Raw genomic sequence first — 230686 nt, 5'->3', positions numbered from 1 at the left:
GGCCATCTTCGCCAGGGCGCATTCGATCCTGCTCTTCTCGGCGGCCAGGTTCTGCCGGGCGGGCAGCTCCCAGCGCTCACCGAGAGGCGAGGAGAAGAGGCGCTCGCGGTCCAGGAGCCGGGTGATGATCGCCAGGCGCGCCTCGTAATAGCACTCGTCGGGGATATGGGCGTACTCCTCGCGCACCGCCATCCGGTACTTCTTGTACAGCTGCGGCTCGACGGCGAGAGTCCCCAGGTCCGCGTCATTGAGGGCGCTGGCGTCCATGTCGTTGGCCGGGAGCGTATGACTCTTGAGGTTGAGGATGAGGGCACAGACCCGATCCACCGTGGCGTCCGGGACGCCCAGGGCGGCGAGCTCCTTGGCGGCCAGGGCGGCCGAGGCGACCTCGTCCTCACCGCCGTTGCGCTGGTAGGTCTCCTTGGTCTCCGCGGAGAACACGCAGCCGTGGTACCAGGCCGCGATGCGCATGACATCGGGGTAGTGGGACTCGTCCGCGAGCTCGTCCACGCGGGCGAGCATGTCGATCAGGTGCTTGAGGTTGTGGAAGCGGCGGTCCGGAGTGGACCAGCGCTCGATCAGCGCCTGACCGGCAGCGCGGAGCCGCTCCGGATCAGCCGTCGTGCCCAGGGCCTTGAGGCTGCGCGCGAAGGCGGGGAGCAGCCACTGCGGCGCGTCGTTGACGGCCATGCCTTGCCTCCGATGCCTCACAGGAGATAACAGAACAGTTGCCATCGTAGGGCTGCGGGACGGGAAAGTCGAAGCGCGATCGTGAGCCTCCCGCCACCCAGGGCAGCGCTCCCCGTCGAGGGCCCGCCCCGGTGCCTCCGGCCCGCTGCGGCGCCCCGTGCCTCGTTCCGCGCCTACCCGCGCGCGGCCTGAGGCTCGTCGCCCGCCGGCGCGGGGGCCTGCCCGGGCGCGGCCAGGGGGAGCTCGATGCGCACGGTGGCGCCGCCGCCCGGGGTGGGGGTGATGCCGATTGTCCCGTGGTGGCGCTGGATGATGGCGGCGACGATCGACAGGCCGAGCCCCGATCCGCCGGTCTCCCGGTTGCGGGAGGTGTCCGCCCGGTAGAAGCGCTGGAACACCTTGCTCGCGTCCGCGGGGGCGATCCCCGGGCCGTGGTCGCGCACCTCGATGATGGCCGAGCGGCCGCCGATCTGCCCCAGCGCGATCTCCACCGGGGTCCCCGCGGGCGTGTGGCGCACCACGTTGCCCAGGAGGTTGGTGACGACCTGGGCGAGCCGGTCGCGGTCCCCCATGACGGTCAGCGGCTGGGGGTCCGCGGGGGTGCCGTCGAGCCTCAGTAGCGCGCAGTCGCGCTCGGGGGCCAGGACCACCATGTCCGTGAGCGCTCCGGCGCACACGGCGGTGAGATCGACGGGGGCGGTGTCCATCTTGCGGCCCTCATCCATTCGGGCCAGTTGGAGGAGGTCCTCGACGAGGCGGCCCATCCGGGTGGCCTCGGACTCGATGCGCCCCATGACCTCGCTCGTGCGCTCCGCGGGCACGCCGCCCATGCGGTAGAGCTCGCCATAGCCCTGGATCGCTGACAGCGGCGTGCGCAGCTCGTGGGAGGCGTCGGAGACGAATCGCGTCATGCGCACCTGCGCGGTGACCTGCACGGAGAAGGCGTGCTCGTTCTGCTGGAGCATCGTGTTGAGGGCCTGCTGCAGTGAGCCGACCTCCGTCATCGGCGGCTCGGTCACCGGCACGCGAGCGGACAGGTCCCCCCGGGAGATGCGCCCCGCCACGCCCTCGATCTGCCGCAGCGGGCCGAAGGACCGGTGGACGAGGTAGGTGGCCAGGGCCGCCCCGACGAGGACGACGATGACGTCCGTCACGGCGACGACGAGCCTGGTCTGCTCCACGGTGTCCCGGACATTGCGCAGTGGCAGCGCGATGGCGACGATGCCGGCGTAGTCGCCATCCTGACCCTTGATCTCCAGGGGCAGGACGCGCCAGTAGTGGCCCGGCAGCGAGGAGGGGACGGTGAACGGCTCGCCGTCGTCCAGCGACAGGGTTCCCAGGGACGGGATGCCGTACTCCGACGTCGTCTTGTCATTGACCATCCGGCCGATCTTGCCGCTGGAGTACTGGGCCTCCAGGTAGTAGGTGGTTGGGGCCTGCGAGCTCTTGCCGTCCTGCTGGAGGTACTCCAGGCCCCGGTCGCCGATCGTCCGGGAGGTCACCTTGAGCTGGTTATCGACCTGCCCTATGAGGTGGGTCTGCAGCAGCTGGGTGGTGACCAGGGATGTGGCCAGGAGCCCCACGGTGAGCAGGCCCGTGGTGATGAGCGCCAGTCGGGTGCGAAGCGGTTGGGAGTGCCAGTAGCGCTTGGACTCGACGATGGGGTGGAAGCGGCCCCGCCTCCGCGATGGCGGCATCACTCACCCTTGGGCTCGCGCAGCATGTAGCCCACGCCGCGACGGGTCTGGATGAGGGGCGCCACGGCGGTGCCGTCGATCGTCTCGAGCTGGTCCACCTTCCGGCGCAAGTAGGAGATGTAGGACTCCACGATAGCGGCGTCCCCGCTCCAGTCGTACTCCCAGACGTGGTCGAGGATCTGGGTCTTGGAGACCACGCGCCCCGCGTTGATCATGAGGTAGCGCAGCAGCTTGAACTCGGTGGGCGACAGCTCCACCTCCACGCCGGCGCGGTGGACCTCGTGCGCGTCCTCGTCGAGGATGAGGTCGGCCACGCGCAGCGTGCCGTCATCGGTCTCGTTGACGGCGTTGGTGCGCCGCAGGATGGCGCGGATGCGGGCCACCACCTCCTCCAGGCCGAAGGGCTTGGTGACGTAGTCGTCCCCGCCCACCGTCAGGCCCTGGACCTTGTCATCCATGTCGTCGCGGGCGGTGAGGAACAGGATCGGCGTGGCGATGTCCCTCTCTCGCACGCGCCTGGCCACCGTGAATCCGTCCATGTCCGGGAGCATGACGTCCAGGACGATGAGGTCGGGATCGTCGGACTCGATGGCGCGCAGCGCCTGATTCCCGTCTGTGGCGGTGACGACCTCGAACCCCGCGAATCGCAGGGAGGAGGCGAGCAGGTCGCGGATGTTCGGCTCGTCGTCGACAACGAGGAGCCTGGCCTCGGCGGATGCCTGAGGCGCGCCGGTGCGTGCGTCGAGATCCATGCGCCCATTGTCGCAAGATTCCTGGAAGGCTCCTGAACGTCCGCTGGGAATCCTGGATGGCGGGGCTGGGGCGCCCCGGGACGCTGGGCCCGCCGCTCAGATGAATTGCAGCGGGTCGAACTCCTGCAGCGGGATGATCCGGATGCGCGGCAGCGCGGAGGTGAAGGCGTCGACGTCGTACTCCAGGTCGTGGATCCTCAGGCCCCTGGTCTCCAGGGCGGCCAGGCGGGAGTTGAGGAACTCGCGGAAGCACAGGACGCCGACCTGGGCGCCGCCGTCGAGGAGCCGCTCGACCTGGGGGATGTAGTCGCCGTCGTGACTGCCCAGGAGCACCTGGAGACGGGCGGAGGCGTCTTCCTCGCGCTGAGCGGCGAGGCGCTCGGCCAAGGCGTCGAGGGTCCGCTGGATACCGGTGTCCACCACCTTCTCGTCGACGGCGCCGGTGCCGGACAGCGGGATCGGGCGGTAGTCCATCGCCATGAGCGCCTGGATGAACCCCATCGGCATGTGACCGCTCGTGGCGTTGAGGAAGAACAGGCCGTGGGCGTCTTCGCCCCGGCCATCCGACGACGTCGCGTCCGACAAGGAGTCGCAGAAGGACAGGACGCGGTCCCACCTGGGGCGCTCATCGGGCTCGGGGCGACGTCCGAGGACGCTCATGCCAAGGGTGGCGTCGATGTTCTCACCATCGATGAGGAGGTAGGTGGGACTGCTCATGCGCCTATCGTAGCCGGGAGGAGCATGCGTGAGGGCGGAGATGCGCTTGGGGCGGTGGGATTCGATCCGCGGGCCAGCCCCCGGGCGCCCTCAGGCGCCTTCGCCGAGTCCGATGCCGGCCCTGAGGACCGAATCCCACCACGCGCCCTCTCCGTTGCGCCGGGCGCGTCAGTACGAGGAGGCGTCCTCGTCGGTGACGGGCTGGGCAGCGGGCCTGCTCTGGGCCTTGAGGGCCTCGAAGGCGGCGTTGACGGCGTCGTCCCCGTCGGTGATCTGGGCGGGGGCGGTGGGCGTGGAGGGCAGGGCCTTGCCGCCGGACTTGAGGGCGGCCAGGCGGGCCTCGGCCTCGATCTGGGTGTCTGAGGCCTCCAGCTCGGCGAACTGGGACTCCAGGGAGGAGCTCGCCAGCTCCATCTGCCCGGCGGCCTGCGCCTCGACGCGGCGCACCTGCTCCTCGTAGCGGGAGAGCTCGGACGTGGGGTCCATGACGTTGATCGAGCTGATCGCCCCCTGGACCTTGACCTGCGCCTCGGCGGTCCTCCGGCGGGCGATGAGCTGGTCTCGGCGGGACTTGAGCTCGCCGAGCTTGACCTCCATCTGGTTCAGCCCCGTCTTGAGCTGCTCGACCACCTGGCGCTGGGAGGCGATCATCGGCTCGGCCTCCTTGGCCTCCTTCTCCGCCGTGATCTGCTTGGTGATGGCCACCTTGGCCAGGGAGTCCCACTTATCGGCGCTCGTGGCGTCACCGGCGGCGCGCATCTCGTCGGCCTTGCGGGAGGCGGCCAGGGCCTTGGCCCCCCAGTCCTTGGCCTCGGCGACGTCGGCCTCGTAGTCCTTCTCGGTCAGGCGCAGATTGCCGATCGTCTGGGCGACCGCCTGCTTGGCCTCGGCGATGGAGTTCGTGTAGTCGCGCACGAGCTGGTTGAGCATCTTCTCAGGGTCCTCGGCGCGATCGAGGAGGGCGTTGATGTTCGCTCGGGTCAGTTGGGCGATGCGGCCCAGGATCGACTGCTTCTCAGCCATGTTGGGGCTCCCTTCGGGTGGTGGTTGAGGTGTTGGGGTTGAACAGTGGTGAGGGGCTCAGAAGTCCCCGCCGGAGCCTCCGAAGTCGCCGCCTCCGAAGTCCCCGCCGAACCCTCCGAAGCCGCCGCCGCCCCAACCGCCGACGTGGTGGGGGCGGTCGTCGTCGTCGAACAGGCCACCCATGAGGATCCCCCCGAGCACGAGCGAGCCGAGGTCCAGGCCGCCGCCGCGGCGGCCGTATCCCCCGGAGTAGCCGGAGCCGGCGCCCCAGGCGTTTCCGGCGTTGCGCACATCGGCCTCCGCCAGGGCCTGCGCCTGCGCCACCAGCGGCTCTCCGGCGGCTACCTCGGCCAGGGCTGCCTGCGTGTCCGCGGACTGCGTGGCGATGGCCGCCGATGCGTGGCGGGCCGCCTCGGACAGGGCGGTGCGGGCCGACGAGCCGACAGCGCCGCGGTGCGTGGTGATGTAGGTGGTCACGGACTGCACCTGCGAGTTGAGGCGCGCCAGGCGCGAGCCCAGCTGGCTGCGGGCCCGCGAGTCGTTCTCCTCCTTCGCCCGCGCCGGGGCGAGGGCGGCGTCGATCGCCGTCTCGGCTCGGCTGAGGTGGTCCAGCGCGGCCAGGGGGTCGCCGACCATCTGATCACCGGTGGCCGGGGCGGACGGGTCGGTGCTGGCCCTCCCGGAGGCGGCGCGGCCCTCGGCGATAGCGGCCTCGGCGTCGGCCACGAGCGGGGAGAGGGTGGCACTGGGCACCTGGCCGGCCAGGCGCTTGGCGTCCACGAGATCGGAGGACAGGGAGGCGATCGCCGCGGCGAGGTCGGCCGAGGCCGTGCTCAAGCGCTCATTGGCGCTGGTCACCTGGGCCGCGAGGGTGCCGGCCTGGGCGATCGAGCCCTGGGCGATGCGCACCTGCTCGACGGCGGTGGACTGCTGCCCGGCGTCGGCGCTGGCCCTGGCCTGCTCCAGGGCGGTGCGGCCCGCGGCCAGCAGCCTCTCGGCGCGCACGGGCGCCTCTGAGACCGAGGTGAGCGCTGAGGCGGGGTAGGTGGCGCGCAGCGTCACCAGGAGCGTCTTGGCCATAGTGATGGCCTGCTCGGTCTCGTCAGCGCGCTGGGCGGTCTCAGACATGGAGGTCGGCAGGGCGGACTCGATGCCGCGCCGCTCCTCGAAGAGCCGGCTCTGCGCCTGGATCGCACCCATGGCCTGCTGGCAGCGGTCGAGGATCTCCCCGTACATCTGGCGCTGCTGGGGCTCGGTCTCGGGGATGTCGTCGTCGAGGATCTTGCGCAGCTCGAAGCAGCGGCTCAGGTGGGCCTTGGCCTGGCCCAGCGCCTCGGTGAAGGAGTCGGTCGCGGACAGGCCGAACTGCGCCTGGGCGTAGGACAGCTCCTCATCAGCGGCGCGCATCGCGTCATCGGCGGCCACGAGGGCGGCGCCCGCCTGGGTGATGAGCTGGTCCAGGGGCACCGGGCCGACCGGCTCGGGCGCTTTCCTCTTGCGATTCCAGAGTGCGGCGTCCTCCTGGGGGGATGAGGCTCCCGACTTGCGGCGGCGCGAGATGGCGTAGGCGGCCGCCCCCGCGGCGGCCGCGCCCCCGCCAGCCAGCAGCATGAGGCCCGTGGCCGACGTGCCCGATGAGCCCTCGTCCCCGCTCCTGCTCCCGTTCCTGGCCTTGGCCAGGAGCCCCGGAAGAGCGGCGACGGCGCCGTCGAAGTCGTGGGAACGCATGTAGGAGCCGATCTCGCTGCCCAGCTCGCTGCGCTTGGAGGCCGGGATGTCGCTGCCCGTGGCCAGGTAGTAGGAGTTCGAGCCCGAGGCCGGCATGTTGATGACGAGCAGGGCGTCCGAGGCTCCCATGCCCTTGGCGCGCCACTCCTTCCTGGCCAGGTCCTCGGCCTTGCTCGTCCCATCGGTGGCCGTGAGGATCGACAGGGTGATGCCGTCCCTCGCGGCCTTCTCGACGGCGGAGGCGGCCGCGGCGTCGTCCAGGATGCCCGCGCCGTCGACGACGCGGGCGGCCGCCCCCGTGGCCGGAGGGCTCGACGTCGGCGCCCCGGCCGTCATCGCGGGGGGACCGCTCATGGCGCTGGGTGCCGGCGCCGATGCCTGGGCGGTGGGCGCGACGAGGGTTCCCGCGCCTAGGGCGAGGAGGATCGGGATGGCCAGGCGCGGAGCGTGACACGGGCGCCGCGAGGGGTGGGCTGTCGATAGCATCACGCCCATCGTCGCCGTCGGAGCGCGCCTGGGGCAACTCGTTTCGCCCACGCCTGAGCGATCCGCTCACGGGCGGCCGGCGCTGACGGGCTCGCCGGCTCGGCCCCGATGGGCGACGGATGACGCCTCGGCCGGACATAGGACGTCAGATGAATGCTACGATCCCCGGCGCCCAGAGCTCACGCTCTGCCGCCCAGAGTCCCTGCGCGCATAGAAGGACAACGATGTCATGGTGACCTCGCAGGCGGTGCCCGATGAGGACGCCAAGACCATTACGCCCGCCGGTGCGCGCCCGGACGGCCCTGGCGGGGCGCGCGCCGAGCTCTTCAACGACTCGCCGGACAACACCTGGGCGTTCACCGGGGGAGCCGACGTCGCCGGTGGCTTCTCGCAGACCCGGGGGGCCCGTAACTACGTCGGCCACTTCGAGGAGTACATCCGGTGGGACCGGGCCCCGAGCACGAACAAGGCGCGCGCGATGCAGCGCTACGCGGTCAACCTGGCCCGCCCCGGCGTGGTCCTGTCCGACGTCGTGGCGGACTTCGACACCCGTGTCGCGCCCCTGAGGCCGAAGGCCACCGCCTACCTCATCAGCCCTGACGACTACGCCGCCGGCGAGTCCGGGGCGCCCGCCTTCCAGGGTGCTCTCCGGCGGTTCATCGACAAGGCGGTCGCCGTGCGATCCGGCGCCTTCGCTGTCGTCCAACTGCCCTACCGGCCCAAGGAGGGGGCGGACCTCGCTGAGCGCTACGCGGCGGCCGCGAAGGACGTCGTCAACGAGTACGCGGCCACACCCGCGATCCACAGCAGGATCATCGTCGTCGACCACTCGTCCCAGACCACGGCCGACAGCGCCTTCACCTCCGCGGGGCTGAGGGCCGACTCCACGCTCACCGCCCAGGGCCACCTCATCCTGGGTCGCCAGCTCGCCGAGGCGACGATCGGCCTGACCTCCGACTTCCCCGGGAAGGGCGTGGCCGTCGATCGCGAGGAGATCCCCGCGCCTACGGCCTTCAGGGCCGAGGGGCCGACCGCCTCCCTCCAGTCCGGCGCCCTGTCGGTCTCGGTCCCCCAGGGGGTCGGCGGGCGCTGGCGCGTCGAGGCCCGGGTGATCCTGTCCGACGAGGACGCCGGCCTCGCCCCGCCGAAGGCCGGCACGACGCTCTCCTCCGCCTCGGTGGACGCCGGGGGGACCGCCTCGCTCCACGGCCTGCCGGGCACCGGGCGCGTGGAGATCACCACCGCGTCGGCCGACGGCGCCCAGCGGCTGGCGACGCTTCGCGGCGACCTCGCATCGGGCTCCTTCAGCCCCGCCGTCCCCTCGCCGATCGGGAGGCTCTCGGGCAAGCTGGGCCAGGGAGGCCCCCTGACCTGGCTGTTCATGGGGGACTCCATCACCCATGGGGCGCTGCACACCAAGGGCTACGACGCCGTCCCCCAGGTCGTGGAGAAGTACGTCCACGAGGTCCTGGGCCGCCAGGACGACGTGGTGGTCAACACCGCCGTGTCCGGGGCCACCACCGCCGACACCCTGGCGCAGATCGGGCCGCGCCTGGAGAACTACCCGGCCGACGTCGTCTCCCTGATGATCGGCACGAATGACTCCGTTGACGCGGCCACGCCCCCCGAGACCTACCGGAAGAGCCTCCGGGCCATTATCGAGCGCATCCGGGCGAAGAACCCCGACGCGGTCATCATCCTGCGCACCCCGACGCCGGGCTGCAGGAGTGAGCTGGTCAAGCCCTATGTCGCCATCATGAAGCGGCTCGGCGCCGAGGACGACGGGCTCGTCGTCGTCGACCAGTTCACCCGATGGCAGGAATCCGCGGAGTCCTACCCCTGGCTCATCAGCGACCCCGCGGACGCCGACAAGGTCGACCAGATCCTCATGGGCGACAACCTGCACCCCGGGTTCAACGGGCAGCGCTACATGGCCAGGCTCTTCCTGAGCGCCCTCGGCCTGTGGACCCCCGACAACGAGCAGGCCGCGCTCCAGTACGAGCCGGCCATCTCGGCGGCCCGGGCGGCCGCGCCGGGGATCACGACCAGCGCGGCCGCCCCGGGGACCACGGCCACCGTCGACCTCCAGCCGTTCACGCGGCCGCAGGCCGGCGCGATCGGCGACATCGCCGTCACGGTCTCCGGGAAGGACGAGGGGTGGTCGGTCGCCCGCGTGGTTCCGGCGGGGCGGGCGGAGGTCGTCTTCGAGGGCCTGCCCCATGCCTCCTCCTACGTCGCCACGGCCGTCGCGTACCGGACTGGATCTCCGGTCCGAGTGGTCTCGGGCGAGGCCAGCGCCCAAGGGCCGGGTGCGGCGCCGCGACCGCCTCAGCGCCCCGACCGGCCCTTCCCTCACAGGTCGTCGGCCTCGACGATCTCGTAGGCGTATCCCTGCTCGGCCAGGAAGCGCTGGCGATGGGCTGCGAACTCCTGGTCCTTCGTGTCGCGCGCGACGACGGTGTAGAAGCGCGCCTGGCGGCCGTCGGACTTGGGGCGCATGATCCGCCCCAGGCGCTGCGCCTCCTCCTGGCGTGAGCCGAAGGAGCCGCTGACCTGCACTGCCACGGAGGCGCCGGGCAGGTCGACGGAGAAGTTGGCGACCTTGGAGACCACGAGCACGGGGACCTTGCCTGCCCGGAAGTCGTCGTAGAGGCGCTGGCGCTGGCGAACGGTCGTCGCCCCGGTGATGATCGGCGCGCCCAGGTGCTCGGCCAGCTCCTCGAGCTGGTCGACGTAGGAGCCGATGACGAGCGCCTCCTCGCCCCGATGGCGCGCCAGGATCCGCTCGACCACCTCCAGCTTGCGCGGGCTCGTGGCGGCCAGTCGGTAGCGGTCCTCCGCCTCTGAGGTGGCGTAGGCCATCCGCTCCCCGGCGTCGAGGGTGAGGCGGACCTCGGTGCATACGGCCGGCGCGATCCACCCCTGGTTCTCCAGGTCCTTCCAGGGGGCGTCGTAGCGCTTGGGGCCGATGAGGCTGAAGACCTCGTCCTCGCGCCCGTCCTCGCGCACGAGCGTGGCCGTCAGTCCCAGGCGGCGGCGCGCCTGAAGGTCCGCCGTCATGCGGAAGACGGGAGCGGGCAGGAGGTGGACCTCGTCGTAGACGATGAGGCCCCAATCGCGCGCGTCGAGCAGGTCCAGGTGAGGGTAGACGCCCTTCCGCTTCGTCGTGAGCACCTGGTAGGTGGCGATCGTGACGGGGCGGATCTCCTTGCGCGATCCTGAGTACTCCCCGATCTCATCGGCGGTGAGGGTGGTGAAGCGGATGAGCTCCTCCTTCCACTGCCGCGCCGAGACCGCGTTGGTCACCAGGATGAGAGTGGTCGTGGATGAGCGCGCCATGGACGCCGCGCCCACGAGCGTCTTGCCCGCCCCGCAGGGCAGGACGACGACGCCGGAGCCCCCCGACCAGAAGGCGTCCACCGCCTGGCGCTGGTAGGGGCGCAGCGCGAAGGCCCCCGGGGAGCTGGCCGCCGCGCCGGCCGGGTCCTCGACCAGCGTGATCGGGTGGGCCTCGCCGTCGACGTAGCCCGCGAGGTCCTCCGCGGGCCAGCCCAGCTTGATGAGAGCCTGCTTGAGGCGGCCCCGCTCGGAGGGGTGGACGACGACGTCGGTGCCCCCCAGGCGCTCCCCGAGCATCCCCGCGGTGCGCTTGGAGCGAATGACCTCCTCGAGGACCGGGCGGTCCGTGGCGTGCAGCACGAGGCCGTGCGCCGGGTCGCTGAGCAGCTGCAGGCGGCCGTAGCGGCCCATCGTCTCGGCGATCTCGGTGAGCAGGGCGTGGGGGACGGGGAAGCGGGAGTAGGTGACGAGCACGTGGACGACCGTCTCCGCGTCCAGGCCCGCGGCCCGCGCGTTCCACAGCGCCAGGGGCGTGATCCGGTAGGTGTGGATGTGCTCGGGGGCCCGCTCCAGCTCGGCGAAGGGCGCGATGGCGCGGCGGGCGCCGTCGGCGGCGGGATGGGCGACCTCAAGCAGGACGGTCTTGTCGCTCTGGACGATGAGGGGGCCGTCGGGCGGGCCGGACGTGGCGGGCATGGGGGGAGTATCGCGCGCCTGGCGCCGAGGAGGGCGCGAGCGCTCGCCCGCGTCGGTGGAGCCGGCCCCTACTCCCCATGCTGCCGGGAGATGAATCCGGCCATGCCCGGGACTGAGAAGGCGACGACGCCGTGCTCGGGCGCGTGCACGATGCCCTTGCGGATGAGGGAGCTGCGGACCCCGCTCTGGCTCTGGATGGTCCGGTTCAGGCGGCTGGCGACCTCGCCGCTGCCGATACCGTCCTCGCCTTCGGGGCACATGGCCCGCAGGTAACGCCTCTCCGCCTGGGTCGTGCGGTCCCAGCGGGCGCGGAAGAACCCGTTGTCGAGCTGGGTAAGACCTGAGGCGACGCCGAGCTCAGCCGCGTTCCCATCGATGCGCCTGCCGGATGCGGCGTTCCACGCCTCCTGCCCGAACTGCTGGATGAAGTACGGGTAGCGCCCGGAGTGCTCCACGACGTGCGACAGAGCGTCGTCGTCCCACCTCACACCTTCCGCCTTCGCGGGATCGGCAAGCGCCGCGGCGGCGCCATCCGGGTCAAGGCGCTCGACCTTGACGAATCGGAGCCTCTCAGAATAGGACCGCGCTTCCGAGAGCGTCTGTGGGAGGCTGGGAAGGCCAGCGAGCGCGAAGAGCACCGGCCAGTCGTCCTGGGCCGCGGCGTGGGAGACGGCCACCAACGTGGTGAGGTCCTCGGTTGAGAGGTCCTGCGCCTCGTCGATGAGCAGCGCGAGCCCACCGCCCTCCTCCGCGGCTGCGAGCGAGACGTCCTTGAGGGTCTTCTTGAGATCCGTCTCAAGTACTCCCGAGTCGGCACCGCCGCCGCTCTGCCCGCTCAGGTCGACGCCGAAGGACCAGGAGCCCGTCTGGTCGTAGGAGGCTTTGAAGGAGAGGGCGGTCTTCAGGGCGCGCAGCACGCGCGTGCCGGCGGAGGGGCGCGCGAGGTCACTCAGGGGGCCGTACAGCCCCTCGCCCACAATCTCACGAAGGCCCTTGCCGGTCCCGGCCTCGACCTGGACCGTGATCCACCCGCGCTTGTCCGCATCGTGGCGCAGGCGGGTGAGGAGGACGGTCTTCCCGACTCCGCGCAGCCCGTAGAGCACGAGTGGTTGGTCCGTCATCCCGCGCTCGGCGCGACGCAGCATGATGTCCCAGACGTTGATGACGTCATCGCGTCCCACGAGCGCGACAGGTCGGCGACCTGCCCCGGGAACGTAGGGGTTCAGCACGGGGTCCATGAAGCCCTCCGAATTCTATAGAACTATAGGCGAGTATATCTGTTTTCAGATACACGTGTATACGGGTGTATCTGACTGTAGAAGTATAGTAGAAGTCGTCGGCACGAGGTGAGATGGCGCGGGGCTGTACCGTTGGTGGGGTGAGCAGTGAGGAGGCGCGGCGGCGCGCGGCGAGCGCACCAGTCCCAGCGACGGTGGAGGACCTGGCCGCGCGCCTCACCGGCCTGGCCGACCGCGAGATCGCCGCGCTCCTCCTGGCCCGCCCCGATCTCCTCTCCCCGCCGTCGCCCTCCTTCACCGCGCTCGCGGCCCGCGCCGCCGGGCGAACCAGCACTGACCTCGCCCTCGCCCAGCTCGACGCAGCCGCCATCGCCGTCGCCGAGGGCCTCGTCGGCCCCGTCCCCGGGCAGGCGGGGCCTGCCGGCGCTGCCAGCGCTGATGACCTCGCCGCCATCCTCGCCGACCGACTCTCCCTGCCCCTCGAAACCGTCGCCAGCCGGCTCTCCGAGCTCTCCCGCCTCGCCCTGACGATCTCGAACCGGCCCGCCCCCGGCCTCGCCGAGGCCCTCGCGCCCGTCGCCGCTTCCTGGCCCCCGCCCACCGAGGCCCTCACCGGCCCCAGTCCCGACTCGCTGGCCATCATCGAGCCCCGGACCGTCGCCGCCGAGTCCGCCCAGCGCGCCGAGGAGGCCGTCCGCCTCGTCACCGCGCTCCTGCGCGAGTGGTCGCGCGAGCCCGGCCCCCTCCTGCGCACCGGCGGCGTCGGCGTGCGCCCCCTGGCCCGCACCGCTGAGGCCCTCGCCCTGGCCCCTGCCCAGGCCGCCACCGTTATCGAGATCGCCGCCGCCGCGGACCTCCTCGGCCTCGACGACGACGGCGCCGCCTGGCTCCCCGCCGCCCCCGCCATGGCCTGGCTCGCCCACGACGACGCCCCGCCCCTGCCCGAGCGCTGGGCCGCCCTCGCCGCCGCCTGGGCCTCCAGCGCCCGCACCCCGTGGCTGGTCGGAAGCCGCGGTGAGGACGGCGCCCTGAGGGCAGTGCTCGGCGACGCCGCCGAGGCCCCCTGGGCCCGCTCCCTGCGGCACCGCGTCCTGCGCCTCCTGGCCGTGCTGCCCGACGGCGCCTCCGCCACCCCCGGCTTCGTGCGCGCGACCCTCACCGCGGCCCGCCCCCGCCGCGCCATCCCCGAGGGCGCCATCACCGCGATCCTCGCCGAGGCCGAGCTCCTGGGGATCACGGGCGCCGGTGCGCTCTCACGCGCGGGCCGCGCCCTGGCCGAGCGCGAGTCCCTGGGCGCCGATGCGGATCCGGCCTCCCTGGGCGCCCTGGAGGACGCGCTCGCCGCCGACCTGCCCGAGCCGGTGCCCATGCTGCTGGTCCAGTCTGACCTCACCGCGATCGTCCCGGGCCGCCCCGTCGCGCCGCTCGCCGCCCTGCTCGAGCGCAGCGCCGTCGTCGAATCGCGAGGCGGCGCCCTCGCCCTCCGATTCACCCCCGACTCCGTGCGAGGCGCCCTCGACGCGGGTCTGAGCGCCGCCGAGCTCCTCGACGCGCTCGGCGCCTACAGCCCCGCCCCCCTGCCGGGGGCGCTGGAGGCTCTTGTCGAGGACGCCGCGCGCCGCCACGGAGCGATCCGCGTGCGCCCCATCGCCTCGATCCTGCGCGTCCCCGACCCGGCCACCGCCGCTGGCCTCCTCGCCGAGTCCCGGCTGGCCGGCCTCGGCCTGAACGAGGCCGCCCCCGGGATCATCACCGCGACCGCCAGCGCCGGGCAGGTCCTGCGCGAGCTGCGGGCCACGGGGCTCGCACCCGTCATGGAGGACGGGCAGGGCCGCCTCGTCATCGACGGCGGCCCGGGCGGCGCCGATGGCGCGCGCGGCCGGGGCGCAGCGCCCGAGCCCACCCGGCCGGGGCGCGTCATCGCCTCCCGGCGCCGCGCCCCCGCCAGCCGGGAGCTCGCCGTCATGGTTGGCAGGATGCGCGCCGGCCAGGAGGCCCTCGCCGCCGCCGGTCCGGCCGTCGCCGCGAGCGACCCCGTCCACGCCCTGGCCGTCCTGCGGCAGGGGCAGGCCAACCGCTCCCTGCTGCGCCTGCGCCTGGCGGGACCCGACGGCGAGGTCCAGGAGAGGGAGGTGCGGGTGCGCGCCGTCGAGCCCGGGCGGGTCAGGCTCGCCGACGTCGCGCGCGAGACCGAGCTGACCGTCGCCGTCCACCGCATCGTCTCCGTGGCGCCGGTCAGCCGGGACTGACCGGCGCCCGGGCCTGTGGGGCGCGTCCCGCGACGGGCTCGTCGGCGGGCGGGGCGTGGACACCCCCTCTACACTGGGGCGCGTGACTGGAACCGAGAGCGCCGTGGCAGGCGCGACCTCCCCCGAGATGAGCGCGACCCCGCAGAGCCCTGAGGCGCCCGAGGTCCCCCGGGGAAGCGTCGGGACCGCCACCGACCCCGCCACCGCGGCCCTGGTCCGAGGGGGCTCGCTGCCCACGGCGTCCCAGGCCGCCCTTGCCGCCAAGGACCGCACGCTGACCAGCGCGACCGCCGTCGAACTCGCGCGGACCGCGCTCATGGAGATCACGATCCCCGAGACCATCGGGGCTCACACGGCTGCCCGCGCGGATGCCGAGCGCCTCGTCACCCACCTCTTCGAGTGCACCCTGGCCGGCTACCGCGGCTGGCGCTGGGCCGTCACGATGAGCCGCGCGCCGCGCTCGCGGACGGCCACCGTGGTCGAGCTCGAGCTGCTGCCCGGCGAGGACGCGCTCCTCGCCCCCGTGTGGGTGCCCTGGGCGGACCGCCTGGCCCCCGGGGATGTCGGCCGCTCCGACCGGCTTCCCCTGCGCGAGACCGACGAGCGCCTCGAGCCCGGCTGGGAGGCCACTGGCGACGAGGAGGGGGACAGGGTCGCCCTCGATGAGCTCGACCTCGGGCGCGCGCGGGTTCTCAGCCCCGAGGGCGTCCAGCGCGCCGCCCAGCGCTGGTACGACGGCGATCACGGACCCCACGCCGACGGCGTCCGCAAGGCCCACGCCACGTGCTCCACATGCGGCTTCTTCATCCCCATGGCGGGGCCCTTCCGGCAGGTCTTCGGGATCTGCGCCAACGAGTGGGCCCCCGACGACGGCGTCGTCGTCTCCCTCGACCACGGCTGCGGCGCCCATTCCGAGACCGATGTGCCCGACCAGGGGCCGGAGTGGCCGGTGGCGCCCTCCCGTGTCGACGAGGGCCGCATGGAGGTCGTCGCCTCCGACGGCCAGGACCTGCGCGGTGGCGTCCCATTGGATGAGATGACCGAGGACGCCCCTCCGGCTGGGGGAGCGGCGGGGCCCGTCGCCGAGCAGCCAGCCGAGGAGGCGGTCGGCCCTGCCGCCGACGAGGCCCCGCAGGCCCCCGGGGCCCCCGTCGGCGCCGCACCCGGGGACGAGGCCCGGGATCCCGCGGGCGATGATGAGCCGGGGCCCGCCGGCGCCGGCGAGGACCGCGCCGTCTCCGCGCGCGACGCCGTCGCGGGCCTGGCCGCCGAGCTCGGCGCGGAGCGCTCCACCGGGCCGGTCGCGCCCGCCGGGCCCGCGGACGGCCCCGATGCCGAGGATGAGGCGGCTGACTCAGCGACCGGCCTGAGCAGCCTCGCCGACCTTGAGGCTCTCATGCCCACCCGCGCCTGAGCCCCCGCCGACCCCGCTCATGAGCGCGGCGACGTCGTCGGGGAAGGGGAAGCTGCCGGGGCGGTAGTTGCAGGAGGCGTCCTCCGCGTGGAGATCGCCGGTCATGTTGTAGGCGCGCGCCCGACTGCCGCCGCACACGGCCTTGTACTCGCAGGCCCCGCAGCGACCCTTCAGCAGCCCCGGGTCGCGCACGCCGGTGAACACCTCGGAGCGGCGGTAGATCTCGGTCAGCGAGGAGTCGCGCACGTTCCCGGCGCTCTTCTCCAGGAAGCCCGAGGGCGTCACCTCCCCGGTGTGGGAGACGAACACGAAGCCGCTGCCCGAGCTCACGGTGATCGGGGGGCGCCGCCGCCGGGGCCCCGAGTCGAGCCCGAGCCCGGTGATGTGCTCGCGCAACTGGCGGTACAGGGGCCCGTACCCCATGATCCGCATCATCTCCTCGTCGGTGACTCCCCGATCGGCGAGAACCCTGCGCTGGAGGCACACGCGCCGGAAGTGGTGCCCCTCGGTGGTGCGCACGGGGACGGCCTCGCCCATGTCGTAGAAGGCGCCGAGCACGTCCTCCACCTCATCGGCGCCCAGAGCGCCCAAGTCGACGCCGCGCCCCGTGGGCACCAGGAGGAATCCGGACCAGGTCATCGCCCCGTGCTCGCGCACGAGCGCCGCGATATCCGGCAGCTCATGGACGTTGTGGCGCGCCACCACGGAGTTGATCTGCACCTTCATCCCCAGCTCGCGGGCGGCCTCCCAGCCGGCGATCGTGCGGTCGAAGGTGCGCTCCAACCCCCGGAAGGCATCGTGCGTGGCGGCCGTGGCGCCGTCGATGGACAGGGAGATGGCTCCGATCCCCGCCTCCTGCAGCTCGGCGAGCGCCTCCTTGGTGAGCTTGTCCGTCCCCGACGGCGAGAGCGCCACATGCAGCCCCAGTCCCGTCCCGTAGGCGGCCAGCTCGGCCAGGTCCGGCCGCTCGAAGCAGTCGCCCCCGGTGATGATGAAGATGACGGCGGGCTTGCCGAAGGCGGCCGCCTCGTCCATGAGCGCCTTCGCCTCATCCAGGCCCAGCTCGAGGGGGCTGCGCAGCGGCACGGCCTCGGCGCGGCAGTGCCGGCAGGCCAGGGCGCAGGCGCGGGTGGCCTCCCAGGTGACGAGCATCGGGCGCTGGGCGGGGTCATGGCGCTGGACGCGCACCGGCCGGGCGGAGGGGCGCCGGGCGGGGGTCGCGGGCGACGGCGTCATGACAGCCCCTCAATCGGCCCGCCCGCGGGCGAGCCGGCCACGATCCTGGCGTTGCGCACGATCCGCTCCATCGCGCCCACGGGGCGCCCGCCCGCGCCATGCGGGGTGAGGATGAGGTTCGGGGCGTCCCAGAGCGGGGAATCGGCCGGGAGCGGCTCCGGATCGGTGACGTCCAGGCCGGCGGCGGCGATCCTCCCCTCGCGCAGCGCGGCGTTCAGGGCGGGCGTGTCGACCGTGGATCCTCGTCCCGTGTTGACCACGACGGCGCGCCGCGGCAGCAGGGCCAGCCGTCGGGCATCGAGGGCCCCGGCCGTGGACGGCGTGGCGGGCAGGATCAGGACGAGCAGGTCAGTGGTGGGCAGGGCGGCGTCGATGTCGTCCACGGCGATCACCTCGTAGCCCGCACGCGTTCCCGCGCTGCGGGCCACCCCGCGCACCTGGGCGCCGACGGCGGTCAGCAGCCGCGCGGTGGCCTGGCCGATCGCACCGAAGCCCCAGACGAGCGCGTGGGCGCCGATGAGGGTGGTCAGGCGGTCGGGATCGCGCAGGGGCTGCGCCCCGCCGAGCTCGCGGGCCCACCGGTGCTCGTGCTGCGCCGCCAGCGCCCGGGGCAGTGATCTCGCGCAGGCCAGGGCGAGGGCCAGCGTGTGCTCGGCTACCGTCGCGTCGTGGAAGTGGCGCCCCGTGGTGATCGCGACGGAGTCGGGGAAGCCCGCGGCGAGGATGGCGTCCGGCCCGGCGGCGAGGGTCTGGATCCAGCGCAGGCTCGTCATGTGGCCGGCCATCTCCCGCAGGGTCGCGAGGGCCCGCGCGCCGCCCATTCCCCACAGGATCATCGCCTCCGCATCGCGGTGCTCGGAGGGAACTGGAGCGGTCTCATCGAAGACGACCACCTCGTGACCGTCGGCGACCAGCGGCGATGGATCGAGGTGGGAGGTGGATGTGAGCAGGATCTTCATGGGTTCATTATGGTTCGCCGCGCCGCGGCCGGCTCCTGATACGGCCTCGTGGCCGTCCCCGGGGTCTGCGACAATGGGGCAACGTGAGCACCACTTCGCCCGGGCGCGCCGCGCCCTCCCGCCCCGCCCCCTCCGCCTCGCTGCCGGCTCTCGACCGCTTCTTCCGTATCACCGAGCGCGGCTCTACCGTCGCCCGCGAGCTCCGCGGCGGCGTCGTCACCTTCTTCACAATGAGCTACATCCTCGTGCTGAACCCGCTCATCCTCGGCGGCGCTCTCGCGGGCGACGGTGATGTGACCAGCGCCAAGGCTAAGATCGCCGCCGGCACCGCGCTGATCGCCGGGGTCATGACGATCCTCATGGGCGTCGTCGCCAACTTCCCGCTGGCCATGGCCGCCGGGCTCGGCATCAACGCGATGGTCGCCTACACGATCGTCGGCAACCACGGCATGACCTTCGCCGATGCCATGGGCATCGTCATCATCGAGGGCGTCATCATCCTCATCCTCGTCCTCACCGGCTTCCGCGAGGCCGTCTTCCGGGCCGTCCCGCCCTTCCTGCGCACCGCGATCAGCGTCGGCATCGGCCTGTTCATCTCCCTCATCGGGCTGGTGGACGCCAAGATCGTGCGCGCCGGCGGCACGCCCCTCGAGCTCGGCCTGGGCGGCTCCCTCAAGGGCTGGCCCGTCATCGTCTTCCTGCTCGGCCTGTTCCTCACGATCATCCTGCACATCCGCAAGGTCCGCGGCGCCATCCTCATCGGCATCGTCAGCGCCACGCTCCTGGCCGTCATCATCGAGGCCATCCTGGGCCTGGGCGCCTCGAATGAGGGCTCCAACCCCACGGGCTGGGCGCTGAGCGTCCCCTCGTTGAACGGCAGTCCCATCTCCGTGCCGGACCTGTCGGGCCTGGGCCACTTCTCCCTTCTGGGCTCCTTCGAGAAGGCGGGCGCCGTGTCGATCGTCCTGCTCGTCTTCTCCATGATGCTCGCCGACTTCTTCGACACGATGGGCACGATGGTGGCCATCGGCGCCGAGGGGGGCCTCCTCGACAAGGACGGCAACCCGCCGCGCACCCGCGAGATCCTCGTGGTGGACTCCGTGGGCGCCATCGCCGGCGGCCTCGGCGCGGTGTCCTCCAACACCTCCTACGTGGAGTCCGCGGCGGGCGTCGGGGAGGGCGCGCGCACGGGCCTGGCGAACGTCGTCACCGGGGCCCTGTTCCTCGCCTCGGTCTTCCTGTCGCCGCTCGTCGCGATGGTCCCCTACGAGGCGGCCACCCCCGCGCTCGTCGTCGTCGGCTTCCTCATGATGACCCAGGTGGCCGACATCGACTGGAAGCGGCCCGAGCTGGGCATCCCCGCCTTCATCACCATCATCATGATGCCGTTCTCCTACTCGATCACCAACGGCATCGGGGCGGGCTTCCTCACCTACGCGCTCGTCGAGATCGCCGTCGGCCGCGCGCGCAGGGTCCACCCGCTCATGTGGCTGACCGCGGCGCTGTTCGTGGTCTACTTCACGATGTCGCCCATCAAGGAGATCCTCGGCCTCGCCTGAGCCGGCCACCGCCGCCAGCACGACCCCGGGGTCCTCCGCTCTCGCGGAGGACCCTGCCTGGTCCGCGCAGGGCCACGCCTTCGCCTCCCTGCGCTTCCGCAGCTACCGGATCTGGTTCTCCGCCGCCCTCGGGCGCGACGGCCGACGACGCCCCGGCTGATCGTCGGGGGAGCGCCGGCCGTCCTGGTCCCGACGGCGGCGCTGGTGCGGACGCGGCGCCACTGGTGCGAGGCGCTGGCCCACTCATCGACGCGCCCGTACCCGCGCATGACGGGCCCGCGCGAGCGCTCCGACGCCGACGGCAGCGCTCCGGGCCCCGCGCGCGAGTGACCGATATCCTTCTCCCAGTCCCCGCGCCCGACGAGAGGGGCGGCGCGAGGGCCTGGCCGCCCGTGCGGGCGGGGAACCGTCGTCGCAGGAGGCGCGAGCGAATATGAGCGAGCTCATCGACACCACCGAGATGTACCTCAAGACCGTCTACGAGTTGGAAGAGGACGGCGTCACCCCTCTTCGCGCGCGGATTGTCGATCGTCTCGACCACTCGGGCCCCACGGTCTCCCAGACGGTGGCGCGCATGGAGCGCGATGGGCTCATCAGGGTCGCGGAGGACCGCTCGCTGGAGCTCACCGAGGAGGGGCGGCGCCGGGCCACGGAGGTGATCCGCAAGCACCGCCTTGCTGAAAGGCTGCTGCTCGACGTCGTCGGCGTCGATCGGCGCTACATCCACGACGAGGCCTGCCGCTGGGAGCACGTGATGAGCGAGAGGGTCGAGGACCGGCTCGCTGAGATCCTCGGGGACGTGGCCTCCGATCCCTTCGGCAATCCCATCCCGGGCAGGCGGGCCGACCACCCCGCGCCGGGAGAGGATGAGGTGAGCGCCGACCGTGTGGCCCGCGACGGCGTCGGATCCGCCGTCGTGCGCCGGATCGGCGAGCCGATCCAGGCCGACGCCGAGCTCCTGGGCCTGATGGAGGACGCGGGGATCTGCGCGGGAGCGCGCGTGGGTCTGCGCGGATCGGCCGGGGGCGTGCGCATCGTGGGGCCCACGGGCATGCCGATCGTGCTTCCGGGCGACGTCGCCCGGCACCTCTTCCTGGAGCAGGGCGCCTCCGCGCGCTGAGTCCTCGACGCGATCGCCCTCGGCCGCCGCCGGTCAGGCCGTCAGTGGGCCTGACCGGGATGAATGCGCCTATGGGACCCCTAGGAGAGGGATGCCACACGGGGTCGCGCCCCTCAAGGCTTCACTCCTCCGCGGAACTTCGACTAGTGTCTGCGGTGCAGCCGATGCCCCGGTTGTGGAGAGAAGGGCGGAGCCAAACCCTGTCGGCGCCTCTCACTCCTGATTCCCACCCAGATCACCGGCAGGGACGGGGGAACCAATCCCCGGATGAGAGCGGGCCTCGTGCTCGCTCCTCCTTGGGGTGAATCCCGCCTCGGCGGGTAGGGCGTCTCCAGCCCGAACCCGACAGCTAACCTCGACGGCTCTCCAGGAGAAAATCCAGTGACTTCCAGCGTCAAGGCACGCCACCGCAAGGCCACTCGACCGATCACCCCGTTGTCGAGCACCGGTCCGGCCGCACGTCGCGGCATCGCCGTCGTCGCGTCCTCCGGTCTGGCTCTCACCATGATCGCCTCCGGCGCCAACGCCGCGAGCGACACCACCCAGCTCAACGAGTCCGCCGGCTCCCTCGGTGAGAACGTCGGCACCGCCGCCCTCGCCGCCCCGGCGCACGAGGCCGTCATCGCCAACGCGGCCGTCAAGGTCGCCAGCGACGCCCAGGTCGACGGCTTCAACCACGCCGTCGAGGCCGTCGCCGCCGAGGCCCCGGCTCCCGCCCCCACCGCCGCTGAGGCGACCACGGCCGCTGAGGCCACCGCCGCTGAGGCGACCACGGCCGCGACCGCTCCCGCTGCCGCCGCGGCAACCACGGCCGCGACCGCCGAGGTCGCCGCCCCGGCCGCCCCCGTCTCCGGGAGCTCCATCGTGGGTCTCGCGATGGCGCAGGTCGGCAAGGCCTATGTCTACGGCGCGGGCGGCCCCAGCGCCTTTGACTGCTCGGGCCTCGTCTCCTACGTGTACGCCAACGTCGCGGGCATCAGCGTCCCGCACTCCTCCGGCGCCATCCGCTCGGCTGGCACCGTCATCTCGGCCTCCGAGGCCCAGCCCGGTGACGTCCTCTGGTGGCCCGGCCACGTCGCGATCTATGCCGGTAACGGCATGATGGTCTCCGCCGAGTCCGAGAGCGTCGGCGTGCAGTACCTGGCCGTCCGCGGTGGCGCCACGTACCTCCGCCTCTGAGCGAACCGGCGGTCGGGCTGTACCGGTTCTGATTCCCCTCTCGGCCCCGCTCCCCCTCGGTGGGAGCGGGGCCGAGGCATTTTATGTGGTACTGGTCTCATCGTGAGGCGGCTCGTGCGGAGCGCTCGAATGAGGCTCTGAACTGGCCGGAACCCGCTGGAACGACGGGGAAGGGGAGGTGTCCTTGTGTGGCAGGTCACGATTATGTTGTTAACCTTCCTGTGATCCGCCGGTCGGTGCTCAGGTAGCCTCTCAGGTGTCGCGGGGCCTCCCCCTCGTGGCGCCCGAGCCGGGGCCCAGTCCCATCGTCCGGTCCGGGCTGGCGAACAACCAGCGATGGGGACGGGGGAACCGTTTCATGGGGCGCGGCCCTGACCGCGGCCCTCGGGGTGAGTCCCGCTTGACGCGGGTAGGGCGTCTCCAGCCCGAACCCGACAGCTTACCTCGGCGGCCATAGGAGAGGAATATGACCACCCATTCCCAGGCTCGTCACCGCGCCGCCACGCGTCCCGCGACTCCCCTCGCCGAGGTCGCGCCCGCCACCCGCCGCGGTCTCGCGCTGGCCGCCTCCTCCGGCCTGGCCCTGACCATGGTCGCCTCCGGTGCCGCCACCGCCTCGGTCGCAGCGCCAGCCCAGGCCTCTGCCGGTTCCCTTGACGCCTCCGGCCTCAACCACCTCGCCCTGGACGCTCATGCCGCCGTGACGACCAATGCCGCGATCGTCGTGGGGACCGATGTCCAGGCCGATGCCTTCAACCACGGCTCAGAGGCGGCTGAGGCCGCCGCTGAGGCCCCCAAGCCCGTCGTCGAGGCGCCAGCCCCCGAGGCCGCCCAGCCGGAGCGGGGCGCGGCCCAGGACAGCTCCTCGGCCCAGCGGAGCGCCGCTCAGGCGGCCCCGGCCGTCCAGGCGCGGCCCGCCGCCGCTCCCGCCGCCTCCGGCTCGAGCATCGTCTCCATCGCCATGCAGTACGTGGGCACCCCCTACGTCTTCGGCGGCTCCTCGCCCCAGGGCTTCGACTGCTCAGGCTTCGTCCAGTACGTCTACGCCCGGGCCGGCATCAGCCTGCCTCGCACCTCAGGCGCTCAGGCCGCCGCGGGCACCGCCGTCTCCATGGCGGAGGCCCGGCCCGGTGACATCGTCTACTACGGCTACCACGTCGGCATCTACGCAGGCAACGGCATGATGATCGACGCTGGAAACGAGTCCACCGGCGTCGTGTACCGCGAGATCTGGGGCAGCCCGACCTCGTTCATCCGGATCGGCTGAGGCCGGCTCGGACCTCAGCCACCACTTCGAGGGGGCGACCGCCATGGCGGCCGCCCCCTCGAACCGTGTTGCGGGGCCACGTCCACTGAACCTCCCCTTCGTGTGCTGTGCCACAGGTATGCTTGGGGGCACCTGGTTCGCCGGACCCCGGAGGGCCGGGGCGTCCGATGGAAAAGGCAGGGAACCATGGCTGAAGACAAAGTCGTCCTCGTTGGCGTCGACGGATCGCCCGAGTCTCTCGGCGCTGTCGACTGGGCGGCCGCCCGGGCGGCGCGCGAGGGGTGGCGGGTCCACATCCTGTGCGCCTACTCGCTTCCGTCGTTCACCGCCGCCTCGCTCGACGGTGGCTACGCGGCCTTGGACGACACCGCGATACGAGCCGGTGCCCAGGCCGTCGTCGACGAGGCCGTCGCCCGCGCCCAGCAGGCCGGCGTCGCGGTGACCAGCTCGCTCGAGACGGGCGACCCCGCCGGAGTGCTCGTGGACCTCTCCTCTGATGTCGCCCTGGCCGTCGTCGGCACCCGTGGCGGCGGCGGTTTCGCCGACCGCCTGCTCGGCACCGTCTCATCTGCCCTCCCCGCGCATGCCAAGTGCCCCACCGTCATCGTCCCCCGCCACACCACCGGTGCGGCCTTCACCCCGGTCAAGAGGATCGTCGTCGGCGTGGACGGCTCCGGCTCCGCTCGCAAGGCGGCGTGCCGGGCCGTGCGCGAGGCTGAGGCCTGGGGCGCCCAGCTCACAGCCGTGGCCGCCGTACCCATGAGCACCGGCAGCGGGGCGCTCGCATGGCTGCCAGCGGCCGTGGACCGCCAGCAGGTCCTCGCCGACGTTCGAGCAGGCCTCGACCACGCCGTCGCCGAGGCCCTCGAGGGCCACCCCGGGGTGATGGTCCGCCGCCACGCGCTGGACGGCAATGCCGCTGAGCTCCTCGCCGAGTTCTCCACGGCCGTCGACCTCGTCGTCGTCGGCTCGCGCGGTCGCGGCGGCTTCGCGGGACTCCTCCTGGGCTCGACGAGCCAGGCGGTGCTCTCGCACGCGGCCTGCCCGATCATGGTGGTGCCCGCTCGCGCCAAGGACGACGACTCGGCGGTCACCCGCTCGAACGTCCCCTGGGAGCGCGCCTGAGCGAGCAGGGGCGCGCCGGTCGCCGGTCGGCGCGGCGCGCTGGTAGGCTTACCGCGCCCCGCCCTCGTAGCTCAGGGGATAGAGCACCGCTCTCCTAAAGCGGGTGTCGGACGTTCGAATCGTCTCGGGGGCACGTAAAACCCTGGTTCACCAGGGGAAACGGATCGGGGTCCCGGGTCGCGAAAGCGCCCGGGACCCCGATCCGCTCTCGTGCCCGCATCTCCTTGGTCCATGGTCCGCCCTCCGCCGCGGGTTTGCCGACGCGGCGCCACCCCGGGGCGCCTCGGGCAGGAGCGCGCCGGGCGCGGATATTGTCGGGGCATGGCGCCTTCACTCTTCTCCTTCGGCCGCGCTCGGCACAGCGCGGGCCACGCAGCGGGCGATCGCGTGGGCACCGCCGAGGGGCGCGCCAACGGGGACGGGCGCGAGTCGCGCGTCCCCGGCATCAGCAGCCCCCGGTCGGCGCCGACGACGCCGGAGGATCCCGCCCCCGCGTCCCCCACGGACCTCGACGACGACAGTCGGGCCCGCGTGGACGCCGCGCTCGCGGGCTGGCGAGAGGAGCTCGTCGGCCTCGGGGGAGTGGCCAGTCTCGACGACGTCTCCCTGCTCGACGGCGCCGTCGACCTCACCGCCGCCCATCCCTCGGGGCTCGCTCAGCTCTACGCCGGGCGCCCCACGCCCCTGTCCAGCCTCATCCGGGAGCCCACCGCCCTGGCCGCCGCCCGCAAGTCCGTGCGCAAGGTCGCCGGGCGCACCGACGTCCTCGCCAGGCAGTTCGGCGTCGCCCCCGTGTACCTCGCCATCGGGGTCGCGACCTGGACCGAGACCATCCGGGACGAGTCCCGGCGCGCTGGCGCCCGGGCGGCCGACGGCTCTGGGAGCGCTGAGAGCGACGGTCTGGGCGGGCCCGGCGGCCTCGATGCCGACAGTGATGCTGAGACGTCCCGCCATGAGAGCTCCGACCCCGTCCTCGCCTCGGCCCTGGAGAGCGCGCTCCCCTCGCGGCCAGCGGGCCCCCCGGGAACCGTCCGCACTGTCAACGCCCCCGTGCTCATGCGACCGGTCCGCCTCGCCAGCGCCTCTGCGGACGCGACCATCGCTGTCGACCCTTCCATCGAGGTCAACCCCGTTCTCACGCGCGCCCTGCGCCGCTATGGGTCGACGGCCGACATCCAGGCCCTGGCCCACGCCGCCCTGACCGCGGAGGGGTTCACCCCGCGCGCCGCCCTCACCCGCATCGCCGCCGCCTGCCGCGACTACCTGCCCGGCTTCGAGCTGCGTGAGCGGCTCGTCGTCGGCGCCTTCGTTCACCCGGGCCAGGCCCTCGTCGAGGACTTCGACGCCGTCGTCGACCGCGCGCGCCTCTCCGCGATCGTGGCCGCGCTGGTCGGCGTCGAGCCCGCCCGGCGGGCCCTCGCCGTCGATCTGCCTGCCCCACGGCGTGAGGACCGCGCCCCTGACGCCGAGCGCGGCGCGGGTGATCTCGACCCCGGTCAGCTCGACGTCGTCGAATCCGTCAGCCTGGGCGCCTCCCTCCTCCTCGACGCGCCCCCCGGGTCGGATGTGGCCGCCACGCTGGCGGCCGTCCTCGCCGACGCCGCCGCCACCGGGCGCACCGCCATCCACGTCCCGGCGACGAGCGGGGACGGCCATGCCGTCGCCCAGGCCCTTAAGGACCTCGGCCTGGGGGATCTCGTCGTCGATCTCACGGAGGACGCCAGCTGGCGCCGTCACGCCGCCGAGGCCGTCCAATCCGGGCTCGGCTCCCAGCCGCCCCAGCTCGACGTCCCCGAGATCCTGCGGGTTCGCCGGCGCCTGTCCGCCGTGCGCAAGCGCTTGTCCCGCTACGTGACGGCGCTGCACGCGCGGCGCGCACCCTGGAACGTCTCCGCTTACGAGGCCCTTCAGGCACTCGCCGAGCTCACCTCGTCGCGCTCGAAGGCCCGCACCACCGCGAAGATCGTCCCCGGACGACTCGAGCGCCTCGACGACGCCGGGCGCGAGCGCGCCTCTCGCATCCTCCACCGCGCCCACTCCCTCGGGATGCTCAACCCGGTCCAGGCGCCCTCGCCCTGGAGCGGACTGGCGCTGACCGACCTCGACGAGGTCACCGACGCCCTGGGGCGCCTGGGCCGCCTCGTTGACGACATCCTGCCCGCCGTCGAGACCCACAGCCGCGAGGTCTCCTCCCACACCGGGCTGCGGCGCGCCACGACGCCGACCATGTGGTCCGAGCAGCTCGACATGCTCGACGGCGTGCGCGACTCCCTCGACGTCTTCCTCCCCGAGGTCTTCGAGCGCTCCGCCGCCGACCTCGTCATCGCCACGGCCACCAAGCGGTGGCGCGAGGAGCGCAGCATCGTCATGAGCGGCTCCGCGCGCCGTCGCTTCACCCGGCGGGCCAAGGACCTCGTGCGCCCCGGCCGCGTCGTCGAGGACCTGCACGCCGAGCTCGTCAAGGTGCAGCGGCGTCGCGAGGAGTGGCGCCGCCACGATCCCGACGGCGGCTGGCCCACCCTCCCGCAGGGCTTGGACGAGATGCGCCGCACCTGCGAGCGCGCCATGAACGCCCTCACCGAGCTCCAGCCCCTCCTCGACCGCCATGACGGCTCCCCGGCGCTCGTGGACACGCCGCTCGCGGACCTGACGGACCGTCTTCGGGCCCTGGCCGATGATCCTGAGACCGCGCAGGCCCAGCCTGAGCGCAACCAGACGGCCATCGCCATCGACGAGTTGGGCATGGGCCCGCTCTTCGCGGATCTGCGCGCCCGCCAGGTGCCCGATGACGAGCTCGACGACGAGCTCACCTACTGCTGGTGGTCCTCCGTCCTCGCCCAGGCTCTCCGGGAGGACCCGGACATGGGAGGGCTGGACGCCAAGGCCCTCGATGAGCTTCTCCGAGAGCCTGCGCCGGCTCGACGCCGCCCAGTCCGCATCCCTGTCCGGTCCCGTCGCGCAGGCCTGCGCCCGCCGGGTGCGCGCCGCCGTCGAGGCCGACAAGCAGCAGGCCCGCTCCCTGTACATCGCCCTGTCCAAGGACGACGGCGTTCCCCTGCGCGACATCCTCGACGCCCATCCGGTGGCCTGGCTGGCGCGCCCCGTGTGGATCGTCCCGCCGACCCTCGTGCCGCAGGTGCTCGCTCCCAGCGCCGTCGTGGATCTGGCGATCCTCGACGCCTCCGCGAGCATGCCGGTCGCCCAGGCCCTGCCGGCCCTCGTGCGCGCCGAGCAGGTCCTCGTCATCGGGGATCCGCGCCGCGCGGAGAGGGGGCTCGCCGCCGAGCTCGGGCCGCTCCTGCCCTCGGTGACCCTCCCCACGGGCCGCAACCAGCTCGACGCCGGGATCGCCTCCTTCCTGGCCTCCAACGGCTATGAGGGCGTCGTCGAGGTGATCCCCGGGCCGCCGGGCGAGTCCACCCTGTCCCTCATCCGCGTCGATGGCCGCGGCATGCCCGCGCCCGGCAAGAGCGCCGTGGAGACCGTGCCGGACGAGGTGGACCAGGTGGTCGACGTCGTCATCGAGCACGTGCTGACCCGCCCCGATGAGAGCCTGGGCATCATCGCCCTCAACACCCGCCACGCCGACGAGATCCGTCGCGCGGTGGCCGTGGCGGCCGCCGAGTCCCCCGCCCTGGACGGCTTCTTCTCCGCCGGCGTCAAGGAGCCCTTCACGGTCATCGACCTGCGCGAGGCCCGCTCCCTGCGCCGTGACCGCGTCATCCTCTCCGTCGGCTTCGCGAAGACCCCGCACGGGCGCACCATTCACGCCTTCGGCGAGTTCGGCGAGCAGGGCGGCATGGTCGCTCTCGTGGAGGCCCTGTGCGCCTCCCGGGGCGCTACGACCGTCATCTCCTCCATCGGGGCCGAGGACCTCGATCCCGATCGACTGCGGGCGCCCGGCGCCAAGCTGCTGCGCGAGGTCCTTGCCCGCGCCGCCGGGGGAGGGACCCCCGTGGGCCCGGCGGAGAACGGTGAGCCCGATCGCCTCCTGGTGGATCTCGCCTGGCACCTGTGGCGCAAGGGACTCGTGGTGGTCCCCCAGTGGGGCGCCGACGGCGGGCCCCGCATCCCCCTGGCCATCGGCCACCCCGACTACCCCGAGGAGCTGTTCGTCGCCGTCCTGACCGACGACGACGACTACGTGGCCGAGCCGAGCCTGCGCCGCCGCGACCGCCACTGGGCCGAGCGCCTCGAGCACCGCGGCTGGCGGGTGCACCGCTCCTTCTCCGCCGGGGTCTTCGTCGACCCGGAGGCCGAGGCCCGCACCATCGAGATCATGATCGATGAGATCCTCGATGAGCGCTCCGCCGCCCAGGCCCGCCCGGAGGGTCCCGAGCTTCCCCGAGCGCATCGACGACGCCGCCGGTGAGGGCTCCGGCGAGGGTGCCTCCTCCCCGGGGACCGCTGCGGCCCGTGAGGCGAGGGCGGCGGAGCCCGCGGGGGACGAGCCGGCGCCCGCTCCCCGGGAGGCCGCGCCCGCCGGCGCGGCCGGGGCGGATCGGCGCGCGGCTCGCCCGCCGATCGCGCAAGGGCTGCCCCTCCAGGCATATTCCGACGACGAGCTCGATGACCTCGTCGCCTGGATCCGCTCCGACGGGATGGCGCGCAGCGAGGAGGAGGAGCTCGCCGAGCTCCGAGACGCCCTCGCCCTCACCCGCCGGGGGACCGGTGTGGACGCCGTTCTCGGCAACGCCGTGCGGCGGGGACGATGAGCGCTTCCGCGGCCGGTCGGTCCCGCGGGCGCCGAGTGGTCCTGCTCTCCCCTCAGGACGCCGCGCGGGTGGCGCGTGGCGAGATGACTGAGGAGGACGAGGAGAACGCGCGGCGCCGTGGAATCGATGCGCTCACCGAGGCCCGCGCCCGCGGGGAGGGCGCGCCAGGCGTCGGCAGCGCTAACGACGCGCGCCTGCGCGCCGAGGTCCCGCCCCACTGGTCCTGAGCCGCCCTCTCTCGTCCGCCGATACCGGTCTCGCGGGACGGCGGTGCGGGCAACGGGCCGCCGTGGTCACCAGCGGATAGCGCTGAGCCCCGCCGACCGGGTGGTCGGCGGGGCTCAGCCTCCGTTGGGAGCGCGCGGCTATCCCTCTCAGTGGTTGCGGGCGGCGAGCAGGTCGCGGATCTCGCCCAGCAGCTCGACATCGGTCGGCTCGGCGGGCTTGTCCTCCTCCTGCTTCTTCTGCAGGGCCCTCATCTTGTTCATCGGGACCACGATGCAGAAGTAGACGGCGGCGGCGACCAGGATGAAGTTGATGAGCGCGGTGAGGATCGTTCCGGGCTGGATGTAGGTGTCCGAACCGCTGTCGATCTTGAACTGAAGAACGGAGTCGAAGTTCGGGGAGCCGACGATCTGACCAACGATGTCCAGGATCACCTTGGTGATCGAGTCGACGATGGGCTTGAAGGCGCCACCGATGATGACGGCGACGGCGAGCTCCAGAGCGTTGCCCTGAGCGATGAACTCCTTGAATCCCTTGATCATGAGGGGAGAACCTTTCGGTGAGTGCGCACCCCGCAGGGGCGACAGGCGCGAGGCCGGGACGATGATCGACAGCCGGTTGGCTGCATCGGGCAGTCGGCGTCGGCTGAATATGCCGACGGATCAATGATCATCTCGACTGTGATGAGGTCGTCAGGGGCTCAGCGCGAGGCCGAGGGCGCCCTGCGTTGCCGCACCGACGATAAGGGTAGCGGTGTCCGCCGGAACAGCAAGTTCTACTACTGTGATCTTATTCCCTGAAAGAATCCTAGAAGCGTCACCTTCCGTTGTGGTAGCGATGACCCGTGCGCCGGAGCAGAGGACACTGGTCCCCTCGCCCGTTGAAACCGGCAATGGTGCAGAATCAACCGCCTGATCGCGGAGGGCGCCGGGGCTCGCGGGCGTGCTCGTGGCTGTGACTGGACTCTCACCGATGATGTCGACGATCGCACCCGGCTCCGCCAGCGCTCCCCCCACCGCGACAGGAACCTGGACGATCCGCTCGTCGTCGGCGATCCCCTGGGTGCGCGCCGAGCTCGTCATCGATTCCGTGAGGACGGTGCCCTCCTCCAGGCGGACCGCCGCCCTGCTCCCGATGATGCTCTCATCCGCCCTCCCCCGGACCGGCAGGGCCGCCCCTGGGACCGGGCGCCGCTCCACGTCCCCGGCCTCGATTCGCTCCCCGGCACCGATCGCCCGGGCGACGACCAGCGCGCTGCCGTCCGCCTGCGGCGAGGGGCGGAGCACGGAGAGCGCGAGCAGCACGGCTGTCCCCGCGCACGCGGCGATGACGAGGTGGCGCGCCCTCCACAGGCGCAACGATGGGCGAGTGGCGGGGGAGCGCTTGAGGCGCTGGCGGGGGCTCATGCCCCCAGGGTGGGCCCTCCGTGCGAGTGACGGATCCCCTCGTCCACAGGGCGCGGCGGCGGGTGAGCGCGCGCACCCCCGTGGTTCCCGGCGCGGCGGCGCGAGCGGCCTCCCCTCCCCAGCGGGCCCGTTAGGACCCGGAGGCGAAGACGGAGCGTTCCAGGAGGAACCATTGCTCGGGCGTGATGACGGCGTCCACTCGCTGGTCGTGCGGCTCGGTGGGAAGCGTGGACGGGATGAGCTCGTCGTCGTAGACCACGGCGAGCACGAGCGCTCCTTCGCGCCTCAGCGGCAGGGCGCGGTCGTACCAGCCGCCGCCCTGACCGAGGCGGTTGCCGGCGCGGTCGATGGCGAGCGCGGGGATGAGGAGGGCGTCGACGTCGGAGACCGCCTCCGCCGGGAGGGGCTCGCCCCCCGGTTCGGGAGGGCGCCCCGGCGCGCGCTCGGCCAGGTCGGCGACACCCGTGAAGCGCCCCCAGGAGCGGGAGAGGTGCGGCCCCAGGACGGGAAGGAGGACGTCACGGCCCTCGGCCTCCAAGCGCTCCAGGAGCCGGCGCGTGCACGGCTCGTTGCCCACCGAGACGTAAGCGGCGATGGTCCCCATGCCCTCGACGGCCTGGAGGGCGTGCTCCATGAGGGCCTCGCAGGCGGGGCCGTGGCACGTGTCGGGGTGGGGGTGCCGCTTGCGGCGCTGCTGGCGCAGGACTCGGCGCCATTGGTCCTTGTCATGACTGGTCTCCAGCCCCGCGGGGGCGGGGAGCGGGCGCGCCTGGGAATTCACTCCTTGATTCTCTCAGGTTCTCCTCCTCTTCCGGGCTCGCCGAGCCGCCCCTGGCATGGATAGGCCGGCCCGTGCGGGTAGCCTGGCAGCCTGGAGCCGCAGGCCTGAACCCGGTGCCGCCCCGAGATCCCGGGACCTGCGGGCAGGGAGGAACTCATGAGAACCGTCGCCGAGCACCTCGCATCGTGCCTCGAGATCGCGCAGGCGGCCCCGCCGCTCGACGTCGTCCTCCTCGACGCCGTCGGCTGCGTCCTGGCGGAGGACGTCATCGCGGAGTTCGACCTTCCCGGCGCGGACCTGGCCGGCCTGGACGGCTACGCGGTGCGCGCCGCCGACGTCCGGGGCGCGACGGCGAGCGAGCCCGCCCGCCTCGACGTCATCGACGCCGTGCGCGCCGGCGACACCAGCAGCGCCCGGCTCGTCCCCGGCACCGCCATGCTCATCGACTCCGGCGCGCCCCTGCCCGTCGGCGCCGACGCCGTCGTTCCCTGGATCGAGACTGACCGCGGCGCCCAGCGGGTAGCGGTCCGCTCCGTCGTCGTCGAGGGGGAGAACGTGAGGCGCCGCGCCGAGGACGTGGCCGCCGGGACGACGGTCCTGCCGCGGGGCTCGCGCGTGTCCGCCCGGCAGATCGCGCTCCTGGCCGGGGTGGGGCGGCTGCGCGTCAAGGTGCATCCCGCGCCGCGCGTCGTCATCGTGTCCATCGGCGACGAGCTCGTCGAGCCCGGCTCGCCGGGCCGGGACGGCAGCGTCTACGACGCCAACGGGCACGCCCTGGCCACCGCCGTCACCGATGCCGGCGGGCGGGCCTTCCGCGTCGCGGCCGTCCCCGACGAGCTCGGCGCCCTGACCGAGACCCTCGAGGACCAGCTCGTGCGCGCCGACGTCCTCATCACCACCGGGGGCCTGTCCGTGGGACAGGGGGACACCGTCAAGGAGGCCCTCGCGCCCCTGGGCTCGGTGCGCTTCGACGCCGTCGCCATGAGCCCCGGGCGCCAGCTCGGCGTCGGTACCGTGGAGGGCACGCCGATCTTCTGCCTCCCCGGGGATCCCGTGAGCGCTCAGATCGCCTTCGAGACCTTCGTGCGGCCCGTGCTGCGAGAGATCGCCGGCTGGCAGGGGCTCCATCGCTCCAGCCTGCCGGCCGAGATGACACGGGGGTGGGTGTCGCCCGCCGGCAGGAGGGAGTTCGTCCCCGTGCAGCTGACCGGCTCGCCCTCCAGCGGCTACCGCGCCGAGCCGACGGCGCAGCCCGGCACTACCCGCCTCATGGGCCTGGCGCGGGCCAATGCCATCGCCGTCGTCCCCGAGGAGGCCCGCAGCGTCTCGGTCGGGGACACGCTCCACTGCCTCCTCCTCGACGCCTGACGCCCGTCCGCTGAGACTGAGGCGGCGCTCCCGTGAGGGGCGCGAGCGCGCCGACGCGCGCTCGGCGAGTGGCCCATGCGCTTCGAGTGACTGTTGTGAATGGCGGGGCCGTCGTGGCTGGATTGTCGTCATTCCAAGTCACAACACGCCGACGATCTCTCCTGGCCGGGGCCCGGCGGCCCGTACCGTGGCGCTGTGGGAATTGAAGTCTGGGCGCTCCTCGCTCTCGTCGTCGTTCTCACCGCGTACCTCCTGCCCTTCCTGGTCGGGCGCCGCGAGGTCATGAGCCTGTCCCGCTCCGATGATCGCTATTCCGCCGAGCTGCGGATCCTGGCGACCGGCGAGGCGGCCGTGTCCTCGGACGAGGCCTGCGAGCAGGGCGGGCACGCGAGGATCTTCCGACGGCTCCCGGAGGTGAGGGCGATGAACAGGCCAGCTGTGAGGAACGTCCGCGCTCTGCGCGTCGAGCGCGAGCTCGTGCAGGCCCGACGCGCGCACGAGGCCGCTCGCGCGCGCCGCCAGGAGGCCGCCACCAACCGCGCGCGCGTTGCCGCCGGCCTGCTCGGGGTGAGCCTCGGGCTGTGGCTGGTGGGAATCGTGACCGTCATGCCGTGGTGGCCGGCGCTGCTGCCGACGGCGCTGCTCGGGGGATCGATGGTCGCCGGGCACAAGGCGGCCGGGGCCTCCCGCGCCGCCGACCGCGCTGAGTGCCGCCGCGTCGTCGCATTGCAGCGCGAGCTCGACGCCCTCACCGGCGCCCGCCCCAAGACCAGGATCGAGCCCGCCGCGCCCAGCCCCGCGGCCGCCGCCAAGGCTCCCGTCGGATCGAGCGAGCGGGAACAGGCGGCCTCCGCGGAAGAGGAGGCCCAGGGGGCCGCCAGCGACTCGACTGCCTCCGCGCTCAGCGCCGCGAGCGGGGCCGAGCCGGTCACTCGCGAGGAGGCGGAGGAGCCGGCGAGCGCCGCCGAGGCCTCCTTGGCGCCCGCGACCGCATCCGGTGGGGCAGCGCGGGTTGAGGCTGATGCGGCCAGGCCCATGGAATGGATGATGGAGCCGCTCCCACTGGAGTCGACCGACGCCGATCGCGCCGACTCCGACGAGGCCGGATCCGGCGGCGAGTCCGCGAACGATCGCCGGCGCCTCGCGGCCGCCGCCGCGAGCGAGCGCGTCGAGCCGGAAGGAGCCTCCCCGGCGGGGCGGCGCCGAAGGGAGGGGGCCGCGAGCCCCGAGTCAGTGGTTCCGCGATCAGTGGCAACCCTGCCGGCCCGCCGCGACGCGACGTCGACTCCTCCCCAGGGCTGGCGTCCTGTGGCGGTGCCCGCCCCGACGTACACCCTCGCCGCGCGGGCCCGCCGCCGTGCGGTGCCGGACCTGGACCTGCCGGAAGTGGAAACGGCGCCGTCCCCGGTGCGGCCGCGCAACGCGCGCGCCTATGCGCCGGCGCCGGTCCTCGACGAGGAGCAGGCCTTCAAGCCCATCGACCTCGATGAGGTCCTGGAGCGGCGCCGCGCCGCAGGGGCGTGATGGCCCGCTGAAACCGCGCGGTGGCGCGGCTCACGGCGCGTCAGCTTGCGGCGCACCGGACTGTTGGTGCTAATATCGTCCGGCAACTGGGGCTATGGCGCAGTTGGTAGCGCGTCTCGTTCGCAATGAGAAGGTCGGGGGTTCGAATCCCCCTAGCTCCACCGGTAGAGGCCCGGGCTGAGAGGCTCGGGTCTCCTATCGCCCAGGCTTCGTCCGCGAATGATCTGGGGTTGAGATCGGGATCACATATTCTGAGATTGACAGTTACTGCGATCATCTGGTTAAGTTGGTCGGGTCGCCTTGAGGGGGACGCGAGGAGTGAAAGGCTCTTCGGATCGCTCTCCTGGGTGTGTTGTTTGAGAACTCGATAGCGTGTCATGCTTGTTTATGTCTTGTTTTTTTGTTTGGCCTGTGCTGCTGCTGTTTTTGTGGTGGTGGTGTGGGTTGGGCTTGGAGATTTTTTCTCTGGAATTGTTTTTGCTTGGGGTCGTGTTTGGCGGTTCTGGGTGAATTGGTTTTTTTGGAGAGTTTGATCCTGGCTCAGGACGAACGCTGGCGGCGTGCTTAACACATGCAAGTCGAACGGTGAAGCCCTGGTTTTTGCTGGGGTGGATGAGTGGCGAACGGGTGAGTAACACGTGAGTAACCTGCCCCCTTCTTCTGGATACCGCCACGAAAGTGGTGTTAATACGGGATATTCTGGTCCTGCCGCATGGTGGGGTTGGGAAAGGTCTTTTTGTCTGGTGGGGGATGGGCTCGCGGCCTATCAGTTTGTTGGTGGGGTGATGGCCTACCAAGGCTTTGACGGGTAGCCGGCCTGAGAGGGTGGACGGCCACACTGGGACTGAGACACGGCCCAGACTCCTACGGGAGGCAGCAGTGGGGAATATTGCACAATGGGCGGAAGCCTGATGCAGCGACGCCGCGTGAGGGATGGAGGCCTTCGGGTTGTGAACCTCTTTCGCCAGTGAAGCAGGCCTGTCCCTTGTGGGTGGGTTGACGGTAGCTGGATAAGAAGCGCCGGCTAACTACGTGCCAGCAGCCGCGGTAATACGTAGGGCGCGAGCGTTGTCCGGAATTATTGGGCGTAAAGGGCTTGTAGGCGGCTGGTCGCGTCCGTCGTGAAATCCCTCGGCTTAACCGGGGGCGTGCGGTGGGTACGGGCCGGCTTGAGTGCGGTAGGGGAGACTGGAATTCCTGGTGTAGCGGTGGAATGCGCAGATATCAGGAGGAACACCGGTGGCGAAGGCGGGTCTCTGGGCCGTTACTGACGCTGAGGAGCGAAAGCGTGGGGAGCGAACAGGATTAGATACCCTGGTAGTCCACGCCGTAAACGTTGGGCACTAGGTGTGGGGGGCCTTTCCGGGTCCTCCGCGCCGCAGCTAACGCATTAAGTGCCCCGCCTGGGGAGTACGGCCGCAAGGCTAAAACTCAAAGGAATTGACGGGGGCCCGCACAAGCGGCGGAGCATGCGGATTAATTCGATGCAACGCGAAGAACCTTACCAAGGCTTGACATGTGCCGGACGGTCCCGGAGACGGGGCCTCCTCCTTGTGGGGCCGGTTCACAGGTGGTGCATGGTTGTCGTCAGCTCGTGTCGTGAGATGTTGGGTTAAGTCCCGCAACGAGCGCAACCCCTGTCCCGTGTTGCCAGCGCGTAGTGGCGGGGACTCGCGGGAGACTGCCGGGGTCAACTCGGAGGAGGGTGGGGATGACGTCAAATCATCATGCCCCTTATGTCTTGGGCTTCACGCATGCTACAATGGCCGGTACAGAGGGTTGCGATGCCGCGAGGCGGGGCGAATCCCTTAAAGCCGGTCTCAGTTCGGATCGGTGTCTGCAACTCGACACCGTGAAGTTGGAGTCGCTAGTAATCGCGGATCAGCAACGCCGCGGTGAATACGTTCTCGGGCCTTGTACACACCGCCCGTCACGTCATGAAAGTCGGCAACACCCGAAGCCCGTGGCCCTACGGGGAGCGGTCGAAGGTGGGGCCGGTGATTGGGACGAAGTCGTAACAAGGTAGCCGTACCGGAAGGTGCGGCTGGATCACCTCCTTTCTAAGGAGCTTTCTGGTCCTCGTCGTCCCGGTCGGGGCGGCTCGTCCTTCTGTCTTGCCCTGTTTGGTGGGCGGGGGCGGGTCGCTGGTCGGCCGGGCTGGTTCGGCGGGGGTCGTTGGGCGTGGACGAGCGTGGCGCGTTATCGGGGTTCTGGGACAGCTCGCCGTTGCTGGCGTTCTCGGTTGTTCCGTGGTGGGCCCTGCTGGGCCGGCCGGCCGCTGGTGGTGGTTGGTGGGCCTGGTGTGGGTGGGTTGGTTGTGAACTGTATAGTGGGCGCGAGCATCTGGCGCGCTCGTCATCGCCTCTTCGTGGGGGGTGGGGGGCGCGCTTCTTGTTTTTGCTTGGTTGTTGTTTTTTCAGCGTGTTTTGCTGTGCTGCTTGTTTTTATGGGCGTTCGGTGGATGCCTTGGCATCAGGAGCCGATGAAGGACGTGGTGGCCTGCGATAAGCCTCGGGGAGCCGGCTAGCGGGCTGTGATCCGAGGGTGTCCGAATGGGGGGACCCGGCCGGGGTCATGCCCGGTCACCCGCGCTTGAATTCATAGGGCGTGGGGGGTGACGCGGGGAAGTGAAACATCTCAGTACCCGTAGGAGAAGATATTCCGTGAGTAGTGGCGAGCGAAAGCGGATGATGGTTAAACCATGGTCGTGTGACACCCGGCAGGGGTTGCGGTCGTGGGGTTGTGGGACGCTGTCCTCCCGTTGCTGCCGTGGCGGGGCGCAGTGATCAAGCCTGTGTGGTAGCCGAACCCTCTGGGAAGGGGGGCCGTAGTGGGTGAGAGCCCCGTAGGCGTAACCCGTGGGCCTGCGTGATGGTGTTCCCGAGTAGCACGGGGCCCGTGGAATCCTGTGTGAATCTGCCGAGACCACTCGGCTGCCTGAATACTTCCTGGTGACCGATAGCGGATCAGTACCGTGAGGGAATGGTGAAAAGTACCCCGGGAGGGGAGTGAAAGAGTACCTGAAACCGGGCGCCTACGAGCCGTCAGGGCCCCTGCCTCGTGCGGGGGTGATGGCGTGCCTATTGAAGAATGAGCCTGCGAGTCAGTGGCGTGTCGCGAGGCTAACCCGTGTGGGGGAGCCGTAGCGAGAGCGAGTCCGAAAGGGCGTTTTTGAGTGGCGCGTCCTGGACCCGAAGCGGGGTGATCTACCCATGGCCAGGTTGAAGCACGTGTAAGAGCGTGTGGAGGACCGAACCCACCTCAGTTGAAAATGGGGGGGATGAGCTGTGGGTAGGGGTGAAAGGCCAATCAAACTCCGTGATAGCTGGTTCTCCCCGAAATGCATTTAGGTGCAGCGTCCCGTGTTGCCCGGCGGAGGTAGAGCTACTGGGTGGCTGATGGGCCCCACAGGGTTACTGACGTCAGCCAAACTCCGAATGCCGTTCGGGTGGTAGCGGGGCAGTGAGACGGCGGGGGATAAGCTCCGTCGTCGAGAGGGAAACAGCCCAGATCGCCGGCTAAGGCCCCTAAGCGCGTGCTAAGTGGGAAAGGATGTGCGGTCGCGCAGACAACCAGGAGGTTGGCTTAGAAGCAGCCATCCTTGAAAGAGTGCGTAATAGCTCACTGGTCAAGTGATCGTGCGCCGACAATTCAGCGGGGCTCAAGCACGCCGCCGAAGCCGCGGACCCGTCGTGTTGGTCCTTCCTGGTCCTTGTGGGCTGGGCAGGGGCGGCGGGTGGTAGGGGAGCGTCCCGCGCTGGGTGAAGCCTCGGGGTGACCCAGGGGTGGACGGCGCGGGAGTGAGAATGCAGGCATGAGTAGCGATACTAGGGTGAGAAGCCCTAGCGCCGAATGACCAAGGGTTCCAGGGCCAGGCTAGTCCGCCCTGGGTGAGTCGGGACCTAAGGCGAGGCCGACAGGCGTAGTCGATGGACGACGGGTTGATATTCCCGTACCGGTGTAGCACCGCCCATGCTGACGCGCGGGTGCTAACCCACGCCGCTGCTCGCTGTCGCCTGCCTGGGGGCCTTCGGGTTCCTTGGTGGGTGGCGGGTGGTGGTCTGGGGGTCCTCCGTGCTGGTAGGCAAGCGCATTAACAGGGGTGACGCGCAGTGGTAGCCCCGCGGGCCTGATGGCTTGGCCCGTTCAAGCGTGCGGCCCGGTCTCCAGGTAAGTCCGGGGACCACCTGCTCCTCCCTTGTGGGGGGGGTGGGAGGGTGAGGCGTGATGGTGACCCCGCCTTGTGGTGGGGGACAGTAGGGTGATCCTGTGGCGCCGAGAAAAGCCCCGGCGCGAGGTGCGAGCCGCCCGTACCCTAAACCGACACAGGTGGTCGGGCAGAGTATGCCTAGGCGCACGAGTGAATCATGGTGAAGGAACTCGGCAAAATGCCCCCGTAACTTCGGGAGAAGGGGGGCCCGAACCCTGAGACGGCTTGCCCGTTGGGGGGGAGGGTCGCAGAGACCAGGGGGAAGCGACTGTTTACTAAAAACACAGGTCCGTGCGAAGCCGCAAGGCGATGTATACGGACTGACGCCTGCCCGGTGCTGGAAGGTTAAGAGGATCCGTCAGCCCCTCATTGTGGGGTGAAGCGGTGAATTCAAGCCCCAGTAAACGGCGGTGGTAACTATAACCATCCTAAGGTAGCGAAATTCCTTGTCGGGTAAGTTCCGACCTGCACGAATGGCGTAACGACTTCCCCGCTGTCTCCACCATGAGCTCGGCGAAATTGCATTACGAGTAAAGATGCTCGTTTCGCGCAGAAGGACGGAAAGACCCCGGGACCTTTACTATAGCTTGGTATTGGCGCCCGCTATGGCTTGTGCAGGATAGGTGGGAGACTGTGAGACCGCCACGCCAGTGGTGGTGGAGTCGTCGTTGAAATACCACTCTGGCCATGGCGTGCGCCTGAACCTGGGCCCGTGATCCGGGTCAGGGACAGTGCCTGGTGGGTAGTTTAACTGGGGCGGTTGCCTCCTAAAGTGTAACGGAGGCGCTCAAAGGTTCCCTCAGCCTGGTCGGTAACCAGGTGTTGAGTGCAAGTGCACAAGGGAGCTTGACTGCGAGACCGACGGGTCGAGCAGGTGCGAAAGCAGGAACTAGTGATCCGGCGATCCCGTGTGGGTGGGTCGTCGCTCAACGGATAAAAGGTACCCCGGGGATAACAGGCTGATCCTGCCCAAGAGTCCATATCGACGGCATGGTTTGGCACCTCGATGTCGGCTCGTCGCATCCTGGGGCTGGAGCAGGTCCCAAGGGTTGGGCTGTTCGCCCATTAAAGCGGTACGCGAGCTGGGTTTAGAACGTCGTGAGACAGTTCGGTCCCTATCCTCTGCGCGCGCAGGATACTTGAGAAGGCCTGTCCCTAGTACGAGAGGACCGGGACGGACGAACCTCTGGTGTGCCAGTTGTCCTGCCATGGGCACGGCTGGTTGGCTACGTTCGGGACGGGTAACCGCTGAAAGCATCTAAGCGGGAAACCATCTTCAAGATGAGGTATCCACACCCCTCCTCTGGGGGGGGGTGGGAGGCCCCCAGTAGACCACTGGGTTGATAGACCAGGAGTGGAAGGCCTGCAAGGGCTTTTGAGCTGACTGGCACTAATCGGCCGACACAAGCACACCAGCACAACACGCGCCGTCCAGCCAGCGGTCCACCAAGCCACCCCCTAAGCAAACGAAGGGGGGGAGGCACCGGTAGGGGCCACGGTGGTGATGGAAGCACGAGCCAAGACAAGCGCCCACTATGCGGTCCACGACCAACCACGCCCCACCACCCACACCCCCCAGGGGGGTGGGTGGTGGGCCCGTGAGTTGGATAGAGACGTCCCGGTGGTCATAGCGGGGGAGCCACGCCCGGTATCCCTTTCCGAACCCGGAAGCTAAGACCCCCAGCGCCGATGGTACTGCCCCTGCCAGGGGGCGGGAGAGTAGGACACCGCCGGGCACACACCTAATAGGAGGGGCCCTGCCGTGCGCGCGTCAACGCGCGCACGGCAGGGCCCCCACCTCATTTCTCGCCCGCCCCCCATTTTGCTCGGGCGCGCCCACGACGACCCCACCGGCCCAGGGGCACCACCCGGGCCCGCAGGCGGGCCTGATCGCGCCTACATCGGCCAACCACTCACCGAGCAAGCCCAGCGACTCATCGACACCATCCACACCCACGACAACACGTGACGAGACACTAAAGCGACCCGAGTCCGGTCAGCAGGGAGGTGGGGGACATGACGACGGGCGCGCCGCCGAGGCTGCCCAGGATCATCTCCCCGTTGCGCGTGGCTGCGGGTGGCATGCGCCAGAGACTACCGGGGCGGGCGGCCGGTCAGCCGACGGCGTCCGGGGGCGGAGGCTGGCGCTCATCGCGGACGCGACGGCAGATCGCCAGATTCTCGGCGACCCGCTTGGTGAGCGGATGCTCGGGGCCCAGGACCCTGAGGCTCTCCTTCAGGTTCTGCTCGAGCAGCGCGATGGCCTCATCTAGGCGCCCGGCGGACTGATAGGCGGTCGCGAGGTTGTTGCGTGAGGTCAGGGTGTCGGGGTGGTCGGGGCCCAGGACCCTGAGGCTCTCCTTCAGGTTCTGCTCGAGCAGCGCGATGGCCTCATCTAGGCGCCCGGCGGACTGATAGGCGGTCGCGAGGTTGTTGCGTGAGGTCAGGGTGTCGGGGTGGTCGGGGCCCAGGACCCTGAGGCTCTCCTTCAGGTTCTGCTCGAGCAGCGCGATGGCCTCATCTAGGCGCCCGGCGGACTGATAGGCGGTCGCGAGGTTGTTGCGTGAGGTCAGGGTGTCGGGGTGGTCGGGGCCCAGGACCCTGAGGCTCTCCTTCAGGTTCTGCTCGAGCAGCGCGATGGCCTCATCCAGGCGCCCAGCGGACTCATAGGCGTAGGCGAGGTTGTTGCGCCAGGTCAGGGTGTCGGGGTGGTCGGGGCCCAGGACCCTGAGCCGGTCCTCCAGGACCTGCTCGAACAGTGCGATGGCCTCATCCAGGCGCCCAGCGGACTCATAGGCGTAGGCGAGGTTGTTGCGCAGGGCCAGGGCGCTGGGGTGGTCGGGGCCCAGCAGTGATGCGACACGATCAACGATTCGCTCCAACGAGACCGCGAACGACCCAAGCCCGGCCTCATCCGCGCGCCGCCCGGCCAGCAGGACAAGACCGCAGAGCCCCTCAACATCGACATCGCCCAGGTCAGCGCCCAGGTCGAGGTCACCCAAGAATGACAGGCTCTCAATCACCATGACGATCGTTCGGCGCCCCGCCCCACCAGGATCACTCATGTCGGCCCCGTCGAGCGCCGACTCCAGGGCGCGGACCACCGCCTCGACGATCCCCCCTACCGCGCCCTCACGGACCGCGTCCTCGCGAACCACTCTGGACTGAAGGCGGTGCAACGAGACGATACCCCCGCGGCCGGCATCATCCCCGGCCCTCAACACGACACCGCGCTCCAGCAGGAGCGCCAACGAGCGCCTCGCCGCATCAGGACCACCACCACCAGCGCGGTGCAGCCAGTCACGAGGAACACCCCTGTGCGGCATCATCGACAGCATCCCCAGCTGAAGACGCGCCAAACGGGCCAGATCCTCATCGCGCCGGCCCAGCGCCTCCAGGGCCGTCTGATAGCCCAGGCGCAAGGCCCGCCACACCTCGTGCGGGTAGCCATCACCGTCCCAGCGCTCCACCACCTCCTCAAGCGGCCTGCCCTCAAGGCACCCCATGTACTCCCCCGGCTCCCAGCCCATCGCCTCCATCGTCGAGGCCGCCTGGGACAGCGCCACCGGGAGATCACCAAGAACCCCGGCCATCGCGCTGGCATCGCCCTCGCTGATCCGGGCCAGCCGCTGGCGCAAGAAGCCCACCGACTGGTCCCGGGTGAAGACCCCCACGGGGATCGACTCGCCCAGCGCCCCGCCTGGGAGGTTCGTGGTCACGATGACCCGCAGACCACGGCCCCTCGGCCTCAAACCCGCCAGATCGTCAGCGCGCTCCAGGTTGTCGAGCACGATGAGCCGATCCGCCGCGCCACCCGAGTTCAGCCGGTCCATCAGGGACCTGGCCCTGCGCGCGGAAGGGTCCGACGGATCACCGATCCCGAGCTCGCCCGCCAGCTCGGCCAGCCCCACCTCCACCCCGCTGGGCCGCCCCGCCACCGGGTCACCAGCCGGAGAGGCGTCGATCCAGGCCACCAGCCCCCAGCCCTCAGCCCGGCACTCGTGCGCGAACTGCGCCGCGATCTGGGACTTGCCGACCCCCTCATGCCGCGCAGCGCCACGAGGGCCGCCCCACCGTCTCCGGTGAGCGCCCCACGAAGACGGGCGTGCTCATCGCGCGCGACATAACCCGGGACCTGATCGGGAACGGCCCCGAAGCACACCGGCTTATCACGGGAAGGAACCCTCGGACCGCCGATCCCGCTCCCGAGGCGATCGATCTTCCGATCGATCCCCTCAACCAGGGCATGCGCGCTCGACGTCAGGGTATACGTGCGCGACGTCGTCGCGTCGATCTTATCGAGCGCGTCCATGACATACCGGGCTCGCGCCACATCGAATGACGGCGACAACGGCGCCAGGCCCGCGAGCTCTTCGGCCACGACACCGATCAGGGCATCGAAAACAGGCTCAGCGGCCTCAGCGAGACCAGCCCTTTGAGCCCGCCCCCGCCTCCTGAGGAACCCGGCGAGCCCTTCCGGGCGCCGCACCGCCTCCAGCAGCGCCTCATCAGACCCCAGCGCGTCCTCCAGGACCGTCTCCACGGCGAGCGCCACGCCATCAAGCACGCCACGCCCCCGCAGCTCCAGCCGGCCCGCCTCCTCCTCCAAGCGCTCCCGGACCCGCCCGGTGATCCGATCCCTGGCGCCCTCATCACGGGCGGCAGCCCGCAACCGCTCAACGGCCCTCCACCCATCAGCGCTCAGATCAGCCGCCCCGGACAACGAGGGATCCACGCACAGATCCGCCGAACGAAGAAGCACCGCGACAACACTAGACGCCACACCACCAAGAGACACCAGACCCACGACCCCACCCTACCCCCCCCACCAGAACACCAGACCACGCAAACACACAGGCCACCCACACCACCACCCCCGCCGAGGCGCGCGGTCGGCTGATTCAGATCCAGCTCCGGAACCACATGTGCCAGTACCAGTAGTCGTAGCTGATCCTCTGCCCGGTCCACAGGGGCCACCACAGCAGGCCGAAGATGATCGAGAGCGAGACCACGACGCCCATCGCAGCCAGACCCTCATACCTCAGGCGCCACCCGGAGGTGCCGGTCCACTTCCGCGTGAGGAAGCGCGGGTTGATGATGCCCCGCCACCTTCCGAAGCCCAGGAACCGCGCCACGGTCCCCCGGGGCGCCGGCAGGCCGGGTCCCGCCTCCCCCGCGACGACGGCGAGCTCCTCGGCTCTTGCGGCTGCCGAGCCCGGCACTGGCGGAACCATCCCGGACAACGAGCCGAGCGCGAGCGCGAGCGCCATGACGACGCACGGCACGAAGGCCACCGTGTAGAAGGAGAAGATCGTGCGGTCCGGGTACTGGAACCACGGCAGGTAGAGGCCCACATAGCCGATCAGCGGCACCCACATCCTCCAGTCGCGGCGCGCCACAGCCACCGTCACGACGACGGCGAGCGCGCCAATGCCGAACCACCACACCGGGATGTTCCCGATCGCGGAGATCGCCTCCACGCAATGGCTGGATCCGCAGGAGGCGCCCAGGTCCTCCTTCGGGGGGTAGTAGAAGAGCGTCGGTCGTATCTGCGCCAGCCAGGAGATCGGCTTGGACATGTACGGGTGACTGCTGTCCAGGCCCACGTGGAAGCGGTACATCTGGATGTGGTAGTCGAGAAGGCTGTTGAGGGCGTCCGGCATCCACGGCCGGGGCAGGGACTGGCCAGTCTCGCGCCGCTGCGCGGCCCAGCCGTGGTTGAAGGCATGAGAATGGGCGAACCAGGAGAACCAGCCGGCCACGTACACGATGATCGCCGTGGGCACCAGGTAGAGGAAGTCCTGCAGGCCCCTGCCCAGGAAGCCCGCCGTGTGCCACGAGCGCGTCCTGACCGCTCGCAGAGCGCACACATCCCAGACCACCACCAGGACCCCCACCGCGGCGAGGAGGTAGAGGCCCGACCACTTGATCGAGCAGGTCAGGCCCAGGCTGATCGCCGTTGCCAAGAGCCACGGCCGCCACACGAGCAGGGGAGCGGCGCTGCCCGCGGGTTGACCGGCGAGGCCGCGGGCCAGGCGCTCGCGCGTCCACTGGCGGTCGCGCACGAGGCAGTACAGGGCGCAGGTCGCGAACAGGCCGATGAAGTTGTCGAGGAGGGCGATCCGGGACTCGGTGATCCCGATCCCGTCGATGGCCAGGAAGAAGCCCGCCAGGCCGGCCAGGAGCGGGGAGGGGACGAGCCGCATCATGATCCGCGTGACGAGGAGGACGGTGAGCACGCCGGCCAGCGCCGGCATGAACCGCCAGCCGAAGGAGTTGACGCCGAAGATCTCCATGCCGGAGCCGATGAGCCACTTCCCCAGCTGGGGGTGGACGACGTAGGAGGGCTTCGTGGTCAGGGCGAGGGCGACGTCGCCCGTGGCGAAGAGGGCGTCGGCCCCCTCCTTCCACTCGGCCTCATAGCCGACGTGCCAGAGCGCGTAGCCCTCCTTGACGTAATAGATCTCGTCGAACATGAGGCCCCGCGGGTGCGACAGGCCCACGAAGCGGGTGACCGCGGCCAGCAGGGTGACGATCGCGGTGACGATCCAGCCATTGACGCGCAGGGAGGCGGCGAGCGCCCAGGAGGTGGGGCGCAGCCCGAGGCGCGCCCGCAGGCCGTCCTCCGAGCGGTCCTCCATGAGGGGGGTGGCCGCGGGCCGCTCGCCAGCCGCCCAGCGCGCCAGCTCCTCGCGAGGCGAGGCGGAACCGGCCTCAGGGGCGCTCGTGGCGGGGGCTGCCGCCTCGACGGCGCCCCGCGAGGACAGGGGCCCGACCTCAGGGGCGTCGGAATGGTCATGCCTGTTATCAGTCACCTGGCGAGTCTAAAGGGGCGCGCCATACTGGGCCCATGAGCGACGTCACCGCGCCCCCGGGCGCCCACGAGACTGAGCGCGAGGCCCATCCGCGCGATGCTGCCGACGGGGTCGGCGAGGCAGGCGCCCCCGGCCCCGCCGTGCCGGGGGCTGATGTCCCACGGCCCGGTGAGATCCTCCTTGCCGCCACGCCCATTGGGAACGCCGGAGACGCCTCCGCCCGACTGCGCCTGGCCCTGGAGAGGGCGGACATCGTCGCGGCTGAGGACACCCGGCGGGTGAAGGCTCTCGCCCAGCGGCTCGGCCTGCGCATCGGCGGCAGGACTGTGGCCTACCACGAGCACAATGAGGCCCAGCGGACCGGCGAGCTCATCGAGGCCGCCCAGTCCGGGCAGAGCGTCGTCATGGTCTCCGACGCCGGAATGCCGTCCGTCTCCGACCCCGGCTACCGGCTCGTCGTGGCCGCCGCCGAGGCGGGCGTGCCCGTGAGCGCCGCCCCCGGCCCCTCAGCCGTCCTCACCGCCCTGGCTGTCTCGGGCCTGGCCTCCGATCGCTTCTGCTTCGAGGGCTTCCTGCCCCGCAAGCAGGGGGAGCGGGGCCGGGCCCTGGCCGAGCTCGCCGAGGAGCGGCGGACCATGGTTCTCTTCGAGTCCCCACGGCGCGTCCACGCGACCCTCGAGGCGATGGTCGAGGCCTTCGGCCCCGAGCGGCCCGCCGCGTTGTGCCGCGAGCTGACCAAGACCCATGAGGAGGTGCGCCGGGCCACGCTCGCCGAGCTCGCCGCCTCCACGGCCGGTGAGGTGCTCGGGGAGATCGTGCTCGTCGTCGCCGGGGCCCCGAGGCGCGCAGCCGATCCCGAGCGGGCCGCCGCCGCGGCGCTGGCACTGGCCGACGGCGGCATGCGCCTGAAGGAGGCCGCCGCCCAGGTAGCGCGCGGAAGCGGGCTGCGGCCCAACGCGGTCTACCAGCGCGCCCTGGCGCTCCGCGACCACCATGCGGAGCCTCGCGCACGAGCGGATAGGCTTGACCCATGAGCCACATCCTGTCCGCCGTCGCCTGGCCCTACGCCAACGGCCCCCGCCACATCGGCCACGTCGCCGGTTTCGGTGTCCCCTCCGACGTCTTCTCCCGCTACATGCGCATGGCCGGGCACGACGTCCTCATGGTCTCGGGCACTGATGAGCACGGCACCCCCATCCTCGTGGCCGCGGATGCCGAGGGCGTGAGCGCCCGCGAGCTCGCCGACCGCAACAACCGGCTCATCGTCGAGGACCTCGTCGCCCTCGGCCTGTCCTACGACCTCTTCACCCGCACGACGGCGGGCAACCACTACCGGGTGGTCCAGGAGATGTTCCGCACCGTGCGGGACAACGGCTACATGGTCGAGCGGGTCACCCGCTCCGCCATCTCGCCGTCGACCGGCCGCACCCTGCCCGACCGCTATATCGAGGGCACCTGCCCGATCTGCGGCGCCGACGGCGCCCGCGGCGACCAGTGCGACGCCTGCGGCAACCAGCTCGACCCCACCGACCTGATCAACCCGCGCTCGCGGATCAACGGCGAGACCCCCGAGTTCATCGACTCCACTCACTACTTCCTCGACCTGCCCGCCCTGGCCGACGCCCTGGGCGACTGGCTCGACGAGCGCGAGGCCTCGGGCACGTGGCGCCCCAACGTCATCCGCTTCTCCAAGAACATCCTGGCCGAGATCCGCCCCCGCGCCATGACGCGCGACATCGACTGGGGCATCCCCGTCCCCGGCTGGGAGGACCAGCCCTCCAAGCGCCTCTACGTCTGGTTCGACGCCGTCATCGGCTACCTGTCCGCCTCCATCGAATGGGCGCGCCGCACCGGCGACGCCGAGGCCTGGAAGCAGTGGTGGGCCGACCCCCATGCCCTGTCCTACTACTTCATGGGCAAGGACAACATCGTCTTCCACTCCCAGATCTGGCCCGCCGAACTGCTCGGCTACAACGGCCAGGGCAGCCGCGCGGGCCTGCCCGGCGTCGGCTCCGGCGCGCTCGGCGCGCTCAACCTGCCCACAGAGGTGGTCTCCAGCGAGTTCCTCACCATGGAGGGCAAGAAGTTCTCCTCCTCCCACGGCATCGTCATCTACGTGCGCGACTTCCTGGAGCGCTACCAGGCCGACGCCCTGCGCTACTTCATCTGCGCCGCGGGCCCTGAGACCGCCGACGCCGACTTCACCTGGGCCGAGTTCGTGCGCCGCACCAACTCCGAGCTCGTCGCCGGCTGGGGCAACCTCGTCAACCGCACCGCCACCATGATCCACAAGCGCTTCGGCGCCATCCCCGCCCCCGGTGAGCGGGCCGAGGAGGACGCCGCGCTCCTGGACGCCATCGAGGCCGGGTTCGGCGCCGTCGGCGACCTCATCCGCGCCCACCGGCAGAAGGCCGCCCTCGCCGAGGCGATGCGCCTGGTGGGGGAGGCGAACAAGTACATCGCCGACACCCAGCCCTTCAAACTCAAGGGCGAGGACGAGGCCACCCAGGCGCGGCTCGCGACCATCCTGCACACCCTCGCCCAGGCCGTCGCCGACCTCAACCTCCTGCTCTCGCCCTTCCTGCCCCACGCGGCCAACGACATCGACCGCGTCCTGGGCGGCAGCGGCCGGATCGCCCCCATGCCGCGAATCGAGGAGGTGGCCGAGCTCGATCCCGAGGTGCTGCCCGCCGACTTCGATGGGCGCGCCGGCTACCCCATCATCACCGGTGACTACACCGGCGCGCCGACCTGGGGGCGGCATGAGGTCGTCATCGGCACCCCGATCGCCAAGCCCGCCCCCGTGTTCACCAAGCTCGACGAGTCCATCGTGGAGGAGGAGCTGGCCCGCTACGCCGACTCCGCCCCCGACGACGTCACCGGGGCATGAGCCGCAAGCGCCGCGCCCCCGGGGAGCGGTCCTGGCCACCCGCTGACGCCCTCGCGCCCCTGGCGGCGCCCGTCACCGACAATCACGCCCACCTGCCGGTGCCCGGGCTGCCGCCCAGTGGCCCCGGGGCCGACGCGCCGCTGAGCGCGGCCGAGCTCGTCGAGCGGGCCGCGGAGCGCGGCGTCACCCGCATCATCACCTCCGCCTGCGAGGCCCCCGCCTGGGAGGGATCGCTCCACCTGGCCCGCTCCCTGCCCGGCGTGCGCGTGGCGCTGGCCATTCACCCCAACGAGGCCGTCCTGCACGCGGGGGTGCGCGAAACCGGGCCCGACGGCCTGGAGCCGCGAGCCGAGAAGCACCACGCCGAGCCCCTAGACGAGGCCATGAGCCGCCTCGAGGCGCTCATCCGGGGGGCGGGGGGCGCCGTCGTCGCCGTGGGGGAGACCGGCATGGACCTCTTCCGCACCGGCGAGCGCGGGGCCGCTGTCCAGCGCGAGGCCTTCCGCGCCCACATCGCCCTGGCGAAGGAGCTCGACCTGCCTCTGCAGATCCACGACCGCGACGCCCACGAGGACTGCGTCGAGATCCTTCTGGCCGACGGCGCCCCCGAGCGCACGGTGCTCCACTGCTTCAGCGGTGGGGCGGCACTCGCCCGGGCCTGCGCGGAGAACCGTTGGTACGCCTCCATCGCCGGCCCCCTCACCTACCCCTCCAACGGCGCGCTGCGCGACGCCGTCGCCTCCATTCCCGTCGATCTCCTCCTCGTGGAGACCGACGCCCCCTACCTGCCGCCCAAGGCATGGCGCGGCCGTCCCAACGCCAGCTACCTCATGGGGGACACCGTCCGCTTCCTCGCCGAGCAGCGGGGCCTGGACGAGCGCGCCATGTGCGAGCGCCTCGAGGGCACCACCACCGAGGTCTACGGGGACTGGCCCGGCGCGGCGGAGGCGATGTGATGGGGAGCATTGCCCACAGGACGGGGTGTCGGCTAGCGTGGCGCTCGTCCCCGAAATGATAGGAAATCGATACCGTGGGTCGTCACTCCGACAGTAGTTCCCTGAGCACCACTTTCACCGAACTCGGAGCGCTCGCAGCCCGGTCCCTGACCTCGGATCGAAGCGCCGGCCACGGCCGCAGGCGCGCCGAGGGCCCCGCGCGCACCTCGGTGGGCCCCGTCGTGGCGCGCGCCGGCGGCGTCGCCACCGCGCTGTCGATCGCCGTCTCCGGGAGCGCCTGGGCCGCCGTCAACGCCCACGATGACGCGGCCGAAGACTCCGCCTCCCCCGCGCTGGCCGCGCTCGGCTCCACCGTCAGCGAGGAGGCGTCCTCCCAGGACGCCTCCGCCCGCGCGTCCTCCGACGACGCGAGCGGCGCCGTCACCACGGCGGGCGCGGAGACCTTCTCCACCCTCACCGAGGACGTCGCCGACCCGCACGCCTCCTCGGAGAAGGAGAGCACCGGCCTCGCCGCCGGGGAGAAGAAGGTCGAGACCGCCGGCGTCGACGGCGTCACCCGCGTCACTTACCGCGTCGTCAGCGTCAACGGCCAGGAGGTCTCCCGCGAGGTCCTCTCCAGCGTCGCCGTCACCAAGCGCGTCGACGAGGTCGTCGTCGTCGGCAAGGGCACCCCCCAGGACGTCGCCCTCGCCCAGGCGGGCGACGGCAAGACCAAGGCCTCCGCCCAGGCGATCGGTAAGGCCCTGCTGTCCTCCTACGGCTGGGGCGAGGACCAGTACTCCTGCTTGGACAGCCTGTGGACCCGCGAGTCCCAGTGGGACTACCAGGCCGTCAACCCCTCCTCCGGGGCCTACGGGATCCCGCAGTCCCTGCCCGGTGAGAAGATGGGCTCGGTGTCCAGTGACTGGGCCTCCAACCCCGCCACCCAGATCAAGTGGGGCCTGGGATACATCCAGGGCCGCTACGGCAGCCCCTGCGCCGCCTGGGCCCACTCCGAGGCCACCAACTGGTACTGAGCCGGGGCGGAGCCGGGACACGGCTGGGGCTCCCGCCCTGGCCGCTGGGGTTGGCACGGCCCGCAGGGCCGGCGGGGCGGCGCGAGATCGCGATTGAGCGCGGATCGCCGTGAGCCCCCACGACTGAAGTGCCTCTGACCCGCTGCGCCGCGATCGCCTCCTCGCGCATGTGACTGGCCTCAATGGAAACGACCCACGGGCGTCCGTTAGCGTGAGGGCAGTCAAGCCCATGGAAGGAGGAGTCACGTGACTCCCGCCCCCCGCAAGCACGTCCTCGTCCGCTCCGGCGCCCTCGCCGCAGCCGTCGCCGCGAGCGTCTCTGGAGGCGCCTACGCCGCCGTCGAGTCTGCCGGCAACGAGTCGCTGCCGTTGCCCTCCCTCACCGGCGGCGACATCGCGCAGGCCGCTGAGGCCCCCACCGCCAAGCCGGACCTGACCCCCGCGATCGGTGGTGACGTCCCCGAGGACGAGAGCGCCGCCGCCAGCGCCGACAGTGTCGTGGTCGAGGACGTCACCGAGGCGCACGGCTCCACCGAGGAGGAGACCGACCAGCTCCCCAAGGGTGAGAAGAAGGTCAAGACCGCCGGCGTCGACGGCGTCACCCGCACCGTCTCGCGGGTCGCCACCGCCGCCGACGGCACCGAGCTCTCTCGCGAGGTCGTCTCCACCGTCGTCGTGACCGCCAAGGTCGACGAGGTCGTCCTCGTGGGCACCAAGGCGGAGGCCGCCCAGGCCTCCCCGGCGGAAAGCGCCGGGAGCGGGAAGACCGGCGGCGCGGCGCCCCCGGCCGCCTCCGGGACCAGCGCGGCCAGCGCGCAGGCGACCGCCCGCTCCATGATGAGCGCCTACGGCTGGGGGGAGAGCGAGTTCTCCTGCCTGGTGAGCCTGTGGAATCGCGAGTCCGGCTGGAACTACCAGGCGCGGAACGCCTCTTCAGGCGCCTACGGCATCCCGCAGGCCCTGCCCGGCGGCAAGATGGCCTCGGCCGGCTCGGACTGGGCGACCAACCCCGCCACCCAGATCAAGTGGGGCCTGGGATACATCCAGGGCCGCTACGGCAGCCCCTGCGGCGCCTGGGCCCACTCCGAGCGCACCGGCTGGTACTGACCCTCCCCTCGCCGAGACCGGTCGAAAACAGGAGCGAGACCGGTCGTTATCACGATCGAAACCGGTTCCCTCTTCTCAGGCGGCGCCGTCGGCCCGCCATGAGCCGCTCTGTGGTTCCCCGGCTCCTCCAGCGGGGTGGCGCTTGGGCGCGGTCGGCTCAATAGCGCGAGGCGCGGCTCCTCGGGTAGCGTGACCACCACGTCCCACCCCGAGGAGCGAATCCCATGACTCCGCGAACCCCCGGCAGCCGGGCCTCCGCGTTGAGGGCCGGCGCCATCGCCGTCGCCGTCGGCCTGCTCGTCCCCGGCGGCGCCTATGCCGCTGTGGCCACCACGAGCGCCTCAACGCGGAACGCCGACCAGGCCGGTGCCGTCAAGGACGACTCCCGCATCGCCTCGCTCGGCAGTGCTTATGAGGCCGCCAGCGCCTCCCCGATCTCGACCGAGGAATCGCTCGTCGTCGAGGACACCACTGAGGCGCACGGCTCCACCGAGGAGGAGACCGACCAGCTCCCCAAGGGTGAGAAGAAGGTCAGGACCACTGGCGTCGACGGCGTCACCCGCGTCACATACCGCGTGATCAGCGCCGACGGCGTGGAGGTGTCCCGCGAGGTCGTGTCGTCCGTGGTTATGACCGTGAAGGTCGATGAGGTCGTCCTCGTGGGTGCCAAGGAGGCCGCGGCCACTCCGAGCGCCACTCCGACGGCGTCGAGCGGTGCCGTTTCCTCCTCGGGATCATCGCAGAGCGCGCCCGCCGATGACGGCAGCCTTGATGACGACTTCCAGCGGCTCGCCCAATGCGAGTCCGGTGGCGACCCGCGTGCCGTCAATCCCGCCGGGTACTACGGGCTCTACCAATTCTCCCTGGACACCTGGGCCTCTGTGGGTGGCACCGGTAACCCCATCGACGCCAGTCCCGAGGAGCAGACCATGCGCGCCAAGATCCTCCAGCGGCGCTCTGGCTGGGGCCAGTGGGGCTGCGGGCACTGAGACGCTGAGGCGCGCGGAGTGCTTGTGCCGCGCGCTCAGGGGCGCGGTGGTGCCGCACAGGGCGCACTGGACCGGTCTCGCCCCTATTTTCGACCGGTCTCGGCGAGGGGGGCGAGGGGCGGGGTGGGGCGGGGCGCCGGTAGGCTTGGGCTCATGCCCGATACGACACCCCAGGCTGGCGCCGGACTGCTCGGCCCCGCCGAGATCCGGGGGCTGGCCGCCGCCCTCGGCGTCCGCCCCACGAAGACCCTCGGGCAGAACTTCGTCCACGACGCGGGGACCGTGCGCCGCATCGTGCGCTCCGCGGGCGTCGAGCCGGGCGAGTCCGTCCTCGAGATCGGCCCGGGCCTCGGCTCCCTCACCCTGGCGCTCCTGGAGGCCGGCGCCCGCGTCGTCGCCGTCGAGATCGACCCCCCGCTCGCCCGCGCCCTGCCGGCGACCATCGCCGACCGGATGCCCGGCGCCGCCGACCGCCTGAGCGTCATCAACGCCGACGCCCTGGCCATCACCGGCCTCGAATCCCTGGGGCTCGCCCAGCCCGACGACGGCGCGGCGCCAGGTCCCGCGGCGCCTCCCCCCGCCGCCCCCACCCGGCTCGTCGCCAACCTGCCCTACAACGTCGCCGTCCCCGTGCTCCTCACCGTGCTCGCCGCCCTGCCGTCGATCCGCTCGGCCACCGTCATGGTCCAGGCCGAGGTCGCCGACCGGCTCGCCGCCGCCCCCGGCAGCCGCACCTACGGCGTCCCCTCGGCCAAGACCGCCTGGCACGCCGCCGCCCGCCGCACCATCACCATCGGGCGCACCGTCTTCTGGCCCGTCCCCGGGGTCGACTCCGCGCTCGTCGAGCTCACCCGCCGCGAGCCCCCCGCCACGACCTCCAGCCGGGAGGAGGTCTTCGCCGTCGTCGACGCCGCCTTCGCCCAGCGCCGCAAGACCCTCCGCCAGGCCCTCGCCGCGCTGGCCGGGAGCCCTGATGCCGCCGAGGCCGCCTGCCGACGCGCCGGCATCGACCCCGCGCTGCGCGGCGAGCGCCTCGACATCGCCGCCTTCGCCGCCCTCGCCGAGGCCCTCGCCGCCCCTGAGGCGCCGGCCGCCGCCCCGAAGGCCCCCACCAGCAGCACCGCCCCCGAGGAGAAGCGATGAACCACCTGCGCGCTGTCCCCGACCCGGACGCCGCTGGCCCCCGCGCGGGCTCCGCGACCTCCGTGCGCGTCGAGGCCCCCGGCAAAGTCAACCTGTTCCTATCCGTCGGCGCCCCCCGCCCCGACGGCTACCACCCCCTGACCACCGTCTTCCAGGCCGTGCGCCTCATCGAGACCGTCACCGCGCGCCGCCAGGCCCTCGACGCGCGCGGCCGCATCACCCTCACCCTCGTCGATCCCGACGACGCCGTCCCCACCGACGAGCGCAACCTCGTCGTGCGTGCCGCCCGCCTCCTCGCCGAGGCCACCGGCGTGACCGAGGGCGTCGACCTCCTCCTGCGCAAGCGAGTGCCCGTGGCCGGGGGCATGGCCGGGGGCAGCGCCGACGCCGCCGCGACGCTGCTCGCCTGCAACCACTTGTGGGGCACCGGCCTGGGACTGGGCGACCTTCTCGACCTGGCGGCCCGGCTCGGCGCCGACGTCCCGTTCCCCCTCATGGGCGCCACGGCGCTCGGCCACGGCGTCGGCGATCGACTCACCCCCCTCATGGGGCGCGGCACCTACCAGTGGGTGTTCGCCCTGTCCCGCGAGGGCCTGTCCACCCCGGCCGTCTTCGCCCGCTTCGACGAGCTCAGCGCCACCGGGGCCGGAGGAGCCGGGGCCCCGGCCGTCCCTGCCGAGGTCCCCGAGGCCCTCACGGCCGCCCTGCGCGCCGGCGACGCCGCGGCCCTCGCCGACTGCCTGGCCAACGGTCTTCAGGAGGCCGCCCTCGACCTGCGCCCCGAGCTCGCCGAGGTCATCGAGACCGCGGAGCGGGCCGGGGCCCTGCGCGCCATCGTCTCCGGCTCCGGGCCCACCATCGCCGCGCTCGCCCCCGACTCGGCCACCGCCCAGCGCGTCGCCCGGGCCCTTTCCGCCTCGGGCGCGTGCGCCGGCGTCGTGCGCGCCGACGCCCCCGTCGCCGGCGCCCGGGTGGTGGGCTGATGGCGCACCTGCTGGGCATTGAGGACCTGCGCATCATCGTCGGGTCGCGCGTCCTCCTCGACGGCGTGCGCCTCGGCATCGAGGACGGCACCCGCGTGGGCGTCCTGGGCCCCAACGGCGCGGGCAAGTCCACCCTCCTCGCGGCCCTGGCCGGCAAGCGCGAGCCCGACGGCGGCCGCATCACGCGCGCCGGGGACCTCAGCGTCGCCCTGCTGACCCAGTCCGACGACTTCGCCCCCGGCACCACGGTCACCCGTGCCGTCCACGGCGGCGCCCCCGAGCACGAGTGGGCCTCCGATCCCGCCATCCGCGACATCCACGCGGGACTGCTCGCCGACGTCAACCCTTGCGCCGACGTCACCACCCTGTCCGGCGGGCAGCGGCGCCGCGTCGCCCTGGCCGCCGTCCTCACCGCCGACGCCCGGATCGTTCTCCTTGACGAGCCCACCAACCACCTCGACGTCGAGGGCGTCGACTGGCTCGCCCGGCATCTCAGTGCTCGCTTCTCCGGGCGGCGCGCCGGGGCCGGGGCGCTCGTCGTCGTCACCCACGACCGCTGGTTCCTCGACGCGATCTGCACCAACGTGTGGGAGGTCGTCCCCGGCATCGACCCCGGCGGCGACCGCCCCCAGATCCCCGGGCGCATCGAGACCTACGACGGCGGCTACGCGGCCTACGTCCTGGCCCGCGCTGAGCGCGCCCGTCAGGCCGCGGTCGCCGCCGCCAAGCGCGACAACCTCCTGCGCAAGGAGCTCGCCTGGCTGCGGTGGGGCGCTCCGGCCCGTACCTCCAAGCCCCGCTTCCGCATCGAGGCCGCCGAGGCGCTCATCGCCGACGTCCCCCCGCCGCGCGACACCGTCCAGCTCACCGCCATGGCCACCGCCCGCCTGGGCAAGAAGGTCATCGACCTGGAGGACGTGAGCCTCAGCTACCCGGGGAAGGGCGGTGGGGCCGTGGCGGGCGAGGACCCGGCCGACGGCGCAGCTCCCGCAGAGGTCCTGCGCCATGTCACCTGGCGCCTGGCCCCCGGCGAGCGCGTCGGCATCGTCGGCGTCAACGGCGCGGGCAAGACCACCCTCCTCAGGCTCCTCGAGGGGGTCCTCGAGCCCACCTCCGGGCGGGTGGCCCGCGGGAGAACGGTCGCCGTCGCGACCCTGTCCCAGTCCACTCACGAGCTCGACGCCCTGGCCGACCTGCGCGTCGTCGAGGCCGTCGCCCAGGTGGGGGAGCGCGTCATGGTCGGCGGCAAGGAGCTCACCGCCTCCCAGCTCGTCGAGCGCCTCGGCTTCACCCGCCAGCGCGCCTGGACGCGCGTCGGCGAGATATCCGGAGGGGAGCGGCGCCGCCTCCAACTGCTGCGCCTGCTCATGACCGAGCCCAACGTCCTCCTCCTCGACGAGCCCACCAACGACCTCGACACCGATACCCTCGCCGCCGTCGAGGACATCCTCGACACCTTCCCGGGCACGCTCGTCGTCGTCTCCCACGACCGCTACCTCCTCGAGCGCGTCACCGACCACCAGGTCGCCGTCCTCGGGGACGGGCAGGTACGCGATCTGCCCGGCGGGGTCGAGGAGTATCTCGAGCTGCGCCGAGTCGCGGCCGACGGCGCTGGGCGGGGCGTCGTCGTCGGGGCGCGCGATCGCTCCGGCTCCGACTGCCCCGGCGACGACGGGGGACCCGGCCCATCCGCGCGGCCTGCGCTCACCGGCGCCCAGCGCCGCGAGGCGACCAAGGCCCTCGGGCGGATCGAGCGGAGGATGGAGCGCGCCGCCTCCCGCATCGAGGATCTCCACGCCCGCCTCGAGGAGGTCTCGGCCGACCCGGCGCGCCTGGGCGAGCTGGCCGGGCTGGGGAGCGAGCTCGCCCAGGCCCAGGCCGAGCACGCCGCCCTGGAAGAGGCGTGGATAGATGCTGCCGAATCGTTGGAGTCCTGACTCGGCTCCTCACCCGGCTTGCCCTTACGATGGTCGGGACGCAACGGCCTGGTGCCGAGCCTGAGGGTCAGGCCGGCTGGCCCAAGAGGAGGTCCTGTGCGCGAGGCTGCAGGCACGATCGGCGAGGCCCGCTGGGGCGCTGGCGACTGGCATGGAATCATCACGCCGCGCGCCGCCCTCATCCTGCCCCCGGTCATCCCCATGCCGATCGTCGAGCGGCTCTGGCGGGACCTCCACGGGGACGGTCTGACGACGGCGGCCGTCCTGTGGCACGTCATCTCCAGCGTCGTCGCCCGTACGGGCGACCGGCCCGATTTCGCCTTCGTCCTCGTCGAGCCCGACGGGAACCGGCACGTGGCCGTGCGGGGGCGCGGCATCGTGCGCACCTCCCACGGGGATGTCGCCTCGGGCCCGACCTCCACGTGGACCGAGACCGTCGTTCAGCCCTCCGACACCCTGGTCCTGCTCTCCCCGGACACCGGCGACGGCATCATGCGGCCCCTGGCCGACGGCATCGCGCCGGTCAGCGTCGTGGCGCTGCCCGCGCTCGCGGAGGAGGAGCGGCCCGAGGGCGTGTCCACCGTCCACGACGCGGCCATCCTCCCCCGCCGTGCTGAGGCCTCCGGCCCCTCTCCCGCCACGAGCCGTCCCACCACCGATGTCCTCACCGGCGCCCCCGCCTCCGCCCCGTCGGTGGCGCCGGCTGCCTCGTCGGCCGCGCTTGCCCCGCCCACAGCGCCGTCGGCGCGGGCGGGCCAGCCGGAGACTCTGCCCGAGCCCGCCGTCGAGTCCACGCTCGCGGTCCCCTTCGACCCCGCCGCCATCCTCGCCGGCATCGACCAGCAGGGCGCCCCCGCGATCGGCGGCGCCCCCGAGACCCTGCCTGAGCCCGCCGTCGAGTCCACGCTGGCCGTCCCCTTCGACCCCGCCGCCATCCTCGCCGGCATGAACCAGGGCTCGACCCCCGCCGAGGCCGGGGGCTGGACCGCCTCCGGGCCGGCGGTGACAGCCGGCACCGCGCCAGCCCCATCCGCGGGCTCCGCGCCCCTCCACCCGACATCAGCGGCTTCGGCGCCCGTCGCGCCCTCCGCCCCGGTCGCGCCCTCCGCCCCCGGAGTCCTCTCCCCCCTCGCGGCCTTCTCCGCTGACATGCCCGCCCAGACCGGCCCGGGCACCGCGGCGGCCCCCAGCCTCGCCGTCGGCCCCGAGTCCACCGGAGAGTCCTCGCTCACCAGCCCCGCGCCCCTCAAGCGCGGGGACCACGACGGCTCCACCATTGCCGAGCTCCCGGGCGATCTCCTCGAGGAGATCCACGCGGCGCGCTCCGAGCTGGCCGAGCTCCCCACGCCGGACCGCAGTGGCCCCGTTCCCTCCCATGGCGCGCGCGTCCTGTCCGCCTTCTGCGCGAACTCGCACCCGAACCCCACTCACCTCGTGGCCTGCCGCGTCTGCGGGGCGCCCCTGGAGGGGCCCGTGCGGCTCGCGCCGCGGCCCGCGCTCGGCAACCTCGTCCTGTCCGACGGGCGTGTCCTGTCACTCGGCGGGCCCATCGTGCTGGGGCGGCGCCCCTCGGCCGACCGCGTCGCCACCTTCGACGCCGGCTTCCCCACGTGCATCAAGGTCTCCAGCCCGGACCGGCAGATCTCCCGCAACCACCTCCTCATCGATATCGACGAGTGGTCGGTCCTCGCCCGCGACCTGTCCAACACCAACGGCACGGTCCTGCTGCGGGAGGGCTCCGCCCCGGTCCACCTGTCCCGTGTGGAGACCACTATCCTGCGCAGTGGGGACGTGCTCGAAGCTCGGTGAGGGAGTCACCGCGCGCTTCGAGGCCGCCTGATGGCCTCCCAGATCGACTCGCCCCCGCCCATCGCCGGGCTCAAGCACCTCCGCGTCCTCGGCTCGGGCGGGTACTCCACCGTCCACCTCTACGAGCAGCAGGTGCCCCGCCGCGAGATCGCGGTCAAGGTCATGCGCGGTCCCTCCTCCGAGCTCTTCCAGTCCGAGGCCGAGCTCATGGCCCGCGTCTCCAGCCATCCGGCGATCCTGTCTCTCTTCGGCGCGGGTGTCACCGAGGAGGGACTTGCCTACATCGTCATGGAGTACTGCCCGCCGCCCCAGCTGTGGACCGTGGCGCGCCGCAGGCCCTTGAGCATCGCCGATGCCCTGCGCACCATCATTCAGATCTCGGGCGCCGTCGAGACGGCCCACCGGGCCGGCATCATCCACCGCGATATCAAGCCCGCGAACATCCTGCTGACCGCCTACCGCCGTCCCGTCCTAGCCGACTTCGGCATCTCCTCCGTGGCTGGTGACGTCAACCAGGCCACTCGGGGGCTCTCCGTGCCCTGGGCGCCGCCCGAGCAGCTCATCGACGCCGCCAACCCGCACCCGTCGGCCGACGTCTACTCCCTGGCGGCCACCTGCTACTCCCTCCTGACCGGGCGCAGCCCTTTCGGCTCGGTCGGCCAGAAGGATGACATCTTCCAGCTTCTCCCGGAGGATCATCTCCGACCCCGTCCCGCCCCTCCAGCGCCCCGACGCCCCGGGGGCCCTCAAGAGGGTCCTCGAGGTCGCCATGGACAAGAGCCCCATGCAGCGCTACCCCAGCGCCCTCGCCCTGGGGCGGGCCCTGCAGGAGATCGAGTCCTCCCTCAACCTCCCGCCCACCACCATCGACCTCCTCCAGGACTCCCTTGATGGGTCCGAGGATGTCGGCGACGATGACGATTCCGGCACCCGCATCGCCGTCTTCTCCCGCGTGACCACTCCCACCCAGGCGGCCCCCGCCGCTCCGGAGGAGGACGACTCCGAGGAGACCGAGGAGGAGGCGCCCAGGAGGTCTTCCGTCGTTCCCGGCCTCATTGGGGCGGCCGCGCTCGCGGTGGCGGTCGTGGGCGGCTACGTCGTGTGGAGCGCTCCCGGCGACGAGAAGCCTCCGGGCAGTTTCGCGACAATCCAGGCCGGCCAGGCGGCTCCGCTGAAGGAGACGGCTCCCGCGCCGCAGGGCCTCGTCGGCGAGCTCGCCGACGATGGGACCGCCCGCTTCACCTGGTCGGCGCCCGCGGCAGACTGGGCGGGGGAGTATCAGTACCGCCAGTGGCGGGGGAAGGTCCCCACCTGGGAGAAGACGGCTGGCACCTCCGCCGTGCTGCCCGCGGGTCAGACCTGCATCGAGGTCGTGGCCGTGCGCGATGACCACCAGGCGTCTGACCCCGTCCACGCCTGCGTCAACGCCCCGACCCCTTGACTCTCATCGAGACCGGTCTCGCTCCTATTTTCGACCGGTCTCGCGAGGGGGGGGAGGGGGGAGGGGAGCAGGGTGGGTGTCAGGACTCCAGGATGAAGCCGATCGAGCCGAAGTAGATCGTCGTGCCGGGGAGCACGGGCACGGGGACGTCGGGCAGGAGGCGCGTGAGCACGCCATCCATGATGACCCGCGTGCCGTTGGTGGAGTGAAGGTCCGAGATCCAAGCGCCGTCGGCCGTGGGCACGATGCAGGCGTGGGTCTTGGACACCGTCCGCGAGGAGTCAGCGAGGCGGATCGCCTCAGCCGCGTTGTAGCGCGAGATGTTCTCAGGGGCCCGGCCCACCAGCGCGATGTCGCTCAGCGCGATGGACTGCCCGCCGGTGAGCGGCACGAGCCGCAGATGCGGCGGTGCGGCCTGCGCGGACAGGCTGCGCGCCATCGATCCGGTGAGCGCGTGGACGGTGGCGTCACTGCCCTCGGACCAGTCCTCGATCGGCTCCGCGGCGCGGCGGCCGGACTCGGGGGAGTCGAGTGGCGTGGAGGTGATGATCGGGGTCTCGGGGGACGACGGCGTCGCCGGCGGCTCGGGGGAGAGCGGAGAACCGGTCAGGGAGCGCGGGGAGGCGGGTGCGGGGGTTCCCGGTGAGCGGACGGAGGAGAAGGCGTCCTCGGGGATGCCGAGGGAGGCGAGGGGCACGGGGCGGGTCACGGCCTCGGCCTCCGCGGCGTGGCGCCCCTTGCGGCGCGCGCGCCGGGTCGGAGCCGCCGGCGCTGAGGCCGCGCTCACCGCGGAGGACGCCGACGGGCTGGACGCGGCGGAGGCCGCGGAACCGGTGGTGACGGCGGAGCCCGCCGAGCGCGCGGAGAGGACCGAGGCCACCGCTGCCGAGACCGCGGAGAGGGGGGATCGCCCGCGCCGGGGCGGCGAGGCGGAGGCCGCCGACGGCGCTGACGCCCCGGACCCCGCTGAGGCCCCGGAGGAGCCCGATCCCGTCCAGGGGACATCCTCGATGACCGGGGTGGGCGGGGGCACCTCCTGGATGATGCCCGTGGGGCTGGAGGTCGCTGAGGGGGCGGGAGCCGCACTGCCCAGGTCGTGCAGGGCGGGGAGGGCCACGGCCGCGTCCGCGGAGGGCGCGGACATGTCGACGACGCGGATGGGCCGGACCGTCTTGAGGGTCTGCACCGGGCGGCGGTGGACCGGCCGACTCGCTCGGGCGGCGTCGGATGGGGCGCTGGCGCTCAGGGGGCTGGACGAGGGCAGAGCGGGACCGCCCGATCCGGTCGAGCCCTGGCTGACCGGTAGATCGGGCAGGACATGGCGGGCGGCACCCTGCGGGCCCATGTGGCGGACGCCGCGCTCTGGCACGGCGGCCGGCTCCTGGGGCTCGGTGGTCATGAGGGGCGATTCCTTCTGGCTCGGTTGCTCGCTGCGGCGTGGCGGTGGGAGGCCAGGGATCGCGGCGACAGGCGCCCGCGCAGGCGCCTCGGCAGGGAGAGGGAGGACCTCATCTGATTCGCCGCGGTGTCCGCGGAGGACCACAGCGAGTTCAGGGTATCGGAGGCCGGCTCGCCAGCGCCGAAAACAGCCTCATCCACCCCATTTGCGACGGGAATGAGACCCGCGGAGGGGAACCGCTCGTCGAGGCCGTGGGCCGTCTCGTGGCGGGTCGCGCCGGGCTTCATGGGCGCTCGCAGGTCACGGGCCAGGTCGAGCAGCTCGTCCCAGGCGCCCAGCGCCCCGTCGGCCCCCTGGCGGCTCCGCCTGCGCCTGCGCCGCAGGGCCTTGAGCCCGAGGATGACGAGGAAGGGCGCCAGGATCGCCAGGACGGAACCGGCGATGATGAGCACGAGGCGGGTGGCGGACTCCGACACGGGCTCGGGCTGGTGGTGGTCCTGATCGGGGTCGTCGTAGGCGGGCGGCAGCTCCTCCGGCTTGGGCAGGGGCAGCGGCGGCTGGAGGGCCTGGGGCTGCGGGTTGATGGTGTCGTGCGCGGCGAGCTGCTCGGGGACCTGATCGCGGTCGGGGGTGACGTCGATGGGCGTCCAGCCGTGGTCCTTGAAGGGGATCTCCACCCAGGCGTAGACATCCTCGCCGGTGACGCTCGAGGCGTCCCCGTCGGTGGCGGGGCGGAATCCCATGACGACGCGGGCGGGGATCCCCAGGGAGCGGCACAGGAGCATCATGAGCACGGAGTACTGCTCGTCGTCACCGATGAGCTGCTCGTGGCTGATCATCGAGGCCAGGCGGGCGGCGCCGTGCCCGGGGGGAGAGGCGTAGTTGGTGCCGTTGGAGTACGCCCCCGCGCGCAGCGCGTTCTGGAGCGCCACGATCTGCGCGACCGGGTCGGACTGGTCGCCGACGATCCGGGTGGCCATCGAGGCGATGCCCGGGGGCACGTTCTCCACGGTGCCGAGCTGGGTGGGCGCCACCGTGTCGCCGGCGAGCGCATCCGCGGTGGAGGCGTCCTGCGGGCTCGTGCGCACGGTGACGGTGTCGCCACTGGCCAGGCCCGCGGTCGTGATGAGGGTGGGGGAGGCGCCGTCGCGGTAGAGGGTCTCGCGCAGCAGGTGCGCGCGGGCCCCGCCGACGTCGATGGACGCGGTGGCGGGAACGGTGGGGACCCAGGGCAGGGCGTAGCCCTCCATGGTCATCCGGACGGTGGTGGGCTCGGAGGAGGCGGGTGCCAGGGCGACGCCTGTGCCCAGCGGGCGGAAGCCGGAATTGGAGCCCGTGCCGCCGCTGATCCGGGCGGCCAGGCCGTCGTAGGAGTCGAGGGTGGCGACGGCGATGCGGGCGCCGTCGGGCAGGCCCTCGACGCTGAGGAGGCGGGTGGAGGCCTGATCGGTCTCCAGGGAGCGGGTCAGCCCCAGGGGGGTGGCGTACTCACGCAGGTCCAGCGGGGGCTCGAAGGCCTGGCGCAGGAGGTGGCGCTCGCCGGAGGCGGCGGGCAGCGCCAGCCCGACGCCGGTCCCGATGGACAGGATGACGGTGGCGCCCACGAGGTGGCGCAGGGTGACCAGGCGGCGCGCCTGCTGGGACTCGGTCGTGCCGGCCACGAGGCGGCTGGCGCGCTGGCCCCGGGCGGCGGCGGCCCACATGAGGAGCAGGAGGATGACGAGCGCGGGCCCGATGAGACGGGCGGCAGGGGCGTTGCGCCCGCCCCAGGCGATGAGGACGGTGGGCAGCGCCAGGGCGGCGAGCCCGGCGGTGCGGGCCCAGCCGGCCAGCAGCAGGCGGCAGGAGAGCGTGGCGATGACCAGCCCCGCGAGCCATGGCAGGACGGACATGCCCGCGTAGCCGCTCAGCGGCAGCGGCAGGGTGAGGGAGTCCTTCCAGACGGTGACCGTGCCGGCCAGGACGGCCCGCACGGCGGTCATGCCCGAGCCGACGTCGCGCAGGAGCAGGGGGCCCAGGCCGGCATGGGCGACGGCGCCCAGGGCGAGGGTGAGCAGGGGGCCCAGGCGCAGGCGGGCGGCGGCCAGGGCGACGAGCGCGCCGATGGCGACGCCCTCGGCAGCGGCGATGACGCCGCGGGGCCCGGCGAAGGGCCAGTAGATCGGGGCCGTCCCCACCGCGAGCAGGGCGATGAGGAGGAGGTAGGGAATCGCGGCCAGGCTTGCCCGCCGGGGGCGCGCCTGGCCGGCGGGCCTGGGGGAGCCCGCCGTGCGACGGAGTGCCAGTGGGGTCATAGGGCCCTCCTCAGGAGCTGGGGGAGGCTGTCGACCGTGTCGAGGTTGAGCACGGGGGTGGAGGCGAGCACGGAGATGCCGGGCTCGGCAGCGCCACAGGAGATGATGATCGAGCTCATGCCGGCGGGGATGCGCAGGCGCGCCCTGGCCAGGGAGCCCTCGGAGCAGCCCTTGCCGGTGATGAGGGCGACGATCGAGGCGCCGGGGTGGAGCCCGGTGCCGTGGTTGACGAGGGCGTCGAGCTCGTCGGCGCCTGTGAGGTCCAGTGCGCAGGACGCGTCGAGCAATCGCGTGGGGCCCGTGGTGGGCAGGGCGTCGCGCTGGGTGAGCAGGGCCACCTCGCGGCTCTCCATCATCGAGCTCAGGGCCAGCGAGCAGGCGGCGGACACCGCCGTCTCGAACTGGTCGGGGTCGGTGTAATCGTCCTCGCGCACTGACAGCAGGGTGAGGAGGCTGGCCCGCTGGGTGGCCTCGAACTGGCGGACCATGAGGGTGCCCACGCGGGCGCTGGACTTCCAGTGAACGTGGCGGCGGTCGTCGCCGGGCACGTAGGGGCGGAGCGCGTGGAAGGAGGCGTCGGACACCGACAGGTCCTGGGCGACGGCTCCCTCGATGTCACGCATGACTCCGTGGATGGCCTGGCCGAGGCGCACCGTGCGGGGGTGGACGTGGACCGTCTGCGCCATGCTCATGGCGCGCGTGCGCCGGGCCAGGCCCAGGGGATCGCCGACCACCTGGAGGACGGGGCCGATGGACAGGACGCCGCGGCGCTCCGTGGGCAGGGCGAAGCCCTCGTCGTGGGACTGGCCGGCGTGGAGGAGGGGCACGTTGAGCTCGGCGAGGCCCTCGCCCATGGGCATCTCCATGCGGGTGGGCAGGAGGGCGCGGGTGCCCTCGTTGGAGGCGGTGACCCGCACGAGGGCGTGGTCGCCGACGGCGATTCGCGGGACGATGAGGCCGTGGGAGACGGTGTGGCCGCCCCGGTGGAGGATCCAGCCCAGGGCCGTGAGCAGGCAGGCGATGAGCGCGGCGGCGCCGGCCCAGGCCTCCTGCCAGCCGAGACTCGCCCCGGCCAGGAGGCTGACGGCGGCGAGGCCGACGGTGGTCCACCCGGTGCGGGTGAGGACCTGGGCGCCGGCGCCCTCGGGCGCGCTGGGAAGGTCGGGGGATGCGGTGGGGGCCCCTGGGGAGGGGCTGAGGCTCACAGTGTCGAGGGAGGTCATTGGTGTTGTCGGGTCACTCCACTATATGGCAACTGGCGGTCAGCTTGGGGTTGTTGGTCAGGACGTAGCCGAGCCACTGCGCAGTGTCGGCGGAGTTCGGCTGGGTGTCGAACGGGCCTTTTGACGGCCAGACACTGGTGTCGTTGAACTCGCACCTGACCTTGCTCCCCGCGGGGAAGCTCGACAAGTCCAGGAGGGCGCGCCAGCAGGCATCCTGGGAGTACCCGGAATTGGCCGTGTCGATCACGGTGCAGGAGGCGTACGGGCTCGTGGACTGGATCGGCAGGGCGACGGCGCGGTGCTCCATCTTCTCCGGCTTCTTCTCCGCCTTGCTCCGGGTCTTGTGCTCGCAGTCCTGGCTGGTGAACCCGTAGTTGTTGGTCGCCACGAGGCACCAGCCGCGGGTCTCCCCCTCGGGGACAGTCGTCGTCAGGGTGGTGCCCGGTGACAGGCTGCCCAGTTCCTTCCCGCCGCGGAGCCGGGCCTCTGAGCCCCCAGTCTCGAAAGCCGAATAGGCGATACGCGGGTTGTCGGGGTTGCCAGAGGACGACGAGGCGGTCCACGAGCACGTCAGAGTGCCGTCGCTGGCCACGGCATTGCATTTCAGGTCCGGGTCAGTGGGGTTTCCAACGACCGTGGCGGAGGTGGATACGGTATCGGAGTAGACCTTGCTGCCATTCTGAATGCCGTAGGCGCGGGCCTCCACGGTCACCTGGCCGGCGGGGAGGCCGTCGAAGGTTCCCCCGGGCTTCCAGCTGCCGCCGGCGACGCGGTACTCGAGGGTGAGGTCGTCCGCGCTCCAGCCGTTGCCGCCCTGACGGGTCGCGGAGGCGGAGATCTGGTTGGGGACCCCCGTGGGCCCGCCGGACAGCCCCGTGGGGGGAAGCGGGTCCAGGGTGAGGTTGATGCCCTTGGTGTTCGTGGAGTCCGTCGAGCCGGCCCTCGTGGTCGCCCTCACGCGGAAGGTGTAGGTTCCTGCCGCCGAGAGCTTGATCGAGGTTGACAGGGCGGGGCCCGCCTCGACCGTGCGGGACTGCGGGCCGGTGACGGTCACCGTGTAGGAGACCGGGCCCGCGTGATTCGGGTTGGCCCCCTGCCAGTAGACCGTCACCCCGGAGCCCGTCTGGACGACGTGGGTGATCTCGAAGGGGCCCGGCTTGCCGTAGGGCGTCGCCGAGGAGCCGGAGCTGGCGCTCTTGGAGGAGCCGACCTCGTCGCCGCCCGAGCGGGCGATGGCCGTGACCGTCACGGTGTAGGAGCTGCCCGACTGCACGCCGTCGGCCGCGCCGATGGTGAGCGAGGTGCTGGTCGTCGTGCGAGTGATGTCGCCGCTGTCGGAGTGGAAGACCACCCTGTAAGTGGTCTCCGTGCCCGGCACGGCGGCCCCAGGGGTCCATGAGGCGGTGAGCGTCCCCTCACCGGCCTGGATGCGCACGCCGCTGGGGGCGCCCGGCGCGGACGGCCCCAGGGTGACGGTGTTGGATCGGCCCGCGGACGAGGTGCCGTTGGCGTTCGTGGCCGTCACCTCGAAGGCGTAGGACCTGCCGGAGGTCAGGCCCGTGGCGTAGCAGGGGCTGCCCGTGCAGCTCCAGGAGCCCGCGCCGCCCACCTCGGTGAGGGTGTAGCCCGTGATGGGGCTCCCGTTGGCGCTGCCCGGGGACCACGTCACCTTGGCCGACTTGTAGTCGCGCGCCTCGGCTACCACCTGCGTGGGCGCGGAGGGCGCGGAGGCCACGGTGACCGTCACCGTGCCGGTGGCGGCGCGATCCGCGGCGCCCGTGGCGTCGAGCACCTGGTAGCGGGCCACGATGTCCCCCGTCGCGCCGGCCGACGGCGTGATCGTCAGTGAGGTGCCCGAGGCGCTCACCGAGCCCCGCCCCGAGGTGATCGTGGGGGTTCCGGACAGGGTGATTCCCTTGTCCGGGAAGGGGTTGGTCACGTAGGCGCTCACGTCCACGGTCACCGCCTCGCCGTTGGAGGTCAGCCTCGCCGGGGTCGTCGTCATGCGCGGGCGCGTCGAGGCGCTCGCCGCCAGTGGCAGGCTCGCCGACACCTCCGGGTTCTTGCCGTCGGAGACGGTCACCATCAGGGAGCCCGTCGTGCCGGCCGCCGTAGCGGCGTCCGCGCCCACGGTCAGGGTCGAGCCCGACAGGGAGGCCGTGAAGCCGCTGGGCGCCGGGCCGATCGTGAAGGTGAGGGGGTCGCCGTCGGGATCAGAGGCCATGGCGGCCAGGTCCAAGGTGACGGGATTCTCGTTGGGCGCGACCGTCACGGCCGTCGGGATGAGCGTGGGGGGGCGGTTGTCCGCCGACTCCACGAGGATCGGCAGGGTCAGCGTGGTGCTGAGCGCGTCGTCGCCCGTCCCGTCGGCCACGGTCAGGGACACGGAGGTCCGCCCTGTGAAGCCCGGGGAGGGCGTCACGGACAGCGAGCCACTGCCCTCCGCGCCGGCCGAGGACAGCCCGGCCCCGGCCGAGATCGAGGACTTGTCCCCGATGATGGGCGAGGCGCCCGCGCGGGTGAGGACGTGGGAGGCCAGCGGGATGGAGGTGGTCTTGTCCGCCGGGATCCTCACCGGGGTCGTCGAGGGGTTGACCTGCGGGACCAGGGCGGAGGCGGCGGGCACGAAGACCACCGCCTGGCCGGTGAGGCCGTCGGGGTCGGTGACCGTGTAGAGGATGAGCTGCGCGCTGTTGGTGACCGTGACGCGCAGGGCGTTGCCCTCCACCGTCGCGTTCGGGTCCGAGGTGGACACGCTGAGCGTCTCCGGGCTCCCGTCGGGGTCCGAGTCGTTCTTGAGCACGTCCACGAGGGCAGTGCCCGAGGCTTCGATGTCGGACAGGGTGACCGCGTCGTCGGCGGCTGTGGGCGCCTGCGGCGGGGCGTCGGCGCGCACCTGCGCCGTGAGGGTGCCCAGCGCGGTCCCCCCGCGGGAGTCGGTGGCCGTGTAGTGGACGGTGTAGTTGCCCTCCTCCTCGGGCAGATCCAGGGCGACCTGGCCGTTCACGGCCTTCGCCGTCAGCTTTGGGTCCACGCTCGTGGGCTCGCCGGCCAGGGTGACCTGGTCATCATCGGAGTCCCAGTCGTTGGCGGTCACGTCCACCCTCACCTTGCGGCCGGGCTTGGCCGTCACCAGGTCGTCGGTGGTCTTGGGCGGCGTGTTGACGGCCGTGGGGGCGGCGATGCCGACCCGTGCCGTGCCCGTGGCCGTGGCGCCCAGGTGGTCGGTGACCGTGTAGGTGAAGGTGTCGGTGCCGGTTGAGCCCTCGAAGGCGGTGTAGACGAGCATGTTGCCCTTGACCTCGACGCGGCCCTTGGTGGGCTGGGTCGCCAGGCCGGTGAGGGTCGTGGAGTCGCCGTCGGGATCGATGCGGTCCAGGGGAACCTCCATCGACACCTCCTTGCCGGCGATGGTGGCGGCGGTGACCGGGCGGGGCTCCGGGGCGGCGTTCGCCGCGTCGTTGCGCTCGCGGATCTCGATCGTGGCGGTGGCGGTGGCGGTCTGCCCGGCGGAGTCCTGGACCGTGTAGGACACCTCCATGATGCCGGGGGTCTGCCCGGCCTTGACGCGCAGCTTGTCCTGGTTGATCCAGGCGGTGCCCAGCGAGTCGTCTGGGACGTTGAGCTCGCCGGTGGTGGTCAGGGACAGCCCCGAGGGGGAGGCGTCATTCTCGAGGACCGGCACGGTGACGATGTCGCCGGCGCGCACGACCGCCCTGTCATTGACGGCGATCGGCGGCTGGGATGTGGAGTCGGGCAGGGGAACGATGGTGATCTTGCCGGTGGCCGTGGCAGTGCCGTTGGATACCGTGTACTCGGCCGTCGTCTTGCCCTGGAGCTCGCCGACCGCGGAGATCTGCATGAGGGAGTGGCCGACGACGGTCGCGCTCACCCCGGAGCCGGGCGGCGTGGTGGCGGAGACCGCCACGAGCACCCCTCCGGCGGGATCGGAGTCGTTGGCCAGGGGGTTGACGGTCACCGAGCCGCCTGGGGCGAGGAAGACGGTGTCGTCCTCCACGACGGGCGCCGCCGAGGGAGCCGAGGCCTCGGCGATATCCACGCGGATGAGCCCCTTGGCCAGGGAGGTGCCGTCGGAGGCCTCGTAGTCGAGGTAGTAGGTGCCCGCGCTCTGAGCGGTGAAGGTGAGCGTGCCGGCGGCCTGGTCCTTCGTGACGGTCGTGCCCGCGGGCGGCTCACTGATCGAGCCGAGGCTCAGGGGCATGGAGGTCGGCGAGGAGTCGTTGGCGAGCGGGGAGATGGTCACCGGCTGCCCGACGACGCCGCGAGCGTGGTCCGCGTGGGTGGCGGGCACGGCGTCGGCCGCCGGGACGATGTCGACCGTCATCGAGCCCTCAGTGGTGGTCCGCCCGTCGGAGACGATGAGCGTCATCTCGCGCGGCCCCGTGCCGCCGGTCACCTCGGTGACGGTGAGCAGGCCCTCGGGGGTGGTGCGGGTCTCCAGCCCGACGCCGGTGGCGGAGACCAGGTGCAGGTCATCGCCGTCGGGGTCGCGCCAGTTGGACAGGACGGACAGGGAGCCCGTGCCGCCCTCGGCGAGCTTGAGGGTCTGGGCGGCCTGCTGCTCGGGCGCCGAGTTCTCCGAATCGGGGCGGATCGTCACCGTGGCGACGGCGGAGTCGGACATGCCGCGCCCATCGTTGGCCGTGTAGGGTACGGTGAGCGTCCCGGTCGCGTCCGCCGGGACGCTGATCGCCAGGGCCAGGCCGCCCTGGACCTGGGTCACCGTCGCCGTCGAGCCGACATCGCCTGGGACGGCGGTGAGGACATCGCCGTCGGGGTCGGAGTCGTTGGCCAGGACGGGGAGGATCGTCGTGCGCCCGGCGCGCACGCCGAAGGAGTCGTCGACGGCGTCCGGCGGGTGCTCCTCATCGCGGTCGGGCGTCTGGGCGGGGTCCTGGGTGGTGTCCTTGGCGTTCTCGTCCGGGGTGGCGTCGTCACTGGAGTGCCCGGAGTTCTCGGTCCACTCGTCGGCCTGGGCGAGGTTCTTGTCGGGCAGCCACACGGTGCCGATCGTCGTGTCGTTGAGGACGATCGCGTCGCGGTTGGTGCGGAAGGTCGGGGTGGTCGAGGAGGCCAGGGCGTCGTCGTGGATGTACTCGGGCGACGAGGAGCCGCACATCCGCAGGAACTGCCCGGAGGAGGACCAGGCCGCGTAGGAGCAGGCGCCCAGGCGCACGGGGCGGGCGGCGACTCCGGGGGCCGCGTCGCCCTTCTCCGCCGAGGGGGTGCGCGTGGGCGCCGAGCCGTCGAGGGGCACGCTGATGAGCTCTGTGCGCGAGGCGACGAGCACGCTGGAGGCGTCCGGTCCGGGCTGCTGGAGGGCCAGGCCCGCCTCCCCCAGATCGGTGGTGGCGCCCCCGGGCAGGTGGAGGACGCCGGTGCCGCGCTCCAGGACGATCGGCTTCGAGCCGACGGCGGTGATCTCGGCGTCCGCGCCGGCCGAGAGCGTCAGCGTGGTCGAGGTGGGGGCCGCCCAGGCGGTGGCCGTCGCCGTCACCGTGGTGAGGGACCCGCGGGAGGGGGACAGGGCGTGGATGGCGCCGTCGGTGCCGATCGTCGCCAGGAGACCGGGGGCGTCGGAGATGATCGGGGAGGCCGAGCCGTTGGTGACGATGCCGGCCTGGCTGGCCAGGGCGCCGCTGACGGTGCCGGCGGTCGAGTTGATCGCCATGACGCGGTCCGCGCCCTGGGCGATCGTGGTCCCGGAGGGCAGGGCGCCCACTGACGCGCTGGAGACCAGCGCCGGATCGACCTTGTCCACCGATTTCGCGGAGACGTCGGAGACGAGGACGTCCTGGCCGTTCTGGCTGACGTCGAAGTCCGACGACGCCGTGCGGATGACTCCATCCGCCTCATGGGAGGAGGCGTTGATGCGGGCCACGAGGTGCTTCGACGTCGAGGTCACCCAGACGCCGTTGTCGTGGAGGTCGAGGTCCTGCTGGGCGATGCCCTGGTGCTGCGCGGCGGCCAGGCCCAGGGCCGCTGCGCACAGGACGGCGAGGGCGCCGGCGCCGCGGCGTCGGATCCGGCCGCTCAGGGTGCGGACGATGGAGGAGGGCACGGGGATGGCTCCAATCGGGACGGGATCGCGCGCTCGGGCGTACAGGGCCGAGCCCACGACCAGGGTTCGCCATCCATTCTACGGGCGCGCCCCGGCCGGTGTCCCGCCTCTCGACTCGTCTGCCGCCACCTCGTGATCTTCCTGGTGGTGGCGCCCACAGACTCTATGACGGGGGTGTCACGAAAGCGCGGGGCGAGGGCGCCGTCGTCCCCGCGGCCGGGCCACCCCCCGTCACCGGGATCAGTCCGGCGTCGTTGGGTGGCGCAGCGCCGGATCCGGCCGGAGGCCCCGCAAGCCGTTCCAAGCCAGGTTGACCATATGGGCCGCCACCGATTCCTTGCTCATGGAGCGATCCTCCAGCCACCACTGGGCCGGCATGGCGACGATGCCGACGAGCATCTGGGCGTACAGCGGCGCGGTGGAGGCCTCGAGCCCGTGGTCGCGGAACTGCGCGGCCAGGATGCCGGAGACCTGGATGGCCACATCGGACAGAAGCGTGGAGTACATCCCCGCGGCGCGGTCACTGCCCGCCGACAGCAGGCGGAAGCCGTCGGGCGAGTTCTCGATGTAGGTCAGCAGGGCCAGTGCCGCGCGCTCGACGATCACCGAGGGGCTGCTCGAGGAGCGCAGCGCCTCGGTGATCGTGGAGGAGATCGTCGTCAGCTCGCGGTCCACGATGACGGCGTAAAGACCCTCCTTGCCGCCGAAGTGCTCATAGACCACCGGCTTGGAGACCTTCGCCCGATGGGCGATCTCCTCGATGCTCGTCCCCTCGAAGCCCCTGTCCGCGAACAGGACTCGCGCCACGGCGATGAGCTGCTCGCGCCTCTGGCTGGCGCTCATCCGGGTGCGCTTGGGGGTCACGGGGATCGGCGCGCCTCGGTGGGCCGGGCCTCAGGCCTCGGCGGGCACGACGCGGCCGGCCAGGGAGATCGCCTCATCGACGGCCTGGGGCAGCTGCTCGGGGATCGATCCCCACACCCGCATGATGAGGTCGGCGGGGATCGTGGGCAGGCCCGCCATCCGCAGGATCACCGCCGCCTGCGGATGGGCGTGGGCGTCCGGGCTCACGGCCCAGAAGCCGGCCATATCCGGGGCGGGGCGCAGCCGCTGGGGCTCGGCGTCCGGGATGAGGGACCTCAGGACGGCCTTCTGGGCGCTGTGGCGCCCGGCCTTGGAGGAGTCGTCAGTTGCGGGGACGATCGCCAGATCGACGACGAACTCCGGGCGGCCGGCCTCGCACCTGACGACGCGGGCCTCGGAGCCGAGCCGATCAGCGCGCGAGAGGCCCTCCAGGACCTGGAGCAGGAAGGGCTCGGCCGAGGGGTCCAGGGCCCCCGCGGCCCGTCGCCGCGCCTCGATCCGCGCCCATCCCGGTGCCGGGTAGGTGGGGATGACGATCCAGTCGCCCGGGTCGGGTCGAACGGCGATCTCCATCGTTGTCCTGCTTCCTCGTCTTCCTCGTCGTCGCCTCTGCGCGCCAGGGATTATGGCGCGGCGCCTGCTGCCTGCGCGCCGATGGCCGGTCCATGGGCCGCCGGGCGCTAGTACCGGCTAGTCCTTGACACGGTACCCCACCTTGCCGAAGAGAACGCGATCGCCGGGGAACACGGGTTCAGGGATCCCCGGGACGGCGCGGCGCGAGGTTCCGCCGTGGACGATGGTGGTGCCGTTGGTGGAGTGCAGGTCGGTCACCCACAGGCCGTCGACCACCGGGATGAGCAGGGCATGGGTCTTGGAGATGGACAGCGAGGTCCCGCGCAGCACGAGGAGGCTCGCCTCGGGGTGCTCCGGGGAGGCCACCGGGTCGCGGCCCAGGACGACGACGCCGGCCAGCGCGATCTCCCCGCCATCCCGCTCGGGGACGAGGATGGCGGTGGCGCCGGTCTCCTCGACCGGGGAGGGCGTGCGGATGGACTGGACGGTGGAGTCCAGGGAGTCCTCGGCATCGGAGCGCGCCCCCAGGTCCACGTTGCGCAGATCGACCGGCTCCGTCGGGGGAGGGGCCCCGTGCGCGTCCTCGACGCGCGGCGCCATCGGCGCGCTCGTGGCGCTCACCGCGCTGGGGGCGGAGGCGGCGCTGGAGGGGATGCTCGCGCTCGCCGCGCTCGCGCTGTGGGCGCTGATGGCGGGCGCGCTCGCGGTGCTCATGGCCGACGCCTGAGAGGGTGCCGAGTTCGCCTCGGGGGTCTCGGCGTCGATGACGGGCCCGGAGGCGCCGCCGTCGGGAGCGGGGGCCGCCGAGCCGACGGCGAGGCCGGCGTTGAGGGCGTCCAGGCCACTGCCGTCGAGCGTGGGGCTGTCGAGCTCGGGGGCCTCTCCTGACCAGGGGATGGAACCCAGGATCGCCACGGCGCTGGGCTCCTGCGCGCGCGGGAAGGGGCGTCGCATCGAACGGCGCCTGCGAGGAGCGGGATCGGCGCCCCCGCCAGCGGTGGCGGAGGAGCTGGCCACGGGGGCCGACGATGCCGAGGAGGGGGGCACGGAGGGCACGGCCGAGGGCGTCGTCGGCGCGGGCTCGGACCCGGCACCCCGGGGGCTGGTGGTGCCCGTCCGGCGCTCGACGGAGGGCACAGCCGACGGCGTCATCATCGCCGTCGGCTCATCAGCCGAGGGGACGGCCGGGTCGCTGGGGATGGTGGGCGGATCATCGGCTCCACGGGGCGGGGCGATCGCGCTGGAGTCCTTCGTGGAGATGAGGCGCATGCGGCTCAGGCGGTCGTGCCAGCCCATGCCCTCGGGGTCCCTCGCCGCGCTGCGCAGCATGAACAGACCGCCGACGCCGGCGGTAATGAGGATGAGGTCGGTGTGGACGAAGGCGCCCACGAGGGAGGGCTTGTCGTTGGACGCGTCCACCATCCGCACACCGACGATCCTGCCGCCGGGCGTCCAGCCCGTGGTCGCGATGAGGGCGAAGCGGGCGAGGAGGATCCCTGCCGTGGTGACCCCGGCGGCGAGCAGGAGGCCCAGGGGCCCCTTGGTGAGCATGATGATCGCGGCGCCGATGACGAGGCCCAGGAGGATATCGACGACGACGGCGCGGAGGCGGGCCCTCGGGGACGCTGGAAGCGCGAGGTTGGGGGCCGCTTGTCGCTGGTCCCGCTTCGGCGCCTGAGTGGTGATGGCGGTCACGCGCTCTTTCCCTTCGCGTCGGAGATCTTGGTACCGCCCCTCACGCAGTGGCCGCCGCTGCCCCGGCCTCGGGCTCGGGCGACGCGACCTCCTGGAGGAGGGCCCTGCGCAGCATCGTCGACGAGGTCGTCGGCGTGTATGGCAGGTAGACGACGCGGGCGCCGACCTCCGCCATCTGCTCCTCGAGCAGCCGGCCCTTGTCGGTGCCGCGCCAGTCCGTTCCCTTGAAGAGTACATCGAATGGCGCGGTTCGCCAGGCCAGGCGCTTATCCTGATCGTGATCGAGAATGGCGTGATCGACCATCCGCAGGGCCTGGACGAGAGCCATCCTCTCGTGCTGGGGCACGATCGGACCTCGGCCTTTCATCCGCTCCAGGGAGGCGTCCGTGGCGACTCCGGCGATGAGGCGGTCGCAGTGCTCCGCCGCAGTTGTGAGGATATTGAGATGACCGACGTGAAGCATGTCGAAGCCACCGGGCACGTAGCCGACGATCATCAGTAGGCCCCCTTTCCGCCGGTGACGGCGCGCGCTGTGGCGGCCAGGATCTTGGCGTCGATCAGCGCGCCGCGGTTCTCCACGTAGTGGCGGTCGAGGGCCACGGTGGAGCTCCAGGACAGGTCCGAGCGGCCTGAGACCTGCCACAGGCCGGTCATGCCGGGGCGCACGAGGAGGCGGCGGCGCGCCTCGCTGTCGTACCGGGCGACTTCGCTGGGCAGGGCCGGCCGGGGTCCCACCAGGCTCATCTCGCCGCGCACGACGTTGATGAGCTGGGCGCTCGTCCAGGGAGGTGCGGCGCAGGATCCGGCCCACGCGGGTGATCCGCGGGTCGCGGGAGTCCTTGAACAGGACTTGGTTGCCCGAGTCGCCGCCCCGGGCGATGAGCGCGGCCCGGCGGGCGTCGGCGTCGGCGTACATGGAGCGCAGCTTCCACATCGTGAAGTGGGTGCCGCCCAGGCCCACGCGGGTCTGGGAGTAGAAGGGGCTGCCGGGGGACTCCAGGCGCACGGCCAGGGCCGCGATCCCGATGATCGGCGAGGCGATGAGCAGGAGCGCCAGGCCGATGAGCCGGTCGACGACCTTCTTGCCGAATTCGCGGGTGCGGCGGGTCTTGACGCCGATGAGCGCCGTCCAGCCGTGCGTGACCGGCAGGCCCGTCAAACGGCTCGGGACGACGTCCTGCAGGCCGGGGGCGACGATGAGGCGCACGTGGGTGCCCTCGAGCCCGCGCATGAGGGAGCGCAGGTCGTCGGGGGCGACCGCGCCGAGCGTCATGACGACGTCGATCATCTCCTCGCTGACCATCTGGGCCAGGTCGTCGGCGTCGGGCACCGCCATCGCGTTGCGCAGGCTCCCGGGGGCGCCGGAGGAGAGGTATCCGATGACGAGGAAGCCGTCGGCGGGGTGGCGGCGCATCTCGTGGAGCATCGGCTCAGCGCCGGGGCCCATGACGATGAGGGTGCGGCGCAGGGCGTGGCCGTCCATGCGGCGGCGGCGGAGATGGCCGGACTCGATCACCCTGCCGATCAGGATGAGGAGGAACTGGGCGGCGAGCAGGCCGGCCACGGCGATCGGGCCGAGGGTGGAGCCCAGGGCCCGGTGGGCCAGGAGGCTGACCGGCAGGGCCAGTGCGTGGAGGCCGAGGAGCGTGGGCAGCGGGACGGAGCCGTGATCAACGGCGGCGGCGCCCAGCCCGCCCAGGGCCCAGGTGCCGATGATGATCAGTATGCCGATGGTCATCGCGGCCAGGGTGGCCTCGGCGCCGCCGAGGGGGAGGGCGACCCAGGCGGGGGCGGCGATCGCGACGAGGTCGCTGAGCACGATCCAGGCCAGGAGGTCGCGGCGCATGGAGGACCACGCGAGACGGCTGTGCGTGGTCTCAGCGAGGGGCAGGCGCGCCAGGGGCAGGCCGGTCTCCGGCCTGATAGTGGCCGCAACATCATTCAGGTACATCAGGGCTCCTGTTGAAGTATGCGAGGGATGTTCGGGGAGGTACCCAGAAGGTGAAAGTGTCCAGGTCAGAGTAGGTGCCACTGAGTGGAGGCGCAGGGAGCGACCCGCTGGGAGCCTGAAGGTCGGACCTTTCATGGGAGCGACGGGTCGGAATCGTCGTCAGTGGGCTTCTTTCGGGGTTTTGAGCAGATTCTATCTCCTGGGCGCGCGGCTTGGGCTATGCCGTGACGCACGTGTGCGCCTTCGACGGCGTGCGGCGGCGCGGGCTGCCGGGACGGCCGGGAAAGGGGGTGCGGCCTGCGTCGATCGCCCGCCGGCGTGAGCGTTGGGTCCTCCTGGCCCGAGAAGGGCCGGACCTCTGGCCTGGGGCTTCGCGGCTGGGTGCTCCCAGTGTGAGATGAGCCGCCGCCGTGGGCCGAGGGGCCTGAGACCTGCGGGGAAGCGCGGTCGGTAACGGAATGGCGCCAAAAGCCCAGGGCCCACCGGCCCGCGGGAAGACCGGCTGCTAGAGTCTGGCCGTTTCCACGGCGTCTCCGACGCTGGTCCCTGCCCTGTTGTAACGAGGTACCGCTATGTCCGTCCAGCCCGCCCCCCGGAGATCCGGGCCATGGGCCTCGGTCGGCCGAACAGCCGGCGCGAAGATGGTCGTCATGGTCGTCGCAGGCGTCTTCGGCCTTATCAACACCCGGCTGATCCTCAGCCACTTCGGCGCCGACGCCTACGCCCAGTACGGCCTGCTGGCCACCTTCCCCACCCTCTTGCCCTTCACCGACCTGGGCATCGGTGCGGTCATCCTCAACGTCGTCGCCGGCTCGGCCGATCCCGCGAACGACTCCACGCTGCGCCGCACCCTGACCACCGCCATCCGCGTCCTGCTCGCCTCCACGGTGGTCATCTGCACCGCGGGCATCGTCATCCAGCTCCTGGGGGCCTGGCCCACCCTGCTCGGCGCCCGGCTCATGGACGGCGGCGGCGCCACCGCCACCATCTGCCTCCTCATCTACGCGCTCGCCCTGCCGCTGAGCGTGGGGCAGCGCATCATCGTCGGGCTCGGCCGATCGGCCACCCAGGTCATCAGCTCCGGCGTCGTCTCCCCGGCGATGACGACCCTCCTGCTGCTGGCCATCGTCACCCGCATGGACTCGGGCAACGCCGTGTCCATCTACTCCTACCTGGCCAACACGCTGGTCTCGATCATCTGCATCACCGTGGCCTGGCGGGCCACCGGCCCCCTCCTCCGGCAGGCCGCGCGTGACGTGCCCCGGCTGCGAGAGGTTCCCGGCGTCAAGGTCATCAACACCGCCGGGCCCCAGCTCCTGCAGTCGCTCGTCCTGCCCATCGCCTTCCAGACCGACCGCATCCTCCTGAGCCACCTGGGCGCCTCGGACGCGCTCGCGCAGTACAACCTCGCCAATACGCTGTTCAACCTGCTCACGCAGACCGTCGTCGCCGCCGGCGTGGCCATGTGGCCGGTGTTCGCGCGGGCCCGCTCGGCCGGGCGGATCGCCAGCCCCCTCAAGCCCTCGGTGGTCTTCGCCTGCGCCGCTGGGGTGATGTCGCTCGTCATGGCGCTGATCGCCCCCTGGGCGGCGGACGTCCTGTCCGACGGCGCCATCCACCTGCCGACGCTGCTCATCGTGTCCTTCGCCGTGTCAGTCATCGTCGAGGCCGCCAAGTACCCGTTGGGCATGTACATGACGGACCCGCGCGGCCTGCGCTTCCAGGTGGTCCCCGTGCTCGTGCTCGTCCCCGCCAACTTCGCCCTGTCCTGGGTCCTCATCGCGCCCTTCGGCGCGGCCGGCCCCGTCCTGGGCTCCGTCATCTCCGTGATCATCTGCCAGTCCATCCCCTACCTCTGGTGGGTGCGACGCGACCTGGCGCGCCGTCGCCGGGCCAGTGAGGGGGGCGGGACGCCCGCCGACGGCGCCCGGCCCGCCACCGCCTGATCCCCTACCCGCATAGTTGGAGACCTCATGAGAACCTCGAAGCCAGTGGCTCCCGGCCCCGCCGGTGGCGCGCGCCCCAGCATCGGTGAGTCGATCCGGGCGCTGTCGACCGCGCAGAAGGCCAAGGCGGGCGCCCCCCTGTACTCGCGCCTCGTCAACCGCCCGCTGGGACGGGTGCTGGCCGCTGTCGCGCACCGCCTGGGCGCCACCCCGGACCAGGTCACCGTCCTGTCCGCGGCCTGCACGATGACCGGCATCGTCCTCATCGCCGCCCTGCCGCTGACCGTGTGGGCCGCGCTCGTGACGGCGGGCCTGCTCGTGCTCGGCTACGCGCTCGACTCCGCGGACGGCCAGCTCGCTAGGCTGCGCCACGGCGGCTCCAAGGCGGGGGAGTGGCTCGACCACGTCGCCGACGCGATCAAGCTCTCCAGCCTCCACCTGGCCATCGCTATCTCACTGTTCCGCTTCGCTGACGTCGTCGGCTCGCGGCCGGCCCTGCTGCTGCTCCCGCTGGCCTACAGCGCCGTGCAGAACGTCCACTTCTTCACCTACATCCTCACCTACCAGCTGCGCTACAACGGCGGGACCCCGCTGGCCAAGGACGAGGGGCGCGCGGGGATGCTCAAGTCGATCCTGTCCGCGCCCACGGACTACGGGCTGCTGTGCGTCGTGCTCGCGCTGCGCTGGGCGCCGGCGCCCTTCCTCGTGATCTACGCGTTCATGCTCCTGGGGTCGGCCGGCTATCTCATCCTGGCCCTGCCCAAGTGGTACCGGGACATGCGCGCCCTCTGAGCGCCGAGACCGGTCGAAAATAGGGGCGAGACCGGTCCGCGGACCGGTCTCGCCCCTATTTTCGACCGGTCTCGGTGATAAGTGGGGGTTATTGGAGGAGGGACTCGACGGCGTCGACGATCTCGCCGCGGTAGCGCTCCACGGAGAAGCGCTCGGCGGCGTCCGCATGCCCGGCCGCCGCGAGCTCGCGGGCCCGGGCGGGGTCCCGCTCGAGCGCGGCCAGCGCCGTCGCCAGGGCCTGCGGCGACTCCGGGGTGACGAGCAGCCCCGTCTCGCCGTCGCGCACGACCTCCTGCAGGGCCTGGGCGCGTGAGGCCACGAGCGGGCGCCCCGCGTGCAGGGCCTCGGCGGCCGTGTTGCCGAAGGACTCGCCCAGCGAGGGGACGATGACCGCATCCGCGTCGGCCAGGAGGGGCCAGGTCGGGTTGACGTAGCCCAGCAGCTCGACGGAGCCGCTCAGGTCCGGTCTGCTGATCCGCTCCCGCAGCTCCTCCTCGTACCACTCGTACCCGGGGAAGACGGATCCGGCCACCACGAGACGCGCGTCCACCTTCTCGGCGCGGAGCAGGCCGATGGCCTCCAAAGCGATGTGGATGCCCTTCCGGGGTGAGAGCCGGGAGACGAGGGCCACTCGGAAGGGGTCGCCCGCAGTTCGAACCCGTGGTGCTGGTAGGGGCCGCTCGGGGCCCGGGACGCCGTTGTGGATCACTCTTGCGCGGTTCCTGAGCAAGGGCTGGGCGGACAGGAGGACGTCCCGGGTCGCCCCTGAGTTGGCGACGACGGCGCGCGCCGCCAGCAGCGGCGCGTAGAGGCCGGCGCGGATGACCAGCGGCTGGGAGTCCTCCGCCTCGTGCGCATGGGCGATGGCCGGCACGCCGGCGAGCCGCGCGGCCGCCGGCCAGGTCGGGATCGTCACGGTGTTCGTCAGCACCGCCTGGGCCCCGGAGGACCGGATGACCCTCGCCAGGCGCAGCGCCTCCGGGCCCGCTCCCGCGCCGAGCCCCACGAGCCCGCGCGGGTTGAGCAGCGCCTTGCGCAGCACGGTGAAGGGGATGATGGCCACCGCGGCCCCGGCCCGGCGCAGCACCGGGACGAGCGGGCCCTGGGAGGGCAGCGCCACTTTGACCGTGTGGCCGGCGCCGATGAGCGCGTGGATGGTCTCGACCAGCTGCAGGTCGGATCCGTACAGGTCGGGGGAGGGGTGGGCGACGAGGATCGCGCTCATGCGGGGAAGGCCCCCGTCCTGCGTCCCGAGGGGCGGTGGCGCACCGGGCCGCTGCGGGCCAGGCGGCGGCACAGCGCCTCGTAGGAGTCGGCGACGGCATCCCAGTCGTAGCGCTCGGCCCGCTCCCGGGAGAAGCTCGCCGCGCGCCGCCGTGCCGGCCGGATCGGACTCGGCGGACTCGATGAGGGCGCGGACGTCGTCGGCGGTGGTCCAGTAGCGGCCAGCGGGCCCGAGCACCTCCCGGTTGAAGGAGACGTCGAAGGCGTCGACGGCGGCCCCCGCCCCGATCGCGCGCAGCAATGAGGGATTGGTGCCCCCCACGGAGTGCCCGTGGAGGTAGACGGCGGCCCCGCCGTAGAGCTGGTCGAGGAGCTCCTGGTCCCACAGGCCCCCGAGGAGTCGGACGCGGTCGTCGGCCAGGGAGTGGATCCGCTCGGTGTACTCGTCGGCGTAGGGCGCCGAGCCGACGACGATGAGCGGGTGCTCGGCGCTGGACGCCGCGTAGCCCTCCACGGCGACATCCACGTGGTTCTCCACCTCGAAGCGGGCGACCACCAGGTGGAAGCGGCCTGCCTCGAGGCCCAGCTCGGCCAGGCGGTCGGTGCCGGCGTGGATGCGCGGGGCGCCGTAGGCGATGAGGTCGGTGGGTGCGTGGAACTCGGTGTCGTAGTAGTCGGCGATGCCCTGGGCGTCGGCGATGAGCGCGTCGGAGTAGCGCACGGCCAGGGCCTCGGCCGCCCGGTAGTAGCGCTTGCCGGTGGGGCCCCACTTGCCGCGCTGCCACTCCAGGCCGTCCACGTGCGTGGCCACGGGGATGCGGGCGGCGCGCAGGGCGGGCAGGAAGGGGGAGTTGGCGGCGTTGAAGACGATGGCGGCGTCGGGGTGCACGCGGCGCAGCAGATGGGCGGTGCTCAGCGCCGTGTGGGAGAGGGTCTCGAGGCTGCGCTTGCGCATGGCGGGCAGCTCCACGAGACGCATGCCGAGGTACCTCTCGGGCAGGGGCGTGCCGGGCTCGGGGTTGCGGCAGTAGACGAGGACCTTGTGCCCCTTGGCGGCCAGGCGCCTGCCGACCTCCTCGATGGCGGTCTCGAAGCCCCCGTACCGGGCGGGCACGCCGCGGGTGCCGATCATCGCGATGCGTAGTCGGTCGGGGGAGGCTGTGGTCACGTCGAGGCCTTTCAAGCGGGGCGCGGGCCCGGAGCGTGCCGGTGCGCCGGAGGGTTGGGACGGCCGGGCGCGCTGGACGGGGCGGCTCCGGCGGGGCGACGGCGCGGGGCCGTCGCATGGGAACACCGCCATGGTACCGAGCCCGGGAGTCCTGCCCCATAGCGTGGGAGGGCGATGCGGATCAGCCGGTTCGAGGAGCGGGACGGGGGGCGTGCGGCGCCTGGTCAGCCGGCGCTCGGCGGCCACTCGCCGCCGTGGGTCACGCTGCCCGAGCCGTTGTCCCAGGTGAAGGTGGACACGGAGCGGCCGCTCGCCTCGGCGTCGGACTCCCCGTCCTTCGGCCAGGTGTAAGTGGCCTGGATCGTCGCGTCGTCGATCCGCTCCACGGCGGGCTTGAAGCCGTAGGACTCGGAGGACGCGGTCCCGACGTACTCGCCGTGGTGGAAGAGCATGATCTGGTAGGGCGACGACGCGGTGGCGCCGTAGATCGGCAGCGTCACCCAGGACAGCGGCGCGCAGCGGTCGTAGGTGCTGAGATCGGCCTCGCCGGGGCTCCAGCTCATCCCTGCCGGTGGCGCCGTGACCTCGTCGAGGGAGCCGGCGACGGCGATCGCGCCCTCCATGGCCGCGCACTGCTCGGTGGCGGCCTCGGACGGCTCCGCGACGGCGTGAGGGGCGTGGGTGGCGGCCTCCGCGCCGTCACTGGGCGGGGTGGCGTCGGTGACGGTGGCGCCACCCCCGCAGGCGGTCAGAGCGAGCGCGAGGAGGAGGGCGCCGACGGGCGCCAGGGCGGATGACCGGGGCATGATGACTCCTTGATCGATTCAGAGCGAGTGTGTTGCATCTCACTAGGCTAGCGGGAGGGGGGGCCGTTCCCGGAAGGCCTGTGGGGGTTCTCGCGCGTCACGGTCGGGGCTGGCCGCGGGGTTCGAGCACGCCAGCGGCCGGATGACCGTCTCTGTCCGCAGTAAGACGCGCCTGACGTGGTGCGATGCCCGGAGCGCTCTCGGTGGGGCCGGATAGACGAAGGTCGCGTTTTTGAGGGGCCTCTCAGGGAAGCCTTCGTAACCTGAAAGTTATCTGAGTGTTAAAGTCGGGCGTGGCGCCTGGCCCCATCCGAGCTCTTGCGGCGACGCTCGGCGCCCTCGCTAGAAGTTGTCCCTGTATCCCCAGCCTCGAACGGAATATCTCTATGCGTCTACGTTGCCATGCCCGGCGGCTCGCCATGGCCTCCGCGCTCCCTCTCGCCTTGGCGGCGCTGCCCGTCCTTCCCTTCACGAGCCCGGCCGCCCACGCCGCTGACGCCCAGGGCGAGGTCGCGATCGCCTCGCCAACGCCCCTCCCCACGGCCCAGATCAACGGCGTCGTGTGGGACCAGAAGATCGTCGGCAACACGGTCTACGCCGTCGGTGAGTTCACGAGCGCGCGTCCGGCCGGCTCTCCTCAGGGGCAGAACGAGGTCTCGCGCTCCAACGCGATGGCCTACGACATCACCACCGGCGCCCTCCTCGACTGGGCCCCCACCACCAACGGCGTCATCTACTCCATCGACGCCTCGAAGGACGGCAAGACCCTCTACCTCGGCGGCAACTTCACCAGCCTCAACGGCGAGAGCACCTTTCGTCTCGGCGCCGTGAGCGCCTCGGACGGCAAGCGCGTGAACCTCGGCATCTCCCCCAACACCGAGGTCCGCGACGTCGAGGTCTCCCCGGACGGTGGCACCCTCTACTTCTCCGGCGCGTTCACCCAGGTCAACAACAAGGCCCGTTACCGCGTGGCCGCGGTCAGCCTGCCCTCCCTGTCCCTGACCGAGTTCGCCCCCCGGGTGGGGCGCGGCCTCGTCCGCACGATCACCGTCGCCCCTGATGGCTCCCAGGTGGCCATCGGCGGCTCCTTCGGCGACGTCGGCGGCTCCACCAACCCCGGCCTGGCGATCCTCGGCAGTGACGGCGCCGTCAAGCGGACCAACGTCAACTCGGTCGTCCGCAACTCCGGCACCTACTCCGCGATCTTCTCCCTGAAGTCTGACAGCCAGGGCCTCTACGGCGTCGCCTACTCCCAGGAGGGCAGCTTCGAGGGCCTGTTCCGCGCCAGCTGGTCGACCGGCGACCTCGACTACATGGCCGACTGCCACGGCGACACCTACGACCTCCTCCCCGCCGGCGGCGTCGTCTACGTCGCGGGCCACCCGCACGACTGCCGCAACATCGGCGGCTTCGGCGACACCGCGCCCACGAGCTATTACAACGCCCTGGCCTACGTCAACGGGCGCACCGGCACGGTGCAGCGGAACCACGCTCGTGGCTACACCAACTACTCCGGTCAGCCGGCCACGACGGCGCTTCAGAGCTTCCGCCCCAACTTCATCGTCGGCAGGTACACCGGCATGGGCCAGGCCACCTGGACCGTCGAGGGCAACGACAAGTACGTCGTCTACGGCGGCGAGTTCGTCGGCGTCAACAAGAAGGGCCAGCAGGGCCTCGTCCGCTTCGCCATCGACTCCAAGGAGGTCCCGCCGCGGGGCGAGGGCGACGACGACGGCGGCCGGGGTCGCGGCCAGGATGACGGTCGGGGCCGCGGTCACGACGACGGCCGGGGTCGCGGTCAGGACGGCGACTGGAACGACTGGTGGGACCGCGGTGGCCGTAACGGCGACTGGAACGACTGGTGGGGCCGTGGCGGGCGTCACGGCGGCTGGAACGACTGGTGGGGCCGCGGTGGGCGTCACGGCGGCTGGAACGACTGGTGGAACGGCGGCTGGGGATGGCGCTGATGACGCGCCGCCACCCGGTGCGCGGGGGGACGGGCGCGCCGCGTCATGCGGCTCGCCCGGCCCTCGCCCTCCCCGTGGCCATGGCCCTGGCGCTCGGAGCCTGCTCCAGCGGCAAGGCCCCCGACTCGGCGTCCAGCGCCTCGCCGACCGTCGATGCCACCGTCGGCACGGCCGTACCGACCAGTAGCGCCGAGCCCTCGGCGACGGGCGAGCCGCTGCCGACCGCCCCCGAAGATCCGTCGGCACAGGCCACCACGCCGGAGCAGGCCTCGCCGGATACCACGGCCCTCAGCCAGGGCGATATCTCAGCCGACGAGCTGCCCCCCGTCGCCCCCGACCAGACGAGCACCGTGGATGGGGCCGCCATCTCGCTGGGCGCCATGCGCTCCGAGGACCTCAAGGCCGGCCCCGGGGAGACCGGCGGCCCCGGCGTGGTGATCCCGGTGACGATCACCAACAACACCGGATCGGACCTGTCACTGTCCGGCCTCGTGGTCACCGTGACCTACGGCGCCGACAAGTCCCCGGCGGCGGAGCTGGTCAGTGCCTACGGCGAGGTCCCCGAATCCGTCGCCCCGGGGGAGTCGAAGACCCTGGAGAAGGCCTTCACGATCCCGCTCTCCGGACGAGGGCAGGTGCACGTCGTCGTCGATCTCGGCCCCGATCACGCGGCCGCCACCTTCGACGGCGCAGCGCCCAGTTGAGCCCGTCCCGCCGCCCCTTCCGTCCCGCCCGCCGCGCCCGCATGGCCCGGCGGGCGGGACGCGTCCGTGGGCGCGGGGCCCGGTCCCGCTATCGCAGGATCGGCTCGTCCTGGGAGGGCAGGAGCCCCCGGGCCGCCCGGCGCGCCAGGCGAAGGCCGTCCAGGGTCGCGCGCAGCGCTGTCGCCACCGGCCTGGGGGAGCGCAGCAGCTGGCGCCTCCCCCCGCGCAGGACGATCTCGCGAGCCGCGCCCGGCACCGTCGCCCGCCACCGACGGCGGCCCTGGGCGTCCAGGCGCAGGCCCGCGTACAGGAGCCGGTTGCGCGCGTTGTAGTAGTAGTAGGTGTCCGATTTCGCCGCCTGGTCCGCTGAGGAGCCCTGGGTGCCGCCCTCGTCGTGCACGGCCGTGGCCCGGCGCTCCAGGACCAGGCTCCCCCCTGCGGCGAGCACGCGCGCGGAGAAGTCCACATCCTCCCAGTACAGGAAGTAGCGGGCGTCGAAGCCTCCGATCCGCTGGTACAGGGACGCGGAGAGCGCCAGGCACGCCCCGCTCAGCCAGGGAGCGGCGCCGCCGGGTGGGATCGGCCGCCGAGAGCGGCGCGAGCGCATCGACCCGTCCGCCAGGCAGACCACGTGGCCGTCGGACACGATCGCGCCACTGGAGTCCCGGATGACCGGCCCCACGAGCGCCAGGGGATCGGCCTGCGCGTGCCGCGCCAGGGCCACCAGGGAGTCCCGGTCGACGACGGCGTCCGGGTTGAGCAGGACGAGGACCTCCGCGCCGTCGGCGATCGCCCGGGCGGCCCCCAGGTTCATCCCTCCGCCGAAGCCTGTGTTCGACTCCGGGCGCTCCAGGGCCCAACCTCGCGCCTGGGCCAGGGCGCGGGCGCGCTCGCGGGCCGCGGGGGAGGAGTAGTTGTCGACGACGACGATCCGGGCCTCGGGGGCTCGCTGGGCCACCTCGGCGAGGTTGCGCGCCAGGAGCTCGGCGGAGTCGTAGTTGACGACGATGATCGCGGTGCGCGCGAGCAGCTCGGCGGCCTCGGCGCCGGTGGGCGGCTCGCCGGATGAGCCGGGGGAGAAGAGATCGGGGGGGAAGTCGGCCATGGGGTCCTCTCAGGTCCTCATCAATGGGTGCCGCGCTGGACTGCCCGGGGCGCCCGCGGGCGTGGCCCGTGCGCCTGCATAGTAGCGTTGACCCCATCCCCTTCCCTCCCCACGACGCCCCTGCCCGTCGACCCGCCCCCAGGAGGACGCATGAGCCAGTCTTCGACGCCGCCCGCGCCGGTCCCACCACCGGCCTCACTGGTTGTCGCCGTGACCACCTACAAGCGCAATGACTGGCTCGCCGAGCTCCTGCCCCAGCTCGTGGACCAGGCCCGCGCCGCCCGCGCGGATGAGGAGGCCGGTGTTGGGCGGGCGCGCGTCGTGGTGGTCGACAATGACCCGGACGCGGGCGCGCGCGAGGTCGTCGAGGCGGTCCGGGCCGCCAACGCCGGCGAGCCCGAGCCGGCTGAGATCGGCCCCCATTACGCCCACGAGCCCGTCCCCGGGATCACCGCCGCCCGCAACCGCGCCCTCGATGAGGCCGCCGACGCTCGCCTCCTGGCGTTCATCGACGACGACGAGCTCACCCGCCCCGGCTGGCTCACCTCCCTCGTGCGCGCCTGGCGCGCCCACGGATGCGCCGCCGTGTCCGGGCCCTGGTACCCGCGCTTCGAGTCGGAGCCCGGCGCGTGGGTGCGGGGCTCGGGCGTCTTCGGCGCGGTCACCGCCGCGGATGGGGCCGTGATGACGAAGGCCGCCACGAACAACCTCCTGCTCGACCTCGACGTCGTGCGGGGCCTCGGCCTGCGCTTCGATGCGCGCTACGGGCTCAGCGGGGGCGAGGACTCCGCGTTCCTCGGCGCGCTCCGGCAGGGCGGCGGCGTCATCCGCTTCGCCGCCGACGCCGCCCTGGATGAACGGGTGCCGGCCTCTCGGGCCACGCGCCCGTGGGTGCTGCGCCGCTCCCTGCGCTCGGGGGCGACCTGGGCGGCGGTGCGCGTCGAGGCCGCCTCGGGCGCGGCGGGCCTGGGCGCGCGCGCCCGCTACGCCGCGAAGGGGGCGCTGCGTGCCGGGCGCGACGGTGCCCTGGCGCTGGTCAGCGCTGCCCGCCGGGATGAGGCGGGCCGGGGCCGCCATGAGGCCGCCTGCGCCGGAGCGCTGGGCATGGTCCTGGGCGCCGTCGGCGGGCGGGTCCAGGAGTACAGCCGCGGGCCCCGACTTCCCTGGAGGAAGAAGTGAGCGCCGGGGCCATGCGTGGGGCCGCCCCGCAGGAGGGCCCCGGCGCCGCGGCTGGCGCGGCTGGCGGTCCGCCGTCCGCGGAGAGCGTGCCCCTCGTCGTCGCCATCCCGACTCACAAGCGCCCGGAAGGCCTGGAGCGCGCCGTCGGTACCGTCCTGCCCCAGATCACCGCCATCGTCTCGGACGCCTCCAGCCCTGTCTCGCGCGCCGAGCTGCTCGTCATCGACAATGACCCCGCTGCCAGCGCGCGCGCCACCGCCGAGCGCCTCGCCGCCGGGCCCGGGGGGAGCGCGCTGCGCTACGTCGTCGAGGAGCGCCCCGGTGTGGCCGCCGTGCGCAACCGTGCCCTCGATGAGGCCGCCGACGCGCGCCTCCTGGTCTTCATCGACGACGACGAGGAGGCCCGCGAGAACTGGCTCTCCTCCCTCGTGGGGCTCTGGGCGCGCGAGGGGGCCCAGGCGGTGGCCGGTCATGTGCTGCCCGCTTACGACGCTGAGCCCGAGGCCTGGGTGCGCGAGGGGGGCTTCTTCGTGCGCGCCACCTGGCCCACCGGAACCGCCCGGCCCGCCTCCGCCTCGAACTGCCTGCTGCTCGACCTGGACTTCCTGCGCGCGCGGGGCCTGCGCTTCGACGAGCGCTTCGGCGCCACCGGCGGGGAGGACACGCTGCTCACCCGCTCACTCGTGGCCGCCGGTGGAACGCTCCTGTGGTGCGCCGAGGCCCAAGTGGTTGACCATGTGCCCGCGCAGCGCCTGGACCGGGCCTGGATCCTGCGGCGACAGCGCGCTCACGCCGCCAACTCCGTCCGAGTCGATCTCGCCCTGGCGGGCTCGGGGAGCCGCGCCGCTCGCGCGCGGATCCGGGGCAGGGCCCTCATCGGGGGCGCGGCGCGCGTCGTCGCCGGCGCAGGGCGCGGGGTCGCGGGGATCATCCTGCGCTCCACTTCCCACCGCGCCAGGGGCGCCCGGCTCATGGCCCGTGGCACGGGCCTGGCCTCGGCCGCGCTGGGCGGCTCGGGCCACGCCGAGTACGGCCGCTCCTGAGGGGCCGGCCCCGTGCCGGCGGACTGCCGGCGTCGCCGGTATCAGTTCGGCATCAGTTCCGTGATGGCACGGCCAGCATGGCAGCGTCGGCGGTCGTGAGCGGCCGTGACCGGTGCCGAGCCGTTGGGACCGCCCGCTCAGCGGCGGTGTCGCATCGAGGGCGGGAAGAGCTCGGAGGAGTCCGGCGGGGGCGCGTACTCCTCCGCGGATGAGGAGGCGGTCGATGCGGCCGGGCTCATGTCCCGGTCCTCGTGGACGGCCTGTTCCTCCTCATCGGATGCGTCAGCGCAGGAGTCGGGGGCGCCGGGCGTCCTGCGGCCGCCCCGGCCCGAGGCGTCCCCGCGGAGCCCCGTGAAGCCGGCGCGCCGCAGCAGGATGACGATCGCGGCGCCGATGGCGGCGCCGATGAGCGCGCCGTTGAGCGCGTAGCGCTCGGGGATGGGCGAGATGGGCGCGATGGGCAGCGTCGCAGGGTCCTGCTCCTGCGCGCTCAGGGACAGCCCGTCCTTGTACCCCCACTTGCTGACGGCCTTCTTGAAGGCGTCCACCTCGGCCTCGGCCACCGCGTGGGCCTGCTCCGCGGAGGGGGCCTTGGCGGTGATGTCGATGAAGAGGGTGTTCTCCCGGGCGCTCAGGGTGAGCATGCCCTTCACCGCGGCGGGCTCGAGGCCCGTGCTCGCGGCGACCGCGGCCAGGACGTCCTGGGTGGTGCCCAGCTCGACGAGCGTGGGCATGAGGAGGGAGTTCGGGCCGGAGGCGGTGCCGAGATCCTGTCCGCCGCCCTGGCGGCTCGACGTCGAGATGACGACGCTGGCGTGCGAGGAGTAGACGGGGGTGCTCATCATCGCGATGAGGAACCCGGCCAGGGCGCCGAGGACGATGTGCAAGATGAGGACGGGGGCATGCCTGCGCAGCAAGCGGAGGATCTCGGCCGGCTCCATATGCGTGTGGTTCCTTAGGGATGGGTGAGTGGTGGCCCGCGCGCGAGCCGTGATGGGTACACGGTAGACCAAGGTCTAGGCCCGGCTCCTCCCGTGCTGGTGATCGCGGATTCAGGCCGCGTGCCCGCCCTGCCGCCCGGGGCTGGCGCCGCGAGGGAGGGCGTGGAGCCTGCTGCTGGCCCAGCGGCCCGCCGCCCTCGACCACCGATGGCTCGGCCGCTCGACGAGCCGGTGGAAGAACCAGGCCGCGGGCAGCGCCGCGGCCGGTCCCACCAGGAGCATCCACCACGGGTCGATCGACGGCGCGAGCGTGCGCACGAGGAGCACGACCGGGGTGTGGACGAGGTAGAGGGAGAAGGACAGCTCGCCGCAGAGCTGGGCCGCCCTCGAGCGTAGCAGTGAGCGCAGCGCCCCGGCCCGCACGATGAGCGTGATCGTTCCGGCCGCGCTGGCGACGGCGATCATCGATCCGAGCCGATGCCCCCAGGGGGAGGCGGGGGAGCCCAGGGGGACCAGCGCCGTGGACGGGCTTCCCGAGAGCAGGCCCGGCCAGGTCTCCGGGGCGGTCCACCACGGGCTGGTCATGGTGATGAGGCAGGCCACGGCGGCCGCGCCGGCCCAACGGGTAGGTCGGGCGGGCAGTGGGTCGGGCATCGTCCCCCAGCGCCAGCCGAGCACCGCCCCGATCGTGAACACCGGCAGGAACAGCGCGGAGCCGGGGTCACCGCTGACCAGGGTCACCGTGAGCGCCGCCGCGCCCAGCGCCCAGCTCAGGCGGGCTCTGGCGCCCAGCGCCACCGCGAGGATGACCAGTGGCAGGAGGATGGAGAAGGCCGCCTCTGCGTGCAGCGACCACAGCACCGAGTTGCGATAGGCGTAGGCGGGCAGCAGGGCGATCTCTCGGACCGTCTGCTTGATCGAGATATCTGACACATAGTGGGCCCGCACCCATGCCCCCAGGGAGGTGTCGTCCGAACGGGGCACGAGGATGATGAGCGCGATCGCCAGGAGCGTCGAGGCGCCGGCCGGCACCCACAGGCGGATGAGGCGGCGGGGGGCGTAATCCACCCAGTCGAAGGAGCGGCCGGTGGCGCGCCGCCGGGCGATCGGGTAGCTGAGCGCCACCCCGGACAAGATGAAGAAGATGAGCACCGCCTCGTAGCCGCCCCACAGGAGATGCGCCGGCGTGAGGCTGAGCGCGCGCTCCAGGGCGCCGCCCGGCGCAACCCCCGGGCGGGCGCCGACCTCCGCCAGCGAGGGGACGGTGAGCAGGCAGTGGTGGATGAGGACGACGACGGCCGCCAGGCCGCGCAGCCCGTCCAGCTCCCGCAGGCGGCCTGCGCTCGGGCGCGGCTGGGCGGGCATGGCTGCGGGCGTGGCGTTGGCGCCCTCGACCGGGGGCTGGTGGTGGATGAGGGTCATGCGAGCTTCCAGGGAGAATTGAGATCGCGCCGCGCGGGGAAGCGGCAGGACGTGGGCGGTCCGGATGGGCCCGCTCAGGGCGTCATGATGCCCCATCGGGCGGGCCCGGGGGGTCGATGATGCCACCTCTTGACCGAGTCGCGGCGAAAAAGTGAGAGACTGTACGCCGCGCTGGAGCGCGCCCGATTCCGCCCGATTGCTGGGGAACCCCGGGAGCGGCCCGCGCATTCCGCCCTGGTGTAGTGGCAGCACGCAGGCCTTTGGAGCCTTGAGGTCCGGGTTCGAACCCTGGGGGCGGAGCCGGTGCGTGGCGTCGTAGGATGTGCCCGTACCGGCCCGCTCGGCCAGCACGGGGCGTCATGCTCCCGGCAGTGCCGCAGGACGCCCATCTTGAGCGAGAAGAGGACTCGTGGCTCCCACCACTCCCGCCGCCGTCATCGTCATGGCCGCAGGCAAGGGCACGCGCATGCGCTCCGCCACCCCCAAGGTCCTGCACCGCATCGGGGGGCGCAGCCTCCTCGACCACGCTGTCAGCGCGGCCCGGGGCCTGGGTCCTGAGCGCCTCGTCGTCGTGGTCCGCCATGAGCGCGATGCCGTCGTCGCCCACCTGGCGCAGGTCGCCCCCGACGCCATCCCCGCCGACCAGGATGAGATCCCCGGCACCGGCCGCGCCGTGGCCTGCGGCCTGGCGGCCCTGCCCGAGGACGCCTGCGGCGCAGTCGTCGTCACGAGCGGGGACGTGCCCCTGCTCGACACCGCCACCCTGTCCTCCCTCGTGGCTCAGCACCATGAGCGGGGCGACGCCGTGACCCTCCTCACGGCCGTCGTCGACGACCCGCACGGCTACGGCCGCGTCGTGCGCGAGCCGGATGGCACCGTCTCGGCGATCGTCGAGCAGCGCGACGCCACCGAGGCCCAGCGCGCCATCGCTGAGATCAACGCGGGCGTCTACGTCTTCGACCTGGCGCACCTGCGCGCCGCCCTGGCCACCCTGGGCACGGACAACGACCAGGGCGAGGTCTACCTCACCGATGTGGTCGCCCACGCCCATGCTGCGGGCCGCTCCACCTCCGCGCTCGTCGTGGCCGACCACTGGCTGGTCGAGGGCTGCAACGACCGCGCCCAGCTCGCCGCCCTCGGTGCCGAGCTCAACCGCCGCGTCCTCGCCCGCGCGATGGAATCCGGTGTCGGCGTCATCGATCCCTCCTCCACCTGGGTCGATGTCACCGTCGAGCTCGGGCCGGACTCGTCCTTGGAGCCGGGCGTCCTCCTGAGAGGCGCCACCCGCATCGGCGCCGGCGCTCGCATCGGCGCCTACGCCATCCTCGCCGACGTCGATATCCCGGCGGGCGCCGTCGTCGCGCCCTTCACCCAGTACGACGCCGAGACGCCGGTTCCCGCCCAGGGCTCCGGCACCACAGGCGCGTGACCGCCCCGGCCTCGCGCACCGACCGGGCCCGACGGGCCCGAACGAAGGGAATCACTTCATGACGGGCATCATCACCAGCGGTGAGAAGCGACTGGTCATCGTCTCCGGCCGGGCCCATCCGCAACTGGCCCTCGATGTGGCGCGCGAGCTGGGCACCGAGGTCCTGTCCTCGACCGCCTACGACTTCGCCAACGGGGAGACCTACGTCCGCTTCAACGAGTCGGTGCGCGGCTGCGACGTCTTCGTCGTGCAGTCCCACGGGGACCGCGTCAACGACTGGCTCATGGAGCAGCTCATCATGGTGGACGCCCTCAAGCGCGCCTCGGCCAAGCGCATCACGGTGGTAGCCCCCTTCTTCCCCTACGCGCGGCAGGACAAGAAGCACCTGGGCCGTGAGCCCATCAGCGCCCGCCTCGTGGCAGACATGTACGCCACGGCGGGAGCGGACCGCATCATGAGCGTCGACCTCCACACCGCCCAGGAGCAAGGATTCTTCAACGGCCCCTGGGACCACCTGTGGGCTCAGCCCGTGCTCGTGGACTACATCAAGGGCCGGCTCGACGTGGCCAACGCCGCCGTGGTCTCCCCGGACGCCGGCCGCATCCGCGTCGCCGAGCGATGGGCCAACGCCCTGGGGGGCTCGCCGCTCGCCTTCGTCCACAAGACCCGGGACATCACCCGCCCCAACGAGGCCGTGGCCAACCGCGTCGTCGGTGACGTCGAGGGGCGCTCCTGCGTGCTCGTCGATGACATGATCGATACTGGCGGCACCATCGCCAAGGCCGTCAAGGTGGTCCTCGACGCCGGCGCGAAGGACGTCATCGTCGCCGCCACCCACGGGGTGCTCTCCGGCCCGGCCATCGAGCGCCTGGCCACCTCCGGCGCCCGCGAGGTCGTCATCACCGACACCCTGCCGATCCCCCCGGAGAAGCGGTTCGAGCAGCTCACCGTCCTGCCCATCGCCCCGCTCCTCGCCCGCGCCATCAAGGCGGTCTTCGACGACGGCTCCGTCGCTCAGCTCTTCGACGCCGCTGGCGTGTGATGCGAATCATAGGAGGTGCGGCGCCATCGCGCCGCGCTCACGTGGCGGTGAAAAGCCCGCCCTTCTCAGCTCCTCCGAACGTAGGAGTGGCGCTCCGACGCAGGTCGGACGGCATGTGCGAGTCGTTGTTATTCAAGTGATACGAAAGTGATCGGTGTCGCTTTTTGGCGCGGAACGACCTATAACCAGGTGCGCTGTCATTCTGAGGTCCCGTGCTCTAGGCTCATCTAGGCGCCCGAGTTCCCCAGCCGCTGGCGCCATGCCCTGATCGACGGCGAACCAAGGTTCTCCCTTGGTTCCCCACACAGTTCCGGAGTATTCACTGTTGAGCGCTTATCGTCCTCTGCGCGCCCTGGCCGCGCTGGCCGCCTGCGTCCCCATGTCCCTGGCATTCCTGCCCGTCGCGGCCCCCGCCGCTGCGGCGGAGGCCCCTGCCGCCGCAGCGGCGGCCGACGCCTCGGGTCGCCTTCAGTCCAACCACACCGCTGACCCCCTGCCCACCGTTCAGATCAACGGCGTGGTGTGGGACCAGGTCATCGTCGATGACACCGTCTACGCCGTCGGCTCCTTCACCAAGGCCCGGCCGGCCGGAGTTCCCGCCGGGACCAATGAGACGGTCCGGTCCAACATCCTGGCCTACAAACTGAGCACCGGTGAGCTCATCCAGGAGTTCGCCCCCCAGCTCAACGGTACCGGGCGCGTGCTCGCCCTGTCCGAGGACAAGAAGACCCTCTACGTCGGCGGTGACTTCAACAAGGTCAACGACGAGTTCCACAGCGGCCTGGCCGCCTTCGACATCTCCACGCCCGCCGGCAGGCTCATCTCCCGCTTCCGCCCCCAGTTCCAGACCACCGTGCGGGCCATCGGCGTGCGCGGTGACACGGTCTACGCCGGCGGCGCCTTCAAGCACGTCAACGGCGTCCAGCGCCTCAAGGCGGCCGCGGTGAGCGCCTCCACCGGTGAGACCCTCTCCTGGGCGCCCAAGGCCGAAGGCAACAACGCCCAGGTCTGGTCCCTGCAGGTCTCGCCCGACGGCACCAAGGTCGCCCTCGGCGGCTCCTTCACCACCCTCAACGGCTCCAACAACCCCGGCTACGGCCTGGGCCTCGTCTCCGCCTCCGACGGCCAGCTGCTGTCCACCCCCATCAACTCCGAGGTCCGCAACGGCGGCGTCTACGGCGCCATCACGGACCTCAAGACCGACGGCACCAGCCTGTACGGGGTCGGCTACTCCTTCTCCGTGCGCAACGCCAACCTGGAGGGGGCCTTCAAGGCCGACTGGAACGGCAACATGACCTGGGTGGAGCCCTGCCACGGTGACTCCTACGCCATCCACCCCACGGCCGACCAGGTCTACATCGCCAGCCACGCGCACTCCTGCCAGACCATCGGCGGATGGGCGGACTCCTACTACAAGGACGAGCACGGCACCACCCGCCAGCGCCAGTACCGCCTCACCTCCTTCACCGCCTCCGGCGAGGTGACCGTCGGCCGCAAGGGCACTGACGGCTACAAGGACTGGTCGGGCAAGACCTCCCCCGCCATCGTCGACTGGTTCCCGGAGCTTCTCCGCCGGCACCTACACCGGCCAGGGCCAGGGCGCCTGGGACGTCACCGGCAACGACGAGTACATCGTCGCCGGGGGCGAGTTCCTCGCCGTCGACGGCAAGCCCCAGCAGGGGCTCGTCCGCTTCCCCAAGCGCGGCGCCACCAAGAGCCACGCCCCCGAGGGGAAGGCCTCCGACCTCGACCCGCGCGTCTCCAGCCCCGCCGACGGCGCAGTCGACGTCACCTTCACCCCCACCTGGGACCGCGACGACTCCACCCTCACCTACTCGCTCTACCGCGATGACGCCGCGACGCCCGTGAGCACGCTGAAGGTCTCCGACCGCTTCTGGAACCGGGAGCTCCGCAAGACCCTGCGCGACAACCACGCTCCCGCGGGTGAGCACACGTACAAGATCGTCGTCTCCGACGCGGGCGGCAACACCCTGACGAGCGACTCGAAGAGCGTCACCGTCGCCAAGGGTGCCGACCTCGACAACCTCGACAGTGTCGACGCCGGCGCCGCCGACCTGGGCGCCAAGCACCTGTGGACCTTCGACGAGGCGACCGGGACCACCTTCAAGGACGTCCTCGGCGGCGCTCACATGACCGGCACCTCGGAGGTGAAGCCCGGCCAGGATGGCTCGCGGGACGGATCCAAGGCCCTGGGCATCGGCGGGAACGGCAACGCCATCTCGAACTCTCAGGGTCAGGCCCAGACCTTCAGCATCGAGACCTGGGTGAAAACCACCTCCACCAAGGGCGGAGCTATCGTCGGCTACGAGAAGGCTGGCAACCGCGACCGCATCATCTACATGGACACCCAGGGTGCCATCCACTTCGGCGTCTACCCCGGTGAGACCAAGGTCGTGTCCTCGAAGCCCGGCTTCAACGACGGGAAGTGGCACCACGTCGTCGCCACCCTGGGGGCCGCCGGTCAGCACCTCTACATCGACGGCCAGCTCGCCGCTTCCGACAAGACGGTGATCAGCGCGCAGGCCTTCAACGGCTCCTGGCGCCTCGGCACGGACACCCTGAAGGGCTGGCCTAAGGTGAGCGAGAGCACCCCCGGTACGCTCGACGCGACCGTCGACTCCACCGCGATCTACCACTCCCAGCTGACCGCCGGCCAGATCGCCCGGCGCCCGGGCCAGGCGGGCAACGTGGGGCCCCGCCCCATGCTGCGCCAGAAGGTCGTCGGCATGGCCGTGACCGCTGACGGCAGCGAGTCGGTGGACTCCGACGGCACGATCGAGTCCTACGAGTGGGACTTCGGCGATGGGAAGACCGCCACCGGCGCCAACGTCACGCACACCTACACTGAGCCCGGCACCTACACGGTCACGCTCACGGTCACTGACAACGCCGGTGCCCGCCAGACCACCACCCAGTCCATCACCGTCACCGACGTCCCGCAGGGCGAGGGCATCATCGCCCAGGCCTCCTTCAAGAAGGCCCAGGAGAAGGGCTGGCCCGAGCCGGGCGCGGGCGGCTCCTGGAAGCTCTCCGCGCCGGGGCGCTTCTCCACGGCTGACGGCGTCGGCTCCATCGCCCTGAACAAGGCGGGCTGGATGTCCACGGCCATGCTGCCGAAGGTCTCCTCCGAGTCCACGGAGCTGTCCTCCAGCTTCAGCCTCTCCGAGGCCCCCACCGGTGGTGGCGTGTACGCCTCCTTCTTCCCCCGCTCCACCGCCTCGGGCTCCTACTCCACGAAGATCCACGTCAAGGCCAACGGCGAGGTGCTCGTGTTCCTCACCTCCCAGGTCGGCGGGACTGAGAAGGTCCTCGCCCAGACCACCCTGACGAACCACTGGGCCGCGGGCACGAAGATCAACGTGAAGACCTCCGCCGTCGGCAACGGCACCACGACCCTCACCGGCACCGTCTGGTTTGATGGCCAGGAGGCGCCTGGCGCGCCCACCCTGACCGCCACGGACATCACCGAGCAGATCCAGGGGGCGGGTACGGTCCTCATGTCGGCCTACCTCTCCGGCTCGGCGACCTCGCTGACCAACAAGGTGCTCGTCTCGAGCTTCCAGGCCCGCACCGCCGGGCAGTGAGCGTGAGCCGGCACTGATACTCGGCCGGCGGCGGTCGATCCCCTCGCCGCCGCCGGCCGACGCTCTCTCCCTGTTCCCAACAATCCCACGGAAGTCACCATGTCACCTCGGACAAGCGCCCGTATCCTCCAGGCCTCCGCCCTCGTCCTCTCGGCGGCGATCCTCGCCGGCTGCTCGAACGACTCCGCGGCGACCAATGCCGCGGCCACCGAGTCCGTGCCGCCGGTCACCACGACCGAGACGGCCGGGGCCACCACGGCGCCGACCCCGGTGGCTCCGGCCTCAGACGGGGGCGCGTCGGATGCCCAGTCCGCCGATCCCGAGGGCCTCCAGCCCGGCCAGGCCGGCTACGTGGGGGCCTCGGCCCCTGCCGTCGCCCTGAACGAGTCCTCCTCGACCGGGGGTGCGACCGTCGCCGTCACCTCCGTCGAGGCCATCGAGGTCTCCGGTGACGACATCGTCCCCGGCGAGATCGGCGGCGCCGCGCTCCAGGTCAACGTCTCGGTCACGGCGGGCTCCCAGGACGTCGACCTCTCCGGCGCCCTGGCCACCCTCGCCTACGGCGAGGACTCCACCCCGGCCTCCCCGCTCCGAGCCGCCGAGGGCACCGAGCTGCCCAGCAGCGTCGCCGCTGGGCAGACCGCCACCGGTTCCTTCCGCTTCTCCGTGCCCGCTGACGCGCGCGACCGGGTGACCGTCACCGTCACCGTCGTCCCCGGGCAGCCCGCCGCCGTCTTCCAGGGCTCCGCGTCCTGAACGGCCACCACCCCGCCTGACCCGCGCCCCTGCGCGGCGGCGGACAGCGCGTAGTAGCCTCGTGGCGCCGCCTGCGGGGCGGCGCCACGAGGAGAGAGGGGAGGGCCTGATCATGCAGATGCTCCTACTCGGGGCCATCGTCCTCCTGTCCTACCCGGTCATCGCGATGACCCTGTCGACGGTTCGGCGCAAGCCGATCGTCGGCGCGGGGCTCGTGGCGGCCGCAATCGCCCTCATGGGCGTCTGGATGACCGTCAACGTCGGCTTCTCCGTCCCGCCCGCGGCCGGGGTCTGCATGCTCGTGTGCCTGGCGCTGGCCGCCGACTTCTCCTGGCGCCTCACCCCGGGCGACCTCCTCGTCTGCACGGGTTTCGCTCTCGTGGCGATCTCGCTTGCGGCTGGGGCGTCCATCAACACGGTCCTGGGCGAGCTCGTCCTCGACGCCGTGCCCGCCTACTTCGCCGGGCGCATGCTGGTGGAGAGGATCGGGCTGAGGGACTTCGCCACCGCCATGGCCGCCATATGGCTCATCGCCGCCGCGCTCGGCTACTTCGAGGCGCTCACCCGCATCAACCCCTTCGTGCTCGTCGAGTTCCCCACCCGCGCCTACGCCGACTGGGCGGAGATCCAGATCCGCGCCGGACTGCCCCGCATCGAAGGGGCCTTCGGCCACTCGATCGTCTTCGGCGTGTCCATGGCGGCGGGCATCCCCATGGTGGCGATCGCCCGCTGGCCCTCATGGGTGAGGATCGCCGGGATGGCGGCGCTCGTCGGCGTCACCCTGCCCTCCCTGTCGCGCGCGGGCATCATCGGCGCCGTCATCGCCCTCGTCCTGTCGGTGAGCATCATGCGCACCGATCTGACGCCCGCCTGGCGCTCGGCCACCCTCATCGCGCTGGGAGCCGGGATGTTCGTCGCCACACCCGTGCTCCTGGACGTCTTCGCCGAGGCCGGCGATGAGCAGGAAGGCAGCGCGGAGTATCGGGGGCAGCTTCATACTGGTCAAGCGGCTGGTGCTCATCGGGGCCTCGCCCGCCCGCACCGTCCGCAACGGCACGGTGTACTGGGAGGGGTTCCGCTCCATCGACGACCAGGTGCTCCTGGCCGCCCTCCGCTACGGCTGGTTGCCCGTCATCCCCTTCATCATCGGCGCGCTCTACGTCGTCCTGCGCGTGCTGGGAGGCCGTGGCAACGCCCCCCAGGTCGCCATCGCCTCCATGATCCCGGCCTTCGTGTCCGTCGCCTTCATCACCCAGCTGTCCACCGTGGTCTGGCTGATCGCGGGGGCGAGCGTCGCCGCCAGCGCCGCCGAGCGCGAGGGGAGCCACGGCGCCGCCGGGCCGCCCCGCGGGCGCTGGGGCCCCGGCGACATCGACGACGGCGAGCGCGCCCAGGCCCCGCCCTCCGGCGGGGCGGCGGCCGATCCTCCCGACCGGGCCCCGGAGCCCGTCGCCGTGCCGAGTGCCGCCGCCCCCGGGCTCTGAGCGCCTCTAGACTCGGCGCGTGCGACTGACCGCCCTCCTCCCCCCGCTCCTGGCCGACCCCGCGATCGCCGAGCTCGTCCGCGCCGCCGCCGCGACCCGGCGGGGTGAGAACCGCGCCGTCGTCGCCCCCGGGGCACGCCCCGCGATCCTCGCCGCCATGGCGATGGGGGAGCGCGGCGTCGCCCGCGCCGTCGGGGAGGAGCCCGGCGCCACCGGCACCGCGGGCGAGGGGACGCCACTGCTCGTCGTCACCGCCACCGGCCGCGACGCCGAGGAGCTCGCCGCGGCCCTCGCCTGCTACCTGACGCCCACCGACATCGCGATCCTCCCCGCCTGGGAGACCCTGCCCCACGAGCGCCTCTCGCCGCGGGCGGACACCGTGGCCACCAGGCTCGCGGTCCTGCGCCGCCTCGCCCACCCCCTCGAAGGGCCCGCGAGCGCCGGCGGCCGCGCCGATGGGCCCGTCCGCGTCCTCGTCGTCCCCGTCCGTGCCCTGCTCGCGCCCGTCATCGACGGCCTTGGGGAGATCGAGCCCATCCGACTCGCCCCCGGCCCCAGTGAGGGCCTGGAGGCCATCGCCGCCCGGCTGGCCGACGCCGCCTACACGCGGGTGGACATGGTGGAGTCGCGCGGCGAGTTCGCCGTGCGCGGCGGCATCCTCGACGTCTTCCCACCCACGATGCCGCGCCCCGTGCGCGTCGACTTCTTCGGCGATGACATCGAGTCCGTCTCCTCCTTCGCCGTCGCCGACCAGCGCACAGCGGAGGAGCTCGACGGCGCCACCCTCCACCCCTGCCGCGAGCTGCTCCTCACCGACGCCGTGCGCGAGCGCGCCCGGGCGCTGACCGGGGCGATCCCGGGAGCCGCCGACATGCTCGGCAAGATCGCCGAGGGCATCCCCTGCGAGGGCATGGAGTCTCTCGCCCCCGTGCTCGCCCCCCGCATGGTGCCCGTCCTCGACCTCGTCGGGGAACGGCTTGTCGTCGCCCTGGAGCCCGAGCGCATCCGCAAGCGCGCCGAGGACCTCGTGGCCACCACGTCCGAGTTCCTCGCCGCCGCCTGGACCTCCGCCGCCTCCGGAGGAACCGTCCCCGTGGACCTGTCCGCCGCCGCCTTCGCGAGCCTCGGCGAGGCCCGGGCGCTGGCCCTGTCCACCAACCTGGGCTGGTGGTCGCTGACCTCGCTGGCTTCCTCCCCGGACGTCACGGCGCTGGCGCTGCGCGACCCCGCCGGCTACCGGGGCCGCCTCGACGAGGCCGTCACGGACCTCGGCCGCATGGCCCGGCAGGGGTGGGGCGTCGTCGTGGCCACCGACGGGCCCGGGCCCGGTCGCCGCATGGCCCAGCTGCTCGCCGACGGCGATGTTCCCGCCCGCATCGTCACCCAGCTCGACGAGCCCGCCGACCTCGGGTGGTCTGCCGCCGACGACGGGCCGCGGGGCGACGGCGTCGTGCGCATCACCCAGGCCTCCGCCGGCCACGGCTTCGTCGCCGAGGGGCCGCGTCTCGCCCTCATCGCCGAGTCTGACCTCACCGGGCGCGCCTCCGCCGGCCCGCGCGGCCCCAAGGCCCTGCCCGCCCGCCGCTCCCGCGCCTCCGTCGACCCCCTGTCCCTCCACCCCGGCGACCTCGTCGTCCACGCCCAGCACGGCGTCGGGCGATTCATCGAGCTCAGGCGCCGCGCCATCGGCACGGGCAAGAGCGCCGCGAGCCGCGAGTACCTCGTCATCGAGTACGCGCCCTCCAAGCGCGGCCAGCCCGGCGACCGGCTCATGGTCCCCACCGACTCCCTCGACCAGGTCACCAAGTACGTCGGCGGGGACGCGCCGGCCCTGAACAAGATGGGCGGCGCCGACTGGGCCAAGACCAAGTCCAAGGCGCGCAAGGCCGTCCGCGAGATCGCCGGCGAGCTCGTGCGCCTCTACGCCGCCCGCGCCGCCGCCGCAGGGCACGCCTTCGGCCCAGACACCCCCTGGCAGGCCGAGCTCGAGGAGGCCTTCCCCTACACCGAGACCCCCGACCAGCTGGCCACCATCGACGACGTCAAGGCCGACATGGAGAAGCCCCAGCCCATGGACCGCCTCATCATGGGCGACGTCGGCTACGGCAAGACCGAGGTCGCCGTGCGCGCCGCCTTCAAGGCCGTCGCCGACGGCAAGCAGGTCGCGGTCCTGGCCCCCACGACCCTGCTGGTCAGTCAGCACGCAGAGACCTTCACCGAGCGCTACGCGGGCTTCCCCGTGCGCGTCGCCCAGCTCTCCCGCTTCCAGTCCGAGGCCGAGTCCGCCGAGGTCCTGGCCGGGCTCGCCGACGGCTCCATCGACGTCGTCGTCGGCACCCACCGCCTCATCACCGGGCAGGTGCGCTTCAAGGACCTCGGCCTGCTCATCATCGACGAGGAGCAGCGCTTCGGCGTCGAGCACAAGGAGGCCCTCAAGGCACTGCGCGCCGACGTCGACGTCCTGGCCATGTCAGCCACGCCCATCCCCCGCACCCTGGAGATGGCGGTGACCGGCATTCGTGAGATGTCCACCCTGGCCACCCCGCCCGAGGACCGCCACCCCATCCTCACCTACGTGGGGGCCTGGGAGACCAAGCAGGTCGGCGCCGCCATCCGCCGCGAGCTCCTGCGCGACGGGCAGGTCTTCCTCGTCCACAACCGCGTCTCCGACATCGACCGCGTCGCCGCCCGGATCGCCGAGCTCGTCCCCGAGGCGCGTGTGGCCACCGCCCACGGGCAGATGAGCGAGGCCCGGCTCGAGGCCGTCATCGACGACTTCTGGCACAAGCAGATCGACGTCCTGGTGTGCACGACGATCGTCGAGACCGGCCTGGACGTCTCCAACGCCAACACCCTCATCGTCGACCGCGCCGACCGCTTCGGCCTGTCCCAGCTCCACCAGCTGCGCGGGCGCGTGGGGCGCGGGCGCGAGCGCGCCTACGCCTACTTCCTCTACCCCGCGGACAAGCCCCTGACCGAGACCGCCCTGGAGCGCCTGCGCACCATCGCCACCAACACCGACCTGGGCGCCGGGATGCAGGTGGCCATGAAGGACCTGGAGATCCGCGGCGCCGGGAACCTGCTGGGCGGGGAGCAGTCCGGCCACATCGCCGGGGTCGGCTTCGACCTGTACGTGCGCATGGTCTCCGACGCCGTCGCCGCCTACAAGCGCTCCCTGGGCATGGGGGAGGGGGGCGGCGCCGCGGACGATGGCGAGGACGAGGCCGAGCTGCGCATCGAGCTGCCCGTGGACGCCACCATCCCCGAGGACTACGTGCCCCACGAGCGCCTGCGCCTGGAGGCCTACACGAAGTTCGCCGCCGCCCGCAGCGATGAGCAGGTGGCCGACGTGCTGGACGAGCTCGCTGATCGTTACGGGCCCGTGCCCGATCCGGTGACGCGCCTGGCCGCGCTGGCCCGGCTGCGCGCGCTCGCGGCCGGCCTCGGCGTGCGCGAGATCGCGGCCCAGGGCAAGTCCATCCGCTTCGCGCCCGTGGAGCTGCCCGAATCCAGTCGGATGAGGCTCACCCGCCTCTACCCTGGCACGACGATCAAGCCCGCCACCCGCACCATCGTGGTCCCCGCGCCAGGCGCGGCGCGCATGGGCGGCGGGCCGATCGAGGGAGAGGCCCTCCTGCGCTGGGCAGAGGTGCTGCTGCGCGCCGTCGTGGTCGGCGACGCCGACTACGAGGCCGAGGCCACCGCCTACCGCCGTCGCCGCTGATCGATCCGAGGCTCGGCCTGCGGGGTCTGTGGAACTGGCGCGGGATGCGCCGAGTGGTGCGCTTCGCACCGAGCGGTGCGAGAATCACCGACTGGTGCGGGGAAGACGCTCCACTCGGTGTGGATGGCGCTACTCGGTGTGGATGGCGCTACTCGGGGATACGATGGCTTGGTGACTCGCCGTGAGAACAGGAGAAGCACCGTGACCGCTCCCCGGATCGCCTCCCGCGCGCCCCGACTGCTCGCCGCCGCGGCCCTCCTGCTCGGCGCCTCAGCCCTGGGAGCCTGCTCCGCCCAGCCCGGCATCGCCGCCACCTCCTCCTACACGGGGCTCGACGGCGTCACGCGCTCGACGACGATCACGGAGAAGGAGCTGCAGAGGACCGCCGAGGAGCTCAAGCCGCTGAACTGGCCCGTCGCCAGGACGCTCACGCTCCTCGTCTCAGCCGACCTCATCGAGGAGGCCGGCGCGGCCCAGGGCCTCACAGTGAGCGACGAGCAGATCGACGTCCTGCTCGACGACCAGGTCGGCAAGGGCGAGCACTCCGCCCAGGCTCGGCGGGCGATGCGCGCCACCTACCTGTACGGCCTCATCTCCAAACCCGGCCAGGGCGGCATCGACGCCACGCGGGCCGCGCAGGCGCTGGGCGACATCCAGCGGATCAACGGCGCCGCGGATATCAAGGTCTCCCCGCGCTACTCCAGCGCCCGCCCCTGGATCCTCGAGCCCTCCGCGGCCCAGCGCGGCGCGCAGCAGCCGGCGGCGCGCTGACGCCGGACCGTCGCCGCGCCTCGCGGCCAGCCCCGGCGCGACCCGCGTTCTCGCCGGACGTGAACTCCGCCGACCCGGGGACCATGGCCCTCGTGCGGACCTGCCCATCCCGGTAGGCTTGGGCCGCATCCGGATCACCCCGATCGGTTCACACGACAAAGGAGCACCAAGTGGCCCTCATCGAGAACGTTCACGCCCGCGAGATCCTCGACTCCCGCGGCAACCCGACCCTTGAGGTCGAGATCCTCCTGGAGGACGGCTCCTTCGCCCGTGCCGCCGTCCCCTCGGGCGCCTCCACCGGCGCCTTCGAGGCCGTTGAGCTGCGCGACGGCGACGAGGGCCGTTACCTCGGTAAGGGCGTGGAGAAGGCCGTCGCCAATGTCAACGAGACCATCGCCCCCGAGATCATCGGCTACGACGCCGCTGACCAGCGCGGCCTCGACCAGCTCATGATCGACCTGGACGGCACCCCCAACAAGGGCAAGCTCGGCGCCAACGCCATCCTCGGCGTCTCCCTGGCCGCCGCGGCCGCCTCCGCCGACTCCGCCGGCCTCGAGCTCTTCCAGTACGTCGGCGGCCCGAACGCCCACGTCCTGCCCGTCCCGATGATGAACATCCTCAACGGCGGCTCCCACGCCGACTCCAACGTCGACATCCAGGAGTTCATGATCGCCCCCATCGGCGCCAAGACCTTCCGCGAGGCCCTGCGCATGGGCGCCGAGGTCTACCACTCCCTCAAGGCCGTCGTGAAGGGCCGCGGCCTGTCCACCGGCCTGGGCGACGAGGGCGGCTTCGCCCCCAACCTCGACTCCAACCGCGAGGCCCTTGAGCTCATCGTCGAGGCCATTGAGAAGGCCGGCTACAAGCCCGGCGCCGACGTCGCGCTGGCCATGGACGTCGCCTCCACCGAGTTCTTCGACGAGAAGACCAAGACCTACCAGTTCGAGGGCGAGGCCCGCGACAACGCCTTCATGGTCGACTACTACGAGAAGCTCATCACCGACTTCCCGATCGTCTCCATCGAGGACCCGCTCAGCGAGGACGAGTGGGAGGACTGGAAGGCTCTGACCGACAAGATCGGTGACCGCATCCAGCTCGTCGGCGACGACTTCTTCGTCACCAACCCCGAGCGCCTGGCCAAGGGCATCGAGCTGGGTGCCGCCAACGCCCTGCTGGTCAAGGTCAACCAGATCGGCTCCCTCACCGAGACCCTCGAGGCCGTCGAGATGGCCCACCGCGCCGGCTACAAGTCGATGACCTCCCACCGCTCGGGCGAGACCGAGGACGTCACCATCGCCGACCTCGCCGTGGCCACCAACTCCGGCCAGATCAAGACCGGTGCCCCCGCCCGCGGCGAGCGCATCAACAAGTACAACCAGCTCCTGCGCATCGAGGAGTCCCTCGGCGAGGCCGCCGTCTACGCCGGTGCCTCCGCCTTCCCGCGTTTCAAGGCCTGAGCCCAGGTCCGGGCGCCTCGCCCGCCCTGGGATCATGGAGATCTGAAGCCCTCCGCCTCGCGCGGGCCAGCGACCGCTGGCCCGCGCGAGGCCATTTTTCCCCCACTGCCCCGTGATCCTTCCGCGCCCACGGTCCGTGCCACTCCCGGGTGCGCCTGCTTGGAGGAGGCCCGGCCCTGCGGCAGGATCGCCCCATGACCCCGCGCCGCCCGACCCCCGCCCGCCCCAGGGCACGATCCGAGGCCCGCCCCGCCCCGCGCACGACCGCCCGCAGTACCGGGCCCGGGCGCCTCTCCGAGGCCGGCGACGCCGTTCGTCCCCGCCGCGTTGAGCGGCCCGAGCGCTCCGACGGCCCTGAACGGCCCAGCGCGGCGTTCGAGCGCGGCTCAGCCCGGGCCGCTGCCGCTGAGCCGGTGCCGACCCCCATGGCCCTGCGCCTAGGCGGCCCGGAGGGCCCCGCCCTGCCCGTCCGCCTGCTCGCGCTCACGGCCGTGATCATCCTCGCGCTCGTCGTCGTCCTGCCCACCCTCAACCACTACCTGGCGCAGCGCGCCCGGTACGACGCCGTCGCCCACCAGATCGACGCCGCCAGGGCCACCGCCACCGCCCTCGAGCAGGAGGCGGCCCAGTGGCAGGACGAGGCCTACGTGCGATCCCAGGCGCGCGAGCGCCTCTCCTACGTGATGCCGGGGGAGAGGAGCTACGTCGTCGTCGGCGCCGACGAGGCGCGGGCCGACGCCGATGCCCGGGCCGCCGCCAAGGAGGAGACCCGCGCCCCCTGGTACGACGCCCTCACGGAGTCCGCGGCCGTCGCCGGTGGCGCGTCCCCCGCCCCGACGCCTACCGTCACCCCCTCCGCGAGCCCGAGCGCGTCGTCGGCACCGGCTCCCTCCGCTTCCGAGGCCGCGAAATGAGCGCCGATCGGGACGGGCGCGGCGCTCGCGCCCGGCAGGAGGAGCGCGCGGCGGCGGGCGGGGAGCATGGGCGCCGGACCCTCCCGGAAGTCTCCCAGGCCGATCTCGACGCCCTGGCCGAGCAGCTCGGGCGCGTGCCCCGCGGCGTCGTCTCCATCGCGGCGCGCTGCGTGTGCGGCCGCCCCACCGTCGTTCGCACGGCGCCCCGCCTCCCTGACGGCTCGCCCTTCCCCACCAGCTACTACCTCACGCACCCCGCCGCCGTGCGCGGCTGCTCCACCCTCGAGGCCGAGCACCTCATGGAGAACCTCAACGCCCGCCTCCGTCAGGACGAGGCTCTCGCCGACGCCTACCGGCGCGCCCACGGGCACTACCTGGCTGCCCGCGCCGAGCTCGGCTCTCCCCACGAGATCGAGGGAGTGAGCGCGGGCGGCATGCCCACCCGCGTCAAATGCCTCCACGCCCTCCTCGGACACGCCCTGGCCGCCGGGCCGGGCGTCAACCCGATCGGCGACCTCACCCTGGAGGCCCTGCGCGAGCGCGGCCTGTGGGACGATCGCCGCTGCAGCTGCTGACCACTGCCGACCCCGTCCGGAGGACCCATGGCGCCCATCCGCGTCGCCGCGATCGACTGCGGCACGAACACGATCCGCCTGCTCATCGCCGACGCCCACCCCGACGGCGGACCCACCGGCTGGCGCCTGGAGCGAGTCCAACGGCGCTCGACGATCGTGCGCCTTGGTCAGGGCGTGGACAGGACCGGCCGCCTCGATGACGGGGCCCTGGAGCGCACCCTGGATGTCGTGACCGACTACGCCGAGCGCATCCGGGCCGCAGGTGCTCAGAGCGCGCGCTTCGTCGCCACCTCCGCCACGAGGGACGCGAGCAACCGGGACGTCTTCGTCAAGGGCGTCCGCCAGCGACTCGGCGTCGAGCCCGAGGTCGTCTCCGGCCAGGAGGAGGCGCGCCTGTCCTTCGCCGGCTCGCTCCTGGGCGCGCAGGGCGGGGGGCGGCGCCTCGTCGTCGACCTCGGCGGCGGCTCCACCGAGCTGGTCCTCGGCACGCGGGCGCCCGAGGCGGCGATCTCCCTGGACACCGGCTCCGTGCGCGTCACCGAGCGCTACCTCGCCGACGGCGTCACCCGCGCGGCTGAGGCCGCCGCCCGGGCGCACGTGCGCGATCTCCTCGACCGCGCCGAGGAGGTCGTGGACCTGGGCGCCACCGAGGAGCTCGTGGGCCTGGCCGGCACGATCACCACGATCACCGCCCACGCCCTGAGCCTGGCCGACTTCGAGCCCGGCTCGATCCACGGCTCCCGCCTGCCACTGGGCGCCGTGCTGGCCTCCTGCGAGGCGGTCCTCCGCTCGACGGCGGCCGAGCGCGAGTCCTGGGGCTACCTGCGCCCAGGGCGGCGCGACGTCATCGCCGCGGGAGCCCTCGTGTGGTCCGAGGTCATCGGCCGGGTCGCCGAGCGCACGGGCGAGGCCGGGCACCCCCTGGAGTCCGCGGTCACCTCGCTCACCGACATCCTCGACGGCATCGCCCTGTCCTTGGCCGATGGAGGGGGCCAGCGCCGTGACTGAGGCTCCCGCCACGGGGGGAGGCCGGACCCCGTCGCCCGGCTCGCCGCTCTGCCCGCGCCCCGCGAGGATCGGGGCCGCCGAGCTCGGCGGGGAGCGCGTGGTCATCGCCGTGGCCACGACAGCCGACACCATTGACGGTGCGAGGGGCGCCGGTGGCGCCAGGGGCTCAGGCTCCGCGCTCGCCCAGGCGCTCGCTGCCGCGGCTGGAGGGGCGGATCTCGTGGAGCTCCGGCTCGACCTGCTCTCACCGCCGCGCTCCGCCGGCCCGCAGGCCCAGGCCGCCTTCTGGAATGAGGCCATCCTCTCGGTCGCCGCGGCCCTGGCCCCCACTGGCACGCCTCTGCTCGCCACCGCGCGCAGCCGGCGCGAGGGCGGCGGCGCGGCCATGGATCCGCGCGAGCAGACCGAGGCCCTGGGCGCGCTCATCGATCTCCAGGCCGAGCATCGCGCCGGGCGCGCGATCGCCGACGCGCTCGACGTCGAGCTGTCCACCGGCGCCCTGCCTGCCCTGGCCGAGCGGGCCCACGAGGCGGGGATCGTCGTCGTCGCGTCGAGCCACGACTTCACCGCCACCCCGCCGGACGGGGAGATGCTGGAGAGGCTGGAGCGGATGGAGGCCGGCGGCGCCGATTGCGCGAAGATCGCCGTCATGCCGCGCACTGAGGAGGACGTCGACCGCGCGCTCCAGGTGGCGGCGCGGGCGCGGGCCTCCCTCAGCATCCCGGTGGCGGTCATCTCCATGGGTGAGCGGGGGCGGCGCAGTCGCCTGGAGGGCTGGCGCTACGGCTCCGCCCTCACCTTCGCCGCCCTCAGCGCCGACCCCGCCGCAGCCTCCGCCCCCGGCCAGCCCGTCATCGCCGACCTCCTCCCCCTCTCCCACCGAGACCGGTCGAAAACAGGAGCGAAACCGGGCGGTTCTCCACAGGCGTGACTGACGCTGGCCCTCGCCCCTAGAGCGTCCGGGGTGGCCCGCCTCACCGGCTCCCGCCTGGCCCGCGCGCGGCGGTGTGCCGTACTGTTGGCCCGAAACCCCGGCGAGGGACACGCGCGAGCGCGTGCATCCGTGATCGACGTGGTGGCACCGGAGCGTGCTGCGCGTCGTCGCGCCGGACCGCCGACGCGCGGGGCGCGCCCCGCCCTCCTCAGGAGACTCCAGATGTCCAACGCCATCACCCTCAAGGCCACCGTCCGCACCGGCTCCGGCAAGGGCGCCGCCCGCCAGGCCCGCCGCGATGGCCGGTGCCCCGCCGTCGTCTACGGCCACGGCTCCGAGCCCCGTCACATCCTCCTCGAGGAGCACGCCACTCGCCTAGCCCTGCGTGGCAACGAGAACGCCCTGATCAACATCGACCTGGAGGGCGAGGACCTGCTCGCCATCGTCAAGGACATCCAGCGCCACCCCATCCGCCCCGGCGTGCAGCACGTCGACTTCCTCCTGGTCAACCGCAATGAGCGCGTCGACGTCGAGGTGCCGGTCAACATCATCGGCACCTCCGCCCCCGGCACCATCCACATGATCGAGCTCGACCACGTCGAGGTCACCGCGCCGGCCGTCGCCATCCCCGAGGCCATCGACGTCGACATCACCGGCGTCGAGGGCGGCACCATCATCACCGTGGCCGACCTGGCGCTGCCCAAGGACGTCGAGGCGATCTCCGACGCCGAGCTCGCCGTCGTCAACGTGACGATCCCGACGGCCCGCGATGCGGGCGACGCCGCAGAGGGCGCGGCCGCTGAGGACGGGTCCGCCCCGGCCGCCGAGTGACGCCCACGCGCGGCTGATCACCCATGAGCGACCCCTGGCTCATCGTCGGGCTGGGGAATCCCGAGGCCCGGTACGCCCACAACCGCCACAACATCGGTCACATGGTGATCGACGCGCTGGCGGGGCGGACCGGGTCTCGGCTCTCCCGCCACAAGGCCCGCGCCCGCGTCGCTGAGGCCCGCCTCGGCCTCCTGCCCGGCGGCGCGCCCGGGCCGCGCGTCATCCTCGCCCGCCCCGAGGCCTTCATGAACGTCTCCGGCGGCCCGGTCAAGGCCCTCGTGCGGTTCTACGGCGTCGACCCAACCGAGCGCCTGCTCGTCATCCACGACGAGCTCGACATCAGCCCCCATGAGATGCGGCTCAAGCGGGGCGGCGGCGAGGGCGGGCACAACGGACTGCGGTCGATCTCCCAGGCCCTGGGCACGCGCGACTACGCCCGCCTGCGCGTGGGCATCGGCCGACCGCCCGGTCGCCAGGACCCGGCCGACTTCGTGCTGTCCGACTTCCCGGCGCGTGAGCGCTCCGACTGGGCAGTCACCTGCGAGGAGGCCGCAGACGCCGTCGAGAGCCTGGTGATCGTCGGTTTTGACGCCGCCCAGCTCAGGCTCCACTCCGCCTGAAGCGGAGGGGTGGGAGGGGGCGGGCGGCTCCGGGCCCGCCGCGCCGCCCGTCTCACTCAGGGCGTCATGAGCCCCGTCTCATAGGCGACGACGACGGCCTGCACCCGATCCCGCACGTCCAGCTTGGCCAGGACGTTGCCCACATGGGTCTTGACCGTGGTCGCGGAGACGATGAGCTCGTCCGCGATCTCCTGATTGCTCATGCCCTGGGCCATGAGGATGAGGATCTCCCTCTCGCGGGGGGTCAGCGACCCCAGGCGTGGGTCCTCGGGGGCGGGGGCGCCGCCCGCGTTCGGCAGGTCGCCCGCGAACATCTCCAGCATCCGGCGCGTGATACGGGGCGAGACCACCGCCTCCCCGCTGGCCACGGTGCGGATCGCCTCAGCGAGCTCGGAGGGCCGGGTGTCCTTGAGCAGGAACCCCGAGGCTCCGGCCCGCAGGCCCGCGAAGGCGTACTCGTCGAGGTCGAAGGTGGTCAGGATGAGGACGCGCGTCTGCGGGCACTCGGCGGTGATCCGCGCGGTGGCCTCGATGCCGTCCATGCCGGGCATGCGCACGTCCATGAGGATGACGTCCGGTTTGAGGGCCCGTGCCTGGGTGACGGCGGCCGCGCCGTCGGAGGCCTCGCCGACCACCTCGATCCCGTCCTCGGCGTCGAGGACCATGCGGAAGCCCATGCGCATGAGGGACTGGTCGTCGGCCAGGATCACGCGCACCGGGGCCCCGGCGCCCTCCGGTGGTGCCGCCTGGGGCGTAGGGCCGGTCCGCTCGGCCGTATCGGTCCCGGTCACATGGGCATCTGCCATGGCGTGGATCCCTCCTGATCCTCCTCGTCCCAGCGCAGGACCGCGCGCACGCGCCATCCCGAGGCGTGGGGACCCGCTTGAACGTTCCCACCATAGACGGCGGCGCGCTCCCGCATCCCGATGAGTCCCTTCCCCGAGCCGTGCATGGGAGTGGTGCCCGGGGCGGCCTCATTGTCCACCGTGAGCACGGCGGTCCCGATGTGCCTCTCGACGTCAACGCTCACCCTGCTCGTGGTGGGAGCGTATCGAAGCACGTTGGTGAGGGACTCCTGGGCGAGGCGGAAGAGGGTCATCTGCAGCCCCCGGTCCTCCGGGAGGTCGCGCCCCCGCCAGGAGTAGGTGATCGGGATCCCCGCGGAGGCGAAGCGGTCGACGAGGATCTGGAGATCCGCCTGCTCGGGGGCCGGTCTCATGGGGACCGCATCGCCGCCGGCGCCGTCCGCGTGGGCGGCGGCGGCGCGCCGCAGGTCGGCGACGGCGGTCGTGGGCTCGCGCGGCGCGACGGTGCCGGGAGGGGCGAACTCGGGGACGGGGAGGTCCTTGATGCGCTTGCCGTCGATGTCGGTCGAGTCGCCCGGCCCGCCGGTGGCGCGGGTCGCGAGGGCGCCGACCTGCGGGTCCTCGCGCAGCACGCCGACGAGCCGCCGCGTGTCGGCCAGGGCGCTGCGGCCCGCCTCCGCCAGTGCCGTGATCGCCTTCCGGGCCATCTCGGGGTCCCGGTCGAGGGCGGCCGCCGCGCCGTCGGCCATGGTGACCATGACGGCCAGGGAGTGGGCGACGACGTCGTGCATCTCCCGCGCGATGCGGGAGCGCTCGGCGGACACCGCCAGCAGGCTGACCTGCTCGCGCTCCAGGGCGATCCGCCTGGCCCGGTCGAGCTCGCGGCTGAGGCGCTCGCGCTGGGCGTGGATCGTCAGGCCGACCACCAGGCCGCACAGGTTGATCAGCGCGAGGACGAACGAGTTGCGCGTGATCGCCCAGGAGGAGAGCGCGTGGACCGGGTCGGTCCTCGCCTGCGCCGCCTCGAACCAGATCTGGCTGAGAATCGCTGTCAGAGTGGTGACGAGGGCCGCGCCGCAGCCGTGGCGCGGGGGATTCCTGGCGGCGATCGTCCCGAGGATGATCGAGGCCGCCGGAAGGTAGAAGCAGGCGACGATGCCCATGGCCGTCGTCGCCCGGATATCAGCGGCCCAGATGGTCAGGAGAGCGGCGTGGTGAAGGGGGAGGATGAGCGTCACGGCCGCCCAGGCGACGCGCGGGGCGCGGCGCCGGAGGAAGAGGCAGAGGCAGCACAGGAGGGCGACGGCGATGGAGAACGGCAGCCAGGGCTGAGTTGTGGGGGCGTCCGCGGGGGTCTTGAGGCTGATGAGGCTGTTGAGCGCGATCGCTGAGGAGATCGCCGCGACCGCGAGCGTGATGAGCAGGTCCACCACGATCGGCGGCACGGACGCCCCGATGGCGCGCAGGCGCCGGCGCCAGGGGCGTCGGCCCCGGCCGCCCTTGGGGGAGGGGGACCGGGGCGGGGCTCCCGGAGCGGCTCCGGGCGCGGCGGGCTCGTTGAGCGGCGTCGCGCTCATCGGGTGCTCATCAGGCATCGCGCCGGGAGAAGAGCGCGTAAGCGATGATCAAGGGGATGATGAACCAGGCGCAGGACACGAGGACGGCCTGCCAGTGCGTGAGGAAGCCATCCCAGGACCGGACCCGGGCGAAGGGGTCGGTCAGGGCGACCACGGCGTTGCCCGGCAGGGCCTCGCTCAGATTCCGGGCCCACTCGAACCGCTCCGACAAGAGGGCGAAGGGGATGGTGATGATGAAGAGGAGGACGACCGCCAACGAGATCGCCCCAGCGGTGGAGCGGAAGATGAATCCCAGGGCCAGGCTCATCAGCGCGATGGCGGCGAAGCCGAGGCCGGCCCCCCAGATGTAGCCGGCGTACTCGGCGTCGGTCAGTGACACCGCGTGGTCCCCGATGAGCGGAGTGGAGATGGCCCAGGTCAGGAGGATGGACACGGCCCCGAGGAGGAAGGCGAAGACGGCCGTGACCAGGGACTTGGCGGCGAAGACCTGTGGGCGGTGAGGGATGGCGGTCAGGGTGGAGCGGATCTGCCCGGAGGCGTACTCGCCGGTGATGAGGAGGGCGGCGAGCACGGCGACGGCGATCTGCCCGAAGGGCGTTCCGGCGGCGATGTTGTCAGCCGCGCCGGTGGCCAGATCGGATTCCGATGCTCTGCCGTAGGCGACGGTGATGCCGACGCCGAAGAGGACGGTGATGATCATGGCGATGGCGGAGGTGACCCAGGTCGAGCGCAGGGAGCGGAATTTGAGCCATTCCGAGCGCAGGGCGCGGACGAAGGTCTGCTTGCCGTTGATGCGGGTGGCGCGGGCGGCTCGCCGTGCCGCGCCGGGGGTGGTGGGGGCGGTCATGGGGTTCTCCTTGGGGTCGGCGGGGTCAGGCTCGGTGGGCGGCGCGCCTGGCCGGCTGGCTGTCCTGGGCGGGGGTGGTGCTGTACTCGGTGGCGCTGCCGGTGAGCTCGAGGTAGGCCTCCTCGAGGCTGGCCTTGATGCTGGTCAGCTCGTGCAGGGTGATGCCGTGGGCGGCGGCGAGATCGCCGATGCGGGCGGCGGGGGCGTCGGTGAGGGTCAGGACGCCGGGCTCGGGGGTGGAGACGGCGATGCCCTGGGCGGCCAGGAGGGCTGCGAGGTCGGAGGCCTGGGGGGAGGCCACGCGCACGGTGTCGGTGGTGGCCGAGGCGATGACCTCGCTCACGGGGCCGGCGGTGAGGATGCGGCCGCGGCCGATGACGATGAGGTGGTCGGCGGTCTGGGACATCTCGCTCATCAGGTGCGAGGAGATGAAGACGGTGCGTCCCTCGGCGGCCAGGGCGCGGCAGGTCTGGCGCACCCAGATGACCCCCTCGGGGTCGAGCCCGTTGACGGGCTCGTCGAAGATGAGGATGTCGGGGTCGCCCAGGAGGGCCGCGGCCATGCCCAGCCGCTGGCCCATCCCGAGGCTGAACCCCTTGACCCGCTTCTTGGCCACCTGGGTCAGGCCTGTGATGTCCAGGACCTCGTCGACGCGGCTGGTGGGGATGCCGTTGGAGACGGCCAGCTGCGTGAGGTGGGCGCGGGCCGAGCGCGATCCGTGCAGTCCTTTGGCGTCCAGGAGGGCGCCGACGGAGCACAGGGGGGCGCTCAGGTCCTTGTACTTCTTGCCGGCCACGGTCACGGTGCCGGAGGTGGGCTTGTCCAGGCCCACGATCATGCGCATGGTGGTGGACTTGCCGGCGCCGTTGGGGCCCAGGAAGCCGGTGACGGTGCCGGGCTCGACGGTGAAGGAGATGTTGTCCACGGCCAGTTTGTCGCCGTAGCGCTTCGTCAGTCCACGTGCCTCGATCATGGTTCCTGGCTCCTTAGGTTGGGGGGATCGCCGCGCGGCTCGCGCGGCCCGACGGGGTCTATGGGCGCCGTCGGGGCCGGAGAGGTGACTGCGCTGGTCCCGACGGCGTGGCACCAGGCTAGTCAAGGGCCCCCACCGGTCCATCGGCGCGCGGGATGATCCTGCGAGGGGAGCGGGGCAGGACCCACGGTGGACGCGTCTCCTCCTCGAGGAGGAGACGCGGGGGAGGCGCGAGCGGGACGCGGCGGAGGCGGGTACTGGTACCCCGGACGACGGTCGACCGGGCTGGGGAATGTGCGGCAGGATGGGGGCGTTCAGATGGAGGGCCCGAGCCGGGCCGCGCCGTCGGCAGTCCCCGTCCAGAGAGGACACACCCTTGAGCAACCCCTTCTTCGATCGAAACCCGGCCTTCAACGGCGGGGCGCGCGCCGCCGTCGCGACGCCCCAGACCACCCCCGCCGGTTACCCCGCGATGCCCGGGTACCAGCCGGGCCAGCACGGCCAGGCCGCGCCATACGGGCAGGCTCAGTACGAGCAGGCTCAGTACGGCCAGCCGGTGGGATACGGCGCTCCCCAGCAGGCGGGCTACGGCCAGGTCACCCCGGCCCAGCTCGACCGCATGGAGGCCCAGTACGGGGCCCCGGCCGCCACCAACGTGGACCGCGGCCGCATGACCTACGACGACGTCATCATGCGCACGGCCGCGATGTTCGCGGTCATTCTCGCCGTCGGCGCCGTCTCGTGGGTCATGGCGACCAACCCTTCCACAGCCCCCGTCGGATACCTCCTGATGGTCGGAGGCGCGATCGGCGCCCTCGCCCTGGGCCTGGTCAACTCCTTCAAGAAGGTGCCCTCGCCCGCGCTCATCCTGGCCTACTCGGCCAGCGAGGGCGCCATGCTCGGCGCCTTCTCCGGCGTCATGGAGGCGCGCTTCCCCGGGATCGTCATCCAAGCGGTGCTGGCCTCCGTCGCGGTGTTCGCCGTCATGCTCGGCGCCTACAAGATCGGCGGCTTCCGGGTGTCCGGCAAGGCGCAGCGGGTCCTCCTGCTCGCCATGGGCGGCTACTTCGTCTTCTGCCTGCTCAACCTCGGCGTCATGCTGTTCTCCGACGCCGGCGGGCCCTTCGGCCTGCGCTCCTTGGAGATCGCGGGCATCCCGGTCGGCATCATCGTGGGCCTGCTCGCCGTCGTCATGGCGGCCTTCAGCCTGGCGATGGACTTCGAGTCCATCCAGCGGGGCGTCGAGGCCGGCCTGCCCACCCGCTACGCGTGGGCCGGGGCCTTCGGGCTCGTCGTCACCCTCGTGTGGCTGTACGTCGAGATCCTGCGGATCCTGGCGATCTTCTACGACGACTGATCCTCTCAGCGCCCTCCCCGCTCGCGGCCCCGCCGCATGGGCGGACGGCGGAGAGGCGGCGGCCCGATCAGCACGGCTCGGGGCGCATCGCGTAGGCTGGCGCGCATGATCAACTCGAACATGCCCACTGTTGAGGGTGCCAAGGGCGCCAAGCCGGTCCTCACCTTCCCCGGCCCGGATGCCCCCGCGGGCCTCCAGGTCCAGGTGCTCGACGCCGGTGACGGCCAGGCCGTCGAGGCCGGGGACACCATCGTCGCTCACTACCTCGGCCAGTCCTGGAACGGCGACGTCTTCGACAACTCCTACGACCGCGGCCAGCCCCTGAGCTTCCAGATCGGCGTCGGCATGGTCATCCGCGGCTGGGACGACGGCCTCGTCGGCCAGCGCGTCGGCTCGCGGGTCCTGCTGTCCATCCCCTCCGAGCTCGGCTACGGCGAGCGCGGCGTGCCGCAGGCCGGCATCAAGGGCGGCGCCACCCTCGTCTTCGTCACGGAGATCCTCGGCGTCATGTGAGCGCCGCCCACCCCCTCCTTCGCCGAGACCGGTCGAAATCAGGAACGAGACCGGTCGAAATTAGGAGCGAGACCGGTCCGGGGCGGAGGGGGAGGCGCCTCATCAGGGCGCTCGGCGCGCATGAGAGCGTCGAGCGCCCTGATGCCGCCCCCTGGGGGCCGAGCAGTCGCCGCGGCGGTCCCGGCCGATGAACGGGTTCGGAGCGATCAGCGCGCCTTTCGGACCCACTCGCCCCAGTGGATCCTGCCTCACGGGGGCACGGCGCTCGATGGCGCCGCCTATCGCGTGATGGCCGGCTGCGCCTGAGGCGCCTTGCACGCTCAGATGGTGCGGCAGGTGCCGGCAACCGCATGATTCCGCGGTTTTTCTCGAAGGCCTGCGTGGTCTGCTCCCCTCCCATGTGCAACCACGCCCCTGAGTGCACATGGGAGAGGAGCCGCTGCGGGATTCGGCGAGGAAGAACCGCGGAATCATGCGGATCCTGGCGGCGAGGGAGATGCCCTTACGTGCGTCGCTCTGCTGGAAGTCGGCGCCTGGCGCGCGGGAGGCTCGTGCGAGGACCGCACAGTGACCACCCACATTGAGATGACATGGTGAACGATAGTCTGGTCGTCGACTCATCGTCGCCGGCCCTGCCGAGCTGAGAACAGGAGCCCTTATGCCGCAGTACCGCAGCGCCACCTCCACATCCGGCCGCAACATGGCCGGCGCCCGCGCGCTCTGGCGCGCCACCGGCGTCAAGGACTCGGACTTCGGCAAGCCGATCATCGCGATCGCCAACTCCTTCACCGAGTTCGTCCCCGGTCACGTCGGCCTGCGTGACGTGGGCCGCCGCGTGGCCCGCCGGATCGAGGCGGCAGGCGGCATCGCCAAGGAGTTCAACACGATCGCCGTCGACGACGGCATCGCCATGGGCCACGACGGCATGCTCTACTCCCTGCCGTCCCGCGACCTCATCGCCGATTCGGTGGAGTACATGGTGGGCGCCCACTGCGCCGATGCCCTGGTGTGCATCTCCAACTGCGACAAGATCACCCCCGGCATGCTCATGGCCGTGCTGCGCCTCAACATCCCCGCGATCTTCGTCTCCGGCGGGCCCATGGAGTCGGGCAAGATGACGGCCGCGGACGGCACGACCCGCAAGCTCGACCTCATCGACGCCATGATGGACGCCGCTGACCCCACCGTGGATGATGAGACGATCTCCGCCATCGAGCGCCTGGCCTGCCCCACCTGCGGATCCTGCTCGGGCATGTTCACCGCCAACTCCATGAACTGCCTCACCGAGGCCCTGGGCCTGGCCCTGCCCATGAACGGCACCCTGCTCGCCACCCACGCGGACCGCGGTGAGCTCTTCGACGCCGTCGGCCGCCAGATCGTCGAGATCACTCGCGCCTACTACGAGGGCGACGACTCCACCGTCCTGCCGCGCTCCATCGCCACCAAGGCTGCTTTCGAGAACGCCATGTGCCTGGACATCGCCATGGGCGGCTCCACGAACACGGTCCTGCACCTGCTGGCCGCGGCGCGCGAGGCCGAGGTCGACTTCCACATGGCCGACATCGACCGCCTGTCCCGCAAGGTCCCGCACCTGTGCAAGGTCGCGCCGTCGACGAACCTCTACCACATCGAGGACGTCCACCGCGCAGGCGGCATCATGGGCATCCTCGGCGAGCTCGACCGCGCCGGCCTGCTGGACACTTCCACGCGCACGGTGCTGCGCGGCACCCTCGACGGCGAGCTCGACGCCTTCGACCTGGCCCGCCCCGGCGACGACGGCGCGACCGGCTCCGGCGTGAGCGAGGTGGACCGGGTTCGCTACCTCGCGGCGCCCGCGGGCGCGCGCACCACGGAGATGTTCTCCCAGGCCTCGCGCTGGGAGTCCCACGATCTCGACCGCGTGACCGGCTGCATCCGCGACCTGGAGCACGCCTACTCGCGCGACGGCGGCCTGGCGGTCCTCTTCGGAAACATCGCGACCAAGGGCTGCATCGTCAAGACCGCCGGCGTGGACGCCTCCATCCTCACCTTCTCCGGGCCGGCCGTGGTCTTCGAATCCCAGGACGCCGCCGTCGAGGGGATCCTCGGCGGGAAGGTGAAGGCCGGCGACGTCGTCGTCATCAGCCACGAGGGCCCGCGCGGCGGCCCCGGTATGCAGGAGATGCTGTACCCGACCACGTACATCAAGTCCATGCACCTGGGCAAGGAGTGCGCGCTGCTCACCGACGGCCGCTTCTCCGGCGGCACCTCGGGGCTGAGCATCGGGCACGTCTCCCCGGAGGCCGCGGCGGGCGGGCTCATCGGGCTCGTGCGCACGGGGGACGTCATCGACATCGACATCCCGGCGCGCTCCATCTCCGTGCGCCTGTCCGATGACGAGATCGCCTCACGCCGGGCCGCCGAGGAGGCCCGGGGCGAGGCCGCCTGGACGCCGCACGAGGAGCGCCCGCGTCATGTGAGCGCGGCGCTTCGCGCCTACGCCATGCTGGCGACGAGCGCGGACCTGGGCGCTGTGCGAGACCTCAGCAAACTCGGCATGTGAGGCGCGGGCGCCCCTGGTGGGCTCCAGCGGCGCCATCCGCGCCGAGTGGTGCTGTTCTCCCCCACTGGTGCGGGGAGGACGCGCCTGTGGGCGCGAACAGCGCCGCTCGGGGTGGATCGCGCTAGTCGACGACGGCGATGCCCGTCGCGTCGCGTCGTGGACACCGCGTCGCACTGGGGCTCATAATGGTGGGGACCCACCCGGTCGCATCCCGGATGGGTCCCCGAGGCCGAATGGCTCATGCGAACCATCGACCGAGGGCATCCACAAGGACACCGACGGCCCGGATCAGGCGAGCGATGGAGTTGAGAATGTCGCTCACCTGCCGGGCCGTTTCCTTGTCCTCGCGGGGTTTGACGCGCCTGCCTTTCGGTGTGGACACGGCCCTCACCTCCTCCCTGGCCCCTCCTTCCCCGGCAAGGACACTGCGTGTTCCGGGAGAAGGCGCCGGAGAAGGCCCCGCCATCCTAGGCGGCGGCGACGCGGTCGCGGGCCCGTGGGCGTGAGGCGCTGTGCAGGTCGGACGGGGCATTCCGTCGAGATGGCACCAGTGAGAGATCCCTGCTCTAGGTGATCTGTCGAAGCGGCGTCCAACCGTAGGGGATGGGGCCGGTGATGCTCGCCCGTGCGACGTCACGCTGGTGAGACCACCCCTGAGCCTCGCCGCCACGTGATGACCCCAAGGCGCCCCGGCGGGGCCCGGGCCAGCTCCTCTAGGCTGACGGCGTGAACGAACCCGTCGGCACCGACACCCCCTGGGACTCCTCCCAGTACCTGCGCGCGATCCTGCGAGCCCCCGTCTACGAGGCCGCCGAGCACACGCCCCTGCAGCGCATGGACTCCCTCTCCGCGCGCCTGGGCTGCGAGGTGGCCGCCAAGCGTGAGGACCTGCAATCGGTCCACTCCTTCAAGATCCGCGGCGCCTACACCTGCATGCGCACGCTCTCCGACGGCGAGCGCGCTCGCGGCGTGGTGACCGCCTCGGCCGGGAACCACGCCCAGGGCGTCGCCCGGTCCGCGGCGCTGCTCGGCTGCCGCGCCCTCATCGTCATGCCGACCGTCACCCCCCGCATCAAGGTCGACGCCGTCGCCGCCCTGGGCGGAGAGGTCCTGCTCCACGGCGACAACTTCGACGCCGCCAAGGCCGAGGCTCAGCGCCTGGCCGACGAGGACGGCCTGACCTACGTGGCCCCCTTCGACGATCCCCGCGTCATCGCCGGTCAGGGGACCATCGGCCTGGAGATCATCCAGCAGGACGCCGGCCTCGACCGCGTCTTCGTGCCCGTGGGCGGAGGAGGCCTGGCCTCTGGCATCGCCGTGCTCATCAAGCAGCTCCTGCCGAATGTGCGCGTCATCGGTGTCGAGCACGAGGAGTCCGCCTGCCTGACCGCGGCACTCGCCCAGGGCGCGCCCGTCACGCTCGGCCGCGTGGGGCTCTTCGCCGAGGGCGTGGCCGTGCGGCGCATCGGGGACGAGACCTACCGCCTGTGCTCCGAGCTGCTCGACGACGTCGTCACCGTCTCCTCCGACGAGGTCTCCGCCGCCGTCAAGGACCTCTTCGAGGACCTGCGCGCCATCTCCGAGCCCTCCGGCGCCGTCGCCCTGGCCGGCCTCAAGCGCTACGCCTCCGAGCACGGCCTGGCCGGAGAGCGCCTGGCGTGCGTCGTCTCGGGCGCCAACCTCAACTTCCACCAGATGCGCTACATCTCCGAGCGCGCCGAGATCGGTGAGCAGCGCGAGGCGATCCTGGGCGTGACCATCCCCGAGGAGCGCGGCTCCTTCCTGCGCTTCGCCCGGATCCTCGGCGGGCGCAGTGTCACCGAGTTCAACTACCGAGTCTCCGCCGGGCCCGACGGCTCGCTGGAGTCCGGCCCCGCCCGCATCTTCGTGGGCGTGGGGCTCAGTCGCGGGCGCGAGGAGCGCGCCGAGATCGTCGCGGACCTGGAGAGGGCCGGTTACGGCGTCGTCGACCTGACCGACGACGAGCTCGCCAAGGTCCATGTGCGATCCATGATCGGCGGGCGGGCCCCGGCCGGGCTGACCGAGAGGCTCTTCAGCTTCGAGTTCCCCGAGTCCCCCGGGGCGCTCGTCCACTTCCTCGAGGTGCTCGGCACCCGCTGGAACGTCACCCTCTTCCACTACCGTACCGACGGCGCCGACTACGGCCGCATCCTGTGCGCCTTCCAAGTGGGGGAGCGGGGCCTGAGCCCGGAGGCGGAGGCCCGCGAGCTGCGCGAGCACATGGATCGCCTCGGCTACGCCTACCACGAGGAGACGGAGGACCCCGCCGCAGGCTTCTTCCTGGCGCGCTGAGGTCCGCCGCCAGTACGGCCAGCACGGCCGGCGCCGCCCGCGCGGATCTCGCCGCCCGCCCAGTACCGCCGGGCGCGCTCTCATAGCCCGAAGGCCATGCCGGGGAGGCCGTCCGGCGGGTACTCGTCGTAGGGCGTGAAGAACAATGCGAAGTGGCGCCAGATCGGCTCGGGCAGATCCCTCAGGGTGATGAGGGGGCGCTCGATGGAGGGCCCCGGCGCCATGAGCGGTGACCAGGCGCCGTCGGCGCTCACGTGGTAGAGCAGGGCCGACAGCGGGTGCTCCGCGCGCCCCCACCGAGTCAGCGACCACGTCAGCAGAGCGCTGAGATGAGCCTCATCGACGCCCTCGGCCAGAGGCAGGATCCCCAGCGACTCCTGCTCGGGCAGCGCCAGGACGAAGCCGTCGGGCGGATGCGGGACTCTCCGCTGCTGGCACACCTCGGTCAGGCTCATCGCCAGTGCCGCCGTCAGCATCGAGTCCGAGCCGATGAGATGGATGCCCTCGCCGGCGTCCACGTGCTCCGTCCTGTCCAGGACGATGCGGGCATTGGCGAGCGCGGCGGCGTCCACCCGCTCCTCGCCCAGGCGCTCGTAGAGGCGGGCCGAGGGCTGGGAGACCAGGAGCCCGCCGATGTCCATGACGCGTGTGAGGCGCAGGCCCGGGGCGATCTCCGGCTCATCGGCCTCGGCGGGGATGTCCCTGCTCGGCGGCACCAGTCGCAGCCTCAGGGCCCCCAGCACCTCCTCATCCGAGTAGTCCTCGAGCTCGCGTGGCGTGCCGTCGGGGCGCACGGCCGCCATGAGCCCGCTGATGTGATGGCCCACGGCCTCTTCCCACAGCCCCCGCTCCGTGCGGGCCAGGCACGCGGCGATCCGGTGCAGGACGAGTCTCGCGCCTTGGGGCGTGCGCAGCGAGACGGGCGAGTCGAGCCGGCTCCCGGGGAAGCGCAGGCAGACCTGGCGCAGCATCTGCGCGCGCAGCCAGTCGGCGTCGCGGACGGACAGGTCGGGCAGGAACGGATCGGGCGGGGAGGAGTGCGGTGGCGCCTGGCGGGATGAGGCGCGGAAGGCGGTGCCCGCAGCCCGCCGCGAGCGTGACGATCGGCCGGAGGGGCGCCGGACGTGGGAATAGTGTCGTGCTGGTCTCACTGTGCTCATGAGGACGACGCTAGGCGGAGAGAGTGCGCCCCCGGCGCGGCCCTCCCCAACAGGGCGCCGCGCCGGAGCATCGCAAGATATGTGGGTCATGACAAGCTTATATGTGGTCTTTGCGCGATGTGATGAGGCTTTGGCAAGTGGGGGCCGGCCACTAAACTGATTCACACATCAACTAGATGGCGTTGCACTCATCGGCTGGCGCTCTAAGTATTCGCATTTCCTGCGAGGAGCCCCTCATGGCCACCCGCATCGCCGTCGTTGCGCGTGTTGGTCCGCGCGGGAGGTGATGGCGCATCGGCCTGTGTCGCGAGTCATGGTCTTGACCGCTTCCGCGGTGGGGACCAGCGCCTAGAATGGTTTAGCATTCAAGCACTAACGACGTGCCTCCCGCCGACATCTCAGGAGTTTCCATGACCAAGATCGCCGTCATCCTCGGATCCGTCCGCCCCAACCGCGCCGGTGCCTCCGTGGCCGAGTGGATCGCCTCCAAGGCGAACGAGGCCGAGGGGGTCCAGGCCGAGGTCCTCGACCTCGCCTCCTTCAACCTGCCCATCTTCGCCGAGGAGCTTCCCCCATGGCCGCCCCGGCCAAGGACCCGGCCGCCGTCGCCTGGAACGAGGCCCTCGCCGGATTCGACGCATTCATCATCGTCAGCCCCGAGTACAACCACTCGGTTCCCGGCGGCCTGAAGAACGCCATCGACTTCATCACCCCCTCCGTGCTCGCCAACCGCGCCGTCGGCCTCGTCGGCTACTCCTACTCCGCGGGCCACCGCCAGATCGAGCACCTGCGCGCCATCCTGGCCAACTTCACCACCGGCGTCGTCAGCGCCCAGGTCAACCTGCACCTCGCCACCGACTTCTCCGGCGGCGCCTTCGCCCCCGCGGCCTTCCACGACGGGGAGGTCGCCGGCCTCGTCCAGGCTCTCGTCGCCCAGGACAAGGCCCTGGCCGCCCTGCGCTGAGCGCGCGCCGCGGAGCCGGACCGCCGCGCTCGGGCGGCGCTCCCCGCGTCCTGGGGGCAGGGAGGCGCGCGGCGCCCGCTCGGTCAGCCCACCTCGAGCGGTCGGTAGCGGTTGACGGCCGCCGCCACGTCCACCATCCGGGGGCGTACCAGGAACGCCCCGCCCTCGTCGAGCGCGTCCAGGCCCTCGTCGTCGAGCAGGGCCTCCAGGTCGTCGAGGCACTCGCGCAGTGTGGAGGCGGCGTCGAAGCGCTGCTCCAGCAGGGCGCGCAGGGCGTGGGCCGCTGCCTCGGCCTGGCCCGGGTCCACGATCCCGGCCACATCCGAGATGTCGACCTCCTCGCGGTCCAGTGTGAGAGCGTCGGTCCCCCGGGCCCGGGTGCGGATCGGGCCGCGCCGAGTGCGCGCCGGGGCGGGCGCGGGGACACGGCCGGGGCCGAGCGGGAAGTCCTCCAGCGCGGTCACCTCCCGGGGCTGCTCCGCGACGACGGCTCGCGCCTGCTCGGTGGCGTCGCGCAGCTCATAGGAGTCGAGGAGGAGGATGTGGTCGGCCACATCCAGGTAGTCGCCGGAACCGCCCATGACCATGACCGTGGAGACGCCCAAGCGCGAGGACAGCGCCCCCACCCTGTCCACCAGCGGAGTGATCGGCTCGCGCTCGGCGGCCACGAGCGAGCGCATGCGCGCGTCGCGGATCAGCAGGTTCGTGGCCGAGGTGTCCTCATCGAGGAGCAGCGCCGTGGCCCCCGCTTCAACGGCCTCGACGATCGCCGCGGCTTGGGATGTCGAGCCCGAGGCGTTGCGGGTGGTGAAGGCGGCCGTGTCCCGGCCTGCGGGCAGGTGGGAGATGAAGGGCGTGAGGTCGACGCCCGTGACGGCCCGGCCATCGGCGGCCCGCACCTTGACGGCGTCGGGGACGGTGGCCACGAGCTCGCGCCCATCACCCGGCACATGGGGGTAGACGCCCCTCTCGATCGCCGCCAGCAGTGTCGACTTGCCGTGGTAGCCGCCGCCGACGATCACTGTCACGCCAGCCGGCACGGCCGTGCCGCGCACCGCCCCGGCATGGGGGAGGTCGACCGTGGCGGCCAGGGACTCCGGTGCTCTCAGGGTGACGCCGCCCGAGCGCAGCGGCTCGTCGCTCACTCCGGACCGGCGCGGCAGGAGGGAGCCGTCGGCGAGGAAGGAGACCCAGCCCGCCTCGCGGACCGCCGCGGTGAGGGCCCGGTGGTCCTCCAGGGCCTCCACATGGGCGAGGAGCCGCTCAGCGCGCGCGCCCGTGAGGCTCAGGGCCGTCTCGATCTCGCGGGTGAGGTCCCGGCCGACGATCCTGGCGGCCTCATGGCCCTGGATGGAGCGGCCCTGGGCGGGAAGGGCCATGCGGGCGCGGACCTCGATGGTCCAGGCGCCGGCCTCCTCGGCGCCGCCCGCGGCCGGGAGGAGGACGACGGAGGAGCGCTCCAGGATCTCCTGGCCGGGCGCCGCGATGGACAGGGCGGTGCCCTTGAATCCCGCGTGGATCTCGCGGGCGAGGAAATCGGCGAGCGCGAGGCGGCGGTCCGCCGTCGCCAGCAGGCCCTCTCGCGCCAGGAGCGCCAGTGAGGGCAGGGAGGCGGGGGCGGTGACCCGGATGCGCGTCGGCGGGGCATAGGGGTCGGCCTGGACCCGGTCGATGTGGAGCGCCCATCCCTCGGGCGCCAGGTAGCGCCCGAGGATCGCCCGGTAGGACGGGTAGGCGCGCCCGTCCAGGGCGTGGAGGTGGCCGATGAGGTCGCTCAGCACCCCGTCGCGCGGCTCATCGTCATAGCGGCGGCGCCCGCCGTCGCGGTGGCCGGGGCCTCTCCGATCGCCCCGCCCGCCGTGGCTATCGCGGTACCCGCCGCGATAACCGCGGTCGCCCCCGCGCCGATCGCCGCCGTCGTGCCCAGCGTAGCGGCCGTCCCTGCCCGAGTGCCTGTCATCGCTCATGGGCAGATCCTGGCACACGGCGCGCGCGGGGCGGCGCCTGAGCGCGCGTGGTCCTCGCCGCTGATCGCCATGCGATCGGGCGCGGGGCTCGGGCGCCCGCATCCCCTACCATCCCGGATCATGACCGGGCTGCCCGCCTCCCTCGCCCCCGCCCTTGCCGGACTCGGAACGGGGCTGGGCCTCATCGTGGCCATCGGCGCGCAGAACGCCTGGGTGCTCCGCCAGGGCGTGCGCCGTGAGCACATAGGGGTCGTCATCCTCATCTGCGCGCTCTCCGACGCCATCCTCATCGCCGTGGGGACGGGCGCGATCGGGGCCGTGTCCTCTCTCGCTCCCTGGGTGCTGGAGGCCCTGCGCTGGGGAGGCGTCGCCTACCTGGTCCTCTTCGCGGTCAACTCGTTCCGCTCGGCGCTGCGGCCCGGCGCCCTGGAGGAGGCCGCCTCGCGGGGCGCGGGCTCAGCCGTCATCACAACACTCGCCCTGACCTGGCTCAATCCCCATGTCTACCTCGACACCGTGCTCATGCTCGGCACGGTCACCAACCACTTCGGCCCTGATCGCTGGTGGGCGGCCGCTGGGGCCGTCGCCGCCTCCGTCATCTGGTTCACCGGGCTCGGCCTTGGGGCGCGGGCGCTGTCCGGTCCGCTCGCGAGTCCCCGCACCTGGAGGATCATCGACGCGCTCGTCGGCGTCGTCATGCTCCTCGTCGCCTGGCGCCTCGCCATCGGCGCCTGAGCCGGCGCCCCTGCTCGCCGGGAATGGCGAACTTTGAGGATTGCCCGGGGGAGAATCCGCCCGCGCGCGAGCGGGTGGTGAGCGGTTATCGCTCTGACCTGCGACTATCTGGGATGTGGCGAGATGTCAGGAAAAGGAATCCTCAAACCGCGCCACTTCTCCCGCTCACGCCTGCTGAGGGGGCAGCACATCCACCTGCGAGGGTAGGTCCGCGATCCCCACGGGGCAGGTGACGCCGTTGGGCCCGTGGTTGCAGTAGCCGCCGGGGTTCTTCTTCAAGTAGCCCTGGTGGTAGTCCTCTGCCAGGTAGTAGGGGCCGCCGAACTCCGCGTACTGCGCCGACGCCGGATCGATCGTCGTCACGGAGCGCCCCAGCCCGAGCCGGCTCAACTCGCTCTGGAAGGCCTTATGAGTGGCGATCGCCACCGCGTACTGCTCGGGCGTCGTCGTCCAGACGGCGGAGCGGTACTGGGGGCCGATGTCGTTGCCGTGGCGGTTGAGCCGGGTGGAGTCGTGGTTCTCCCAGAAGACGCGCAGCAGCGCCTCCCCGCCACGCCCCGCGACCGCCGGGTCGTAAGCCACCAGGACGGTCTCGGCGTGGCCGGTCCGCGCGGTGCAGACCTCCTGGTAGGTGGGGTTGGGGGTGGTGCCGCCCATGTACCCCACCGAGGTGGCGACGACGCCGGGCTGGCGCCACATGATCCGCTCCACGCCCCAGAAGCAGCCGCCAGCGAGGTAGATGACCTCGGTGCCCTCGGGCCAGGGGCCTGTCAGGGGGGCGCCGAGGACGACGTGGTCGCCGGGCTCGGGGAGTACGGGTGCTTCGCGGCCGGGGATGACGTGATTGCGGGGCAGAGCGTTCATAGGGGAACGCTACCGCCCCGCTGCTCGCCGGGCCGCACTCATTCCCGCTCCCTTCGCTCAAGGCGAGGAGCGGGAATGAATGCGGCGCAGTATCAGACGCGGCTGACCTTGAGGATCTCCGCGGTGATCCTCTTGCCGTTCGGGGCGTCGTAGGAGACCTTCTCGCCCGCGGCGTGCCCCATGAGGGCCTTGCCGAGCGGAGCGTCGGGGGAGAAGACCTTGACGCCCTCGGGGACGTCCTCGGCGATCTCCTGGCCGCCCAGGGCGAAGCGCTGCTCCTTGCCTGCCACCTTCGCGGTGACGATCGTGCCTGCGGAGACGGTGCCATCGTCGGCGGCCTCGCCGATCTGGGCGTTCTCCAGCGTCTCGGTCAGGGCGATGATGCGCGCCTCGTTGAGGGCGGCCTCCTCGCGGGCGGCGTGGTATCCGGCGTTCTCTCGCAGGTCCCCCTCCTGGCGGGCAGCCTCGACGCGTTGGGCGATCTCCTTGCGCTCCTCGCCCTTGCGGTGCTCGAGCTCGGCGCTCAGGCGGTCGAAGGCCTCCTGGGTCAGCCAGGTTCCCTGCTTCTCGGTGTCCGCGGCCATGGGGGTTCTCCTCGATGTGGTGGTCTGGTGATCGGTGGTGCGCCGACGACGGTGCCGTGGCAATTCCCCGATGCGCGGTGGGCGCTCGGGGCCGTGTGTATGAGGGGCGAGTCTACCTCTCCGGGCCCACAACCGCCCTGGGAATCGATCGTCAAGCCGGTGTCGCGGCTCGTGGGGCTGGTGGTGGCGGCTCGTCGACTGGTGCTTTCCGCGCCGAGTGGTGCCGTCTGCGCCGAGTGGTGCGTGCTGCCCGCGCCGGTGGGTGCGGATGGCGCGGGTGGGTGCGCGACGCGCCCGCGGCGGCCGGGCCGGCTCGTGCTCCCGGCCTGACTGCGATCAGCCGAGGATCGCGGTGTAGCAGGCTACGGCGTGGCATGCCCAGGCCGCCACCGTGCAGGCGTGGAACACCTCATGGAAGCCGAACCAGCGGGGGAGAGGGTCGGGGCGCTTGCGCGCGTAGACGATCGCGCCGACCGTGTAGGCGAGGCCCCCGGCCATGAGCAGCCACACGATCGCGGGCCCTCCGGAGCGCCAGAACGAGGGCAGGAACCAGATCGCCACCCAGCCCAGGACGATGTACAGGGCCGTCCTCAGCCAGCGTGGGGCCCCCGGCCACGCCAGGGACACGGCGATCCCGGCCGCCGCCCCTCCCCAGACGATGCCGAGCACCAGGCGCGCCGTCGCCGCGTCGAGCAGCGCCACCGATAGGGGCGTGTAGGTGCCGGCGATGAGGAGGTAGATATTGGCGTGGTCGACGCGCTGCAGCGCCTCGGTGACGGCGCGTGGGAAGTGGCCATTGCCCAGGTGGTACAGCCCCGAGTTGGCGAACAGCAGCAGTGAGCACACCAGGTACACGGCACTGGCCCATCTCAGCGCGGCGCTGCTGGCCAGGACGGTCAGGACGATGCAGGCCGCCAGGGCCAATGGCGCCGTGAACGCGTGGATCCAACCCCGCAGCCTGGGCTTGACGGGCTTGATCAGGGCCAGTGCCCGCGCGGGCCCGCGGCCAGCGTCCCGCTCCTGGGGCGGGGCGGCCTCAGCCGCGTCGCGGCGCGTGTCCGCGTCTTCGCGCATGGAACCTCCTGGCGGGCGCCGATGGCGGTCTCAGGGGCGGCGCCCGAACCTACGGTACCGTAGGTTCGAGTGGGGAGGCGGGACCACGCCCTGCGGGCGGCGCGCACGATAACGTTGGCTCTACGGCGCTGCCCGGTTCCCCAGACAGCCGGGCCCGCGCGCGCATGCGAAGGAGAGACATGGCGGACGGCTTCCTCTACCAGCTCTATGAGCGCCGCCTGTCCGCGCGCCTCGACTCCTCCCGCGCGCCCCGGCATGTCGGCGTCATCCTCGACGGCAACCGCCGCTGGGCCAAGGCCCTGGGGGTCGGCGCCTCCCAGGGGCACAAGCGCGGGGCGGACAAGATCGAGGAGTTCCTCGGCTGGGCGGACGACGCGAGCGTCACCGTGGTCACGCTGTGGCTGCTGAGCACGGACAACCTCTCACGCGATCCCGCCGAGCTTCGCCCCCCTGCTCGACATCATCGCCCAGGCCGTGGAGGACCTGGCGGGAAGCGGCCGGTGGCGGGTGCGCCTCGTGGGCGCCGTCGACCTCCTGCCCGCCGAGGTCGCCGCGCGACTGCGCGCCGCCGTCGCCACCACCGCTTCCGGCGCTGAGCCCGGCCAGGCTGGGGAGGCGGATCGGCGGATGGAGGTCAATATCGCCGTCGGCTACGGGGGGCGCCAGGAGATCGCCGACGCCGTCCGCGAGATCCTGCGCGAGCGCGCCGTCGCTGGGGCGAGCCTGGAGGAGGTGGCCGCCTCCCTGAGCGAGGAGGACATCACCGACCACCTCTACACCAAGGGCCAGCCCGACCCCGACCTGCTCATCCGCACCTCTGGCGAGCAGCGGCTCTCAGGCTTCCTCCTGTGGCAGTCGGTCCACTCCGAGTTCTACTTCTGCGAGGTCAACTGGCCGGCCTTCCGCCGCGTGGATTTCCTGCGCGCTCTGCGCGACTACGCGGGGCGCGAGCGCCGCATGGGGCGCTGAGGGCCGCTCGACGCGGACCGCCTGCGGCTCGGCTGGCCGCGTCCCGCCGCGAATGGTGAGCCCCGCTGGATGCCGGCGCGATCGCGCTCAGGCGAGCTCGGCGCGGGTGGGCGGGTTGGCCCCGGCCCGGGAGACGGTGATGTCCGCGATGCGCGATGCGTGGCGGACCACCCGCTCCAGTGCTGCTGCGTCGATCGCGCGCAGGGCCTCGCGCCGCTGGGCGCCCACGAGGTCCTCGGACCACAGGCCGTCCTCCAGGCCGCCCATGAAGGAGTCGCCCGCGCCCACCGTGTCCGCCACGATGACGCCTGTGTCGGCGGGCACCTCCAGGCGAAGCCCCGAGGATGTCAGCGCCAGCGCCCCTCGCTTGCCGCGGGTGACGACGACGATCGCCGGCCCCATCCCAAGCCATCCCCGCAGGACGGCCTCGAGGGCGTCGTCGTCGCCCTCATCGATCCCGTAGAACCAGGCCACATCCTCGTCAGAGCACTTGACCAGATCGGACAGGGCCACGAGGCGCTCCACGATCACGCGCGCCTCGCCGGGCTCTCCCATGAGTTGGGGGCGGGCATTGGGGTCATAGCAGACGGTCGCCGAAGCGCGGAAGTCGCGCAGCACCTGCTCCACAGTCCGCGCGCCCGGCTCCAGGATCGCCGCGATCGAGCCCGTGTGGACGAGGATCGGCGACTCAGCGGGAGCCGGGTAGGGCGGGTTCCAGTCGAGGTCGAAGAGATAAGTGGCCGCCCGGTCCTCGCCGATGGTCGCCTGGGCGGTGGAGGTCCGCTCGGCGCCGTCCGAGCCCGGGGTGATGCGCACGCCGTTGGAGACCAGGTGCGAGCGGATCGCGCGGCCGCGCTCATCGTCGGCGATCCAGCAGTCGAGCTCGGCGTCGCGGCCAAGGCGCGCCAGGCCGAGCGCCACATTCGCCGGCGAGCCGCCCGGGATGTCCACCGGCTCGGCGCCGGGGTGGATGACGACGTCGACCAGTGCCTCCCCGATGATGAGCGCGGTCCCGGCGGGTCCAGGAGCGGCGGGGGTGGAAGCGGTGCTCCCGGTGGTAGCGGTGGTCATGAAGGGCTCCTTCGCTCCAGTGACGGTGGTTCGGTGGGCCGGGGGATCAGTCCTGGCCCTGATCCGGGGACGCGACGGCGGCCAGCCGGGCACGAGCCTCGTCCAGCCAGGCCTGGCAGCGGGCGGCCAACGCCTCGCCCCGCTCCCACAGGGACAGCGCGTCCTCCAGCGGGACTTGGCCAGCCTCCAGGCGCTGCACGACGCCGACCAGCTCCTCGCGGGCCTGCTCATAGGAGAGCGTGGCCACATCGTCGTTGTCGTCGGAGGCGGTGGCGGGGGAGTCGGGGATCAGGCTCATGGCGCGATTCTCGCACGCCAGCGGGCCCAGCGGCGTGGCATCGTGGAGAAATGACGGGGGGAGCGGGCGGCCCGGGGGCTCGCTCGAGGCCATCCTCGGGGGATGACCGGGCGCCCCGCTCGGCCTCAGTCGGCCGAGGGGGGCCGCGAGGCGGGCTTCGTGGCGCCCACCACCTGGGCGACGAGTCGCCCGGAGGCGAGGATCCCCTCGATGAGATCGCCCTTCTTGACATCCTCCGCGCTCGTGATGACGGCGCCCCCCGGGCGGCGCAGGATCGTGTAGCCGCGATCGAGCACGCCCTGCGGGGACAGCGCCGTCAGGCGCGCCCGCTCGGCTCGTAGATCCGAGGCGGCCAGCGTCAGCGCGTGGTCGAGGCCGCGGCGGACGCGCTCGCGGGCGGCGTCGAGGCTCGGAGGCGCGGTCGCGGATGATGACGGAGGGATCGGCCATGATCGGGCGGGCGCGCACCTGATCGAGCCCCCGCTGCTCGGCGTCGAGCCGCTGGGCGAGGATCTCCCGCAGGCGGGCGCGGGCGCTGTCCAGGCCGACGGTCTCCTGGGCGAGGTCGGGCACGATCCGCCGGGCGGCATCGGTGGGGGTGGAGGCGCGGTAATCGGCCACGAGGTCGAGCAGTGGGCAGTCGGTCTCGTGCCCGATCGCCGAGACCAGTGGGGTGCGTGCCGCGGCGGCCGTGCGCACAAGCCCCTCATCGGAGAAGGGCAGCAGGTCCTCGACGGCGCCGCCGCCGCGCGCCACGACGATGACGTCGATCCCCTCCATCGCGTCGAGCTCGCGGATCGCGGCGGTCACCTCCCGCACGGCGCTCGCGCCCTGCACGGCGACCTCGCGGATCTCGAAGGGCAGGCCCGGCCAGCGCAGGCGCGCGTTGACGACGACGTCGTCCTCGGCCTTGGACCCGCGCCCGCAGACGAGTCCGACCCGCCGGGGGAGGAAGGGCAGGGGGCGCTTGCGCTCGGCGTCGAACAGGCCCTCGGCGGCGAGGATCCGGCGCAGCTGCTCGATACGCGCCAGGAGGTCCCCGACGCCGACGAGCCGGATGTCCTCGGCCAGGAGCTGGAGCGTGCCGCGCTTGGTCCAGTACGTGGGGCGTCCCTGGACCACCACGCGGGCTCCGGAGCCCAGGGGCTCGGGCAGGGCGCGGTCGATGGCCGCCAGGGTGCGCGTGTAGAGGGACACGGAGACGGAGACATCGGCGTCGGTGTCCCGCAGGGTGAGGAACTGCATGCCAGCGCCGGGGCGGCGGCTGAGCTGGACCACCTGGCCCTCCACCCACACCTGCGTCATCTTGGAGACGTACTCCTCTATCTTCGCGGCCAGCAGGCGCAGGGGCCACGGGTTCTCCGCGGTGGTCTCGCGGGCGAGGCGGGCCAGCGGTCGGGCCCGGCCCGGGGTGGGGGACTCTGTCACATGCACCACTGTGCCACGGTCCCGCCTGGGGGCCGGAGCGGCGCTGTGGCACAGTGAGACCGTGACAGATTCCCCCGCGCCCTCCACCGCGACAGTCGTCCCGCCCGCGGGCGGCGCCAAGAGGATCCTCGTGGCCGCCCCGCGCGGCTACTGCGCCGGCGTGGACCGGGCGGTCGACGCCGTCGAGCAGGCCCTGGCCCACTACGGGACGCCTATCTACGTGCGCAAGGAGATCGTCCACAACAAGTACGTCGTGGAGGCCCTGACCAGGCGCGGCGCGATCTTCGTCTCCGAGACCGACGAGGTGCCCGAGGGTGCGCGCGTCGTCTTCTCCGCGCACGGCGTGGCCCCGGAGGTCCATGAGCAGGCCGCCGCCCGCCGCCTTCAGACGATCGACGCGACCTGCCCCCTGGTGACCAAGGTCCACAAGCAGGCGGTGCGCTTCGCGGGTGACGACTACGACATCATCCTCGTGGGGCACACGGGCCACGAGGAGGTTGAGGGCACGCAGGGAGAGGCGCCCGAGCGCATCCAGGTGGTCAACGGCCCGGAGGAGGTGGACCGCGTGGTGGTGCGCGACCCCTCGAAGGTCGCCTGGATCAGTCAGACCACGCTCTCGGTGGACGAGACGCTGGAGACGGTGCGCCTCCTGCGTGAGCGCTTCCCGGAGCTGATCGACCCGCCCACGGACAACATCTGCTACGCGACCCAGAACCGTCAGGCCGCGGTCAAGGCGATCGCCCCGCACGCCGACGTGATGCTCGTCGTGGGCTCGGGGAACTCCTCGAACTCGGTGCGATTGGCCGAGGTCGCGCTGGAGGCCGGCGCCCCGGCCTCCTACCGCGTGGACTACGCGCGGGAGATCGACGACGCCTGGTTCGACGGCGCCCGGACCGTGGGCCTGACCAGTGGGGCCTCGGTGCCGGAGATCCTCGTGCGCGAGGTCATCGAGCACCTGGGGGGCCTGGGGTTCACGGATGTGCAGGAAGTGCGCACCGCCACGGAGAAGATCACCTTCTCCCTGCCGAAGAACCTGCGCGCCGACCTCAAGGCGGCCGCGGGGGACTCCGCGCCCGAGCACCGCCGCCGCGAGCCCGTCGCCGATCACACCTGCTGACGCCCGGCAATGCTTCCCGGCGGGCCGGTGAGGGGAAGCGGGGCGCAGGGGCCTACTCATCCTGCCCGCCCGTGAGCTCGGGGGCGCTGAAGGAGCGCACCTGGGCGTCCTCCGAGCCGATGGGGGAGGGACTGGGAAGGCCCTCGCCCAGGGACTCGAAGCCGCGGGCGGTCACGAGCAGGCGGGACTCCACGGAGCCCACCGCCTTGTTGTAGGCGGACACCGAGCGGGTCAGCGCCTTGCCGAGGGCGGTGAGGTGATCGGCCACCGTGCTCAACCGCTGGTACAGGGCGCGCCCCAGGACCAGGAGCTCGGCGGCCTCCTCATTGACCGCGGTGCGCGCCCACGCGAGGGCGCAGGTGCGCAGCAGGGCGAGCAGGGAGGCCGGCGTGGTCAGGGCGACGCCGCGATCGAGGGCGTGGTCCATGAGCGTGGGATCGGCGTCGAGCGCGGCGGACAGGATCGGCTCAGCGGGGATGAAGAGCACGACCATCTCGGGCGAGCCCTCCAGCGAGCGGTCGTAGTGGCGGTCGGCCAGGGCGTCGATATGCGAGCGCAGAGCCCTGGCGTGGGCTCGCAGGAGGCGGCCGCGCTCATCCGGCGAGACGCCGCGCGCCTCGCTCGCCCCATCCTCGGCCCCCGGCGCGGCGCGCCGCGAGCCGTCCAGGCCGCAGGCCCGCAGGTAGGAATCGAGCGGCACCTTCGCGTCCACGGCCACGTGCGCCTTCCCCGGCAGGTGGACGACGACGTCGGGCCGACCGGTGGCACCGCCCCCGGTGCCGCGCGCCCCGGCGGGGCCCAGGCCGCTCAGGCCGCGCTGCTCGGAGAAGTCGACATGCCGCATCATCCCCGAGGCCTCCAGGACGCGGGAGAAGCTCCACCTCGCCCCACACGCCCCGGGCGCTGCGGGAGCGCAGCGCCCCCTCCAGGGCGGTGGTGGCCCGGCGCAGCTCCTTCTCGGAGGCGGCGCCTGCCCGCAGCTGCTCGGTGAGCGTGGCGTGCTGGGCGGCGCGCTGGCGCTCCATCTCCTCCACCCTCGCCCCGACCCGCTCAAGCTGCGCCCTCACCGGCGCCAGGGCCCGCAAGACGGAGGCGTCCCGATCGGAGCGCTCCTCGGCGGCCTGGGCGCGGGACTCCAGCGCCTCGGCGCGGGCACGCCATCCGGCGGCCTCGGCGCGCAGCCTGGAGGCGGCGTCATCGCCACTGGTGAGCGCGGCGGCGGCGCGGGCCCGCGCCCGGGCGCTGCCCAGCACGATCCCGGTGATCAGGCCCACGATGAGGCCGACGATGAGGGCTGTCAGGAGAGGGAGGGCATCGGTCATGGACCGATAGCACCATAGGGATCCGACACCAATGAGGAGGTCTTAAGGCCCGCCCCCATCGCGCTGCTGGTGTTGCATCATGTTCCCCGTATGTTCTCCGTGCCTGATCTCCCTCGCGTCGTGCTCCCACCGATGGCCGCATCCTTGAACGGCCCCGCCGCCGCGCCTTTAGAACGTTCGGGCATCTCCGAGATCAGCGTCGTCGCGCCCTGGTTCGTGCGGGGGCTCGGCATCGTCGCTGTCATCGTCATGCTCGCCACCGCCGTCCTCCTATGGGCGCGGAACCGCCCGGGGCGGCGCCGCTTCCCCCGCTCCTCGCTCCTCGGAGCGCTGCTCGCCGTCGTCCTCACCCAGATCCTCGTGGTCGGCGCCGTCAGCGCGCGGGCCAACGCGCACCTCGGCTTCGCGCGGACCGTTGGGGACGTTCTCGCCCAGATCAGGGGATCGGGAGCCTTCGCCGGCTACGGGCCGGCCGTGGTCTCCGTCCCCGAGGAGCCGACGTCGATCCCCTCCGGTCCGCCCGCGCCCATGCCTGACGACGCGGCCGCCTTCACGCCGATCAAGGGCGGCTCGGACTACACGGGCTTCTCGAAGGCCTCCGTGACGGGGCGGCGCAGCGGCGTCACCCAGGAGGTCTGGGCATGGACGCCGCGCGACTACTCGCCGACCGATGGCCGGACCTACCCCGTGCTCGTCATGCTCCACGGCGATCCCGGGAGTCCCGACGGCGTCGTCACCGCTCTCAAGGCGGCCTCGGCGATGCAGGCGGCGATCGACGCCGGCCAGATGCCCCCCGCGATCCTCGTCCTGCCGAGCCTGAGCGCCGACAGGCGCCAGACCGCGATGCCCGACTGCGCGGATGTCGTCGGGCGCGCCCAGGTGGGCACGTGGGTCCAGGACGATATCCCCGCCGTCGTGCGCGCGTCCTTCCCCAACACGAGCCCGAACCGCTCGGGCTGGGCGATCGGCGGCGTGTCCTCAGGGGCCTTCTGCGCGACCTGGACGGCGATCATGCGCTCGGAGGCCTACGGCTACGTGGTTGGCATGTCCGGCTTCGACGTCCCCTTCACCGGGGCGATGTCCACCACCGATGAGCTCAAGAGGGCCAACACCCTGAGCACCCTCCTGCGCACCCGCGCCCACCAGGGCCTGCGGATGTGGCAGGTGGCCGCGAAGGATGACGCGGGCACCGCGGACCTGCGCGGCGATCTCCCCGGGGCGGTGCCGTCCACGGACACCCTTGAGATGGTGACCCCGCAGTCCGGCGGTCACTCGGCCACGCTGTGGCGCCAGACCTTCCCGAAGGCGCTGTCCTGGTGGGGCGCGCAGCTGAAGTCCCCGGTGGCCGCCGATGCTCCACTGTCGGTCCCGAGCGCCGAGGGGCCGTCCTCCGGCCAGCAGATCCACAGCCAGGCCGGTGGGGACTCCGCGGCGGGTGCCGGAGGCGGGTCCGACACGGGTTCCTGGGGGGCCTTCCCGGAGGCGCTCACCGGCATCCGGGGGATCGGGACGATCAGCCTCATGTGGGTCGTGGCGCTGGCGCTGAGCGTGGCGGCGATCGTCCCGTGGCGCGGGGGAGGCATCCCGGGGCCGCGGCGCCGCCTGCGGGGCCTGAGCGGTGCGCTGCCGGGCCGCGCGCGCTCGGCCGAGGCCTCGGCGGGGGTGGCGGAGGACCGCGCTGAGGAGCCCGCGCCGGTGGCCTCGCCCGGTCCTGGTCGCCTGAGGACGGCCAGGGCCCTCCTGCGGGGGGCCCGCCCGGTGGGCGCGCGCCTGGTCGTGCTCGCGCTGGCCTGCGTGGCGGGGACGCTCGCGATCGCCCTGGTGGGCAACCGGATCGGCGACTTGTTCCCGACGTGGTCGATCGCCATCCAGGACCTCGCGCTCGCGCTGGCCTGAGGGGAGGCGCGCCCCCTCCGGGCCGCGGCGGGGCCTGCGATGGCGCCGGCGCGGGACGGGCACGGTGAGCCGCGGGGCGAGCCGAGGGCGTTGGGCGCCCATGGCGCGAGCGCGTCAGCGGGCGCGTTTAGACTCGGCTCGTGGCACTCACTATCGGAATCGTCGGACTGCCCAACGTCGGCAAGTCCACCCTGTTCAACGCTCTGACCCGCGCGACCGTCCTGGCCGCCAACTACCCCTTCGCGACGATCGAGCCGAACGTCGGCGTCGTCCCCCTGCCCGATGAGCGGCTGAGGCGGCTGGCGGGGCTCTTCCACAGCGAGCGGGAGGTCCCGGCGACGGTCTCCTTCGTGGATATCGCGGGGATCGTGCGCGGCGCGAGCGAGGGGGAGGGGCTGGGCAACCAGTTCCTGGCGAATATCCGCGAGGCGGACGCGATCTGCATGGTGACGCGGGCCTTCGACGACCCGGATGTCGTGCATGTGGACGGCAGGGTGGACCCCGCCTCGGATATCGAGACGATCGCCACCGAGCTCGTGCTGGCCGATATCCAGACCCTTGAGAAGGCGATCCCGCGCCTGGAGAAGGAGGTGCGCGGCAGGAAGACGGATCCGGTGGTGCTGGACACGGCGAAGGCGGCGCTGGCGATCCTGGAGGAGGGGACGATGCTGTCCGCCGCCGTGGCCTCGGGCGCCGCGGAGAAGGCGGGCGTGGACACGGAGGCGCTTCGCTCCTTCCAGCTCATGACGACCAAGCCGGTCATCTACGTGTTCAACACGGATGATGCCGGGCTGGCCGACGAGGCCCGCCAGGCCGAGCTGCGGGCGATGGTGGCGCCCGCCGAGGCGATCTTCCTCGATGCCCAGTTCGAGGCCGAGCTCGTGGAGCTCGAGCCCGAGGAGGCTGCGGAGATGCTGCGCGAGAACGGTCAGGAGGAGTCCGGCCTGGACAAGCTGGCGCGGGTCGGATTCGACACCCTGGGACTGCAAACATATCTGACGGCGGGGCCGAAGGAGGCCCGCGCCTGGACGATCCGCAAGGGGGCGACGGCGCCCCAGGCCGCCGGCGTCATCCACACGGACTTCGAGCGAGGATTCATCAAGGCGGAGATCGTCTCCTTCGACGACCTCATGGAGTACGGCTCCGTGGCCGAGGCCCGCGCCGCCGGCAGGGTCCGCATGGAGGGCAAGGACTACATCATGGCCGACGGCGACGTCGTGGAGTTCCGGTTCAACGTGTAGGAGGCGCCTCCGCGTCGGAGCCGCTGGGCGGGAATCCCGCGGGCTCCCCGTCCTGTCGCCCCGATGAGGACGCTGATCCGCTTGCGGGGCGCGACGGCCCCTAGCCTGTGACGATTCAATTCTTCTGACCTGCGGCGGCATCGCAGTCGGTAATGAGAGATTGATCCGTGACGCTACTATCGAGGACCTCGAATCTTTGGCGCAGGACGAGAGTGTTAGCCTTGATATGGCGCGCGCCGTCACCTCGTATGAGCGCGCTACCCGGGGTTGAAGAACTTCTTCGCGTGATCCGCTGCACACCATGATCCCCCGTTTCTGTGACAGATCATTGCTGGCGCACAGGTCGTCCATAGCCTTGCTCCGTATAGTGAGACCGATCAAGATCGCGACTAGTGTGAAAGGTACTTCTGGATGTCATTTCTCAGACGAGCATGGCTTCATACCTCTCGAAAGCTGGTGAAATCGTTAACCATTTTCTTGGTGCTCCTCACCGCGTCCACCCTCCTTCTGTCGACATTCGCTGTGCGCGAGTCGGTTGCCGAGACGGGCGATAAGCTCAACTCTCAGCTGCTTTCAGGGTTCCTGCTTGAGAATAACCGGGAGACGAACCTGGGCACTGCGCGTGGTGGCGGTACGGTCACGCGCGCGATGATTGAGCAGGTTGCCAAGCTCGAAGGGGTCACATCGTATGCGCTGAACCTGAACTCCGCGGTGGCCGACGTGGTCAACGCGGAGATTTTCCGACTCCCCGGCCAGGCGAATGACTACTCCAAGAAGAACGAGGAGAAATTTGGCAAGGCGCTGCCCATCAATCCCGTCAACCGGTCCGACCTGGATGCTGCTTTCCGCGCGGGCACGTTCACGCTCGTTGAAGGCCGTCACCTTGAGGAGGGCGACCACCACAAGGTCCTCGTGCACAAGGAGTTTGCCGAGAAGAACGGCTTGAAGATCGGTGACAAGCTCACGTTCAAGGCTAACGAGCACGACGAGGAGAATCGTTTCCACTCGAACGCCACCGTGGATTCTGAGATCGTGGGGCTGTTCACTGGGGAGGGGAACGGCAGGGCGACTTTGCGCACGGAGCTCTACCAGAACGCTGTCTTCACCGATCTCGATACCGCTCGCTCGCTCTTCGGCTTGACGCCGGAGAACGAGTACTACCACGACGCCGCCTTCTTCGTGAAGAGCGTCAGCGATCTTGATAAGGTCATGAAGGAGGCGCGGAAGCTTCCTTTCGATTGGAACAAGTACCTGATCCACAAGAACTCCGACCTGTTCGGCGGTGTCGGTGCCGCGCTGACCGGTATCAACTCGTTGCTGCGGGCCACCTTCATCGGTACGTCCGTCTTCGCGGTTGCCGCGCTCGCCCTCGTGCTCTTCCTATGGCTCAATGAGCGCCGCAAGGAGACGGGGATCCTCCTTTCGGTCGGCGTGAGCAAAGCGAAAATCTTCGCCCAGTACGTCACCGAGAACCTCATAGTATTCGCCCTAGCGCTGGCTGCCTCGTTCGGTACGGCCCAACTGGTCGCCCAGGCCTTGGGGGACAACATTGTGTCGCGGGCATCATCTCAAGCGGCCGAACGCATCCGCGGGGGCTACAACCTGGGGGCCGACTACACCACGTCGACATTCCAGAAGACAATCGATCATGTGACGGTTACCATTGAACCGAGTCACCTCATTACTATCGGCATTGCCGGCGTCGCGCTCATCATTGTGGCCACCCTCATCGCATCTTTCCCGATGTTGATGAAGAAGCCCAAGCGGCTCCTCACGCAGATTGGATAGTCCATGAGTTTCTGGCAACAAGCGCGCCTCGCCATCGCTCGGCGACGCACGAAGAGCCTTGTCCTTGCTCTCATCATCACGCTGATCTCGGCCGTGTTCGTGCTGCAAGGAGTCATCACGAGCACCCTGAACACGGTGACCGCCGTTGCTGAGAACCAGGTCAAGCCCGGTTTCACTGTGACCTCCCCGGCTGGCGATTTCAACCAGGATGCCGCTGACTCACTGCTCTCAACCCCGCACGTGGTCGGTCACAACTTCACGTTCCTGTCCTCTGCTGAGGGCGCTGATGGCAGCTTCCAATCGGTGTTGGGGGTCAGTGACATTTCCCAGCTTCAAGCCTTCGAGAAGAAGGAGGTCGAGTTGACGGAGGGCGTTAACGACGCTTTCACCAGGCTTCGCGATGGCAGGGGCGCGGTTCTCTCCGATTCTGATGCGGCTCTGCGTAAGCTGAAGGTCGGTGACGAGCTGACGCTGACGAAGAATGAAGAGACCGTCACGCTCAGCGTCGTGGGAATCTACAAGACCACTGAGAACGCGCGACGTGGGCAAGAGACGCCGATCTACACGGATTTGAAGAGCGCTCAACGGCTTGCCGGGAAAGACGCTGTCAGTACCGCCACCTTCTACACGGACTCGCGTGATCACCTAGATGTGGCGACGAAGGAGGCCAGGTCGAGGCTCGCGGAAGGCCTGGATCTCAAAGACAACACATCGGCCGCGGCCGGCGTTCTCGACTCCGTGGCCGGTCTGACCACGCTGATCTCCCGCCTGTTGTGGGCGGTGCTTGCTGCAGGCGCGGCCATCCTCGTGTTCGTTCTGGCTTTCTGGACCCGTTCACGCATCCACGAGGTCGGCGTCCTGTTGTCGATCGGTCACTCGAAGCGGCGCCTATTCGCCCAGTTCATCTCTGAGTTATTGATGCTGGCGATCCCCAGCTTCATCATTGGTCTCGTCATCAGCGAGGTCGTCGGGTACTTCATCTCCAGCTACGTGCTGGGCACTGTCAGCGCCGGCGTGGTAGGCGACGTCAGCGTGCCGCTGGGCGCGCTTGTCGCGGCAGCCGCATTCTCGTTCGTGGCCGTGCTGGCGATCGTGGCGGTCTCACTGCTGATCGCGATGACCCCGATCCTGCGGTTGCAGCCGAAGCAAATTCTGGCCAAGATGAGCTGAGCGCGCCCACGTGCGCATTTGAGATTTTAGGAAGGATTGTCATGACCACTTTGAAGCTCGAGAAGGTCTCCTTTATTTACCAAGACGTGAATAAGAGCGTTTTGAACGGCGTCAACGCTGAATTCGAGTCGGGCAATTTCTATGCCATCATCGGAAATTCTGGCGCGGGCAAGTCCACGCTCCTCGGCCTGCTGGCGGGCCTCGACGCGCCATCCCAAGGCAAGGTGCTCATCGATGGTGAGGACGTCGCCAAGCGTGGGTACGCGCACCATCGTCAGCACAATGTCTCGTTGGTCTTTCAGAACTACAACCTCATCGACTACCTCACGCCGTTGGAGAACGTGAAGCTGGTTGACCCGAAGGCGAAGATTGACTCGCTCCTCGAGCTTGGCCTGTCCGAGGACGAGGCGAAGCGAAATGTCATGAAGCTCTCCGGCGGTCAGCAGCAGCGCGTGGCTATCGCTCGCGCGCTCGCCTCGAAGTCGCCCGTCATCCTGGCTGACGAGCCGACCGGCAACTTGGACGGCAAGACGGCTGGGGAGATGATCGAGATCCTCAAGCGCCTCGCCCATGAGGAGGGCAGGTGCGTCATCGTGGTGACCCACTCGGCCCAGCTGTCGAAGAAGGCGGACGTCGTCTTCCGATTGAAGAACCGTAACCTGGTGCGCCAGTAGGCATATTATGGGGTGGGGTGCCGGAACGGCGGGCCATATGATCGATGCTCCAGCTGTTGTTTCTGGGGTCGTCGCGATTGGCGCGCCGTTTCGGCGCGACCCACTTCACCGCCAGCGTCGAGGGCGTGATCTCCTGCGGCGTTGAGCGCGGGCTAGCGCGCGCACGGCCTACATCGCATATGCGGTGCCGGACTCGGCAAAGCGGGCAGGTCCCCACTTGCCGCCCGAGACCGGTTCGGGCGTGAATCCCTGAAAGCGACTTCAGGCGCCCGCGAGGCGCGAAGGCTGATGGGCCCGCTCGTGCGCCGCGCCTCCGGCCTTGCTTCAGTGCGCCGCCCTGTGGCGAGGAGCCACTGCGAGGGGGGGCGACGTCGTCGACTGTGTGGGGCGAGGCTCTCCAGGCGCCGCGAGTCGCTTCACGGGACCAGCCTGCCGTGTCATACTCGCTCTGAGTCGTCCATGAAACAGAGGAGAAGATGATGGCGAGCAAGTTCGAGGTGTACGAGGACGGAGCCGGAAAGTTCCGCTTCCGCCTCAAGGCCGGCAACGGCGAGATCGTTGCCACCGGGCAGGCCTATGAGACCAAGGCGGCCGCGGTCAAGGGAACCGAGGCCGTCCAGCGCGCGGCTGCCGACGCCACGATCAAGGACCTCACCGAGGACTGAGTCGACAGCGGTCGGCCCCTCCGGGTCGGCGAAGAGCGCGGGGCGCGCGGAGCAGTGGCTCCGCGCGCCCCGGTCGTCCGCCCGGCTCATGGCGCGGGCTATTGATGCGCCGTGCCCGGCGGCCTCTTTCTGGTGCGGGAGATCAGTTCCTCGCGGCGCGGTATCCGGCGTGCTCCGCGTCAGCGCCGCTGACGAAGCACTCCTCAGCCTTCGTCTGGTCGTAGGAGCCCTGACCGGGGCGGTGATAGATCTTCGACTGGGCATTGCCCTTGATGGGCGCCCAACTCGGGCACGTGTACGTCCCCGGGTAGTAGCGGCTCACCAGTTTCCCATTCCCGCTGAAGCGGTACCACGTGTCGCCGTCCTGGGCCCAGCCGGTGGCCATCGCGCCGTCCGCTCTCAGGTAGTAGTCACCCACCCACATGCTCGTCGCCATCGCGCCCGACGCCGTCAGGTAGTACCAGCTGCCCCTCGAGCTGATCCACGTCCCGCTCTCCATCGCGCCGGCAGGCGTGAAGTGGTACCAGGAGCCGCCGTCCTGGGCCCAGCCGGTGGCCATCGCGCCGTCCGCCTTCAGGTAGTACCAGGTGCCGCCCGACTCCAGCCACCTGCCGTACTGCATCGCGCCCGTGGAGTCGAAGTAGTACCAGGCCTTGCCGTCGTGGGCCCAGCCGGTGGACATCGCGCCGTCGGGCATCAGGTAGTACCAGGTGCCGCCCTGGGCGATCCACCCTGTCTTGAGCGCGCCCGCCTCGTAGAAGTACCACTTGCCGCCACTTTGCACCCAACCCGCCTGGATCATCGGCGCGGGCGCAGGCGCAGGCGTGGGCGCGGGCTGAGGCGGTGTCGCAACGGCTGTGGGAGAGGGGATGGGAGAGGGGAGCTCATCCGCGACAGCTGCTGGAATGACCGCTCCCAGCAGAGAGAGCGCGGAGATCGCCCCGATAGCCGATCGACGAAGGTGATTCATGGGATTCCTCCATGTGGTGACCCGTGCGCCGCCTCCGATGGTGGAGCATGCGGGTAAGAGCCGGAATCTCGACCGTGCCGTGGGAAATCAGGGATGGGAATGCGAGGCCAAGAACTCTCACGGGAAGTGTACGGCACGCCTATGGGGCGATCCGTCCGACGGGGTAGACCTTGCCGGTTCCGGCCTCGCCCAGGAACACGCGTCCCTGCGCCCTCGGCCCGCAGATACCGTCTCGTCCCGTCCTTGCGCCCTCAAACTACAAGAATGAGACGGTATCTGCGGGCCGAGACGGTATCCGCGCGCCGGGGCTGCGCCGCCGGGGCGCCGACGTCCGCAGGGCGATCGTCATGCGCTGGACATATGGCTGATGCCTACTCTTCTGCGGTCCCCGGCCGGGCCCCTGCCCGAGCCGTGGCCCGAACGCCAAGGGACGGCACGACGAACTCCTAGGAGGACTCATGATCAGGGTCGCGATCAACGGATACGGCAACCTCGGGCGGGGCGCGGAGCAGGCCATCTCGAAGAGCGAGGACATGGAGCTCGTCGTCGTCTTCACCCGCCGCGATCCTGCCTCGGTCACCACCCAGGGCGCCCCTGTCGCCCACATCGACGACATGCCCGCCTGGGCGGACAAGGTGGATGTCTGCCTCAACTGCGGGGGATCGGCCACCGACCTCGCCGAGCAGGGCCCCGCCGCGGCCGCGTACTTCACCACTGTCGACTCCTTCGACACCCACGCTGAGATCCCCAGCTACTTCGCCGCCGTCGACGCCGCCGCGAAGGGTGCCGGGCACCTCGCCATCATCTCCACGGGCTGGGACCCGGGCCTGTTCTCCATGCTGCGCGTCCTGGGGGACTCGGTCCTTCCCGACGGTGCCACCACCACCTTCTGGGGCCCCGGCGTCTCCCAGGGCCACTCCGACGCCGTGCGCCGCATCGAGGGCGTGCTCGACGCCCGCCAGTACACGCTGCCGGTCACCGAGACCGTCGACGCCGTCAAGTCCGGTGAGGACGTCGAGCTCACCACCCGCTCCATGCACCGCCGCGACTGCTACGTGGTGGCCGCCGAGGGCGCTGATCTCGCTCGCATCGAGAAGGAGATCGTCGAGATGCCCAACTATTTCGCCGACTACGACACCACCGTCACCTTCATCTCCGCCGAGGAGATGGCCGCCAAGCACGCCGGCATCCCGCACGGCGGCACCGTCATCCGCCGCGGCCGGACCTCCGACGGCGTGGCCGAGCGCATCACCTTCGAACTGGCCCTCGACTCCAACCCCGAATTCACCGGTTCCGTCGTGGCCGCCATGGGCCGCGCCGCCGCCCGCATGGCCGCGCGCGGCCAGACCGGCGCGCGCACCGTCTTCGACGTCACCCTCGCCGACCTGTCCCCGAAGGACCCCGCCGAGCTCCGCGCCCACTACCTCTGAGCATCGGGCCGCAGCCGATCACGGTTGCGGCGGAACAGGGCGAGGTACGGGTGCGCGGCGTCGAGCACGGCCTCGGCGTCGCGCACCAGTGCCTCGTACAGGGAGCGCGCCCGAGACGTGTCACCGGCAGCCTCGCAGGCCCGGGCGAGATTGTTCCGCGCCGACAGCGCATCGGGATGCCCTCGGCCCAGCAGCCCAGCGGCGTCGTCGGCGATGCGCTCATGGAGAGCCACCGCCTCGCGCGCCCGACCCGCGTCCGCGCAGGCGCTGGCCAGGGCGCTGCGGGCGGTGAGCGACTGGGGAGAATCCGGCCCGAGCAGCCCCTCGGTCCCGGCGACCACCTGCTCTAGCAGCGTCACCGCCGACTCCGGATCCCCGGCCGCGCGGTGGGCCCGGGCCAGGTGGAAGCGAGCCCCCAGCACTTGGTGGTCCTCCGGACCCAACTCGCGAGCCAGCTCAGCGACGACGCCCGCGAGCGCAATCGCCTCCTGCGGGCGGCCGACCGCCGTCGCATCACGCAGCGCATCAACGAGAGCGGACGCATCAACAGCGCCCCCATCGGAGGCCGGCCTCCGCGCGCCGCCCGGGCCCTCAACGCCCATGACCGCTTCCTCTCCTTCCCACCACGAGGAGTGGGACGGCTCGATGGCGCCGCTCCTCGACGCCGCTGCTCACGGAGCATGCTATGCCGGCTCCATGCCGGTTCTACGCCAGCTTCACGCCGATCCGCGCCATCGGGGCCCGTCGCGCCCCGCTCCCGCGTCGGGCCCGTCGGCCCCGCTGGCTGACGGGCCCGACGGGTGGCGCCGGAGCCGATCAGCCGAAGTAGGCGCGCATCATCTCCGCCAGGCTCGTTCCGTAGCCGGGGTCGGTCGCCCAGCCGACGCGGGCCGGGTTCTCCTTGATCCCCAGGTACTGCACGTACGGCGCGGCGCCCTTGCGCACATAGGAGAAGCGCGGGTCCACCACCGGGTGGGCGAGTGAGGACGCCGAGACGGAGGGATCGGCGTAGGCGCGCAGATGCTGCACCTGGGCGCGAAGACCGGTCCTCACGTCCGCGAAGGAGGCGCCGCGGGCGCCACCGCCCGTGGCCCCCAGGCCCCCGAAGTTGAACTGGCCGATGCTCACATCACCGCCGAAGCGCAGCCAGGCGGTCTCCTTCATCACCTGGCAGAACAGCAGCTCGGGGCTCACCCCCTCCGCCGTCGCCTCGTCGTAGATGATCCCTGCGAACGCCTCGATCGTGGGCGCGCCCCCAGCGCTGAGCGCCGACGACGGGTAGGGCCTTCCGGAGGAGCGGTAGGCGCTCGCCATCGAGGAGATGAGCGCTTCCCGGCTCGATGACGGCGCGGCCAGCACCGGGGTCAAATCGGCATAGCCCAGCCATGCCCCATTGGCGGCGAAGCGTGAGGCGCGCCCGTCGACGGGCACGGTGCCCGTGGCCATCGCCCCCGAGCCGTAGAGGTAGTACCAGGTGGTCCCGTCCTTCAGCCAGCCGGTGGTCATGGCGCCGGAGTCGGCGAGGTGGTACCAGGTGGTCCCGTCCTTGACCCAGCCGGTGGTCATGGCGCCGGAGTCGGCGAGGTGGTACCAGGAGCCGCCGTCCTTGACCCAGCCGGTGGCCATCGCGCCGCTGTGGGCGCGCAGGAAGTACCAGCGCCCGCCGTCCTTCAGCCAGCCGACCGTCCTCTCCCCATTGAGACCGAAGTGGTACCACTGGCCGCCGTTCGCGACCCATCCGGTGGTCCGCGCGTGGGCGACGGCGGCGGGCGGCGCGGCCACGGCCGTGCTGGCGGGAATGGCGACGCCGCTGAACGCCGTGACGGCGAGGGTGAACGATGCGGCAGATGAGAGGGCGCGAGACGGCATGAAGGGCCTTTCGAGTCGAGGAGCACGAGCGTGGGACAGATGTGACTCCAGGGATGATTGAGATCCATTATGGCAACAGATTCCCAGTGCTCCCGGGCGGCCCTGTGGACGACGACATCGGCCCCGTCTCACTTGGAGGAGACGGGGCCGGTATCTGTTGCGCGAGAAGGGCCTACTGGTAGTAGGGGCCCTGCTGCTGGTACGGCGAGGGCCGGGCGCCCGGCTGCATCTGCGGGCCGGTGGCCATGTGGGCGCCGGGCTGGACGGCGCCGGGGTGCCCGCCGTAACCGCCGGGGCCCGCCGCGATCCCAGCGGCTGGTCGAAGCTGCAGCCCGGCGGCGATGATCGCCGCTCCGCAGGCCAGGAGCAACAGCACCGCGATGATCAGCATGTACATGCCCACGCCCCTGCTGACCTCGAAAGAGCCGCCGAGGCTGCCATAGCTGCTCTTGGCCTGCTTGACGGTCTTCTGGGCGTCGGAGATCTCCGAGTTGGCGTTGAACCAGGTGATGCCGTCCCAGATCCCGCCCAGGACTGTGATCACCCCCGCGCCGAGGACGACGGGGAACTTCCTCACGAAGAACGCGCCGATGCCCACCGCGATCACCAGAAGGCTGGCGATGAGGATCTGCACGTCGTAACTCTTGTCGTCGATATCCCAGAAGTTGGAGGAATCGCTCCGGGAGCCGATCGTCACGGCGACAGCGGGCAGGAAGGACGCGATGATCGCGAGCAGCCCGATCACCGGACCGGCGATGAGCGCGATCGTGTGCCAGGTCGAGGATGTCCTGGTGCTCGCGGCACCGCCCGCCGCAGCGCCGGCCTGGGGCCCGACGGTGCCGTACTGGGCGGGCGCGCTCTGGTACTGCGGCTGCTGGAGCGCCTGTTGGTCGATCCACGCGGCGAGATCGGGCGGGCAGGCGGGATGCTGGCGGACAGATGCCCGCAGGTCGGGGCGGTGCTGTGCGATCTGCGCGAGCGTCCCCGGGGCGATCGCAGGATTTGCGAGGTGAGCAGGTGTGCAGGACAAGGGGTCGATGGCCGTCATGCGAGCTCCTGGGAAGTAGGTGGTGTAGGGACACCGTAGCGGGGATGGCGGCGCGGCGCACGGGCAGGGATCCCCACCCGCCGCGCGCGGGGCGAGGACGACGCCTCGTGTCAGCTGTGAGAGGACAAGGGCTGATCACCCCGGCCCGCTCATGCGCCCGGCTCGTCCCGCATCGCGAAGGCGAGGTGGAGGACCGAGATGAGCAGGAGGACCACGCCGCCGACTGCCAGGAGGGTCGCGCCGGAGCCGACGGAGGCGCCCGTGGCGCCCTCTATGCCCGGCGCGCCCCCAGAGAATCGGAAGATGTTCCGGAAGCCGTCGCTGATCGCCAGGAGGGCGGATGCGGTGCCCGCGATCCCCGTGAGGATCAGCCGCGACCGCCGCGGGGTGATGATCGCGGCGAGGCCGATGCCGGTCACGATGATGAAGACCGCCAGGAGCATGAGCGCCTCTTGGAGGCCGTCCCCGTTCCAGTAGTTGAAGGACCAGGTCCCCGTGTCGAAGGTGATGGTGACGATCGGCAGGAAGGTTGAGACGAGGCACAGGGCGGCCAGCCCCGGCACGGCGTACAGCAGGAGGCGGTGCCAGCGGGAGGCGGCCCCGTCCTCGTCCCTCGGCAAGGGCCCCCCTGAGGTGGTCTGGTCGACCGCCGAGGGCACCGCGGAGGCGGGGATGAGGGGGGCGGGTGATGTCCGGGGCGCGCTGCTCCTCACGGGATCGTCGCTGGGGCCCGACGGCGTCTCGCCACTGCCGGGGGCGCCGGGCACCGCCGCCGCGGGGGCGGTGGGCTCAGAGGCGGCGGGGACCCCCATGCCAGGAACCGCGGTGATGATCTCCGGGGCGGACGCGGGCGGGATGATCTCGGGGGCGGAGCGCGCCGAGCGGGCCGAATGCGCCGAGACGATGGCGGGCGAGGCGATATTGCCGACCGGGGTCGCCGTGTCGTCCGCCGACGCGGGGGAGGCCAGGGCGGCGGGCCCGCCCCGCGTCGGCGGCTCGATGGGCTCGAAGTCGCTCGCCTGCGCGGGCGAGGCGGTGGCCCTGGCGGAGTCTCTGATCGGCGTGGTGGAGGCCGTCGTCGCCGACGCCGAGGCAGTGCCTGAGGCTGAGCGCGACGACGGTTCCGAGGCCGCTGGCGATGCCGCGGATGCCCGCGTGGAATCCGCCGCGGCGCCGTCGTCCGACACCGCCCGCTCAGCGCTCGGCTGCTCGGCCGCATCGGGCTCCAGGAGGGCGGCCCGTTGCTCGATCCACATGGCGAGCTTCCGGGTAGCAGGCGGGGTGCTTGCGCACGAGCGGATGCAGATCCGGGCGGAACTGGGCGACCCGGGCGAGATCCATCTGGGTGATCGCAGGGTTCGCGAGGTCGGCAGGGGTGCACGACATCGGATCAAGGACGGTCATGAGATCTCCTGTAGGGGTTCTCCACTGAGGCCACGGTACCGCGTCCCTCGCGCTGGAAGACAGCCCCGCAGGCGCCGGGCCCGCTGCCCCAGGCCGTCGGCCCTAGCCGAGCCAAGCACCCGAGGGGGAGAAGGAGCGCTCCACGCCGTCGACCGTGACGCTGCCCGTGGCCAGGGAGCCGGAGCTGGTGAGGTAGTACCAGGTGCTGCCCTCGTTGAGCCAGCTGTTGGCCCGCATGGCCCCGGAGTGGTCGAGGTAGTACCAGGTGGTCCCGTCCTTCAGCCAGCCGGTGGTCAACGCGCCGCTGCCGCCCACGTGGTACCAGGCGGCGCCAGAATGGATCCACCTGCTCGTGGACATGGCGCCCGAGGCGCCGAGGTGGTACCAGGTGGACCCACTGGCCACCCATTGGTTGGCGGCCATCCTCCCGGAACCGGGGGCGAGATAGTACCAGGAGGAGCCGACGCGGACCCACTCGCTCATCATCGCGCCGTCCGCTCCCAGGTAGTACCAGGACGAGTCGTCCTGCGCCCAGCCGGTCCTCATCGCGCCGTCGGGGCCCAGGAAGTACCAGGCCCCCTTCCAGCTCGCCCAACCGCCCTCGGTGGCGTAGGGGCTGCTGGAGAACCAGAAGTAGTCCCCGCCGATCCGTCGCCAGCCGGTCAGCGGTACGGCGACGCCGTGCCGGTAGGCCGCGGCATGGGGGCTGCTCGCCTGACGGGCGCGGATGACGAGCCCGTCACTCGCGGCGTCGACGTCGGAGAGGTGGACGCCGTCATCGGCGAGGGCGACGACGAAGCTGATGCGCCCGGAGGCGCGGAGCTCATCCGCTGAGTACCACCGCGTGCCGAGGCGGTCCAGGACGCGCTGCGTGGCCGGCGACAGGGTCTCGAAGCGCCCGGTCTGGAAGGCGATCTCGGGGCGCAGCGTGGTCAGGAAGCCCTCGCTGTTGGAGGAGACGGAGCCGTGATGGCCGAGCTTGAGGACGTCGACGTCGCCGATCAGTGGGGCCAGGCGGTCCTCGTCGCCGTAGAAGTTCTCGATATCCGATGCCAGGAACGCCGAGCGCCCGTGGGCGGTGACCTTGACGCCCCAGGCGCTCTCGTTGGCGTCGTAGATATAAGGGGGCTGCTTGTAGGACTCGTCGTAGTTGACGATCTCGATGCGCATGTCCCCGAAGTCGAAGGTGGGAGACGCGGTTGTGGGGGCGCTGGGGGAGGGCGTGACGGGGGCGCCTGGGACCAGGTGCTGGATGAGTGCGGAGCCGTGCTCCGCCTGGGCCTTGCGGGCGGCGGCGATCATCCGGTCGTAGACGTACTGGTTGTCCCAGAGGTTGTTCTTGCTGGATATCCAGGCGTCGGAGTACTCGGGGGTGTAGATCCGCTTGGGGTGGTACTTCTCGATGACGGTGTCAGCCGTGCCGATGTGGTCCGAATGCGCGTGGGTGCCGATGTAGAACTTGAGGTTGGTGGGGTTGACGCCGAGCTCGTCGAGGTAAGCCCACATGGCGTCCTCGTTCGGCGCTCCCTGGATGACGCCGGGGCGCAGCGGGTACCGGGGATCGTCCCCGCGGGGGTAGTCCTTATCCTCTCCGGAGTCGACCATCGCGAAGCGTCCGTTGCTCTGCAGCACGATGACGTCGGAATCCGTGAAGGACAGAATGTGGATCGACTCATCGGAGGCGGCGGGCGCTGGGCCGGAGGCGGCGGAGGCGGCGGGCGCGGGGAGCGCGGGGGTCGAGCCGATCGCCGCCAGAGCGGCGCTGACGAGTACCGGCGCGATGGCGTGGAAGGCCCAGCGCAGGGCGCGCCTGGGGGCGCCTGGGGATCTTGGTTCGCTGGTGGGGTCGGGCAGAGCCATATCAGTCTCCTCGGGATTCCCGGCACCTCCTGGGGAGGGTGGAGCGCGGGGAGGCGCGCCACTGCCGGATCCGGGAGCGTCGCGCCTGGCGAGGATACCTGCGCGGACTGCCCTCACGAGCTGTGAATCCCCGTGATTCCAGCGATTTCTGGGGTGAACCGTGAGGTCAGGAGACTGGGTGTGAGATATGCGTCGGTGGGCGCGGCGCTCCCTGGGGGAGCGACGGCGCGGCGGACCACGGGAGTATGGCCGGCCGCGGCTCGCCATCGGGCCCCGGCGCCTGTCTAGGCTGAGGCCATGACGAACTCGACGCCCTCCGGGCCCATCGACGGGATCCTTGCGGCGGCGGCCGCCGAGCTGGCCGGGGAGGCCGCCGCGGGCCCGGGCGCCGCCCCCGGAGCCCTCGCGGCCCCCGCCGACCCCGCTCTCGCCGCCGCCCTGGCCGACGGGCGCCTCATGCTCTGGCAGGCCGATGCCCGCGACACCCACCGCGTCGCCCAGCTCCTGGCGCTGCGGGGGACCACGATCCAGGAGGCGCTTGAGGCCGCCCCCGCCATGATCGACTCGATCCCCGTGCTCGTCCTCGCCTCCCTGGAGGATCCCGCCCATCCCGACGATGTCGACGCTGCGGTCTCCGTGGCCCTCGCGGGCGCCTTCGTCCTGCCCGCAGACCCCGACGAGGGCCGGGAAGCCTCCTGGATGGTCACCGGCCTCATCCTCGACCCCGCCGCCAAGACCCGCCCCATCGGCCGCGATCTTCTCGAGGGTCTCGCCGAGGCGGTCGATGCCGCAGACCCCGGCGCCCCACTGTGGGCCTTCGTCGAGGCCAGTGAGCACGCCGTCGTCGCCAGCCACCTCGCCGCCGGCTTCACGAAGGTGGAGCAGCGCCCTCACTACGCCGGTATCACCTTCCCCACCGGTGATGGCGCGCTGCTCGTCCGCGAGCCCCAGGCGCGCCCGGAGGTGGAAGAGGGGCCCGGCGGCGCGGTCTGAGCCGCCCCGCCGGGCCTCCCGCCGTCAGCGGCTGTCAGCGGCCGACCGGCCGGGGATCGGCCAGGCGCACGGCGTCGCGCGGCACGTCGTACTCGACCCCCGGGTAGCGCCCGAACTGCTCCTCGGCGGCCACCCTGGGCCGGGTGGCGTCCATGAAGGCGAGGACCTGCCCCGGCGTCGGCCATGTCTTGCTGCTATCGCGGCCCACGGGGCTGATCGGCCCGGCGAGGACGCCCTGCTTCGGGCGGGCCATGAGCCGGCCCGGCCGACTGCGGTCCCGTAGGGCGTGCGCGCGCCAGGTCAGCACGGGGTGGCTCGCCCGCCAGGAGGCGATGTGGAGCCAGAAGCCCCCTTCCGTCACGGCGCGATCCGCCAGGGCGTGGAAGCTCACCTGCGCGCCCAGGTACTTCCCGGCCGCGAGCAGTCCCATCGTGCCGGGAGCGCCCTGCGGGCACGCCGCGTAGCCGTGGTTGTCCGCCGTGTACTCCTGGGCTCGGCTCAGCGCCGACCCGATGAGCGGGACCTGCATGCCCAGCGTCGTGATCGCCAGGCGCAGGAAGGAGGCGTGGCCCGCGGCCAGGTGCCCCACCTCGTGATTGATGACGAAGCGCAGCGCCTCCGGGTCGCGCGCCGAGCCGCCCACCTCGAACAGGTCGGAGTAGACGACGACATAGCGGCGGTGCCCGTGCCCAGCGGCGAAGGCGTTGATCTTCCCGTTCCCGAGCATCACGTAGGCGTCCGGCACGCGCCGTAGCCCGAAATCGCGCGCGGCCTCCACGACCATCCGGTATCCCTCGGGGAACTGAGTGAAGCTCATCTGCACCCCCCGCGCGCGCTGCTGCGCGTACATGATGGCGCGCACCACCCACAGGAGGATCGGGAGGAGGGGGACGAGGAGGAGGTACTGGCCCAGGGAGTTCATGATGAACGAGCGCACCGCCGCCCCTGCCTCGGTGGGCTCAGGGACGGCGATCAGCCAGGCGATGAGGCCGAACCACGCGGCATAGGCGCCCAGGGTCAGCAGCCCGCAGGCGGCCATCAGCGGAAGCTCCTTGGGGTGGCGTAGCGCGCGGATCCCGAACCATCCGTGGACGGTCGCCCCGTTGAACAGGGTTGGGGGCCGCACCGGTGGCTGGACCATCTGGGGGGCCTGGGAGTCCAGGGGCCCGCCGGACGGCGCCCCGGGGACGAGCTGCTGTGTCATACGCGGCACCGTAACGGGCTTCGCGGATGGAGTGGTCGTCCTGCGGGCGGATGCGCCACCGGCGTGTCCTGATCTGAGTGAGGGCCGCGACGGCGCCATGGCGACCGTCGCGCGGGGTAGTGCTCCCCGCCACCGCGCGCCCGCCATGGCGCTGACGGCGACGGCGCGCGAGAATTCCTTCTATGAGCGAGTACCGAGCCGAGCCCCTAAGCCCGCGGCCCGACGGCGACGCGGCAGGAGCCCCACGGCGCTATGGCTCCTGGACCGACCAGCCGACCCAGTCGATGCCCTCCGCCACCGAGGCGGGCGCGGTCGGCGACGAGGCCGCCGACGCCGTCGCCACTGACGTCTTCTCCGGCTATGAGGGGATCGAGGGCTATGGCGGTTTTGGCGGTGCCCAGGGCTCCAGCGGCGCCGATGCCGCCCCCGACGGCGCGGCCACTCCCGCCGAGGCGCCGCTCGCCCAGACGATGGCCCTGCCCCGCGACGCCGTCCTCTCGGAGATGGTCGGCTACCCCGACCCGGCGCCCTGGGCCCCTCTGGCGCCTCAGATGCCCGCGGAGACCGCCTACCTGCCTCCCGTCGCGCAGCAGGCCCCCGCCTACCAGGCCCTGCCCGCGCCCTACCCGCAGCCCCAGGGGCCCGCGATGCCTTCTCCCTACCAGCAGGCCCCGCCGATGATGCCCGCGGGCCCGACCGTGGGCGCGCCGGCCCCGCAGCTTCCCCTGCCGCTCCCCGCCCGCCCAGGGCCCTCCTGGTACGCGGTCATGCTCGCCTGGATCTGGCGCGCCGCCATCGCCGGGCTCGCGGGCTACGGGCTCTGGCTCCAGCTCGAGCCGGCGCTGCGCGCCGACGGCATCGTCGGCGGGCACGCCCTCGTCCTCCAGCAGCTCCGATTCTTCACCACCCTGAGCAACGCCGTCGTCCTCGTGGCCGTGGCGGGCGCCCTCCTCGAGCCGCTCGTGGGCCGCGTGGGCGTTTTCAGCCTGGGGCTGCGCGCGTTCGGCCAGTGGGTGCGGGGCCTGGCGGTCGTCATGGCGGTGTTCACCGGGCTCGTCTTCGGATTGCTCCTGAAGGGCGGCTTCGAAAGCCCCATCAGCTGGATCCCGCACCTGGCGCTGCCCGCCGCCGTGGCCCTGGACTGGGTTCTCGTGGGCCGCAATCAGAACCTCCTGCGGCTCTCCACGCCCGTGACCTGGACGATGACCCTCCTGCCCTACATTCTGCTGTACATGTGGGACACCCGCCATGCCGGCCGCCCCATGTACAGGTTCCTCGATCCGAACAAGGACGACTGGCTGACCTGGATGGGATTCCTCATCGGCGGGTTCTTCGTCCTGGCGCTCGCGGTGTGGATCCTGGGCCGCCTCCGCGGCTCCATCGTCGCCCGCGGCGAGCGCGCCCGAGCCGCCGCCCGCGCCGGGGTCGGCTGGTGAGCGCCGCGGCCCAGGAGGGGCGCCACTCCATCACCGGGCACCCGGACCACGCCGTCCCCTGGGCGATGCAGATCGCCGTGCGCTACGACAAGGTCGCCCCTCCGCGGTCGATCGACGTCGCCGAGGTCGCCGCCCGCGCTGTCGTCAGCCTCCTCGCCGACCCCCGCAGCGCCCCCGGCGGGCCGTGGGCCGAGGCCGTCGACCACTGGCGCGACGGCCGAATCCGCAAGCTCGTGCGCCGCGCCCGGGGCAAGCGCTGGGAGGAGGTCCAGGAGCTGCCCGGCCTCACGGTGGAGCAGGACGGGCCATTGGGCTGGGGGCGCGCCGCCGCGCGGGCCTTCGTCCCCGGCCCCGTCCGACCCCTTCCGCAGCCGCTGGCCAAGACCCAGGTGGAGGGCACCCACTTCCCCGACGGCGCGGCCCTCCCGCCCCCGCCCGCCGCCATCACCGCCGCCATTGAGAAGGACCCCGCCAGCGCGGGGGAGAGGATCTCCCTGGGGGCGGGATCGGCGTCGTCGGGGGCGCTGGTGACCATCGAGGTGACGCCCCTGCATGGGATGACCTCCGGGAAGCTCTGCGCGCAGGCCGCCCACGCCGCCCAGCTCGCCTGGGAGGGCGCGGCCATGCCCGAGGCGCTGCGGGAGGCCTGGGCCGCTGACGGCTTCCGGGTGCGCCTCGAGCGCCCGGACCGCGCCTCCTGGGGGATGGCGAGCAGGCCCGTGAGCGTCGTCGACGCCGGGTTCACCGAGCTCGACGGCCCCACGGAGACCACGCGCGCTCACTGGTGAGCAACGGGTGCGGAGAGCGGGGCGGAAGCACGGAGACCGGGCTCGCCGGGGCCGGGCGGCCGCCGATCAGGCGGACGCGGGGGCCCTGTCACGGGCCGAGTCGCGGAACACCCACAGGCGCACGAACACGTAGAGGTACAGGCCCTCGCAGCAGGCGGAGACGACCCGGGCCACCAGCGCGTTGACGCCGAGCCAGTGCAGCAGGCTGGACAGCCCCAGGATGAAGATGACGTACTGGCTGATCAGGCCGATGAAGTAGCGGCCGCCCTGGAGGGCCAGGTGCTCATGGGACTGGAAGTTGAGCCAGCGGTTGAGCAGGAGCGAGTACACCCCGGCGATCACGTAGCCCACCGTCACCGCCAGGGAGTACCACCAGTGCAAGTGGTTGTAGAACAGGCTCAGGCAGGCGATGTCGAGCAGGAAGGCCGAGCCGTTGATGACCGCGTAGCCGATGAAGGTCTCCGGGACCAGCCGCCGCAGCGCCGCCGGGATCAAGCGATGGACGGCCCCGGTGAAACGGGCGAATCGCTCGGGGGCGCGTGAGGCGCGAGCCGCCGGCGCCGGGGCGCCGCCGGGGGCCGCCGGGCCGCTGAGAGGCGCGGCCGACTCGCGCGCGGTGCCCCGCTTCCCCGCCACGACGGCGGCCTCGGGCCTCGTGCTCGACATACCAGTCCCTCCTCGCGCTCGCTTCCGGGGACCGCTGGCCGCGGCTCGCGACGCCCCCCATGCCATCCCAGTCTTGCCCAGGCGCGCCCCCGCGACCAACTCCTCCAGGCGGATAGTGGGTCCCGCGCCCTCCGCCCACGGGATGAGGGCCGGCGCGCCCACCCGCGTCACGGGCCGCACCGGCGCGAGCGTCCCGGCCGCCTCCGCCGCCTCCGCCGCGCCCGCCGCCCCGCGCCCGGCGGTCGCGGCGCGCGAGACCGGAAGGCGGTCGTCCAGGACGCGCGAGGCCGTTGAGACGGGCACCCCCGCGGTTGCCGGGCCGGGGCCGGGGACGCTCATGATGCCGCTCCTTGTCATGATCGGTGCGAGGATGCGGCCATGCCCGAGACGCCCGCAGCAGCCGACCCCTCCGGACCCGCAGCCGTTGCCGACCCGTCCCCGCGCGAGGCCCGCCCCGCCGCGAGCGCCCTGCGCGACGCTGATGCCTACGCCTGCGAGCTCATGGACTACGTGTCCGCCTCCCCGAGCTCCTACCACGCCGCCGCCGAGGCCGCGCGGCGACTGGCCGCCGCCGGATTCACCGCTCTCGATGAGGCTGAGCCCTGGGGGCCCGCCACGCCCCAGCGGGGCTGCGCCGTCCGCGACGGTGCCATCGCCGCCTGGGTCCTGCCCGAGGAGCCCGGGGGCGCCAGCGCCTTCCGGATCGTCGGCTCGCACACGGACTCCCCCGCCCTCAAGCTCAAGCCCGCCGCCCAGATGGGCCGCGACGGCTTCGCGCTCCTCGGGGCCGAGGTCTACGGCGGGCCCCTGCTCAACTCCTTCCTCGACCGCGAGCTCGGCCTGGCCGGGAGGCTCGTCACCCGTGACGGCACCGGCCACCTCGTGCGAACCGGCCCCATCGCCCGCGTCGCCCAGGTCGCCCCGCATCTTGACCGCAGTGTCAACGAGTCCCTCCACCTCGACCGCCAGGCCCACCTGGCCCCCATCTGGGCCCTGGGCGACGGGGGCGCCGCCGACGACGTCGAGGCCCACCTGTGCGAGATCGCCGGGATCGATCGGGACGACCTCGCCGGTCACGACATCCTCACCTACCCCACTGAGGCGCCGGCCCGATTCGGCCGCCGCGCCGAGTTCATCGCCTCCTCCCGCCTGGACAACCTCAGCTCCGTGATCGCGTCACTGTTAGCGCTGGAGTCTCTGCGCGCCGACGCGGGCGGGCGGGGCGCTGGCGGGACGGCGTCGGGCGACGTCGTCGTCCTGGTCGCGAACGACCATGAGGAGGTCGGCTCCGGAACCCGCTCTGGCGCCGCCGGCCCCTTCCTCGAGCAGGTCCTGCGGCGCCTGGCGAGGGCGCTGGGGATCACCGGCGAGGCCTACGAGGCGATGCTCGCGCGCTCGACCTGCCTCAGCGCCGACGCCGCGCACTCCGTCCACCCCAACTACGGCCAGCTCCACGACCCCGTCGTGCGCCCGGTGCTGGGCGGCGGGCCCGTCCTCAAGATCAACGCCCAGCAGCGCTACGCCACCGACGCGACCGGCCAGGCGCTCTGGGAGCGGGCCTGCGCGGCCGCGGGCGCGCCGCATCAGGTCTTCGTGTCCAACAACGCGGTGCCCTGCGGGACGACCATCGGGCCGATCACCGCTCAGCGCCTCGGGATCACCACCGTGGACGTCGGCCAGCCGATCCTGTCCATGCACTCTCAGCGGGAGATGTGCGCCGTCGTCGACGGGCCATGGCTCGCCCAGGCGCTCGCCGCCTACTGGGCCGGGGCATGAGCGGCGTGCGCACCGCCGGGGCGCGCGCCTCGGACCCCTGCCCCTGCGGGAGCGGCGCGGTGTTCGGCGCGTGCTGCGAGCCGATCCACGACGGCGCCCCCGCCCCCACCGCCGAGGCCCTCATGCGCTCGAGGTACTCGGCCTTCGCCGTCGGCGACGAGGACCACGTCTTCCGCACCTGGCACCCGCGCACACGCCCGCCCGGGCCGTACTGCCACCCCGGAACGGCCTGGCTGGGCCTGCGGATCGTGGAGACGGTCGGCGGGGGAGCAGCGGACGAGACCGGCATCGTGGAGTTCGTGGCCCGCTACCGTGCCTGGGACGGGCGCGGCGGGGTCGTGGAGGATGAGCTGGCCGAGCGCGCCCGCTTCATCCGCCGCGCCGGCCGCTGGCTCTACGAGACCGCCCTCTGATCGAGACCGGTCGAAATCAGGACCGAGACCGGTCGATATGAGGACCGAGACCGGTTCGGCGCGCCGCCGGGCCCTGGGGGCGGGCGGCGCGCCGAACCGGCCCTCACCGCCAGGCGCCGCGCCAGTACTGGACGGGCAGCCCCGCCTCGCGCCAGTCGTCGACACCCAGCTCATGGGCCCAGCGCGCGGGCAGGTAGGGATCCCGCAGGGCTGGGCGGCCCACCGCGATCGCGTCGGCATCGCCCGCGGTCAGGATCGCCTCGGCCTCCGCCGCGGAGTCGATCATCCCCACCGCGGCCACGACGACGCCCGCCCCCGGCCCGCCGTCGGCGGCCGAGGCCGCTAGGGCGGCGCGCGCCTGCGCGGCGTAGGGCACCTGGTAGCCAGGGCCCACCGGCACCGTCCCGGGCGCGTTGCCGCCGGTGGACACGTGGATGGCGTCAACGCCGGCGGCCGCGAGCTCGACAGCGAGGCGCGCGGTGTCCTGGCCGGTGAGCCCGCCCTCGGCCCAGTCGGTGGCTGACAGGCGGATGCCGAGCGCCCGCGGGGTGCCCGCCTCAGCCCCGCCGGTGGCGCCCACCGCGCTCCCGGCGTCGTCGATGGCATGGCGCACCGCGGCGACCACCTGGAGCGGGAAGCGGCGGCGGCCCGCCTCATCGCCCCCGAAGGCGTCGGAGCGCGTGTTGGACAGCGGCGAGAGGAACTGGTGGACGAGGTAGCCGTGCGCGCCATGGATCTCGATGAGGTCGTAACCGGCGGCGACCGCCCGGCGCGCGGCCTGGGCGAAGGCCTCCACGAGCCGCGCGATCCCGGCCTCGTCCAACTCGCGCGGGACCGCGTGCCCCTGGCCGGGATAGGCGATCGCGCTGGGCGCCACGAGGTCCCAGCCCTCAAGCGTCCCCGCGCGGGCGCCCGCCGCGTCCGGCCGCCACGGGGGCGTGCCCGCCTTGCGGCCGCCGTGCCCGAGCTGCACCCCGGCCAGCGCGCCGCCGTCGTGGATCGCCGCGACGATGCGGCGGTGCCCCTCGATCTGAGCGTCATCCCACAGGCCCAGGTCGAACTCGGACAGCCGTCCCTCAGGGGTCACCGCGGTGGCCTCGACGATCACCGTGCCGAAGCCGCCGACGGCGCGCGTCCCGTAGTGCAGGACGTGCCAGTCGGTGGCGACGCCGTCGCGCTCCTGCGCGCTGTACATGCACATGGGCGGCAGCCACAGGCGGTTGCGGGCGGTCAGCGGGCCGATCTGGAGGGGCGAGAGGAGGTCTGGAGTGCTCATGCCGCGACGCTACGACCCTCCGAGCCCCCATTGCGGGGGAAAGGCGAGGCGGGGGGCGCTGTTCTCCTCTGGGGGAACATGGTGGGATGGGGCGCCTGGCAGAGGGCCGGACCGGTCTCGATCCTCATATCGACCGGTTTCGATGCTGTTTTCGACCGGTCTCGATGAGGAGGGGCGGGAGGGGTAGCGTGACGCCGTGACCTCCCGCAATCGGCAGCACGGCTACTACCCCTACGGGCACCCCCTGCACGCCCCCGCCCCCGTCACCGCCCGGATCGACGACGTCGCCCTCGTCTTCGAGGGGGGCGGCATGCGCGGCGCCTACACCGGCGCCCTCGTGCGAGTCCTGCTGGAGGAGGGCCTGGAGTTCGGATGGGTGGGCGGCATCAGCGCCGGCGCGACGAACGCCGTCAACATGGTCACCCGCGACACCTGGCGCGCCCGCGAGGCCTACCTCGGCATGCCCCTGCTCGGCGACGCCGGCGGCTGGGGCAGCTTCGCCCGCGGGCGCGGCTACTTCAACTCCGACCGCATCTACCACCACACCTCCGCCCCGGACGAGGAGATGCCCGTCGACTGGCCGACCCTCGAGGCCTCCGACGCCGAGCTCGTCCTGGGTGCCTTCCGCTGCGACACCGGTGAGGAGGTCTACTTCCACCGCTCCGACATGCCCACGCCCGCTGATCTCCTCGCCCGCGCCCAAGCCTCCGCGTCCATGCCGGTGCTCATGCCCGTGGTCGAGATCGACGGCGCCCCCTACCTCGACGGCGCTCTCGGGCCCACCGGGGGGTTCGCGACCGACGCCGCGCTCGCCGACGGCTATGAGCGCCTCCTCGTGATCTCCACCCGCCCCGCCGGATACCGCAAGCCCGAGGAGAGACGCCCCGAGGTCTACCGGCGGCTCCTGCGGCAGTACCCCGCGGCCGCCGAGGCCCTCATCAACCGCCCGCGCCACTACAACGAAGCCCTGGAGGACCTCGAGCGGCGCCACGCCGAGGGCAGCGCCTACCTGTACTGCCCTGACCGTATGGGCATCGCCAACGGCGAGCTGCGCTACGACCGCCTCACCACCGCTTTCGAGGCGGGACTCGTCCAGGCCCGGCGGGAGATGCCCGCGATCAGGGCGTTCCTCGGGCTCTGAGCCGGGTTCGCCGGTGCCGAGCCCGCGACGGGGCGCCGGCAGACGGCGCCCGCCCCTCATGGGGGCGCGCCCTCACGCGGCCGCGCCTCAGTGCGGGCGCGCCACCCCGTAGCGCGCGATCCGCTCGCCGTCGAAGCCGAGGGGCAGGATCGCGGGCACGGGCGCGCCGCCGTCGAGAGCCGCGGCGAGGCGCTCCAGGACGGCCCGCTCATGCGGCGGGACCGGATCGGGGAGGCCCGCCAGGGCGAACCACCGCAGGCCCGCGCATTTGGCTCCCTCCATGATCCGCGGCTCGCCCGTCCAGGAGCGCGCGGTGAAGAAGAAGTCGACGCGCTGCTCCAGCGCCGCCCCGCCCACGTCGTTCGAGCGGTGCAGCGTGGTCAGCGGCTCGATCCAGCCCGGCTCGACAGTGACCCCCACCTCCTCGGCGGCCTCGCGCGCGGCCGTGCGGGTGACGGGCTCGCCGTCGTCCACGTGCCCGGCCACCCCGCAGGCCCAGTGCCCGTCCATGTAGCCGGTGCTGCGCCGCAGCTGCAGGAGCACCCGCGTGCGGAGCGAGGGCGCCCCCTGGCCGGGCTCCTCGCGCATGAGGAGGAGGTAGGCGGCGGGGATCAGCGCGAAGGGCTGAGCGGACGGGGTCGGGCGGGGTACATTCATGGAATGACCATAAGCGGATCGCCGGGCGCGGGCGCGGGGCGGGCTCCCCGGGAGGCGGGGGCCGCGCGCGAGGCCCGGGAATGGGTCACCGTCGACGACGGCCGCCGCATCGCCCTGCGCGTCTGGGCGCCTGCCGATGGCTCGGCCGATGAGGACGGCGCGCCAGTGCCGCGCGCCGTCATCCAGCTCGTCCACGGCATGGGCGAGCACGCCGCCCGCTACGAGGCCTTCGCCCGCAGCGCCGTGGGGGCCGGCTACGCGGTGGTGGCCGACGACCACCGCGGGCACGGACTGACGATCGCCGCCCCCGATGAGCGTGGGCACACCGCCGACGCCGACGGCGCTGAGAGGGTCCTCGCCGACCTCGCCCAGGTGCGGGGCTGGATCGGGCGGGCCTTCCCCGGTCTCCCGGTCGTCCTCATGGGCCACTCCTGGGGCTCCATCCTGGCGCGGGTGCTCGCCCCCAGGCTCGGAGCAGGTCCCGGGGCCGACCCTGCCGCCACCATCACCGGTCTCATCCTCGTGGGCACGGCCGGGAGCGCGGGGATCCTCGGCGCCATCGGCCCCTGCCTTACCCGGGCGCTGTGCCGGACGCGCGGGCCGCGCCGGCGTGAGAGGATCCTCGACGCCCTCGTGCAGGGGCCCTACAGAAAGCCCTTCGCGCCGGGCCGCACCCGGTACGACTGGCTCAGCCGGGACGAGGCGGTCGTCGATGCCTACGTGGCCGATCCCCTGTGCGGATTCGACTACACCAACGCCTTCTACCGCGACCTCGCCGACCTCGTGCGCACGGCCTCCAGCCGCGCCGTCTTCAACGCCGTGCCGGCGGGGCTGCCGATCCTCATCCTGTCAGGGTCCCGGGACCCGGTCGGCGCGATGGGGAGGGGGCCGCGCTGGGTGGGGCGGCGCTACGCCAGGGCTGGAGCCTCCCCTCTTAGCCTGCGCCTCTATCCGGGCGCGCGCCACGAGGCCCTCAATGAGACCAACCGGGACGAGGCCGTCGGCGACATCCTGGGCTGGATCGCGCGCATCCTCTGAGGGCGCTCCCGGCGATGCCGGGGCGCGCTCGGAGCCGCCGGGGCGCGGTGGCGGGCGCCTCGTCCCCCGGGCCCGCGCGCTCGTCTCCTCGCGCACCGCCCCTTTTTGTGGGAACCGCACAAGAGGGAGAGGGGTCGGCCTGCGCGGGTCCGGGGTATCCCGCTCGGGGAGCCCCCGAATACCGTGGGGCCATGATCAAGAATACCTCGTCAGCGACCGGCGCGACCGGTGCTGCGACCGCTGCCGCGCCCGCCTCCCACCTCGCCCTCGCCGCGCGCGAGACGGCGCTCATCATCCTGGGCACCGCCGCCATCGCCCTCATCGGCCAGGTCTCTCTCCCGCTGCCCTTCACCCCGGTCCCGGTGACCCTGGGAACTCTCGCGGCCCTCGGCGTCGGCGCCGCGCTCGGCAGCCTGCGCGGCATCGCCTCCTCTCTCCTGCTGGCGGGGCTGGCCGCCGTCGGCGCCCCGGTCCTCGCCGGTTGGAGCGGTGGGGTGACCGCCTCCTTCGGCTACGTGCTCGGCTACGCCCTGGCCGCGGGGCTCGCGGGCCGCGTCGCCCGCTCGGACGCTGGCCTTCCTGCCCGCTTCGCCCTCATGCTCATCGCCTCGGGCTCCGTGTTCGTCCCCGGGGTCATGTGGCTCAAGATCGCCCTGGGGGTGGGCTGGGGCAAGGCCGTCGCCCTGGGCCTGACGCCGTTCCTCATCGGCGATCTCCTCAAGTCCGCCTTCATGGCCGTGGTGACCGCCAAGCGCCGCTGAGCGCGCGGAGCCGGCTGCGCGACCGGCCCGGGCGGTGATCGCCCGGGCCGGTCGCGTGTGAGGCCCGGACCGGGCCGGGGCGGGCCAGGGGCAAGCCCAGGGCCGGGCCCGGGAGGATCGCGCGAGGTGACGGGGTGTGCCTTCTGGCCTACGATTCCCCCCGACCGGAGCCATATCGTTCCGCCATGAGCGCCGACCTGTCCGTCCTCGACCCCGTCCCCGCCGTCGTCGGGCGCGACCGGGGCTCCGCCCTGGCCGAGATGCGCGAGTTGGCGCGCGCCGCTGACAGGGCCGGCTACGCCCGATACTGGGTCACCGAGTACCACGCCTCGCCCCTCTACCTGTCCTCGGCCACGCCGATCCTGCTTGGCCAGGTGCTCGCCGCGACGGAGCGGATCGGCGTGGCCAGCTGCTCGATGCTCCCCAACCACTCGCCCCTCATCGTCGCCGAGCAGTTCGGGACCCTCGCCACGATGTACCCCGGGCGGGTCGGGATCGGGCTGGGGCGCGCGCCCGGCACGGACACGATGACGGCGGGGGCGCTGCGGCGAGGCCCGGCGGACCCCGCAGCCTTCACATCGAGCATCACCGACATCCTGGGCTACCTGGGGCACGGAGAGCCGGGCGGTCCCGGGAGCCGGGTCCGGGCGGTCCCGGGGGAGGGGACCCGCCCGCCCGTCTGGGTGCTCGGCTCCTCGGTCAACGGGGCGAGGGTCGCCGGCACCCTGGGCCTGCCCTTCGTCGTCGCCTCGCATTTCGCTCCCTCGCAGGCCGAGGCGGCCGTGGCCACCTACCGGTCGGTCTTCGACGCCTCCGCGCCGACGGCCACCGTTGAGGCCCCGCGCGTGGCCGCGGCGGTGAACGCGGCCGTCGCGCCCAGCGAGGATGAGGCGCGCCGCCTCTTCTCCACCGCGATGGCCTCCTCGGCGCGGCTCGTGTCCGGCGCCCCGGGCCCGCTGGAGCCGCCGCTGGAGGATCCGGAGGACTGGCGGGCGCTGGCGGCCGGGAGGGAGAGCGCTGTCGAGGAGGCGATGCGCCTGTCCTTCGTGGGGGCGCCCGAGACGGTGGTCGCGGGCCTGCGCGAGTTCGAGGAGCGCTGGGGCCTGGAGGAGGTCCTCGTCGTGACCCACATCCACGACGCCGCCGCCCGCCGCCGCTCCTACGAGCTCCTCGCCTCCGCCTGGCGCCCCTGATCCCATGAGCGAGACCGGTCGAAAATAGGAGCGAGACCGGTTCGCCGACCGGTCTCGATGAGAGGAGGGGGAGGATGGGGGCATGCTCACGGTTCCCACAGTCATCGTCCGTCCCCGGTTCGGCCGTCCCCTCACCGTCCTCGTGGCGGGGGTCGGGGCCGCGCTCGCGGTCACGATCGGCATCAACGACGGCGCCCGGCACTTCCTCATCGCCCTGGCCTGCGCCCTCGCCGCGACGGCCGCGGCCTACGCCCTGTGGTGGCAGCCCGAGCTACGCCTCGACGAGCGAGGCCTGACCGCGCGCAACCTCCTGGTCACCCACCGCGTCGGCTGGGACGCCTACCAGGGCTGTGGAGGCCGCTGGGGCCTGGAGATCATCACCGATGACGGCGCCCGCGTCCCCGTCGCCGCGGCGCCCCGCCAGGGCGGGCTGTCGATCGGCGTCAACCGGCAGATCGAGCGCTCGCGCGCCGCCGTCGGGGAGGGGCCGGAGGCGGGAGGGGCCGAGGGGCTCCTCCCCGGCGCCGGGGGCCGCGGCCTGGATGGCGCTCATGGCCGCGGCCGCCCCATCGTGCTGGCCCTCAGCGCGGAGCGCGCCGCCGACCTCATCGACGCCTACCGCGCGCGGCTTGACGGCGCGGCGCCGTCCTCGCGCGAGCGCGCCGCCCGTCGCAGCCCGGGGGCGATCGCTGTGATATCGATCGCTGCGATCGCCGTCGTCGTGGCCGGGGCCCTGCTCCTGGTGTAGAGCCGTGAGCGGCAGCACAGGAGCGGTGTCACCCTCGCCATGGCGCGCCGGGCGGGCGCGCGACTAGCCTTGGCCCGCTGTGCGCCTCGCGCGCGGTGTCGGCCCGGCACCGCGTCCTCCCCGGGCGCTCCCCAGACGGAAGAAGAGCCCACATATGACCGTGCGCCAGGACCTGCGCAACGTCGCCATCGTCGCCCACGTCGACCATGGCAAGACCACCCTTGTCGACGGGATGCTCTGGGAGGCGGGGGCGTTCGGTGCCCGAGCCACGCAGGAGAACACCGCCGAGCGGGTCATGGACTCCGGGGAGCTCGAGCGCGAGAAGGGCATCACCATCCTCGCCAAGAACACGGCCGTCCATTACGCGGGCCCCGCCGCGGTCGAGGCCGGTCTGCCGGACGGCATCACCATCAACGTCATCGACACCCCCGGCCACGCCGACTTCGGCGGCGAGGTGGAGCGCGGCCTGTCGATGGTCGACGGCGTCGTCCTCCTCGTGGACGCCTCCGAGGGGCCCCTGCCGCAGACCCGGTTCGTGCTGCGCAAGGCCCTGGCCGCGAGCCTGCCGGTCATCCTCGTGGTCAACAAGGTGGACCGGCCCGACTCCCGCCTTGACGAGGTCGTCTCGGAGTCCACTGACCTGCTGCTCTCGCTGGCCTCGGACCTCGCGGACGAGAACCCGGACATCGATCTCGACGCCGTCCTCGACGTCCCCGTCATCTACGCCTCCGCCAAGGCCCGCCGCGCTGACACCGCCCAGCCGGCCGACGGCGAGCTGCCCGCCAACGGGGACCTCGAGCCCCTCTTCCGCACCATTATCGAGCGGATCCCCGGCCCCTCCTACGACGAGGGCGCCCCGCTCCAGGCCCATGTCACCAACCTGGACGCCTCCCCGTTCCTGGGCCGCCTGGCGCTGCTGCGCATCCACAACGGCACGATCCGCAAGGGGCAGGCCGTGGCCTGGGCCCGCCATGACGGCACCCTGGCCAATGCCCGCGTCTCCGAGCTGCTGGTCACCGAGGGCCTGGACCGCAAGCCCGCCGAGGAGGCCCACGCCGGTGACATCGTGGCCATCGCGGGTATCGAGGACATCACCATCGGCGAGTCCCTCGTCGACCCCGAGGATCCCCGCCCGCTGCCCCTCATCACCGTCGACGATCCCGCCATCTCCATGACCATCGGGATCAACACCTCCCCGATGGCCGGGCGCACCAAGGGCGCCAAGGTCACGGCCCGCCAGGTCAAGGACCGCCTCGACCGCGAGCTCATCGGCAACGTCTCCCTGCGCGTCCTGCCGACCTCCCGCCCCGACGCCTGGGAGGTCCAGGGGCGCGGTGAGCTGGCGCTGGCCATCCTCGTCGAGCAGATGCGCCGCGAGGGATTCGAGCTCACCGTCGGCAAGCCCCAGGTCGTCACCCGCATGATCGATGGCAAGCGCCACGAGCCCGTCGAGCGCATGACGATCGACGTCCCCGAGGAGCACCTGGGCGCCGTCACGCAGCTCATGGCGGCCCGCAAGGGCCGCATGGAGACGATGACCAACCACGGCACCGGCTGGATCCGCATGGAGTTCCTCGTGCCCGCGCGCGGCCTCATCGGCTTCCGCAGCCAGTTCCTCACCGACACCCGCGGCACGGGCATCGCCTCCTCCATCGCGGAGGGCTACGAGCCCTGGGCCGGACCGATCGTCTCGCGCACCACGGGATCCCTCGTCTCGGACCGCGCGGGCGCCGTCACCGCCTACGCCCTCATCCGCCTCCAGGACCGCGGCACCTTCTTCGTCGAGCCCACTCAGGAGACCTATGAGGGGCAGGTCGTGGGGGAGAACCCCCGCAATGAGGACATGGACGTCAACGTCGTGCGCGAGAAGCAGCAGACCAACATGCGCTCTTCCACCGCCGACTCCTTCGAGGGGCTCGTGCCGCCCCGCAGGCTCACCCTCGAGGAAGCCCTCGAGTTCGCCGCCGATGACGAGTGCGTGGAGGTCACCCCTGAGGCCGTGCGCATCCGTAAGGTGATTCTTGATTCCCAGGAGCGGTTCAAGGAGGCGGCCCGCCGTCGTCGTTCCCAGTCCTGATGACCGCCCTTCCCTGGAGGTTCCCTCATGAATGATGCTGTGACCAGCCCTGACGAAGTCACCGCTGCGCTGGAGGCCCTGCATGCCGCCACCCCCGACCACGCCGCGGAGGAGGCCGACGGCGGGGAGGTGCTCGACGGCGATGCCCTCGACGAGGCCGCGCCCGAGGAGGATGGGGCGCCCGACGCCAGCGATGCCGACGGGGCCGGGGCTGCCCCGGTCGACGAGGCCGCTGCCGACGACCTCGAGGCCGGGGGCGCGGTCCCCGATGCCGCGCTGCCGGCCGACGCCGCCATCGCGGCGAGCGCCCTGGCGATCGCCACCTTGGCCGACCGGATCGGCGTCGCCCTGCCCGAGGCCGTCGTCCCCGGGGAGCCGGTGGAGGGAATCGGGAGCGCGGCTGACGGCGGCGCCGAGCCTGCCGACGACGCCGATGGAACGCCCTCGGACGCGCCCGCCGAGGACGGCGGTGCTGAGACGGGTGAGGCCGAGATCGCGGTCGCCGGGGAGAGCGCCGAGCCCACCGGCCTGGTCGGGGTCTCCGACGCCGCTGTCGCTGCCGCCGCCCTGGGCGTCGTCGCGGCGGCCACGCGCGCCGCTGTCCTGCCGGCCAGCGCCGATTCCCCGGAGGACGCGGCCGATGCTCCCGAGGGCGGGGCCCCGTCCCGCGCGGATGCTGAGCTCGCGGATCCCGCCGTCGGCGCCGCCACCGCGGTGGCCACCGGCGCCGCGACTGCCGCCGCTGGCGCAGCAGTCGCGGCCACGCGACCGAGCCCCACCCGGACCGGGACCGCCACCCCGGAGACCGCCACCGAGGGGGCGGGCGCCAAGGCCGACGCTGATGCCGGGGGAGCCGCTGATCGTCCTGATGAGGATGAGGGGGCTGGCCGAGCCGCCGTCCTCCTCGGCCTGGCCAAGGGGTCCGTCCGCAATCCCCGGCGCCTCATGATCGCCGCCACGGCCCTCGTCGCCGCGGCGTGGCTCGGCGGGGCGATCTGGACCACCCAGGCCCTCGCCGATGGCTCGACCGTCGGCGGGGTGAGCGTCGGGGGGATGAGCCCATCGGAGGCGAGGAGCGCCGTCGAGCAGTTCTTCGCGGAGAGCCTGGCCCAGCCGGTCACGGTCACCGCCGGCGATAAGTCCGCCCAGATCACGCCCGCGGACTCGGGCGTGAGCGTGGACGCCGGTTCCAGCGTCGGCCGCCTGACGGGGTTCACCCTCAACCCGCTCACCATCATCGACCGCCTCGGCGGGGACTCGGTGCCCGCCGCCACCTCCGTGGACTCGGCCGCCCTCACCCGCAGCCTCAACAGCCACCTGGGCGAGCTCTCGTCGGGCACCGTCAACGCCGAGATCTCCCTGCAGGGCACCAAGCCCGTGGTCTCGCCGAGCCGCGCCGGCACCGGCGTCGACGTCGAGGCCTCGGTCAGCGGCCTGTCCTCGGACTGGCCGCTGGGGGACTCCACCATCGCCCTCGTCGAGGGGACCACGAGCCCCGCCGTGACCGACGAGCAGGCCCAGTCCTACGCCGATAGCGTCATCACCCCCCTCTTGTCCGCGCCCGTGACGGTCACCGCGGACGGGGCGACGACGGCCGCTCCCGCCACCGGCGCCCTCACCCTGAGCCCCCAGCGGCTCGCCCCCATGCTGCGCATCAGCTCCAAGACGGGCGAGCTGTCCACCACCCTCGACCCCGACGCGCTGCGCCAGGCGGTGGTCGCGGCGATGGGCTCCCAGATCGAGAGGGCCGCCGTCGAGTCCGGGTGGACCATCGAGGGCCGCGCCGACGCCAGACCGCGGTACGTAGCGCCCGTCAACGGCCTGGCCATCGACACCACCGCGCTGTCCACCGAGATCATCACCACTGGCAGCACCCAGGTGGGGACCTCCCAGCGCCAGGTCGTCCTGCCGATGACCTCCACCGCGCCGTCCACCACCACTGCCGAGGCGGACTGGGGGATCAAGGAGATCGTCGGCGAGTACGCCACCCCCTACTACGAGGACCCCGCCCGCACCCAGAACCTGATCGCGGGCGCCGCCGCGCTCAACGGCAAGATCGTCATGCCGGGGGCCACCTTCTCCACGAACGACTCCCTGGAGCCCGTGGACGCCGAGCACGGCTTCACCTCCTCCGGCGTCATCCTCGATGGGGTCCATACCGAGGCCTTCGGGGGCGGGCTCTCCCAGATCGGCACCACCGTGTTCAACGCCGCGTACGAGGCCGGGATGGACGACGTCGAGCACCATCCCCACTCCTACTGGTTCGATCGCTACCCGGCGGGGCGCGAGGCCACCCTCTGGTCGCCGGAGAAGGACGTCAAGTTCTCCAACTCGACCCCCTATCCCGCGCTCATCCAGGCCTGGGCGGCGGACGGCCAGGTGCACGTGCGCCTGTGGTCCACGCATCACTACGACGTCTCGATCGTCTCCGGTGAGAAGGAGGGCTACACCCCCATCGGCACCGTCAACCGCTCCGGCCCCCGCTGCGAGCCCTACGGCGGGGGAGAGGGCGGCTTCTCCATCACGGTGACCCGCAGCCGCAAGGCGCCGGACGGCACCGTCACCGAGGACACCCTCCGCACCACCTATGACCCCGACAACGCCGTGACCTGCTCCGGCGGGGGCGCCCCCGCGCAGCCGTCGAGCGCGCAGGCCGGGCAGCCCCAGGGTCCCGGCGACTCCTCTCAGACGAGCGCGCAGGGCCAGCAGGCGCCGTCCGGCGGGTCCTCGCCTGACCCCGCGGCCGCCGCCCCGGAGCCCCAGGCCCCCGCGGCCCCCGCGGAGCCCCAGGCTCAGGCGGCGCCCCCCGTCGATGCCCCCGCGGCCCCGCCGGCGCCCGAAGCCAAAGCGGGCTTCGGCCGGCAGGACTAGACGCATCGCGCCCGCGAGGCGCGGCGAGGCGGCGACCGCTCCGTGCTCCCCGGATGGGAGGCCGTCGCGCGGGATGCCCGCGCGGGCGTGCTCGCCGCCACCATGCGGTCGTCTTGGGGATTCGGTCCGGACGGGGCAATACTTGGCCTTGATCGGACGCCGCCGGCGGGCGGCCCGGGACCTAGTCGAGAGGAACTCCGCCATGACCTACGTCATCGCCCAGCCGTGCGTGGATGTCAAGGACCGTGCCTGCGTCGACGAGTGTCCGGTCGACTGCATCTACGAGGGCGAGCGGAGCCTGTACATCAACGCCGACGAGTGCGTGGACTGCGGCGCCTGCGAGCCCGTCTGCCCCACGGAGGCGATCTTCTACGAGGACGACGTCCCCGAGGAGTGGGGGGACTACACCCGCGCTAACATCGACTTCTTCGAGCTGCGCGGCCTGGGATCGCCGGGCGGCGCCCAGAAGACCGGCGCCCTGGACTACGACGACCCCATGATCGCCGCCCTACCCCCGCAGAACGAGGACTACCGCGCCGAGCACGGTCTCGACTGAGGCCGCCGCGCCCTCACCGGCGCCCATGCCGCGCGGTCATCGGCGACCTCGTGACTCCTGGTGACGAGGTCGCCGGGGGCACGGGTTCGTCACCAAGAGCGCGAACTCGCTGAGGCTTGGAGGACAATGCGGTGGTGAACGCCTCCACGGACCGGCCCCGCGCCCTGCCCCGCCCGCTCGCCCTCCCGGACTTCCCCTGGGACGCGCTCGCCCCCTACCGGGCCCGAGCCGCAGAGCATCCCGGCGGCGTCGTCGACCTCGCCGTCGGCACCCCCGTGGACCGCGTCCCCGCCATCGCCCGCGAGGCGCTCGCCGCCGCCGCCGACGCCCCCGGCTACCCGGCCGCCACCGGCACCCCCGCCCTGCGCGCCGCCATCATCGACTGGGCCGCTCGCCGCCGCGGCGTCACCGGCCTGACCGACGCCCACGTCATCCCCACGATCGGCTCCAAGGAGCCCGTCGCGCTCCTGCCCCTCCAGCTCGGCGCGCGCCCCGGCGACCTCGTCCTCCACCCCCGCGCCGCCTACCCCACCTACGACGTCGGCGCCCGCATCGCCGGGGCCACGCCTGTCCCCGTCGACACCGACGCCGATCCCGCCACCTGGGACCTCCCCGGCGGCGCGGGCGCCCCCGAGCGCCCCATCGCCATGATCTGGCTCAACAGCCCCGGCAATCCTGACGGCCATGTGCTCGGCGTCGACCAACTGGCGCGGATCGTCGCCTGGGCGCGCGAGCGCGGCGCCGTCGTCGCCTCCGACGAGTGCTACGCCGAACTCGGCTGGGAGGCCCCTTGGGATGCCGAGCCCATCCCCAGCCTCCTCGATCCCCGTGCCACGGGCGGGGACATGACCGGGCTGCTCGCCCTCTACTCCCTGTCCAAGCAGTCCAACCTCGCCGGCTACCGCGCCGCCCTGCTCGCCGGGGACCCGGCGCTCGTGAGCGCCGTCACCGAGATCCGCAAGCACACCGGGATGCTTCCGCCCGCCCCCGTCCAGGCCGCCATGGCCGCCGCCCTGGGCGACGACGAGCACGTGGCCGCCCAGCGCGAGGTCTACCGCGCCCGTCGCGAGGCCCTCGTCGAGGCGACGGCGGCGGCCGGCCTCGTGGGCGATCCCGCATCCGTGGCGGGCCTCTACCTGTGGCTCGGACTGCCCGAGGAGGCCGCCGCCAGGGGCGCCTACGAGCTCGTCGGCGCCTTCGCCGAGCTCGGGATCATCGTCGCCCCGGGCGACTTCTACGGGGAGGCGGGCGCCGGGCGGGTGCGCATGAGCCTGACCGGCACCGACGAGCGCGTGGCGGCCGCCTGCGAACGCCTGCGCTCGCCCCGTGCGGCCGCGCTCTTCCGCTTCTGAGCGGCAGCCGGGCGGAGGTGCTACGGAGCCTCCGCGCCCTGGGAGGTGACGCGGAGGTGACAGCGCGATCGCTACAGTGAGGCGGACCCCGTGGCCCCAGGCCCACCGGCTCGAGGCGCCCGCCCGCGCGGAGCGCCGAACAGGGAGGAGACCGACATGACCGACACCAGCCCCGCCGCCAGCGCAGCCGCCGCCGAGCTGCGGTCCCTCAACGACAGCGACGCCGTCGGCATCCTCACCATCGGAGACCGCCGCCTGGAGCTCCCGCGCGCCTACGCGACCGAGGGCTCCGACGGGCTGGGCGTGGGCAAGCTCCTCGCGTCCACCGGCATGGTCACCCTCGACCCGGGCTTCACGAACACGGCCTCGTGCGCCTCCGAGATCACCTACATCGACGGCGACGCCGGTATCCTGCGCTACTGCGGCTACCCCATTGAGGAGCTCGCCAAGTCCTCCTCCTTCCTAGAGGTCGCCTTCCTGCTCATCAACGGCGACCTCCCCGACGCCGAGACCTTCGAGCGCTTCGAGCGGCGCATCGCCCGCCACCGCCTCCTCCACGAGGACTTCCGCAGCTTCTTCACCGCGTTCCCCTCCTCCGGCCACCCCATGGCGATCCTCCAGGCGGGCATCTCCGGCCTGGCCACCTACTACGAGGACACCCTCAACCCGCACGACCCCTACGAGCGGGAGCTCGCGACCGTCCTGCTGCTGAGCAAGATGCCGACGATGATCAGCTACATCGCCCGGCGCGCCATCGGCCTTCCCCTGGTCTACCCGGACCCCAAGTGCGGATACGTGGAGGACTTCCTGCGCCTGACCTTCGGGATGCCCTACCAGTCCTACGAGATCGACCCCGCGATCGTGAAGGCCCTGGACATGCTCCTCATCCTTCACGCCGACCACGAGCAGAACTGCTCCACCTCCACGGTGCGGCTCGTTGGCTCAGCGGACGCCAACATGTACGCCTCCGTGGCCGCGGGCGTGGGGGCCCTGTCCGGTCCGCTGCACGGCGGCGCGAACGAGGCCGTCCTGCGGATGCTCGACACGATCCAGGCCTCGGGCATGAGCACCGCCGAGTTCGTCCGCAAGGTGAAGGACAGGGAGGACGGCGTGCGGCTCATGGGCTTCGGCCACCGGGTCTACAAGAACTACGACCCGCGCGCCGCCATCGTCAAGGCCACCGCCCATGACGTGCTCACCCGCCTGGGCAGCGACTCCGGTGATCGAATGCTCCAGATCGCCATGGAGCTGGAGGAGACGGCCCTGAACGACGAGTACTTCGTCTCGCGCCGCCTCTACCCGAACGTGGACTTCTACACCGGACTCATCTACCAGGCGATGGGCTTCCCCACGAAGATGTTCACGCCCCTGTTCGCCCTGGGGCGCCTGCCCGGGTGGATCGCCCAGTACCGCGAGATGATCTCCGATCCTGCCAAGCGCATCGGTCGTCCCCGCCAGGTCTACACCGGCGCCACCGAGCGGCACTACGTGGCCATCCACCGCCGCAAGCACTCCGACGCCGTCTACCCCGCCACCCGTTCGGGCGAGCGTGCGCTCGACCGCGTCAACAAGGTGTGAGTCGATCCTCCCGGGCGGCGGGGAGGGCCCGCGCGCATCCCCCGTCCAAGCCGGCCTAGGCCATGCCGACGAGCCCGCGGGGCCCCTTCCCGCTCCCACGCGCTCGCCTCTGATGCCCGCCGCGGCTGAGGGCGCGGAGGCCGGCTAGCGCGCGGCGCCGAGCTCGATGCTCTTGCCGCCGCGGGGAAGGGCCTCGACGGCGCCGGACTGCGAGTTGCGGCGGAACAGGACGTTCGAGGCGCCGGCGAGCTCACGGGCCGCCACCACGCGCGGCTCCCGGAACAGTCCGTGACCACCGGGGATGACGCCGCCTGACGGCATCACCGACACCCTCGTCCCGGCGGTGATGTACAGACCGGCCTCCACGACGCAGTCGTCGCCCAGGGGGATGCCCAGGCCCGAGTTGGCGCCCAGCAGGCAGCGCTCGCCGATGCTCACGCGCCTCAGCCCGCCGTCGGCGAGCATCCCCATCGTGGAGGCGCCGCCGCCGATGTCGGAGCCGTCGCCGATGAGCACACCCTGCGAGACGCGCCCCTCCACCACGGAGCGGCCCAGGGTGCCCGCGTTGTAGTTGACGAAGCCTGATGCCAGGACCGACGTGCCCTCGGACAGGTACGCGCCCAGGCGCACGCGGGCGCCGTCGGCGATCCTCACGCCCGAGGGCACCACGTAGTCCGCCATTCGCGGGAACTTATCCACGGAATGAACCTGGACCGGGCGGCCCAGGGCCCGGCGCAGGCGCATGCGGGTGGCCTCGAAGCCCTCCGCGGCGCAGGGGCCCACCGCCGTCCACACCACCGTGGGCAGGCGGGAGAAGATGCCGTCCAGGTTCACCGTGTTCGGCTCGGCCAAGCGGTGCGAGAGCACATGGAGGCGCAGGTAGGAGCCGGCGACGGTCCGCGGGGAGTCGTCGAGATCCGCCCAGGTGCGCACCACCGTGGTGTGGACCCCCCGCGCCTCATCCTTGGTCTCCATCGCGGAGAGCGTGGCGAGCAGATCGGAGTGGCCGTCCTCGGGCTCATCGCCGAGGACCGGCCGCGGGTACCAGACGTCGAGGGTGGAGCCGTCGTCGGTGACGGTTGCCAGGCCGAGGCCCCAGGCGCTTCGCGTTGTCATGGCCCTACCCTACGGGAGGCCCCCCGACACGGCCCGGCTCTCCCGGTATCCGGGCTGGGCGCGCCCGGGTGGCACAATCGCATCCATGGAGCGCACCACGATCCACCTCATGCGCCACGGCGAGGTCCACAACCCTGAGGCCGTCCTCTACGGGCGCATGCCCGGCTACCACCTCTCCGAGCTCGGCCAGCGCATGGTGGAGCGCGTCGCGGAGGTCCTGCGCTCCACCGATCATGACATCGCCGCCGTCATCACCTCCCCCCTGGAGCGCGCCGTCGAGACCGGCGCCCCCACCGCGCGGGCCTACGGGCTGGAGGCGACGACGGACGGGCGCCTCATCGAGGCCGGCAACCACTTCGAGGGGGTCGCCGTCAACCGGAACCGCTGGGTGCTGGCGCATCCGCGCCACTGGCCGTACTACACCAACCCCCTGCGCCCGTCCTGGGGTGAGCCCTACGCCGAGCTCGTGACCCGCATGAGCGGGGCCATCCGCTCCGCGCTGCCCCTCGCTCGCGGGCGCGAGGCGCTGCTCGTGTCCCACCAGCTGCCCGTGTGGGCCACGCGGCTCTGGGTGGAGGGGCGTCCCCTGGCACACGATCCCCGGCGCCGCCAGTGCGCGCTCGCCTCGCTGACCTCCCTCGCCTTCGACGGCGGGACGCTTGTGGGCGTGGACTACTGGGAGCCCGCGGGCGAGCTCCTGCATGTGGCCGAGGACATGGTTCCCGGAACCTCCGCCGCCAGTGAGAAGGGAGCAGCGTGACCTCTCAGAGGACGCAGAGGGAGGACGCGGAGAAGCGAGCGGAGGGCGTGCCCGGGGATGGCGCCGAGGCGCGCCCCGATGCCGCCGTCGCCCCGATGCCTGGGCCGAGGAGGGGGCTCATCCGCCGGCCGTCGAAGAATGACGAGGTCGTCACCATCAAGGTCCGCGAGATCTTCGACATCGTCGATGCCCGCGAGGCCCAGGCCGCCTCGGAGCGCCTCGCGGCGGAGAAGACCGCCGCGAGGCCGAGTTGGACTGGGCAGGACTTCGTGTGGTGGAACACCGCCGCTGTTCTCACCGCCGCTCGCGCCGGGCGCCGCCCCAACCCCGTCTCGCCGATCATCGACCCCGTGCGCGGCTCCTTCGGATCGGGGGAGCGCATGCTGGCCAGCTGTGATGCCGAGCTGCTCATGTGGCGGCGCGGCGACGCCACCTACAACCCGTCCAGGGGGTTCTTCCTCGCGGGCGGGCCAGTGGGGCTGGCGCTGACCGCCGCGTTCTTCGGCGGGCAGGCCGTGGTCAACAAGAAGAGGCGCCGCGCGGCCGCGGCGGACGCCGTCGAGAGATGGCGCCACCTGGCCAACGCCCGCGTGACTGTGTCCACGCACGGCATCTACATCGGAACGGGCGAGGGCATCATGCCGGTGGGCTACCACGAGGTGCAGGAGGCGGCCTCCACGGGCCCGGGCGAGATCGTCATGGCGGCGGGCAATGCCAAGGGCACCGCGCGCTGGAAGCTGCGCGGCCAATGGGCCGAGCTCATCCTCGTTCTGTGGTCGGTGCTGTACATGCCCGAGCACCCGCAGGTGGTGGGCCGCACCTGGCTGCCCCAGGGCTGGCTGGACCACGCGGCGGCGAACGGCTACCCCGTTGATACCTCCACCTGGCCGCGCTTCAGCCCGAACCCGGATTAACCCTCCCCCCCTGAACCGAGACCGGTCGTTGTTACGAGCGAGACCGGTCGTTGTTAGGAGCGAGACCGGTTCGCTGTCCACAGGGTTGGGGCTGGTGGGGGTTTTCCACAGATTGGTGGTGGGGTCTGGTGCTGGGGGTGGGCGGGGTTCTAGGGTTGGGATCCGACGGCGATGCCGCTGTCGTCTGGGGCCGACCTGGGGTCTCGCGCCGCTCCCTGGTCCACGTCCGCCCGCCCCGCCGTCTTGGAAGGCCCCAGCGCCCATGGCCCCCTCGTCCTCCTCCTTGCCGGTCCGTACTCCCCGGCCCGCGGCGCTTCGACGGCGCCGCGCTCGTCTCGACGCCGGCAGCCGCCGTCCGATCGTCGTGGCCCTGGTGGCGTGCTGCGCCCTGGGCCTGGTGCTGCTGGCGGCCTGCGCCAAGGACCCTGCCCCGCCCGAGGTCAGCGGGACCCTGCCCACGCAGTTCGCGGCCGCCACCCCCACCAGCGCGGCGGCCTCGCTCAGCCCCGAGCTGGCCGCTCAGAGAGCCACCGCCCTGGCTATGCCCAAGCCCCCCGTCCCGGCCGAGGCCACTGAGAACACCCAGCAAGGAGCCGTCCGCGCCGCCGTGCACTTCATCGAGCTCTACCGGTACGCCTTCGTCACCGGCGACACCACCGACCTGGCCGCCATGAGCGAGGACAGATGCACATTCTGCACCTCTGCGATCAATGCGATAACCGATCTTCACGCCAAGGGTGGCTGGAGCAATTTTTGGAAACTAAAACTCACAGATTTTCAATACATCTCCCCGGGTAAGGGAAAGGAGTACTGCGGGGTCAGGACCATCATGACGAGCACTGAGTCAACGTCCATCAAAAAGGGTGGGAAAGTTGTGGTGGAACCAGCGGAAGAAAAGACCGTCTTCTTCGCCTTGCGGTACTACGACGATGCCTGGCACGTCGGAGAGGTGTCCACAGAATGATAGCGGAAATATTGACGCTCCTTGCGGCCTCCTGCTTATTCTTGGCTTCACCTCTCCCCACTAGCGTGGGATCCAAGAACGACGCCGACACCGTAAGGCAGATAGACAGTTATGGATCCGGAAACACTGTTGTCACTCAATCGTTGACGGCGGAGGAGGTTCTCGTCCAAGGCGATCCCTCGTCGTCGGCCGGTGGGGGCGGTGGTGGGGGTGGGTCTCAGGGCGTGGTGGTCACGGCCGGGCAGCCCCAGGCCGGGCCCGTGGAGGCCGACTACATCTGCGACGGGCAGGACACCCAGGGCGACAACACCGTCGCGTGCCGCCTCCAACCAACCCCCACGCCACCCGCGGCCGACCCCGACCCGGCCCCGGCGCTGATCGTGGTGACCTCCCGTGACGTGGCGACCCTCATCGTCGACGGCCCGGGCATCACCCTCCAACCACCCGGGAGCACCATCCTGGTGCACATGCCGCTGATCGCCTACACCAACCCCGCCACCCGCTCACTATCGACCACCGTGGGCGGCGTCAGCGTCGACGTCGAGGCCACCCCCACCACCTACGCCTGGCACTGGGGCGACGCCACAACCACGACCACCACCGACCCCGGGCACCCCTACCCCCACCACACCACCACCCACCTGTACGCCACCACCGCCGACGGCGTCACCGTCACCCTGACCACCACCTGGACCGCCCGCTACCGCCCCACCGGCACCACCAACTGGCAGCCCGTCAACGGCTACGTCACCACCACCCAGACCTCCCCGCCCTTCAACATCCGCCGCCTGGTCCCCTACCTCACCGACGACGCCGAACACCACCACAACCACTAACCCACCCCCGAACCAGCCCCACCCCCAACAACAACCAGCCTCACCCCTCACAACAACCGGTCTCGCTCCTCACAACAACCGGTCTCGCCCCTGATTTCGACCGGTCTCGATGAAAGGGGAGAGGCGGGGCGGGGAGGGGCGGGGAGGGAGGTCAGCGCAGGACGTAGGCGGTCATCCAGCGGCGCATGGCGCCCAGCACCTGCTCGCGCACGGGAGGCGCGGAGAGGATGAGGTCGTGCACGGCGCCGTCGAAGCGCGCCACGGTGACGAGCGGCCCCAGGGCGACGGCGCGCCGGGCCGTCGCGTCGACGTCGATCACCGTGTCCGTCCGGCGCGAGTCCGGTGTCCACGTGACCCCCAGGCGCGAGCGCGCCGACACCATCGACAGCACCGGGCAGCGGATATCGAGTCCCGCCGCCACCCGGGCCTGGCCGGCGAGGATCGCCCGCAGCCATCCGGGCCGGAGCGGCGCACCGGGCCGGCGGACCCACTCGTCGTTGATCTGCCAGCCGCGCACCCACGGGTCGTTCGCCCACGCGGGATCCGGCTCCCCGTCGCGCTCGTCCCAGCCATCGGTGACGCGGAAGCACTTCTCGGCGGGGAAGTTCGGCGTCGGTAGGGGGCGGCGAGGATCACGGCGCGCCAGGGCTCGCAGCACCGGCTGACCGAGGAGCCTGGCCGGCGCCGCCCCCTGGATCTCCAGCCATGGGGAGGCCAGGATGAGCGCCCGCAGCGCCCCCGGGTGGCGGTCCGCCCACAGGGAGGCCACGAGCCCGCCCGTGGAGTGCCCATAGCCGATGACGTCGATCCCCTCGTCGCGCTCGGCCCGGATAATGCTGAGGGATTGGCCGATCTCCTCGTCGTAGTCGTCGAGCGACGTCGTCCAGCCGAGCATCTGCCCGTCGCGCAAGGAGCGCCCGTAGCGGCGAAGGTCGAGGGCGTAGAAGGCCCCGCCCAGCCGGGAGATCTCCCGCGCCAGGTGCGTGTGGAAGAAGTAGTCGTTCCATCCGTGCAGGTAGAGCCAGGCGAAGGAGGGTGTCGTGGGCGTGCCCGGCAGGGCGCCGGGGTCCTCCGCGGGCACATGCCGCACCAGGGTGGCGACGGCGCCGTCGGCCTCCTCGTCGGGCAGCAGCTCCAGGGTGCGAGACTGGAAGCCGGGACCGAGGTGGTCGGGGCCCCAGCCCACGGCGGGGGCGGCTCCCTCCCCGATCATGTCGCGCCCGCCGCGTACGGGGGCTGTCCCGGCCATCCGGGGGCTGGCGCCCCCGCGCTCGGCGGGCCGCCGGATCCGGCGCTGGGCGGGCACTGGCTCATGGGATGAGCTTAGCCGAAGGCGGGGCCTGTGAGAGCCGCTTCCCCGATTCCCCGCCGTTCTCAACTCCCCGACTCGGCGCCCTCAAGGAAGTCGCGCAGCACGGCGTCCATCTGATCGGCCTCGATGAGGAAGCCATCATGCCCGTGAAGGGAGTCGATGGTCGCGCGCCGCGCGCCCGGGATGCCCTCGGAGAAGCTCATCGGCCTGCCAGGTGGGGAAGAGGCGATCGGAGGACACGTCGACCACCAGTGCGCGGGCCGTGACCCTCGCCAGGGCCGCCGGGATCCCGCCGCGCCCCGTGCCGACGTCATGGACCATCATCGAATGGGTGACGATGAGGTAGGTGTTGGCGTCGAACCTGGCCAGGAGCTTGCCCGAGTGATGATCGAGGTAGGACTCCACCTGGTAGCGCCCGCCGACGGCGGGGTCCTCCGCGCCCTGGTGCGCCCGCCCGAAGCGGGCGTCGAGCTCGGCGGCGCTTCGGTAGGTGGTGTGCGCGATCGCTCGCGCCAGTGCCAGCCCGCGCACCGGCCCCACCGGGTGGGAGTAGTAGTCGCCGTCGAAGAAGTAGGGATCGCCCACGATGGCGAGCTCCTGGAGGTGGCACCAGGCGAGCTGGTCCGCCGTCGTCGAGGCGCCGGTGGCCACGAGCGCGAGGTTGCGCACCCGCTCGGGGCGCCCCACCCCCCACTCGATGGCGCGGTGCCCGCCCAACGAGGCGCCCACGACCAGGTGGAAGACCTCGATCCCCAGGGCGTCGGCGAGGCGGGCCTCGGCGGCGACGGCGTCGCGCGTGGTCAGCCACGGGAAGCGCGATCCCCAGGGGCGCCCGTCCGGGGCCAGTGAGGAGGGCCCGGTGGAGCCCTGGCAGCCGCCCAGGATATTGGCGGCGACGACGAAGTACCGCTCGGTGTCGATCGCTCGCCCTGGCCCCACGAGACTGTCCCACCAGCCGGGGGTGGGGTGCCCGGGGCCGGGCTCGCCGGTGACGTGGGAGTCCCCGGTCAGGGCGTGCAGGACGAGGACGGCGTTGTCACGCGCCTCGCTCAGCTCCCCCCAGGTCTCGAAGGCCAGAACCGTGTTCGGCAGGGTCTCCCCGGACTCCAGGGGCAGGTCACCGATCTCCAGGAAGCGGCGGTGCCCCGGGTCGTCCCCGGTGCGCCAGGCGCCAGTGGGCGAGCCGGCCTTGCGGTCGACGAGCTTGGAGGCGGCCGTCCCCACGCCGGCCGTGACGGGCTCCGACGAGGCGGGCCCGGGCGGGCCGGGATTCGGAAGGGCGGGCTCGGGCAGGCCGGGGCCGAACGGGGTCGACTGAGTCATGGCGCTCTCCTCGGGTGGGGTCGGCGCTCAGCGCGGGCCCAGGGCCGCGAAGCCCCGCTCGAGATCGGCGATGATGTCGTCGATGTGCTCGATGCCGATGCTCAGGCGCACCGTCCCCGCGCTGATCCCCGCCGCCGCCAGGCCGGCGTCGTCGAGCTGCGAGTGCGTCGTCGTCGCCGGGTGGATGGCCAGGGAGCGCACGTCCCCGATATTGGCCACGTTGGAGAACAGCTGGAGGGCGTCGATGAAGACGCTCCCGGCCTCTCGGCCGCCTGAGAGGTCGAAGGTGAGGATCGACCCGGCGCCGCGCGGGCAGTACTTACGGTGCAGCTCGTAGTAGGGGCTGGACGGCAGGCCGGAGTAGCGCACCTGGCTCACCGCGGGGTGGGACTCCAGGTGGTGGGCCACGGCCAGGGCGTTGTCCACGTGCCGCTCCATGCGCAGCGAGAGCGTCTCCACCCCCTGGGCGATGAGGAAGGCGTTGAGCGGGCTCGCGGCGAATCCGAGATCGCGCTGGCCCTGCGCGTGCGCCTTGAGGACGAAGGCCACGTTGCCCAGCGGCGAGCCGACTCCCAGGTCGCGGGCGAAGACGATGCCGTTGTAGGACGGGTCGGGCTCGTTGAATCCGGGGAAGCGCTCGGCGTGGGCGGCGTAGTCGAACCTCCCGCCGTCGACGATGACCCCGGCGATCGAGGAGCCGTGCCCGCCCAGGAACTTCGTGGCGGATTCGACGACGATATCCGCCCCCCACTCGAAGGGCCGGGTGAGGAACGGGGAGGTCGCCGTGTTGTCGACGACGAGCGGCACCCCCGCGCGGTGTGCGGCCGCGGCGATGGGCTCGATGTCGAGGATGTCGCCCTTGGGGTTGGGGATGGACTCGCCGAAGAAGCACACGGTGGTCTCATCGGCCAGCGCCTCCCACGCGGCGGCGTCGGAGGGATCCTCGACGAACCGGGTGGTGATCCCGAGGCGGGGAAGCGTGGTGGCCAGCAGGTTGACGGTTCCGCCGTAGAGCGACGGCGAGGCGACGACGCTCGATCCCGCGCCGCCCAGGGTGAGGATCGTCAGCGTGGTGGCGGCGCTGCCCGAGGCCACGAGGTGGGCGCCGGCGCCGCCGTGCAGGGCGCAGATCCGCTGGGCGACGGCGGCGTTCGTCGGGTTGTTAAGGCGCGTGTAGATGGGGCCGAGCGAGGCCAGGGAGAAGCGGTCGGCCGCCTCGGTGGCGCTGGGGAAGACGAAGGAGGAGGTCTGGTAGACCGGCAGCGCGCGGGCGCCGGTGTCGGAGTCGGGGGTGTGGCCGGCCTGGACCTGGAGGGTCTCGAACCGCCAGGAGGCGAGGGTGTCGGGGGCGGTCGCCGCGTTGCTCATCGGGTGTCCTTCACTGGTGCCGGTGCGTGTCTGCTCTCGCCCTCGTGGGGCTGGGACGCGCACGTGGGCCGACGGCGGCGTGGCGGCGTGCGCGTCAGCGATGCATTCGGCGGGTGAAGCGGCAGGGCATGCCCCGAAAGGTGCCACGGCGGTGGCGCGGCGCGCAAGCGCGTCCGGATCGCGGGAGTGCCGCGGTCCCGTCCTGGTCACAGGGTGATCACGATATGTAGTTGTGAGGGAGGTCACTGGGGTGTGGGTGAGGGTGGCTGATCCGCGGGATTTCGGGGTTTATGAGATGAGTGGGGCGGGTGTTATCAATGTGAAACTAGTGGTCAGTGTTCTCAAGGGTGCGCGTGATGACTAATGTTTCGGGTGTATCGCCGTGCGACCCATGGCGTGGGAATGTCAGACCCTGGAGGATCCGTGAGCCCTAGACACCGTTCGTTCCGAGCGGCACGCGCCTTCGCCGCCGCTACCGCTCTGGCCGTCGCGATGGTTCCCAGCGCCCTCGCCGACACCGTCGACCAGGACGACATCGACGAGGCGAAGAAGGCGGAGAGCCAGACGTCGTCGTCGATCGCCGACCTCGAGCTGCGGCTCGCCCAGCTCAAGTCCGACCTCCAGGCCTCGCGGATCAAGGCCGCCTCCGCCAATGAGGACTACCTCGAGGCCGCCGCGGAGCTGAAGGCCGCCACCACCGCCGCGGCCGACGCCCAGACCGCGGCCGATGAGGCTGCCGTGGACACCGAGACCGCCCGCTCCAGCCTCGGCGCCGCCGTCGTCGAGACCTACCAGGACGGCGGCAACCCCCTTGACGCCCTCACCCCCTACCTGTCCTCCGAGTCGCTGGCCGACGCGACCGACACCTCGGTGGCGCTGACCCGCGTGGGCGAGAACCGCAGCGCTGATCTGCAGAACTTCGAGGCGCACCAGGCGGTGGCCGAGAACATGAAGAGCATCGCCCAGGCCAAGGTGGCCGAGAAGGAGACTGCCGCCACCAACGCCAAGGATCTCAAGGCCACGGCCGATGCCGAGGTGAGCAAGGCCTCCACGGCCGTCTCCGACGCTAAGGCCACGCGGGAGGCCCTCATCTCCCAGCTCGCCACGCAGCGCAACACCACCGTCGAGCTGGAGACCCAGTACCAGGACCGCCTCGAGTCCGAGCGCCAGGCGCGCGAGGAGGCGGCCGCCAAGACCGCTGCGGAGGAGGCCGCGCGCAAGGCCGAGGAGGAGAAGCGGGCCCAGGCCTCGACGCCCCCCGCGCCGACCGCGCCGCCGACGCCCGGCGCGTCGCCCTCTCAGTCTCCTTCGGCGACCCCGGCCTCCGAGGCGACGGCGGAGCCCGCCACCGCGCAGGCCGCGCCGACCACGACCGAGGCGGAGCCTACCGCGCAGGCCGCTCCTGCCCCCGAGGCTGCCGAGGAGGCGCCGGCTCCGGAGCCTGAGCCGGCCCCGGAGCCCGAGCCGGAGTCCGCTCCTGAGTCGGCCCCCGAGCCGGCATCCCCCGCTGTCGACGTCGCCCAGACGGCGATCGACGCCTCGTACACCTTCCTCGGTGTGCCCTACGTCTGGGGCGGTGAGAGCTATGGCGGCGTCGACTGCTCGGGCTTGGTGATGCTGTCCTACCAGGCTGCGGGCGTCTATCTCACGCACTCCTCGCGGGTGCAGTACGGCGAAGGGACCCATGTGCCCATCGATGAGGCCCGGCCCGGCGACCTCGTGTTCTGGTCCTCGGACGGGACGCAGTCGGGGATCTACCACGTGGCGATCTACCTCGGCGACGACCAGATGATCGAGGCCCCGACCTTCGGTGTCCCCGTGCGCGTGACCGGCATGCGCTACTCCGGCGTCATGCCCTACGTCGTCCGCTTCTGACCCCCCTCTTTGAGCGAGACCGGTCTCGTCAGTGATTACGACCGGTCTCGATCCTAATTTTCGACCGGTCTCGGTTGAGGGGGGGGGAGTGGATCCGTCTCAGTGGGCGCGGTGCCGCTGCTCGCGCTCATAGGAGCGGCGGATCTCGGCCTCTGCCTCGTCGCGCCCCACCCAGTGGGCGCCCTCCACGCTCTTGCCCGGCTCCAGGTCCTTGTACACCTCGAAGAAGTGCTGGATCTCCAGGCGGTGGAACTCGCTGACGTCCTCGATATCCGTGCGCCAGGACGCGCGCTGGTCCGCCGCGGGCACGCACAGCACCTTGTCATCGCCGCCCTTCTCGTCGCGCATGCGGAACATGCCCAGCGCGCGGCAGCGGATGACGCAGCCGGGGAAAGTGGGCTCCTCCAGGAGGACGAGCGCGTCCAGCGGGTCGCCGTCCTCACCGAGGGTCTCATCGATGAAGCCGTAGTCGTCCGGGTAACGGGTGGACGTGAAGAGCATCCGGTCGAGGCGGATGCGGCCGGTCTCGTGGTCGATCTCGTACTTGTTCCGGTTCCCCTTCGGAATCTCGATGGTGACGTCGAACTCCACGCTGTGCTCCTCACTCTTGTGCGATCCGCTGGGATCCCGGGCGGGCCCGGCGCTCCCCGCGGCTGCGGACGGGGCGGCGCAGCTCTGGGAGGGCTGGCCACGATGGCACTAGTGTGGACTACGACGGCGCCTCCCGTCCGCATCCCAGCGGACTGTCAAGCGCCGGCAATATCGAGCAGCCCACCTGGCGACAGATCGGAGGAGCCGTGCGCCGCATTACGACCGCTGCCCTCACCGCGGCGACCCTGCTGGTCGTCGGCGGTTACTACGGCGTCGCCGACGCCCTCGACATCGTGCCCGGGCCCCTGACCGTCGCCGGCGCGGGCCGCCCCGCGGCCTTCCCCACCGCGGCCTCCCTCGACGGCGCCGCGGGCGCCACCGCCGTCCCCTACGACTCCTCCGCCCCCCTGCCCGAGGCCGAAGCCGTGGCCGGATACGTCGCCAGCCTCGCCGCTGATTCCCGCACCGCTGGTGCCTCCACCGCCGTGAGCGTCGTCGACGTCGCCACGGGGCGGCGGATCGCCGGCGCCAGCCAGGGCACCCCCCTCACCCCGGCCTCCACCCACAAGCTCCTCACCGCGTGGGCCGCGCTGCGCACCCTCGGGGCGGACCACGCGCTGAGCACCCGCGCCGTCCTCTCAGGGGCTTCGGGCGGGACCCCGACCGTCACCGTCATCGGCGGCGGGGACGTTCTCATGGCCGAGGACAAGGGCGATCCGAGCGCCGTCATCGGACGCGCGGGACTGGGGGACCTCGCCCGCTCCACCGCTGAGAGCCTCAAGGCCCTGGGCGTCACCTCCGTGGCGGTCGCCCTCGACGACACCCTCTTCCCCGAGGACCAGAAGTGGTCCAGTGACTGGGAGGACGGCAATCAGTCCTTCGTCGCGCCGATCCAGCCGATCATGATCAATGTGCGGTCCCACGAGTCGGCCCGCTCCTATCCCGCTGACCCCGCCAACGACGCCGTCCAGGCCTTCGCCAGGCACCTGCGGGCCGCCGGCATCACCGTCTCGGGAGTGTCCCGGGGCCGGGCCGCCGACGGCGCCACCGACCTCGCCTCCGTGTCCTCCGCGCCGCTGGCGGACATCCTCGGGGTGTCCCTCAAGACCTCGGACAACACGATGACCGAGGTCGAGGGCCGGCTCGTCGCCGCGGCCGCGGGCAGGCCGACCACCTTCGCCGGCGCCACCGAGGCGGTCACCGCCCAGCTGACGGCCGATGGGATCTCGATGGAGGGCGCCACCCTCAAGGACTGCTCCGGCCTGGCCAAGGGCAACAAGATCCCGGCCCGCCTGCTCACCGACATCCTCCTCAAGGCCGCGGGCCCCGACGGCGGGACGGCGGGGCGCGTCCTCATCGCCGATCTGCCCGTGGCGGCCCTCGACGGCACGCTCAACGACCGCCTCGTCTCCCAGGCCGGCGCCGGGACCGTGCGCGCCAAGACCGGCTCGCTGGACCAGACGGCCTCCCTCGCCGGGACCGTGGTGACCGCCAACGGCCGCCTCCTGGTCTTCTCCGCCATCATCGACGGCTTCCCCCCCGGTGGCCTGGCCGGTGCCCGCGCCGCGATGGATGAGGATCTCGTGGTGCCCCTGGCGGGCAGCTGATGGCGCCTGCGCGGTGGACGCGGCGCGAAGGGCCCGGCCCCGCGGGCGCCCCGTCGACGGCGCGGGGGCTTGTGGACTGGAGCCGCGTTGAGATCGCCGCCCGGACCATGGCGCCGAGAGCCGGTCCGCGCGCGCCCCGGGCCTCCCTCAGCGCCGTGGTGGAGCTGCTGCGGCGCGGTGCCGCGCAGGCCCCGGAACGGGTCGGCGAGATGACGGGGCTGGGCCAGGCGGCCCGGGATGCCGGCAGCGGGCGGGTGCTCGTCGTGGACCGCGCGGGCCTCGTGCGCGCCACTGCCGGGTTCCTGGCCCGGCTCCTCGACGGCGTTCCCGCGCCCCCCGCCGGTCCCATGGCTCGCCGGGCCGCCGCATGGGAGGCGGGCGCTGCCCTCGGGGCCCTCTCGACGCGCTTGCTGGGGCAGGCGCTGCCCGCGATCCCGGCCGCGGTTGATGCCGGTGGCGCCGACGGTTCGGGGCCGGTGGCCGAGGCCCGGACGGGAGGACCGGGCGCCGAGCGGCCACGGCTCCTCCTCGTCGCCCCCAACGTCCTCGCCCTCCAGCGCCGCCACGGCCTCGATCTGGCCGACCTCGCCACCTGGGTGGCGATGCATGAGGCCGTTCACGCCGTCCAGCTCGCCGCGGCGCCCTGGCTCGCCGACCACCTGGTGGCGTGGCTGCGCGAGGCGCTGGGCGCCGTCATAGAGGCCCTGCCCCGGGGCGGGCGCGTGGCGGGGATCGCCGTGGTGGCCAGGGCCGCCCAGCCGGGGGAGGCCGCGGGGCAGCCCGGGCTGGCGGGGTTGGTGGAGCTGCGTGCCACCCTCGCGTTCCTGGAGGGGCACGCGCGGGCCGCCCTCGACGGCGTCACCCCCGCGCGGGTCCCCTCGGCGCATGCGCTCCGGGCGGTGCTCGACGCCGACCCCGCGCCGCCTCCCGGGCAGGGGGAGGCGCGGGGGATCGGGCAGGCCTATGGGCGCGGCCCTTTCGCCGGCCTCGCCAGTGGGCGGCTCCTTGACAGTGCGCGGGCGGCGCGGTTCGCGCGGGCCGTCGTCGAGAGGGCGGGCCACGAGGGCCTCAACTGGGCGTGGGCGTCGCCGTGGGCCTTGCCGACGGCGGCAGAGCTGGGGAGCCCCGAGGCCTGGTTGGAGCGGGTCGAGGGAGGCACTCATCGAGTCCACGGGCCCGGCTGGATCTGAGCGGATCCCGGGCGAGGGCGCTGGGGTGGGCCTCGCTCCGCCGCCAACGCCGCCTGATCGGCTCGCCGACCAGCCGGATGATCACGGATCGGTGGCGAAGGGACCGCTGGGGCGGGCCTCGTGGCGCGCTGATCTGGCAGGCTTGGCCTGCGTCGTCGCCCGGCCCCGGGCGGACCACCGGCGCGGAGTGGGAGGATGAGGGCGTGGAAGCCGCCGACATGGGAACCGACCTCCAGCAGGTGCTGATCTCGCGCGAGGAGATCGAGAGCAGGCTGGATGACATGGCAGAGAGGATCGACGCCGACTACGCGGGCGAGGACTTGCTGCTGGTGGGCGTGCTCAAGGGTGCCGTGTACGTCATGGCGGATCTGTCGCGGCGCCTGCGCCGCAGCGCGCCCATGGACTGGATGGCCGTGTCGTCCTACGGCTCGGGCACGAAGTCCTCGGGCGTCGTGCGCATCCTCAAGGACCTCGACACGGACCTCACCGGCCGCCACGTGCTCATCGTGGAGGACATCATCGACTCCGGTCTCACCTTGTCCTGGCTGCTGGGGAACTTGTCTTCCAGGGGTGCGGCGAGCGTGGAGATCGCCACGCTCCTGCGCAAGCCGGAGGCGATGAAGGTGGAGGTCGACGTCAAGTACGTGGGCTTCGACATCCCCAATGAGTTCGTCGTCGGCTACGGCCTCGACTACGCCGAGCGCTACCGCAACCTGCCCTTCATCGCCACCCTGCGCCCCGAGGTCTACGAGGGCTGAGCCCGGCGGCAGAGGGCTGGCACGAGCCGGGCCCGGCGCGCGCACCGGGCTCAGTAAGTGGCTCGGGAGGCCGCTCAGGCCCCCAGGGCCCGCAGGGGGAAGGTGACGACGCCGGGCGCCAGCGTCATCGTCGGGCCGTCGGCCGTGATGACGGCCTGGAAGGCGGGGGTGCCGGTTCGCGTCTCGTCGATACCCGCGGCCACGGCCGCGAGCGAGTCCCTGGCGGCGGGGACCTGCCGCTGCCCGAGCTTGACCTCGACGAGACCCCACCGTCCGTCGGGTAGCTCGACGACGGCGTCGGCCTCGCGGCCGGACTTGTCCCGGTAGTGGTAGACCTGTCCGCCCAGTGCCTCGGCGAAGACCTGCAGGTGCATGACGGCCTGCGACTCGAACCACTGCCCTGCGGTCTGGAGGTCCTGCATGAGCCTGGCGGTGGAGGCGCCTGTGAGGGCCGCTGCCAGGGCGGGGTCGACGAGGTGGATCTTGGGACTGGTGCGCACGGCGTAGCGCGATCGCAGGTGGGGTCTCCAGGCGGGCTGGGGCTCGATGAGGAAGAGGCGCTGGAGGGCGCTGACGTAGGCGACCGCGGTCTCCGCGGTCAGTGAGGCCGACGCGGTGTCCGCGGCGATCGTCGCGTAGCTGGCCTCGGTACCCACGTGGCGTGCGAGGGAGCGCAGGAGCGCGGCCATCCGCACCGGGTCCCTGCGGGGCTCGCCGTCGAGACGGCCGACGTCGATGGTGATGACGTCGTGGACGTAGTCGCGCAGGTGGCGCTGGGCCTGCTGCGTCGTCAGTGGGATGTCGGCGGGCCACCCGCCGTGGACGAGGTCGTCGAGCGCCTCCTGCAGACCGCCGCCCGGGTCCAGGTCGGCGGCGGGCTCCTCGCCGGCGAAGAGGCTCTTGAGGGAGACGGTGCCGGCGCCCCGGCCGCGCTCGACAAGGGTCATCGGTCGCATGCGGACTCGTGTGATGCGGTGGGCGCCGCTGTGCCGGGAGGCGTCCTCGGCGGGAACGGAGGAGCCGGTGAGAATGAACTGTCCGGGGCTCTGGCGCCGGTCGATCTCCCGGCGCGCGATGTTCCACAGGGACGGCTCGATCTGCCACTCGTCGATGAGCCGTGGCACGGCACCGTCGAGCAGGAGGCCCGGGTTGACGTCCATCGCCGCTCGGACCTGCGGCAGGCCGGAGTCGAGGGCGATCTCGGAGGAGGCGTGCACGCGTCCGGTCATGGTCTTGCCGCAGGCGCGCACGCCTTCGAGGAGGATGCCGCCGGAGTAGCTCAGGGCGTCGTCGACGAGGCGGTCGGCGACGCGGGCGAGGTAGCGCGTCATGGGGTGCTCCCTCCTCGGGTGGTGGGGCGGCTGGGTGGCACGGGGCACGAACCATAGGTGGGTGTGCGCTGTGGTGGGTCGATCCGTCAGATGGCGTCGATTCAACCGGGCATGTGGCGCCCTGTCAACCCGTGATGTGGCGTCGAATCAACCGGGCATGTGGCGAGCGAGGCGGCGGTGAGGGCTGGCAGGTGCTGCCTGCGTGAGGTGACGACCGTGGGGGAGAGGAGGTGGACGGACCATGCGGTGTGCGGATCTCGTAGCGATGCTGCGGGTCCGGGCGCCGGGGGCAGAAGGTGCCACGCGAACTCGCTCCGGGGCGGCCTGTCGCATACCCGGGCCGCCGCGACCGCCGCCCGCTTGGAGGAGACTTTCACGGAGCTGAGTACCGAACTGCGTGAGGTCGCCTACCGGCCGGCCCCGCTGTTGCGACACGGCATCCCCAAGACCCGTGGTGAGGGCGCTCGGACACTCAGCATTCCCAGTATTCGCGACCGCGTTGTTGAGCGCGCAGTCCTCGACGCCATCAGCCGCACGGTCGACCTCGTCTTCTCCGCCAACGTGTACGCCTACCGCAACGGACTCGGAAACGACGACGCCATCCACCGCCTCACCCAGCTGCGCGACGCCGGCCTCTACACCGGACTGTGGTGAGCCACACCCGTCCAAGCCGTTGTGAGGGGCTCTTCGCGCCATCCGCGCGGCATGCGCAGTCCTCGGACGCCGAGAGGATCGTCGAGCACCTGAGGCTTCTCCTTCGGGCTACTTCGGCCCGGCTTTGCGCCTCCTTCCGCGAGATCGGCGCCGCTTCCCGCGCCGCCCCGAGGAACGGGGCGCATCGGAGTCCACGAGCCCCGGCAGGTGGAACCGGGAGTCCACGGGGCAACTACTCGGTTCTGACTGGTGCTTGACGCGGTTCTCCTCCCGCGCCTTGAACCATGCCGTGATCGGGGAGATATCCTCGCCGACCGGAAGATGCGCGTCCGGGTAGCGGACAGCGGCACCGTCCTCCCACCCGAAGGCGGCGCGGACGAAGGCCTGCACGGCCGGACGCGACTCGAAGTCCTCGGGAAGCGCGTCGAGGCACGACTCCACCCGGCGCTGCCCGTCGTCATCAGAGCTCGTCCTGGACGTACCCGCACCAAGACATCCCGTCAGGTCGCAGTACAACTCCGCCATCTCGGCGCCGGTACGCGCAACGACATCGGTCGCTCGGATCTCGACCATGCCCAGCCCCAGAGGCTTACCGAAGCCCAGGCGGTGAAATCCGGCGACAGGCTGCCCCTGGGATGCGCGCTTCTCGCCGCGGGGCACGAGTCGCTCCGGAGTGAGCAGCCACACGAGGATCGCCAGCTCCTCCTCGGTCAGCCCCTCGAAGCTGATACTCGCGGTGAATCGCGCCCCCGGGGCGAGGTAGGAGCCGACGGCGCTCTGCCCTACCTCGGGCCGATCCGAGAGCGACGTCGTTCCTGGCACGCGGCCCACCTGTTGGCCGATGAACCTCCTGTGAGACGGGTAGACCTTCCGGATGAGGCGCTGACCGCTCGTGTAGGTCTCGCCACGAGTTGCTTCCTCCGGTAACGGAGCGCCATTTTTCGTATGCAGGTAGGGAGCACCCGTCGCCGGCTTCGGGCTCGCCAAGGTCGGGAGGACCCATCCCGTGCTGCCGTCCTTGGGGAGCCTGAGCCAACCAATACCCTCCGGCTGGCGGGTGGGAACAATCGGATGGATCGTGATGCGACCGTGCACCGCTGCCGCCTGCCCCTGCGCTTCCAGCTTCTCGTCGGCGACGAAGCCCCACACCCGATCCGCCGGAGAGGCCTGTGCGTAGTCGCGTGCCGGTGAGATCCCACCGGACTCAGCGAGGGTGGACGGGGCGACCGCGCCTGCTCCCACACGCCGCCCGACCTGGGAGACATATAGTCCGGTGATCTCGCCGTCGTCGGAGAGTGAGGCGAAGAGCGGAACACCCGGCTCCGCGGCAGCCAGCGCTCTGATGTGCTGCTCGATCGCCGGACGGTCCGCCTCGAGGCCGGGTCCCCCATTCGACAGGATGGAGTCGATGAGCCAGGTCCGGGGAGCGTCGGATGCCCGGGTCTTCGAGTCCTCGGACGGGCCCTGTGCTCTCCGGCGCGACTCCTGGCGCGTGAGCAGGCGGATGTTCTCCAGGTAGCTGTGGAGGATCTCAACGAGATGGTCGAGCACCTGAGAGGACACGCTCCGATGCGTCCTGTTCTTCTTCGTGTCGAAGAAAATGAACTCGTTGAGCTTGGTGTCGATGAGGGGAGCGGAGTCACTCGGGGTCAGGCGAACCACGTAGCCGGTGAATGAGCTGCTTTCCGCCTTCCCCTGGTTGCTGACGGTTCCGCAGAAACGCTCGCCGTTGACTGATGCGAGTATCAGGCGTCTGGAGGAGTAGAACTTCTCCTCCTGCGCACTGAAGCTGATCCTCGACAGGTGAGGAGTGGCAACGCGCAGCTGGCCCAGACGCGCGCGTACGCCCTCCGACGTTGAGCCGACGAGCCTCCGCTTCTTCTCCTTGGCCGCCCCGGCATACATGAACCTGCCTGACTTGTCGTACAGGGCCGTACGGGACTTCTCGGAGTCGGGAAGAACGACGGCGCACACGTACTTCGGGTGGTTCCACCTCCCCTGCTCGGGTCTCGGGTTCTTCCCGAGCATGATGCGTGCGCGCAGCCCTGTTCCCTCACGATCGACAGGTGCTGGGACGAGGAAGACGGGATAGAGGGTGGTGGACTCCTGGGGCGTGCGGCGGTGCGTCAGCACGCGGTCGTGTCCTGAGAAGACCCGCATCCGGGAGGCGGTCACCGCCTCGTAGGCGGACGACAGCGCCCCCTTGAGCGCTGTGACGGGAATGGTGGCGTCATCCCAGTCCCTGGCGCCGTCCACGGCCCCTGCGCGTGAGGCGACGACCACCCGCCCGTCCTTGGCGCGCTGGCCGGGGACGGTGGGCGAGGCGACAGTGATGGATATGTCCATCTCGCCGGAGAGGTCCTTCGGCTGGAGGAGATCGTGCCCGGAGGGCGCACGGTCTCCGGCGAAGCGCTCCTCCGTCCCTAGAGTCCTTTCTCGGAGCGTCGGAATGCCGTTGTAGGCGTGATGCCATGAAGGACTGGGCATGGGGCTCCTCACCTCACAGCGCGGCGGTTACCGCGCGCAGGGCGCGGTGGGGGCGGAGCCACGCGGATCGGATCCGGGTCCGCCACGCACAGGTCTGTGGGAGCGAGACCGCGTCCCGGCTTGGGTTCCCCACTTTCACCCTCCGTCTGGTTGTTCACCTTGTTCTCAGCCAGGCTCATGTGGCGAACCGGGTGTCCGTCGGTGTAGCCAAAGGCAGCACACTGGAGGCCTTGCACCCAGGGAGTCTTTCGGAGCGTGTCCTCGTCTGGCAGCGGGAAGTCGGCAGGGGAGTATGTGGTCACCTCCTGGCCGAGGCAGCCGCCGAGGCCCGCGTAACGCTCCGCGAGATGGTCCCCGCGGACGGCGCGCAGGCCTCCGTCGGCGATACGGACCTCGATCGTCCCGAGTCCGAAGGGCTTGCCCAGCCCCATGCGCAGGTAGCCGACCAAGGAACGCGCCCGTGCCCCCGTGATCCGCTCCTCCTGAGGGACGAGGTTCTCCGGCGTCAGCACCCACACCAGGGCGCCGAGCTCATCGGAGGACAGGTTGGTGAAGCTCACCGTGCAGCGCAGGACGCTGCCAGCCGTCAGCCACGAGCGGGCCGTGAGGTGGACCGCCTCATTGTTCTGCACCCGACCGTCCAGTGAGGCCGCTGTGACGGCTCGCTTGGGGAAACCATCGGAGTCGAGGTCCTTTCCCTCCAGGAGCCGACGGTGCACGGGGTAAGCCGCTGACCCCAGCAGCTGTCCGTCAGTGAAGTACCGATCGCGTCGCAGAGGTTCCTTACCCGTCCCCATGGGAGTCCGCCCGTGCGCGTCCGTCAGGAATCGCCTGGCGGACGACGGCTTGGGCGGCAGGAGAGGAGTGAGCCGCTTCTCCTTAGTCGACACGAGCGCCCGGGAGCCGTCGACAGGCCCGACGGCGATCCGGCCGCGCACAGCGACATCCCCGCCCGTCGCGCCCTCGGCTGCGGCCGGCACCACGTAGCCGAAGAGGCGGTCTGCGGGAGAGGCCTCCTCAGCGCGCGAGACCGGAAGGATCCCCTGCGCCTCGGCGAGTGTCTGGGGACTCTTCACATAGGCGTGCCGACCGATCATCGTCGGGACGATCTCCCGAACCATAGGCGCTCCGTCAGTCTCCTCGACGACGGCGAAGGCGACGTCCCCGACTGCGAGCGACGAGGCTCTCTCGGCTTCATGCGGGTCGTCACCGGCCTGCTGGGCCGCGTACGTCGCCCGGTTCGGCGTGCGCCGCTTGCGAGGCGAGTCGTTCTTACGGTGGAGCACATAGCTGTCAACGACAGCTCTGTACCTCTCACGCACGTGAGGATCGATGCGGACCTCGGTCGCGCCGCCCTCAGAGACGTCGAAGAAGAACCGTTCGTCGTGCTTCCGCGTGAAGAGCCGGTCCGGAGGCGCCCCCGGCGGTGCGGTCCGGCACACGTAGCCGCTGACGTCATCCATGTCGTCCACGGTGGTCACTGAGTCATGAATCTTGAAGACCTCCACGAAGTCCGAACCGTTGTGGATATGAGTGACCTGCCAGTAGGCGTACCGTGCCTTCTTGTGGCTTCTCTTGTCCCGGTCCCCGTGCAGGCACAGGGTCAGGTGGCAGCGGATCCTCCGGCCATGAGGCGCCATCCGCTCGAGTGTCTTGTCATCGAAGATCCGACGGGCGTGGCCCTCCAACCCGCTTTGGATGGCTGCCGCACGCATGACCGGGTAGACGTCGTTCCCCTCCCTGTATTCCCCCTGGGCCCGAGTATCGCCGTAGAAGAGCTCACCGACGAGTCCTTCCGCGTCCTCTCGTGAGACCCGGATCGGCACCAGCCCGAGTGCGCTGGCGGCGTCGCCCCTGTAGGTCAGGCGCCGGGAGCGATCGTCCGGGGTACGGCGGGCACCGCTTCGGTTCTCCGCGTCCCCGAAGACCCGGAAGCGGGAGCAGGTGAGAGTCTCATAAGCGCGGGAGATCATCCCCTTGACCATCGTGGGTGCGATGACCGGGGTGCCTGAGTCGTCGACGGGCACGTCAACGAAGGTCCTCTCGCCATCCGTCGTCTGTGTGCCGAAGACGAGCGGTGTGCGCACCGTCATCTCCACGTCGATCGACCCGGACCAGCGATCCGGGTGCAGGTGGTCGTGGCCGAGTGCTGGACCGTCAGCGAAGAGGTCCTGGGACAGGTTGCCCAGAGCGGAGGCTTTCGTAGACAGTGTCCGAAGAGCCGGAACCCGGTTGACCGCTGGGTGGAACGGCTCGAAATCCTCCGTCGGTTGCGGGCGTCCTGTGGCATTCGAAACCATGTTTAGCCCCACGCTCCTGTCATCAGCTCGTCGACGAAGACGATGTTCCCGTAGTCGTCCTCAGTGAAGATCTCCACGCTCGTCATCTCGTCGTCGGCGTCGAACGGCGCTGTCGCACCGTGCTGGAGATACGAGTTGGGGCGGTACCAACAGGTGTCCTGCCCAGGCTCAGGTGCCGCATCAGTTGTCGCAGTGGGCGCGCCTGCTGCGGAACGAAGGACGATCTCTGCTGTTCCCGAACCATTGAGCCAGCGCAGCTCGTGCGCGAGGACGCCAGCGTCGTCCGCACCCGCCTGGGGCCGCGGATCCTCTATGAGAGCCCACAGCCGCAGCTCGTATACGCTCCCCAGTGGAACCTGTTGCCCGTCGGTGGCGCCGAGCGCGTTGTTTGAGACGGTGCGCAGTGCTCGTGCTCCGGCGGTCGTATAGGCGATCCCCTGCCACTCCTGACTGCCAGGGCCTGAACACGCACGTGTCAGGATATCCGTGAGGCTGCCGGTGCGTGAGCAGCCGTAGCTCCAGCTGCCGGACTGCAGCGGTGGCAGGTTCACAGTGCTTGCCTCAGTCACGGGAGGACTCCTTCGTCTCGCACAGGTATGAGCTCCAACCAGTCCAGCTGACGTCGGCCTCCGGGTTCGAGGCGATCGTCAGCGCCCGAAGCCGGGAGAGCACCTGGGCGGCGATCGAGGCGGCCTCGGCACCGTCCCCCAGATCGGTCGCGGTGCCGGCCGGAGCCGTAAGGTCCCAGGGTTCTCCGACGACGTCGGCTCCGCCATCAACGCGCACGCGCGTCACGTGTACCTGCCCGAGACCTCGGGTCCCGCGGCTGCCCAGAGGAAGAGTCCCGGTGGCGAGCTCGGCGAGCGTGAGGCCCAGCAGGCACCAGGCGGCTCGACGGCGGTCACCCGTGCCGGGCAGTGACCTGGGATCGAGCTCGAGGACGAGATCATTCCAGGTGGTATCGGGGACCTTCTCACCGTACAAGAGGCCCTCGGCGACCCCGCCGGTCCAGCGGTCGCCGGCGTTGTGGAGCACCGTGCGCAGCCTCGTCCGACCGCTGGCCAGAGTGTCCAGCACGCTCAGCGCGCCCCGCCTGTTCGTTGAGCCGAACAGGTCCCTGACAAGAGCCGGATCAGCTGTGAGCTGGTCATGGACCCCAAGCCCCGACCAGGTGTCGACGCTGTCGGGCTGCCGTGCGGCCAGCACGGTCCGGGCGATCCGAGAGGCTCGTGAACGCAGAGCCCCGCGCACGGAGGACCCCGGCAGTACGAGCGGCGCGGAGGGATGAGGACCGCTGCGCAAAGGCTCGGCGTAGTTATTGGGCTGCTGGTCATCGGAACGCCCCCGTTCGCCCTCGCGGGCGTGCTCGTCGCGCTCCGTCCGGTCGGGGCGAGGCTCGGCCACGAGGATCCCGGTCGGGCTGTCCCAGCTGATGGTGATGCGTATGCGCTCCGACTCCGTGCAGGCAACCGGATCAATCGCGGTGGTCACGTCCTCGCCGCCGTCCAGCCACGTCAGCAGCTCCTCACGCGTCCCCAACCTGGATCGCGTGAGGGTCCACGGGCGGTGATCGGCCAGTCGGACCCGTCCCCACCCGGCGTTGCGGCGCCCACCGAAAGCAACCCGCCCCGACTTCAGGAGGCCAATGATGAGGGCGAACAGCTGCTCAACGTGACTCTCCGTTGCCGGCTCGGGCCCTGCCGCTTCCGGCTGCGTCTCTCCACCACTCGTCGACATCCGGCCGGTCTGGGCGGTGATGGTCAAGGTCAGGGGGAGCCCTGCGGGAACGTACTCGTGCTCGAACAGCGCTGTGTCGCCCGCGGCCCCCCAGTAGCGGTTCACGGCGATCCCGGTGCGGGTCGCCAGCGCGACGCTGTCCGCCGCGGGATGAGCGTCTGCTGCGCCTACGCCTGCGGCTCCGGGCTTCCAGGTGGACCCGTCCTCGCGCTGCGCCGCCTCAGCCAGGTCGACGGTGTGGAAGGTCAGTGTGGCCGCCCGGGACTCCCCACTCGACGTCGTGCCCCACAAGCCCTTCCAGTCGCTACCGAGCTGCTCTCGGACGGCGTCACCAACGTCGCCGCAGAGGTACTCCTCGCAGGCGGCCCGCACCGCGCCTTTGACGGAACGCCCGGTGAGGATGGGATGACCGTTGCCGTCGCGGGCGAAGCGCCGCGGGACGGCGACACGCTCACTCCCCTGGCGCGAGCGGTCGACGACCTCGTCGATACCGCCCGAGTGCAGTGGAGAGTCGGTGACCAGGTGGATGGTCATCTCGTAACGGGTGATGCTCATCGCTCCTCCTGGCGTGTCGATCGTGGAGCGGGCCGGTGACTCGCGGCGCTGTTGCCGATCATGTCGGCCTGGTCCAATGGGTTCAGGATGAGGCTCTCCTGCGCCAACCACGGGTGAGCGACGACGAAGCGCCCGAAACCCTGGGCGGTGAGCTCGCCGACGCCGAGGACGGACAGGCGCGAGAGAGCGGTCATCACGGCATCCGCATCAGACCGGTCGGCAGGACGCACCCGCAGCACACTGCCAGCGCAGATGGCCGTGCGGGTGGCGCGCGGCTGACGGTCCGCCCCCGCCCAGGAGTCGACGCGCCTGTGACGGATCCCCGCAGAGAAGTGCTCGCCCTCTGGGCGCACGCGAGCCACGTGGGCCCCGGCGTCCTCGAAGGCCCTGAGCAGGTCCTCCACGCGACCGCCCGGACCGAGCCATGGCGAGCGGACGATGACGTCCGAGGTGAACCACAGGGTCGTGGCGCCGGCCTCCTCCCACATCGGCACGGTCGCTGTTGCCGCCCGCTCAAGGCCTCCCAGCGTGCAGTGGACACGGCCGTAGGTGCCGCTCAGACGCCTGGACCCCACCGTTCCATGAACCTCTCGGCGGGGAAGACCTCGGTGAGCCGGCCGTGTATCACCTGGCGCAGGCGCTCGCTGAGGATGACGGTGGCGCGCAGACGCAGCCCGGCGGGCAGGGCGCGGGCGAGGAACAGCTGGCCGGTGGCGGCCGCACCGGTGAGGGGGTTGTGGGCAGAGGACTGCCGACCGAGGAGTGCCGGCGTGCCGATCGCTCCCACCGGGTCACCGACGCAGACCGACCTCGTGGGCACGAGACCCGGGAACACGTAGCCACTGCGCAGAGGCTTGTGAGGCTCGGGCGGCTCGCCGGAACGCAACCTGTTGAGCACGGCGCCGGGGCGAGCCCCGGCAGCGTCGTCGGTGCCGGGCTCCTCAACAGTGCCAGGCTCCGCCGTGACCACCTTGGGGCTGGAGAGCACCAGCGGCACCGGCATGCCCCGAACTCCGTCAACGACGACGGTGGCGTCCGAGACGAGGAGGTCGCCGTTGACGACGGCGTCACGTACGAGCGCCTGAGAGCCGAAGGCCGCGCGCAGCCGGCGGTGGACGATCGGCAGCAGAGCCGTGCCGCGCACGAAGTCCAAGGACCTGATCTCGTTGGAGAAGGGCACCTCGTAGGAGATGACCGGGGAGCGCAGCACGAGGTCGAGGTTGGCCTGGTGAAGAACCCCGTCCTCCGACCCGTGGGTGCTCTGTCGGAGCTCGGTGCCGATGACGGGAGCCTCGGCCACGGATGTGTCCGGGGCCGGCGGCTCGGGGGCGACACCACTCCAGTTCTTCAGCTGCTCGCGGCACCAGGCTTGCGCCGCCGGGCGGCCCCCGACGGTGGTCTCCTGACCGATGAGGACGTCGCACAGCCCGTCGCCGTCGGAGCGGTGTGAACCGATGGCTCGCACGAGCAGGCCAGCCAGGGCCAGGACAAGTTTGGTGGCCCGGCGCTGGTGATCGGTCCATGGCACCGGGCACCCGCGCGTGTCGGTGTCCAGCAGGGTGGCAGTGCCGTGAAGCGTGCAGGCGCTAGCGCGCTCGAAGAAGCGCAGGTGGTCCTTCTTCGCTGTCCCCGTGTCCTGATCGATGGACAGGGAGACGACCTCGTGGACCGCTGCGTCCGAGGGAATGCCGTCGGTGAGACGGACGTCGCTGAAGGAGACGAGGCGGGAGTGCTCGGCGGTACCGAAGAGCGCCTCGACGAAGGACCTCCAGGCCCTGCTCGTGCCGCCATCGAGAGCCTCGGCGACGATGAAGGCCTGCTCGCGCACGGCACCGGTGATGACGGTTCCCCGTACCACCGGCCGGCCTCGCTCGTCCTTCTCGACGACGGCATCCACGCCGCCTGCAATACCTGCCCCGGTGGACACTCCCCAGTCGGAGAGGAAGGCGACGGTCACCGGAATCTCAAGGGCTGCCTGGTGACTCATGCGAGGTCCTCCGCGGGAGGCAAGACGGTGGGGGCTCCCACATCGGGGAGGAGGGTGCCGAGGTAGGAGTCGGGGAGGAGGTCGGCGAGCTCAAGGAGGTCGAAGAGCGAACGGATGTCACCGATGGTTTCGGTGAGGTCGTTGCCGAGGACGTCCCTCGCGTTCCGGAGCGTCTCGTCAAACAGCAGGAAGGGGCGCGTGGTGAAGGACTCGTAGGCGCGCAGGACCTGTTCGGCGTCAAGCACCGTGGAGTCGAACAGGACGTGGTAGCTGAGCGTTGAACGGGTGGGAGCAGATGCCTTGCCAGCTCTCTTGGCCATGGTGACCAGTCGTTCGGCCAGGTCGTAGGCGATGTGGAAGGGGTAGTTGCGGCCGATGACGGCGACGCCGGCGGCCGCGGTCATCGGTCCGCCTTCGGGCTCGGCGTCGTCGAGGGTGCTGAGGTGGCGGAGCAGCTTGTCCTCGCTGGTGCGGCGCTCGTAGTCCTCAAGGTAGGCGACGGCGAAGGGCAGGGCGTAGTCGCCGCTGGTGATGACGGTGACGTCGTCGCCACCCAGGATGACGGGGACGACCGGGATGGCGGCGCTCTCCCGCCCAGCCGCCTCGGCGTCGGCCTCCGCCCAGGCGGCGACCTTCCTCCACGCTGTGACGAGCGCTTGGCTGACGGCGTCGTCCAGGCGGTCGTTGACCTCCAGGAGGAAGCGCCGCAGGGTGTCGGGATCGTCCGGCTTGCAGCCAAGGACCTCCTCTAAGATGCCGTGCGGGACTCGCCTCATCGCCGCGTCGAGGTCCTTCATGATGGCGCCGACGCCATTGCCGTCGATATGGATGACGGCGATCCTGGACAGGGCGGGGGAGTCCTCCTCGGACGCGAGCGGCTGGAGCATTCTCTCCAGCTTGAGAACGTCCCGGGCGAGCTTCTCGCCGGGCAGGCCACCTTCGATCCGTGCCCGGTCGAGCAGAATCTCCTTGGACGTCAGTGCCAGGTGCCGTTTGACCCGGGCGGAGAGGGACAGAGTCTCGGTGCGATCCTCTTTCGCCTCATCACATGCGCCCAAGGGCGGCGCCGCCGGCAGGACGGAGTCCTTGGCGCGGGCGAGGAAAGGCGTCTGGGAGAAGCGGGCGAGCGCAGGCGGGCGGGAGAGGGCATACGTGGCCGCCTCCGCGTGAACGTTCTTGAGGTCGGCGGCTGTGACATGCTCGTCGGCCATCTGCACGATGACGCCCGAGACGTCCATCCCGGGCGCCTCGGCGAGGGCCCTGCGGGTGACGTGGCTGATGACCGCCTTCGCCTGTGCCTCGGTGTCGACCCGGATGATGACCTTGCCGGAGGCGCGGGAGACCCACTGCGTGCTGTCCTCGTCCGTTCCAGGGTGCGCACGCGTCCAAGCCTGCGCAACATCGGTGACATCAAGGGCGTCCTTGGTCCACTCCTTCAACTGCGTCAGCTGGTAGGAGGCTCCGATGCTCTCCCGCAGGCGCGGCGAGGAGAAGACGTAGCGCTGGTTGCCGTTTGTCTCGAGCATGACCAGGTGCATGGGGATCCTTCGTGTCGGCGACGAGTGAAGTGTGGCACGTGAGCGTCATCTGTGAGAGAGTTTTGCGGCGCGAGGACCGGCGGTTCCGAGGGAACTGCTGTCGCTGATGATCGGGGATGAGTGATGCTGCTCGTACACGTGGTGGGGAACGCCGACCTTGGGCTCGGGTCGAGGGCTGACGGCTCTGAGCGACTCCGCCGGTTGCGGGATGCCGACGGCCCCGAGGCCGCCAGGCTGCTCGGCCTCACTGACGGCGGCGAGTGGTTCGCCGACGGCGTCCTCAGCCCGCTGCACAAGGAGCTGGTGGCCGTGAGCAAGCTCCAGGAGGCTGTGGCCGTGAGCAAGCTCCCGGAGGCTAAGGGGGAGCAGCTCCGGGTGCTCGTCATTGGGGCCGGAGGGGGAAGCCGCTCCACGGAGGAGACGGCGCGGGTCGTCCGCCAGGCGTTGGTGAAGGCGGCGTCCGAACCCGACTGCCTGGCCCTGCTGAACGGGCACAGGCTGGAGGTTCCTGAGGCGCTCGTCCTCAGCGACGGGCTCAACCCCAGCGCCGACGACCATGAGCAGCTCGACAACGCCATCGGCGGGCATGATGGTCACGTCGCCCTTTCGCTGGCCGGCGGTGCCAGCACGGTCCTCGTGGAGGTTGCCGGGGTTACCGCTGCTACACATCCCGACGAGTGGTCTCTCCTCCTCATTGACCGGGCCGGGGACGATCGCCGGTCTGGAATCGCGCCGCGAATCGATATGTCCGTTACTCCGCATGAGGATCCCCTGAGGGGATGGCTTATGGGCCTAGGGCTGCCTACGGTCCTCGGTGCAGAGTACGAGCGCCGTGGCGAGGTCCTCCCCGATGAGTTCCAGAATGCTGCGAGGGTCGTCCGGCGAGCTGCGGGCGGGGAACCTGAGAAAGCTGGTCCCGAGGATCTTGCGGTGCTGCTGTGGGCCGACGTTGCCCGTGGGGACCTGGCGGCGGGCATGGCGCTGCGTGCCTGGCTGGTGGCGGAGTACCGGCGTCGTCGGTGCAAGTACCTGGGCGAGACGGGAGTAGAGTCTGACCAGTACCCGGATGCGACGCTCAAGAGCGGGGGCAAGCCGATCATGATCGGTAAGGCGATCTGTAAACTTCGCAAGAGGTCTGAGCGGCAGAAATTGACGGGCCCAGACGCCTGGCTCGTCGAGCAGAAGCACCTGGTCGAGATGGGCAATGAGGCGACTCATGAGCTCGGGACGGCGACCGAGGAGCTGAGGGAGCACCTCCCCGTGTTGCTGGGTGACAGGCCCGACTGGCTGTCATGGCCCTCGGGTGACGTGTGCCTCCTCAGTGGCCAGGGTAAGCAGCCGAAGAACGGTCCTCGGCGCCCTCCGATCATCGCGACGATGATGTCGAACGAGCCGAATGAGGCCCTCCGTCGTGCCTGCGCCGTCGACAGTCCCTTGACTCTTGAGACATTGATCGCCTGTTCAAAGGAGACCCGGGCGGATGGTCGACGCGTCGCCGATGAGATCATTGCTGACTCCTTCATCCGTCACAAGGCATGGCGGCCTGTCGAAGCCGACGGCGTGACCGTCTGCTCCTACGGCAGACCGGCCACGGATAACGGGATCGTGTCCGCGGATGCCGAGGAGGGGATGAGGCGGGTGCAGAGTCTTGCCGATGAGTGGCTCGGGAACCGTCCGAGACGCCCGCGCGCCATCGTGACGACCGTCCTGGGGGAGAAGCCCGTCGTCATCGCGCTCCTGCGTGCCGCACAGGTCTTCGGTGCTCGCCACGGAATTCCTGTTTTCCTCATGTCCTCCGTAAAGAACGACGATGGTACGGAAGAGCTCCAGTTCCACCAGTTCGGGCTCGACCGTGACGTCCGCGCGGCGCTGCTCACGGCTGCTGAGCACTGCCTCGACCGTCTCGACCTGCTGACTGCAGCGCGTCTGCTTGCACTGGGCGACCCGGAGATGGGCGTCCTGGCTGCTAACGCGATCGCTTTGTCGGACGACCTCCTCACTGCGGTAAGGAGTCAGGATCTTGATGGCTGTGCCAGCATCGTCCTGAGCGTCATGCGCGCGGTCGGCAATCGTATTGACGATGTCGAACCCGATGCGCAGGCCAGGTTGGCGACCATCGTCGGTGAGTTGCTGAGTCTCCCACCTAGGAGTAGACGGGGCGATGACTTTCGTGAGCCCCGGGTTCTGGCTCACTGCAAGCCGCCAGAGTCCGGGGCCCCTGCGGACCTGGACTTCGAGGACGCCAAGATTCTCCTTCGGCTCCTCGTGCAGGTCCGTGACGAAGTACCTCTCAATCACGGCGACCTCGGCCTGCAGGACGCCACTGCCCACGTCCTTGGGCGCTATGCCCAGCAGGTGCCGTGCACTTACGCGCAGCTCATTGACCGCGCTGTCAGGGCGGTGACTGAGACGCATGGAGTTGCCGTCAGTGACTGGGAGGAGAGACTGGACGAACTGCGTCGCAATGTCAGCGAGCGGCGGGGCGACGTCTATGGGAGAACGCGATGAACGACGCACCGGTGAACCTCGTCAACCTCACCCCGCACGACGTCGTTATCGACCCGGGCGACGGCACGCCGCCGGTCCGCTTCCCGGCCTCGGGCACGGTGCCCCGCCTCCTGCTGTCTCAGCCGAGCCGGCAGGCCCTCACCGTCGCCGACCCGGCCCGCCCCGACGCCCCGGAGGCCGCCGTCGCCCTCCCGCTCGCCGTCGGTGCCACCTGGCGGGGAATCGACCCGCCCCTGCCCGAGCCGCGCCCCGGCGTCCTCTATGTCACCAGCCGCGTCGTCGCCGAGCACCACCCGGATCGCACGGACCTCGTGTGGCCCGACGACCTCGTGCGCGACGCCGACGGGCAGGTGGTTGCCGCGCGCCGCCTCGCCTGTGCGCGCCCGATCGGGAGTCGTGGCGCCCCAGCGGGTAGCGGGTGCTGAGCGGCAACGGGTCCGCCGACGCGCCACCCCGGCACACCCCGCTTCGGCCTCCTCCTTCCCCGGCACGCCCGGCGCGAACGGGAGGGGGGCGGGTGAGGTGATCCGCAGCCTCATGGGATAGCGTCGGACCGGAATGACGCTCCGGGTACGTTGAAGGGACGCACCGCCCATGAAGAAGCCTGGCCAGAGCCCTAAGCCCACCCCCTTCGGGGGCCGGGGCGGCAACAGCGACCGCCGCGACCCCTCCGGTCGCGGCGACAAGAAGAGCCGCAAGCGCAAGGGCGCCCTCGGCAGCCCCTTCGTGTGGGCCGCCCCCATCGTGCTCGTCGCCGTTCTCATCTGGGCCCTCTACTCCTCGCTCAGCGGCTACCGCGCCATCGACACCTCGGACGGCCTGGCCATCCTCAGTGATGGCACCACCATCAAGTCGATCACCGTCATCGACGGCGCGAACCGCGTCGAGCTCGACCTCGCCGCGCCCTACACCGCCAAGGCCAAACTTCCCGGCCAGCAGGATAGGCAGGTCGGTGACAAGGTCCAGTTCACCTACACCGACGCCCAGGCTGACCAGGTCGACGAGCTGGTTCAGAAGGCCGCGCCCGTCGGCGGCTTCAACTCGGTGGTCCCCACCAGCTCCTGGTGGAGCTCCCTGCTCCAGATCACGCTGCCCATGCTCTTCTTCCTGGGCCTGCTCTGGTTCCTCATGAGCCGTGTCTCCGGCGGCTCGTCCGGCCCCCTCGGCTTCGGCAAGTCCAAGGCCAAGATCGGCTCCAAGGAGATGCCCGACGTCACCTTCGACGACGTCGCCGGTGAGGACGAGGCTGTCGAGGAGCTCGAGGAGATCCGCGAGTTCCTTTCCGAGCCCGAGAAGTTCAAGGCCGTCGGCGCCAAGATCCCCAAGGGCGTCCTCCTCTACGGCCCTCCCGGGACGGGCAAGACCCTGCTGGCCAAGGCCGTGGCCGGCGAGGCGGGAGTGCCCTTCTTCTCCATGAGCGGCTCGGAATTCGTCGAGATGTTCGTCGGCGTCGGAGCCTCCCGCGTGCGCGACCTCTTCGAGCAGGCCAAGGAGAACGCCCCCGCCATCATCTTTGTCGACGAGATCGACGCGGTCGGGCGCCACCGCGGCTCCGGCATGGGCGGCGGCCACGACGAGCGCGAGCAGACCCTCAACCAGCTCCTCGTCGAGATGGACGGCTTCGACGCCGCCACCAACGTCATCCTCATCGCTGCGACCAACCGGCCCGATGTCCTCGATCCCGCCCTGCTGCGCCCCGGTCGCTTCGACCGCCAGGTCTCCGTGGAAGCCCCCGACATGGCTGGGCGCGCCGCCATCCTCAAGGTCCACGCCAAGGGCAAGCCGATGACCAGTGACGTCGACCTCGACCAGGTCGCCAAGCGGACCCCCGGCTTCACCGGCGCCGACCTCGCCAACGTCCTCAACGAGGCCGCCCTGCTCACCGCTCGCTCCAACGCGCAGCTCATCGACAACCGCGCCCTGGACGAGGCCATCGACCGCGTCATCGCCGGCCCCCAGAAGCGCACTCGCGTCATGAACGACCATGAGAAGGCCGTCACCGCCTACCACGAGGCCGGCCACGCCTTGTGTGCCGCCGCCGGCGCCTACTCCGACCCCGTCACCAAGGTGACGATCCTCCCGCGCGGCAAGGCCCTGGGCTACACGATGGTCATGCCCGCGGACGACAAGTACTCCACCACCCGCAACGAGCTCCTCGACCAGCTCGTCTACGCCATGGGCGGGCGCGCCGCAGAGGAGATCGTCTTCCGCGACCCCACCACCGGCGCCTCCAACGACATCGAGAAGGCCACCGGCACCGCCCGCCGCATGGTCACCGACTTCGGCATGACCAGCAGCGTCGGGGCCGTCAAGCTCGGCACCACCGAGAACGAGACCGTCCTGGGCCTGTCCGCCACCAACCGGGACTTCTCCGAGGCCGTCGCCGCCCAGGTCGACGCCGAGGTCCGCGCCCTCCTCGACGCCGCCCACCGGGAGGCCTGGGAGATCCTCACCCGCAACCGCGATGTCCTGGAGGACCTGGCCACCCAGCTCCTTGAGAGGGAGACCCTCCTGGAGAAGGACCTGGAGGAGATCTTCGCCCCCGTCGTCAAGCAGCCCGAGAGGCCCTTGTGGTCCGCCGATGAGAGCCTCGTCCTGCCCGAGGGCGTTGCCGGCTCCTTCACCGGATCGCGCCTCCCGCGCCGCGTCGCCGCCGGGGCCGGCACGGCGACGCGTGCCGATTCCGCGGTCGGCTCCGAGGGCCCCCGCGCATGACCTACGACGCCGAGGGTGTGCGCCGCGCCGTCCGCGACCTGCTGATCGCCGTCGGCGAGGATCCGGACCGCGAGGGCCTGCGCGATACCCCCGAGAGGATGGCCCGCGCCTACGCCGAGCTCTTCGCGGGGCTCGATGAGGACCCGGGCAGGCACGTGGAGCGGGTCTTCGAGGTTGGCCACCACGAGATGGTCCTCGTGCGCGACATCCCCATGTACTCCGTGTGCGAGCACCACCTCCTGCCCTTCCACGGCGTCGCCCATGTCGCCTATCTGCCCGGGGAGCGGGGGAGGGTCACCGGGCTGTCCAAGGTGGCGCGGCTCGTCGAGGGCTATGCGCGCCGGCCTCAGGTCCAGGAGAGGCTCACCGCCCAGATCGCCGACGCCCTCGTGGAGCGCCTGGAGTGCTCCGGGGCGCTCGTCGTCGTCGAGGCCGAGCACCTGTGCATGTCCATGCGGGGCGTGCGCAAGCCCGGGACCAACACCGTCACCTCCGCGGTGCGCGGCCAGCTGCGCAACGCCGCCACCCGCGCCGAGGCGATGAGCCTCATCCAGGGCGGGAGGCACTGAGCGGCGCGGGCGGGGACTCGGCAGCGGCGCCGGTGCTGGACTCAGGCACCCCCAGCGGCTGGCGCCGAGCGCCTTCCTCAGGCCCGGAGCCTCGACCACGGGCCCCGCTGGTGCGGTGATGCGCTGCGATTCGATAACACTCTCGGGGAGCTCGACTCCTCGATTCGGTGGATCATCGGACGGCGCTGACGTGAGAAGCCCCTGAGATCCGTGGGAATACTGCGATTGAGGGGTTCGGCGGGCTCGTCTCAGCCTTGTGGTGGGCCCTCGCGCGGCGCCCGCCCGCGGCGCCTTCCAGGGGCGAGCCGGCGCTCACAGTGGTCGGTGAAACAGCCCATCTCGGCTGAGAACCGTTAGCCTGGGGCGGTGACTGAGCATCAGGACGCCCCCCGACTCAGGCCGGAGCCTCTGCCCGGCTCGCTCGTCGACGGCCGGTGCCTCCTCATGGGGATCGTCAACGTCACCCCGGACTCCTTCTCCGACGGCGGCCGCTGGTCCACCCCCGAGGCTGCCATCGCCCACGCGCGCGAGTTGCTGGCGCAGGGTGCGGACATCCTCGACATCGGCGGGGAATCCACCCGGCCCGGCGCCACCCCCATCACCCCGGCCGACGAGGCCGAGCGCGTCCTGCCGGTTGTCCGCGCGCTCGCCGCTGAGGGCGCCGTCGTCTCCGTGGACACCATCCACGCCTCCACCGCGGGCGCCGCCCTCGATGCCGGCGCCCTCATCATCAACGACGTCTCCGGGGGCATGGCCGATCCCGCCATGCACCCCCTCGTGGCCTCCTCCGGCGCCGTCTACATCTGCCAGCACTGGCGCGGCACGCCGGAGACCATGAATGAGCTGACCGACTACCCTGACGGCGTCGTCGCCGGGGTGGAGGCCGAGCTGCGCCAGCGCCTCGACTCCCTGGCCGCCGCGGGCGCGCGCGACTCACAGATCGTCGTCGACCCCGGGCTGGGCTTCGCCAAGACCCACCCGCAGTCCTGGGAAGCTCCTGGCTGCCACCGCCCGCCTGCGCGAGGATCTCGGCCTGCCCGTCCTCATCGGCTCCTCCCGCAAGCGCTTCCTCGCCGCCGCCGCGCCGCCGGGCGCCGAGCCCACGGGGCGCGACGCCGCCACCGCCGCCACCACCGCCCTGGCCGCCGCGGCCGGGGCCTGGGCCGTGAGAGTCCACGAGATCCCGGCCAACCGGGATGCCATCCGCACCGCCTCCCTCTGGAAGGAGCCCCGATGAGCACCGTCACCACCACCTCGTCCGACAGGATCCGCCTCACCGGCCTGTCTGCCCGCGGTTACCACGGAGTCCTCCCCTTCGAGCGCTCCGAGGGGCAGATCTTCACCGCCGACATCACCCTCGACCTCGGCCCGCGCGGCACCGCCGTCGCCGCGGTGACCGACTCCCTCAACGACGCCGTGGACTACTCCGCGGTCGCCAACGCGGTGGTCACGCTCATCGAGGGCGAGCCCGTGGCCCTCCTGGAGACCCTCGCCGAGCGGATCAGCGAGATGGTCCTCTCCTTCCCCCGTGTCGTGGCCGTGGAGGTCACGATCCACAAGCCCAACGCGCCCCTCGAGGTCGCCTTCGACGACGTCTCCGTCACCATCACGCGCCTGTCCGAGGCGGCGGCCTCCGTGCTCTCCGCGGCGACGAGCACCCCGGTCGTGACGAGCGCGCCGGTCGTGGCCAGTGCGCCGGTCGTGGCGAGCGCCCCGTCGGCGGCCCCCTACGCGGCCGCCGCCGACGCCTTGGAGCCCCCACTGCCCACGGGCCTCCCGCTGCCGTCCGTGCCGTCCGTCTCCTCGGCGCCCGCCAGCGCGCGCGCGGCTGAGCCGGCCAACGACGCGCCCCCGTACCCGGGCGCCCTCGCCGGTCGGCTTGACGCCGTCGGCGATTCCCGGACTGGCGCGCCTGAGGCCCCGATCGCCCACGGCTTCAGCGCTCCAGATCCGGCGGAGGCCCCCGCCCCACCGGTTGGCGACCTCGGTGAGGGCGCGGCCGACCAGTTCGGGCAGGCCCTGGCCTCCTCCGCGGGCATCCCTGTCGGCGGTGCGGAGCCACTCGCGCCAGGGCTGTCGGCCGACTCCTCCGGTCACGCCGAGGCGCCCGATGCCCTGCTGGGCGAGCCGGGGCAGGACGGCCCCCTCCAGGTCGGCTCCGTGGACCAGCCCTGGGCCGCGGCACCGTTCGACCCCGCTGAGCCCGTCGGCGGTGATCTGGGCGAGGATTCCCACGAGACCTGGGCCGAGGAGGCGGGCTTCGACGGCGCCGCGCCCGCCCACGACGCCGGCGTCCACGCTGCCGGGGCCACGACCCTCATCGACGACGCGGCGCCCCTTCCTGCCGAGCCCGCCGTCGACCCCCTCGCGGAGGCCCCCACGGCCCCGGTGCCCGTCGTCATCGGCTTGGGGGGCAATCTTGGCGAGGTCGTCCCCAACCTGCGGCGCGCCGTCCACACCCTCCAGAGCGCCGAGGGCGTCGAGGTGACGGCCATCGCCCCCCTGGCACGCACCGCCGCCGTCACCGAGCCCGGCGCCGCCGAGCAGCCCGACTACCTCAACACGGTGGTCCTCGCCCGCACGAGCCTGTCCGCGAAGGACGTCCTGGCCCTCTGCCAGCGCCTGGAGGCCGACGCAGGGCGCGTGCGCCTGGAGCCGAAGGGCCCGCGCACCCTCGACGCTGACGTCATCACCTACTCCGACCTTCGCTCGGACGACCCCGAGCTCATCCTCCCGCACCCGCGCGCTGCCGGCCGCTCCTTCGTGCTGCTGCCCTGGTCCCAGGCGGACGCCTTCGCCGAGATCGACAGCCAGAGCGTCGCAGCCCTGGCAGAGCAGGCCCCGGACCGCGACGGAATCCGCTGGCTCGCCCTGGACTGGATCGACTCCGACGCCCTGCCCAGGCTCCCCACCGGCCAGTACGTGCCCGCCGACGCCCTCGCGGGCTCCTCGCAGGAGCGAGGAGCCGACGAGCGGGCCTCCCAGTCGCAGGGCGTCCCCGACTTCCTGTCCGCGCCGTCGGCCGCCCTGGTGGGGGACGAGGAGGAGCCCTTCAGCGAAACCGTCCCGGCCTCCCTGGTCAAGGACGCCCTCGCCCAGGACCCCTCGATCGCCGACGCCGCGTCCTTCGGCCCCGGGACGCCTGGCGCCCCCTCCGTGCCGGTGCCGCCCGCGCCGCCCGCCCCCAGCCCCTTCGCCGATCAAGCCCCGCAGATCGCAGAGCCGATCAGCGGGGCCGCGCCGGGACAGCCCGGCCAACCGGTCCGGGCTCCGCGGGACGGGAGCGGGGCCGCGGGCCCCCAGCGCTCGGATGACCACACGTGGTCGGCCTCCTCCGGCTGGGAGGACGTCCTCGGCCAAGGCGGGCAGGGGAGCTGATGCGCCGCACGCGCTGGACGGCGGTCCTCGCGTGCTTCGCCACGACGACCGTCCTCTCCCTGGTCGCCCTCGATCTCATCCTGCGAAGCCGCGGCTGGATCCCGGCCCTCACTGCGTGGGGCGCGGCGACAGGCCTCGTCATCGCCACGGTCATCCTCGTCGCAGGGCTCGCGGTGAGGCGCCTGCGCGCCAGGCAGGCGACCTGGATCACCCCCACCGGCGCCGCCGCGACCGCCGCCGGGGCACAGGCCTCCGCGCTGGCGGGCTCCTGCATCGGTGGCGTCTACGCAGGGGGGCTGGCCTGCGCGCTCCTCGCTCCCGCCTCACCGGCGATGAGCGACCTGGCCCTCACCAGCGGGCTCTGCCTGGCCGCCTGCGCGGCCTGGTGCGGCGTCGGCCTCCTCGTGGAGCACTGGTGCGCCATCGATTCATCCGACGACGACGATGACCACTCCACGGGCTCCGCGCGATCTGGCGGAGCCGCAACCCCCGGGGCCGCCGCATGACCGCTCGACCGATCCCCGGCCCCGCCGATCAGCGCCGGGTCGCCGCGTCCAGGACCTCCCGCCTGGCCGACGCCGCCTCCGGCGCGGGAGGCCCCTTCACCCCCAAGGGCGTCTCCTTCTCCCCGGTGTCACCCTCCCTGGCCACTGCCCGCGTCATGGCCGCCCTCCCCCTCCTGCTCCTCCTGGCTGCGGGACTCGCCATCCCCGCGGTCCTCGTGAGCCCCTGGTTCTGGGCGGGCACCGGCGCCGCGATCCTCATCCTCGCCTGGCTGCTGTGGATGATCCCCCGCCAGGTGCGGGCCATGGGCTACGCCCTGGCCGGGGAGCACCTCCTATGGCGCAAGGGGATCATGTGGCGCCGCATGTCCGTCATCCCCTACGGCCGCATGCAGTACGTCGACACCTCCCAAGGGCCCATCGCGCGCCGCCTGGGCATCGCCGAGGTCAAGCTCCACACCGCGAGCGCCGGCACCGACGCCACCATCAACGGGCTGCCCGTGGCCGAGGCCGAGCACCTGCGCCAGATCCTCGCCGAGCGCGGTGAGGAGAGGATGGCCGGCCTGTGAACGGGGCCGCCAGGGCGGGCGGCGCCCCCAGCGGTCCGAGCCCGGCCAGGACCGGCGCCGCCGCTCGCCGCCGGAGCGCGAGGGGCGGCACGCCGAGGGGCGCGCGCCAGCGCACCATGAGCCTCCCCAAGGGCCTGAACTGGCGCCACGTCCACCCCATCACCCCGCTGGTCCGCGGGTGGAGGGTCGTCGCAGCCCTCTTCGCCATCGTCTCCTGGCAGGCGCTGGACGACATCAAGCGCGCGATCGAGCTCTACCACCAGCTGCGGGAGGTCGACCCCGGCCAGTACAGCCAGACCGTGCACGGCTGGGCCGTGGAGGCCTCCGGCGGAGACCCCACGACCTGGCTCATCGGCGCCGGGATCATCCTCGGCCTGATCGTGCTCGCGATCCTCATGATCCCGTTCCTGTCCTGGCGGGCGATGAGCTACGCCGTCGACGCCGACGCCGTCTACCTGCGCTCAGGGATCCTCGCCAAGCAGCTGCGGATCGCCCGGCTGCCGCGCATCCAGAGCATCGACATCACCCACCCGCTGCTCGGGCGCGTCGTCGGCCTGGGGCAGCTCTCCGTCGAGGTCGCCGGCGGCGCGAACTCCAAGGTCCTCATCGGCTACGCGCGCACCCGTCATCTCGAGGCGCTGCGCCGTGAGATCCTCGACCTCGCCTCGGGCGCCAGGGCCGCAGGGGCATCGCCTGGGGCCTCGTCCCGGGAGGTCCCCGGCGAGACGCGCACCGGTGCGGGAACTGGGGCCAAGGGCTTCGAGGACGTCGTGGGCGTCCCCCGCATCCCCGGGGGCGTCCTGACCGAGGCCGAGCACCCCCTCTACGCCGTCGAGCCCCGTCTCCTCATTGCCTCCCTCATGCGCTCCGGGACAACGGTCTCCATGCTCCCGGTCGGCCTCCTCACGGTCATCGGGATGCTCTTCATGCTGCGGAGGGAGGTGGACGTCCTCGCCGTCCTGCCCACCATCATGGGCCTCTTCACGCTCCCCATGACGCTCATCTCCCTGCAGTGGAGCACCCTCACCCGCGGCTGGGGATTCCAGGCCGCGGCGACACCCGCGGGCATCCGGATCCGTTACGGCCTCACCGATTCGACCTCGACGACGCTGCCCCCGGGACGCGTGCACGCCGTCGGGCTTGCCCAGTCAGTGCTGTGGCGGGGCAGGGACTGGTGGCGCGCGGACGCGACCGTCGCCGGCCACGCCGTCACCCCCTCCGCCTCGAAAGGCGCGAAGAAGGTCGTCACACGGCTGCTGCCCGTCGGCCCGCGCGACCATGCTCTGCGGGCCCTGTGGCTGGTGGTGCCTGACCTGGGGACCCCCGACCCCGATGGTCTCCTCGCCGCGGCTCTGACCGGCATCGACGGCGATGGCGCCGGTTCCCCCGCCGCGCCCATCGGCTCGACGGAGCGCGGCTTCATCGGAGTGCCCCGCCGCGCCCGGCTCTTCAACCCGATCTCCTGGCGCCGCAAGGCTATCGCCCTGACCGGCACCTGCGTGATCCTGCGCCTCAACCGCTGGGCACGGCGCGTGAGCGTCATCCCCTACGAGCGCATCCAGTCCTTCCGCGTCCGCCAGGGGCCCCTTGCGCGGCGCCGCGGCCTGGCGACCCTCCGATTCGACATGGTCGACTCCGATACACCTGTCATCCTGTCGAATCTCGACGCCCAGCACGTCACCGAGCTCTCGGCGCACATCGCCGCTCGGGTGGCGAGGCGGGGCCGCGATGAGCGCCTCGACCGATGGCTCGCCCGCGTCACTGCCCCCATATCGTGAGACGATCCTGGCCATGAGCGACGCATCCGCACCCGGAATCCCTCAGTCCCCCGGTCCCACTCCGGGAGGTGGAGCGGCCCGCCCCGGGCGCCTCGGGGTGGGGGTCATCAGCGCCGGGCGCGTGGGAGCGGTCCTCGGCTCGGCCCTGCGCGCTGTCGAGCATCAGGTCGTCGGCGTCCACGCCGTCTCCCAGGCCTCGCGCGAGCGCGCCGAGATGCTCCTGCCCGGCGTGCCCGTCCTGGAGGTCGAGAGCATCATCGAGCGCGCCGAGCTCGTCCTCCTCGCCGTCCCCGACGACGCCCTGGGACCCCTCGTCCAGGGCCTGGCCGACCTGAGCCGCTGGCAGCCCGGCCAGCTCGTCGTCCATACCTCGGGCGCGCACGGAATCGGCATTCTCGAGCCCGCGCGCCTGTGCGGGGCGATCCCCCTGGCGATCCACCCGGCCATGACCTTCAGCGGTTGGTCCACGGACATCGCCCGCCTCACCGGATGCCCCATGGCCGTCACCGCGCCCGCCGCCGTCCTGCCGATTGCCCAGGCCCTCGCCGTTGAGCTCGGCGGCGAGCCCTTCGTCCTCGAGGAATCCGCGCGACCCGCCTATCATGCCGCACTCGCCCACGGCGCCAACCACCTCGTCACCCTCGTCACCCAGGCCGTGCGCGCCCTGGAGGCCGCCGGCGTCCCCGACGGCGCCGCCACTCTTCGCCCGCTGCTCACCGCCGCGCTCGACGGAGCCCTCCACGAGGGGGAGTCCTCTCTCACCGGCCCTATCGCCCGGGGGGATGCGGGCACGATCACCTGCCACCTCACCGCCCTCGAAGCGCTGGAGGACTCCTCGGGTGACGGCCTCAACGATGTCACCGCCACCTACCGGGCGCTGGCCCGCGCCACCGCGGACCGCAGAGAGTCCGTCGGCCTGCTCGGCGCCGAGCAGGCCGACGCCATCAGGCGCGCGCTGGAGGCCGGCGAGCCGGGGGCCTGACGAGGAGGTACGCACGTTCGCGCCCGGCGCATGCGCCCCGTCGATCGCCCAGCCCTGTGTGGATCTCCCCGAGCGCGGATCGTCCCCGGGCTCAGCGCGCAGTAGTGTGAGCGCCATGACTGGCACCGCTGCGCTGTCCCCCGCTGTCCTGGCCCGCACCCGCGCGGAGCTCTCCGATGCGCTCGCGGGCGATGCCGCGCCGCGGGCCGTCGTGATGACCATGGGCGCCCTCCACCAGGGCCACTTCGATCTCGTCATCGAGGCCGCGCGCCGCGTGGGGGAGGCCGGGACCGTCGTCGTCACGATCTTCGTCAACCCCCTCCAGTTCGCCCCCGGAGAGGATCTCGACGCCTACCCCCGCACCCTCGACGCAGACGTCGCCGGGCTCACCCGCGCGCTCACGGCGCCTGGCGGCGCCCTGCGCGTGGGCAGGCTCATCGTCTTCGCGCCCACCCCTGAGGTCATGTACCCGGGCGGTGAGCCGCACGTGCGCATCGACCCCGGCCCCATCGCCACGGTCCTAGAGGGGCGCACCCGGCCCACGCACTTCGGCGGCGTGTGCCAGGTGGTGCTCGCCCTCCTGCACCTGACAGCCCCCAGGTGGGCGATGTTCGGGCGCAAGGACGCCCAGCAGCTCGCCATCGTCAGCGCCATGGTCCGCGACCTCGCCGTGCCCGTGGAGATCGTGCCAGTGGACATCCGTCGTGAGCCCGATGGCCTGGCCATGAGCTCGCGCAACGCCTACCTCGGCCCCGAGCAGCGCCGGCAGGCCCTCGCCCTGTCCGCGGCCCTGGAGGCCGGCCGGGCGGCGGCCGACGCGGGGGCGGACGCGTCGCGCATCCGCGCCGCCGCGCTGACCCGCCTGGAGACCTCCCCCGGCGTCGAGGTCGATTACGTCGCTGTCGTGGACCCGGAGACCTTCGTGGACCTGGCGGGCGCCGGGCTCGGGCTCGCCGCGGGCCCCGAGGCGCGGGAGGAGCGGGCGGAGGGCGAGCCGCGCCAGGGACTGCTCGCGCTCGCGGCCCGCGTGGGCGCCACCCGCCTCATCGACAACGCCCGCGTGCCCGTGAGGCGCTGACCGTCACTGATGCCCGTGCCCCACTCCCTGCGGCCGTCTAGGCTGATCCGCGAGGAGCGCCCGCGCCCGGACGATGCCGTCATCCTCATCTGTCTACGGGCGGATGAGCGATGAGGAGGCCCACGCCTGAGCCGCAGCGCGGTTCTGCACGCTCAGCCTCGAGACGCTTCTCCTGCTCCAGCAGAGAAACGTTGCGATCTCGCGGAACAGTATGGTCGGCCTCCACCGCTCGCTAGACGCTTCAGAGTCTCCCGTGTGCAAACAGGACATGAATGCACATACGAGTTCGCTCCCTTCAGACTTGGATTCCTCGTTTCCGCAGAATCTCAACGTTCTTGGGAAGAGAGATGCGTGGTGAGCGTGCGATCCCGATCATGAAGTCGCTGACGATCCTCACCACGTGCTCCTCTCCGGCCCGGACATCCTCGTGCGTGAGTCGCAGCGTCGGGTATCCCATCGTTCCCGCCGCGCTGACTCGCCTGCGATCGGCCCGGAACTGCTCCTGGGAGCAATGGAACTCGAAGCCGTCCTCCTCGAGGATCAGCCAGCCGTCAATGACGTGGTCCACCTCGCCAACGCCCTCGATGGGCACGCAGCACTCAACCTCGAAACCAGCGCGTCGCAGCCAGATTCGGACAGGAGTCTCCAGAGGGGATCGCGTCCTTGGCTCGACCTCCTCCAGTCGTTTCCGGGCGGTGGCGTCATAGCGGCTGGTCAGTAGATCTCGCAGGTCTTCGATGGTGGTGTCGCCCCGGCCCAGGGCGGCATCGGCGACTGCGATCGCCTCCAGCTCGTCAAGGCATCGCAGCGCGCAGGCCACCACTTCGCTCGGGATCACCAGCGGCGCTCCCTCGACGGTGATCGGCGTGATCGTCGACTTCCTGTGCAGGACGACGTCATCGAGAGCACGGTTCCGGCTTGGACGGAACCCGTGATTAGCGGGGATGACGATATGGGTGCGGCTTGGTGGGTGATCGAGGGGGTAGCCCAGGATCTCGGCGGCGCTGGCGCATGTGAGATGGCCGCGGAATCGTCTCGCGCGCACCACGCGGGGATCGGCGCCCGGCGCGACGAGAAGCGTCCTCGACGCGAGGCTCAGGGCTCCTGCGGTCACCGCGGCCCTCACGAGGTCCTTGGTTACCAGCGCCTTGGGCAGCTCATCCAGATGCGCGGCTCCCCAATGACCCTCGACCGAGCGGATCAGTGCCGGAAGATCCTCGTTGGTGGGTGAATCGGTGTGGAGCATCCATCCATCATGGGCGGTCGTCGACCACTCGGAACCGCCGGTTGTGGATTCCCGATGATGACGCCAGTCATCCACAGGCCCGCCGGCTGACTTCGACGCGGATCACGGTGTGGGCCGGTCCGGCGCGCGTGGAGGAGCCGTAGACTCGGGCCGTGATCGACGAGAACCCCACTGCCCCCGAGGCATCCCCCCTGGCCGACGCCCCCGCCGCTCCCGCCGCCGAGCCCCCCGCGCAGGGCGGGCCGAAGCAGTCCAAGGCCGAGCCGGGTCCCGGTGAGCAGTTCGCCATCCGCGCCGGCAAGCGCGAGCGCCTGCGCGCCGAGGGCTGGGACCCCTATCCCGTCCAACTCCCGATCACCACCACGATCGCCGCCGTCCGCGCGAAGCACGCGGACCTGGCCACCGGTGAGGAGACCGAGGATGTCGTGGGCGTGGCCGGTCGCGTCGTCTTCCTGCGCAACACCGGCAAGCTCTGCTTCGTCACTCTTGCCGATGGCGCCGGTACCACCCTGCAGGCGATGCTGTCGGCCAAGTCGCTGCCGGGCCAGGGGCACTCCTCGCTCGCCGCTTTCAAGGCGGATGTCGACCTCGGTGACCACCTCTTCGTCCACGGCCACGTGGGCGCCTCCCGCCGCGGTGAGCTTCTCCGTCTTCGCCGAGCCGGTCCTGTGCGAGGGCCATGACGCCGCCGACCTCGCCGCCGCCGGCGATGACGCTCTCGCGGTCCCCGCCTGGCGCATCGCCTCCAAGGCCCTGCGCCCCCTGCCCAAGACCTGGACCAACGAGGCCGGCGAGGCCGTCACCCTGTCCGAGGAGCAGCGGGTGCGCCGCCGTGCAGCTCGACCTTCTCACCCGCCCGGCGGCCCGGGACATGGTGCGCGTCCGCGCCGCTGTCGTGCGCTCCCTGCGGGAGAACTTCCACCGTCGCGACTACGTGGAGCTGGAGACCCCTATGCTCCAGGTCATCCACGGCGGCGCCGCCGCGCGCCCGTTCGTCACCCATATGAACGCCTTCGACATGGACCTCTACCTGCGCATCGCCACGGAGATCTACCTCAAGCGGGCGGTCGTGGGCGGCGTGGACCGCGTCTTTGAGATCAACCGCAACTTCCGCAACGAGGGGGCCGACTCCTCCCACTCCCCGGAGTTCGCCGCCCTGGAGGCCTACGAGGCCTACTCGGACTACAACGGCATGGCGGAGCTGACTCGCAACCTCGTCCAGCAGGCGGCCCGCGACGCCTTCGGCCTGCCCGAGGGCGGGGAGGTCGTCACTCTGTCGGATGGGACGGAGTACGACCTGTCCGGCGAGTGGGCGAAGATCGACCTCTACACCTCCATCTCCGAGGCCGTCGGCGAGGAGGTCACCGTGGGCACTCCCCGCGAGGATCTCGTCCGCATCGCCGAGAGGCTGGGCCTGGAGGTCGACGACTACGCGGTGGCCGGCAAGATCGCCGAGGACATCTTCGAGGTGACCGTCGGCGACTCCCTGTGGGCCCCGACCTTCGTCTACGACTTCCCAGAGGACACCTCGCCGCTGACCCGCTACCACCGCTCCAAGCCGGGGCTGACGGAGAAGTGGGACCTGTACGTGCGCGGCTTCGAACTGGGCACCGCCTACTCCGAGCTGGCCGACCCAGTGGTCCAGCGCGAGCGCTTCGAGGCGCAGGCCCTCGCGGCGGCCAACGGCGACCCGGAGGCCATGGTCCTCGATGAGGACTTCCTCGTGGCCATGGAGCAGGGCTTCCCGCCCTGTGGCGGCATGGGCATGGGCATCGACCGCCTCCTCATGGCCCTGACCGGTCAGGGCATCCGGGAGACCATCACCTTCCCCATCGTTAAGCGCGGCTGAGGCGGCCCCGGCCCGATGGGGTCGGCAGACCCATGATCGGGGCCGGGGACCGGGAACAGGACGCGGTGCCGGTTGTGGAGTCGACCCGCGGGCCGACTCCACAACCGGCTCGATGCGCTCCCTAGCCGCGCGTGGCGCGCGACTGGCCTTGGGCCAGCGGCTTGGACGCGGTGAGCCAGTGGCCCCAGGAGCGCGCTTGCTCGCGATGCTCTGAGACCCCCTCGACCTGGGGAGCATCGCGACGGTCGCGCGCTGATCGGGCGCGGCCCGTCAGCTCCAGGCAACCGAGTAGTACTGAGTCTCCTGGAACTCACGGATCCCTTCGCGCGCGCCCTCGCGCCCGATACCGGACTGCTTGACGCCGCCGAAGGGGGCCGCGGGATCAGACACGAGCCCGCGGTTGACGCCGACCATCCCGACCTCCATGCGCTCGGCCAGGCCCAGGGCCCACCCGAGGTCGCGGGAGAAGACGTAGCCCGCCAGCCCGTAGTCCGTGTCATTGATCCACGTCAGCAACTCGTCCTCATCGTCCCATGTGACGATCGGGGCGACGGGGCCGAAGATCTCGGTGCGCACGATCTCCGCGTCGGGGGCGACGTTCGTGAGGACCCGCACCGGCATGAACGCTCCTGGGGAGTCCTTGGGCCAGGACGACTCGGCGTGCACGACGGCGCCCCCTGCCACCGCCCCGTCCACCAGGGCGTTGATCTCATCACGGGCATGAGTCGTGATCATCGGGCCGATCTGGTTCGCCTCCTCCGCCAGCGCCGGTCCGACCCTCAGGTCGCGGACGACAACGGAGAACTTCTCGGTGAACTCCTGGGCGACATCCTGGTGGACGTAGAAGCGGTTGGCGGCGGTGCAGGCCTCGCCGCCTCCCCTGAGCTTGGCCTGAACGGCGCCCGTCACCGCGGCGTCGATATCGGCGTCGGCCGCCACGACGAAGGGAGCGTTCCCTCCGAGCTCCATGGATGACACGAGCACCTTCTCCGCTGCCTGCCTCATGAGCACACGACCGACCTGGGTTGACCCGGTGAAGGAGACGGCTCGGACCCGAGGGTCCTCGAGCCACGTCGTCGACACCTCCGCGGCACGGCTCGAGGGTACGATGTTCACCACGCCCGCGGGCACGCCGGCCCTCAGGATCAGATGGCCCAGCGCCACCGCCGTCAGAGGCGTGAGGGACGCGGGGCGGAGGACCACCGTGCACCCGGCGGCGAGGGCTGGGGCGATCTTGCGGGTCCCCATCGCCGCTGGGAAGTTCCAGGGGGTGATCATGGCGACCACCCCGATCGGCCGGTGAGTGACGATCGTGCGAGTCCCGCCTGCCGGGGAGGGGCCGAAACCGCCTTCGGTGCGCACCGCCTCCTCGGAGAACCACCGGAAGAACTCCGCCGCGTAGAGGACTTCCGCCCTGGCGTCGTCCAGCGACTTGCCGTGCTCCGCGCTGATGAGCACTGCGAGCTCCTCTGCCTGCTCCACCATGAGGTTGAACAGGGTCCGCAGCAGCTCTGCGCGCTGCCGGGGTGGGGTGGCGCTCCATGCCGGTAGCGCCTCGGAGGCGGCGTCGACGGCACGCGCGGCGTCCGCCGGAGTCGCGTCCGCGCAGCGCGCGAACACGGCGTTGCTGGCGGGGTCGACGACGTCGAAGGTCCCCCCGTCGGACGCGGCCATCATCCGCCCGCCCAGGAGGATCCCCTCCTCGGGGTGGATTCCGCGCAGGTAGTCGGCCAGAGCCGGGTGGGCTCCGAGGGTCGTGTACGCCGCTGTGCCAGCCGCCGCTCTGGGTCTTGTCTCAGTCATGCTAGTGCTCCCTGAATATGGACTTCCGCCTGTCGCTCATCACGGGTAGAGACCGCGGGAGACGTGGGCCTCGGCGACGCGCTTGACCGCCATCGTCGTCGCGGCGGTGCGCAGTGAGAGCCCGTGATCCCGGGAGAAGGTCGTGACCTCGTCCCATGCCCTGTCCATCTTGGTGCGGAGGCGCTCGTTGACCTCATTCTCGGTCCACCAGTAGGACTGGTTGGCCTGGACCCACTCGAAGTAGGACACGATGACGCCACCGGCGTTGGCGAGAATGTCCGGCACGACCAGGATCCCCTTGTCCGCCAGGATCGCGTCGGCCGCGGGCGTCGTCGGGCCGTTGGCGCCCTCGACGATCAGCTTGGCATCGATCGTCGGTGCGGTCTGATCGGTGATGACCCCCTCGATCGCCGCGGGGACGACCACGTCACAGGGAATAGCGAAGAGCTCGCTCGGAGGGATCGGATCCGCGCCGGGGAACCCGTCGACGGTACCGGTCTCATCCACGAAGGCCTCGAGCGCGGGGATGTCAATGCCCTTGTCGTTGCGAATCGTCCTGTAGACGTCCGCCACGGCCAGGATCTTCACGCCCGCCTCATGCAGGAAGCGGGCGGCGCCCCTGCCGACTTTGCCGAAGCCCTGAACGATCGCGGTGGACTGCGAGGGCCTCAGGCCGAGGCTCTCCATCGCGTTGAGAGTGGTGTAAACGATGCCGCGGGAGGTGGCTGCGGCCCGTCCCTGTGATCCGCCGAGATTGACCGGCTTGCCCGTGACGGTCCCCAGGACGGTGTGCCCCATGGCCACCGAGTAGGTGTCCATCATCCAAGCCATGGTGTGCTCGTCGGTCCCCATGTCGGGGGCGGGGATGTCCTTGCCTGGCCCGATCAGAGGGATCAGCTCCGAGGTGTAGCGCCGGGTCAGGCGCTCAAGCTCTCGTGTCGAGAGGGCTTGCGGGTCCACCTGGACCCCTCCCTTCGCTCCGCCGTACGGCAGATCGAGAAGAGCGCACTTCCATGTCATCCACATGGCCAGCGCCCGCACCTCGTTGAGGTCCACGTTGGGGGAGTAGCGGATCCCTCCCTTCGCCGGGCCACGAGAGATGTTGTGCTGGACGCGGTGCCCGATGTGCAGGTCCATCGTGCCGTCGTCGCGTCGCAGCGGAATCGCGACCGTCACCTCCTTGCGGGCGGTTTCGAGCATTCGGCGCATTCCGTCGTCAAAACCGAGGAACTGGATGGCCTCGGCGAGCTGCGTCCGAGCATCGTCGAGGGGGTGAGGGGTCGAGGACATGGAAATACCTCCTGGGTTGGTCGAGTGGCGGATCGTGATCCGAAGGCCGGCAAGGCCTTGAGGCGTGGGTGGAAGAGGGGATCAGGAGTGGTCTCGGAGCGCCTGCTCAAGGATCCCCATGCCCTCGGTGAACAGCTCGTCGGGCATGGTGACGGGCGGCAGCAGGCGGATGACGTTGCCGTAGGTGCCGCAGGTGAGCAGTATCAGACCGCGTGAGCGCGCGGTCTCCGCGACGGCGGCGGTCAGCGCCGCGTCGGGTGCCTGCGAGACGGGGGCGACGAGCTCAAGGGCCATCATGGCGCCCCTGCCCCGGGCCTCGCCGATGCGCGGGTCCTCCGCCTTCCAACGCTCCATCAGGCGGAGGCCGGTCTTGCCGATCGCGTCGGCCCGCTCAAGGAGACCGTGCTCCTCGATCATGTCCAAGGTCGCCAGGGCGGCGGCGCAGGCCAGGGGGTTGCCGCAGTAGGTGCCGCCGAGGGCGCCAGGCCCGGCAGAGTCCATGATCTCGGCCGAACCGGTGACTGCTGACAACGGCATGCCCCCGGCCAGGCCCTTAGCGGTCGTCACCAGGTCGGGGACGACTCCCTCGTGCTCGCAGGCGAACCACGCCCCGGTGCGGGCGATTCCTGATTGGATCTCGTCGGCGATGAAGACCGCGCCATTGTCATGGCACCAGCGTTGGAGCGCGGTGAGAAAGCCGGGCGCCGGAACGATGAACCCGCCTTCGCCCTGAATTGGCTCGATGATGACGGCGGCGACAGAGGACGCCCCCACCTGCTTCTCGATCTGACTGATCGTGCGCTCGGCGGCGGCCTGGCCGTCCAGCCCGTCGCGGTACGGGTAGGAGCCGGGGACCCGGTAGAGCTCCGGGGCGAAGGGGCCGAAGCCGCCCTTGTACGGGGACACCTTGGCCGTCAGCCCCATTGTCAGGGAGGTGCGTCCGTGGAAGGCGTGGTCGAAGCAGACGACTGCCTGGCGGCCGGTGTGCTTGCGAGCGAGCTTGATGGCGTTCTCGACGGCCTCCGCCCCGGAGTTGAACAGCGCGGTCTTCTTCGGGAATCCGCCCGGGGTCAGGGCGTTCAGGCGCTCGGCGACTTCAACGTATCCGGCGTACCTCGTGACGGCGAAGGAGGTGTGCGTCAGGTTCTCGGCCTGGTCCCGGATCGCGGCGACGACGGGTGCCGCCGCGCCTCCCACGGTTGTGACCGCGATGCCTGATCCGAAGTCGATGAGACGGTTGCCGTCCACGTCCTCCAGGACGCCGCGGTCCGTGCGCCGCGCGAATGTCGGCATGGCGGCGGCCAGGGCGCGTGGGAGCGCGGTACTGGCGCGTTCGTTGAGGGCGCTGGCCTCGGGGCCGGGCATGGGAGTGGCGAGATGAATGGTCTGGGGCAGCGTTGCCATGTGGACCTCACAGGATGTCGTGACGGGCGGAGGCCTGCATGGGAGCAGGGCGCTCCGGGGTGTCGTAGAAACGTGCTCGGCTTTGAGTACTGCTTCAGAATATGCCCGCCTCTGGGGCTGAGCGCCTAAGCATGATGCACAAAATATTGTGAATCCTGTGCGTAATGCACAGAACCGTGCTTGAATCCAGACATGCTGTTGGTGTCGGATCTCACGAATCGAGCGGGCCTGGGGGTCCGCGAGGTGCTCCTGCCCGCGCCGAGCGCCGCGGTCAGGTGGGTCGTTGCGACCGAGCTCCTCCAGCCGGCGTCCTACCTCGAGGGCGGTGAGCTCGTTCTCACCACGGGCCTCGTCATGGCGGATGCCGGGGTGAGCACGTGGCGGGAGTACGCGGCCTCATTGGTCGAGGCGGGGGTCGCCGCGCTCGGGCTGGGAACCGGCATCGTCTTCGACGCCGTGCCCGAGGATCTGCGCGAGGCCTGCCGGGTCGTGCGGCTCAATCTCCTCGAGGTCCCCCTCGAGGTCTCCTTCGCCTCCATCAGCCGTGAGGTGGGGGCCATGCTTCAGGGGGGCGGGCCCGATGCGGGCGCCGAGGGGGCGGGGGATGAGGAGACCCTCGTCCTGCAGCAGCTGACGCGCGCGGCCGCCAAGGACAGCCAGGGCGCGATCATGCGCGCCCTGGCATCGATCCTCCGGGGGGAGGTGTCCCTGCGGGACGCCACGGGGCGCGCGGTTGTCGGTCCCTTCGGCCCGGCGGCTCCCGGAGTCGACGACGAGGTCGCCGAGTGCATCGACAGGATCCGCGCGGGAGGGATGCGAGGAGCCGGGGCGGTGGGGCTCGGTGAGATGCGGTTGGTCGTCCGCCCGGTCGGCGTCACCGGTGAGCCCGAGAACTATCTGGCGACCGTTCATCGGGGGGCGCTCACGCGCGCCCAGACTCTGGGGGTCGACCTCGCCTGGTCGTTCCTGAATCTCATCGCCGAGTCCTCCAAGGCGTTCACCGGATGGCTCCTCCAGCTGGTGGAGCTGCTGCCGGGCACCTCCTGGCGGGTGAGCCCGTGCAGGGGCTCGCCCTGGCCGAGCAGGTCCAGGAGCTCGTCCTCAATCGCCTCCCATCCCCGGCGCGGCGTCCGATGGCCGGTAGCGGCTTTGATCATCAGTGGCGTGTGATCTGCCTCGAGGGCGGTGGCGCCGCCGTTGCCGGGCTCGCCTCGGCGCTGGCCCGGCTGCTCGTCGAGACGCGGGGGGCCTCGGTGGGGGAGGGGCTTCTGTGGCGCGCGGACTGGGATGGGGCCCGCCTGATGATCCTTGGGGAGGCCGAGCTCGTTCCCGCGCTTCTCGAAGATGGCCGTGTCACGCCATGGACGGGGCGGATGCGGATCGGGGTCAGTGGCTCTGCCGGCATCACCGACCTGCCGCGGGCCGCGCAGCAGGCTCTGTCTGTGTGTGCCGGCGCTCGACGGCTCGGGCAGGCGGCGCGCTGGGAGGCCTCAGGGCCGCCGTCGGTCATGGACCTCCTTGACGAGGACAAGGCCCGCGCCTTCGCCCGCGCTCGACTCGGGGCCGTCGTCGAGCAGCCTGAGATGCTCGAGCTGCTGCGGATCTACCTCAGCGAGGCAGGGGCGGTTCAGCGCATCGCCGACCGTCTGGGGGTGCATCGCAACTCGGTCTCGGCGCGCCTTGTGCGCCTGCGCCGGGCGCTCGGCGTCGACATCGAGGATGCCGAACAGCGGGCCAACTTGTGGATTGCATCACATTATTTGAGGAAGTGACGACTCGTCTCCTCGTGGGTGGGTCACTTTTCCCTGTTTTGGCGCGGATCTCTGGAGCGCTGGACGTGATGCTCGACATACTTGGCTGTGTGTGTCTACCATGTGGCTGCCACGTAGGACTTTAGCCCGCGTTGTGGCCGGCATGGATCCTGCATGGGCTTGGGCAGTAGAGGCCCGAGCCGTCTGGTTGCTCGACTCTCGACACCTCTCACCTCGACACCTCTCACCTGGACACTGACGTCCCGCCGATGCCAAGAAGCGGAGTGATTCACATGAGCCTTCCCCTCCTCCAGAATTTCATTAACGGAAGATTCGTCGCGGCAGCCACCGACACCGCGTTCGAGGTCGTAGATCCCCGGACGGAACGAGCCGTGGCGCAGTGCCCGGTCTCAGGGGCCGCCGACGTCGATGCGGCCTACGATGCCGCCCTCAAGGCCTTCGAGAGCTGGCGACTGACGACGCCGGCAGAGCGGCAGGCGCTCCTGCTCCGGCTCGCAGAGGCCCTGGAGGCCAATGCCGATCGCCTTGTTGAGGCTCAGCGCCGCAACACCGGTCAGCTCGCTGAGATGATCCGCGCGGAGGAGGTGCTGACGGGCGCCTCTCAGCTGCGGTTCTTCGCTGGAGCCGCCCGCATCCAGTCGGGTGTCGCCTCGGGTGAGTACGCCGAGGGGCTGAACTCGCAGATCCGCCGAGAGCCCATAGGCGTCGTCGGCCAGATCGTCCCGTGGAACTACCCCTTCATGATGCTCATCTGGAAGGTCGGACCGGCTCTGGCCGCCGGCAACACAGTGGTGCTCAAGCCCAGTGCCAACACGCCCGAGAGCGCCATCATCTTTGCTGAGATCGCCGGTGAGATCCTCCCGCCCGGGGTCTTCAACCTGGTGCTCGGCACTGGCGAGACGGGGCGCCTCATGAGCGCCCACCCGGTGCCCGGGCTGGTCGCGCTCACAGGATCGGTGCGCGCGGGCGCGGATCTCGCCAAGCAGGCGGCTGGCAACGTGACCCGCGTCCACCTCGAGCTCGGAGGCAAGGCCCCCGCCGTCGTCTTCGCCGATGCCGATATCGAGGCGGCTGCCGAGGGCATCGCCGCCGCGGGGATGTTCAACTCCGGGCAGGACTGCACCGCCGCCACCCGCGTCCTGGTCGAGGCCTCGGTCGCGGGGGAGCTCACCGATGCGCTGGTGCGTCACGCCGAGTCCCTGCGAACCGGTCCGATTCCCGAGGAGGAGGCGTTCTACGGCCCCCTGAACAACGCCCGCCACTTCGCCTCCGTGCAGAAGATCGTCGAGGAGAGGCCCGCCCACTCCAACCTGCTGACCGGTGGGCACCGTGTCGGTGAGAGCGGGTACTACTACGCGCCCACCATCATCTCGGGGCTCAAGCAGGACGACGCGCTCGTGCAGCAGGAGATCTTCGGCCCGGTCCTGACCGTTCAGGAGTTCTCCTCCGATGATGAGGCCCTGTCCATGGCCAATGACGTTGACTACGCGCTGTCCTCATCGATCTGGACGACCAACCATCAGCGTGTCCTGCGATTCAGCCGGGACCTGGACTTCGGCTGCGTCTGGGTGAATTCCCACATCCCTCTCGTCGCGGAGATGCCGCACGGCGGGTTCAAGCGGTCCGGCTACGGCAAGGACCTCTCCGTCTACGGCGTGGAGGACTACACGCGCATCAAGCACGTCATGAGCGCCCTGTGACGCGCCGCAAGCGAGTAGGAGGTCATCCCCATGCGCATTCTGACGGCCTTCACCAATTCGCTCGGTGGTCGAGACTCCTATCACCTGGGCGTGTCTCTGGCTGAAGCGTTTTCGTGCCCACTCGATCTCGTCACCGTCGTCAAGGGCGGCGACGGGCGCTACATGCTCGATGTCACCGATCCCGCGTTCCAGGACGTCGTCGCGATGCAGGTCGACGAATGGATGACGGAGATCATGGAGGAGCACCGGCCTCGTGTGCCGGTGAGCAAGTACCTGCGGTACAGCCTCTCCTTCCCCGAGGGGATCATCGCCTCGGCGGAGGAGCTCAAGGCCGATCTGCTCGTGGCCGGCGGAGGCCGTCACGGGGTCATGGGACGGGTGTCTCTCGGTTCCGTGGGGCAGACACTGCTGAACTCCTCGACTGTTCCGGTCGCGCTGTCCCCGCGCGGCATGAGGCACGCCCCCCTCGACGGGCTCTCGCGCATCACGGTGATGCTGGGGGAGTCCGGCAGGTGGAGGGGGCTGCTCAGCGCGGCCAGGAGATTCGCCGACAGGGCCGGTGTCCCGTTACGCCTCGTCACGGTGGACACCGATGGCTCGCAGGACGCGACGGAGATCGAGGCGCGGGCTGAAGCCCTCCTCGCTGAGGTGCGCCTGGATCTGAAGGGACTGGATGACCAGCGTGTCCGGGTCGTCCGCGCCCCGGGTATGAGCGCCGCCGTGCTGGCCATGGAGTGGGACAGGAATGAGCTGGCCTTCCTGGGGTCGGCGCGCCTGGCCCAGAGCGGCCGCCTGTTCCTGGGGCCGGATGCCAACAAGATCCTGCGCGTCCTGCCTGTGCCACTCGTCGCCGTCCCGGCTGACGCGGCCGACGGCGGGAGCGGGTCATGAGCGCGGCGACCACTGGCGCCGCGGGTGGGCTATCGCGGAAAGGGCTGGCCAAGGGCTCTGTCGGCCTGCTTGGCGCCATCATCATCGGCGTGTCCTGCATTGCCCCGCCGTACACCCTCACCGGCGCGTTGGGACCGACGGCCTCAGAGGTCGGCGAGCAGGTTCCGGCGATCTTCCTCGTCGGGTTCGTCCCGATGCTCCTGGTCGCCTTCGGGTACCGAGAAGCTCAACGCGGCGATGCCCGACTCGGGCACCTCCTTCACCTGGGGGACTCGCGCCTTCGGCCCGTGGGTCGGGTGGATGAACGGTTGGGGGCTGATCGTGGCGACCGTCGTCGTCCTGTCCAACCTCGCGGCCATCGCGGTCGACTTCTTCTACCTGCTGATCGCGCAGATGACCAGGAGGCCCGCCATCGCGGAGCTCGCCGACAACGTGTGGGTCAATACCCTCACCTGCCTGGTCTTCATCGCGCTGGCGACCTGGATCGCTTACCGCGACATGAATACCACCCAGAAGGTTCAGTACTGGTTGGTGGGATTTCAGTTGACGGTGTTCCTCGGCTTCGGCGCGGTGGCCGTCTTCCGGTACTTCACCGGGAGCGCCGTCAATCCGACTCCATTCAGGCTCGAGTGGCTCAATCCGTTCGCCGTCGACTCTGTGCGGACCTTTGTGGCGGGCGTCTCCCTGTCCCTGTTCATCTACTGGGGCTGGGACGTGTCCCTGACGGTCAATGAGGAGACGGACAACGCGAGCTCCACCCCCGGACGCGCTGCCGTGCTCACGGTTATGACCATCGTCTCGGTGTACATGTTCGTCACGATCGCATCAATGATGTTCGCAGGCATGGGGGAGGACGGGATAGGACTGGGAAACCCTGCGATCCAGGATAACGTCTTCTTCGCCTTGGCCAGGCCGGTCCTGGGGCCGTTCGCGATCCTCATGTCGACGGCGGTGCTGATCTCGTCGGCGGCGTCGCTGCAGTCGACCTTCGTCTCTCCTGCTCGCACCCTGCTGTCCATGGGGTACTACAGGGCGATGCCGGAGAATCTCAGCAAGATCTCTCCGCGCTTCCTCACCCCCGGTCGTGCGACAGTCGTCTCGGCGATCGCAGCCTCGGCATTTTACACGCTGCTGCGCTTCGTGTCCACGACCGTCCTGTGGGACACGGTCCAGACCCTGGGGGCCATGATCGCCTTCTACTACGGGCTCACCGCCTTCGCCGCGGTGTGGTACTTTCGAGGGCAGTGGTTCCGATCGATGAGGTGCTTCGTCTTCAAGCTGGTGTCGCCGGGGCTGGGAGGCCTTATCCTCTTCTCGCTGCTCGGCTTGACCCTCAAGGACTCCCTCGACCCGAGCTATGGGTCGGGATCGCAGGTCTTCGGCGTCGGGCTCGTCTTCGTCCTCACCCTCGTCCTCATTCTCCTGGGCGCGGTGCTGATGCTTGTGCAGTACGTCCGGGCGCCGGCTTTCTTCCGCGGGGAGGTGATCGCACGATCCGACGCTGTCACCGAGGAGGCGAAGGCGTCGACCGCCTTTGAGAGCGGCGAAGCCTCCTTGTCCAGTGCTGCTTTGTGAGTGCCGGTGAGCCGGGACGAACACGCGCGCGCATCAAATGGCTCCGTCCGCGCCAGGCCGGTGGAAGGGGCTGAGAGGAATCGCATCTCGATCGCATCGACGAACACTCTGATCGATGCACCGGAGTTAAAAACACGACATGTGGACGCCAGGCCGGACCACGAAGGAGCGAGCAATGAGCATCAATATGGAACGAGTCGCTGAGCTGACGGAGGTCGAGGCGAAGCGCCTCAATGAGCGGACCAAGGGATCCGGCGACATGTACTCTCGTGCGAGAAACAGTCTGTCGGGCGGTGTGGCCTCCTCGTACCAGCTGCGCGATCCTTGGCCCATCTACCTCGAGCGCGGGCAGGGGCCGAAGGTCTGGGACGTCGACGGCAATGAGATGTGGGACTTCCACAACGGCTTCGGATCGATGCTTCAGGGGCATGCCCACTCGGTGATCGGCGAGGCCGTTCAGGAGCGGTACGCCAAGGGCACCCACTTCGCCGCCCCGACTGAGGACGCCCTGGTCGTGGCGGAGAACCTCTCGAGCAGGTGGGGGCTGCCGAAGTGGCGCTACACGAACTCGGGCTCGGAGTCCACGATGGACGCCATCCGCATCGCGCGCGCCTACACCGGTCGCGACACGGTCATGAAGATCTTCGGCTCCTACCACGGGCACCACGACACCGTCATGGTCTCGATCGGCGTCGAGTACGACAAGATCGGCGACCGCGACAACCTGGCCTCCCTTCCCTATGGAGGCGGAATCCCCGACGCCACCGTCCAGATGACGGTGCCGGTGCCCTTTAACGATGCCGAGGCCATGGAGCGCCGCATCATCCGGCTGGCCGATGAGGGGCGCAAGCCCGCCTGCGTCATCATGGAGCCGGCCATGATGAACCTGGGCGTCGTGCTGCCGGAACCGGGTTATCTGGAGCAGGTTCGCGAGATCACCCGGCGACACGGCATCGTGCTGATCTTCGATGAGGTCAAGACCGGCCTATGCATCGGGCCGGGCGGCGCTACGAAGCGCTTCGGAGTGACTCCCGATATGGTGACCATGGCCAAGGCCCTCGGTGGTGGCCTGCCCTCGGGCGCCATCGGTGGCACCGAGGAGGTCATGTCCGTGGTGGAGGACCACACCGTCTACCAAGTCGGCACCTACAACGGCAACCCCCTGGTGATGGCCGCCGTGCGGGCCAACCTCGAGAAGGTTCTCACCCCGGACGCCTACGCCCACCTCGACCACCTCAACGAGCGCATTCTCAAGGGCTGCACGGAGGTCATTGAGCGCTACGACCTTCCGGGCTATGCGGTGGGCGTTGGCGGCAAGGGGTGCGTCACCTTCTCTCCCAAGAAGGTTGTCGACTACGAGTCCTTCAAGGAGCACCAGAACGCGGCGCTGTCCGATCTCGCCTGGTTGTTCAACATGAACCGGGGGATCTTCATGACCCCGGGCCGCGAGGAGGAGTGGACGCTGTCCGTGACGCACACGGACGAGGCTATCGACGCCTACGTAAACTGCTTCGAGGAGTTCGCCGAGGCGATCACCGCCAGGTGACGTGAGCGCCTACCGATCTCGTGGGGGCCGCCGGGGATTCCGGCGGCCCCCACGATCTCGAGTGGTGGGCATGCGCTTATCAGCGCGGGTCTTCGCGCGGGTGGGCGTCGCGTTCGCGCCCTTCGCCCCGCGAACCCGGAGCCACCCTGCTACGAGCCCGTGGCGGCCCAGCCGCGCCTAGTTCTGGGAGGTGACCCCGACATCGGCCATCTGTCGCTGCGTCCAGGGGGCCAGGGCGTAGAGGCCGAGCGACACGAGGATCGTGACGATGCCCAGGCCGTAGTAATAGGTCGAGTCCGCGATGCCCTCCGTGCGCTCGATGACGACGGCAGCGATGCCCTGGCCGGTGGAGGAGGCCAGCAGCCACAGCGCCATCGACTGGGAGGCGAAGGACTTGGGGGCGAGCGCCGTCGTCGTCGACAGTCCCACGGGGGACAGGAACAGCTCGCCGATGGTCTGGACGATGAACACGAAGGCAAGGAACCACCAGGGCGAGAGCACGCCGTCACCGGGCCACGTGGCGAAGCCGAGCCCCATGAGCAGGGCGGAGAGGCCGATGAGGAGGACGGCCGAGGCGAACTTGACCGGCGTGGAGGGGAACTTGCCCGCTCGGCGCGTGAAGACCCACCCGACGAGAGGAGCCAGGGCGACGATCACCAGTGGGTTGACCGACTGGTAGGCCTCGGGAGTGAGGGTCCAGCCGAAGAAGGGGGTGCGGCCGTCGGTGTGCGCCTCGGCGAAGGTCGCCATCTTGCCCGCGGCCTGCTCGAAGATCATCCAGAACAGGACTGCGCCGATCCATAGGGGAACGTAGGCCCGCAGGTGGCCGCGCTCGGCGGCGGTGACGCTGCGGGAGCGGAACATGATGACGAAGTAGGTGATCGACGAGCCCGTGGCGACGAGGAACAGGGCGTAGGCGATCGCGGAGGTCAGGGAGTGGGTGGTGACGAAGATGACCCCGGCCAGGGCTGCGAAGCCGGCCACCGCGCCGACGCAGGTCAGCAGTAGGCGCGTCAGGGCCGCGCCGCGGATCGGGTTGGGCACGGCGAAGGCGAAGGCGGAGAGCTTGCTCCGTCCGTAGATGAATGCCATGAGCGCCAGGGCCATGCCGACCGCGGCGGCCGCGAAGCCCGCGTGGTAGCCGTAGTGGCCCCTGAGCCAGCCGGTCACCAGTGGGGAGAAGAAGGAGCCGACGTTCACCGACATGTAGAACAGCTGGAAGCCGGCGTCGCGGCGCGGGTCATCATCGTCGTAGAGCCCGCCGACGATCGTCGACAGGTTCGGCTTGATGAACCCGGTTCCGACGGCGACGCATACGATCCCGACCCACGCCAGCGGCGCCACGGGGACCGAGAGGCACAGATGGCCGATCATGATGATGACCCCGCCGTAGAGGGTCGACAGCCACGGGCCGATGACGCGGTCGGCGAAGATGCCCCCGGGGATCGCCAGCAGGTACACGGCGGCGCCGTAGGCGGACAGGATCACCTGCCCGGTGTTGGTGCTCAGGCCCAGGCCGCCGTTGGCGATCGTGTCGGTGAGGAAGTAGAGCAGGATGGCGCGCATCCCGTAGTAGGAGAAGCGCTCCCACATCTCGACGTTGAGCATCCACGGCAGGCCGCGGGGATGGCCGAAGAAGGGACTGCGATCATCTCGGGACGGGCCGGTGCGCAGGGTGGTCGGTGTCCATCGGGACGCGATGGGCTCCCGGCTCGCCGTGGCCGAGGCGGTGGTCTCGGTCGTCATGTGTGTCTCCTCAAGGGGGTGAGACGGCCGGTGGCGCCCGCCTTGTGGGCGGGGCCGCCATGCTGTGATGTGGGCCACTGGGGGTCCAGTGGTCCAGCCCTCGCCCGACGGCGTCCCCGGCGACCGCTGTGAGGGCGATCTGCCGGGGGCGCGCGGGCGCGAGGGCTGCGGGCACGATACCCCCGGGGTGTAACGATTTGTTTTCCCCGTGGGGTGGGGATGGAGCCGACCGCATCCCGGGTCG

At 71.6% G+C, this 230686-nt stretch carries 166 protein-coding genes, 3 tRNA genes, 3 rRNA genes, 11 pseudogenes and 2 riboswitches (1 of these 185 cut by a window edge); of the genes and pseudogenes, 110 read left to right on the top strand and 73 right to left on the bottom strand.

Annotated features, from left to right (window positions below; translation table 11 throughout):
- The 6 genes from ABXS69_RS10150 to ABXS69_RS10125 all read right to left on the bottom strand — a co-directional run.
- Positions 1-690, bottom strand: partial view of a hypothetical protein gene (locus ABXS69_RS10150; RefSeq protein WP_366180531.1) — the 5' portion only. It extends 609 nt beyond the left edge of the window; 690 of the gene's 1299 nt are visible here — the first part of the coding sequence; its start codon is at positions 688-690; its stop codon lies off the left edge, out of view.
- Positions 691-863: 173 nt separating this feature from the next.
- The gene (locus ABXS69_RS10145) at positions 864-2387 is read right to left on the bottom strand and encodes a HAMP domain-containing sensor histidine kinase (RefSeq protein WP_366180530.1); all 1524 of its coding nucleotides are present in this window, start codon (positions 2385-2387) and stop codon (positions 864-866) included.
- The gene (locus ABXS69_RS10140) at positions 2387-3139 is read right to left on the bottom strand and encodes a response regulator transcription factor (RefSeq protein WP_366180529.1); all 753 of its coding nucleotides are present in this window, start codon (positions 3137-3139) and stop codon (positions 2387-2389) included. Before ABXS69_RS10140 ends, ABXS69_RS10145 begins: the two co-directional genes overlap by 1 nt.
- Positions 3140-3235: 96 nt before the next feature.
- On the bottom strand, positions 3236-3856 hold the full coding sequence (locus ABXS69_RS10135; RefSeq protein ID WP_366180528.1) for a nuclease: 621 nt from the start codon (positions 3854-3856) through the stop codon (positions 3236-3238).
- Positions 3857-4024: 168 nt separating this feature from the next.
- Positions 4025-4879 (bottom strand): PspA/IM30 family protein, encoded by an 855-nt coding sequence (locus ABXS69_RS10130; RefSeq protein WP_366180527.1) that lies wholly within the window; start codon positions 4877-4879, stop codon positions 4025-4027.
- A 57-nt stretch (positions 4880-4936) separates the two neighbouring features.
- Positions 4937-7093 carry a TPM domain-containing protein gene (locus ABXS69_RS10125; RefSeq protein WP_366180526.1) on the bottom strand — a complete coding sequence of 719 codons (2157 nt, stop codon included), beginning with the start codon at positions 7091-7093 and terminating at the stop codon, positions 4937-4939.
- A 229-nt stretch (positions 7094-7322) separates the two neighbouring features.
- Here ABXS69_RS10125 and ABXS69_RS10120 point away from each other — a divergent pair, with 229 nt between their 5' ends.
- Complete coding sequence (locus ABXS69_RS10120; RefSeq protein ID WP_366180525.1) at positions 7323-9476, top strand: SGNH/GDSL hydrolase family protein; 2154 nt, start codon at positions 7323-7325, stop codon at positions 9474-9476.
- Here ABXS69_RS10120 and ABXS69_RS10115 read toward each other — a convergent pair.
- Both ABXS69_RS10115 and ABXS69_RS10110 read right to left on the bottom strand, forming a co-directional pair.
- A complete protein-coding gene (locus ABXS69_RS10115) occupies positions 9446-11128 on the bottom strand; it encodes a DNA repair helicase XPB (RefSeq protein WP_366180524.1) in 1683 nt (560 codons plus the stop codon). The genes ABXS69_RS10120 and ABXS69_RS10115 overlap by 31 nt on opposite strands.
- A gap of 68 nt (positions 11129-11196) precedes the next feature.
- Positions 11197-12366, bottom strand: a complete 1170-nt coding sequence (locus ABXS69_RS10110) for an ATP-binding protein (protein ID WP_366180523.1) — start codon at positions 12364-12366, stop codon at positions 11197-11199.
- Between the two features lie 140 nt (positions 12367-12506).
- Between ABXS69_RS10110 and ABXS69_RS10105 the strand changes: the two genes are divergently transcribed.
- Both ABXS69_RS10105 and ABXS69_RS10100 read left to right on the top strand, forming a co-directional pair.
- The gene (locus ABXS69_RS10105; RefSeq protein WP_366180522.1) at positions 12507-14615 is read left to right on the top strand and encodes a helicase-associated domain-containing protein; all 2109 of its coding nucleotides are present in this window, start codon (positions 12507-12509) and stop codon (positions 14613-14615) included.
- 82 nt (positions 14616-14697) lie between these two features.
- The gene (locus ABXS69_RS10100) at positions 14698-16029 is read left to right on the top strand and encodes a DUF3027 domain-containing protein (RefSeq protein ID WP_366180521.1); all 1332 of its coding nucleotides are present in this window, start codon (positions 14698-14700) and stop codon (positions 16027-16029) included.
- On the opposite strand, the gene ABXS69_RS10095 is transcribed toward ABXS69_RS10100, so the two are convergent.
- Both ABXS69_RS10095 and ABXS69_RS10090 read right to left on the bottom strand, forming a co-directional pair.
- Positions 15970-17265 (bottom strand): TIGR04053 family radical SAM/SPASM domain-containing protein, encoded by a 1296-nt coding sequence (locus ABXS69_RS10095; RefSeq protein ID WP_366180520.1) that lies wholly within the window; start codon positions 17263-17265, stop codon positions 15970-15972. The genes ABXS69_RS10100 and ABXS69_RS10095 overlap by 60 nt on opposite strands.
- Positions 17262-18224, bottom strand: a complete 963-nt coding sequence (locus tag ABXS69_RS10090) for an NAD(P)-dependent oxidoreductase (RefSeq protein WP_366180519.1) — start codon at positions 18222-18224, stop codon at positions 17262-17264. Before ABXS69_RS10090 ends, ABXS69_RS10095 begins: the two co-directional genes overlap by 4 nt.
- 83 nt (positions 18225-18307) lie before the next feature.
- On the opposite strand from ABXS69_RS10090, the gene ABXS69_RS10085 reads away from it, so the two are divergent.
- The 10 genes from ABXS69_RS10085 (at position 18308) to ABXS69_RS10040 (ending at position 29416) form a co-directional block, all read left to right on the top strand.
- Positions 18308-19783, top strand: a complete 1476-nt coding sequence (locus ABXS69_RS10085) for an NCS2 family permease (RefSeq protein WP_366180518.1) — start codon at positions 18308-18310, stop codon at positions 19781-19783.
- A 433-nt stretch (positions 19784-20216) separates the two neighbouring features.
- On the top strand, positions 20217-20903 hold the full coding sequence (locus tag ABXS69_RS10080) for a metal-dependent transcriptional regulator (protein ID WP_366180517.1): 687 nt from the start codon (positions 20217-20219) through the stop codon (positions 20901-20903).
- Between the two features lie 218 nt (positions 20904-21121).
- Positions 21122-21281, top strand: a riboswitch (cyclic di-AMP (ydaO/yuaA leader).
- A 3-nt stretch (positions 21282-21284) separates the two neighbouring features.
- On the top strand, positions 21285-22082 hold the full coding sequence (locus tag ABXS69_RS10075) for a C40 family peptidase (protein WP_366180516.1): 798 nt from the start codon (positions 21285-21287) through the stop codon (positions 22080-22082).
- Positions 22083-22393: 311 nt separating this feature from the next.
- Positions 22394-22549: riboswitch (cyclic di-AMP (ydaO/yuaA leader) on the top strand.
- On the top strand, positions 22549-23349 hold the full coding sequence (locus ABXS69_RS10070; protein ID WP_366180515.1) for a C40 family peptidase: 801 nt from the start codon (positions 22549-22551) through the stop codon (positions 23347-23349). (Overlaps the previous riboswitch by 1 nt.)
- Before the next feature lie 186 nt (positions 23350-23535).
- Positions 23536-24474, top strand: coding sequence for a universal stress protein (locus tag ABXS69_RS10065; protein WP_366180514.1), 939 nt, complete (start codon positions 23536-23538; stop codon positions 24472-24474).
- A gap of 60 nt (positions 24475-24534) precedes the next feature.
- A tRNA-Arg gene (locus ABXS69_RS10060) sits at positions 24535-24607 on the top strand.
- Between the two features lie 188 nt (positions 24608-24795).
- A complete protein-coding gene (locus tag ABXS69_RS10055; RefSeq protein WP_366180513.1) occupies positions 24796-27852 on the top strand; it encodes a hypothetical protein in 3057 nt (1018 codons plus the stop codon).
- A 73-nt stretch (positions 27853-27925) separates the two neighbouring features.
- Positions 27926-28846, top strand: coding sequence for a hypothetical protein (locus ABXS69_RS10050; protein WP_366181591.1), 921 nt, complete (start codon positions 27926-27928; stop codon positions 28844-28846).
- The gene (locus ABXS69_RS10045) at positions 28773-29189 is read left to right on the top strand and encodes a hypothetical protein (protein ID WP_366180512.1); all 417 of its coding nucleotides are present in this window, start codon (positions 28773-28775) and stop codon (positions 29187-29189) included. Before ABXS69_RS10050 ends, ABXS69_RS10045 begins: the two co-directional genes overlap by 74 nt.
- Positions 29186-29416, top strand: a complete 231-nt coding sequence (locus ABXS69_RS10040; protein ID WP_366180511.1) for a transcriptional regulator — start codon at positions 29186-29188, stop codon at positions 29414-29416. The genes ABXS69_RS10045 and ABXS69_RS10040 overlap by 4 nt, the downstream gene beginning before the upstream one ends.
- Positions 29417-29563: 147 nt before the next feature.
- Here ABXS69_RS10040 and mscL read toward each other — a convergent pair whose 3' ends face one another.
- From mscL to ABXS69_RS10025, 3 genes are all read right to left on the bottom strand, one after another.
- Complete coding sequence (gene mscL / locus ABXS69_RS10035; protein WP_366180510.1) at positions 29564-29956, bottom strand: large conductance mechanosensitive channel protein MscL; 393 nt, start codon at positions 29954-29956, stop codon at positions 29564-29566.
- A gap of 150 nt (positions 29957-30106) precedes the next feature.
- Positions 30107-30820 carry an SAF domain-containing protein gene (locus ABXS69_RS10030; protein ID WP_366180509.1) on the bottom strand — a complete coding sequence of 238 codons (714 nt, stop codon included), beginning with the start codon at positions 30818-30820 and terminating at the stop codon, positions 30107-30109.
- A 130-nt stretch (positions 30821-30950) separates the two neighbouring features.
- Positions 30951-31601, bottom strand: a complete 651-nt coding sequence (locus ABXS69_RS10025; protein WP_366180508.1) for a 5-formyltetrahydrofolate cyclo-ligase — start codon at positions 31599-31601, stop codon at positions 30951-30953.
- Positions 31602-31757: 156 nt separating this feature from the next.
- On the opposite strand from ABXS69_RS10025, the gene glp reads away from it, so the two are divergent.
- The 6 genes from glp to rrf all read left to right on the top strand — a co-directional run bounded on the left by glp (position 31758) and on the right by rrf (position 40439).
- The gene (gene glp / locus ABXS69_RS10020) at positions 31758-32969 is read left to right on the top strand and encodes a gephyrin-like molybdotransferase Glp (protein WP_366180507.1); all 1212 of its coding nucleotides are present in this window, start codon (positions 31758-31760) and stop codon (positions 32967-32969) included.
- A gap of 195 nt (positions 32970-33164) precedes the next feature.
- Entirely contained in the window at positions 33165-34493 is a 1329-nt protein-coding gene (locus ABXS69_RS10015; protein WP_366180506.1) for a hypothetical protein, read from the top strand.
- Between the two features lie 88 nt (positions 34494-34581).
- Positions 34582-34654: transfer RNA gene (locus ABXS69_RS10010), tRNA-Ala, on the top strand.
- 356 nt (positions 34655-35010) lie between these two features.
- A 16S ribosomal RNA gene (locus ABXS69_RS10005) occupies positions 35011-36553 on the top strand.
- Positions 36554-36927: 374 nt separating this feature from the next.
- Positions 36928-40116: ribosomal RNA gene (locus tag ABXS69_RS10000) — 23S ribosomal RNA — on the top strand.
- Between the two features lie 204 nt (positions 40117-40320).
- A 5S ribosomal RNA gene (gene rrf, locus ABXS69_RS09995) occupies positions 40321-40439 on the top strand.
- The 16S, 23S and 5S rRNA genes sit together here with 1 tRNA gene alongside, the layout of an rRNA operon.
- Positions 40440-40817: 378 nt before the next feature.
- Here rrf and ABXS69_RS09990 read toward each other — a convergent pair.
- Both ABXS69_RS09990 and ABXS69_RS09985 read right to left on the bottom strand, forming a co-directional pair.
- A complete protein-coding gene (locus ABXS69_RS09990; protein WP_366180505.1) occupies positions 40818-42677 on the bottom strand; it encodes a tetratricopeptide repeat protein in 1860 nt (619 codons plus the stop codon).
- A 927-nt stretch (positions 42678-43604) separates the two neighbouring features.
- Positions 43605-45518 (bottom strand): phospholipid carrier-dependent glycosyltransferase, encoded by a 1914-nt coding sequence (locus tag ABXS69_RS09985; protein WP_366180504.1) that lies wholly within the window; start codon positions 45516-45518, stop codon positions 43605-43607.
- A gap of 35 nt (positions 45519-45553) precedes the next feature.
- Between ABXS69_RS09985 and rsmI the strand changes: the two genes are divergently transcribed.
- The 12 genes from rsmI to ABXS69_RS09925 all read left to right on the top strand — a co-directional run bounded on the left by rsmI (position 45554) and on the right by ABXS69_RS09925 (position 59789).
- A complete protein-coding gene (rsmI, locus tag ABXS69_RS09980) occupies positions 45554-46552 on the top strand; it encodes a 16S rRNA (cytidine(1402)-2'-O)-methyltransferase (protein ID WP_366180503.1) in 999 nt (332 codons plus the stop codon).
- Positions 46549-48408, top strand: a complete 1860-nt coding sequence (gene metG, locus ABXS69_RS09975) for a methionine--tRNA ligase (RefSeq protein WP_366180502.1) — start codon at positions 46549-46551, stop codon at positions 48406-48408. Before rsmI ends, metG begins: the two co-directional genes overlap by 4 nt.
- Positions 48405-49364, top strand: a complete 960-nt coding sequence (locus ABXS69_RS09970) for a TatD family hydrolase (RefSeq protein ID WP_366180501.1) — start codon at positions 48405-48407, stop codon at positions 49362-49364. Before metG ends, ABXS69_RS09970 begins: the two co-directional genes overlap by 4 nt.
- A 74-nt stretch (positions 49365-49438) precedes the next feature.
- On the top strand, positions 49439-50380 hold the full coding sequence (locus ABXS69_RS09965; protein WP_366180500.1) for a G5 domain-containing protein: 942 nt from the start codon (positions 49439-49441) through the stop codon (positions 50378-50380).
- A gap of 246 nt (positions 50381-50626) precedes the next feature.
- Entirely contained in the window at positions 50627-51487 is an 861-nt protein-coding gene (locus ABXS69_RS09960; protein WP_366180499.1) for a G5 domain-containing protein, read from the top strand.
- Positions 51488-51711: 224 nt separating this feature from the next.
- Positions 51712-52476 (top strand): resuscitation-promoting factor, encoded by a 765-nt coding sequence (locus ABXS69_RS09955; RefSeq protein WP_366180498.1) that lies wholly within the window; start codon positions 51712-51714, stop codon positions 52474-52476.
- Positions 52477-52629: 153 nt separating this feature from the next.
- Positions 52630-53619 (top strand): 16S rRNA (adenine(1518)-N(6)/adenine(1519)-N(6))-dimethyltransferase RsmA, encoded by a 990-nt coding sequence (rsmA, locus tag ABXS69_RS09950; protein ID WP_366180497.1) that lies wholly within the window; start codon positions 52630-52632, stop codon positions 53617-53619.
- Positions 53616-54602, top strand: a complete 987-nt coding sequence (locus ABXS69_RS09945; RefSeq protein WP_366180496.1) for a 4-(cytidine 5'-diphospho)-2-C-methyl-D-erythritol kinase — start codon at positions 53616-53618, stop codon at positions 54600-54602. Before rsmA ends, ABXS69_RS09945 begins: the two co-directional genes overlap by 4 nt.
- Positions 54602-56539, top strand: a complete 1938-nt coding sequence (locus ABXS69_RS09940; RefSeq protein ID WP_366180495.1) for an ABC-F family ATP-binding cassette domain-containing protein — start codon at positions 54602-54604, stop codon at positions 56537-56539. The genes ABXS69_RS09945 and ABXS69_RS09940 overlap by 1 nt, the downstream gene beginning before the upstream one ends.
- 96 nt (positions 56540-56635) lie before the next feature.
- Positions 56636-58348: an FHA domain-containing protein gene (locus tag ABXS69_RS09935; RefSeq protein WP_366180494.1), complete on the top strand. Its 1713-nt coding sequence runs from the start codon at positions 56636-56638 to the stop codon at positions 58346-58348.
- Between the two features lie 30 nt (positions 58349-58378).
- Positions 58379-59239 carry a serine/threonine-protein kinase gene (locus ABXS69_RS09930; RefSeq protein WP_366180493.1) on the top strand — a complete coding sequence of 287 codons (861 nt, stop codon included), beginning with the start codon at positions 58379-58381 and terminating at the stop codon, positions 59237-59239.
- The gene (locus tag ABXS69_RS09925) at positions 59133-59789 is read left to right on the top strand and encodes a hypothetical protein (protein ID WP_366180492.1); all 657 of its coding nucleotides are present in this window, start codon (positions 59133-59135) and stop codon (positions 59787-59789) included. Before ABXS69_RS09930 ends, ABXS69_RS09925 begins: the two co-directional genes overlap by 107 nt.
- 79 nt (positions 59790-59868) lie before the next feature.
- Here ABXS69_RS09925 and ABXS69_RS09920 read toward each other — a convergent pair whose 3' ends face one another.
- The 9 genes and pseudogenes from ABXS69_RS09920 to ABXS69_RS09880 all read right to left on the bottom strand — a co-directional run bounded on the left by ABXS69_RS09920 (position 59869) and on the right by ABXS69_RS09880 (position 75150).
- Positions 59869-61188, bottom strand: a complete 1320-nt coding sequence (locus ABXS69_RS09920; RefSeq protein ID WP_366180491.1) for an FHA domain-containing protein — start codon at positions 61186-61188, stop codon at positions 59869-59871.
- The gene (locus ABXS69_RS09915; protein WP_366180490.1) at positions 61185-63482 is read right to left on the bottom strand and encodes a transglutaminase-like domain-containing protein; all 2298 of its coding nucleotides are present in this window, start codon (positions 63480-63482) and stop codon (positions 61185-61187) included. Before ABXS69_RS09915 ends, ABXS69_RS09920 begins: the two co-directional genes overlap by 4 nt.
- The gene (locus ABXS69_RS09910) at positions 63479-64705 is read right to left on the bottom strand and encodes a DUF58 domain-containing protein (protein ID WP_366180489.1); all 1227 of its coding nucleotides are present in this window, start codon (positions 64703-64705) and stop codon (positions 63479-63481) included. The genes ABXS69_RS09915 and ABXS69_RS09910 overlap by 4 nt, the downstream gene beginning before the upstream one ends.
- A gap of 13 nt (positions 64706-64718) precedes the next feature.
- Entirely contained in the window at positions 64719-70787 is a 6069-nt protein-coding gene (locus tag ABXS69_RS09905; RefSeq protein WP_366180488.1) for an Ig-like domain-containing protein, read from the bottom strand.
- Between the two features lie 240 nt (positions 70788-71027).
- Positions 71028-71651, bottom strand: coding sequence for a TetR/AcrR family transcriptional regulator (locus tag ABXS69_RS09900; protein WP_366180487.1), 624 nt, complete (start codon positions 71649-71651; stop codon positions 71028-71030).
- Positions 71652-71681: 30 nt separating this feature from the next.
- A complete protein-coding gene (locus ABXS69_RS09895; protein WP_366180486.1) occupies positions 71682-72224 on the bottom strand; it encodes a hypothetical protein in 543 nt (180 codons plus the stop codon).
- A gap of 117 nt (positions 72225-72341) precedes the next feature.
- Positions 72342-73919 carry an RDD family protein gene (locus ABXS69_RS09890; protein ID WP_366180485.1) on the bottom strand — a complete coding sequence of 526 codons (1578 nt, stop codon included), beginning with the start codon at positions 73917-73919 and terminating at the stop codon, positions 72342-72344.
- 40 nt (positions 73920-73959) lie between these two features.
- Entirely contained in the window at positions 73960-74415 is a 456-nt protein-coding gene (locus ABXS69_RS09885; protein ID WP_366180484.1) for an adenylyltransferase/cytidyltransferase family protein, read from the bottom strand.
- Positions 74415-75150: pseudogene (locus tag ABXS69_RS09880) on the bottom strand (sugar transferase). The gene ABXS69_RS09885 and the pseudogene ABXS69_RS09880 overlap by 1 nt, the downstream one beginning before the upstream one ends.
- Positions 75151-76520: 1370 nt before the next feature.
- Between ABXS69_RS09880 and ABXS69_RS09875 the strand changes: the two are divergent.
- The gene (locus tag ABXS69_RS09875) at positions 76521-77816 is read left to right on the top strand and encodes an MATE family efflux transporter (protein ID WP_366180483.1); all 1296 of its coding nucleotides are present in this window, start codon (positions 76521-76523) and stop codon (positions 77814-77816) included.
- Between the two features lie 27 nt (positions 77817-77843).
- On the top strand, positions 77844-78608 hold the full coding sequence (locus ABXS69_RS09870) for a CDP-alcohol phosphatidyltransferase family protein (protein ID WP_366180482.1): 765 nt from the start codon (positions 77844-77846) through the stop codon (positions 78606-78608).
- Positions 78609-78696: 88 nt separating this feature from the next.
- Here ABXS69_RS09870 and ABXS69_RS09865 read toward each other — a convergent pair whose 3' ends face one another.
- The 3 genes and pseudogenes from ABXS69_RS09865 to ABXS69_RS09855 all read right to left on the bottom strand — a co-directional run bounded on the left by ABXS69_RS09865 (position 78697) and on the right by ABXS69_RS09855 (position 81806).
- Positions 78697-79833: a glycosyltransferase family 4 protein gene (locus ABXS69_RS09865; RefSeq protein WP_366180481.1), complete on the bottom strand. Its 1137-nt coding sequence runs from the start codon at positions 79831-79833 to the stop codon at positions 78697-78699.
- Positions 79830-81000: pseudogene (locus ABXS69_RS09860) on the bottom strand (DUF1972 domain-containing protein). Before ABXS69_RS09860 ends, ABXS69_RS09865 begins: the two are co-directional and overlap by 4 nt.
- Before the next feature lie 224 nt (positions 81001-81224).
- A complete protein-coding gene (locus ABXS69_RS09855) occupies positions 81225-81806 on the bottom strand; it encodes an LppP/LprE family lipoprotein (RefSeq protein ID WP_366180480.1) in 582 nt (193 codons plus the stop codon).
- Between the two features lie 419 nt (positions 81807-82225).
- Here ABXS69_RS09855 and ABXS69_RS09850 point away from each other — a divergent pair, with 419 nt between their 5' ends.
- Complete coding sequence (locus ABXS69_RS09850; RefSeq protein ID WP_366180479.1) at positions 82226-83773, top strand: hypothetical protein; 1548 nt, start codon at positions 82226-82228, stop codon at positions 83771-83773.
- On the top strand, positions 83773-84477 hold the full coding sequence (locus ABXS69_RS09845; protein WP_366180478.1) for a hypothetical protein: 705 nt from the start codon (positions 83773-83775) through the stop codon (positions 84475-84477). Before ABXS69_RS09850 ends, ABXS69_RS09845 begins: the two co-directional genes overlap by 1 nt.
- 88 nt (positions 84478-84565) lie before the next feature.
- Here ABXS69_RS09845 and ABXS69_RS09840 read toward each other — a convergent pair whose 3' ends face one another.
- Positions 84566-85582 (bottom strand): glycosyltransferase family 2 protein, encoded by a 1017-nt coding sequence (locus ABXS69_RS09840; RefSeq protein WP_366180477.1) that lies wholly within the window; start codon positions 85580-85582, stop codon positions 84566-84568.
- A gap of 150 nt (positions 85583-85732) precedes the next feature.
- On the opposite strand from ABXS69_RS09840, the gene ABXS69_RS09835 reads away from it, so the two are divergent.
- Both ABXS69_RS09835 and ABXS69_RS09830 read left to right on the top strand, forming a co-directional pair.
- Entirely contained in the window at positions 85733-86761 is a 1029-nt protein-coding gene (locus ABXS69_RS09835) for a glycosyltransferase (protein WP_366180476.1), read from the top strand.
- Positions 86758-87804, top strand: coding sequence for a glycosyltransferase family 2 protein (locus tag ABXS69_RS09830; protein ID WP_366180475.1), 1047 nt, complete (start codon positions 86758-86760; stop codon positions 87802-87804). Before ABXS69_RS09835 ends, ABXS69_RS09830 begins: the two co-directional genes overlap by 4 nt.
- Before the next feature lie 137 nt (positions 87805-87941).
- Here ABXS69_RS09830 and ABXS69_RS09825 read toward each other — a convergent pair whose 3' ends face one another.
- Together ABXS69_RS09825 and ABXS69_RS09820 are read right to left on the bottom strand one after the other, a co-directional pair.
- On the bottom strand, positions 87942-88745 hold the full coding sequence (locus ABXS69_RS09825) for a Wzz/FepE/Etk N-terminal domain-containing protein (RefSeq protein WP_366180474.1): 804 nt from the start codon (positions 88743-88745) through the stop codon (positions 87942-87944).
- Positions 88746-88856: 111 nt separating this feature from the next.
- The gene (locus ABXS69_RS09820) at positions 88857-90167 is read right to left on the bottom strand and encodes an acyltransferase (protein WP_366180473.1); all 1311 of its coding nucleotides are present in this window, start codon (positions 90165-90167) and stop codon (positions 88857-88859) included.
- Positions 90168-90395: 228 nt separating this feature from the next.
- Here ABXS69_RS09820 and ABXS69_RS09815 point away from each other — a divergent pair.
- The 6 genes from ABXS69_RS09815 (at position 90396) to ABXS69_RS09790 (ending at position 96999) form a co-directional block, all read left to right on the top strand.
- Positions 90396-90467, top strand: a tRNA-Gln gene (locus tag ABXS69_RS09815).
- Between the two features lie 109 nt (positions 90468-90576).
- Complete coding sequence (locus tag ABXS69_RS09810; protein WP_366180472.1) at positions 90577-91596, top strand: NTP transferase domain-containing protein; 1020 nt, start codon at positions 90577-90579, stop codon at positions 91594-91596.
- Between the two features lie 58 nt (positions 91597-91654).
- Entirely contained in the window at positions 91655-92638 is a 984-nt protein-coding gene (locus tag ABXS69_RS09805) for a ribose-phosphate diphosphokinase (protein WP_366180471.1), read from the top strand.
- Positions 92639-92963: 325 nt separating this feature from the next.
- On the top strand, positions 92964-94490 hold the full coding sequence (locus ABXS69_RS09800; RefSeq protein ID WP_366180470.1) for a hypothetical protein: 1527 nt from the start codon (positions 92964-92966) through the stop codon (positions 94488-94490).
- 13 nt (positions 94491-94503) lie between these two features.
- The gene (locus tag ABXS69_RS09795) at positions 94504-96243 is read left to right on the top strand and encodes a PKD domain-containing protein (protein ID WP_366180469.1); all 1740 of its coding nucleotides are present in this window, start codon (positions 94504-94506) and stop codon (positions 96241-96243) included.
- A gap of 99 nt (positions 96244-96342) precedes the next feature.
- Positions 96343-96999, top strand: coding sequence for a hypothetical protein (locus ABXS69_RS09790; RefSeq protein ID WP_366180468.1), 657 nt, complete (start codon positions 96343-96345; stop codon positions 96997-96999).
- 150 nt (positions 97000-97149) lie between these two features.
- Here ABXS69_RS09790 and ABXS69_RS09785 read toward each other — a convergent pair whose 3' ends face one another.
- Positions 97150-97341, bottom strand: a complete 192-nt coding sequence (locus tag ABXS69_RS09785) for a hypothetical protein (protein ID WP_366180467.1) — start codon at positions 97339-97341, stop codon at positions 97150-97152.
- Between the two features lie 264 nt (positions 97342-97605).
- Positions 97606-97920, bottom strand: coding sequence for a hypothetical protein (locus ABXS69_RS09780; protein WP_366180466.1), 315 nt, complete (start codon positions 97918-97920; stop codon positions 97606-97608).
- Between the two features lie 35 nt (positions 97921-97955).
- On the opposite strand from ABXS69_RS09780, the gene ABXS69_RS09775 reads away from it, so the two are divergent.
- The 10 genes from ABXS69_RS09775 (at position 97956) to pth (ending at position 109317) form a co-directional block, all read left to right on the top strand.
- Positions 97956-98483: a hypothetical protein gene (locus ABXS69_RS09775; RefSeq protein WP_366180465.1), complete on the top strand. Its 528-nt coding sequence runs from the start codon at positions 97956-97958 to the stop codon at positions 98481-98483.
- A gap of 19 nt (positions 98484-98502) precedes the next feature.
- Positions 98503-102207 carry a transcription-repair coupling factor gene (gene mfd / locus ABXS69_RS09770; RefSeq protein ID WP_366180464.1) on the top strand — a complete coding sequence of 1235 codons (3705 nt, stop codon included), beginning with the start codon at positions 98503-98505 and terminating at the stop codon, positions 102205-102207.
- A 201-nt stretch (positions 102208-102408) separates the two neighbouring features.
- On the top strand, positions 102409-102978 hold the full coding sequence (locus tag ABXS69_RS09765) for a hypothetical protein (RefSeq protein WP_366180463.1): 570 nt from the start codon (positions 102409-102411) through the stop codon (positions 102976-102978).
- A 170-nt stretch (positions 102979-103148) separates the two neighbouring features.
- Positions 103149-104435, top strand: a complete 1287-nt coding sequence (gene eno / locus ABXS69_RS09760; protein ID WP_366180462.1) for a phosphopyruvate hydratase — start codon at positions 103149-103151, stop codon at positions 104433-104435.
- A gap of 194 nt (positions 104436-104629) precedes the next feature.
- Positions 104630-105349 (top strand): septum formation initiator family protein, encoded by a 720-nt coding sequence (locus ABXS69_RS09755; protein WP_366180461.1) that lies wholly within the window; start codon positions 104630-104632, stop codon positions 105347-105349.
- A complete protein-coding gene (locus tag ABXS69_RS09750; protein WP_366180460.1) occupies positions 105346-105924 on the top strand; it encodes a DUF501 domain-containing protein in 579 nt (192 codons plus the stop codon). Before ABXS69_RS09755 ends, ABXS69_RS09750 begins: the two co-directional genes overlap by 4 nt.
- Before the next feature lie 27 nt (positions 105925-105951).
- Complete coding sequence (locus ABXS69_RS09745) at positions 105952-106932, top strand: exopolyphosphatase (protein ID WP_366180459.1); 981 nt, start codon at positions 105952-105954, stop codon at positions 106930-106932.
- Positions 106925-107863, top strand: a complete 939-nt coding sequence (locus ABXS69_RS09740; RefSeq protein WP_366180458.1) for a type I 3-dehydroquinate dehydratase — start codon at positions 106925-106927, stop codon at positions 107861-107863. The genes ABXS69_RS09745 and ABXS69_RS09740 overlap by 8 nt, the downstream gene beginning before the upstream one ends.
- A gap of 225 nt (positions 107864-108088) precedes the next feature.
- Positions 108089-108697 carry a 50S ribosomal protein L25/general stress protein Ctc gene (locus tag ABXS69_RS09735; RefSeq protein ID WP_366180457.1) on the top strand — a complete coding sequence of 203 codons (609 nt, stop codon included), beginning with the start codon at positions 108089-108091 and terminating at the stop codon, positions 108695-108697.
- A 23-nt stretch (positions 108698-108720) separates the two neighbouring features.
- Complete coding sequence (pth, locus tag ABXS69_RS09730; RefSeq protein WP_366180456.1) at positions 108721-109317, top strand: aminoacyl-tRNA hydrolase; 597 nt, start codon at positions 108721-108723, stop codon at positions 109315-109317.
- 56 nt (positions 109318-109373) lie between these two features.
- On the opposite strand, the gene ABXS69_RS09725 is transcribed toward pth, so the two are convergent.
- The 4 genes from ABXS69_RS09725 to ABXS69_RS09710 are packed head-to-tail and all read right to left on the bottom strand — an operon-like array spanning position 109374 to position 113520.
- Complete coding sequence (locus ABXS69_RS09725) at positions 109374-110123, bottom strand: response regulator transcription factor (RefSeq protein ID WP_366180455.1); 750 nt, start codon at positions 110121-110123, stop codon at positions 109374-109376.
- The gene (locus ABXS69_RS09720) at positions 110105-111700 is read right to left on the bottom strand and encodes a histidine kinase (protein ID WP_366180454.1); all 1596 of its coding nucleotides are present in this window, start codon (positions 111698-111700) and stop codon (positions 110105-110107) included. The genes ABXS69_RS09725 and ABXS69_RS09720 overlap by 19 nt, the downstream gene beginning before the upstream one ends.
- Positions 111701-111710: 10 nt before the next feature.
- The gene (locus ABXS69_RS09715) at positions 111711-112547 is read right to left on the bottom strand and encodes an ABC transporter permease subunit (RefSeq protein ID WP_366180453.1); all 837 of its coding nucleotides are present in this window, start codon (positions 112545-112547) and stop codon (positions 111711-111713) included.
- A gap of 25 nt (positions 112548-112572) precedes the next feature.
- Complete coding sequence (locus ABXS69_RS09710) at positions 112573-113520, bottom strand: ABC transporter ATP-binding protein (RefSeq protein ID WP_366180452.1); 948 nt, start codon at positions 113518-113520, stop codon at positions 112573-112575.
- Positions 113521-113896: 376 nt separating this feature from the next.
- Between ABXS69_RS09710 and ABXS69_RS09705 the strand changes: the two genes are divergently transcribed.
- The 4 genes from ABXS69_RS09705 to ilvA all read left to right on the top strand — a co-directional run bounded on the left by ABXS69_RS09705 (position 113897) and on the right by ilvA (position 120245).
- A complete protein-coding gene (locus ABXS69_RS09705) occupies positions 113897-114877 on the top strand; it encodes a Bax inhibitor-1/YccA family protein (protein ID WP_366180451.1) in 981 nt (326 codons plus the stop codon).
- Positions 114878-114982: 105 nt separating this feature from the next.
- Positions 114983-115390, top strand: a complete 408-nt coding sequence (locus tag ABXS69_RS09700) for an FKBP-type peptidyl-prolyl cis-trans isomerase (RefSeq protein ID WP_366180450.1) — start codon at positions 114983-114985, stop codon at positions 115388-115390.
- A 658-nt stretch (positions 115391-116048) separates the two neighbouring features.
- Positions 116049-117932, top strand: a complete 1884-nt coding sequence (gene ilvD / locus ABXS69_RS09695; protein WP_366180449.1) for a dihydroxy-acid dehydratase — start codon at positions 116049-116051, stop codon at positions 117930-117932.
- 726 nt (positions 117933-118658) lie between these two features.
- Positions 118659-120245 (top strand): threonine ammonia-lyase, biosynthetic, encoded by a 1587-nt coding sequence (gene ilvA / locus ABXS69_RS09690; protein WP_366180448.1) that lies wholly within the window; start codon positions 118659-118661, stop codon positions 120243-120245.
- Between the two features lie 80 nt (positions 120246-120325).
- Here the strand turns inward: ilvA and ABXS69_RS09685 are convergent, their stop codons facing one another.
- Complete coding sequence (locus ABXS69_RS09685; protein ID WP_366180447.1) at positions 120326-121405, bottom strand: hypothetical protein; 1080 nt, start codon at positions 121403-121405, stop codon at positions 120326-120328.
- A 410-nt stretch (positions 121406-121815) separates the two neighbouring features.
- On the opposite strand from ABXS69_RS09685, the pseudogene ABXS69_RS09680 reads away from it, so the two are divergent.
- Positions 121816-122369, top strand: a pseudogene (locus ABXS69_RS09680) (NAD(P)H-dependent oxidoreductase).
- Between the two features lie 83 nt (positions 122370-122452).
- Here the strand turns inward: ABXS69_RS09680 and ABXS69_RS09675 are convergent.
- The gene (locus ABXS69_RS09675) at positions 122453-124336 is read right to left on the bottom strand and encodes an ABC-ATPase domain-containing protein (RefSeq protein WP_366180446.1); all 1884 of its coding nucleotides are present in this window, start codon (positions 124334-124336) and stop codon (positions 122453-122455) included.
- A 120-nt stretch (positions 124337-124456) separates the two neighbouring features.
- On the opposite strand from ABXS69_RS09675, the gene ABXS69_RS09670 reads away from it, so the two are divergent.
- Positions 124457-125071, top strand: a complete 615-nt coding sequence (locus tag ABXS69_RS09670) for a LysE family transporter (RefSeq protein ID WP_366180445.1) — start codon at positions 124457-124459, stop codon at positions 125069-125071.
- Between the two features lie 165 nt (positions 125072-125236).
- Here ABXS69_RS09670 and msrA read toward each other — a convergent pair whose 3' ends face one another.
- The 3 genes from msrA to ABXS69_RS09655 form a co-directional block, all read right to left on the bottom strand.
- Positions 125237-125935 carry a peptide-methionine (S)-S-oxide reductase MsrA gene (gene msrA, locus ABXS69_RS09665; RefSeq protein ID WP_366180444.1) on the bottom strand — a complete coding sequence of 233 codons (699 nt, stop codon included), beginning with the start codon at positions 125933-125935 and terminating at the stop codon, positions 125237-125239.
- 92 nt (positions 125936-126027) lie between these two features.
- Positions 126028-126519 (bottom strand): transcription elongation factor GreA, encoded by a 492-nt coding sequence (gene greA, locus ABXS69_RS09660; protein ID WP_366180443.1) that lies wholly within the window; start codon positions 126517-126519, stop codon positions 126028-126030.
- Positions 126520-126855: 336 nt separating this feature from the next.
- Positions 126856-127593, bottom strand: a complete 738-nt coding sequence (locus ABXS69_RS09655; RefSeq protein WP_366180442.1) for a hemolysin III family protein — start codon at positions 127591-127593, stop codon at positions 126856-126858.
- 179 nt (positions 127594-127772) lie between these two features.
- Here ABXS69_RS09655 and ABXS69_RS09650 point away from each other — a divergent pair.
- Positions 127773-128562 (top strand): annotated as a pseudogene (locus tag ABXS69_RS09650) (isoprenyl transferase).
- An 87-nt stretch (positions 128563-128649) separates the two neighbouring features.
- Here the strand turns inward: ABXS69_RS09650 and ABXS69_RS09645 are convergent.
- The 3 genes and pseudogenes from ABXS69_RS09645 to xseA form a co-directional block, all read right to left on the bottom strand.
- Positions 128650-129633: a PfkB family carbohydrate kinase gene (locus ABXS69_RS09645; RefSeq protein WP_366180441.1), complete on the bottom strand. Its 984-nt coding sequence runs from the start codon at positions 129631-129633 to the stop codon at positions 128650-128652.
- Between the two features lie 46 nt (positions 129634-129679).
- Positions 129680-129883: pseudogene (locus ABXS69_RS09640) on the bottom strand (exodeoxyribonuclease VII small subunit); the annotation flags it as partial.
- A 173-nt stretch (positions 129884-130056) separates the two neighbouring features.
- Positions 130057-131359, bottom strand: a pseudogene (gene xseA / locus ABXS69_RS09635) (exodeoxyribonuclease VII large subunit).
- Between the two features lie 61 nt (positions 131360-131420).
- On the opposite strand from xseA, the gene ABXS69_RS09630 reads away from it, so the two are divergent.
- A complete protein-coding gene (locus tag ABXS69_RS09630) occupies positions 131421-132476 on the top strand; it encodes a 4-hydroxy-3-methylbut-2-enyl diphosphate reductase (protein WP_366180440.1) in 1056 nt (351 codons plus the stop codon).
- Between the two features lie 52 nt (positions 132477-132528).
- Here the strand turns inward: ABXS69_RS09630 and ABXS69_RS09625 are convergent.
- Positions 132529-133798: pseudogene (locus ABXS69_RS09625) on the bottom strand (DNA recombination protein RmuC).
- Between the two features lie 132 nt (positions 133799-133930).
- Between ABXS69_RS09625 and ABXS69_RS09620 the strand changes: the two are divergent.
- The 6 genes from ABXS69_RS09620 to ABXS69_RS09595 all read left to right on the top strand — a co-directional run bounded on the left by ABXS69_RS09620 (position 133931) and on the right by ABXS69_RS09595 (position 141232).
- Positions 133931-135694, top strand: coding sequence for an alpha/beta hydrolase-fold protein (locus ABXS69_RS09620; RefSeq protein WP_366180439.1), 1764 nt, complete (start codon positions 133931-133933; stop codon positions 135692-135694).
- A 140-nt stretch (positions 135695-135834) separates the two neighbouring features.
- Complete coding sequence (ychF, locus tag ABXS69_RS09615; RefSeq protein ID WP_366180438.1) at positions 135835-136935, top strand: redox-regulated ATPase YchF; 1101 nt, start codon at positions 135835-135837, stop codon at positions 136933-136935.
- A 480-nt stretch (positions 136936-137415) separates the two neighbouring features.
- A complete protein-coding gene (locus ABXS69_RS09610) occupies positions 137416-138723 on the top strand; it encodes an ABC transporter permease (RefSeq protein ID WP_366180437.1) in 1308 nt (435 codons plus the stop codon).
- A 3-nt stretch (positions 138724-138726) separates the two neighbouring features.
- The gene (locus ABXS69_RS09605) at positions 138727-139893 is read left to right on the top strand and encodes an ABC transporter permease (protein ID WP_366180436.1); all 1167 of its coding nucleotides are present in this window, start codon (positions 138727-138729) and stop codon (positions 139891-139893) included.
- Positions 139894-139934: 41 nt separating this feature from the next.
- On the top strand, positions 139935-140567 hold the full coding sequence (locus ABXS69_RS09600) for an ATP-binding cassette domain-containing protein (RefSeq protein ID WP_366180435.1): 633 nt from the start codon (positions 139935-139937) through the stop codon (positions 140565-140567).
- 479 nt (positions 140568-141046) lie between these two features.
- Positions 141047-141232, top strand: coding sequence for a DUF1508 domain-containing protein (locus ABXS69_RS09595; protein WP_366180434.1), 186 nt, complete (start codon positions 141047-141049; stop codon positions 141230-141232).
- Between the two features lie 142 nt (positions 141233-141374).
- Here the strand turns inward: ABXS69_RS09595 and ABXS69_RS09590 are convergent, their stop codons facing one another.
- On the bottom strand, positions 141375-142034 hold the full coding sequence (locus tag ABXS69_RS09590) for a hypothetical protein (RefSeq protein ID WP_366180433.1): 660 nt from the start codon (positions 142032-142034) through the stop codon (positions 141375-141377).
- A 626-nt stretch (positions 142035-142660) separates the two neighbouring features.
- Between ABXS69_RS09590 and ABXS69_RS09585 the strand changes: the two genes are divergently transcribed.
- Positions 142661-143632, top strand: a complete 972-nt coding sequence (locus tag ABXS69_RS09585) for a diaminopimelate dehydrogenase (protein WP_366180432.1) — start codon at positions 142661-142663, stop codon at positions 143630-143632.
- Here the strand turns inward: ABXS69_RS09585 and ABXS69_RS09580 are convergent.
- The 5 genes and pseudogenes from ABXS69_RS09580 to ABXS69_RS09560 all read right to left on the bottom strand — a co-directional run bounded on the left by ABXS69_RS09580 (position 143623) and on the right by ABXS69_RS09560 (position 149813).
- A complete protein-coding gene (locus ABXS69_RS09580; RefSeq protein WP_366180431.1) occupies positions 143623-144234 on the bottom strand; it encodes a tetratricopeptide repeat protein in 612 nt (203 codons plus the stop codon). The genes ABXS69_RS09585 and ABXS69_RS09580 overlap by 10 nt on opposite strands.
- A 214-nt stretch (positions 144235-144448) precedes the next feature.
- Positions 144449-145375 (bottom strand): annotated as a pseudogene (locus tag ABXS69_RS09575) (glucosaminidase domain-containing protein); the annotation flags it as partial.
- A gap of 298 nt (positions 145376-145673) precedes the next feature.
- Entirely contained in the window at positions 145674-146549 is an 876-nt protein-coding gene (locus tag ABXS69_RS09570; RefSeq protein WP_366180430.1) for a hypothetical protein, read from the bottom strand.
- Between the two features lie 149 nt (positions 146550-146698).
- Entirely contained in the window at positions 146699-147805 is a 1107-nt protein-coding gene (locus ABXS69_RS09565) for a hypothetical protein (protein ID WP_366180429.1), read from the bottom strand.
- Positions 147806-148055: 250 nt separating this feature from the next.
- The gene (locus ABXS69_RS09560) at positions 148056-149813 is read right to left on the bottom strand and encodes an MBL fold metallo-hydrolase (RefSeq protein ID WP_366180428.1); all 1758 of its coding nucleotides are present in this window, start codon (positions 149811-149813) and stop codon (positions 148056-148058) included.
- A gap of 297 nt (positions 149814-150110) precedes the next feature.
- Between ABXS69_RS09560 and ABXS69_RS09555 the strand changes: the two genes are divergently transcribed.
- Positions 150111-150806: a hypothetical protein gene (locus ABXS69_RS09555; protein WP_366180427.1), complete on the top strand. Its 696-nt coding sequence runs from the start codon at positions 150111-150113 to the stop codon at positions 150804-150806.
- Positions 150807-150840: 34 nt separating this feature from the next.
- Here ABXS69_RS09555 and ABXS69_RS09550 read toward each other — a convergent pair whose 3' ends face one another.
- Positions 150841-151917, bottom strand: a complete 1077-nt coding sequence (locus tag ABXS69_RS09550) for a M48 family metallopeptidase (protein ID WP_366181590.1) — start codon at positions 151915-151917, stop codon at positions 150841-150843.
- Between the two features lie 275 nt (positions 151918-152192).
- On the opposite strand from ABXS69_RS09550, the gene ABXS69_RS09545 reads away from it, so the two are divergent.
- Entirely contained in the window at positions 152193-153446 is a 1254-nt protein-coding gene (locus tag ABXS69_RS09545; RefSeq protein ID WP_366180426.1) for a hypothetical protein, read from the top strand.
- Between the two features lie 65 nt (positions 153447-153511).
- The gene (locus ABXS69_RS09540) at positions 153512-154234 is read left to right on the top strand and encodes a peptidyl-tRNA hydrolase (RefSeq protein ID WP_366181589.1); all 723 of its coding nucleotides are present in this window, start codon (positions 153512-153514) and stop codon (positions 154232-154234) included.
- A gap of 66 nt (positions 154235-154300) precedes the next feature.
- Here ABXS69_RS09540 and ABXS69_RS09535 read toward each other — a convergent pair whose 3' ends face one another.
- Positions 154301-154900 (bottom strand): GtrA family protein, encoded by a 600-nt coding sequence (locus ABXS69_RS09535; RefSeq protein WP_366180425.1) that lies wholly within the window; start codon positions 154898-154900, stop codon positions 154301-154303.
- Positions 154901-155278: 378 nt separating this feature from the next.
- Here ABXS69_RS09535 and ABXS69_RS09530 point away from each other — a divergent pair, with 378 nt between their 5' ends.
- Both ABXS69_RS09530 and ABXS69_RS09525 read left to right on the top strand, forming a co-directional pair.
- Positions 155279-156676, top strand: coding sequence for a M18 family aminopeptidase (locus tag ABXS69_RS09530; protein WP_366180424.1), 1398 nt, complete (start codon positions 155279-155281; stop codon positions 156674-156676).
- On the top strand, positions 156673-157089 hold the full coding sequence (locus ABXS69_RS09525) for a YchJ family metal-binding protein (protein ID WP_366180423.1): 417 nt from the start codon (positions 156673-156675) through the stop codon (positions 157087-157089). The genes ABXS69_RS09530 and ABXS69_RS09525 overlap by 4 nt, the downstream gene beginning before the upstream one ends.
- A gap of 103 nt (positions 157090-157192) precedes the next feature.
- On the opposite strand, the gene ABXS69_RS09520 is transcribed toward ABXS69_RS09525, so the two are convergent.
- Positions 157193-158365, bottom strand: a complete 1173-nt coding sequence (locus ABXS69_RS09520) for an NADH:flavin oxidoreductase/NADH oxidase (RefSeq protein WP_366180422.1) — start codon at positions 158363-158365, stop codon at positions 157193-157195.
- A 196-nt stretch (positions 158366-158561) separates the two neighbouring features.
- Between ABXS69_RS09520 and ABXS69_RS09515 the strand changes: the two genes are divergently transcribed.
- Positions 158562-159506, top strand: a complete 945-nt coding sequence (locus ABXS69_RS09515) for a patatin family protein (protein ID WP_366180421.1) — start codon at positions 158562-158564, stop codon at positions 159504-159506.
- Positions 159507-159593: 87 nt separating this feature from the next.
- Here the strand turns inward: ABXS69_RS09515 and ABXS69_RS09510 are convergent, their stop codons facing one another.
- On the bottom strand, positions 159594-160163 hold the full coding sequence (locus tag ABXS69_RS09510) for an NUDIX domain-containing protein (RefSeq protein WP_366180420.1): 570 nt from the start codon (positions 160161-160163) through the stop codon (positions 159594-159596).
- 3 nt (positions 160164-160166) lie between these two features.
- Here ABXS69_RS09510 and ABXS69_RS09505 point away from each other — a divergent pair, with 3 nt between their 5' ends.
- The 9 genes from ABXS69_RS09505 to ABXS69_RS09465 all read left to right on the top strand — a co-directional run bounded on the left by ABXS69_RS09505 (position 160167) and on the right by ABXS69_RS09465 (position 172337).
- Positions 160167-161201, top strand: coding sequence for an alpha/beta hydrolase (locus tag ABXS69_RS09505; RefSeq protein WP_366180419.1), 1035 nt, complete (start codon positions 160167-160169; stop codon positions 161199-161201).
- A 191-nt stretch (positions 161202-161392) separates the two neighbouring features.
- The gene (locus tag ABXS69_RS09500) at positions 161393-161962 is read left to right on the top strand and encodes a biotin transporter BioY (protein WP_366180418.1); all 570 of its coding nucleotides are present in this window, start codon (positions 161393-161395) and stop codon (positions 161960-161962) included.
- A 185-nt stretch (positions 161963-162147) separates the two neighbouring features.
- A complete protein-coding gene (locus ABXS69_RS09495) occupies positions 162148-163155 on the top strand; it encodes an LLM class flavin-dependent oxidoreductase (RefSeq protein WP_366180417.1) in 1008 nt (335 codons plus the stop codon).
- 82 nt (positions 163156-163237) lie between these two features.
- Entirely contained in the window at positions 163238-163903 is a 666-nt protein-coding gene (locus ABXS69_RS09490; protein WP_366180416.1) for a PH domain-containing protein, read from the top strand.
- 154 nt (positions 163904-164057) lie between these two features.
- Entirely contained in the window at positions 164058-165980 is a 1923-nt protein-coding gene (gene typA, locus ABXS69_RS09485; protein ID WP_366180415.1) for a translational GTPase TypA, read from the top strand.
- Between the two features lie 27 nt (positions 165981-166007).
- Positions 166008-168851: a VanW family protein gene (locus tag ABXS69_RS09480; RefSeq protein WP_366180414.1), complete on the top strand. Its 2844-nt coding sequence runs from the start codon at positions 166008-166010 to the stop codon at positions 168849-168851.
- A 202-nt stretch (positions 168852-169053) separates the two neighbouring features.
- The gene (gene fdxA, locus ABXS69_RS09475) at positions 169054-169407 is read left to right on the top strand and encodes a ferredoxin (RefSeq protein WP_366180413.1); all 354 of its coding nucleotides are present in this window, start codon (positions 169054-169056) and stop codon (positions 169405-169407) included.
- Positions 169408-169541: 134 nt separating this feature from the next.
- Positions 169542-170759, top strand: a complete 1218-nt coding sequence (dapC, locus tag ABXS69_RS09470; RefSeq protein ID WP_366180412.1) for a succinyldiaminopimelate transaminase — start codon at positions 169542-169544, stop codon at positions 170757-170759.
- Positions 170760-170915: 156 nt separating this feature from the next.
- Positions 170916-172337 (top strand): citrate synthase, encoded by a 1422-nt coding sequence (locus ABXS69_RS09465; RefSeq protein WP_366180411.1) that lies wholly within the window; start codon positions 170916-170918, stop codon positions 172335-172337.
- 144 nt (positions 172338-172481) lie between these two features.
- On the opposite strand, the gene dapD is transcribed toward ABXS69_RS09465, so the two are convergent.
- Entirely contained in the window at positions 172482-173453 is a 972-nt protein-coding gene (dapD, locus tag ABXS69_RS09460) for a 2,3,4,5-tetrahydropyridine-2,6-dicarboxylate N-succinyltransferase (protein WP_366180410.1), read from the bottom strand.
- A gap of 85 nt (positions 173454-173538) precedes the next feature.
- Here dapD and ABXS69_RS09455 point away from each other — a divergent pair, with 85 nt between their 5' ends.
- The 4 genes from ABXS69_RS09455 (at position 173539) to ABXS69_RS09440 (ending at position 176927) form a co-directional block, all read left to right on the top strand.
- Positions 173539-174213, top strand: a complete 675-nt coding sequence (locus ABXS69_RS09455; RefSeq protein WP_366180409.1) for a histidine phosphatase family protein — start codon at positions 173539-173541, stop codon at positions 174211-174213.
- Positions 174210-175127: a hypothetical protein gene (locus tag ABXS69_RS09450; RefSeq protein WP_366180408.1), complete on the top strand. Its 918-nt coding sequence runs from the start codon at positions 174210-174212 to the stop codon at positions 175125-175127. The genes ABXS69_RS09455 and ABXS69_RS09450 overlap by 4 nt, the downstream gene beginning before the upstream one ends.
- 262 nt (positions 175128-175389) lie before the next feature.
- On the top strand, positions 175390-176091 hold the full coding sequence (locus ABXS69_RS09445) for a DUF6318 family protein (protein ID WP_366180407.1): 702 nt from the start codon (positions 175390-175392) through the stop codon (positions 176089-176091).
- 224 nt (positions 176092-176315) lie between these two features.
- Complete coding sequence (locus ABXS69_RS09440) at positions 176316-176927, top strand: zinc transporter (RefSeq protein WP_366180406.1); 612 nt, start codon at positions 176316-176318, stop codon at positions 176925-176927.
- Between the two features lie 151 nt (positions 176928-177078).
- Here ABXS69_RS09440 and ABXS69_RS09435 read toward each other — a convergent pair whose 3' ends face one another.
- The 3 genes and pseudogenes from ABXS69_RS09435 to ABXS69_RS09425 all read right to left on the bottom strand — a co-directional run bounded on the left by ABXS69_RS09435 (position 177079) and on the right by ABXS69_RS09425 (position 180930).
- On the bottom strand, positions 177079-178140 hold the full coding sequence (locus tag ABXS69_RS09435) for an alpha/beta hydrolase (protein WP_366181588.1): 1062 nt from the start codon (positions 178138-178140) through the stop codon (positions 177079-177081).
- A 161-nt stretch (positions 178141-178301) separates the two neighbouring features.
- Positions 178302-179562 (bottom strand): annotated as a pseudogene (locus ABXS69_RS09430) (homoserine O-acetyltransferase).
- Between the two features lie 27 nt (positions 179563-179589).
- Positions 179590-180930, bottom strand: a complete 1341-nt coding sequence (locus tag ABXS69_RS09425) for a PLP-dependent transferase (protein ID WP_366180405.1) — start codon at positions 180928-180930, stop codon at positions 179590-179592.
- A gap of 423 nt (positions 180931-181353) precedes the next feature.
- On the opposite strand from ABXS69_RS09425, the gene ABXS69_RS09420 reads away from it, so the two are divergent.
- Complete coding sequence (locus ABXS69_RS09420; RefSeq protein ID WP_366180404.1) at positions 181354-182805, top strand: C40 family peptidase; 1452 nt, start codon at positions 181354-181356, stop codon at positions 182803-182805.
- Between the two features lie 99 nt (positions 182806-182904).
- Here ABXS69_RS09420 and ABXS69_RS09415 read toward each other — a convergent pair whose 3' ends face one another.
- A complete protein-coding gene (locus tag ABXS69_RS09415) occupies positions 182905-183396 on the bottom strand; it encodes an inorganic diphosphatase (protein WP_366180403.1) in 492 nt (163 codons plus the stop codon).
- A 206-nt stretch (positions 183397-183602) separates the two neighbouring features.
- Here ABXS69_RS09415 and dacB point away from each other — a divergent pair, with 206 nt between their 5' ends.
- The 3 genes from dacB to hpt all read left to right on the top strand — a co-directional run bounded on the left by dacB (position 183603) and on the right by hpt (position 186951).
- Entirely contained in the window at positions 183603-185003 is a 1401-nt protein-coding gene (gene dacB, locus ABXS69_RS09410; protein WP_366180402.1) for a D-alanyl-D-alanine carboxypeptidase/D-alanyl-D-alanine-endopeptidase, read from the top strand.
- 71 nt (positions 185004-185074) lie between these two features.
- Entirely contained in the window at positions 185075-186193 is a 1119-nt protein-coding gene (locus ABXS69_RS09405) for a zinc-dependent metalloprotease (RefSeq protein ID WP_366180401.1), read from the top strand.
- Between the two features lie 203 nt (positions 186194-186396).
- Complete coding sequence (gene hpt / locus ABXS69_RS09400; protein WP_366180400.1) at positions 186397-186951, top strand: hypoxanthine phosphoribosyltransferase; 555 nt, start codon at positions 186397-186399, stop codon at positions 186949-186951.
- Between the two features lie 74 nt (positions 186952-187025).
- On the opposite strand, the gene ABXS69_RS09395 is transcribed toward hpt, so the two are convergent.
- On the bottom strand, positions 187026-188282 hold the full coding sequence (locus tag ABXS69_RS09395) for a DUF4143 domain-containing protein (RefSeq protein WP_366180399.1): 1257 nt from the start codon (positions 188280-188282) through the stop codon (positions 187026-187028).
- A 360-nt stretch (positions 188283-188642) separates the two neighbouring features.
- Between ABXS69_RS09395 and ABXS69_RS09390 the strand changes: the two genes are divergently transcribed.
- A complete protein-coding gene (locus tag ABXS69_RS09390; RefSeq protein ID WP_366180398.1) occupies positions 188643-188936 on the top strand; it encodes a hypothetical protein in 294 nt (97 codons plus the stop codon).
- Between the two features lie 108 nt (positions 188937-189044).
- On the opposite strand, the gene ABXS69_RS09385 is transcribed toward ABXS69_RS09390, so the two are convergent.
- The 7 genes from ABXS69_RS09385 to ABXS69_RS09355 form a co-directional block, all read right to left on the bottom strand.
- The gene (locus tag ABXS69_RS09385) at positions 189045-191423 is read right to left on the bottom strand and encodes a hypothetical protein (protein WP_366180397.1); all 2379 of its coding nucleotides are present in this window, start codon (positions 191421-191423) and stop codon (positions 189045-189047) included.
- 8 nt (positions 191424-191431) lie between these two features.
- Positions 191432-193735: a TIGR03986 family CRISPR-associated RAMP protein gene (locus ABXS69_RS09380; RefSeq protein WP_366180396.1), complete on the bottom strand. Its 2304-nt coding sequence runs from the start codon at positions 193733-193735 to the stop codon at positions 191432-191434.
- On the bottom strand, positions 193726-194292 hold the full coding sequence (locus ABXS69_RS09375; RefSeq protein WP_366180395.1) for a hypothetical protein: 567 nt from the start codon (positions 194290-194292) through the stop codon (positions 193726-193728). Before ABXS69_RS09375 ends, ABXS69_RS09380 begins: the two co-directional genes overlap by 10 nt.
- A complete protein-coding gene (locus ABXS69_RS09370) occupies positions 194285-196015 on the bottom strand; it encodes an RAMP superfamily CRISPR-associated protein (RefSeq protein WP_366180394.1) in 1731 nt (576 codons plus the stop codon). The genes ABXS69_RS09375 and ABXS69_RS09370 overlap by 8 nt, the downstream gene beginning before the upstream one ends.
- Positions 196012-196509: a hypothetical protein gene (locus ABXS69_RS09365; protein WP_366180393.1), complete on the bottom strand. Its 498-nt coding sequence runs from the start codon at positions 196507-196509 to the stop codon at positions 196012-196014. The genes ABXS69_RS09370 and ABXS69_RS09365 overlap by 4 nt, the downstream gene beginning before the upstream one ends.
- Positions 196510-196571: 62 nt before the next feature.
- Positions 196572-198002, bottom strand: a complete 1431-nt coding sequence (locus tag ABXS69_RS09360) for an RAMP superfamily CRISPR-associated protein (protein ID WP_366180392.1) — start codon at positions 198000-198002, stop codon at positions 196572-196574.
- Positions 197999-199540, bottom strand: coding sequence for a hypothetical protein (locus tag ABXS69_RS09355; protein WP_366180391.1), 1542 nt, complete (start codon positions 199538-199540; stop codon positions 197999-198001). The genes ABXS69_RS09360 and ABXS69_RS09355 overlap by 4 nt, the downstream gene beginning before the upstream one ends.
- 123 nt (positions 199541-199663) lie before the next feature.
- On the opposite strand from ABXS69_RS09355, the gene ABXS69_RS09350 reads away from it, so the two are divergent.
- From ABXS69_RS09350 to panC, 11 genes and pseudogenes are all read left to right on the top strand, one after another.
- Entirely contained in the window at positions 199664-202048 is a 2385-nt protein-coding gene (locus ABXS69_RS09350) for a hypothetical protein (protein ID WP_366180390.1), read from the top strand.
- A complete protein-coding gene (locus tag ABXS69_RS09345; RefSeq protein ID WP_366180389.1) occupies positions 202045-202473 on the top strand; it encodes a hypothetical protein in 429 nt (142 codons plus the stop codon). Before ABXS69_RS09350 ends, ABXS69_RS09345 begins: the two co-directional genes overlap by 4 nt.
- A 169-nt stretch (positions 202474-202642) precedes the next feature.
- Positions 202643-204763 (top strand): ATP-dependent zinc metalloprotease FtsH, encoded by a 2121-nt coding sequence (gene ftsH / locus ABXS69_RS09340; protein WP_366180388.1) that lies wholly within the window; start codon positions 202643-202645, stop codon positions 204761-204763.
- Positions 204760-205332, top strand: coding sequence for a GTP cyclohydrolase I FolE (folE, locus tag ABXS69_RS09335; protein ID WP_366180387.1), 573 nt, complete (start codon positions 204760-204762; stop codon positions 205330-205332). The genes ftsH and folE overlap by 4 nt, the downstream gene beginning before the upstream one ends.
- Positions 205333-205740: 408 nt before the next feature.
- Positions 205741-206569, top strand: a pseudogene (folP, locus tag ABXS69_RS09330) (dihydropteroate synthase).
- Positions 206566-208710: a 2-amino-4-hydroxy-6-hydroxymethyldihydropteridine diphosphokinase gene (folK, locus tag ABXS69_RS09325; protein ID WP_366180386.1), complete on the top strand. Its 2145-nt coding sequence runs from the start codon at positions 206566-206568 to the stop codon at positions 208708-208710. The pseudogene folP and the gene folK overlap by 4 nt, the downstream one beginning before the upstream one ends.
- A complete protein-coding gene (locus ABXS69_RS09320; RefSeq protein ID WP_366180385.1) occupies positions 208710-209216 on the top strand; it encodes a DUF3180 family protein in 507 nt (168 codons plus the stop codon). Before folK ends, ABXS69_RS09320 begins: the two co-directional genes overlap by 1 nt.
- Positions 209213-209782 (top strand): PH domain-containing protein, encoded by a 570-nt coding sequence (locus ABXS69_RS09315; protein ID WP_366180384.1) that lies wholly within the window; start codon positions 209213-209215, stop codon positions 209780-209782. Before ABXS69_RS09320 ends, ABXS69_RS09315 begins: the two co-directional genes overlap by 4 nt.
- A 116-nt stretch (positions 209783-209898) precedes the next feature.
- Complete coding sequence (locus tag ABXS69_RS09310; protein WP_366180383.1) at positions 209899-211560, top strand: PH domain-containing protein; 1662 nt, start codon at positions 209899-209901, stop codon at positions 211558-211560.
- Positions 211561-211573: 13 nt separating this feature from the next.
- Entirely contained in the window at positions 211574-212542 is a 969-nt protein-coding gene (locus tag ABXS69_RS09305) for a DUF2520 domain-containing protein (RefSeq protein WP_366180382.1), read from the top strand.
- 115 nt (positions 212543-212657) lie between these two features.
- Positions 212658-213620: a pantoate--beta-alanine ligase gene (panC, locus tag ABXS69_RS09300; RefSeq protein ID WP_366180381.1), complete on the top strand. Its 963-nt coding sequence runs from the start codon at positions 212658-212660 to the stop codon at positions 213618-213620.
- Between the two features lie 295 nt (positions 213621-213915).
- On the opposite strand, the gene ABXS69_RS09295 is transcribed toward panC, so the two are convergent.
- Positions 213916-214866, bottom strand: coding sequence for a hypothetical protein (locus ABXS69_RS09295; protein WP_366180380.1), 951 nt, complete (start codon positions 214864-214866; stop codon positions 213916-213918).
- Positions 214867-215057: 191 nt separating this feature from the next.
- Between ABXS69_RS09295 and ABXS69_RS09290 the strand changes: the two are divergent.
- Positions 215058-216715, top strand: a pseudogene (locus ABXS69_RS09290) (lysine--tRNA ligase).
- A gap of 270 nt (positions 216716-216985) precedes the next feature.
- On the opposite strand, the gene ABXS69_RS09285 reads toward ABXS69_RS09290, so the two are convergent.
- From ABXS69_RS09285 to gabT, 3 genes are all read right to left on the bottom strand, one after another.
- The gene (locus ABXS69_RS09285) at positions 216986-218518 is read right to left on the bottom strand and encodes an NAD-dependent succinate-semialdehyde dehydrogenase (protein ID WP_366180379.1); all 1533 of its coding nucleotides are present in this window, start codon (positions 218516-218518) and stop codon (positions 216986-216988) included.
- A 39-nt stretch (positions 218519-218557) separates the two neighbouring features.
- Positions 218558-219808: a Glu/Leu/Phe/Val dehydrogenase gene (locus tag ABXS69_RS09280; RefSeq protein ID WP_366180378.1), complete on the bottom strand. Its 1251-nt coding sequence runs from the start codon at positions 219806-219808 to the stop codon at positions 218558-218560.
- Between the two features lie 81 nt (positions 219809-219889).
- On the bottom strand, positions 219890-221212 hold the full coding sequence (gabT, locus tag ABXS69_RS09275; protein ID WP_366180377.1) for a 4-aminobutyrate--2-oxoglutarate transaminase: 1323 nt from the start codon (positions 221210-221212) through the stop codon (positions 219890-219892).
- A 192-nt stretch (positions 221213-221404) separates the two neighbouring features.
- On the opposite strand from gabT, the gene ABXS69_RS09270 reads away from it, so the two are divergent.
- From ABXS69_RS09270 to ABXS69_RS09245, 6 genes are all read left to right on the top strand, one after another.
- Entirely contained in the window at positions 221405-222382 is a 978-nt protein-coding gene (locus ABXS69_RS09270; protein WP_366180376.1) for a PucR family transcriptional regulator ligand-binding domain-containing protein, read from the top strand.
- Positions 222379-222984, top strand: a complete 606-nt coding sequence (locus ABXS69_RS09265; RefSeq protein ID WP_366180375.1) for a helix-turn-helix domain-containing protein — start codon at positions 222379-222381, stop codon at positions 222982-222984. The genes ABXS69_RS09270 and ABXS69_RS09265 overlap by 4 nt, the downstream gene beginning before the upstream one ends.
- A gap of 272 nt (positions 222985-223256) precedes the next feature.
- Positions 223257-224684: an aminobutyraldehyde dehydrogenase gene (locus tag ABXS69_RS09260; protein ID WP_366180374.1), complete on the top strand. Its 1428-nt coding sequence runs from the start codon at positions 223257-223259 to the stop codon at positions 224682-224684.
- 30 nt (positions 224685-224714) lie between these two features.
- Positions 224715-225575, top strand: a complete 861-nt coding sequence (locus ABXS69_RS09255) for a universal stress protein (RefSeq protein ID WP_366180373.1) — start codon at positions 224715-224717, stop codon at positions 225573-225575.
- A gap of 237 nt (positions 225576-225812) precedes the next feature.
- Entirely contained in the window at positions 225813-227150 is a 1338-nt protein-coding gene (locus ABXS69_RS09250; RefSeq protein WP_366180372.1) for an APC family permease, read from the top strand.
- 175 nt (positions 227151-227325) lie between these two features.
- The gene (locus ABXS69_RS09245) at positions 227326-228696 is read left to right on the top strand and encodes an aspartate aminotransferase family protein (protein WP_366180371.1); all 1371 of its coding nucleotides are present in this window, start codon (positions 227326-227328) and stop codon (positions 228694-228696) included.
- Positions 228697-228873: 177 nt separating this feature from the next.
- On the opposite strand, the gene ABXS69_RS09240 is transcribed toward ABXS69_RS09245, so the two are convergent.
- Positions 228874-230442 (bottom strand): oligopeptide:H+ symporter, encoded by a 1569-nt coding sequence (locus ABXS69_RS09240; protein ID WP_366180370.1) that lies wholly within the window; start codon positions 230440-230442, stop codon positions 228874-228876.
- Positions 230443-230686 lie beyond the last annotated feature (244 nt).

It is taken from the genome of Actinomyces timonensis (assembly GCF_040702965.1).
GTDB classification, from domain to species: domain Bacteria; phylum Actinomycetota; class Actinomycetes; order Actinomycetales; family Actinomycetaceae; genus Actinomyces; species Actinomyces timonensis_A.
The sequence above is the reverse complement of the archived record's forward strand: the minus strand, read 5'-3'. Positions and strand labels throughout refer to the sequence as shown.

Coding starts and splice junctions, on each gene's coding strand:
- ABXS69_RS10145 (WP_366180530.1), bottom strand. CDS start 2,387: ATGCCGCCATCGCGGAGGCGGGGCCGCTTCCACCCCATCGTCGAGTCC.
- ABXS69_RS10140 (WP_366180529.1), bottom strand. CDS start 3,139: ATGGATCTCGACGCACGCACCGGCGCGCCTCAGGCATCCGCCGAGGCC.
- ABXS69_RS10135 (WP_366180528.1), bottom strand. CDS start 3,856: ATGAGCAGTCCCACCTACCTCCTCATCGATGGTGAGAACATCGACGCC.
- ABXS69_RS10130 (WP_366180527.1), bottom strand. CDS start 4,879: ATGGCTGAGAAGCAGTCGATCCTGGGCCGCATCGCCCAACTGACCCGA.
- ABXS69_RS10125 (WP_366180526.1), bottom strand. CDS start 7,093: ATGCTATCGACAGCCCACCCCTCGCGGCGCCCGTGTCACGCTCCGCGC.
- ABXS69_RS10120 (WP_366180525.1), top strand. CDS start 7,323: ATGGTGACCTCGCAGGCGGTGCCCGATGAGGACGCCAAGACCATTACG.
- ABXS69_RS10115 (WP_366180524.1), bottom strand. CDS start 11,128: ATGCCCGCCACGTCCGGCCCGCCCGACGGCCCCCTCATCGTCCAGAGC.
- ABXS69_RS10110 (WP_366180523.1), bottom strand. CDS start 12,366: ATGGACCCCGTGCTGAACCCCTACGTTCCCGGGGCAGGTCGCCGACCT.
- ABXS69_RS10095 (WP_366180520.1), bottom strand. CDS start 17,265: ATGACGCCGTCGCCCGCGACCCCCGCCCGGCGCCCCTCCGCCCGGCCG.
- ABXS69_RS10090 (WP_366180519.1), bottom strand. CDS start 18,224: ATGAAGATCCTGCTCACATCCACCTCCCACCTCGATCCATCGCCGCTG.
- ABXS69_RS10080 (WP_366180517.1), top strand. CDS start 20,217: ATGAGCGAGCTCATCGACACCACCGAGATGTACCTCAAGACCGTCTAC.
- ABXS69_RS10070 (WP_366180515.1), top strand. CDS start 22,549: ATGACCACCCATTCCCAGGCTCGTCACCGCGCCGCCACGCGTCCCGCG.
- ABXS69_RS10065 (WP_366180514.1), top strand. CDS start 23,536: ATGGCTGAAGACAAAGTCGTCCTCGTTGGCGTCGACGGATCGCCCGAG.
- ABXS69_RS10055 (WP_366180513.1), top strand. CDS start 24,796: ATGGCGCCTTCACTCTTCTCCTTCGGCCGCGCTCGGCACAGCGCGGGC.
- ABXS69_RS10050 (WP_366181591.1), top strand. CDS start 27,926: ATGCCCGCGCCCGGCAAGAGCGCCGTGGAGACCGTGCCGGACGAGGTG.
- ABXS69_RS10045 (WP_366180512.1), top strand. CDS start 28,773: ATGAGCGCTCCGCCGCCCAGGCCCGCCCGGAGGGTCCCGAGCTTCCCC.
- ABXS69_RS10040 (WP_366180511.1), top strand. CDS start 29,186: ATGAGCGCTTCCGCGGCCGGTCGGTCCCGCGGGCGCCGAGTGGTCCTG.
- mscL (WP_366180510.1), bottom strand. CDS start 29,956: ATGATCAAGGGATTCAAGGAGTTCATCGCTCAGGGCAACGCTCTGGAG.
- ABXS69_RS10030 (WP_366180509.1), bottom strand. CDS start 30,820: ATGAGCCCCCGCCAGCGCCTCAAGCGCTCCCCCGCCACTCGCCCATCG.
- glp (WP_366180507.1), top strand. CDS start 31,758: ATGAGAACCGTCGCCGAGCACCTCGCATCGTGCCTCGAGATCGCGCAG.
- rsmI (WP_366180503.1), top strand. CDS start 45,554: ATGAGCGACGTCACCGCGCCCCCGGGCGCCCACGAGACTGAGCGCGAG.
- metG (WP_366180502.1), top strand. CDS start 46,549: ATGAGCCACATCCTGTCCGCCGTCGCCTGGCCCTACGCCAACGGCCCC.
- ABXS69_RS09970 (WP_366180501.1), top strand. CDS start 48,405: ATGAGCCGCAAGCGCCGCGCCCCCGGGGAGCGGTCCTGGCCACCCGCT.
- ABXS69_RS09955 (WP_366180498.1), top strand. CDS start 51,712: ATGACTCCGCGAACCCCCGGCAGCCGGGCCTCCGCGTTGAGGGCCGGC.
- rsmA (WP_366180497.1), top strand. CDS start 52,630: ATGCCCGATACGACACCCCAGGCTGGCGCCGGACTGCTCGGCCCCGCC.
- ABXS69_RS09945 (WP_366180496.1), top strand. CDS start 53,616: ATGAACCACCTGCGCGCTGTCCCCGACCCGGACGCCGCTGGCCCCCGC.
- ABXS69_RS09940 (WP_366180495.1), top strand. CDS start 54,602: ATGGCGCACCTGCTGGGCATTGAGGACCTGCGCATCATCGTCGGGTCG.
- ABXS69_RS09930 (WP_366180493.1), top strand. CDS start 58,379: ATGGCCTCCCAGATCGACTCGCCCCCGCCCATCGCCGGGCTCAAGCAC.
- ABXS69_RS09925 (WP_366180492.1), top strand. CDS start 59,133: ATGCAGCGCTACCCCAGCGCCCTCGCCCTGGGGCGGGCCCTGCAGGAG.
- ABXS69_RS09920 (WP_366180491.1), bottom strand. CDS start 61,188: ATGACCACCGAGCCCCAGGAGCCGGCCGCCGTGCCAGAGCGCGGCGTC.
- ABXS69_RS09915 (WP_366180490.1), bottom strand. CDS start 63,482: ATGACCCCACTGGCACTCCGTCGCACGGCGGGCTCCCCCAGGCCCGCC.
- ABXS69_RS09910 (WP_366180489.1), bottom strand. CDS start 64,705: ATGACCTCCCTCGACACTGTGAGCCTCAGCCCCTCCCCAGGGGCCCCC.
- ABXS69_RS09895 (WP_366180486.1), bottom strand. CDS start 72,224: ATGGAGATCGCCGTTCGACCCGACCCGGGCGACTGGATCGTCATCCCC.
- ABXS69_RS09885 (WP_366180484.1), bottom strand. CDS start 74,415: ATGATCGTCGGCTACGTGCCCGGTGGCTTCGACATGCTTCACGTCGGT.
- ABXS69_RS09875 (WP_366180483.1), top strand. CDS start 76,521: ATGGTCGTCGCAGGCGTCTTCGGCCTTATCAACACCCGGCTGATCCTC.
- ABXS69_RS09870 (WP_366180482.1), top strand. CDS start 77,844: ATGAGAACCTCGAAGCCAGTGGCTCCCGGCCCCGCCGGTGGCGCGCGC.
- ABXS69_RS09865 (WP_366180481.1), bottom strand. CDS start 79,833: ATGAGCGCGATCCTCGTCGCCCACCCCTCCCCCGACCTGTACGGATCC.
- ABXS69_RS09855 (WP_366180480.1), bottom strand. CDS start 81,806: ATGCCCCGGTCATCCGCCCTGGCGCCCGTCGGCGCCCTCCTCCTCGCG.
- ABXS69_RS09850 (WP_366180479.1), top strand. CDS start 82,226: ATGGCCTCCGCGCTCCCTCTCGCCTTGGCGGCGCTGCCCGTCCTTCCC.
- ABXS69_RS09845 (WP_366180478.1), top strand. CDS start 83,773: ATGACGCGCCGCCACCCGGTGCGCGGGGGGACGGGCGCGCCGCGTCAT.
- ABXS69_RS09840 (WP_366180477.1), bottom strand. CDS start 85,582: ATGGCCGACTTCCCCCCCGATCTCTTCTCCCCCGGCTCATCCGGCGAG.
- ABXS69_RS09835 (WP_366180476.1), top strand. CDS start 85,733: ATGAGCCAGTCTTCGACGCCGCCCGCGCCGGTCCCACCACCGGCCTCA.
- ABXS69_RS09825 (WP_366180474.1), bottom strand. CDS start 88,745: ATGGAGCCGGCCGAGATCCTCCGCTTGCTGCGCAGGCATGCCCCCGTC.
- ABXS69_RS09820 (WP_366180473.1), bottom strand. CDS start 90,167: ATGACCCTCATCCACCACCAGCCCCCGGTCGAGGGCGCCAACGCCACG.
- ABXS69_RS09805 (WP_366180471.1), top strand. CDS start 91,655: ATGACGGGCATCATCACCAGCGGTGAGAAGCGACTGGTCATCGTCTCC.
- ABXS69_RS09790 (WP_366180468.1), top strand. CDS start 96,343: ATGTCACCTCGGACAAGCGCCCGTATCCTCCAGGCCTCCGCCCTCGTC.
- ABXS69_RS09775 (WP_366180465.1), top strand. CDS start 97,956: ATGAGCAGGAAGGCAGCGCGGAGTATCGGGGGCAGCTTCATACTGGTC.
- ABXS69_RS09755 (WP_366180461.1), top strand. CDS start 104,630: ATGACCCCGCGCCGCCCGACCCCCGCCCGCCCCAGGGCACGATCCGAG.
- ABXS69_RS09750 (WP_366180460.1), top strand. CDS start 105,346: ATGAGCGCCGATCGGGACGGGCGCGGCGCTCGCGCCCGGCAGGAGGAG.
- ABXS69_RS09745 (WP_366180459.1), top strand. CDS start 105,952: ATGGCGCCCATCCGCGTCGCCGCGATCGACTGCGGCACGAACACGATC.
- ABXS69_RS09735 (WP_366180457.1), top strand. CDS start 108,089: ATGTCCAACGCCATCACCCTCAAGGCCACCGTCCGCACCGGCTCCGGC.
- pth (WP_366180456.1), top strand. CDS start 108,721: ATGAGCGACCCCTGGCTCATCGTCGGGCTGGGGAATCCCGAGGCCCGG.
- ABXS69_RS09725 (WP_366180455.1), bottom strand. CDS start 110,123: ATGGCAGATGCCCATGTGACCGGGACCGATACGGCCGAGCGGACCGGC.
- ABXS69_RS09720 (WP_366180454.1), bottom strand. CDS start 111,700: ATGAGCGCGACGCCGCTCAACGAGCCCGCCGCGCCCGGAGCCGCTCCG.
- ABXS69_RS09715 (WP_366180453.1), bottom strand. CDS start 112,547: ATGACCGCCCCCACCACCCCCGGCGCGGCACGGCGAGCCGCCCGCGCC.
- ABXS69_RS09710 (WP_366180452.1), bottom strand. CDS start 113,520: ATGATCGAGGCACGTGGACTGACGAAGCGCTACGGCGACAAACTGGCC.
- ABXS69_RS09700 (WP_366180450.1), top strand. CDS start 114,983: ATGATCAACTCGAACATGCCCACTGTTGAGGGTGCCAAGGGCGCCAAG.
- ilvD (WP_366180449.1), top strand. CDS start 116,049: ATGCCGCAGTACCGCAGCGCCACCTCCACATCCGGCCGCAACATGGCC.
- ABXS69_RS09685 (WP_366180447.1), bottom strand. CDS start 121,405: ATGAGCACAGTGAGACCAGCACGACACTATTCCCACGTCCGGCGCCCC.
- ABXS69_RS09675 (WP_366180446.1), bottom strand. CDS start 124,336: ATGAGCGATGACAGGCACTCGGGCAGGGACGGCCGCTACGCTGGGCAC.
- ABXS69_RS09670 (WP_366180445.1), top strand. CDS start 124,457: ATGACCGGGCTGCCCGCCTCCCTCGCCCCCGCCCTTGCCGGACTCGGA.
- msrA (WP_366180444.1), bottom strand. CDS start 125,935: ATGAACGCTCTGCCCCGCAATCACGTCATCCCCGGCCGCGAAGCACCC.
- greA (WP_366180443.1), bottom strand. CDS start 126,519: ATGGCCGCGGACACCGAGAAGCAGGGAACCTGGCTGACCCAGGAGGCC.
- ABXS69_RS09655 (WP_366180442.1), bottom strand. CDS start 127,593: ATGCGCGAAGACGCGGACACGCGCCGCGACGCGGCTGAGGCCGCCCCG.
- ABXS69_RS09645 (WP_366180441.1), bottom strand. CDS start 129,633: ATGACCACCGCTACCACCGGGAGCACCGCTTCCACCCCCGCCGCTCCT.
- ABXS69_RS09620 (WP_366180439.1), top strand. CDS start 133,931: ATGGCCGCATCCTTGAACGGCCCCGCCGCCGCGCCTTTAGAACGTTCG.
- ABXS69_RS09605 (WP_366180436.1), top strand. CDS start 138,727: ATGAGTTTCTGGCAACAAGCGCGCCTCGCCATCGCTCGGCGACGCACG.
- ABXS69_RS09600 (WP_366180435.1), top strand. CDS start 139,935: ATGACCACTTTGAAGCTCGAGAAGGTCTCCTTTATTTACCAAGACGTG.
- ABXS69_RS09595 (WP_366180434.1), top strand. CDS start 141,047: ATGGCGAGCAAGTTCGAGGTGTACGAGGACGGAGCCGGAAAGTTCCGC.
- ABXS69_RS09590 (WP_366180433.1), bottom strand. CDS start 142,034: ATGATCCAGGCGGGTTGGGTGCAAAGTGGCGGCAAGTGGTACTTCTAC.
- ABXS69_RS09585 (WP_366180432.1), top strand. CDS start 142,661: ATGATCAGGGTCGCGATCAACGGATACGGCAACCTCGGGCGGGGCGCG.
- ABXS69_RS09580 (WP_366180431.1), bottom strand. CDS start 144,234: ATGGGCGTTGAGGGCCCGGGCGGCGCGCGGAGGCCGGCCTCCGATGGG.
- ABXS69_RS09570 (WP_366180430.1), bottom strand. CDS start 146,549: ATGACGGCCATCGACCCCTTGTCCTGCACACCTGCTCACCTCGCAAAT.
- ABXS69_RS09565 (WP_366180429.1), bottom strand. CDS start 147,805: ATGTGGATCGAGCAACGGGCCGCCCTCCTGGAGCCCGATGCGGCCGAG.
- ABXS69_RS09560 (WP_366180428.1), bottom strand. CDS start 149,813: ATGGCTCTGCCCGACCCCACCAGCGAACCAAGATCCCCAGGCGCCCCC.
- ABXS69_RS09555 (WP_366180427.1), top strand. CDS start 150,111: ATGACGAACTCGACGCCCTCCGGGCCCATCGACGGGATCCTTGCGGCG.
- ABXS69_RS09545 (WP_366180426.1), top strand. CDS start 152,193: ATGAGCGAGTACCGAGCCGAGCCCCTAAGCCCGCGGCCCGACGGCGAC.
- ABXS69_RS09540 (WP_366181589.1), top strand. CDS start 153,512: ATGCAGATCGCCGTGCGCTACGACAAGGTCGCCCCTCCGCGGTCGATC.
- ABXS69_RS09535 (WP_366180425.1), bottom strand. CDS start 154,900: ATGTCGAGCACGAGGCCCGAGGCCGCCGTCGTGGCGGGGAAGCGGGGC.
- ABXS69_RS09530 (WP_366180424.1), top strand. CDS start 155,279: ATGCCCGAGACGCCCGCAGCAGCCGACCCCTCCGGACCCGCAGCCGTT.
- ABXS69_RS09525 (WP_366180423.1), top strand. CDS start 156,673: ATGAGCGGCGTGCGCACCGCCGGGGCGCGCGCCTCGGACCCCTGCCCC.
- ABXS69_RS09520 (WP_366180422.1), bottom strand. CDS start 158,365: ATGAGCACTCCAGACCTCCTCTCGCCCCTCCAGATCGGCCCGCTGACC.
- ABXS69_RS09510 (WP_366180420.1), bottom strand. CDS start 160,163: ATGAATGTACCCCGCCCGACCCCGTCCGCTCAGCCCTTCGCGCTGATC.
- ABXS69_RS09505 (WP_366180419.1), top strand. CDS start 160,167: ATGACCATAAGCGGATCGCCGGGCGCGGGCGCGGGGCGGGCTCCCCGG.
- ABXS69_RS09500 (WP_366180418.1), top strand. CDS start 161,393: ATGATCAAGAATACCTCGTCAGCGACCGGCGCGACCGGTGCTGCGACC.
- ABXS69_RS09495 (WP_366180417.1), top strand. CDS start 162,148: ATGAGCGCCGACCTGTCCGTCCTCGACCCCGTCCCCGCCGTCGTCGGG.
- ABXS69_RS09490 (WP_366180416.1), top strand. CDS start 163,238: ATGCTCACGGTTCCCACAGTCATCGTCCGTCCCCGGTTCGGCCGTCCC.
- typA (WP_366180415.1), top strand. CDS start 164,058: ATGACCGTGCGCCAGGACCTGCGCAACGTCGCCATCGTCGCCCACGTC.
- ABXS69_RS09480 (WP_366180414.1), top strand. CDS start 166,008: ATGAATGATGCTGTGACCAGCCCTGACGAAGTCACCGCTGCGCTGGAG.
- fdxA (WP_366180413.1), top strand. CDS start 169,054: ATGACCTACGTCATCGCCCAGCCGTGCGTGGATGTCAAGGACCGTGCC.
- ABXS69_RS09465 (WP_366180411.1), top strand. CDS start 170,916: ATGACCGACACCAGCCCCGCCGCCAGCGCAGCCGCCGCCGAGCTGCGG.
- dapD (WP_366180410.1), bottom strand. CDS start 173,453: ATGACAACGCGAAGCGCCTGGGGCCTCGGCCTGGCAACCGTCACCGAC.
- ABXS69_RS09455 (WP_366180409.1), top strand. CDS start 173,539: ATGGAGCGCACCACGATCCACCTCATGCGCCACGGCGAGGTCCACAAC.
- ABXS69_RS09445 (WP_366180407.1), top strand. CDS start 175,390: ATGGCCCCCTCGTCCTCCTCCTTGCCGGTCCGTACTCCCCGGCCCGCG.
- ABXS69_RS09435 (WP_366181588.1), bottom strand. CDS start 178,140: ATGATCGGGGAGGGAGCCGCCCCCGCCGTGGGCTGGGGCCCCGACCAC.
- ABXS69_RS09425 (WP_366180405.1), bottom strand. CDS start 180,930: ATGAGCAACGCGGCGACCGCCCCCGACACCCTCGCCTCCTGGCGGTTC.
- ABXS69_RS09395 (WP_366180399.1), bottom strand. CDS start 188,282: ATGACGCGCTACCTCGCCCGCGTCGCCGACCGCCTCGTCGACGACGCC.
- ABXS69_RS09385 (WP_366180397.1), bottom strand. CDS start 191,423: ATGCCCAGTCCTTCATGGCATCACGCCTACAACGGCATTCCGACGCTC.
- ABXS69_RS09370 (WP_366180394.1), bottom strand. CDS start 196,015: ATGAGCATCACCCGTTACGAGATGACCATCCACCTGGTCACCGACTCT.
- ABXS69_RS09360 (WP_366180392.1), bottom strand. CDS start 198,002: ATGAGTCACCAGGCAGCCCTTGAGATTCCGGTGACCGTCGCCTTCCTC.
- ABXS69_RS09355 (WP_366180391.1), bottom strand. CDS start 199,540: ATGCACCTGGTCATGCTCGAGACAAACGGCAACCAGCGCTACGTCTTC.
- ABXS69_RS09350 (WP_366180390.1), top strand. CDS start 199,664: ATGCTGCTCGTACACGTGGTGGGGAACGCCGACCTTGGGCTCGGGTCG.
- ABXS69_RS09345 (WP_366180389.1), top strand. CDS start 202,045: ATGAACGACGCACCGGTGAACCTCGTCAACCTCACCCCGCACGACGTC.
- ftsH (WP_366180388.1), top strand. CDS start 202,643: ATGAAGAAGCCTGGCCAGAGCCCTAAGCCCACCCCCTTCGGGGGCCGG.
- folE (WP_366180387.1), top strand. CDS start 204,760: ATGACCTACGACGCCGAGGGTGTGCGCCGCGCCGTCCGCGACCTGCTG.
- folK (WP_366180386.1), top strand. CDS start 206,566: ATGAGCACCGTCACCACCACCTCGTCCGACAGGATCCGCCTCACCGGC.
- ABXS69_RS09320 (WP_366180385.1), top strand. CDS start 208,710: ATGCGCCGCACGCGCTGGACGGCGGTCCTCGCGTGCTTCGCCACGACG.
- ABXS69_RS09315 (WP_366180384.1), top strand. CDS start 209,213: ATGACCGCTCGACCGATCCCCGGCCCCGCCGATCAGCGCCGGGTCGCC.
- ABXS69_RS09310 (WP_366180383.1), top strand. CDS start 209,899: ATGAGCCTCCCCAAGGGCCTGAACTGGCGCCACGTCCACCCCATCACC.
- ABXS69_RS09305 (WP_366180382.1), top strand. CDS start 211,574: ATGAGCGACGCATCCGCACCCGGAATCCCTCAGTCCCCCGGTCCCACT.
- panC (WP_366180381.1), top strand. CDS start 212,658: ATGACTGGCACCGCTGCGCTGTCCCCCGCTGTCCTGGCCCGCACCCGC.
- ABXS69_RS09295 (WP_366180380.1), bottom strand. CDS start 214,866: ATGCTCCACACCGATTCACCCACCAACGAGGATCTTCCGGCACTGATC.
- ABXS69_RS09285 (WP_366180379.1), bottom strand. CDS start 218,518: ATGACTGAGACAAGACCCAGAGCGGCGGCTGGCACAGCGGCGTACACG.
- ABXS69_RS09280 (WP_366180378.1), bottom strand. CDS start 219,808: ATGTCCTCGACCCCTCACCCCCTCGACGATGCTCGGACGCAGCTCGCC.
- gabT (WP_366180377.1), bottom strand. CDS start 221,212: ATGGCAACGCTGCCCCAGACCATTCATCTCGCCACTCCCATGCCCGGC.
- ABXS69_RS09270 (WP_366180376.1), top strand. CDS start 221,405: ATGCTGTTGGTGTCGGATCTCACGAATCGAGCGGGCCTGGGGGTCCGC.
- ABXS69_RS09260 (WP_366180374.1), top strand. CDS start 223,257: ATGAGCCTTCCCCTCCTCCAGAATTTCATTAACGGAAGATTCGTCGCG.
- ABXS69_RS09255 (WP_366180373.1), top strand. CDS start 224,715: ATGCGCATTCTGACGGCCTTCACCAATTCGCTCGGTGGTCGAGACTCC.
- ABXS69_RS09250 (WP_366180372.1), top strand. CDS start 225,813: ATGCCCGACTCGGGCACCTCCTTCACCTGGGGGACTCGCGCCTTCGGC.
- ABXS69_RS09245 (WP_366180371.1), top strand. CDS start 227,326: ATGAGCATCAATATGGAACGAGTCGCTGAGCTGACGGAGGTCGAGGCG.
- ABXS69_RS09240 (WP_366180370.1), bottom strand. CDS start 230,442: ATGACGACCGAGACCACCGCCTCGGCCACGGCGAGCCGGGAGCCCATC.